The organism is Streptomyces sp. NPDC036815 (genome assembly GCF_055609205.1).
Genome location: NZ_JBVJPW010000003.1, coordinates 25,163 through 251,283 on the forward strand (window position 1 = coordinate 25,163; position 226,121 = coordinate 251,283).

Here is a 226,121-nt window from a genome sequence, read left to right on the forward strand (position 1 = left end):
GTTGGGTGGACGCATGAGGGTTGGGTGGACGCATGAGGGTTGGGTGGACGCATGAGGGTTGGGTGGACGCATGAGGGTTGGGTGGACGCATGAGGTAAGAAGACATCCGTGACCGAACCGCCCCAGACCGCCTCCCAGCAGGCGTTCATCGCCCTCGCACCGCCCGACGACGCGAAGAACGAGCTGGCACACGCGTTGAGCCCGGCCTACACCGCCTACCCCGACCTGCGCTGGAACCGCATCGAGGACTGGCACATCACCCTGGCCTTCCTGGGCGAGCTGCCGGTGCATACCGTCCAGCGGCTTCGTTCACCTCTCGCCGACCTGGCGGCTGCCCGCCCCTCTCTCGAACTGTCACTGCTCGGGGGCGGACACTTCGACGAGCGGGTGCTGTGGAGCGGCATCGGGGGCGATCTCGACCAGCTGCACGAGCTGGCCGAAGCGGTTCGGGCGCGAGTCAGGGACTGCGGCGTCGCCTTCGCCGAACGTCCGCTGCGTCCTCACCTCACGCTGGCCCGCGCCCGCCGCTACGACACCACGTCCGTAACGGCGGCGACCGCCTGCCTCGACGGCTTCACCGGACGCCCATGGCAGACCGAACGCCTCCACCTGGTCGGCAGCACGATGAACGGCCACCCCGGCCCACGCCGCTATCAGGACATCGACGCATGGACCCTGGTCACTGGGCAGCCGACTCGACCCCACACGCCCTGAACCCGACCCCCACCCGCAGAAGGCCCCCTGCTCCTCACATCACACCCTGCTCCTGAGACTGATGAGCCCCTCGCTGCCACCCCTGAGCGAAGCGGTCGCCGTCGCGCCGCGAGCCTGGCTGGGCACCGGACCGTCGTCCGGACCGACATTGCCCTCCTGCGGCCCCGGCCTCCGGGCGCGGTACGCCGCCCGGTAGGCGGCGGGCGAGGAGCCGAGCTGACTGCGGAAGTGCCCGCGCAGCGCCACCGCCGAGCGGAACCCGCAGCGCCCCGCGATCTCGTCCACCGGATACTCCGACGTCTCCAGGAGCCGCTGGGCCTGCAGCACCCGTTGGGTGATCAGCCACTGCAGCGGCGCGCTGCCGGTCAGCGAGCGGAACCTGCGGTCGAAGGTGCGCCTGCTCATGTACGCACGCGCGGCCAGAGTTTCTACGTCGAACTGCTCGTGCAGGTGCTCCAGGGCCCACGCGACGACCTCGGCGAGCGGGTCCGCGCCGATCTCCTCGGGCAGCGACCGGTCGAGGTAGCGCTCCTGGCCGCCGGAACGGCGCGGCGGCACCACGAGACGGCGGGCCAGGGCTGCCGCCGCCTCGTTGCCGTGGTCGGAGCGCACGATGTGCAGGCACAGGTCGATGTCCGCCGCCGTGCCCGCCGAGGTCAGCACGTCACCCTCGTCCACGAAGAGTTCGCGCGGGTCGACGTGCGCCGACGGATAGCGCTTGGCCAGTGTCGGCGCGTACATCCAGTGGGTGGTCGCCGGGCGTCCGTCCAGCAGCCCGGCGGCCGCGAGAACGAAGGCCCCGGTGCACAGGCCGACGATGCGCGCTCCCTCTTCATGCGCGCGCCGCAGGGCATCCAGCGCCTCCCTCGGCGGCGGCGAGGTGATGGAACGCCAGGCGGGCACCACGACGGTGCCGGCCCGCGCGATGGCCTCCAGCCCGTAGGGCGCGCTGAGTTCGAGCCCGCCGGTGCTGCGCAGCGGGCCCTCCTCGCCCGCGCACACCAGCAGGCGGTAGCGGGGCACCCCCGCGTCCTCGCGGTCGATTCCGAACACGGAGAGTGGAATCGAGCTCTCGAAGATGGGGCCGCCGCTGAACAGCAGTACGGCGACGACCTCCCGGCGACGCCGCCCGCTGAGCCTCCGTACGCCTTCCGACACCGGCGAATACCTCGACCGGTCCGCCGCACGGACCTCTGACCGATCGTGCGGGTGCTCGTACGACCGGTCATGTGCACGGTCGTACGGCCGGTCATCCGCGGATAGCCTCGCCGCCCGCGGACCACCCGCGGGCGGTCCTCCCGCCTCCACCGGCCCACCGGCAACGCTCCCCGCCCCGCCGACACGCGTCGCGGGGGCGGGGGCCGCCCCGCCCGACGGCGTGCCAGGGCCGGGGCGGCCGGAATCGGGCCCCGCGGCCTGCCCCAAGCGCGCTCGAATCCTCTCCAGCCCCGCTTCACTGTCAAACGTCTCTTCGAGTGCCTGACCCACCGCGTCTTCGGTGGCCTCAAGGGCCCGGGTCAGGATCTCGTCGCCGGTCACATCCGGTTCGTCATGCATCGCTCGCCTCCCCGCTCACGACAGCCAGCCGACTGCGGGCCTGGTGAATCAGGTTGCGTACTGTGCTGTTGGTGACTCCCATGTCCTGAGCCGCCTCATCGGTCGAACATCCCGCGATGTGTACGAGGACCAGAGCCTGACGCTGACGTTCCGACAGGTCTCCGATGGCATGCAAGACGTTACGGAACTTCTCTCTCACCGTCACTTGGTCCTCGACCGGCATCGCGCCACCGTCCCGGTCCATCTCCTCCCCCAGCGGGACCGTCTCGGCTCCACGTCGGCATACCGACATCGCGTGCCGGACCGCGGTCTTGACGAGCCAGCCCTGCCAGTTCCTGATCTCCTCGGCTCCCGGCTTGCGCAGGTATTCCCCCGCTTGCACGAAAGCATGCTGGCAACCTTCCCAGCCGTCGTGGCTGTTCCCGGCCGCGGCCACCGTCGCCTTCCGGAGCACCGCCCTCCCGTACTGCCGGAAGAGGGTCTCGACCCGCGCTACGCACGCGTCACTCCACCCGTCGGGCTCCCCGTCCGCATCAGGCGGCCGCTCATCGGTATCGCTTGTCACTGACGCCCGCCGCCCCTCCAGCCCCTCCAGCCCCTCCAGCCCCTGGGACGGCTATCTCCCACCCGTTCATTGCCTTCGGCCACACATTGTCACCCACGGCGTTCGTCTCCTCCATGCCGACGACAACCCCTGCTGCCCGATAGAGAGTTGAGGAGCCCAAAACGCCTAGGCATCCGAGCCGACATCTATTCCGTACCCGCTCACCCGCCCGAAACGCGAGCCCAAGTGGCGCTCCATCGCTACGATTCGGCCAGAAACCGGCCCGGCCCAACTGCACGGATCACGGATCTCGCGGCTCGGCAGGCGGCAGCGCCGCGGAATCCGCCTCGGGCCCGGCGCCGAGACCGCCGATGACAGCGAATCCTTCCAGAGTGGTGAACTTCCATAGGAATGGCTGTGCCGTGGCGTTGTAGCGGTTCTCGAAGTCCTGGAGCCCACAATGACGGTCCGGCTGATTGAGCGGAACACACCACCGAATCGGGCAAAAGAATCTTTACCGGCAATCCTCCGCTATGTTGCCGCCCGCCTGCTCCACAGATGCATGTACCACCGGATCACAGAAGCGGTCACGGTTCTGGCGACTCGGTCGGACTGTTCCAGCAGCCGTGACGGTGCTGCGGCTCGTGACCGCAGAGGCCGGCCGAGCCCGGCCAGTAGCAGTCGCTCGGACAGCTGACGACAGCGGGGTTCACAGACATCGAACTCACCCGGCCGGCCAGTCAGGAAGCTCCCAGCCCTTCGACCGCCTGGAGCTTGACCGTGTAGGCCAGCCTCAGCCCTTGCGGCGCCGAGCACTCGACGACGGCATTCGAGTCCAACGGGACGATCTGTGGCGGGTTCCACCCGGCCGGGACCGAACCCTCCGCGGTTCCGAAGGAGTCGAGCACGCGGGTCTTCGGCGCCCACGGGGTGACCGTTCCGCCGATGTTGATCAGGCCCTGTTCGACGACCCATGTCGCGGCCCGGCCTGTCGCGTCGGTCGCCATGACCTCAGCCCGGTAGCGGCTCGCTCCGGCAGCCAGAGCCACCCCGGCGAGCCGAACCGGACTGGCCGCGGCGACGCCGCTGCCCTGAGTCTCGCGCTCGCGGGCCCCGATCCGCCCCGTCGCCGTGTCGAGGGCGAACACCCAGTCCCGCCCGCCTTGCCACTGCGTCTGCCCCCGGTCCGTCGTGGACACGCAGCCACCGAGGTGGGACACCATGTTCTCGTCCTGGGGCAGCGTCCAGGGCTTCTCGGGGTTCGTGGTGCTGCCGATGATCCGGACCGGTGTCGGCCCCCGGAGGCCGGAGAACACGATGTTCGCGCGTGTGCTCTCGCTCGGGCGGAACTCGCAGTTCACGAACGTCGACGCGGTGGGGATCTCCAAAGGGGGCTTGGGCGGCTCCTGGGCGACGAGGAGCCGGGAGTTGTCGATGATCACTGGAGGGCAGTCGCTGTTCTTGAGGAAGCCGGTCTCCAGCACCGAGCTCTCCAGCACGAAATGGTGCAGATCGGATGTCGCCACCGCGGCCTGCCACGTCTCCGGGAAACCCGGGGTCCCCTCCGACGTGATGGTCACACCGATGCCGTGGAAGGTGCCGTACGGCGCCGCCGTGGTCAGCAGGAGCGGCACGATGGAGCGGTAGCTGCCGATGTACCAGTCGCGAGCGGTGACGCCGACGACGTCGGTCGCCACGAAGTCGTACTGGGTCCCGATGACCTGCAACCGGTTGATCCTGGCCAGCGCGCTGCCGCCGAGCGTGAGGCCGAGCCTGGTGGCGTTGATGTAGAGATGTTCGATCTCGCAGAGATACGAGTTGTTCCGCAGCCGCACCCCGTCGCGTACCGCGGTGGCGCGGATATGGCTGAAGACCGAGCTGGTCGTGAGCTGCCCGTGGATCCCCGTGCCGAGGGGGCACTGGAACTCAAGGCGTCGGACCGTGGTGAGCGCGGCCCCGGTGGGCGGTCCGCTCCACTGGTACATCAGATAGACCGGGGCGGGGTCCGCGGTCGCGCGTACCCAGGTCGATCCGACGGTGAAGGCGTCGACGTCGCGGTCGAAGTTGATCAGCATGCGGGTGACCAGGCGCTTGTCCGCGTGGGCCGGGTCCGGCCTGACGTTGGTGGCGAAGTCGGCGGGGAACTTCGCCGTGGGCGCGGTCAGTGCGCGCGTGTCCGCGTCCCGGTCGACCACGAAGTCGCTGATCCGGACGGAGTCGACGCGGCCGGTGAACGGACGGGTGAGGTCGTAGTACTCCGGCCAGCGCTGCTGGCTCCTGGCGCCGAGGTAGACCCCTTCCTCGACGGGCTGGGTCAGCTTCGCGCCGACAGGAGGACGCTGCCCCTCCCGTGGCTCCGCGGGTGTCAGTACCGTCCCGGGCGGCCCGGCGTAGAGATCGAGATGCTTCCCGTCCCAGACAAGGGAGAGATGGAACGTCTGCCCGACCGGGAAGCTGTCGGGATGAGCGATGGGGTAATCCACGCCGTTGAGCCTGGCGGTGGCGGTGACCTTGATCTGTCCTGTCGTCGAGTCGCTGAGGAAGATGCCGAACGCGCAGGTCGCCGGCTCACTGTCCAGCCGTCGGCCCGAACTCGAGATGACCGGCTCACTGCCCCCGAGACACGGAAGCACCTCGGGCCGCACCGTGCATGAGACCGAGAACGACGGCGCGCCGTCCATGTCGAGCGCCGGGCTGTCGCGGAGGTTGATGGTGCTCCTGTTGCCCGCGCTGAGGGCACCGGCCCTGCCGTTCCCGGCGAGCAGGGCGTCACCTGTGGGCAGATGCCCGAGCGACTTCGACGAGATGCACAGTGCGGGACCGTGTCCCCCGAAGAACCTGATGGTGGTGGTGTGCTCGCTCTCGCCGAGCAGCTCGATCTTCCCGTCCTGGCGGTCGACGACCAGCGGGCGACCGATCCGGTAGTAGCCCGCGGGGAAGTAGACCACGCCGGGCTGCAGTGGATGCAGGGACCGCATGGCACGTGTGATGGCGTCCCAGTCGTCGCTCTGGTCGTCGCCCTTGGCGCCGAAGTCGAGGACGTTCGCGAAGTCGTGCTTCGGCGCCACGGTCACGTTCCCCTGCGCGTCGCACTCGCCGACGATGAACGCGCCCCGCACCACCGGCAACTGGCGCGCGCACCGGCCTCGTTCGTCGGCCACGACGGCGCTCGACGGCCCTGCCCCGAGCCCCGCGATGCCCGACGGCACGACCTCCGGCTGCGCGTAATAGCTCACCGTGGAGCCGGCCGCCGCCGCGGTGGCGGCGACCCCGGTGACCATCGTGCCCGCGGCGAGCGCGGCGGACGTCGCCTTGGTCAGCGTCTCCGGGACTTTCGGATCCAGCGCGGAGCAGAGCACGTCGCCCGCCTGGACGTCGACCGCGACCACTGCTGTCTTCATGGGTTCCTCCGGACTCGTCGAAGTGTGCGGACCGCGGGGCACCTTGACTGCGGGCACCTTGGGAGCAGCCGACTGCGAATCCTCGACTGAGGACACCCACCGGGCAGGGTTTCACTCGTACGGGTGACGCTGTGCGTGGTGGGCGAGAGCCATCAGGCGACGCGGAGGACCCCTCACGGCCCCACCGCGAGCCCCTACGTGGCGTCAAAACTCGCGCTCTGGCTCAACTTCTGGGTCTGCAGCCCCACCCTCGTGCTGCTGGTCTGTCTCGGGTTGCCCGTGCGTCGAGGAGATCCCTGCGAAATGCTCGTTCAGGATGTGCCGTGACAGGCCCAGGCGGCAGGCGGAGCAGGGGTTCAGGGCTGCTTGACCAGGATGGCCCGGGTATAGAGCAGGTCGAAGCCGCGGCGCTGCGCGTTCTGCTGGGACTTCGAGGCCGGCTGGGTGGTGATGACGGCGATGTCGCAGCCGGCGGTCGCGGCGTCGGCGAGCCGGGCTGACAACAGCGCGGTCTGGACACCCCGGCGTCGGTGCGTGGGGGCGGTCGCCGCGCCGGTGAGCTGCGCGACGCCGTTGGCCATGCGGATGCTGGCGCCACCGGCGATCACCCCGTCGCGCACTGCGACGTAGCGTCTGACCCCGGCCGCCGCCACGAGATCACGCATGGCACTCGCGATGACCTCGCGGGGAAATTCCTCGTGCGACGGCATCCCCTGGGTGTCGGGGTGGGCGAAGCCGTCTGCCACGACATCGAGCCAGGTTTCGAACTCCTCCTCACCGCTCGCCCGGACCTCGACCCCCGAAGGCACGATCCGCTCGAGCTCGCCCTTGAGGGCACGGCCCAACACGTTCTCGAACGACACAAGCCGGTACCCCCGCCCGGTCAGCAGCGCACCGATCGCGGGATCGACGAGGTGGGCGAGCTCGATCTGCACCGGACTGCCGCAGGCGGCAAAGGCCCGCTCCATCTCATCCATGGCGGCCGTACTCGGGACACCGCCGAAGCCAAGACCGGCGATCTTGTTCAGCGGCGAGCCTTCCTCGGCAAAGCTCGCCACGCCCCCGGCAACAGGAATCACGAAGCCCGGCGCGCCTGCCCTGCGGCGGCGAGCGGCCGCGCTGCCCCCGGCGACAAGCTGCGCCTCGACCCGCTCGATACGCTCGGCCAGAGCGGCGTCGCAGAAGAGGGGCAATCGTTCGGCGTTCACGCTCGGAGCCTAGTGCTATATCCGCACAGGTTCACCGGGGCGTCAGGGTCTGTCTGTGGCACCCGGGCCAGCATCGTTTCCGCGAAGTTCCAGGGCGCCGATCTCACCCGCGCCCACTTCACCGAAACGCGCTTCACGGACCTGCCGGCGGCAGCGAGCTGCTGGTCGCGGCGGCGGCCATCAGCCGCTGGGCGGCCTGGCCCTCGACGTGGGCACGATGCGGGGATGATGTCGCGCCGGGTCCTTCACTCGCCCGTCCGCCGAGCACGGAGTCCCCACCCACCAGCACCACGTGTGAATTGAGAAACCCCGGGCGATGGTCATGCTGCTCGACCAAGAGGGCAGTCCGCGATCGTTGGGCTCGGGTCCGGTCGCGGTGCCGGAAAGGTCGGTGGCGGTGTTCCGGTAGGACGCGGCCGAGGGGGTGCGGCCGGGGGAGGATTCCCAGCCGCACCCTTCTTCTGGCCTGCCGGTTGGCTAGTCGGCCTGCTTGACGCAGGTCTCGTCCTTCGTCGGGAGCTTGCCGGTGGTCAGGTAGGTGTTGACCTTGTCGTCCACGCAGTCATTGCCATAGAGCCCGTAGACGGCGTGGCGGTTGGCGCCCTTGAGGGTGAGCAGTTTGGAGCTCGGCAGCTGCTTGTGCAGGTCGAGGCTGCTGCGGTAGGTGGTGCGGGTGTCGCCGGTGGCGGCGACGATCAGCATCTTGGCGTCGCGGCGCACCTGGGTGGGCTGCTCACGGGGCGCATCCAGGAAGGCGCAGGTGCTGATGTTGTTGGCCACCGGGCCCATGATCGGGTGCTCGGCACGGCTCCGCTGGACGTCCTTCCAGTACGTTTCGGGGTCGCGCGGGGCCGGCTTGTCGCCGCAGATGATCGTGGCCTGCACGCCGGAGTTCGGCGACCCGCCGGTCAGGGCGGACTTCAGCGCGGCAGCGAACTCGGGCGACAGCTCGGTGGGCTGTCCCTTCGCCGCCTTGGCAAGTACGGAGACCTGCTCGGCGAACGAGGCCCGCGCTTCGGGGGTGTCGTCCGAGTTCCCCGCGATGAAGAGGAACGGCACCTGGGTGTCGTCGAGTTGGAAGGTGCTGGCGCCCGTGCCGACGGTCAGCGGGCCGCGCGCGGACGCCGCGACGATACGGTCGAGGGTGGCGAGCACTGAGGCGCGGGTGCTGCCGAGGCCGTAGGTGGCGTGGCGCTTCGCGGCCCAGGCGGCCCAGTCGGAGAGGGCCCGCTCGTTCTCGCGCTCGGAGCCCTTCAGCAGCCGGGGGCCGTAGTCGGCCGGGGCGATCGCACCGTCGAGGACGAAGCGGTCGTACTTGCCGGGAAACATCTGGGTGTAGACGGTGCCGAGGTAACTGCCGTACGAGTAGCCCAGGTAGGAGATCTTGCGTTCGCCGAGCGCGCCCCTGATGACGTCCATGTCGCGGGCCGTGTTGCGGGTGCTGACGTGCGGCAGGACGGAGCCGCTGGTGGCGCGGCACTTGTCGGCCAGGCCCTTCTTGAAGGCGACCTGGCGCTCGAAACTCGCCCGGCTGAGGCCGGCCGAGCGGATGTCGGTGCCGACGGGCCAGCCGCAGTCCAGTGGGGTGCTGCGGCCCACGAAGCGCGGGTCGAAGCCGATGATGTCGTAGCGCGGTCCGGTCTTCTTCATCATTTTGCGCACGTCCGGCGGGGACTGGACGGCGGGGCCGCCAGGGCCGCCGTTGTTGAGCAGGATCGAGCCGATGCGGTGGCGGGTGTCGGTGGCCTTGAGCCGGGATATCGCGACGGTGATCGTACGGCCCCGAGGGTCGGCGTAGTCCAGCGGTACGCGTATGTCGGCGCACTGCACGCCCGCCTTGTCCAGGTCGCGGCCCATCGTGTCGTCGGGGCCCTTGGCGCAACTGCCCCAGCCCGGACGCTGGTTGTAGTAGCGGTCGAGGCCGGTCCCGGTGCTGCTCTTGGCCGTGGTTGCGGCCGTGCTGGTACTCGCGGCCGTGGCCAGGGCGGGAGTCGCGGTGAGGGCGGCGGTGAGGGCGAGGCTCGCGGCCAAGGTCACCGCGTACCGGTTCGGCCGGGCTGTTCCGATGGGGGATTTCTCTACTCTGAGGTGTGTATGTGTCACACCGTCAGACGCTAGGGTCGGAGCCGCCCCTACTCACTACAGCCCGCACCCCGATCCCCCAGGGAGCCACCTATACCCACGGGGTAGGGTGATCCCCCCCTCAACGGGACGGATCCGTCGGCCTCATGAACTGGTCCCTCGCCGGCGTAGGTGGCGCCGATGGCATGTCGTCCATGCAGAATTTCCACTGACGCTCGATCTCAGTGCCCCCGAATGCGTAGCACTGCCGGACCTGCTGCGGGTCGATGACCAGGCGCCAGGTGCGATCCGAATAGGCGGGGATGACGACTCCGCCTACCTGTGCCATGTCGTACGGCAGGACTCGCACCTCAGCGCCACAAACCACGCCCCAAGATCCGGACCAGGTGCGGACCAACTCAGCCCAGCAGCAGACGATTCCCGCCTTGGCCGCAGGTCAGAGGCGGTGGTGGGCGTGTACCACCAGCAGACGAAGAACGTGCGGGTGTGCAACGACAACCAGGACGTGGTGGACCGCTGCGCGTTGGTGATCCTCGCCGTCCGCCCCCAGGACCGTGACGAGGCCCTCGCCGGGCTCCAGGTCGGCGGCGACCAGGTCGTGGACGACCTCTTCGGCCGCCTCGGCGGAACGCTCCCCGTCGCAGACGAAGCGACCCTCAACGCCTACCAAACCCTGACGGCCACGCTGACCACCCACTACTGCTACCTGGCCACACTCACCACCTGGGCCGCCCGCCACGGCATTACCGCCCAGGACGCCGACCGCTACATCCGCGACCTCTTCCAAGGCGTCGGGCGCGCCCTGAGCGACAAGACCCGCTCCCTGCACCAGCTCGCGGCCGACCACGAGACACCGAAAGGAGCCAACGAACGCATCCGCACCACATGGTTCGACACCACCAACTCCGACGCCCTACAGAAGACACTCGACGCACTCCTCTCCGACCTCAAGTAGTCAAGTGAGCGGACAAGGGGGGCAATTGGCGATACGCAGCGACCGCCACACGCGACTTCCCCGAACGGCCCCGGACCTCTATATCCCTTATATCCGTGACACTGCCCACCCCGGCATCTGACGCCTGATCCGGCACCGGAGTCAACCCTCGAAGGACTTCCGGAGCCGACCACTTAGTCATGGTGCAGACATCCCCACCCCGTAGTTATCCCCACCCCGCAGTGCCCGACACAGGTGAACCGACTGCGCGAATCGACGACCAACTCGTGCGGATAGTCGGCCAATGGGACCTGCCGCGACGCCACCCTGAGGCCACACCGTAAAACTGACGACGTGACCGGTTTTCTCGACCACCACTAATTCGTCGACTCGTTGACGATATGCCCCTCGGCGCGATCCGCCCGCGAGACCGCTGACGCAGACACGGTCAATCCGCCCTCGATTCATCGGAAAATCGCTGGCCCGCGCGGGGCGGGAGCAACACCTCTCGATCCGACCAGGTTCCCACGGTTGACGAAATGTCCATCTTGAGATGAAAAGAGACCTAGACTCCATGCGTGGTTCGTCCGGTTATGCACAAACTCCGCACCAGTGATGGCGTATGTAGGCTGTTGCCTGCATTGCAGAGACCTCGACCGGAATGGCGAACCAGGGCGATGCCGTCGAGGCGCATTGGGATCCGCGCCCACCCGGTGAAATGAGTCACACTGCTCACCCCCACTCGAAGTGAGGGCATGAAGCACATTCTCGTTTCCCGCAAAGCGAGTTGGACTATTCGATCAAAGGCGGCAAGGGCCTTCCGATTGCCCTGGATCGACCCCGCACATTCTCCCGCCAAATGTGGACCTTGTTCCGTTCCGGCTTTCTCGTCTAACGTCACGCCCAATCCCGGATGGAACGCCGAATCCTGCCGCTGTCCGGAAACCTACTCACCCACTCACTTACGCACGGCAGGAGCGGGGAACCCAGGTAAGCGCCGGTCCGGAATCCGGAACGGCTCGGGGTGAAGTCGCCGTATCAGCGCGACCGGACATCTCCCGTCCGAACCCGACAGCTCACCTCGCAGGCGACGGAGAGGAATGCGTCATGCCTGCAAAGGGAAAGCACCGCCGCCCCAAATCCAACTCGCTCGGCCGGGGCATCGCCGCCGCAGGCGCGGGCGGGACAGTGCTCGTCCTCCCGGTGCTCGGCGCGACCACCGCCGCCGCGGCGCAGGCCGACGCGGCCGCCACTCCCCCCGCGGCCCCGAAGACCTACGTCGTCGCGGCCGGCGACTCCCTGTCCAAGATCGCGCAGGAGCACTCCCTGAGCGGCGGCTGGAAGAAGCTGTACCAGGACAACCGCGGCGTCCTCGGCGGAGACCCGCAGCTCATCCACCCCGGGCTCAAGCTCACCCTCGGCAGCGCGGGCCCGGCCACGCCCGCGCAGCAGTCGACCGCGTCCAACGCGTCCGCCGAGCGGGCGGACCGTTCCAAGCGCCAGGACGACCTCGCCGCCGAACCCGCCGCTCCCCCGGCACAGAAGTCCTACACCAACGACCTCGACGGCTGGATCAACGAGTCGCTCGACATCCTGGCCCGGCAGGGCATCCCCGGCTCGTACGAGGGCATCCACCGCAACATCATGCGCGAGTCCTCCGGCAACCCCCTGGCCATCAACAACTGGGACTCCAACGCTGTAGCCGGGACCCCCTCCAAGGGGCTCTTGCAGGTCATCGGCCCCACCTTCGCCGCCTACCACGTGCCCGGCACGTCGATGGACAGCTTCGACCCGGTCGCCAACATCACCGCCGCCTGCAACTACGCGGCCGACCGGTACGGCTCGATCGACAACGTGGACGGCCCGTACTGACCTCGCCCCTCATGAGGCAGGGGGCGGGCCGGGCCTGGACAGGCGTACGGAGGATGTGCCGACGCCCCGGGTCAGGCGACCGGCGCGAAGGCCGTGATCGCCTCGACGAGGTCGGCCGGAGCTTCCAGCGGGATGAGGTGCCCCGTCTTCGGGATCACCGTGAAGTCGGCCCCGGAGAGATAGGGCACCAGGTTGGCGAGGAGCACGTCGACGGGTTCGACGCGGTCCTGCTCTCCGGCGATGACCAGGGCGGGGACGCTGATCATGCGGGTGTGCTCGGTGATGTCCTCCGTGATGCCGCGCAGCGGCCACTCCGTGCGGGCGGCATCGGCGCCGGCACGCGAATCGGTCACGACCCGTGCCTTGATCGATGCGGGCAGCTCGGTCGCGGTGAGGACGTTGTCCCGTGCCCCGGCGACGGATGCGTCGGAATCGTAGGCGTGGGAGAGGCCTTCCCGGTACTCGGGGGTGATCTGCTCGGCGGGCTTCGCCGGACCGGGGCCGACGAGGACGATCCCGCGCAGACCGGCGGGCCGGGTCGCAGCGACCAGCTGCGCGACCTTGCCGCCCATGGAGTGCCCGACCAGCACGTACTCGGTGAGGCCCGCGTCGGCGATCACCGCGAGCGTGTCGTCCGCGAGCCGACGGAGGGTGTAGGGGCCGGGCAGGCTGCTTGAGCGGCTCCACCCGCGGAAGTCGACCGTGAGGACGTCGCGGCCCGTGAGGCGGTCGACGACCAGGTCCCAGGTGCGGGCGGAGCCACCCCAGTAGTGCAGGAACACCAGGGCCGGTCCGCTCCCCGGGCGGTGGTCGTAAACGGGCAGCAGCGGTTGCTGTGTCGTGTTCATTCGTGTTTCCTCGATCAGTGCTCTGCGGCGGATCTTCCGTGCCTCCATTGGATATCCGCAGCTCTCCCGAGGCATCGGCACGACTGGACGCCCGATGGTGGAAACTGGACACATGGCCGCGATCCGACAGATGACCTACCGGCCCGTCGGGCACGGTGCCGCCGCTGTCGAGACGATGACGTTCGCCCGCCTTCGCGAGCTGAACGACGGCGGCACGCAACGTGCCGACTTCTACGTCCTGGCCGTAGTGGACGCCGGACATGGCTCCGTCACGGTGGACTTTCTCCAACTACCGCTCAGGGAGCGGTCCGTGGTCTGGATCGTGCCCGGCGCGGTGCACCGATGGGACGACATCGCCGAGGTAGCAGGACACCTCGTGCTGTTCGTCCCGACCGCGCCGGTCACCCACGCCACCCGAGACCTCGTCGCGTCCCCCGACCTGGTCGCGCCGTGGAACATCGACGAGGCCGACTGGCCGTTCGTCGACGCCGCGCGGAACCACCTGCTCCTCGAAGCGTCCGCCCCGCCCCCAGACGTCCCGACGGAGCTGCCCGAAATCCTGCTCTCCGCGCTCATCGCCCGGATCCGGCCGCGGCACGGCGAAGCGCGGTCGCTGCATGACGAACAGTCAGTGGGTGCAGAGCGGTCGGCGAGTTCAGTGTTCCGGCTGTTCCGGTCCAGCGTCGAAGCGCACTTCCGGGAACATCATGACGCGGGCTACTACGCCCGGGCCCTGGGATACGCGCCCCGCACCCTCTCCAGAGCGGTGCAGCAGGCCACCGGCCTCACCGCGAAGGCTTACATCGTCGAACGCATTGTCCTGGAAGCCAAACGCCTCCTCGCACACGACCGTCTCACCGCAGCCCACTGCGCCGCCACGCTCGGCTTCCCCGATGCCTCCAACTTCTCGGTGTTCTTCCGAAAGGCGACGGGCGTGCGCCCGGGCGCATGGCAGGCATCGGAGATGACCCCTCACACGGTCAACGGCACCGGATGGATCTCGTCGGCCCGGTGACCCGCGCGTTCGTGAATGCGTTGGACCGCGTCGGCCGACGGAGCTTCCGAAAGGCAGTAGACGGTGCCGGACTCCGGGTCCGCCCACGCCTTCTCGAAGTGAACGCCTTCTTCGTTCTCGATCGCGAGGTCGGCCTGGTGGGCCTGCCGCAGTTGCTCGGCCGTAATGTCGTTCATCCCGTGGTGGACGTCCATGAAGTGGGACATGACGTCGCACCTCCCTTCGACGGGTGCGCCTGGCAGCACCGGCTCGAGCTCAAGCTCCAGCCACGGCTCCAAGTCCGCTATCTCCATCCTGCGCCCGTCCGAGCGCCAGGTCGACAGGAGGCGGAGGGCCGACGGGAAGCCGTAAACCTGACCGACCGTGGAGCTCTCGGCGAGCCCCCGCCCACCCGGCGCAACGTTTCTGCGGTGAATAGCTTCCTCCACTCGGATCAGGCGTCTGCCGGGCTTTCGGGACGTACCGCCGGAGACCGCCCAGCCTGGCTCGGTGATCAAGAACTTCATCCGTGGCTTCGCCGCGCTCAGCCTGTCCCTGACCCCTCTCCTCGCGCCGGCACCGGCGCCCGCACAGACCCTCCCAATGTCCGTCCCCTCGGCCACCCCCACCGAGACCACGACCTTGGCCGACGCCGTGCACCGCATCCCGGTCTCCGACGAGCGCCGCGAGGGCTACGCCCGCGCCGCTTTCCAGCACTGGAACGCAGGCGCGAAGAAGTCCGACGGTTGCAACACCCGCGCCGAGGTGCTGATCGCCGAGGCCAGCGAGGAGCCGTCCGTCGGCGCGGGCTGCAAGATCACCGGTGGTGAGTGGCTTTCGTACTACGACGGCCAGGAGGTCGAGGACTCCCGCAAGCTCACCGTCGACCACATGGTTCCGCTCGCCGAGGCCTGGGATTCCGGTGCCTCCACATGGAGCGCGGCGCGGCGCGAGGCCTACGCCAACGACCTGGGCGCACCGGCGTCTCTGGTCGCCGTAACCACCCGTACGGCCCGCTCCAAGGCCGACCGGGACCCCGCGCACTGGCTGCCGCCGCTGCCCACCGCGCACTGCCGCTACCTCTCGGACTGGGTGGAGACCAAGTTGCGCTGGGACCTGGCGGCAGACCCGGCTGAACTCGACGCCATCGCCGTCTTCGCCTCCGGGCAGTGCAAGCGCACCGCGGTCACCTACACCGCCGCCTCGTAGGGCGCGGCCCGCACCGGAGCGGGAAGTCGGGAGCGAGCCCGGACCAGTTGGTCCGGGCTCGCACGCGTATCCACGGGGGCGAGGGCTCGCCTTGCCATTCCTAGGGGTACTAGGTTTAACCTAGGGGCCCTAGGGAGATGTGGAGGACACATGGTGCGGGCAGGACTGACCCCGGAGCGGGTGACGATCGTGGGCGCCGAGCTGGCGGACGAAGTGGGCCTCGAACACGTCACCATGTCGCAGGTGGCACGGCGGCTCGCCGTGAAGGACGCGAGCCTCTATACGCACGTTCGCGGTCTGGAGGATCTGCGCGGGCGGATCGCGTTGCTGGCGGCGGACGAGAAGACCATCCGGATCGCGGAGGCGACCGCCGGACTGGCGGGCAGAAACGCGCTGATCGCCTACGCGAACGCGTGGCGGGAGTACGCCCACCAGCATCCGGGTCGCTACATGGCGACGCAGACCCCGATCCAGATCGACCCCGAGCTGGCCACGAACGCGTCCGGACCGCGGCGCGCGGTCGAACTGACGTACGGCATGCTGCGCGGCTACGGGCTGGCCGAGCCGGACCTGACCGACGCGGTCCGGTTGCTGCGCAGCACCTTCCACGGGTTCGTCGCCCTGGAGGCCGCGGGTGGCTTCGCGCACCAGCGTGCGCCGCAGCGGTCCTGGGTCCGCGCCCTCGACGCCTTGCACACCCTCCTGGAGAACTGGCCCCCGTCCCGAGAAGGAGACGCAGCATGAGCGAGACATCCGAGATGGCCGGGATAACCGGGGTGACCGGGAAGACCGGCCTGGCTGAGCCGAGCACCGGCAGCCTGCGCGTGAACGGTGCGACTCTGCACTACGAAGTGCGCGGCCAGGGCCCCCTCCTGCTCCTGATACCCGGAGGGACCGGCGGCGCGGCTGCCTTCGACGCCGTCGCCGACGCCCTCGCCGCCGAATACAAGGTCGCCACCTATGACCCGCGCGGGATGTCGCGCAGCACGCTGGACGACCCCGCGGCCGAGCAGAGCGTCGCCGAACACGCAGACGACGCGTTGCACATCCTGGAACTGCTGTCACCCGGCGAGCCCGCCCGGGTCTTCGGCACCAGTTCGGGCGCGATCGCCGCCCTGCACCTGCTCACCACCCACCCCGAACGCGTTGAACGCGTCGTGACGCACGAGCCCCCGGTGGTCACGATCCTGCCGGACGCCTCCGACCAACGCGCGTTCATCACGCACGTACAGGAGACGTTCCGCACGCAAGGACTGATGCCTGCGATGGCAGTGTTCGCCGCGGGGCTGAAGAAGGAAGACGCCGAGACCACCGAGCCGAAGGCAGAGACCGAGGCCGAGGCGAAGGCCAAGCTTCCGCCGCGGGCGGCGGCCAGAGCCGAGAGCACGATGGCCAATCTGCCGTACTTCGTCGGGAGCATTGTCCCCAGCTTCATGGCCCACACTCCGGACCTCGACCGTCTGGAGAAACTCTCGGACCAACTCGTACTCGCCGCAGGCCAGGACTCGCGTGGCGAACTCCCCTACCGAGCGGTGGCGTTCATGGCTGAGCGGCTCGGCGCGGAACTCCGGCACTTCCCCGGCGGCCACATCGGCCTGACCACGCATCCAGCCGAGTACGGCGAACTCCTGCGCGAACTGTTCTGCGGCTAAAGGTTGTCCCGTATGGCGATGGGCCTCGTTGCAAGTTCCCATCTCCTTTTGGCTCCGCACCCGTTGGGCGTCGTGGCTGGCGATGAGAGGATCACTGCCTGACCGGATCAGGACGTTACTGAGTTCGAACGGCGGAGGTGTGCAGTGGGGCTGGGAACAGTCGTCGTCACCGGGGCGGCAGGGAACATCGGCTCGGTCGTGCGCCGGGCGTTGCGCAGCGAGGTGAGCCGCCTGGTTCTGCTCGACCGCGTTCCGCTCCAGGTCGAGGCCGCGAACGAGGTGGTCCATATCGTCGATCTTCGGGACGCGGCCGCCGTCGAGACTGCGCTCGTGGGTGCGGACGCCGTGCTCCATCTGGGCGGCCTGCCGGACGAGGCGCCGCTTGAGCATCTGCTGGACGCGAATGTGCTGGGCACCCACCATGTCCTGGAAGCTGCCCGAAGGGCGGCGATTCCGCGGGTCGTGCTGGCGAGCAGCAACCGCGTGAGCGGGTTCTATCCCACGGCCCATCGCACTGGCCCACAGGAACCAGTGCGCCCCGACGGCCTGTACGGGGTGAGTAAGGCAGCTATCGAGGCCCTGGGGCGGCTGTATGCGGACAAGTTCGATGTCTCCGTGATTTGCCTGCGTATCGGCAGCTTCGAGGAGGCGCCCACCGAGTCGCGCCACCTGGCGACTTGGCTCAGCCCGCGTGATGCCGTCGGCTTCTGCCGCGCCGCACTTACCGCACCGCTCTCCACGCGCTTTGCCACGGCTTACGCCGTCTCTGCCAACACCCGCCGCTTCTGGGAACTCCCCGCGGAATCCGAACTGGCCTACACGCCCATCGACAACGCCGAAACACATGCATCGCACATCGCTGACGCCGACGTCCCTGCCGATCCCGAAGCCCCGCAGGCCGGCCTGTACGCCCTGCCCGAGTTCACGTTGAAACACATCCGGCCCTGACTCGCCCCTGGCCCACCGCTCGGGCGTTCCGGTGCCCTGCGAAGTGAGGAGCCAACGCCAACAATGGGGCGTGAGTCACCCCATGAGGGCGAGGTTGTGCAGTCGGGCGATGCCGAGCATTGCGGTGTGAATGCCGCCGCCCTTCAGACGGCAGTCGCGGAGGATCTTCCAGGTCTTCATTCGGGCAAAGACGTGCTCCACTCGTGCACGGACCTGCTTGTGTGAGCGGTTGTGCTCTTGCTTCCGGCCGGGTACTTGCTCCCCGTGGGTCCGGCGGTGCGGCATGATCAACCCAGTCACTGGATAGCCGCCATCAGCTACTACGGTCGTCCGGCCGACCGCAGCCTTGGCTCCCGATTCCTCCCACGCCTTGCAGTCGTTCCGGTCGCCCGGCAGTGGCCCTCCGATCACAACGACCAAGCGGGTATCGGCGTCGATGACGACCTCGTGGTTGGTGGAGTACCGATAGTTCTTCGACTGCTCGGCCACCGCGTGATCGCGGGTGGGCACCAACGTCCCGTCGACGATCAGCACCGTGTCTCTCGCGAACCGATGTCGAAGCGGCAATGCCAGCAGTGGGCCGATATGGCCGATGATCCGGCCGGCCGCCGACTTCGAAATCCCGAACAGCAAGGCCAGCTGGCGCAACGTCAAGTTCGTGCGCCAGTAGGTGGCGACCAGGAGAATGCGGTCCTCGAGCGGCAGACCCCACGGACGCCCCAGTCGGAGTTCGGCCGCACTCTCGCGCTGCACCGAGATCACCAACTTGCCGAAGCTGCGCGGGCTCAGCCCGGTGAACGGACCTGTCCAAGACGGCTGCGACGCCGTGATCACACCAGCCACCTCCAGATCATCTCACCCGTGACCAGCGGTTACGGGACAACCTTCAGCGGAGGGAACGACCAGCGGTTTCCCTTCTCGTCTCGGGCCGGAGTGCGGCTTGGTGATCACGGGCATGCCGAGGTCGGTGGGACCGCCCCGGCCGTGCGCAGGAAGGTCTCGAGCCGGTCGGCGAAGCCCGGTGCCGCGGCGACGAAGTGCCCGGCGCCCGGGTGTACGGTGCGCTCGCCGTCGAGCGTGAGTGCGAGGGCATCGCAGATCCGCTCGTGCGCCACCGCGTGGTCTCCCGACGCGACGAGCACCGGCACGCGGGCCCGGCGGATGAGGTCGAGCCGTGGACGCGCCCGGCTGGGCAGCCTGGCTCCGTGCGCCCGGCGGATGCCGGCGACCACTTCGGGTGGGAGCGGTCCGTCGTCGACGACGGCGCCCGCGAGGCGCAGGAACTCCCGCAGCTCGGCGGGGTCCGTGTCCATTCCGTGAGTGAGGACCGCATCGCCGAGGCGCTCGAGTCGCGCCACGTCGGGATCGTCCGGGGCGAGGAAGGCCAGGGGCGGCTCGATCAGGGTGAGCGAGCGCACGCTGCCCGGCGCGGCCGCGACTGCGGTCAACGCCCCGAGGGTGCCGTAGGAGTGGGCGACGACGTGCGGGCGCCCGACGAGCAGCGGCGCCAGGTCCAGGGCGTCCGCGTCGTAGTCCTGACCTGCCCGTGGCGCCGGACTCGGCGGATAGCCGCGCCGATGGACGTACGCCAGCGTCCACCGGTCGGCCAGCACGGACAAGGCACCCCACGTCGTCCGCGGTCCGGCACCCCCATGCACGAGCAGGACCTCCGGCCCCGATCCGGCACGCACCACCACGACTTCGTCCACGCGGCGAGAGCATAACGGGGTGCGCCGCTACCGGGGTCATGAATAACTGATCGTTTCAGAATGAGTTGGGCTTCGGATCCTGTGGCCGACGATCTTGATCGGCAAGGTGTCCGGGTGCGTGCTGATCTTGTTCCTGACGACCTGTGGGAGCGGGTGGCTCCGCTGCTGCCGCCCGCTCCCGAACGGCGCCGCCGGTATCCCGGACGGCTGCGTGTTCCCGACCGTGTGGCGCTCGCCGGAATCCTGTTCGTACCGCGGACCGGTGTCGCGTGGCGCGATGTCCCGGCCGAGACGGTGGGCTGCTCCGGGGTGACGGCCTGGCGTCGGCTGCGGGACTGGGCTGAGGTCGGCGTCTGGCCTCGCCTGCATGCCGCCCTGTTGACCGAGCTTCGTCGCGCCGACCTGCTGGACCTGGACGACTGCTCCGTGGACGGCTCGCATGTCCGGGCCCTCAAGGGGGGATCACGTCGGCCCCTCGCCCGTCGACCGGGCCTGTCCCGGCTCCAAACATCACCTGATCGTTGACCGTCACGGAACCCCGCTTGCCGTCACTCTCGCCAGCGGCAACCGGCACGACGTCACCCAGCTCCTGCCTCTGCTGGCCGCCGTCCCGCCGATCCGGGGCCTGCGGGGACGCCCCCGCCGCAAAACCCGGCATCTGTACGCCGACCGGGGATACGACTTCGACAAGTACCGACGCCTGCTGTGGAAGCGCGGCATCAAACCCCTGATCGCCCGGCGCGGCGTCGCCCACAGCTCCGGACTGGGCAAGGTGCGCTGGGCGGTCGAGCGCGCCTTCGCCTGGCTCCACCAGTTCAAACGGCTCCGTACCCGCTACGAACGACGCGCTGATCTCCACCAGGGCCTGCTCAACCTGGCCTGCAGCCTCATATGTCTGCGTCGGCTCCAGCGGGCGGTTCGCGTGGCCGCAGGAGGGCCCTGGGGTGGTGTGTCAGTCCGAGGCGCCGCTGCGCCGGGCGTAGGCGCGGGCGGCGCGGGCACGGTCGCCGCAGCGTGTGGAGCACCAGTGGCGCCGGCCGTGGGTGCGCAGGAGGAACCGGTCGCAGGGGGCTGAACCGCAGGCGGCGAGGATGTCGGCGTCGGGACCGGTGAGCAGGTCGGCGGCGTCGGCGGCGAGGGTCGCCAGTGCGTGGTTGACGGCCTGGTCGGTGGGGTGCGCCTGGATACGGCGCAGGCCCCGGGCCCCGTCCCAGGCGAGGAGGGGAGCGGTGGGCACGGCCGTGAGGGCCTCGTTCACCGCGCGCAGGGATTCCTCGGGCGGGACGGTGGTGTCGACGCGGGCGGCGAACAGGGCGCGGATGTGGGCGCGCAGCGTGCGCATCCGCTGCGCGCACACCTCGTACAGCTGCACGTCAGGGGTGGTCAGGTCATGGGTGGCGAGCCAGCGCATGGCGGACTCCGGGGCAGCGAGCAAGTCGTAGCTCTGGCCGGCGGGCAGGGTGGCGGCGGTGTCGGCGAAGTCCAGGGAGCGGTACCGGTCGGCACCCGGCGCCGGGGGCAGAGCGGTCGGCGCTACGTCGGTAACCGGGGTGTCATCCATGCCCCTCATGGTAGCGCTTGCGTTTTTCCGTGACACCTGCCTAGCCTGACATCACGTTAACCGCAGACTTTTCTCGTGAGAAACGGAAACATGATGTCCCAGCTCAACGCCAGCCAGTTCCCGGTCCGCACATTCGGCGGTCCGACCGCCCTGTTCGAGTACGGCGGCCTGCGCTTCCTGACCGACCCGACCTTCGACGGCCCCGGCGACTACGCCACGCCCGGCGGCCCCACCCTGACCAAGACCGCCCCCTCCACCACCACCCCTGCCGACCTCGGCCCCATCGACGTGGTCCTGCTCTCCCACGACGAGCACGCCGACAACCTCGACACCTCCGGCCGCGCCCTGCTCGCCGACGTCCCCCTCACCCTCACCACCCCCGGCGGCGGCGAGCGCCTCGGGGCGAACGCCAAGGGCCTGGCCGACTGGGAGTCGATCGAGCTGGAACGCCCGGGCGGCGGCACCATCACCGTGACTGGGGTCCCCGCCATCCACGGTCCCGGAGCGCGTGAGGAGATCGAGCCCTTCGCCGGCCAGGTCGTCGGCTTCGTCCTGACGGGGAAGGGACTGCCGACGGTCTACGTCAGCGGCGACAATGCCTCGCTCGACGCGGTCAGGGAGATCGCCGAGCGCTTCGCCCCGATCGATACCGCCCTGCTGTTCGCCGGCGCCCCCCGCTTCCCCATGCTCTTCGACGGCAACCTGATCGTCCTGGACAGCGACCAGGCGGCCGAGGCCACCCGAATTCTTGATGCCCGCCGTGTCGTCCCGGTCCACCACGACAGCTGGGCCCACTTCACCGAGGGCCGCGACGAGTTGGAGGCAGCCTTCGCCGCCGCGGGCCTGACCGACCGCCTGGACCAGGACTGGGCACAGCGCGCCTGAGCCCGGACCGCCACTCAGGAACCGAGACCTCGTGCCAGGGGCGGGGCTCCCCACACGCCGAGCCCCGGCCCGGCGCCCCAGGGTTCATCGACGCGGAGAAGAAGCACGTCGACGCCTTCTCGCGAGGTCGGCGCCTACGTCGTGGTCGAAGGAGACCAGGGCGGCGACTACTACGGCATCCCCCCACGCGGAGCCCACGTACGTTTCTCCATGTTCAACCTGTTCACGTTCAAGGACGGGAAGATCATCGAGAAGCGGGCCCACTACAACCTGGCCGACATCAAGGACCAGCTCACGGCCGGCTCCGCCGCCTGACGACACGGGCCTCGACAGGGCAACACCCTGCACCCCTCCACCGCCGCCTACTGACGGCACCCGCCTGGAGTGAAACGCTCCCACTGCCCACACCGAGAACCGCGGCGTCACCTTTTGGCCGATGCCGCATCGTAAGGCCAACCAGGGGCCAGACCGGCATGCCCCCTTCGGGCATCGGCCCCAACTACCCCTGCGCCGGACTGTCCCTGCTCCAGCTCGCGTTCCTGCTCCTCTTCCGGCCCCCGACCCTGTCCCCGTTAATGGCCGCCATCGCGTGGAACACCTTCTTCGGTTCCCAACTCCTCTCATCGAGCATCCGAACGACCCCGTAGGACCCCAGGTCGTCCTTTCCGGGCCTGCTGTAACCCGCGAAGGTGAACCAAAGCGCGGTGTCCACGCCCTCCTCCTCGAAGATGTCCAGCAGTTCGGTGAAGTAGCGCACCTGCTCGTCCTCGTCCGGGACCGCGCCGCGCGGCACCTGCCAGGCCATGCCTCCACGTTCACCCGCGCCCCGGTACGCGCAAGCTCCGTACTCGGTCAGCGCGACGGGCTTGCCGTGGCTGAGGTGCCCGCGCAGCTCGTCGCGGAAGCTGTCGAGGTTGTAGGCGGCCCGGTAGGCGTCGACGCCGACGAGGTCGAACGGACCCCAGTCGACGGCCTCCCAGGGGGCCGAAGCGTAGGTGACGGGCCCGCCGAAGTGCCGACGCACGGTCGCGACGACCCGGGAGAGGAATTCGTTGACGCGTTCCTGCACCGGTCCGAGGGTGGACCACCACTCTATGTCGGCCTCGGCCATGGCCCGCAGGCGATCGCCGTAGGTCTCGCCCGGCAGGAAGCCTTCGCAGAACGCGCTGACCTCGCAGCCGGAGACGAACACCACGTCGGCGCCGGCCTCTCGGACGGCCTCTGCCCGAGCAGCACAGTCGGAGAAGTACGGGAGCAACTGATCGCGGGGGTGGTCGACGGGAAAGGGAGCGAACCAGACTTCGAGGCCGGCGTCCGCGGCGTACCGGGCAGCGGTGCTCAGCCGTTCCGGCTCTCGTCCGGAGACGCGAACTGCGTCGCAGTGGAGGTCCCCCGCGATCACCCTCATGTCGCGCCGGACCGTTTCAGGAGTGAAGTCCTTACGGGAGAGTTGCGCTCCTGGGAGGAACCCGGTGTCGTAGTTGATGCCACGTGCGCGCACGTCAACGTCCCTTCTCCGCTTGCCGGTTGCCGGTTTCCGGTTGCCGTGCTCCAGCATCACCGGGCGGAGGCAGGAGGCTAGTTGTCAGTGGCGTCAACGACAATCACAGCATGACAACACCCGAACATCTCGATGATCTCGATGGTCTCCTCGAGAGCTTAGGACTCCAGCAGGCAGCCACGTTCACGGCCGTGTGCGGCGGTGATGAGGATGCCGTGATCCGAGCCTTCGGCGGTGACCCTTCCCGCGCCCGCCCCCTGCTCCTGGAGGATCTGCGCGACCTGGACGACGAGGAGGAGTTCATCCTCGTCTCTCGATCGGGAGCGACGGTCGTCGCGGTGGAGTACAACAACTTTCAGGGTTCCCGCGAGGAGGTCCTGCGCCCGCTCTCCCTCCTGGGCCGAACCGCCAGCGCCTTCTGGAACGTCAACGCGGTGTCCTGCCTCAGCCTGGCCGAGGACGGTCAGCTCTCGTCCGTACTCGACATGGTCGTCCCTGAAGACCCGTTCGGGGCTCGGCCCGACGCATGGGAACCCCTGCTCGACGGCCTGACTTTGGGAGTAGGTGGCAGCTGGGGCTCAGGTCTTGCGGCCGTCGAGCGCGCGACGGGTGCCCGGTTCGATCACGCATGGGTACAGGGTCCACACCGCTACGTACAGATCACGGCAGTCCCTCAGTACGTGTTGGGTCAGGGTCTCGCGGACTCACCGCTCCTGAAGCGGGAACCCTTCGTGAGCTACCTGTCGGACCTGAGCCCCGCGCTGATGGGGCGAATGCGCCGTCACGCACTGGAACTGGCCGTCGCACACGCCCACTTGGGCGCCCACCCACTGGCTGTGGCCGCCCTCACGACGGACCACGTCTCGACCGCGGAACGAGAGCGCCTACGGCAGGAACTCGAAGCCGCATCCGCTCTCGCGCTTTCCCGGTCCCAAGCGCTACGGGCCGGCGAGCCCGAAGAGTTCACCCCGGAGTGGGATCGTCCCTCTGCACTCCCCTTCCGGCAAGCCATCGTCTTCAGCGTCCTCGCGACGTGCGTGGCGGCACACCAGCCCCGTACTACGGATCGCCTCCCGGACATCCTGAGCTCCTTGGTCACGGCCATGACGGGTGAAGGCGAGCGGGTACGGGAGTTCTGGATGGTCGCGCATCTGCATGGCGCTGCACGGCGAGCGGGCTGATGGCCGCATCGCCCCCCCCACCACCACGCACCCGGCCACTACCCGTGCTGCTCCGCGTAGTGCGCGCGCAGCAGATCGATCCCCCAGTCGTGGCGCAGGTGGCGCCATACCGAGTGGGCGTGGTTGCCGTTGTCCTGGGTGTTGTCGTACTCGATGAGGAAGTCAGGGGCCCGGACGCAGTAGTAGTGCCTGTCCCCCGGCGCCCGGCCGCCGGCCCAGGCGAAGGTGAGGGCGCCCAGGCCCTGAGCCACGGTGTCGTCCCAGCACTGGCGTGCGTATGCCGTCGGCGCGCGGTCGAGATAGCGGCGCACCAGGCGTTCCAGGAGACGGCGTTGCCCTGGCGTCATGTCGCCGTGAGTGATTCCTGTCGGCAGCCGGTCGGGGTCGGCGAAAGGGTCGTCGCGGGTCAGGATGTCGTCCGGCGGCACGCTGTCGAAGACTGCGAGCGCCCGCCGGTCGGGGTCGAGGTCCGTGACCAGTTCCCTGGCCAGGTCCTCCTCGGGCCCCAGCAGCCGACGGCCCGCCTGCGGGCCCTGCGTGATGCGCGCCGGCTCCGAACCGATGAAGTGCGGCGTCACGCGAACGCCCGCGGTGCCGACCAGTACGTGTACGGCGAGGTGGTGGCCGTTCATCCGCCACGCCCAAGGGGCGTCACCGTCCGGGTCGCCGAGCAGCCGCAGCCAATAGCGGTCGGGGGCTCCTGCTGCCCCGGCCACGGCGCGGCGGTGCCGCTCCACCTCGATCGCGCCGCGGGCCAGCTCCACTCCCGTCGCGCTGTGCGCCGCGGCGAGCAGTGCGTCCACCGCGGCGCGTTGGCTGTCGTCGAGCCCCTCGGTGGAAAGCCCCGGACGCGAACCCGGCAGGTACGTCCACTCGCGCAGTTTGGGCGCGTCCAGCCGACTGGGGCCCGCACGCAACTCACGTACCTGCTCCGGCTCCAGGGCGGACAGGAACGCGTGCGCCGCCTCCCGCATGTCCGCGACCGTCGCCGCCCAGGAATCCCCGTCCACCTATGCCCTCCGCCTCGCTACTGCCCGCGCGTACGCGGGGCGGTGTCGTCCAGTGACCCATGGTGCGTCATCCGGCGGCGACGGGCCGCGATCTCGGGCCACGAGTCTCACTCCCGCTGGTACCGGCGGGCCGGGGATGATGTCCGGCACGGGGGCGACGATGCGTCGCCTCGGTCGAGCAATGCCCGAGAGGCGGCTGGCATGTCTGTCTTGCTCATGTACGGTGCCGTGCTCGCCGCGCCCCTCTGGGCCATCGCGGTAGCGGTCAAACTGGTTTCGGTGGCTCTGCCCGGGCGCCGCCCGGACTGGACCCGGGACCTTTTGCGCTGGAGCGCGGGCATGGCGGCGGCCGCCGCCGTCATCACGTACTCGTTCGGCTTCGGTTCGGTCCAGTGGGATGTGAGCGAAGCCGAGTCCGGTGCGGGGTCGTCGCCCGCCGCTCCCTGCCGTTCGCTTCCGCCCGGCACCCTCGATCGGCTCGCCGGGCATGAACCGTCCTACGTTCCGCTGGGTTTCGACTGTCGGCTGGACGACGGGAGTGTCGTCGCGGGAAGCGGCCCCTACCCGTTGTTGAACGCCGTCGCGGCCGCCTTCGCCCTCGCGGCGGTGCTGGCGCTCGTCGCGGTGGGTTTCGTGGACGAGCACCGCGCGCGGACGTCCCGGCGAGAGGGTGTCACGGAGGGCGGGAGCGCGGGCAGCCTCTCGGCGTGACAGCCGCCGCAGAACCTCTGCGTTGAACTGCTGTGAAGGTTCCGGGACGGGATCATCCAGCCGCCCGGTTCCTCACGATCAGAGTTCGAAGAAGGATTTCGTTCGGTTCTGAGGGCAGCAGCGCGCGTTGGCACTAGACCTTCACGGGAAGGTCACAGGAGCGTGTGCAACCGTGACTCCTCTCACAGACCACACACAGCATGAATAGGTGCATTAGCCACCTGGCGGCATTGTCCAGCGTGCTCGACCCCCATAGAACGACTGTTGGCGAGGACCACATGACTCGCCCACTCGTGAGGAGACATGGGTTGAAACACAGACAGATGGCGCAGTTATTACGCAGGGCTGCGATAGGTGCCGCCCTCGCTCTTCTTCTCGGTTCCAGTCCGGCACTCGCCGCCGGAGCCGATGGACGCATTGACCCAAATGCGGCACCTTCCAGCCGTCCCGCAGCAGGCCCCGAGTCCCGCACCGTGACCGGAGGCGACAGGCCAGAGTCCGGCAAGACTCCAAAGGCCGGACCGGAGTTCAAGCAGACCGGCGGCGTGTGGAACGTCACCAGCCCAGAGACAGTCCTCCGCAACACTGTGACCGACGCGGACGGCGACAAAAGCACCGAGACGTTCGAGGTCTGGACGACTGACGCCGACGGCAAGGCGAAGGATCAAGTCAAGTTCCCCGGCAATGAGGACGGAGTCCTCGTCTCCCCGTATGTATCTTCCGGCAGCACGGCCGAGGTCACCGTCCCCGCCGGCAGGCTGAAGCCGGGCGTCACCTACACCTTCCACACGTCCGCGTACGACGGCTCTCTGTATGAGACCAAGTGGTCCCCATGGGCCAAGTTCCGCATCGCGCCCTACGCGACCTTCCCTGCTCCGCAGGCAAGTTCAAACATCGACTCGGTGGCGCAGAAGGCTCAAGAGATCTTCCGGAGCGACCCCGGCGCGTTGGCGATCCGCAAGGCGGGGGGAACGAACTGCTCGAAGGCAGACGCTCAAGGACGCCAGGTGTGCCTCAAGTTCCATCCGGCATCCGAGAAGCAGAAGTCCCTACTCTCCCCCAGGGCAGAGGTTCCGGACCTCGTGTCGTGGTGCTCCGACAAGCCCTCGGGCCACGACTACATCAACCGCACCGACGGCTGCCTGAACAATGTCGGCAGCGCCGACTTGATCTTCACTTCGGGCGGAGAGCCGGACAAGCCTCCCTTCGGGGTGGCGACGTTCAACTTCCAGCAGCGGCTGAAGGCTTACCCGAACAAGACGTCCGGCGGAAGTGACTTCGCGGAGTTCGACCAGCAGTTGTTCGTCACTCCCACCGCCATTGACCCGCAGCTTCTTGGTGTGCGCCTCACCTGGAACGCAGGAACGGTCTGTGACCACTGCACCAGCACCCCGGTGGCCTGGAAGGACTACAAGACGGGAGAGGCCGAGAGGGGCTACTGGCTGGACAGCGAGGTCGGCCAGACGCAGGTTGCCAGCACCACCACAAAGTGGACCGGCACCGGCAAGGAGACCATCGGCCTGACCTGGGACATGGTCGGCGCTGTCGACGTCGATCTCGACCTCGCCGCGCGCGCCAACTTCGGCACCAGCGGGAAAGAACTCAAGGTTCGCTGCGACGATCTCAGCAAGAGCAGCCCCACACCCGGGTGTGTCCTTCCGTACTACACCCCGACCTACACGATGGACACCAACCTCCACCCGGCAGCCGGCGCCTACTACTGGTTCATGCAGCAACGCATGATCGGAAAGCCCGGTACCGGCGACGCGCCCATGCACTACCTCGGTCCGGATACCACCAAAACCAACACGAGCGGCAACCCGTGGACCTCGGACGACAGCCGCAAGGTGGTCTGCCCGACCGCATGGGAGAAACATCCCATGGACGCCTCGATGGGGTCGCCGCCGTCCTGTGACGAGTTCGCCATGGCCTCAACCCACGAAAGCGGCGGCTACCCCGACGCCGGCAACAAATACCAGGTCTCCTCAGGAGACAAGTGCGCACAGCTCTACGCCAACCCGTCGGGGAGCTCCTTCGGCCTTTTCGCCGACACGCGCAAGGACAAGAACGGCCCCGGCAACGCCGAGAAGTGCGGCCGCGCCACGATCCCCCGCATTCAAAACACTGAAGCCTTCAAGGAATTTCCGGCTCCCGCCTGGCGCATGCTCGACAACGACGCCTTCTACCTCAGTAACCCTGGCTTCGAACACTGCACCACCGCCAGCAGCACCTGCGCGTGGAAAAAGATCAGCTAAACCCTAGTGACGTGTGGGGTGAGGGCGAACACTCACCCCACACGCCTCACCCTGCCAACGGCTCCCAAGCCGCACGCTCGGCCGCATCCTGCGGCTCCCCCCACACCAAGAACCCGTTCATCAACCCAACCCGCGCCTCTGCTGCGAGCAACGGAACTTCGAGGACGTCAGCCATCTCCTCCACGAAGTCTGTCAGCGACTCGAACTGCACGCTGAGCTCCGCATACTCGCACCAGTACCAGATCCTGCCGGTCTCAGCGTCCACAGACAGACCAGACAGAGCATCCGCACCGATCGCAGCAAAGGGGACCCAGGAGGGACGCCACCCCGTCACCTCTTCCGCACCAGCCGTCCTCCGCTGCGCCTTGCGCTGATGCAGCGACAGTTGTTCCTGATAGACGAGACGGACGACCTCGAACGACATCAGCACACTCTCCCGCGGCATGAACCCAGGCGTCGACTCCGGTCCCACACCTGCGCGCCGACTCCACAATGCCCTCAGTCCGAGAGGCAGACGCACACCCAAAGACTCCTGCAGTTCGTCGAGCTCCGCCTCGGAGGCCCCAGGCAACAGGTTCGTCCATGTCGCCGGAGCATTTCGTTCAAGCCAGGACTCAATACGCTGCCAGGCGTCATCTATCTGACGCCACTCAATGCTCTGCTCGCGTGCCGTATGACCATCCATACCAGCACGCTACCGTCGGCCGTTCACGTGCTTGGCATGGAACGCAAGGTCCGGCCGTGCGCCGCCGTCTTCGCCGTGCCCACACGGTTTTCCTATCAAGGCCCACACTCGACTGCCGTCAGCCCTGCGAACCGGGCAGGACCGTCATCCCCAGCCATCTCCTCGACACCCTCGCCGCATTCGCCTCCGGCCAAGGCAAGGACACCACCGTCCGGTACACCACCGCCCCGTAACGAAATGAACGGCATCGAAGTCGTCTGCGGCGCCCGACGTCGCTGACGTACTTCCAGCCCTCGCCCGCCACCCAGGCCCGCAGCCCCGTGAGCGCGCCGTCGGTCACTGCCCACCGGTCGACGTCGGCGCGCTCGCGGCACACCACGATCTCCGCGTACCCGCCGACCCCGCGGTCCGGAAGCGGCACGCGGAACTCCGAGACCATCACCATCTGCCGGCGCAGCAGCTCAAGCTCGTCCACGCCGCTCATCACTGACTCCAGCCGATGAGGCGGAACTCGGCTCCCTGCTCCTCGAGGAGCTCCTTGGACTGTGCCTGCTCGCTGACCTGGACCAGGCGCAGGATGTCGTCACCGTCACACTCGCCGCACAGGAAGCCCGCCTCACCGAGGTAGACGGCGTAGTGGTCACGGGTGGGCTCTTTCGGCGAGCGGCACGATGCCGGCCCCGACGGCGGCACGCAGCCAGGTCGCGGCCTCTTCGACCACGAGCTTCTACTCATCCGGCTTCAAGCTGTTCCACCTCGCGGCGGACCCGTAGGACTCATGCGCGATGCGCTGACGCTGCTGGGCGATGACCAGGGCACGGGGGGCGAGGGAGAACGAACAGCGGGACTCCTCCAGCGCGGCCGCCCACTCTCGCTCAAGGCGGGCACCCACACCTCAGCGCGCCGGTCGGCACGCAGCTGCGCCAGGAGTTCGGCCGGAGCCCGGCGCGGGCGCCTGCGGCGTGGCGGGGGCGTGGTCGGGCTGCGCGCTCATCGGGTCCTCCCGGCGGGTCGTGACCTCACGGTACGCGCCGGGGCGCCGTGGAGGCGGACATGCGGTGATCCCCTTCTACTGGGTGCGCAGGGTGCGGGCAACGGCCTGGGCGTGCTCGCGCAGCGGCGGGTCCTGCTTCTCCCAGGTGGCGGCTACGTAGTTGAGGAGTTCGGCCGTGGCGCGCTCCGCGTCGCTCGGGTCGCTGGCGAGCAGCTTGTCGACGGCGACGTCCAGGGCCGGGGTAGACAGGTCTTCTGGGGCGAGGGCGTTGCCGCGGTCGACGTCCAGGACCAGGAGGTGGCGGACCTGGGTCAGGGTCTGGATGGTGAGGGTGTCCTCGCGCGGCGAGTTGGCGTCCGCGGTGACGAAGCCGGGGTGGTTGAGGATCGCTGCGGCGATGGCCTGGGTGAGCACCGGCTCGGGCAGCAGGTCGTCGTCGTTGGGCTCCGGGTCCCCCAGGGTCAGCGTGTAGTTGATGCCGACCTTGGTGGTGAACCGCACCGTGTCGCCGCCCGGGTTGGCGTCGGCGGTGGCGAAGTGCGGGCTGCGGCGTAGCGCGTCGGCGATGCGGACCGGGTCTTGGTCGGCGTCGGGAAGTGGGCTTTTGTGTCGCGGTCGATGGGTGAGCCGAAGCCCGCGGCTTGTCACACATGCTTACTCGGCGGCCCTTCTGTCACCACAAGTGAAGATCAACAGCCTCTGGCTCCCCGAGGCGGTTCCATGCGGCGACACTTCACCACAACCGCGTCCTGTTCCTGCGCGTCCTACCACTGAGCGCCGACAGGAGTCGGCTACCCCGGGGGATCAGGACGCGAGTCATGCAGAAGTACGCGATCGGCCAGCACATCCCACCGTTCTTTTGGCTCCCGCGTGGTGCGAGGCGACAGCCACCCACGTCCGTCCGGCGACTGGTGGGGTTCTGGCTGTTCGTGCTTGCCTTCGGGGCCGGGCTCACCGCGCTCGACTGGGACGATGATTTCGGCGGCAGCCACCTCATGGCGCTGCTGCTCCTCTTCCATATCTTCGACGACATCAGCGACGGGGTACGGCACCGCTGGCCGGCCGCACTGGCCGCGGTAGCAGTCCTGTGGGGTGCCAGCCGGCTCACCAGCGCCGTCCTGCCCGGCTCCCTCGACAATGCCTGGGCGCAGAGCGTTGCCTCCGCTGTCGGTGTCACGCTCGGGCTGGCAGTGAGCGCCGCGATCACACGGCTCCCGGAGCGCCGACGACATCGGCCCGCTGAGGACACGGACACGACTCCGGGTTCGGCCCGGTAAAGGAGAGGGCCGCCGGCCTCGGTGACAACAAGCCTGCCTTCGTGACACCTATCGCGCTTCAGCTCAATGAGCAGGAATACAGCAGTCACGCTTTCGCTCCTGTCAGTACTTCAGGTCCAAATAATCGATGTCGTTGATTTCCACGATCGAAAGTCCCATAGCGCGGCCGCCGCGGTCCTGGAAATAGACTCCACGGTGCCGGAGACGAGGTGGACACCGTTGGCCGCGCGTCAGCCGGGCGGCCAGCGCGGTGGAGCCCCGCGCCTGGCCAAAGGCGGCCCCGGCCGCGCCCCCGCCGGCGGCAGGGCACGAGATCGTCGTCTTCTACCGCTACCGCCTGTTCACCGGTGGCTTGGTGCTCTGCGGCTCCGCGCACCACCTGACTGTCGAAGCCCGTGACGTCGGCTTTTGCGGATCCAGCCTTGTTTGGCCGTACCGCGCGGTTGAGGCGGAAGACCAGGACAGTCACCAGGCGGCGGTCATCTGCCTGGTGATCCCGACAAGATCAGTCGAGGGCTTGAGAGCGCAGTAGAGGAAATCGTCCCCACGGTGGCGCCCATGAGGCTCAGCGGCCTGGCAAGGGTCCTGTGCATGTGCCCACCGCAGGTCGACTGGCGCAATCGATACCCGGACAGGACAGTGCTTGCCACGCCCCTCTACGTCGAGAACGGCCCCTGGAACCCCAAGTGGTAGAAGGCCAGCGTCAGAAACTGTGTAGTAGCCCGGGGCTGGGGACGCGCTGTGAATCGGTCAGCCGCTTGAAGCTCTACATCACCCTCGCCCGAGAACCCGAGCCGAGCGAAGCCGGTGAAACTCAGTAGCTCTGCGGCTCCAACTCTGCATACGTTCGGCCGCATGGCTGACGACTGCTTCGGGCATCCACGACTCGCCGCGATCTACGATCCGCTCGACCCCGACCGCAGCGATCTCGATGCCTACCTCCGGATGACGCAAGAGTTCGGGGCGCGCCGAGTTCTGGACATCGGCTGCGGCACCGGGGTGTTCGCACTTCTCCTGGCTGACCGCGGGATCGACGTCGTCGGCATCGATCCCGCCCAGGCATCCGTCGACGTCGCCCGGGCCAAACCGGGCAGTGAGCGAGTGCGCTGGATCTGCGGTGACGCCACAGCCCTCCCGTCACTGCAGGCCGACCTCGCGACGATGACAGCGAACGTCGCCCAGGCCATCGTTGATCCGGACACCTGGCAGAAGACGCTGCAGGGAGCCTACGAGGCCCTACGGCCCGGCGGGCACCTGGTCTTCGAGACCCGTGATCCGGCCAGACGCGCCTGGGAAGAGTGGACCCGCGAGAACTCCTACCGCGTGACGGAAATCCCGGGCGTCGGCTCCGTCGAGAGCTGGGTCGACCTGATCGAGGTGAGCTGGCCTCTGGTGACGTTCCGCTGGACCTACGTCTTCGCAGCGGACGGACAGGTGCTGACCTCGGATTCGACGCTGCGCTTCCGAGAGCGCAATGAGGTCGAGACGGACCTGGTCGCCCATGGCTACGTGGTGCAAGACGTGCGCGACGCGCCTGACCGGCCGGGCAGAGAGTTCGTCTTCCTCGCACGACGTCCCTGATCCACAGTGATCCACGCCACTAAGACTTCGATGGCACACGCTCAAGGTTCGATGACACGGGACATCCGCAGACCCTGGCTCACACCTGATGTCGGGCGACATGAGGACGGCAGCGGGTTCCGACAGTTGATGTCAGGGGTCCGACGTGAGGTGTGTCGACCAGCGGGCCCAGGCGGCAAACCGGTAGACGAACCGCTCGATGCGCAGGCCCGTCCCCGTCGGCGGCCGTCTCGGCGGCGCGCTGGGCGGCGGCGGAATCCTTCACCGGCCCGTACAGCTTCCCCTCAGCGTTGCGCGGGCCGACGGTGAAGCCGGGGAGCTGGGAGAGCAGCGGCTGCTCGATGCGGTTCAGCCGCTCCACCTTGCCCTTGCGGTGGGGGGGGAACGCGGGCACGCGGTGTATGACCACGGCCAGGCCGCCGAGGGCCTCCTTGACGGCGCCGGCGGCGAACTCCAGGCTGCGCTCGATCCGTACGCGCTCGGGCACCGCGCCGACCGGCGATCGTGGGTGAGCGCCCTACACATCGCGGTCAGGACGGTGGCGGAGGTCGAGGTGAAGGCAATGGCCCAGCGCGGTCATCATCAGCGCCATCGAGGCCGCCTGGCGGGAGATCCGGCGCCGCTTCGGCGATGTCTGGACATCTCTGTCACCACCCCGCCCACCGCCGGCGCGCAGGACCCCACCAAGTGCGCCGCGCTGCGCACCGGCCGGCGGTTCGTGCGGGACGGGCACCTGACGATGGAGCTCCAGGTCTCCTCCGGCACGCTCGGGCTCGGCGGCCGTCTCGCTCCTGAAGCGGAATGTGGCTGGGAATCGAAGAAGCGCAACTCTCCAGAGCATCCCCTCCGCGACGGACGCAAGAGACACCTTGTCGTCGACACCCTGGGCCTGCCCGTGATGATCACGGTGATGGCGGGTGACGTCCGCGACGAGATCATCGCCCGCGACCTGCTCTTGCGCCTGCGCCTCACCCACCCACAGATCACCCAGATCTGGGCGGACTCCGCCTACGCCCGCGATCTGCTACCCGCCTGGACCGCAGGCCACCTCTGGATGACCCTGCGGCTCGTGCTTCGGCCCAAAGGCACCCGTGGCTTCGTCCTCCTGCCCCGGCGCTGGAAAGTCGAACGACCCCTCGGCTGGATCATGAACGCCCGCCGCAACGCACGGGACTACGAGCGACTTCCCCGACATGCCGAAGCTCACCTGAACTGGGCGTTCATCACGCTCATGACCCGGCGCGTGAGCCGCAACGGGCGCACCCCGCGCTGGACGAAGAAGCCGCGGCCAGCCGCGTGACCTGCCCAGCATCCGTCACAGTCATCGCGACCGCTCACGTGAGTGACTGGACACACCCACCAGTTGACTCATCCCCCGACCATAGACTCGAGGCGGCAGCCGCCTTCCAGGCCGCCGTTCCCGAGCACGCGAAAGCCACCGGCCAGCCGCGCCATGAGGTCGAGCAGGCCGTGAAGAAGGCGGTGCGGCACGCCAAGGATGACCCTGCTGAGTAGTGCCCCAAGCTTCCCGGCCGCTCGAGCACCGTCTGGGCTACCAGTCAGTGAGGTTCACGACGTGGGTGCAGTGTGGATCGGGGTCGTCCTCTGTCCGGTACTGCCCCTCGTCGAGCAGCGACGGCAGGGAGGCCAGCAAGGCAGTGGTGGCGTTTGACGGGCGCACGTCGACGGCGATGGCCTCGGGGGCCTTTGCGGCGTTGAGGTAAAGACGCAGTCGGTCCTCGTCCCGGAAGCAGAAGCCGCGCAGCAGAGGGCTCGGCTTCTCTTCCGCGTACGGCTGAGCGAAGCAGCGCAGGATCAACAGAGCGCGGTCGTCCGTGGTGGGGGCCGGTGCCCCCAGAAGTGAGGGGTCCACGCGGACGAGGAGCATGCCCATCACCTGGCTGATGCGCTCACTCGAGTAGATGCGGGTATCCGTGACGAGGGTCCGTAGAAGCGCCGTAATGTCGTGCGCCGTGGCTGGTTCGTTGTCCCACTGCAGAGGGATCTCGTAAGCGATCAGCTCATCAGGCGCGTAGGCGTTCGCTTCACCCATAACAACGCGGATCACCGCAGGTGGCGCAGATACGGGTAGGACGCCCCGGATGAAGTGTGTGCCGGTGACCGGCGTATGGACATGGTGGAGCAGCAGACGGGTGATGTCCGCCTGCTGATCCGCGATCTCGGCGTGCGTGGATGTCATTGACTCATCCCACCGGTGCGGACGGCACGCTCAGTCCCACTTCTCGTACACCGTGACGTCGAAATTGCAGTAGCCGAACTCAGCAGATCCCACCTCCTTCACCGTTCCCATCACCAGACGACCTTCGTCCGTGAGGAAACAGAAGTGCTGGCCCTCTGCGAGCTTCGCGTCTGCCTCCGACTGAGTCACGGTGAGCTGGCTGCACTCCCGCGGGCTCGGGCTCTGCCCCTCCGGCACCACATAGAGGGACGCGTTATCAAGGTAGACGAGGTGATCTTCATCAGTGGCGTAGTTGTTCACATCGGTGGTGCCGGTAGTTTCCGATGGCGGAACGCTGTCGAAGTTCCGTTCGCCCCTGAACTTCAACAGCCCAGACCACCGCACCTGGTAGTTGCCACTTGTCGCCGCCTTGCTCCCCGTAGGTGGAGGCTCCTCCGGCGCAGGCCCATTCGCCGAGCTGGACGCAGCGGACGACTGCGTCGGCCCGGCCGTGGACGTCGGGGCCCTCGCCTTGTCGTCGGTGCCGGCGGCCGAACACTGCTGAAGCGCTACGGCCAGACCCACCACGGCCGCCACAATGCCCAAACCTGCGGACCAGTTGGCCAGCTTTCGTGCACGGCTCTGCGAAGGATGCTCGCCACCCGGTGGTGTTGAAGACGGCCCTGCCCCATAGGGATTAGACATTCAAGCCCCCCGGATTTCAGCACGATGGCCCTTGCAGTCTGGCACCGGCGGAGGTGTCTGACGCCCCCGCTCTGCTCCCCGAATGCAGCAAAACGGTCACGGGGCGTCCCCCGAGGCTCAGGGACCTCACAGCACCGTTTCGCCGAACGCATGAGCGGTAACGGCGAAGGCGGAACGACGCGCTGGAGACGCTGCTCTTCACTCGCCGCGTCGTCATCCAGCAGGCCCGCGAACAGCTCGCGCAGATTGACGCCCCGCCCACGTCCCCCGGAACCCTTGGTGGCGTCCATGCCCCTCTCCTCGCCCAGCAACCGCGTATTGGTCCGCGACCCACCTGCGCTATCGCGGTTCTGCTGGAGTGGACAGGTGGATCAGGAGGCACGGCCGCTTCACAACAACTCGCTCCGATTCCACGGAGGTTGAACCGTGAAGCTCACCAGCAGCCATGGCCTCGTCATCCCGATCGTCCCGACCGGCCGCACGGCGCCGTAGTCAAAGACGAGCTCCTCGTCGTCCTGGTGTACGTCGCCCTGGCCTGGCGGAGGAAGTACGCCGTGGATGCGGTGGGCACGGCCTCTTGGTCCACTCGGCAGATGTCATGGTGATCGGCGGCGGGTAGCCAGGGCTCGCCACCGGCCTGGGCGACTCCGACGACTTGCCCCGGCGGTGGGACCACTGGCCGCCTCGGCGTTCAAGCGCCGGACTTGCGGCTCGGGTACCGGGCCGACGGACAAGTCCGTTCGGTCTCGCCGCGAACCGCTGGGTAGCGGCCGATGCCAGGCGGGCGTCGCAGGTAGTAACGTTGTGGTACTAGTTCTACTTTGAGACCACATTGGGGCCATCACAGAGGAGAAGCTGTGTCCGACAACAGGAGCCGCGTCAACTTCCAACACGGGCAGGAGTTCCTGGCCGCGATCTCCGAACGCTGGAACTACCAGATCCTCAGGGAGGTGTTCTTCGGCGTTGGGCGCTTCGGTGAACTCAAGCGGAATCTGGGAATCTCGGCGAGCATCCTCACCGCACGGCTCAACAGTCTGACCGAACTGGGCCTGCTCACCAAGCGCGCCTACCGATCCGACAAGCCGTGGTACGAGTACACGCTCACCGACAGCGCCCGTGAACTCGTCGTCCCCGCCATCGCGGCCGTCACACGCTGGGCTGAAACGCATGCGACCGATACCGATGTCACGCATCACCCACTGATGCACACGACCTGCGGCAACCCCACCAACCCGTATCTCGCGTGCAGCAGCTGCCATCAGCCGGTCGACGCCTCGACCCTGTATCCGACCACCGCCGGGGAGGGCGGTGCCGGTCGGCAGGGCGGGTCGGCCCCCGCGGCGCCGGGCGACTGAGCTCCCGATCCGGAACTGGGTAGTAGCGTTATGGAACTAGTAGCTTTACAGTACTACTTACTGAACGTCTCTCAGATTACGGAGAGGAGCGATCATGACCACGAATTGGCTCGAAGGGGTTGCCGAGAAACTGATCCCCACGTCACTGGGCCTGATCAACGTGCGCGTCGGCGGCCGTTGTGACGGCCCCGCCCTGGTGTGCTGGCCGAGCCTGATGATGGACGGCACCATGTGGCAGTACCAGTACGAGCACTTCGCCCCCACGCACCGCGTCGTGCTCATCGACAGCCCCGGACACGGCAGGTCCGACGCGCTACGCAAGATCATCGACCTCAAGGACTGTTCCGACACGCTCGTCGAGATCCTCGACGCGCTCGAAATCGACAAGTGCGTCCTGGTGGGCAACAGTTGGGGCGGCATGCTCGCCGGCGTCTTCCCGGCCTACTACCCGCAGCGGACCGCCGCGGCGGTCGGTATCAACTGCACCGCCTCGCTGCCCACGACCTTCGAGAGCATCTGGGCCGGCGCGCTGTCCGCCTTCCTCTCGCTGCACGCGAAGATGCCGCCGCTGGCCGCCAAGGCTGCCAGGGCCGCGTTCACCGGCCCCACTGCCGAGGCCGGCAACCCGGAGTTCGTGGAATTCACCAAGTCCGTTCTGCGGGACGACCCGAAGTCGGTGGCATGGGCACTGCGCAGCATCCTCATAGGACGCAAGGATGAGCACCGCCGCCTCAACACCATCAGGAACGTGCCCGTCCTGATCATCGCCGGTGAGGAGGACAGCCAGTTCCCGGTGCACGTGGTGCGGAAGATGGCGGATGCCATCGAGGGGAGCACCTTCCGCGTGCTCCAGCACACCGCGCACCTCGCCGCTCGCGAGAACCCCGAAGGCGTCAACGCCGAGATCGGCGCCTTCCTGGCCTCCCTGCCCGCAGCGGCCTGATCGGGAGACCTACGCCATGACAAACACCGCACACGCGACGGCCGTACCCGACTGGGTCCTGAAGTTCATGGCCGCCATTGACACCCTGGAGTTCGGGGAGGGTTTCGCGCCGCTGACCGAGGACACCGACATGTTCTTCGGCACCGAGCACATCCACGGCGTCGAGGCCATCAAGGCGTTCTTCGTCAGGATCGACGCGCCACTGAACATCACCCACGAGGTCCTGGAGTACTGGACCGCGGGCGACGGCGTCCGCCTGCTGCGCGGCGAGGCCACCATGTCCAAGAAGAGCGCGCCGCACCAGGAGCTGCGCGCCCCGTTCATGCACATCTTCGCTCTCGACCAAGAAGATCCGGCCCGCGTCCGCACACTCCGCATCACCGCGGGCCCGCTTCGGACCGACGCCGTGATGTGACCCATTCCGGGGCCCGACCCGGCGAGACGTTTCTGATCTACACCCCCTGCGGGGATACCGGGCTCATCGACCTGAACGACGCCCACGCCCTGGCGTACAAACCCATGCAACCGGGTGTGAGCCTCCAAAAGCACTCACCGGCACGCACTTCCTTCCTCTACCTGTCGAGCCTTCCTGCGGATTCGAAGAACCGAAGGCTGCTGATCAACCAGCCCCTGTGTCGCCCGGGCCCTTGCGCGTCTCCTCCAGCGCGCTGCCCGCTGATGCACCCATGCCGAGGCCCGATACCCCCATTGGGCCGCGTACCGAAAGTGGCGACGGTTCGCTGCTCCTCGAAAAGATCAGTCGCAGTGATGCTCATGAAGGTTGCGGACTCTGGGCCGTGCCGTGGGCCAAATCGGCCAGGCGTTCCGCGTCTGGAGTGCCAGGATTGGCTGACCAGAGCACGAGTTGCTGTTCTGGGGCACCGGCGTAGCGGAAGGTGTCCCAGTCGAGGACGAGTTCGCCGACGGTGGGGTGGGCGATGCGTTTGCTGCCGAAGTCCTGGTGTGCGACGCGGTGCTCGGCCCACCAGACCCGGAATTGCTGATCGGCAACGGCCAGCTCGCCCACCAGAGCTGTGAGGGCTGGATCGGTCGGATTCGTTCCGGCTTCCATCCGCAGGACTTCGACGCATGTGCGGGCCACGTCTTCCCACTCCGGGTAGATTTCGCGCATCACCGGGTCGGTGAAGACCATGCGGACGTAGTTGCGCTCGGGCTCGGGCACAGCCGCGAAGTCGCACAGCAGCTGTGCTGCCAGCGGGTTCCACGCGAGGATGTCAAGGCGCGGGCCGAAAACGATGGCGGGTGTACTGGTGAGCTGGCCCAGCAGCCGGGTCAGGTGCGGGTGCACTTGAGGGCGAGGGGACCGGCGCGGCGTTTTGCGGTGACCGGCCCGCGCGGCCTGTTCGACCAGCCCTTCCACGTATGTCCGCTGGTCGCCGTCCAGCCGTAGCTCCCGCGAGAGGGATTCGAGCACCGGCGGCGACGGTGCCAGCCGGCCCTGCTCGATGCGTACGTAGTAGTCGGTACTGATCGCGGCGAGCTCAGCCACTTCCTCGCGGCGCAGCCCCCGCACACGGCGCTGGGTGTGGGTGCGCTCAGGAAGCCCGACCTGCGCCGGTGTGAGCTCACCACGGCGATGCTTGAGGAACTCACCGAGCTCACGAAGGTGTGCGGAATCAGTCATTCCTTCAGCATGGCCCCGGGGGGAAAGCTCTGCCTGGGAGAGATCCTTCCCAGGAAGGATCTCGACCTTCCCGGCCCCCGCCGTCGGCCGGACAGTGGGTACAGGCCCGCAGATCGCCGGCCAGCAGTGATCCCTCAGGAGCAGAAGATGAGGACTGACGTCCGCTTCCCGACCAACGGCCTGCAGCTCGCCGGCCACCTCTACCTTCCCGAGGAAGGCGACGGCCCGCTCGCCGCCATCGTCGTCGGCCACCAGACGACCGGGGTTAAGGAGCAGTCACCGGCGGTGTACGCCACACGCCTGGTCAAGGAAGGGTTCGCCGTCCTGACCTTCGATGCAGCCTTCCAGGGCGAGTCCGAAGGCGCGCCCCGCGGCCTGGAGGACCCCTTCCAGCGCGCCGAGGACTTCCGCGCGGCGGTCTCCTACCTCACCACGCGTCGCGAGATCGATCCGGAGCGCATCGGTGTGATGGGTGTGTGTGGCTCCGGCGCCTACGTGCCCTACGCCGCTCAGACCGACCACCGGATGAAGGCCGTGGCCGGCGTGTCCGGGACGGACGTTCCCAGCTTCTTCCGCGGCGCCGACCCCGAGGGCTGGCAGCAGATGGTGGCGAGCTCCGGGAACCTCCGCAGCGCCGAGGCCGCCGGTGAGCCCGCGGCGACGTTCGCCGTGCTGCCAGAGACGGTCGACGCCGACACCTCCGCCCCGACGGCCGAGTTCGTCGACTACTACAAGACGCCCCGCGGCAGGCACCCGCGCTCCACGGGAGACCTGGTCGTGCGCAGCGCGGACCTTCTCGACCAGTTCGACTCCTTCGCCGACGTCGCCAAGATCGCGCCTCGCCCACTGCTCATGATCGCCGGTACCGAGGCGGTGACCCGCGGGTTCTCCGAGAAGGCCGTCGCCGACAGCCCCGGCAACGCCGAGCTGTTCCTTGTCGACGGCGCCACCCACGTCGACCTGTACGACCGCGATGAGTACGTGGCTCCTGCCGTCGCCAGGCTGGTCGAGTTCTTCAGCAAGCACCTCGCCTGAGCTGGCGAGCCTGTGTGGGCAAGGGGCGGGAGGGTGCTGCTCTCCCGAAGGAGCGCGCCCAACTGATTCAGAACTTGGTCGATGCGTCCGTCTTCGCCGCCTTCCGGATTGCCTCCGGTGTCATCCCCGTCACGCCGGTCAAGTCCGCGCCGCGGAGGTCGGATCGTCCAAGTCCGCTCCGGTCAGATTCGCGAACCTCAAGGACGTGCCCTTCAGATGCGCGCTTGACAGGATCGCACCGGCCAGGTTCGCACTGGTCAGGTTCGTGTAGGTCGCCTTCGCGTAGGCCAGGTTCGCCTTGCTCAGGTTCGCGGTGTAAAGGTTCATGCCGGTCAGGTCTGCATTCGTCAGCTGGCTGCCCGGGATACGGGACGCGTGCAGGTCAGTGAAGACGGATCGGTGGACGTGGGGCAGCCGGGCCAGGACGGTCAGAGCGGCCTGGACGTCGGTGTCAGGTTCTGAGGGCAGTTTGCCGGCCGGTATGGAAGGGCCTGGATCGTGATCGCGGACGAACGCGGCCAGCACGTCAGTGATCGTGACCAGGTCTCGTGACGAATCGCGGGCGATGCGTTCCAAGGCGTAGAGGGCGCTGGTGCGAACGTCGCGTCCGGGTGAACCGAGTTGTTCCGCGGCCCGGGTGTACCGGTCGGTGATCTGGCCTTCCCTGGCCGTCCGCAGCTCGTTCTGGGCGGTCTGGTATGCCAGCCCGGTAGCCACCAGACCTGCCGCGGTGAACAGGACGCTGAACTAGATGCCTGCGCTGTTGAACCACTGGTGACGGCTCTGTCGACGGCGCTCGCGCTCATCGGCTTCGCGTTCTCGTTCCTGCTGAAGTAGCTCCAGTCGACGATCGGGGGGCAGGGCGTCGAGTTCCTCCTGGGTAGGTTCGGTGATCCGGACCCGACGCGGCCCTGCTGGAGTGGTCCCCGCAGTACGCCCTGGGTTCCTGGTCGACGCCGCCGGGTCGGCCGGATCATCGTCCGCATCCGCAGGGTTCAGGGGGCTGCTCACCTTCGGCACGATACGGCCGGCTCTGATCGTGTGACACCCCGTTGCAGACGCCCAGTCACTTCACCTCGGTGGCCCTGGCTTTGGTTCTGGCGAGGCGACACGACTCGATGCCAGTCCTTCCAAAGGAGCCGCACCCGAAGGGTTTTGCACAAGGCCGTGTTCGGGCAGGTCAGAGCTTGTGAAGACGGTTCTCTGGTCATGATGCGAGGGCGAGGTTGTGCATCCGGGCGACGGCGTGGTGGAGGCCGTCGCCGGGCGGCCGGCAGTCGCGGAGGATCTCGTAGTTCTTCATCCGGCCGATCACGTGCTCGACACGGGCGCGGACCGTACGGTGCGCGGCGTTGTCGTCCTCTTCGCCCGGCTGCAGGGCCCGTCGGGGGCATTTGCGGTACGGGGTGACCATGCCGCAGTTGAGGTAGGCGCCGTCGGCCAGGACGGTCACGCCCCGGCAATGCGCGGCCAGGCCGGGCGCCCCTCCGGCCTACGGTACTGAGCATCTACTTGGCCCGACTGGCCAAGTAGATGCTCAGGCTCGCGCCTGCGTGTCAGCCGCCGTGAAGACCCCACTCGTCGAGGCCCTCGTAGATGTGCGCTTCAAGGCACTGCGGGGCATCGAGCCCCACGGCCTCGCCCCTGTACAGGGCGACGAGCGAGTCCTTGCCCCGCCACCAGGTGTCGATCACGCCCTGTACTTCAGACACCGGCTCGTAACCGCCCAGGTCCAGTGCCGCGGCGGCCTTGCCTGTAAGCCGCGTGACGGTCTTGGCCCAGCGGCGGGCATGCGCGGCGAGCGCCATGGACTCCACCCATCCGTCCGTGCTCGCGTGCAGGGGCGTCCAGTGGTGTCCATCGATCCCGAACGCACCGTCGGGGCCGATCATGAATCCGTCGGCCATGGACACGCGGCAGACCCCCGCCCCGAAGGACCAGCCCTCGGCGGCCGGTCCTTCGGGGCGGCCGACGTCCAGGATGCGCGGGCCGCCCTCGTAGAAAGGGGCCGGTGGAAGGGCGAGGCCGCCCCAACGGTCCTGAAAGTTGGCAGCCCGTTCGATCTCCGCGGCAGGGATGCCGTCCCCACTCCATGCGTAGCGGTGGTGCCGGATGTCCTGCCGAGGCAGACGGATGCCGTCTGCCTCAATGAACCATCGGGCCCGGCGGCTCAGACCGTCGGGCCCGACCGGGATGGGCGATACAGGGTCGTCAGCCGTCACTGCTGCTCACCGCCGCCAAAGTGGAGCACAGTTGCCGCGATCTCCCGCACACGGTCCAGGGTGATCCCCGTGCGCTGTTCGACGGCGAGGGGATGCTCAGTGGGCTCCAGCTCGACGAAGGGACGCCCGCCGACCGGGCGGGTGTGCACGCGCGTCTTCAGGTTGAGGGTCGTGGCCGGGTAGACCGGCAGCTCGGTGGTGAGCCAGCCGAAGTATGGTCCCTCGGCCTCGCGACCGGGGGTGTCCCACAGATCCGTAGCCCGGGAGAAGCTCTCGCGGCTCAGCGAGGCCCACACGCCCCAGGAGAACACCTCGTCACTGCCGATGACCGGTATGTCGATCATGCCCTTGACGAAGTAGTGCTGCCCGTGGATCACGCACTGGTCCGAGGAAAGGTGGCAGTCATCGGCGTCGGCGAACGCCGGATTCCACACCGCCGGCGCCTCGGCCGTGTAGTTCATCGGCAGCTCAGGGTGGTGGGCTCCGCAGCATGTACAGGTGAAGCCGACATCGCTGGTCATGACGGTGAAGCCTAGTAAGACGCTTCCGGACCACGGCGGGCGGCCACCCCTCCCGCACCGCTGTGCCGAGACACGATAGTTGGAACCAGGGTGGTGTGCTGACCTGGCGGTTCTGACCCTGCGGGACACGTTTGTTGGAACCGTCTGGTCACGCTTCTTGCAATCTGCGGTGGATTGCCATTCATGTTGGAACCAGTTCCGAACATCCCGGGCCCGCGGGGTCTGCAGCCACTCCCCTGAGAAGCATGGATCCGAGCGAGCGCATACGCAGGGCAGCGGGTACGACAGGGGCGACAGCGGTTCAGCCGTTGTGGTCACACCGCGCCGCTTGGGACCAACTTCTCGCCCCGGTATCCGCATAGAGACCGGCCGGCGTCGGCCTGGCCCTAGGCGAGGGCTGGACCGAGCGGTGGACGGTGACGTGGAAGACCAGCGGTGACCAGGGCTCGAACAGGGCCCGTCCCGCGGCGCCTCGGCCGAGGTGCTCGACGCCGTCGGCCGGGCTCTGCAACCGGGAGGCCACGAGCGCGAACACCTCGCGCGGCTCGCGGGCGCCTCACGCCGTACGCCCCGGACCCGTCGGCCTCGGCCGGAGAAGGTCGCTGACGAGACGCGGGACCTGATGCGCGCGCTGGAGGGTGTTCCGGCACTCGTTCTCGGCCGGCGCACCGATGCGCTCGCCTGGAACGACCTGGGCCATGGGCTGCTCGCCGGACACCTGGACCCGCTCGCCCCGCGGGACCCGTCCCGCCGCCCGAACATGAGCCGGATGCTGTTCCTCGATCCGCACTGCCGTGAGCTCTACCGGGACTGGAACCGCAAGGCCCGCGCGGTCGTGGGAAACCCGCGCACGGCAGTGGGCCTGCACCCGGACGATCCGCTCCTCGCGGGGCTGATCGGCGAGTTGACGATGAAGAGCCCTGAGTTCGTCGCGCTGTGGCGGGACCACCGTGTGTCGCCCTGCGACGCGGCGTCCTACGAGCTGCGGCATCCGGCCGTCGGATCACTGACGGTGACGCAACAGACCCTCGCCCTCGTCCGTTCGCCGGAACAGACCCTCATTGTGTGTACGACACCCGCCGGGTCCTCATCGGAGACCGCTCTCACCCTGCTCCGGAAGCTCACCGAGCCGGTCGGTCGGTCCACGGCCCTTGCCAGAAGGGGGAGTTGACGACACGCGTATGGTGGTGAGGAATCGCATCAGCGCCCGCCCCGGGCTGTGAACCGGGCGGCCGAACGGGGGAAGAAAGGTGCGTGCCCGATGACGGTCGGGCTCCTCTCCACGATTGCCGCTGTGTTCTACGGGAGCACGGTCTCGATCCTCGCTCTGACTGCCACCTTCGCTCGGCGCCGCACCCTGCGGAGTGAAGCGCGCAGCACTCTTGCCGTCCTGATTCCGGGGAGGACGGTGGAGTCGCAGCAGGTGGACCGTGCGGCCATGGGTCCACATACCTGAGCTGGATGACGAGCCCAGTGGTGCGGTGCTGCCGGCCGGAGCCTCGACGGGCACCGGCCGGCAGCACCCACCGACAAGCACCCCCTACTCTCGCGGGCTCCCGCGACACACGCACCGGCCCTTGCGCCGAGATCGAAATGACGGTCCAATGCTGAAGATGACCACTGTGGGTGGACGCGACTCAGCAGGTGCCGAGGGCGAGGCTCGGGAGTACCGGGAGTACCGGGAGTACCCGAATCCGCTGGAGGAGTTGACGCTCGAGCAGCTCCGTCGGCGCGCCAGCATGAAGTGGCGCACGCATCCGGCGGATGTCCTGCCGTTGTGGGTGGCGGAGATGGACGTCCCCCTCGCGCCCGCAGTCGCCGACGCGCTCCGTGAAGCCATCGCGGCAGGTGACACCGGGTATCCGGCCGGAACCGAGTTCGCCGAGTCGCTGGCCGCCTTCGCCGCTCGGCGGTGGAACTGGGACGGGGTGGACGTCGACCGTGTCGCCCTGATCCCGGACGTGATGATCGGCGCGGTCCAGATGCTGCGGCTGATCACCGATCCGGGCGACCCGGTGATCGTCAACTCCCCCGTGTACGCGCCCTTCTACGCCTTCATCACCCACGACGACCGCCGCGTCGTCGAAGCGCCGCTCGGGCAGAACCTGCGGATCGCTCCGGATACGTTGGAGGAGACGTTCCGGCGTACCCGCGAAGCGAACGGCACAGGCAGGATCGCCTACCTCCTCAGCAACCCCCACAACCCGACCGGCACGGTACACACGTATGAGGAGCTCGCCGTTGTGGCGGAACTCGCCCGGCGATACGGGGTCCGGGTCGTCGCCGACGAGATCCACGCACCGCTCGTCCTGCCCGGCGCACGGTTCACGCCCTACCTGACCGTGCCCGGTTCCGAAGACGCCTTCTCCCTCATGTCGGCGACCAAGGGCTGGAACCTCGCCGGGATCAAGGCGGCGCTCGCCGTCGCGGGGCCCGAGGCAGCCGCTGAGCTGCACCGGATGCCCGAGGAGGTCCACCACGGCGCCAGCCATCTCGGTGTCATCGCCCATACGGCGGCCTTCCGCCACGGGGACGAGTGGCTCGACGCGTTGCTGGCGGGGCTCGATACCAACCGAACGTTGCTCGGTCGGCTCGTCGCCGAACACCTTCCCGGGGTCGGGTACACCTGGCCCGAGGGTACGTTTCTGGCCTGGCTCGACTGCCGGTCCCTCGGCGTCGTCCCGGAACCGGAAGAAACCACCGCAGGTCTGGCCGTCGTCACGGACCTGGCCGGCCCCGCCCAGCTGTTCCTCGAACACGCAAAGGTAGCCCTTTCCTCGGGCCACATCTTCGGCACGGGCGGAGCCGGACACGTCCGCCTGAACTTCGCCACGTCCCGGTCCGTCCTCACCGAAGCGATCACCCGGATGGGACGCGCCGCCGCACTCCACGCGCGCTGACCGACCGCAATGGGGCCAGGGTCAACAGCGAGGATGCGGGCGTACCGGCATGCCGGTCGCTTTCACGGAGTGCGGAACCCGCGGAACGTCACATGCTTGCGCGCTTCGAAACCGAGCCGTTCGTAGAGCGCGATCGCGGCGGTGTTCGTCTCGGCGACATGGAGGAAGGGGCGCTCGTCCCGGGACATGACGCGGGCGGCGAGTTCACTGATCAGGTGTGCGGCGTACCCTCTCCCCCGCGCCTCCGGGGCCGTACAGACGGCACTGATCTCGGTCCAGCCCGGCGGCTTGAGCCGTTCGCCCACCATCGCCACCAACACGTCGTTCTCGCGAATGCCGAGATAGGTACCCAGTTCGTGGGTGCGCGGCCAGAACGGGCCCGGCTGGGTCCGCTCGACGAGGTCGAGCATCTCGGGCACGCTCTCCGAGCCCAGTTCGACCACCTTGCCGTCCGACTCCGCGCCGAAATCACCGGGCTCCCCGGCTCGGCGGCCATCGGGCCAGATCATCTGGCGACCTTCGAGGACGAAGACCGGCTCCCAGCCCGGCGGCGGGGTCGCCGGACAGCTGAACATGTCGGCGAACTCATCCGGGCCGAGCAACTGCGCCAGCTCCGCCCACTCCGCCGCGTCCGCGTCGGCGGACACCGAGGAAAAGGTGGCGACCCCCGGCAGGTAGGTGACGGCCCGGCCGAATCGACGGGCGAGATGCGCGTGAGAGCCGCGGAGTGACTCACCCACCGGGTCGTCGAGCGAGACGACGTCGCGGTCCACCATCTGTGCTGTGCCTTTCGTACCGTGCGCGGGAAGTCGACCGGCACGAGACACCCCACACCGACGACCCGTGTGGGACAGAACGGCTCAGCCACGGCCAGCTTGCAGGCGCAGTCTAATCGGACCGCGGAAAGCCTCTCCAGGGCCTCGGACGACCCGGGGGCGACGAAGGGCTCTCGTCGAGTGGATCTCGTCCATGGCCGTACCGAGTCTGTAGCGGTGGAGCGGTGGAGCACACACCTGGCAGCACTCGCGCACCGTCAACTGTCGCGCGACGCAATACCCCGAAAGTGCAGCCACGCCCGATCGAACGAGTTTGAGCAACCGCCTTCCAGCGCTCGCCCGCCCAATCTGCATGAATAGAACGCAAGTTCACAGAACGCCCCTCATTCGGGCCGTGACGACCCCGGATCAGCCGCGTTCTTGGAGCACTAGTGCCACTTCACCGCCCAGATGGAGGACAACATGTGCCCTACCGCCGCTCCCGCGCATCGGCCCCCTGGATTCGAACGGCAACCCCGTCCGAGCGCACACAGCGTTGACGGCACGCTCAGCCCCGCACGACCGGATACGGGGTGGACGGCATGAGCGAGCACGCCGATGCATCGCCCGACAGCGTCCCGGGACCGCGCACCACCCCACCCCGGCCCGCCACCGCGACGACCCCCTCCCCCGGCGACACCTCCGCTGCCCCCGACGCTCCCTCACCAGAGCCACAGATGCGCTACGTCGACCTGACCGGAAGCCGTGAGGCGGCCGGGCGGTCGATCCGGATGCGTGACATGGCCAAACGCCTGCCGCAGTTGGTGCGCCGCTCGTTGGCGCTCGCCTGGCGGGTCGACCGGCGCGCGACCGTCGGACTCCTGCTGTGCCAGGCCGCGGCCGGCGTGATGCAAGCCCTGGGGCTCGTCGCCATCAGCGGCACCCTGACCGCACTCCTCGCCAGCGGCGACGTCTACCACCGGCTCCTGGAGGCGTGGCCGTCCGTGGCCCTCCTGGCAGGCGCGTCCGGGGTCCGCGCCCTCCTGGGGATCACCGTCAGCTGGCTCTCCTCCCGGCTGGGCCCGCTGATGTCGCGCGAGGCCGAACAGATGCTGCTCACGGCCTGCGCCGAGGTGGAGCTGTGCGCCTACGACGAGCCCGACTTCAACCGCGACCGTGACGCGGCCGACCGCGGCGCGGAGGTCACCGGGGACCTGATCGACGAGGGCCAGGACCTGATCGCCTCGGGGGCCTCGTTCCTCGCCGGGGCGATCGTGCTGGCCGGGGTGCACTGGGTGCTCCTGCCGCTCCTGGTGGCGGCCAGCCTTCCGCAAGCACTGGCCCAGGTCAGCGCCGCCCGCGTGCGCTACCTCGCGAACATGCGCAGCAACGGCGACCGGCGCATGCTCTCGGTGCTGCGCTGGCACATCTACACCAAGGAAGCGGCCGACCAGATCCGCGCGGGCACCATGGCCGGATTCCTCTCGGGCCGGTACCGGCAGACCGTCTCCCGGATCAACCGTGAGGACCGGGCCGCCGCCGACAAGGGCGCGCGCATGTCCCTCGTCGGCGCCCTGTGCGGAGGCGTCGGGCCGGCGGTGGTCTGGGCCGCAGTCGTGATTCTGCTGGCCACCGACCGCATCACCGTCGGCCACGCCGGGACGGCTGTCTTCGCCCTCCAGGCCGTGGGCCAGTCGGTCCGCGGGCTGGTCAGCGTCGGTGCGCGAACCATCCGCACGGGGTTGTACATGGACGACTGGAGCGGCTTCCTGGACAAGGCGGGTGGGTTCCGCATGTGCCGGGGCCCGCACCGTCCCGAGCCCCCGAAGAAGATCGAGATCAGGTCGCTCTCGCACCGCTACGCGGGTAAGGACAGCAACGCCCTGTCCGGCGTCTCCCTCACCTTGCGGCGCGGCGAGGTCACCGCACTGGTCGGCTTCAACGGCTCGGGGAAGTCGACGCTGTCCAAGCTGGTGAGCGGTCTGTATCTGCCCACGGAGGGACACGTGTTGTGGGACGGCACACCCACGGACGAGGCCGACCCCTACGAGTTGTGGCAGCAAGTGGCCCTGGTGCCGCAGGAATACGCGCGCTGGCCGCTGACCGTGCGCGAGAACGTGACGCAAGGGCAGCCGACGGTCCGCGGCGACGCGGCGGTACGGGAAGCGTGCAAGGCGGCCGACGCCGACGAGGTCGTGGACAGGCTCGGCTCGGGCCTGGACACGCTCCTCGCCCGCGAGTGGCTCAGCGGCGAGGAACTGAGCGGCGGCCAGTGGCAGCGCATCGCCCTCGCACGGGCCTTCTTCCGCGAGGCCGGACTGCTGGTGCTCGACGAGCCGACCGCGAACCTCGACCCACGGGCCGAGTACCGCGTCTTCCGACGCCTGCGTGACCTCGCCCGGGACCGAGTGGTGCTTCTCGTGACGCACCGCATCACCAACGTCGCCGTAGCCGACCGGATCGTGGTCCTCGACGAGGGCCGGGTCGTGCAGGAGGGCACGTACGAGGAACTCGCCCAACAACCGGGCCTGTTCCAGCAGTTGCTGTCCTACCAGGTCGCTTCCGAATCGGACGGGCAGAAACACACGCCGTCCTGACCGCCGGAACGTCGGCGCGTCGAAGGCGGGTCTCCACAGCTGATCACGACGTCGTACGGGCCTAGAGACGGCAGCTGATCTCCATGCCGTCCTCCACGGGAAACGTGACGCTCTGATAGCCGTTTCGGGGGTCACGGACGTAGTCGAGGTAGGGCGCGAGGTCCTCCAGGTCGACATCGTCGGCGACGACGAGGGTGCCGGGCGCGAGGCGTGGTTCGAGGAGTCGCAGGACGGGCAGGCACAGGTCCTTCCAGCCGTCGAGGAGGACGAAGTCCGCGGGGTCGGCGACCGCGGCGAGGGTCTCGCGGGCATCTCCTTCGAGGACGGTGATCAGGTCGTCGAGGCCCGTCTCGGTGAACGTATGGCGGGCGGCCGCGGCCTTCGCGGCGCTCAGTTCCGTACTGATCACCCGCCCCATCCCGTTGTCGCGCACCGCGGCGGCGAGATGGAGCGTGGAGATGCCGAAGGACGTGCCGAACTCGACGACGGTGGCGGGGCGCGCGGCCCGGATCAGGTTGTAGAGGAGGCGGCCGCCCTGGGCGGAAATCGGCATGTACACCTCCGCCTTCGCATCGGCCTGCTCCTGCGGGTCGAGAGGCGCGAAACCATGGGGCCACGCCTCCCGGATCCGCCTGCTGGTCGCCTCGTCCTGCTCGGCGTGCCGGAACATCCGGTCGAGGGCCGAGGTGACGCGGGGGTCTTCGAGGGTGCTGGTGGCTGTCATGGACCTAGACTAGACGCACCGTTGCGTTGCGTCTAGAGGTTCTGACCTATTCTGACCCCAGGAGGCAGACATGGGACGAGGAAGTACGGCGGCCGCGGCGGCCGGGCCGGAACCGGCGGCACGCCATCACGGCAACAGGCACGGCCGCAGCGAACAGGCCCGGCAGGCAGTACTGGAGGCGGTCGACGACCTCCTGGTCGAGAAGGGCTTCACCGGCGTCACCATCGAGGGCATCGCCGCCCGCGCGGGCGTCGCCAAGCAGACCGTCTACCGCTGGTGGAAGACCAAGACCGACATCCTCCTGGACGCCTTCCTCCAGGACGCGGCCGAAGCCCTGGTCCCGCCGGACCACGGCGACCTGGCCCCGGACCTGCGCGCCCACCTGCGCCAACTGGCCCTGTTCCTCACCCGGTCCGACGCGGGAGCCGTCTTCAAGGCCCTCATCGGGCACGCCCAGCACGATCCCGCGTTCGCCGCCGCCCTGCGGTCGGGGTACCTCGACGAACAGCGCCGACGCGACCGACTCCCGCTGGAACGCGCCGTGGAACGGGGGCAGCTCGCCGCCGGACTCGACATGGCGGCGGAGATCGACCAACTCGTGGGACCGATTTACCACCGCGTCCTGGTGACGGCGGAACCCGTCGACCAGGCCTTCACCGACCGCCTCATCGAGGGGTTCCTGCACCGCACGGGCGTAGACGACGTATCCGACGTAGCCGACGCAGGAGAGATGGGGAACAGATGACTCTGAAGGCAGGCCAGCGCGTGGTGCTGGCAGCGGACACCAGGCTGACCGATTCGGCCGAGGTGTCGGGGGTCGTCGTCGGGTTCCTGTCCCTGGCGGCGGGCATCGGCGGGACCGTCGAGCAGGTGGTCGATCACGAGGACGAGAGCGACGACGTGCGCGAGTACGAGCGGCTCAAGTCGCTGCTCGACGCCTTCGGGCGCGAGATGCCCACGGAGAGCAGGAGGCAGCTCGAAGAGAAGGTCGGCTCCCTGGAACCCGCGTGGACCGCCTTCCAGGAACGGGCGCCTCACGTGCGCGTGCGGGTCCGCTTCGACAACGGATTCATCCTCGACGGGGCCCAGGAGGATGTCTTCGTCCCTGCCTGAGGACGCGTCCCGGGACGAGCAGGTGGCCAGCTGCGGTGCTCGCGCCAGCGGGTTCGTGGACTGTGAGAGCGCGTGTCGCTAGGCGGCAGATCCCCTAACCTTCACCGACCCTCGGCTCTGCGCGGCCATCCTCGACCGGCTCACCTTCAACGGCGCCCTCATCGAATGAGTGGCACCGTCCCAGCTCAGGTTGTGACGAACCGTCCCGCCGCACGCGCAACTAGAGCGACCAACGGTTAAGTGCCGCCGAGTGACATCAAAAGTCATCGCGATCGACCACGCCGACACATCCTCAGTCACGCCCTGACTCACCACGAACGAATCCCGTTCAGGCCCGCCTGCGTTGCCCTGCGGGAGGCGGTGAGCCCTTCGTGTGGTTCATCCACCCAGGGGTGCCGGGTGTGGCTTTCAGAACTCTGCCGCTTGTGGCTCCTGTGGAATCGAGATACCCACCTCCCGGGCACCTGGTCTGCACGAAGCCCTGACCGGACTCGGCGAGGGCGACTTCGTCATCGTCGACGGCACCCTCATCCCCACCGACCGCATCAAGGCGGGCGGACCGTGCCTGCCAAGGCGCCGCCACCACCTGCGCACCCCCTGCTATCACCACCGCGAACAACCCGAGCACTATCAGGAGTTCAACCGTGACCACGCCCGGCTGCGGGCTCGCGGAGCCGAGGGCAGGTCCGACTGCACGGGCGCCTCGCTGACCCCGCGCCTCACGGCACGTACTGCACGCTCCCCGGCGCGATCAGCGTCATCGGCCCTATCTGCCACAGCCGTCCGGGCGGTTCTGGCTGGATCGCGTCGAACTGCGTCGGCCAGGCCCCGCCGGCCGGCAGCCGCGTCTGTTTGAAGGTGTACCGCGTCCGGCCGAAGGTGTAGCCCTGGAACGCGGCCAGGGAACGGGCAGGGTCCCAGACGTCGCAGATCTTCTCCACGTCCGTCCGGTAGCTCAAGTGGTTGGCGGCGACGTAGAAGCTGATGAGGTTGGACGGCAGGTCCTCCTCGGAGAACGACGAGCCGGTGAGGAAGTCCGTCGAGCCCTGCGTCTCCTCGAACACCGTGGAGACGGCCATGAAGATCGCCAGGGACACGCGCAGCACCTGGTCGGGCGTGAGCGGTTGGAGGATCTTCGAGAACACGCTCGCGGCGTTGACCGTCACCCCGTGGAACGCGCTCCGCTGCGTGGCGATGACGTTCTCCGCGGGCAGCGGGCGGAGGAGTTTTATCGCGACGGCTCGGTTGCGGCGCCGCCCTTCCTCGTGGGTGTTGCTCGCCAGGTACTGCTGCGCACTGGCGAACGTCGTCGCCGTGAAGCGCTTCTGCAGGTCCTCGGGGAACATCCGGAGCACGGCCAGCGCCCTGGCCGCCCGCAGGTCCACGTTGGCGCGCTCCACGCCCATGCAGTCCGAGAATCCGTAGATCTCCCCCGACGCCTTGGGGTCGGCGGCGAGTTCCGTGGCGATCGGGGAGAGGGCGCCCGCGAACAGCGCGGCATCGGACTGCCCGACCCCGAAGCCGTACAGGTCGGTCTCCGTGTGGTTCGGGAACTGCGTGCGCTCGAACAGCGGCGCCCGCGGGCGGGCCGAAGCGGCGCGCTCGCCGGGCGCGTACTGCCCCGGGCAGTCCTCGTACACGCCGACTCCCGGCTCGTCGTGCCGTACCGCGTGGTGGCCGGGCTGCCCGGAGCGCCCGGCCTCTTCCGCGCTCAGCACCGCGGACGCCGCCCGCACCTGGCTGATCAGAAGCTCGGCCGCGTCCGGCCGGACGTGGCCCCAGTCGATCCACCCGCAGTGCGTGGAGTAGCTGTAACGGGGCCGGGCTTCCTGGACGCCGTCCGCGGTGACCTTGCGCTGGACGGCGGGGGCCGTCGCGCTCGGCCCTCCGGCGGCGGGGGAGTCGCTCCCGGCCTGGCCCGTGCCGCCCGTCTGCTGCACCACGTGGGTCAGTTCGTGTGCCAGTAGCCGCTGTCCCTGGATGGTTTCCGGCGCGTACTGTCCGGCGGCGAAGACCAGGTGGCGGCCGAGGGTGTACGCGTCGGCGTGCACCGCACGTGCCGACGCGGCGGCGCCGGCGTCGGTGTGGACCCGTACATGGCCGAAGTCACGGCCGAAACGCGGCTCCATGAACGCGCGAGTGACGGCCGACAGCGGTTGGCCGCCGGTGGCCGGTGCCACGGTGTCGCCCGGCGCGGCCTCGTCGGCCGACACGCGGCGGCGCACGAGGGGCGTCCCGCCTTGCGCACCCGGCGCCTCGGTGATGCGCTCGGCGATCCGGTCGGCTTCCCGCTCGTACGCGTCGCCGGTCGGTCCGACGGTCAGCTTGGGCTGCGCGGCCCCACTCGGCCCGCAGCCGTCCCCGCAACCACACGGCGCGGCGGGGCTCATGCCGTCGTCCTCGTCCCAGTCGCCCGTCCCCCAGCCGTCCGCGGCGGCACGCTGCAGATAGCCGTTGCCGAGGCTGCGCTGAAGCGTCGGGCTCCCGCTCCCCGCCTCCGGGACCGGCGCCGCGGACCGCTCCCGCGTCGCGGGCACCGGGTACGGCAGCGACCCCTGGTGGTCCTCGGTGGTCAGCATGGTTTCCCTTCCGGCGGCCGGGGTGCGGATCACCCCTGCCGACTGGCGTCCCTCTCGCCCCTACCACCGCTGCGCGCGTCGCCGCCGTCCCGCAACAAGTCCGTGAGGTCGGGCGCCGGCTCCACCCCGAGCTCACGCTCCAGGAGGCGCGCGTACATCTCCAGGCCGCGCCGGCCCTCCACCCAGTTGCCGGCGGCCAGATGCGCCAGGAGGAGGGTGCGTTGCGCGCTCTCGCGCAGCGGCTCGGCGCTGACCGCCGCCATCGCGACGTCCACGGCTTCCGCATGGCAGCCCATGAGCCGCAACTGTTGGCTCTGCGAGTCCAGGGCGTGCAGGAGTCGCTGCCGGACGCGTTCGCGCTCCATCAGGGCCCAGTCGTCGTACCAGCCGGGCAGCAGCTCCAGCGCCTCCAGGCCCGGCGGCGCGGAACGCAACTCGTCCTGCGTCGCCGTGTGCTCGATGACGCGGGTCGCCCACGCGCTGACCGCGTGCAGATCGACGACCACGTCATCGTGCACGGTCAGCCCGTGCTTGTCGGCCGACAGCAGGTGGACGTCCACGCGGTTCAGCCGCCACAGCGCTGAGCGTAGGTTGCCGTGCGCCCGGTCCTCGTCGGTGACCGGCCACAACGAGCCCGCGGCGTAGGCCCGGTCCACCCGAAAGGGGCGCAGGGCGACGAAGGCCAGCAGGCGTCGGCAGCTCATCGGAATGTCCACCCGTCGTGTTCCGACGCTTACGTGGAGTTCGCCGAACAAGTGGAGCACTGGAGGTGGTGCACCCATGTCTCCAGAGATCAGAAAGTACGGAAAAGATGGTCCCATCAGACCCCCGCCCGGAATTCACCAGTCGGAGAAATCAGGCGATGGGTCGCCGTTCAGCCGCCAGGTGCCGGATGCTCGTTGTATCAACTCCCGGGAGTTTCGGCGAGGAAGGACTGCAAGAATTCCCGCATCGTCTGTAGGGCCGATTCGACGTCTGCGGTAGATGATTCGGCGCCCATCGAGAATCTGTCGATGTCGGGGTTGATCTGCAACGTGATCAGCGCTCCGTGGCTCTGCGCCAGGATGCGGACCACGCACACTCCGGTTCTGCCTCTTCCGGACGTCATGATGCCAGCCTGTCGCCGTCTCGTCACCGTGGCGTTGCCGCGGTCGGCGCGGGGTCGGACACCGGCCCGTGGTGACGGACGGGTGACGGCGCAGGGTGATGCTGGCGTCGTGGCTCCGGCGCTGCCGCCACGGGAGGCGGCATGACGTGGGGCGCACCCGCAGTGAGGAGATTCGACGTGGCCGTAAGGATCAGAAGTCTCCTTCCCTCCGTGCCGGTCGTGGTGGAGCTGGCCTCGGGGAGCGCGGTACGGCTGTCTCCCGGGGAGGTCTCGCGGGAACTGCCCGACGCGGAGATAGCCGGCAGCGCCAAGGTGGAGAAGCTGCGGGCGCAACGGGTGATCGCGGTCGAGGGCGTACCGGCGGAGACCACCGAAGAGGTTGTGCAGGAAGCCGAGCCGGCCCCGGAGCCCGCCGAATCGCCGGGTCGGAGGAGAAAGGCCGCCGCCAAGCGGCCCGAGGCACAGGACGACTGAGGGAGCCCGAAATCGGCCCGCAGTACGAATGCGTCGGGCTGACTGTATTGCGACAGGAGACGACCATGGCGACTCTGACTTATCCGGGTGTCTACATCGAGGAGATTGCCGGCGGGACGCGCCCGCTCGACGTCGCCAGCACGTCCACGGCGGCCTTCGTCGGTTTCGCCGAGATGGGCCCGGAAGAAGCCACCCGCATCACGAATTGGACGGAATTCCAGCGCCGGTACGGGACGTATACGGACGATGGATATCTCGCGCACAGCGTGTTCCAGTACTTCAACAACGGCGGGCGGCAGTGTTACGTCGTGCGCGTCACCCGCACCGACGCCGCGACCGCCACCGTCACCGTCAACAACCGGGCCACGCCGGTCGCCGGCGGCATGACGTTCTCGGCCCGCAGCAAGGGCGCCTGGGGCAACACGCTGTTCCTCCAGATCGAGGACGGAACGCTCGACCCGGGCAACGAGTTCAAGGTCAGCGTGCGACGCCAGGTCGACCCGGCGGTGGTGCCCGCCAACTTCAAGGACACCGCCCCGCTGGAGGTCTTCGACAACCTCAGCGTCGACCCGACCGCCCCGAACTACGCGGTCAGCGTCCTGGCGCAGAACTCCACCCTCATCAGCGCCCAACTGCTGTCCGGCAACCTCAGCGTGCAGCGCGGCATCCACCGGGGCGGCTTCGCACCGACCCTGCCGCTGAACGGCAACCTCGGTTTCCAGATCAACCTGGACGCCGACGGGTTCCAGGCGGTCACGCTGCCCGCGCCGGCCGGCGCCTCGACCGTGCTGGCAGACGTGGCGACGGCGGTGCAGACCGCGGTGCGCGCCCTGACCCGGAAGAAGACGTCCACCGACGCCACGGCCTTCACCGCTTTCACCTGCGCCGTGGAGACCGTGGCCGGGCAGTCCCGGTTCGTCCTCCAGTCCGGCACCACCACCCTCGCCACCTCGTCCGTACGCGTCCAGCCGGCGGCGACCGCGGACGCCACCGGCCTGCTCAAACTCGGCGCAGGCAACGGCGGGCGGTCCGAGGACGGGGCGGCGGTCCGGCGCCCCACCAGGGCCGACGTCGTGCAGATCGGCGACGCGGCGCTGACCGCTCCGGTCATCGCGCCGGTGACGCTCGGCAGCGACGGCGTCGCCGCGGTGACGGAGACGACGTTCAGCTCAGGCTTCCCGCGACTGGACAACGTGACGGACTTCAGCCTCCTCGCCGTCCCCGGCGAGGCGACGACGTCGATGCTGGACCTCGGCATGGCCTACTGCGCCAACCGGCCGCTCCAGGACGTGTTCTACATCGGTGAGACGGGCTCCCACGACGACACCGCCGACGAGGCCGCCGCCTTCCGCACCAAGCTCACGGTCGCCAACTCGTACGGCGCACTGTACTTCCCCTGGGTCAAGGCGCTGGACCCGACCGGCCGGTCCCGGGAGCCCGTCCTGCTGCCGCCCTCGGGGTTCGTCGCGGGACTGTACGCCCGTATCGACGCGAGCCGCGGCGTGTGGAAGGCGCCGGCCGGCACGGAGGCGAGCCTCAACGGCGTGGCCGGGCTCGCCGCGGAGCTCGGCGACGTGCAGCACGGCAACCTCAACCCGCTGGGCGTCGACGTCATCAGGCGCTTCGCCGGCGCGGGAGTGGTCGTGTTCGGCGCGCGCACCATCACCTCGGACCCGGCGTGGCGCTACGTGCCCGTCCGCCGTACCGCGATCATGCTGCGGGTCAGCATCTACAACGGCATCCAGTGGGCGGTGTTCGAACCGAACGACGAGCCGCTGTGGTCGCAACTACGGCTGACCATCGGCTCGTTCATGATGACGCTCTTCCGTCAGGGGGCGTTCCAAGGTGCCACGCCGACGGAGGGCTTTTTCGTCAAGTGCGACGGCGAGACGACGACGCAGACCGACATCGACAACGGGGTCGTGAACGTCCTGGTGGGGTTCGCACCCTTGAAGCCGGCGGAGTTCGTCGTCGTGAAGATCAGCCAGAAGGCGGGCCTCGCGTCCGGGTGAGTGACGACCGCCAGTGGAAGGAGAGCGCCCGATGCCCAAGTTCAGCGTCAACGCGACGCGGTTCGACCCGTACCTCGGGTTCAAGTTCAAGATCAAGGTGGATGGCCAGTACGTGGCCGGCCTGAGCAAGTGCAGCGCACTCAAACGCACCACGGAAGTCACTCCCTGGTACGAGGGCGGGGATTCGAGCGGGCCGCACCAGATCCCCGGCAAGACGAAGTACGACGCGCTCACCCTGGAGGCCGGTGTCACGCACGACACGACCTTCGAGGCGTGGGCGAACAAGGTCAACAACTTTCAGGGTGACGCGGCGATGTCCCTGGCGTCCTTCCGTAAGGACATCAGCATCGAGGTCTACAACCACCAGGGGCAGAAGGTGTTGGCGTACAACATCTTCCGCTGCTGGGTCTCGGAGTACCAGGCACTGCCGCAGCTCGACGCGAGCGGCAACGCCGTGATGATCAGCACCGTCAAGCTGGAGAACGAGGGCTGGGTGCGGGACACCTCGGTGACCGAGGCCAAGGAGACGTAGAGGTGTCCGTGGGGGTACTGCCGGGAGGCTACTGGGACGCCGAGGGGCGGCTGCACCGCGACTTCGAGCTCGCGGTGCTCACCGGGCGCGACGAGGAGTTGCTCGCCGACGCGCGCGCGCCGCAGCCCGCGGCGCTGGTCACGGAGGTCCTCAGTCACTGCGTGCGCCGGCTCGGCGGCATCTCGCCCGTACCGCCCGAGGTGGCCCGGGGACTGCTGGTCGCCGACCGGCAGTACCTGCTGCTCCACCTGCGCAGGGCGAGCTTCGGCGACGTGGTCCGCGCACATCTCGTCTGCCCCTGGGCGGAGTGCGGTGAGCAGGTGTCTTTGGAGTTCTCGCTCGCCGACGTGCCAGTGGAGGAGGCCGGCCAGCGGGCCCCCGCCCACACGGTGACGCTGACGGCCGAACCCCTGGAGGTCACCTTCCGGCTGCCGAACGGGGCCGACCAGGAAGAGCTCGCGGAACTGTCCGCCAGCAACGAGGCCGAGGCCCTGACCTCGCTCCTGGCCCGCTGCGTGCAGCGGCTGGGACCGGACGGCGACCCGCCGGACCAGCGGCGGATAGCCGAGCTGTCGGCAACCGCCCGGTCCGAGATCGAGCAGCGGATGCACGGACTCGCCCCATCCGTCGAGCAGTCGATGGAGGCGCGGTGCGTCCACTGCGGCCGGGTGATCATCGCACCGCTGGACATCCAACGCTTCTTCCTCGGCGACCTGCGCACCGACAGCGGGTTGCTCTACCGCGAAGTGCACTACCTGGCGTACCACTACCACTGGAGCGAACACGAAATCATGGAGCTGACCCGCGACAAGCGGCGCACCTACATCGAGGTGCTCGCCGACGCGATCGGGGTGCTCAACAGTGGCGAATGAGGGCTACCTGCGGGGTGTCTTGGCTGACGGGCGGCGACCGTTCCGGCATCGCGCCCGGGTACGCGCGCTGCTCGGACTCCCTGAGGACACCGGGGTGCGCGTCACCTTCGTGCCACCGCTGCCGGGCGTCGGGTTCGCGTACCTGCGGCCGTGGTACGGCTCGGGGCAACCGTACGGGGGGCCTGGTAGCTCGGGGGTGATGTACGGGATGCCGAGTGGTCCGGATGTGCCGTACGGGCGGTCTGATGGCGGGGATGTTCTGCCGGCCCGGATCGAGTATGACTTCTTCGACGCAGACGCAGACGCAGACGCAGACGAAGACGCAGGTACGGGCAAGGGCGCGGGCACAGACACGGGTGCGGAAGCCGATGCGGAAGCCACCGCGCGTCACGTGGCTGCCAGCGGCGGCCAGGAGGACGAGCAGGACCAACCAAAGCGGCCCACTGCCGTGTCGTCCCCAAGGGAAGGTGACGACGGGGCGGCGGACGTGGTTTCTGTGACGGTCCCGGGGATCACGGCGATGCCGTCAGCGCCTCCGTCATCTGGCGTGCAGGTGCGCCCCCGACAGCACGCGCCAAAGGAAGCCGCCCCACCGGGCAACACCCCAGCACCAGCACCGACCACAAGCGGCGTACCGAACCACGCACCGCACAGACCGGCTCCGCAGTCGGCGACCGTTCCGGCCGTACGTACCACTCGGCCGCAAGCCCGCACCACCCCGCGGGAGCGACCCGCCGTACCCCCGTCCACATCGCCCCACCCGACGGCGCGCCCGGCAGCACCGCACGGCCCTGAGCTCCGCGCACTCGCGACGCGACCCGGCCCGGAGCCCGCCCCCGCCGAGCACCGCGGCCCACCCCCACCGCCGCCTCCCGACCGCCGCCCGCGCCACCGCCCCCTCCCCACCCAGCCGCTGCGCAGCGTCACCACGCCCCGCCCCGGATCCCCGGCGCGGATGCCCTGGCCGGAGGAGACCGCGGCGGCACCAAGTGCCGAACCGCCGACCTCCATCCCCCTCCAGCCGGCCCCGCCCGTCATCATCAGCCCCCCGCCCCCGCCCCTCGACGGCATCGCCGCCTTCTGGGTGCGGCGCCATCTCCCCCGGCTGCGCGGCAGGATCCTGCGGTGAGCGCCGGGACCGCGATCGGCATGGTCAGCGCCTCGCTGCGCAGCCTCCTGGTCGGTGAGATGCGGCTCACCCCGGCCATGGACGTGACCATCCTCGCCCCCGACGAGCCGGGCGGCGGCCGACGCATCAACCTCTTCCTCTACAAGATCACCGAGAATCCGTACCTCAAGAACCAGGACTGGGCACTCCGGCCGGGCACCACCGACCAACTCCTCGACGCCCCCCTGTCCCTGTACCTCTTCTACCTGCTGACGCCCTATGCGCCCAACGACCCTCTGAGCGGCAACGTGACCGCGCACCAGAGCGTGGGCGAGGCCATGCGGGTCTTCCACGAGAACCCGGTCGTCCCCCGCACCTACCTCGACCCCGGTCTCCTCGACGCCCACGAGCAGCTGCAGATCGCGATCGCGCCGCTGGACCACGAGGAGCTGAGCCGGATCTGGAGCACCTTCGCCCAGCCGTTCCGGCTCTCCGTGCTCTACCAGGTGTCCACCGTCCAGCTCGACCGGCTGCCGGGCGCGGCCCGCCCGCTGCCCAAGCGGGTGCGCCGGGTCGGCATTCCCGATGTACGGGCGACCCTCAGCCCGCCCGAGGTCACCGCCATGTCGCCGGCCGCGGGACGGGCTGGCTCGGTGCTCACGTTCACCGGTACGCACCTGGCCGGGTGGCTCGCCGACGTGCGTCTCGGCGGCGAGCCGACCGGGGCCGCGGTGCCGCTGAGCGGTGACGCGTTCACGGTGACGCTCGCCGCGAGCCTGAAGGCCGGGTTCTACGAGGTGCGCGTGGACGTCTCGCACCTGTTCCGCCGCACGTTCGTGTTCGAGGTCACGCCATGACCCACCGCGCGTACCGGGACAACGGCGAGCACCTCGCAGACGAGTTGCGCCGCCTCGACCTGCTGATCGAGCGCCGGCTCGCGACGGTCAGCCTGCAGAACGAGGCTGCCCCACGGCAGCAGGCGGCCCGCACCGTCTACATCACCCGGCAGGAAGTCGACTGGCTGCTCACCCACCAACCCCAGGGCCCGCCCTCCCCCGCCACCGAACTCGACCGGCTGGACGCGGAGATCGACGCGCGCGTGCAGCGCAGCGCCGCCAACGGCGTCACGCTGGCCCTGCCCGCGCTCGGTTCGCTCTTCGCGCTGAGCCCGTGGGAGCTACGGGCCGTCACCGTGTGCCTCGGCCCGGAACTGCGGCGCAAGTACGACCGGCTGTACGCCTACCTCCAGGACGACATCACCCGCAAGCGCCCCAGCGTCGATCTCGTCCTCGACCTGCTCTGCCCGGGTGAGCGGCACCGCTGGGCCGCTCTCGGCGCGTTCCAGGAGACGGCGCCGCTGCTGCGCACCGGCATCCTGCGGAAGATCGACGACCCGCAGAGCCCCTCGGGGTCCACCGGCCTCTCCCAGTTCCTGGCGCTGGACCCGCGGATCTGCCGCTTCCTGCTGGACGCGGACGCCCCCGACGCACGGCTGTACCGCGCGGAGGACGCCGCCGAAAACGACATTGATGCCGAAGACGCCGACGCGGATCTCGCGCAGGGCCTGCGCCGCCTCGCCGAACACCACCTCAAACAGGACGGCGACGCCCGCCCACTGGTGTTCTACCTGTACGGCCCCCCTGGCGCGGGCAAGCGCGAGCTGGCCCGCCGTACCTGCCGCGACCTGGGCATGGGGCTGCTCAGCCTCGGCGACCAGCCTGCGTACGGCACCGACCTGAGAGAGGCGCGGCTGTGCCGGGCCGCCGTCCACCTGCCGCACGCCGACGCGCTCCGCCACGACGACGCCGCACCGCTGCGGGCCGCCCTGGCAGCGGCCGTCGCCGACTTCGGCGACCTGGTGTTCCTCACCGGCGAATCGGCCTGGGACGGCGAGGAGAGCTTCGCCGGCGCCCTGTTCCAGCCCGTCCCCGTCCCGCTGCCCGAGGTGACCCGCGGCACCGCACTGTGGCGGCGGCTGCTCGCCGAGCACACCGCCGAGCCGGGCGCGTGGGCCGCCGAGTTGGCGACGCTCTTCCGCCTGTCGCCCGGCGGGATGCGGGCCGCGATCCGGTACGCCCGAAACCGGCGGCTGATGGAGCCGCTGCCGCGCGCCATGACCCTGGCGGACCTGTCCGCCGCCTGCCGGGCGTTGTCCCGCCATCGGCTCGGCGACCTGGCCGTCGAGGTGCGGCCCCGCGCCGGCTGGGACGACCTCGTGCTGCCCACCGACCGGATGGAGCAGCTGCGGGAGGTCCGCGACCAGCTCCGCCACCGCCACCAGGTGTACGACCGTTGGGGCTTCGGCGGTGAGACCCACCGCGGCAAGGGGCTGAGCGTGCTGTTCAGCGGGGTCCCGGGGACGGGTAAGACGATGGCTGCGGAGGTGCTGGCGCACGACCTCGGGCTCGGCCTGTACGCCGTGGACCTCTCCGGGGTCGTCAGCAAATACATCGGCGAGACCGAGAAGAACCTGGCCCGCGTCTTCACCGAGGCGCGCACCAGCAACGCCATCCTCTTCTTCGACGAGGCCGACGCGCTGTTCGGCAAGCGCACCGAGGTGTCGGACGCGCACGACCGGTACGCCAACATCGAGACGAGCTACCTCCTGCAGAAAATGGAGGAGTACGAGGGCGTGGTGGTCCTGGCGACGAACCTGCGGCAGAACCTGGACGACGCGTTCACCCGCCGCGTCCGCTTCATCATCGAGTTCCCGTTCCCCGAGGCCGACAGCAGGCTGCGGATCTGGCAGGGCCTTTTCCCGCCGCAGGCTCCGGTCGCGGCGGACCTCGACTTCGCCGCGCTGGCCCGGGAGTTCCCGGTGGCCGGCGGCAGCATCAAGAACATCGTGCTGAACGCGGCGTTCCTGGCCGCGGCCGACGGCGGGCCCATCAGCCGGCGGCACATCCTGCGGGGAGCCCGGCGGGAGTTCGAGAAGATCGGCAAGCTCTGGACGGAGCCGGCCCCGGCCGGCGACGCCGTCGGGGCCGCCGGAAGGGCGGGGCCATGCTGACGATGCCGCACCAGACCACCCACTCCACGGAGACGCACGGGCCGCGCCCGGCATCGCCGCAGGCACCCCGGGCGAGGGCCGCGACCGACCTGGCGTTGCAGCGCAGCCTCGGCAGCGACTACCTCCAGCGCCTCGCCGAAGACGGCGACGGCGAGCACGACGGCCCCTCAGGGTGCGGCTGCCCGGGAGGCTGTTCCGGCTGCGGTCCCGTGCAGACAAGCGCGCTCCTGGGGCTCGCCGGCGACCGGTACGAGCAGGAGGCCGAACGCGTCGCCGAACGGATCGTCGCGCCCCCCGGCCCCGCGCCCGCCGCCCCGCGCCCCGCCATCCAGCGGCTGCCGACCGGGCACAGCGGCACGCCGACCACTCCCCCGCCCACCAGCGGCGGACGCCCACTGACGCCCGCGTCCCGGGCGTTCATGGAGCCCCGCTTCGGCCAGGACTTCGCGCACGTACAGCTACACACCGACTCCGCGTCCCACCAGTACGCGGCCGACATCCGGGCCCGCGCCTTCACCCACGGCCACCACATCCACCTGGCGCAGAACGAAAGCGAGCACGACCACCGGCTGCTCGCCCACGAACTGACCCACGTCGTGCAGCAGTGCGGTGGCGCGGCTCCGGCGGCCGAAACCGTACAGCGCGCGATCAGCCCCGAACTCGACGAGATCGAGGACTACCTCGGCTACGGACTGTTCGACTGGGCCATCACCGACCAGGACGCCACCCGTTCGCTGGACCTCCTCAAGTCGCTGCCCCGCCTCCAGCAGGCGGTGTTCTTCAACGACGCGACCCACGCGCAGCGGCTGCGGGAGAACCTCCCCGACGGGCGGCTCCCCGAGTACGACCGGCTCGCCGCCGACGTCGCGGGGCTGCAACCGCCCGCCACCACGCTGGAGACCATCGAGGACCGACTCTCGTACGGGCTCTTCGACTGGGCCGTCACCGACCAGGACGCGGTGGTCGCCCTCGACCTGCTGAAACAGCTCTCGGGGAACCAACTCGCGACCGCCATGGCCGCCATCAACTACCACCGGCTCCTTGACAATCTGCCGAACGCCCGCCAACCCGAGCTCACCGCACTCTACGACCGGGCCCTCGGCACGGGCGGCACCCGGCACGCCGAGGAGGGCAGCCACCCCGGCACGCTCCTCAGCTCCGTCACCTTCCGATCAGACCACGGACTGATGAAGAACAACGAGGACGACTGGGAGAGCGACGGCAACGCGTACGGCGAACCGGAGTGGCTCTCCGACAAGGGGCTCGCGAACAGCCGCCCGATCAGCCAGACCATGGGCACCGGCGTCCGCGCCGACGTCCGCCTCAACATCACCCCGCTCAACGCGCCGACCGCGCCCGTCCGGCTGACCGGCCGCAGCACCGAACCCGCGCTGAACTTCGAATTCTCCGGCACCCTGCACGGCGGCACGGCACAGATGCTGCCGCTCGTCGGCACCACCGCGCTGCCCGGCACCGTCACCTCGCTGGAGAACCGGCAGATCGTGTGGGACCTGGAGTGGCAGCAGTGGAAGCGTGAGATCGCCCGGACCCGGCACAGCGTGTACGTCACCGCCGGCCCACCCCACGCACCGGCGGAGGTCACGCTCCGGCGCATGCGGACGTCGACGCGGATCGTCGGCGAAGCCGCCCGTGAGGCGGGCTCCCTCGACCCGCACGCGCTGGTGTCGAGCGTCATGAAGCGCTGGAACAGCTACAACCTGTTCATCCGGCTCGACAACGCGTGGAAGCTGGCGGACGACCTGGCCACCGGGGCGCAGTGCATCGACATCGTGCGCTTCGTCCAAGGGGTGCTCCTCCAGGTCGGTCTGGCAGGCAACACCGCGGCCGTCGTCGTCTGGGCCAAGCCCAGCAGCCCCGGCCACGCCGAGGAGACCCTGGGCGGCGGCCTGTCCGGCACCAGGCACCCCGACAACCCGTGGTTCGCCGCGCTGATCGACGCCAACGGGTGCGGCAACAACTTCGAGGCGGCGCTGCGCTTCGCGCACGGCGGCGTGACCCGCTACTACCCGGGCGGCGCCAACCCGAACAAGGTCTACTCCACCCCCACGGACGTCCTGCACGTCTTCCAGTGCCTCGCCTGGGTGGAACCCGTCGGCCCGCGCCGCATGAACGTACGCCAGATCCTGATCACCTATCCGCACGGCCACTGCGCAACCGGAGAACTGACCTGCAAGGGCGGGGAGGACTAGGCGAGATGACCGACGGCTTTCCCAACAAGCCCCGCATTCTGCGCGGCGCATTCGTGGAGTACGGGCTGAGCCTGCCGCCGCTGCTGGTGGTGTTCCAGTTCAACCCCGTGCAGCTCACCCGTAACCGATCGCTGTCCTACACCTTCGCCGGCGCCGCCGCGGCGGCAGCGGCGACGCAGAAGTCGGGCGCACCGCCGCGCACCCTGCGCACCGAACACGGCCGGCGCTCCAGCCTGCTGGACGTCCAGCGGGAGCAGTTGGTGACCGTGGAGGAGCAGAAGCTCGGTTTCGACATCCGCCTCGACGCCACCGACCGGCTGGACGACGGCGACACGGTCACCGAACAGTTCGGCATCGGCCCGCAGATCGCGACGCTGGAGCTAATGACGCAGCCGAAGCGGGAGAGCGTGCTCGGTGGCCTCGCCGCCCGGCTGCTGCACAAGCCCGACGGGTTCAGCTTCACCCGCAGCGCCAACCCGCCGCTGATCCTTTTCATCTTCGGCCGCAAACGGGTGCTACCGGTGAACATCAACTCTCTCAACATCACCGAGACGGAGTTCAGCGCCGATCTGAACCCCGTCCGAGCCACCGTCTCGGTCTCCCTCACGGTCATCGAGGGCAGCAGCATCCCCTACCGGTACACGCAGACCATGACGGAGGTCATGTCGACCGTGGGGTTCGCCACCGCCGTCACCGATGCGGCGAACGTCGTCGTCCCAGGGTGAGTGACACATGTTCAGCAAGCTGTCCCGCTACCGCACCGTCCCCGACGTGGTGTCGCCCGACGCCCGCGGCCGGATCCTGCCCGCCAAGGGCGTCCGGCCGCTGCCCGACACGCCCGGTGCGCTGGAGCACACCGTGGATTCCGGCGACCGGCTGGACCAGCTCGCCGCCTCCTACTACGGGCAGCCCCTGCACTACTGGCACATCTGCGACGCCAACCCGCTGTTCCTCTCCCCCCTGGAACTCCTCGGCCAGGAACCCGTGACGTCCACCCGCTTCCCGCTCACCACCGCGGCGAAGGACCCGCCGTGGGCCGCGCTGATCGCCGCGCTGTCGGCGGTGAACGGGGTGCGCGACGTGACCGTGGCCGAAGACGTGGAGCTCGTCCCGCAGATGCAGAGGGTGAGCGGGCAGCAGGTCACTGTAATCGTCGAGCGATTCATCCGCGCCGTCGTCGTCACGTACCACCGCATCGACGTCAGTGCGCAGGACCTGGCCGCGCTGATCGCGGCGCGCGGCTTCGACGTCGGGCCGCCGGTCGACCGCGGGCGGCTCGGTCAGCCCATCGCGGTCCCCGCGGCAGTGAGCGGATAGAGGGCCAGCGTGCGCCACGACGACCTGCGCATCGACATCGACGGCGTGGAAGCCGCGGACCTCTACGCGGACCTGCTGAACCTGGAGGTCGAGCTCGACGAGGAACTGGCCGGGATGTTCCGGATGACCCTGGCACTGCTGCTGCGCCCCGACGGGGCGTGGACGTACCTGGACGACGAGCGGCTCATGGTGTGGCGGCGGGTGCGGGTCACGGCGGGCTTGCAGGACGACGCGCAGCCACTGCTGACCGGCTACATCACGCACGTCCGCCCGGACTTCGGCCCCGGGCTCGACGCCTGCCGGCTCCAGGTGTGGGGCACGGACGCCAGCGTCCTGATGGACCGCGTGGAGCGGCTCAAGGACTGGCCGAACAAGAAGGACAGCGACATCGCGACCGAGACGTTCCAGGCGTACGGGCTGACGCCGCAGGTGACCGACACGGGGATCGTCCACGACGAGGCGGTGTCGACCGTCATCCAGCGCGAGACCGACATCCAGTTGCTCAGGCGGCTGGCCCTGCGCAACGGTTTCGAGTGCTTCGTGGACGGCGACAGGGGCTACTTCCGTCCGCCGGCCGTCGACGACACGCCGCAGCCCGTGCTCGCGGTGCACTTCGGGGAAGAGACGAACGTCAACCGGTTCAGCCTGGAGGTCGACGCGCTGGCCCCCACGGACGTCGCGATGTTCCAGATCGACCACATCGCCGGCGACGTGCTGGAAGCGCATGCGGTCCCCGGCTCCCAGACCGCCCTGGGCGCGGTGCCGGCCACCGGTGTCCTCGGCCCCGGCATGGAGCCCGGGCTCGTGTACGTGGCGCAGAGCGTGGCCACCGGCGTACCGGAGATGACCGGAATCTGCCAGAGCGTCTACGACCAGGCCGAGTGGCTGGTGACCGGGGAGGGCGAGGTCGCCGCCAACGAGTACGGCAGCATCCTGCGGCCCCGTACCACCGTCACCGTCAAGGGCGTCGGGGCGACGCACAGCGGCGTCTACTACGTCACGCACGTCACCCACAGGTTCACCCTCGACGGCTACCTCCAGGCATTCCGCATCAAGCGCAACGCACTGGCGCCCAAGGGCGACGAGGACTTCTCAACCGGCGGGGCCGACGCGGCGGCCGGACCACTGGCCGCGGGCGCCCTGGCCGCGGAGGTGTCGCTGTGACGCTGGAGCGCATCGTCGCCGGCCTGGTGGAGGACACCGGGCGGCGCTGCTACGGCAAGTACCGGGGCACGGTGGTCGACAACGACGACCCTTCTCGCCTCGGCCGGCTGCGGCTCACCGTCGCGGACGTGCTGGGTCCGGAGGTCGTCACCGGCTGGGCCACGCCCTGCGTCCCGTACGGAGGGGCCGCGGGGCAGGGGTTGCTGTTCGTTCCGGAGCGCGAGGCCGGGGTGTGGGTCGAGTTCGAGCGGGGAGACCCGGATTTCCCCATCTGGGTCGGTACGTACTGGAGCAGGCCGGGCGACGAGAGCCAGGTGCCGAAGCCGCGCTCCGACGCCGGCACCGAGGACGCGGAAGCGGTGCAGTCGCCCCCGACCTCGAAGATCCTCGCCACTCTCAAGGGGCACACCATCCAGTTGGAGGACGCCGACGGCAAGGAACGGGTCCTCGTCCGCGAGGGCAGCCGCGGCCATCTCCTGACGATGGATCAGTCCGGTGTCACGATCACCGACGCGGGCGGCAACACCGTCTCGCTCACCGACGACGGCATCCGCATCACCGACGCCACCGGCAGCTTCCTCCAGATGTCCTCCGACGCCGTCACCCTCACGGCGAAGACGCCCCTCACCATCAACGCCGCCGGTCAGAGCGTCACGGTGGTCGCCGCCAGCATCGATCTGAAGAAGGGCTGAGTCGATGGCCAAGAGCATCGCCGTCAAGGGCGACAGCGTGCGGGGCACCGACACGCACAAGGTCTCGGGCACCCTCGACAACGGCACGACGCCCTACGCGGGCCTCGGGAAGTACGCCTACCAGGGCTCGATCACGGAAGGACTCAGCGACTTCGTACGGATCAGCGGCGTGCCGGTGGCCCTGGTCACCAGCGGCAGCACCCTCGACGCGGGCCAGACCGCGCCGGGCCCCCCACCCGGCGGCCACGCCGGGCCCGCCGGCAGCGACTTCGTGCCCGCCGCGCCGAAACCCCTCGTCACTTCGCTGTCGATCCTCGACACCCCGCTCGGCGGCGGCACACCCGGCGCCGGTGCGGGCAGCGGGCTGCTGACCATCGGCGGCGTCAAGGTACTGCTCGACAAGGACGTGATCGACACGTGCAGCGGCCTGCCCACACCCGGCGAGTCGAAGGTCAGCGCAGAGCAGCAGTCGCTGGTGGCCTGCTCCCAATGACCGGCGTACGAGCGGCGATGCGAGAGGGAGGGGGCGAGCGTGGCGACAGGGTTCGGATTCCCGTTCGGCGTCAACGCGGCCGGTGCCATCGTGCCGGAGCCCGACGAGAGCGCGGAATTGCGCGGCAAGGTCATCCAGGTGCTGTTCACGGCACCCGGGGAGCGGATCAACCAACCGGAGTTCGGGTGCGGGCTGTTCAACCTGGTCTTCGACCCCGCCAACACGATCCTGGCCGCGGCCGTCGAGTTCACCGTCGGCCAGGCGCTGACCCGGTGGCTGGGAGACGACCTCGTGGTCAGCGGAGTGGACGTACAGGCGCAGGAAGAGTCGCTGTCCGTCGAGGTGGCCTACGTACGGCGCCGGGACCTCGCCCGGCAGGCGGTCAGGGTGCAGTTCCGGTGAACGGGAACGTGAACGGACGAGCGGGGACGCGGCATGGCTGAGATCAAGAGGACGGACGACCGGCCGGTCATCGACTACATGGCCCGCGACTACGAGAGCCTGCTCGCGTCCATGCGCGGGCTGATCCCACAGAAACTGCCGGAGTGGAAGGACTTCGCGGGCGAGGCCGACTTCGGCAACGTACTGCTGCAACTGTTCGCGCATGTCGGCGACATCCTCAGCTACTACCAGGACCGGGTGGCCAACGAGAGTTTCCTCGGCACGGCCCGCACCCGGCGCAGCGTCATCGAACACCTGCGGCTCATCGGCTACGAACTGGGCACCGCGGCCCCCGCGGCGGCCTCGCTGAGCCTGACCGTGCCCGGCACCGTCACCGCGACGGTCACCGTGGCGCGGGGGGACGCGTTCGCGACCAAGAGCCAGCGCGACAAGCCGAGCGTCAGGTTCGAGTACACCCGCGAGGCGCCGCTCGTCATCGACTTCTCGAAGCTGACGGCCGACCCGGCGACCGGCCGGAAGGTGTTCGGCCCGGCACAGGGCGGCATCCCGGTCGAGGAGGGCCGCCTGATCAGGGACGAGTTGCTGGGCACGTCGGACAATGCGCCCAACCAGCGCTTCCCCCTCGCCCACCCCGGGCTGATCCTACGACCGGCGAGCCAGGACGTGGTGGTGGAGAGCCGGCTCGCGTCGGTGCCCTCCGTGTGGACGCTGCGGGAGAGCCTGGCGTTCAGCCAGGCGGGGCAGCGCGACTACCGGGTGGAGATCGACGACGCCGACCGGGCCACCGTCGTCTTCGGCGACGGCACGTTCGGCGCGATCCCCCCGCAGGCGGCGGCGATCCGGGCCACGTACCGCGTCGGCGGCGGCTCGGCGGGCAACGTGCCCGCGGGCGCGGTGACCACCATCGTCGGTGCGCCCCAGCTCGCACTGCTCGGCGCGACGGTCAGCAATCCGGCCCCCGCGACCGGCGGCGCGGAGCGCGAGGACATCGCGCACGCCGTGCAGCACGCCCCCGCCGTGTTCCGCTCCCTGCGCCGCGCGGTGACCGCCGCCGACTACGAGGCGCTCGCACTCAGCTTCAAGGGCGTCGGCAAGGTCCGCGCCGAGGCCACCGGCTGGAACCAGGTGACGCTGCACGTCGCGCCGCAGGGCGGCGGCAAGGTCAGCGATGTGCTGGAGGCCGACCTCAAAGGCTTCTTCGAGGACAAGCGGATGCTCAGCCAGCTCATCGAGGTCTCCGACGTCGACTACGTCCCGATCCGCGTGACGGCCGAGCTGGCGGTCGAGAGTTTCCACGTACGGGAAGACGTCGTCGCCCAGGTCCAGCAGGCCGCCGCCCGTCTGCTGGACTTCGAGCGGGTCGACTTCAACCAGACGGTGTACCTCAGCAAGTTCTACGAGGAGACGCAGGACGTTCCCGGCGTCGTATTCGTGAACATCACCGAGTTCCGGCGCGGGGACCGGACGGGCCCGCCGGTCGAACCGCACGGCACCCTCGTGCTCGGCTCGAACGAGGTGCCCGTCGTCCCGCCGGAGCCCGATTACCGCCTCGGCCTGAAGGTCATCGTCCTCGAACAGGGAAGGAGGTGACGGACGGTGCGGCTGACGGACATCACGGCCACCGCCCACCCCTCCGGCAACAGGATCGACCTGAGCTGGCACAACCCCGATCCGGGGCGCGCGCCCGGGATCCGCGTGGTGCGCCGGGAGGGCACCCATCCGGCCGGCCCCGACGACGGCCGGCCCATCGCCCACACGATCGGCCCCGACACGCGCACCGTCGACACCGGCCTCCGGGGCGGGACGGTCTACTACTACACGCTGTTCCCGTTCAGCGGCTCCCCCGTGCCCACGTACGACCCCGACCCGCACAACCACGCGTCCGCCATGGCCACGTCGCGGTACGACTTCGCGAGTCTGCTCTACGGCATGCTCCCGGCGATCTACCGCCGCTACGACGCCGACCGCACCCCTCCGGCGGGCAGCGGCCTGTCGGCGGACCGCGACAAGGGGCAGCTCCGCCGCTTCCTGGACCTGCCCGGCGGCGAACTCGACCGGATCTACAGCCTCGTCCGCGCCGGCCTCGATCTCAGCGACCTCGACCGGGTCGACGGCCGCCTGCTGCCGCTCCTCGCGCAGTGGATCGGCTGGCAGACCGATTTCGGGCTGCCGGTGGACGCGCAGCGCAACGAGGTCAGGTTCGCGCCGCGCATCTACCGGACCATCGGCGGGGTGCCCACGCTGGACGCCACCGTGGCCCGGGTCACCGGTTGGACCAGCCGTACCAAGGAGTACGTCCACAACGTGGCGCGCACCAACCAGCCGGAGCGGCTGAACCTGTGGTCCGCGCTGCGCGATGCCTCCGGCGTCTTTGCGCCCGCGGCGCTCGCGTCCGTCAACTTCGCCCATGACGGCCGGCCGGTGGCGCTGCGCGAGGCGGACGGTTCGTCGCTGTTCTTCTTCCACACCCGCCGGCCGCACGGCTGGGACATCTGGATGAAACGGTTCGCGGGCGGGAAGTGGGAGCCCAGCGCCCCGCGGGTGGACCGGCCGGGCATCGACAAGCACCCTTCGGTGGCCGCGCAGGGTGCCGGGATCGTGTGGCTGTTCTGGCAGGGGTTCGACCCGGAGCAGCCGCCCGCGGACCGCAAGTGGCGGATCTGGTACAGCGTGCGGACGGGTCCTGCCACCTGGTCGGCGCCCACCGTGTTCGGGGACACCGCCACCGAGCGGCGGATGCCCACCGCGGTCGCGGACGACGCCGGCGGGCTGTGGCTGTTCTGGCTGGAGGCGGTGGGCGACGGCTGGGAGCTGCGCTACAACCGCAACGTCGGCGGTGCCTGGCTGCCCGCGCCGCTGACCCTGCCGGCGGACGGCGGCCGGCCGCCGCGGGTGGAGGACGACTTGTTCGTCCTGTTCCATCCGACGAGCACGACCCAGCGGCTGTGGCTGTTCTGGGCGCGGCACGAGAGCGGCGGCCCGCCGGGCCAGTCCCGCTGGAGCATCGTGCACCGGGTCAAGGCGGGGCTCGATCCGGCGGTTTCGGACTGGTCTCCGATCCGTGCGCTGCCGAAGGCCAGGGCCGACTACCACGACCGACAGCCTGCCGCGCTGCTGACGGCCGACGGCAACATCGAGGTGTTCTGGAGTTCGACGCAGAACGGCGGCTGGTCCCTGAGCCGCAACGTCCTCGCCGTGACCCCGCTCACGTGGGGGGCCAACCAGCGGATCGGAGGCGGGCCGTACGCGCGGCGCGGGCCGTACGCCGTGGACACACCGTCCGGCACCCTGTTGGTGCACCGCTCCAACGAGAGCCTGGAGTACGCGAGTGCGGACTACGGCGCGACCCGCACCGTGGATCACCGGTACGCGGGGACGACCACCGTCGACGCCACGGGCGCGGCCAAGCTGGGGCTCCGCGGCCGGTTCGAGGACTTCCAGACGTACACGTACGACGCCGGGGCCGGCGGCGTGCGCACCAACGACGACCGCATCGGGCGGGACACCGTCGGCCTGTTCCTCGCGCCGCCGGGCACCGCCGATCCGGACCAGGTCAGGGCGATGGTCTCCCGGCTGGCCGGCGTCCTCGCCGACGCCATGCCGGTGACCGCGCGCCCCGTCTTCATCACGCCGTAGCCATCTCGCCGAGCCATCACGCCGTACCGGAACAACGCCCGCAGAAGGAGGGGGACCGTGGCGGACTATTCGCAGTCACCGCTGGAACTGCTGCTGGCCAACCAGCAGAAGGGGTACGTGGGCATCCACGTCGAGCAAGGTGTGCCGGTCCTGGACCGGGACCTGAACCTGTTGCAGGACCTGATCTCGGCGACGGTCCGCGCGGTCATCAGCCGCTACGTCGGTAACGGGGCCGCGGCCGGGGCCAACGGCTTCGCCGTGCAGGCGCTGCCCACCGGGCAGAACGGTCAGGACTTCCTCATCGCGGCGGGCGATGCCGGGGGGCCGGGCAGCGCGCTGGTCGGTGGCGTCGAGGTGGTCATCCCGGCGGCGGTGACGTACAAGAGCCAGCCGAGCCTGCCCGCGCTCACGGCGCCCACGGCGGCGCAGCCCGACCCGCGGACGGACACCGTGTACCTGGACGTGTCGCTGGCCGAGGTGGACGGCACGGTGGACGCGGAGCTGAACAACAGCCGCGACGTGGGCGTCCAGACGTCCGTACGGCTCAAGCCGGTGTGGGTGGTGCGGGTCAGTGAGGGGGACACGGTGCCGGCGCCGCCGTCCGGACACAGCTTCTACCCGCTGGCCTCCCTCCAGCGGCCCCGGGGGGTGACCGCCATCGAAGCAGCCATGATCGGCGATCTGCGGCAGCGCCGGCTGACCGTCTCCGACATGGAGCGCAGGATGAGCCTGATGGAGCGGACGCTGCTGCTGCCCGCGTTCACGGCCCCGTCGCCCGGGCAGCCGCAGTTCGTGCCCAAGAGCGGCGTCATCGGGCAGCCGGTCACCCTGAACGGCAGCAACTTCGCCGTCGCCCCGGTGACCGTGCGCTTCGGTGACCTGCCCGCGAAGATCGTGGGCGGGGCCTCATCGACGCAGGTCGTGGCCCGGGTGCCGGGCGGGCTGACCCCGGGGGGTGTCTCCGCGGCCGTCAGGATCACCGTCAGCAACCTGGGCGGCTCGGTGATCAGCGACGACACGTTCACGGCGGACCCCGCCCCGGCGTTCACCGAGCCGACCACCCAGTTCAGCCCCGGCAACGGCACCCCGGGCACGCAGGTGACGCTCAACGGGTTCAACTTCAACGCCGCCGGCACGCAGGTGCGCTTCGCGGCCGTGGCCGCCACGGTGGTCGGCGCGCCGACCGCCACCCGCATGGTCGTCCAGGTGCCGACGGGCCTGGTGCCCGCAGGCAGTACCAACGCCGACGTCAAGATCACCGTGACCAATCCGGCGGGCAGCATCGTCAGCGACGACCCGTTCCGGGCCGAACTGAACATCCCCGCCCCGACCTTCTCCACCACGCCGCCCCAGTTCTCCCCGAAGTCCGGGGTGGCCGGCCAGCAGCCCATCATCCTCAACGGCAACAACTTCAACTTCACCCCGGTCACGGTCAAGTTCGACACCTTCACCGCGGTGATCATCGGCACGCCCTCCGCCACCCAGATTTCCGTACGGGTGCCCGCAGGGATGACGCCGCCCGGCACCACCAAGGACATGAAGCTCTCGGTCACCACCGCCGGCGGCACCGCCACCAGCACGGACATATTCACGATCAACGGTTAGGAAGGGAATGCTCATGGCGTTCCACGTCTATCCCGATCCGCAGACCGCCGCACTCACCGTCAACACCGGCCCCCCGGTCTTCGTCGGCATCGACCAATTGGCCGGGCCACGCGACCAGGGCGGCTACGCGAAGATGATGTACGTCCGGGTGTGCGCGACGGGCGCCGTCGAACTCCCGACGCTGTTCATCCGGGCGGGACACCCCGACACCCCGGCCACCCCCGGCGACACCGAGGGACCCGCGGTGGAGATCACCGGATTCACCGGCGGAGTGTTCAACAAGACCACGTACCTGGGTGACGTGAAACGCGACGTCGAGGCCGACAACGTGGCCATCATCCGCATGGGGTTCGACCAGGCGGGCACCGCGGAAACCTGGCGGCTGGGTTTCCGGAACAACAACGTTGGTGGCGCGCCAGTCGAGTTCACCTGGGTGGTGGCCGACACGGCCACCGACACGGCCAAACCCTGGCTCGACATCTCGCCGGGCACGGTGTCCACCTTCCTCTCCCTCGTCAACAAGTCCGACTCGGACAGCGTGCAGGTCTCCAACAAGGGCACCGCCCCGCTGACCATCGCCACGGCGGGCTCCCTTCCGTCCAGCGGCTTCACGGTCACCTCGCCCCTGCCGCTGACCGTACGCCCCTCCCGCACGGAGACCCTCTCGCTCCGGTTCACCGCGCCCGCCGCGCCCCCGCCGGACAACAAGACCACCCTGACCACGAACATCGTCGTGACACCACCGGACCCCACGGTGGGCACCTCCGCCGGCCACAACCAGCAACTCGCGTTGACCGCCGTCACGCAGAAGCTGGAGGTCGTCCTCCTGCTCGACTCCTCGGGCAGCATGGGCGGCAACCCACTCGGGGGTCCCCCCGCCACCGTCGCGGAGTCCCGCTGGGGGGAGCTGACCACGGCGACCAAGGGGTTCCTGCACCTCCTCGGCCTCTTCGCCGACAACGGTGGCCGGTTCGGCATCGCCCGCTTCCCCGCAGTGGGCGCCGGCCCCGCCGGCTTCGACATCGTCCCGATGAAACAGATCGCGGCCTCCGAGATGGCCGACGCGGGCAACGCCGTCGAGGCCATCGTGCCCACCGGCAGCACCCCGATGGGCGACGGCCTCGACCACGTCCTCGCGCCTTCCACCAGCTACTTCGGCACTGACCCGCTCAGCGTCAACACCAGCCGCCGCTGGCTGATCATGATGAGCGACGGGGCACACAACTCGGGTACGCACAACCCGAAGGAGTTCACCGCACCACCCAACGGCACGGCGCCCTCCGGCACCTCGCTCGCCGAGAAGAAGATCACGATGTACGGCATCGGGTACGGCGTCGAGGGGCACACCGACGTCGACCACATCCTGATCAAGACCCTCGCCGACGGCTCGTTCGGCGGCGTCTCGCACAGCGTCACGGAACCGGGGTTCACCCCCACCCAGCTCGGCGCGGTCCTGCGCAACGCCCTCAAGGAGGGCCTGACCGACGCCTCCTCCCCCGCCGACCCTCCGGGCGTGTTCGTCTTCGGCGAGCGGGAGATCCGCCACGAGACGGTCATCACCCCGTACGACGACAAGGCCGCCTTCGTCCTGGACTGGAACACCCCCGACGCCAGCAGGCTGCGGCTGGAACTGCTGACCCCGAACTGCGAACTGATCACGCCGGAGAACGCGGGCCAGGGCAAGTTCTCCCAGGTCACCTTCCACGGCGGAACGCGCTCGAACATGTACCTGATCCCCCGGGACTTCCTGCGAGGCGGCAGTGGCTCCGAGGGGGCCACCGGCACGTCCGGCACCCGGGGGCGCGACGGCACCTGGCGGCTGCTCGTCAGCTCCGGCGGCGGAGTTATCGGCGCCGCGGACACGACGGGCGCGACGAGCGAGGGCGATCCCGACGTCGAGCACTACGTCTACGACGTGCTCACCGACTCGACGCTGCGCCTGGAGGTCAGCCAGGACAAGAGCACCTACTTCGCCGGGGACCCGATCACCGTCACCGGCCGCCTCACCGCCGAAGGCCGGCCGGTGACCGGCGCCGCGGTATCACTGTCCACCACCGCGCCGGTGCAGTCGACGGACAACCAGATCGCCGCGCTGCGCATACCCGCCGAGGCGCTGAAACGTGCCGAGGAGCTGCTCGCCGGCAAGGACGCCACCCCACTGCTCGTCAGGCAGTTGGGGGCCCAGCTCGCCGGGCTGAACATCGACGGCAGCCGCCGCGAGCACGTCCAGGCGATGAGCGACGCGGACGGCACCGGCAACTACCGGGCCACCGTCACAGACACGTCGGTCCCGAAGCAGTACGTCTTCTACCTGTCCGCCACCGGTATCACCGCCGACGGCACCAGCTTCCACCGCGAGAGCAAGCAGGAGACGCTCGTCATGGTGCGGCCCGAGCCGCAGCACACCCGGATCGACGTCAACCAGACCGGGCCCGGCCAGATCGACGCGACCGTCATCCCGCGGGACCGGTTCGGCAACGTCCTGCTGATCAACCCCGACACGGCCGGCGGCTTCGGCCTCACCGCGCTCGGCGGCAAACCCGGCGCGCTGACCAGTCGGCTCGACGGCTCGTACACCGGCACGGTGACGTTCGACCCGAAGGTCAACCCCGCCATCGGTCTGCAGTTCGGCGGCGAGGACGTGCTCGTACCGAAGCACACGCCGCCGGTCGGCGACCTGCGGTACACCAACCGCGTCATCAAGTTCGAGGCAGGCGCGATCAAGGACGCCAACCAGCACGCCGACGCGCGCGCGGTACTCGGCAGCGTCGTCGACAAGCCCGCGGGAACGTTCGTCTCGCTCGGCGCGGCGGGCCGGCTGGAGGTCGGCATCACCCGCCTGGTCATCCTGGCCGTCGGCGGCGACGACGACGTTACCGTGTTCGTCCGGCCGGACACGGACCTGCGCGCGTACCGGGTGGAGGCGTACGCGGTGGAGCGCCGCGCATGGGTGGAGCTCGGCGAGTCCGTCGGCGTCACCCAGTCGTTCGGGCTGCGCCCGGCCCACCTGAAGTTCACCATCGCCCTGCGCATCACCGACATCAGCGGCCGTACACGCGACGACGCGTTCGTGGCTCTGACCACCCCGGGGGTGAGCCTGCGCGGCGTCGGGGCACTGAAGACAGCCAAGGACCTGCCGTGCCGACCGGACCAGTTGCCCAACTGGTTCCCCTGGGCACGGTAGGCACGGGCCGCCCGCCCCGCGAGGGGCGGGCGGTTCTCCGTCGCGGTGTTACGAAGCTGCGAGTTCCTTGGGCCTGGAGGGCGTCGTACTGCGGGGAGATGTCCAGGTCGAGGCCGGAGCCGGAGGACGTCACGGCGTCGGCGGGCACGTCGGACGGCCGCACACAGTAGCCGGGGGTCGTGTTGTCCCTGATGACGGCGGCCTTGCCCCAGGCGATCAGGTCGACGTTGTCGCCGGAGCGGTTGGTGGCGCGGTTTGATGAGGTAAAGGCGACGTTCTGGGGCGAGGGCCGGCACGGGGTTCAGCCGCCGTTGACCGACGCGACCGTTCAGGATGCCGAGCGTCGGCTCGGCGTCCGTCTGCCCGCTTCGTTGCTGGAGATCCTGCGGGTCCGGAACGGCGGTGCGGTGGCGGAAAACCCTGAGCGGCATCGACCGTCGCCGCAAGGGCAGCAGAGCGCTCGCCACCAAGACGCTCGGCCACGCAGCGGCCCGAACGTGCCCGAAGCCGCAGTGAGAAGGGCACTCGATGGGGCGGCGACCACGCGCCGCGCCGGTCTGCCGACTCAATCCAGTGATGGTCCTACGGTCACGGCACTAGCTCGGGCAGATCCCCGCCTCGATGTGGGCGAGTTGGGCGGCGAGGATCTCATCGAAAGCGGCGCGTCGATCCGCTCCGAGCGGGCGGACGTCGCGGGCGAAGTGGGCCAGTGCGGGAAAGCGTTCGGGGTCGGCGCCCAGGACCGTGACGCGGAACAGCTCCATGCCCTGTTCGTACTCCTCCGGGGTGATGGCGCCGGCTCCGGCCTCGGAGGCGACCAGCGCGGCGATGAGGACCGCGATCCGGTGGTAGTGCACCGGGATCTCCTCGTCACGCAGCCCCGACGCGCGCAGGGCCTGCAACACCTCTTCCACGACCAGCCGGGAACCCGCGCCGCCCGACGCGTACCGCCCCCAGACCGCGGCGAGCTGGGGCTGCTGCCCGAACGCCTCTCTCACCCGCAGAGCCAGGGCGGTGATGCGCTGCTTCCAGTCGCCCTCGCCGCGGTAGCCGTCCATGGAAGCAAGGAGGATCCGGTCGGCGACCGCTCGCAGCAGTTCCGTCTTGCTGCGGAAGTGCCGGTACAGGCTGGAGGAATCGGTCCCGAGAGCCGCCGCGAGCTTGCGCACGCTGAACGACTCCGCGTCGCTCGTGCGCAGCAACTCCGTTGCCGCATCCAGGATTTCGTCTGTCGACCAACGCCGTCGACCTGCCATTTCGCCCCTCTCGTCGGCCCCAGTCTAACTTATGCACTTGGTGTTGCACGCACCGCGTGCATAATGAGGACATGAGCGTGCCGAGCGACCCGGCAGCAGACGGGCCGACGTGCCGCGCATGTCGGTCGCCCCAGGCCGGGCGACTGATGCGGAGCTCACTCCGAGCACAGCGAAAGGACGCATGACGTGAGGAACTCACTGGATCCCGCGGCGCTGGATGCCGCCATGGAAGACGTCCACCGCGCCGGGATGCCGGGCCTGTTCGCCGAGGTGCGTGACGGCGACCTGGTCTGGCGCGGCGCGGCCGGGGTCGCCGATGTCGCCACCGGTCGCCCCGTCACCGCCGACATGCGCCACCGCGTCGGCAGCATCACCAAGACCTTCACCGCCGCCGCGGTTCTGCGGCAGGTCGAAGCCGGTCGGATCGGGCTCGACACAGCGATCGGCGAGTACCTTCCGAAGCTGGTTCCCGGCGAACGCGGTGACGCGATCACGGTCCGGATGCTGATCAACCACACCAGCGGCCTGGCCGAGTATCTCCCGTACGCCTATCCCTCCCTCAAGGCGATGCCTGCCCTCGCGGACACCGGGCCCCAGAGTCTGGACGATCACCGGTTCACCCGGTTCGACCCCACTGAACTGATCGGGATGGGGGTCACGGCACCGCCCGTGAACGCCCCGGGCGGCACGCCGGGGGTGTACTCCAACACCAACTACCTGCTCCTGAGCCAGCTCCTGGAACAGGTGACCGGCACCACCGCCGAGCAGCACATCACCCGCGACGTCATCGAGCGCGCCGGGCTCCGGGACACCGGATTCCCCACCGGGCCGAACGTCGACGGGCCGCACTCGCACCTCTACGAGGCGTGGTTCGGCATGATCGACCCACCACGCGAGTACAGCGTCTACGACATGTCATGGACGGGGCCGTCGGCCTCACTGATATCGACCGTCGCGGACCTCAACCGCTTCTTCCGCCTGCTGCTGGCCGGGGAGATCGTCAGCCCGGCGTCGCTGGCGCAGATGCAACGCACCGCCCCGATCATCTCCCAGGAGGGAAAGATGATCGACTACGGCCTCGGTATGCATCCGGTCGAGGCGCCCGGGCAGCGCACCTTCTGGGGCCATGGCGGCACGGTCTGGGGTGGTGGGGCGCTGGCCTTGACCCGCGCCGACGGCGAGCGGCAGATGGCGATCGCGGTGAACTTGCAGAGGTGGAACAGGATCGACTCCTCCGGCAAGCCGCAGCCACATCCCATCGACGACGCGCTTGCGGCGCTCTACCGCGTGGCGATATACGGCTGACCCGGCCGGATGCCGCGCGAAGCCGACGGGCCGTGTTCACGGTTGATCGGGGCGTTCCGGCCACGTGATGCCGGAGACCAGCGCGCGGAACGCCGTGCGGTAGGTGGTCGGGCTGGTGCCGGTGGAGCGTTGGAATTGATGGCGCAGGTTGGCGGGGGTGCCCAGGCCGCTGCGGGTCGCGATGCGTTCCACCGGATCGTCCGTGCGCTCCAGGAGCCGCTGGGCGTGCTGGATCCGCATGCGCAGCAGGTACTGGAGCGGGGTGAGACCCGTCTCGGCGCGGAAGCGGCGCGTCAGGCTGCGGATGCCGAGCTGCGCCTGGCCCGCGATGTCGTCGAGGGTGAGCGGGCGGTGGAGGTTGGCCTCCATCCACCGCGTCACCGGTTCGAGGCTGCTGCCGGGTGGAGTGACAGCGTTGTACGCGGCCTCGGGAGCGGCACCCCGGGCGGCCCCCGACGCAGCCTTCGTGACCGCACCCGAACCAACCGCCGGTGCCGGGACATCCACGTCCTCGGGCCCGGTGTGCAGCTGCAGAAAAAGCTGCCGTTCCGTCTCGATGGCGACCGGCTCCCCGTGATCCAGGGTGATCAAGTGCAGACACAGGTCGACGCCTCCGAGCACCCCGGCCGCGCTGTGGAAGGGGCCGTCGGCCACCGCGGCTCCCTCGGGATCCACCTCGATACGAGGGTGCAGCGCGGCCAGTTCCCGGGTGTGCCGCCGACTGGTGGCCGCCCGGCGCCCGTCCAGGAGACCGGTGGCCGCGAGCGTGAACGTGCCGGTGCCGACGGCGCCGATGCGGGCCCCGCGCGCCGCCGCTGCCCGCAGTGCGTCCACGACACCGGGCGGCGGCGCGGCACGGAAGTCCTCGTGCCCCGGCACCAGCACCGTATCGGCGTCGTCGAGGCCCTCCATGCCCCAGGGCGTGTCGAGGCCGAAGGGCGCGGCGCCGCCCGTGCTGCGAAACTCCGGTCCCGCGCAGACCCGCACCTCGTACGCGACCGGGTGGTGGTGCCTGGCCGCCGTGGCGAAGGCCAGTCCGGGGGCGGTGAGCTGGTGCCCCGGGACCCCGTCGAGGGCGAGGACGGCGATCACTGACATGTCCAGAATTTAGCCCACGGTGACATCGCAGCCGCTGTTTGCGGGGGCCGTCCGCGACGGATGATCGCAGGGCCGGTGGGACGAAGGCGGACAGACGCCTCTCCCCCGCGCAGCTCCATAACCTTTGCGAAAGGCCCGTTCATGCACGCCACGGACATGCCCGCCACGGACACCACCACCTCCCCCGAGCCCCCTTCCTCCGACCATGCCGACCGCTCCCGGCGGGGCTCGCGCCGGCTGCTCGCCCGGGGCGCCGCCGCGCTCGGCGCGACCGCACTCCTCGGCGTCACGGTGATGACCGGCAGCGCGAGCGCCATCGTTAACGGCGAGGACGCCACGCAGCACTACTCGTTCATGGCGACGGTGCCGGTCAAGGAATTCGGCGCGCAGTGCGGCGCGACGCTGATCGATCCCCAGTGGGTCCTCACGGCCGCGCACTGCGTCAACCCCGAGCTGGCCACGCTGACCGGCAAGGTCCGCGTCGGGAGCGACCACCGTACGACCGGCGGGTCCGTGCGGAACATCGACAAGATCGTCACCGCGCCCGGCTATGTGCAGGACATGACGGGCACGACACACAACAAGAACGACCTCGCGCTGATACGTATGGACCGTCCCGTCTCCCAGAAGCCCGTGCGCATCGCCCACAAGGCGGGTCCTGTCGGCACACCCACCCGCATCCTCGGCTACGGCACGGTCGTCGAGGCGCCGTCGCTGGAGGACGCGAAGTTCCCCGACCGCCTCCAGCAGTTGGACACGCGCAGGGGCGCGACGAGCGAGTGCGCCCCCGGCTGGGCGGGCAAGACGCGGCTGTGCACCGTCAGCCCGAAGCCGAAGGCCATGGCGTGCAACGGCGACTCCGGCGGCCCGCAGCTCCAGCGCGCGACGAACGGCCGCTGGGAACTGATCGGCGCCACGTCCGGGCCGGGCAGCCTGCGCGAGGGCTGCGGGACGGGGCCCGGGCTCTACTCCAACGTGCCCGCCTTCAAGACCTGGATCCACAAGACGATCCACAAGAACGGCTGACCGACGGCTCACGCGGCCGCCGCACGACCCCGCAGGCGCGGCCGACCGGCGAACCGCGAGGCGGCTGACGCCGGTCGGCTCGCGCGGATGGTTGGATTCCCGCTATGTCAGTGATCGCCGTCCTCGCCCTCGACGGGGCTCCGGGCCATCACCTCACCACGCCCGGACTCGTCTTCGGTACCGCCTGCCGGGAGTACCCCGACGTGTCCTACGAGGTCAGGCTCTGCGCGGCACCCGGGTTCCGGGCGACCGGCGGCCCGGGGCCGGCGCTCGCCATCCGTCCGCCGTACGGTCTCGACGGCCTGGCGGACGCCGACGTCGTCCTGGTTCCCGGGCACGACGGCTCCCGTGCCGGGCGGCCTCCCCGGGCCGTCGTCGCCGCGCTGCGTGCGGCGGCGGCCCGGGGAGGCCGCGTCGCCGCCGTCGGCACCGGGACGTTCACACTCGCGGCCACCGGCCTCCTGGACGGCCGCCGGGCCACGACCGGCTGGCGGCACGTGGAGGAACTGGCCGCGCTGTACCCCCGTATCGAGGTCGATCCGGCCGGTACGGTCGTCGAGGACGGGCCGTTCTGCACGGCGGCCGGAGTGTTCGGGGGCATGGACGTCTGCCTGCGACTGCTGGCCCGCGACCACGGTCGTCGGATCGCCGGGGAGACGTCACGGGAACTGATCACCCCGCTGCACGGCGACGCGGACAGCGTCCAGGAGACCATCGACCGCGAGGTCGCCGAAAGCGCGGGACTCGAACCCACCCTGCGGTGGATCGACACGCACCTCCACCTACCGCTCACGCTCCCCGAGATCGCCGCCCACGCGCGCACGAGCACCAGCGGCGTGACGCGCCGCTTCCGCGCCCACACCGGGCTCAGCCCACTCCAGTACGTGTTGCGTGCGCGCCTGCACGAGGCGATGCGGCTGCTGAGGGAGACGGACACACCCGTCGAAGCCGTCGCGGGCGCGACGGGGTTCGCCTCCCCCGCCGCCCTGCGCCATCACTTCCGCGCGCTGACCGGCACGACACCTCGTGGCTACCGCCGCACTCATGCCCCTACGGGCCGATCGCCCGCGTCCGGGGCACCGCAGCCTTAGAGTTCCGCGGCCAGTTCCATACAGCGCAGGCGGGCTGGGGAGAAGTCGTAGGGCATCTTGCCGATGGCTTCGAGAACGCTCATGGAGTCAGTTCCCCGCCTGCCGGAGCTGAGGTCGGCGTCGTCCTCGCCGTCGTCCGGGTGCAAGGTGTCCCAGGCGTCGCAGAGGGCATCGTCGTCCTTCTCCAGGCCGGACTCCTCGATGACGGTCTGCAGGGCACTTTCGAAGGCGTGCCGTTCGACGGCCACTTGAGCCACCCGTGGATCATCGACGGCGACACTGTCGTCGAGTGCCTCCTCGGCGTCGTCGATGCGGTCGGAGGCCTCCCGCAGAGTGGGGTGCGTGGCCAGGACGACGAAGCGGGTGGCCTGGATGGCCGCGCCGAGCGGACCGAAGATCCGCTCGGTGACCAGCAGACTGTCCAGGTCCGCCTGACGCAGGGAGCCCTCGGGCAGGCTCTTGAGGCGGTCGGTGACGACGTCGGACAGCAGACCCATCCGGCTGCCCTCGGTGCGCATCCGCTGCACGGCGGCCCGCTGCCGCCGCAGCTCCGCCTCCTGCTCGGCGAGGGTGTTCTCCAACCGCTCCAGGATGCCCGCGATACCGTCTCCGCTGCCCGCAGCGGCGGAAGCCGTGCCGGTCGTGAAGGCGTCACGGATGTCGTCCAGGGCGACCCCGGCGTCGGCCATCTTGCGAATCCACAGCAGGCGGATCATGTCCTCGTACCCGTAGCGGCGGCGGTCATCGCCGCCCCGCTCGGGCTCGGGGAGCAGGCCGATCTCGTGGTAATGGCGAATCGCCCGGGGTGTGCTGCCGACGAAGGCCGCCGCGTCACCGATCTTGACCTGGCGCGGCGGCACGAAGGACGAGTGCATGAGCAGGGACCTTCCTCAAGGGACCGGGGCGTGAGTCCACCGGACCACATGCCGCTACGGAAGGTGCAACTCCGCTCCCGCACCCGAGGTGCTAACGGACGTCTACGTAATCCTCACTTCCGTAGTCCGCGTAGTGGGATCCGACCGTGTCGGTGTAGCGCATCTGCCACGTGCCGTCCCGCTGCGCGGTGAACTTCTTGCGGAACGTGCCGTCGGCCAGCGTCTTGGTGCTGCCCAGTTCCTGCCACGCGGATCCCGCCGTCGCGGCCTTGAACCAGACACGGATCTTCTGGCCGCCGTACGGCCGCCAGGTGGACCCGGCCTTGCGCATCAGGCCGCCCTTGGCCGTGAGCGTCGAGCCCTTGCGCACGCCCTCGGGCGAGACGCCGTCGTTCCAGATCTTGGTGTACGTGCGGCCCAGCGTGAAGCTCTGACCGTTCACGCCCGCGTTCACCAGGCGGAGCCGCCACTGGGCGCCCGCATCCGCCTTCTTCGGCGAGGAGGCCGTGAAGGACGCGCCGTACGCGGCGTCGAAGGTGCCGGTGCTCGCCCAGGACCCGCCCTCCGTACGGCGGTCGATGGACACCTTCGCCTTGGTGCCCGCAGGGTACGAGCCCTGCGTGACACCGAGCTTTCCGGTGAAGGTGACCTTGCGGTACTTGCTCACCTCGGCCTTGACGTTCGACAACTCGCTCGTCCGAGGGGGCGTGGCCAGCGTGAAGGTGTGCGGTGCCGGCGCCGTGAACCAGTTCGACGCGGTCGGCCGGACACTCACCTGTCCGCCCTGCTTGACGGTGTATGCCGTGGAAAAGGTGCCGTCCGCACCGCTCACGGCGGCCGTGTCGCCGATCTGCACCTCGGCTGCCAGCGGCTTCTCGGTGCCGTCGTCCGCGATGCGGGTGAGCTTGCCGCGGACGGGGATGTCACTGCCGTACGGGGCGGTCACCGTGCCGGTGGGGGCGTCCACCGCGAGCTTCAGCGCCTGCCGGCGGAAGGGCAGGGTGAGCGACTCGTACTGCTGGTCGAACATGTACTCGTAGGTGGTGGCGGTGCTGTACTCACTGAAGTGCTCGGAGGACGTGAAGCGCCCCGCCTCGTCCGTCCACACCCACCCCTCGCTGTGGGCCTCCCGGGCGCGGTAGTACATGCCCACCCCGGCGAACGGCTTCACCTCGTGGGTCTGGGGGTCCTCGGCCACCAGGGACCCGGAGACCGTGAGGGAAGCGTTGTCGTAGGAGATCCACGGGCGGCTGCTGGCGAGGGTCAGCCGAGGGTGGAGACCGTAATTGAGGTAGCCGGTGGACCGCTCGACGACCTCGTTCGACTGTCCTTCCCTCGCCACGACGTCGATCACGTAGGCACCCATCGCGGGCAGGGTGACCGGCTCGGACCTGAAGGTGTCCTCGTAGCAGTCGTCCGTCTCGGGGCAGGCCTCGGTGCCGTCGAGGCGTACGTCGGCGAGGACCCTGCTGTCATTCTTCGCGTGGATCTTGAGCGTGACGTCCTTCGGGTGGAAGCGCGAGGACATGTGCTCATAGAGGGCGTAGATCTTGCCCCCTTCCACCAAGGTTTCCGTACGGCTCTGAGCACCGCCGCCGCCCGCGTGCGCCGCGGGCACGGCGACCAGTGCGGCAGCGCAGACCGCGATACTCGTGGCCAGCGCTGCCGTGTACTTCTTCAAGACGTGAACTCCCCCATCGGGTTTTGCCATGTGTACGTGCGTTTGACCTGCGAGGGGGGCACAGGGTTGCGCACATCGGTGGCGCATTTTGATCGTCTTGGCGGACACCCGTCCTCTGCGGTCGTGCCCAGAAGGTCACACCCGGCCGGAGGCCGCCGCACCTTTCGGCTTCCGGTGTGCGGCGTCCCGCTTCCGCCCCCACCGGCGCGTCGCCGGCATCTCCACGAGCACGTACAACAGGCGCGCGACGGCGACGCAAACCAGGCCCGTGCCCAAGTGGTACAGGACCCCGGCCGCGGTGCCCATGACCGGCCTGCCGAGCACGATGTGGATCGTGAACAGGACGATCAGATTGACCAGGCAGAACCCGTACGCGGCCTCACCGAGCCACACCATCGGCCTTCGCCCGAGCCAGCTGCCGCGGCCCCGTATGTCGCGGGTGACCAAAGCGGCGACCAGCACGGTGACCGGCACGGCGTAGAACGCGCCGAAGCTGTACACCACCGGCAGGGACAGGGTGAGCACATACGCCCCGGCCACGGCGAGCGACGCCGGCAGCACGCCCACGCGCAGCGTCCACCTGCCTTCGCTGATCAGTCGGGCGGTCAGCATGCCCGCGACCAGCTCGAGGCCGCGGACGGGCGGGCTGAAGTAGCCGATCCACATCTGCGCCCAGGAAAGGCCCGGCAGCACGGGGCTGTCCGGGCCCGCCAGGAAGAGCGACGTGAGCACGGGAACGGCGAGCGCGGCGAGGGCGACGGCCGTGAACCAGTACACGAGGCGCTCGGGCCTGATGCGCCGTACCCAGACGATGAGCAGGGGGAAGACCAGGTAGAAGGCCAGCTCGACGGAGATCGACCAGGTGATGCCGTTGACGGAGTAGATGACGAAGGAGCTGTCGGGCAGCCATGCCTGCACCAGAAGCAGCGTCGCGGCCGCCTGGAGCGGCTTGACCGGCAAGTTCTGCGCGAGCAGGAAGACGACGCCGAATCCGAAGACGACGACATGGGTGGGGAGGATCTTGGCCGCTCGTCGTCGCCAGAAGGACTTCGCGGAGTCGCCCGCCTTCGCCACCCAGGTCAGTACGAATCCACTGAGGACGAAGAACACCGAGACACCGAGGTATCCCAAGTTGAGCCCGTGCTCGTGGACGTACTCGTACGTCGAGGCATCCCTGAACACGGGCACGTAGGCGGCGTGGCCGATCAGGACGAGGAACGCGGCGATGAACCGCAGACCGGTCAGGGACTGCAGACGGCCTCCCGCCGCAGGCCGTCCCGTGTGCGCGTGCGTGTCCGGGGCGGGTGGCGGCGAGTCCGGTGTGCTTGGTTCTGGGGCGAGTTCGGCGGGCATGACGAAATCCTCCTGTGGTGGCGAGTGTTCGGGTGGTGCGCGCCGCGGGGGTACGCGCGCACGGGGTCGGAGACTGAACTACCGTCCGCGCAGGGGGCGATGGCCCGACCTCAGCGGTGTGCGGCCACCGACGGGCCGCTCAGGCGCTCCCCGGCTGGTCGGCGCGCAGCAGGTCGGCGGCGAGCTCGCGCAGCTCCACCTTGCGCACCTTGCCGCTGGCGGTCATCGGGTACTCGTCGATGACACGTACGTAGCGGGGGATCTTGTGGTGCGCCAGCTTGCCGGTGCAGAACGTCCGCAGTGACGCGGCGGTGAGCGGCTCGGCGCCCTCCCGCAGCCGTATCCAGGCCATCAACTCCTCGCCGTAATGCTCGTCCGGTACGCCGATGACCTGTGCGTCCAGGACGTCGGGGTGGGTGTAGAGGAACTCCTCGATCTCCCGGGGGTAGAGGTTCTCGCCACCGCGGATGACCATGTCCTTCAGCCGTCCGGTGATGCTCAGATAGCCGTCGGTGTCCATGACTCCGAGGTCGCCGGTGTGCATCCAGCCGTCCGCGTCGATGGCCTCGGCGGTCTTGTCCGGCTGCTCCCAGTAGCCCTGCATCACCGAGTAGCCGCGGGTGCAGACCTCGCCCTGCTCGCCGCAGGGCAGCAGGGCGCCCGTCTCCCGGTCGACGACCTTGACCTCCAGATGGGGGCCGACGCGCCCCACCGTGGACACCCGGCGCTCCAGGGAGTCGCCCGCACGGGTCTGGGTGGACACCGGGGAGGTCTCCGTCATGCCGTAGCAGATGGTCACCTCCGCCATGCCCATCTCGTCGATCACCCGCATCATCACCTCGACGGGGCACGGCGCGCCCGCCATGATCCCGGTGCGCAGGGAGGACAGGTCGAAGGAGCCGAAGGCCGGGTGGGCCAACTCCGAGATGAACATGGTCGGAACGCCGTACAGCGAGGTGCAGCGCTCGGCGTTGACGGCCTCCAGGGTCGCGCCGGGGTCGAACGCCGCGGCCGGGATCACCATGCACGCGCCGTGGCTGGTGGCCGCGAGGTTGCCCATCACCATGCCGAAGCAGTGGAAGAACGGCACGGGGATGCAGACGCGGTCGGCCTCGGTGTAATTGCACAACTCACCGACGAAATAACCGTTGTTGAGTATGTTGAAATGCGAGAGCGTCGCGCCCTTGGGGAACCCCGTCGTGCCCGAGGTGTACTGGATGTTGATCGGGTCCCCGGCCTTCAGGGACGCCCCGGCCTGCGTCAGCTCCCGGGGAGTGACGTGTGCCCCGCCGGCCAGCAGGGTGTCCCAGTCGTCGGTCCCGATGAGACAGACGTGCTCGAGGCCCGCGCACGCGAGCCGTACCTCGGCGATCATGCCCTCGTAGTCGGAGGACTTGAAGCTCTTCGCGGCCACGAGGAACCGCACCCCCGCCTGGTTGAGCACGTACTCCAATTCGTGGGTGCGGTAAGCGGGGTTGAGGGTGACGAGAATGGCGCCGATCTTGGCCGTCGCGTACTGCGTCAGGGTCCACTCCGCGCAGTTGGGCGCCCACAGACCGACGCGGTCGCCCTTCGTGATCCCGAGCGCCAGGAGCCCTCGGGCCACGGTGTCGACGTCGTCGGCCAGTTCGGCGTACGTCCACCGACGGCCCGTCACGCGGTCCACCAGAGCTTCGCGGGCACCGAAGGATGCGGCGATCCGGTCGAAGTTCGCTCCGATGGTCTCGTCCAGGAGCGGAACGTCGCCGACGCCACATGCATAACTTTGGCCGGATTCCGAGGCGGATCGGGTGAGCAGATCTTCCACCATGCTCAATTCCTCCTTGGGGTGGCAGAGAAACCAGCGTTGGTCAGACCCGTTCGGATCGGCATCTCTTGGATTGCTCGCCCGTTCTGGGACTATTTCACAGGGCGCCTGCGTCACTGACCGGAATGTACGTGTATAAGCGGTGAGTTACGGCGCACCGGATGCGCACCTCACTGCTTTTGTCTCACGTTGCGGACCTGGGGCCGTGGTCTGAAAAGTCTTGTGGTCTTGACGACACTCCGGGTAATTCTGTAGATGGCAACAGGTGCAGGTCAGCCAATGGAGGAGATCTCACCGGTGGTTCGCTACCGCCGACGGCGAGGACAAGAAAGGAAGAGAAGTGACCACCATCGTGCCCAGCCTGATGGCGACCCCGTCCGGTCGCTACTACAGCGATCCGGAGATCTTCGAGCAGGAGCGGGACCGTATATTCCACCGCAGTTGGTTCGCCGTCACACACGTGTCGGACGTGCCCGCTCCCGGCACATTCCACACGGCGCAAGTGGGCCGGGAGAACGTGGTCGTGGTCCGTGGACACGACGGTGTGGTCCGGGCCTTCCTGAATGTCTGCCGGCACCGCGGCTTCCTGCTCTGCAAGGAGAAGTACGGAGAGGTCAGGCGCAACCTCCGGTGTGGGTACCACGCGTGGACCTACAGCCTCGACGGCAGGCTCGTCGCGGCGCCGCACCTCGCCAAGATGCCCGACGTGGACCGCGGCGACTGGGGGCTCAAGCGGCTCCACGTGCGGGAATACCTCGGCTATGTGTGGATCTGCCTCGCCGAGGAGCCGCCCTCCTTCGAGGAGACCGTCGTCCACGCGATCACCCGGCGGTTCGACGACGAACAGGCCGTCGACAGCTGGCAGATGGCGGACCTGAAGGTCGGCCGCCGCATCAGCTACACCGTCAAGGCCAATTGGAAGATCATCGTCGAGAACTTCATGGAGTGCTATCACTGCGCTTCCATCCACCCCGAGCTGACGAGCGTCCTTCCCGAATGCGTCCAGGGTTACGCGGCTCAGCATTACGTGGGACGAGGCCTCAGTTTCCGGGACGACGCGGAGGCGTTCAGTATCGACGGCACCGGCGGGTTCGGTAAACTCCCCGGCATCACCGAGGACCAGGACCGGACGTACTGGGGGCTCACCATCAACCCTCAGGTCTTCATCAACTTCGTTCCCGACCACGTCATTTTTCACCGGCTCTTCCCCGTCTCCGCGGAACGCACGGTCGTCGAGTGCGACTGGCTGTTCGCAAAAGTCGTTCCCGAGAGTGCGCAACTCGACCACTCCGTCGAGCTATTTCACCGGGTGAACCAGCAGGACTTCGAAGTCTGCGAGATGTGCCAGCTCAACATGAAGTCCAGCGCCTATGAACCCGGCGGTGTCCTCGTCCCGCACGAGCACCACATAGCGGAAGATTTTCATTCCTGGTACCTGGAGGCGCTAGAAACGCCCTGAGACGGCAATGCCCTGCTGGCAGGGACTCATACTTCCGCGTCCTCACCGGCCAGGAATGGATGCAGCAGCGTGAGCAGGGCGCGCGGGCGGTGCAGCGGGATGATGTGGCCGCAGCCTTCGATGACGTGTCCGGTGAGGTCGTCGGTGACCGGGCGGAGCTGGCGTTCCAGTGCCGCACCGACGGGCCGGGCGCCCAACGCCATCGTCGGCACCGTCAGGCGGGCAGTGGCGACCGCCTGCTCGATCTGTACGGCGCTCTCGGGCAGCGCCCGGTAGTACGAGAAGGCGCGACTCAACGCCTCGCGGCCCGTGTACGCGCGGACGAAGGCGTCCCGGAGGGCGGGGCGCACCCCGTCGCCGAGCGTGCCGGCGTGCAGGAACCAGTCGACGTAGTCGGCCTCGTGGCCCTCCAGCACGGTCTCGGCAAGGCCGGGCGCGGCGGAGTGGAAGCCGAACCACCACGGCGGCCCGTCGGCAAGGAATTCCTCGGCGCCGGGCAGCCTGCCCAGCAAGGACTCCATGACGACCAGGCGTCGGACGAGACCGGGGCGGTGCAAGGCGAGGAGGAAGGCCGGCGCGGTACCCGCGTCGATGCCCACCACCGCAGCCGAGGACACATCGAGCGTGGTGAGGAGCGCCGCGGCGTCCTCGGCCAGCGTTCTCGCGTCGTACCCGGAGACGGCCCGGCTGCTCGCGCCGAACCCGCGCAGGTCCGGCGCGATGACGCGGTAGCGGCCGGACAGGTCTGCCATGACGTCCGTCCACACCTCCCAGGTGTGCGGGAAACCGTGCAGCAGGAGGACGGCCGGGCCCGATCCGGCGAGGGCGACGTTCAGTTCGACACCGTTGACGGGGATGCGCCGCAGCTCGGGCATGGGGAGGCTCCAGATGTGGTGAGGAATGGTGACCACATCACGCTAAGGAACTACTCTGGGTCTCCCAAGACGGCACTTTCCCTTCAGGTGGTGAGCCCTGAGTGACCACAACGAGGCCCGGCGAACCCAGTCGGCGGCCCGGTGAGCGGGGTGATCTGCTGAATCCGCTCTGCCCGACCCGCCAGTTGCTGGACCGCATCGGCACCAAGTGGACGTCGATGGCGGTCAAAATGCTGGCCGAGGAGGCGCCGGACGAGCTCCGTTTCGCGGAACTGCGGCGCCGTATCCCCGGCATCTCACAGAAGATGCTGTCCGTCACCCTGCAGAGCCTCGTCCGCGACGGCCTGGTCGCGCGCCGAGTGGAGCCCACCGTGCCGCCCGCCGTCCACTACCGGCTCACCGAGCTCGGCCTGTCCCTCGAAGGACCGCTCTCCGCCCTGCGGGTCTGGGCCGAGACCCACATGCCGGACATCGACCGCAGCAACCAACTCGCCGACGAGCCGCCCCGCGACTGAGACGTGGATCGAATGCGACCGGTCAGTGAGTTACTGGGCTCCCTGTCGCCGCCTTCTGCCTCGGCCTTCATGACCGGGCCGACGCCCGCGGCCCGCCTCGTCGATCCGGGTGAGCACAGCCTCGACGTGCGGGCGGACCTGGGACATCAGCTGACTGCTCCACGTCTCGTCCTGGTAGTGGCAGGTGAGATACATATTCCGCGCGTGCTCCAGGACGGGGCGATGCCGCAGGGGCAGACGGGCCAGAGCCCAGTCGGCTGCGGCATCCTTCGTCTTGATCTCGCCTGTGGCGAGAGTGGTCCAGATACGTGCGAGGGTCAGCAGAACGTTACGGGTGTCCTCATCCAATTCTTCGAGGAGCTCAGGCACACCCGCGACGCTCGCCCGGACGAGGTCGGAGTGCGGCACGGGCGCAAGCACCTCGGCAGGCCTCGGTCCCGTCAGCGAACGGTCACCCGCCAGCGCCACCGTGATCACCAGGGCCAGGTCCGGCGCAGGACCGGGCTGGGGGATCCAGCCCTTCTCGTATTCCGCTCGCAGCCACTCGCCATAGAGCAGATCGACAGTCGGCGGAAACCTCCAGGGCCGGACCTCGGACTCGACCACCACAGTGAGCTCTACCGGTCGTACCACGGAGGTCAGGCCGGAGATCTCCAGCAGCCCGTCCAACAGTGAACGTCGCTGACGATCCCCCAGGCTCCTGCGTGTCACGGCCAGAACGTCGAGATCACTGGCCGGGGCAAGCCCTCCGAGCACGGCAGACCCGTGCAAGAACACACCGACGAGCTCGGGCCCCACCGTGCCGCGAAGGAGTTCGACGGTCCGCTCAAGCTGATCCATGCTGATCCATCTCGCGACTCTCGTATACGTTCATTCGCGGCGACCACGCCCGTGCCGGACGGGGCGCACCACCCTTACGGGCACCAGCCTGGCACACCAAGGTGTGAGCCACTTCTCCCCGTACGCCACCCTCCGGAGGCCCCATGAATAACGCATCTGCCGCAGGTCTGCTGTACCTGATCGCCGCTCACCCGGGCCTCCTGCCCGCCGCGCCCGATGACGTCGACGACGCCGCGCTGCACCTCCGCGCCGCGTGCGGCGGACACCTGTGCCTGGGCTGTGGCACAGCGGCCACCGCCGCCGTCATCGTCAACTCCACCGGCAGGGGACCGCGCTGGCTCGACCTGTGCTCCGATTGCTGGCATGCCGTGCGCGAAGCCAACGACCTGCCGGAGACAGCCTGACCGCGCCTGACGCAACCGGCACCGGTGCAACCTCTCGGCCCACCCCGTCCTCACCTCCGCGACAAGATCAGACGGTGAGGACCAGTTTGCCCCGGAGGTGACCACTCTCGAGCAGCCGATGCGCATCGGCGACGCGCTCGAATGGGAACGTCTCCTGCACGTGGACCCGGAGCCTTCCTTGTTCGACCAGCTCGACGAGGCCTCTCAGGCCGACAGGATCAGGGTCGACCGCGATGCCGCTGAAGCGCATGCCGGCCGCCTCGACCTTCGAGATGAGCTTCACGTCCTCCTCGGCAACCGCCGTCACCAAGTGACCACCCGGGCGCAGCACTTCGAGCGACCGCTCGACGGTGTCGCCGCCGATCGTGTCCAGCACGAGATCGATGTCGCGGACCGCCCGAGTGAAGTCGACGGCCGTGTAGTCGATCACCTCGTCGGCGCCGAACCCCTCGACGAATTCCCGCTTGCTGCCGCTCGCTGTCGCGACCACGTACGCGCCGAACGCTTTCGCGATCTGGATCGCGACGTGGCCGACCCCTCCCCCACCGCCATGGACCAGGACGCGGTCGCCCTCGCTCACACCGCCGAGGTCGACGAGACCCTGCCACCCCGTCAGCCCGACGAGGGGCAGCGCCGACGCCTCGACGTGTGAGAGCGACACCGGCTTACGTGCCAGATGCAACGCGGGTGCCGACACGACCTCGGCGTACGCGCTCGACGCCCGCGGGAACAGCGGCATCCCGAACACCTCGTCACCGGGCCTGAACCGCCAGGTCTGCGGCCCTTCCTCGACCACACCGCTGATGTCCCAGCCGAGGACGAACGGCGGACGGCCGAGCAGCGGGAACTCGCCTGCGCGAAGGCGCGCTTCCAGCGGGTTCAGTCCGATCGCCTTGACGCGGACGAGAACCTCGGTCGGCAGGGGCTGCGGCTCCGGCACGTCCACGATGGTGAGCACCTCGGGACCGCCGAACTCCTGCTGAGTGATGACTCGCATGACCCTCCTGGCACGGGTGGGATCGGCGTTCCCGCGTTTATCGAAACGGTCGCATTGCGTACGCAGCACAAAATAAAAGGTCGCCGATAATCCATCGACGAGTCAACGGCGCAGGCGCTCACTCCGCAACCTTGCCCATTGGTCCGGAGACCCGTGCCCAAAAGGGCAACACGCATTGCCCGACCGGTTTTCCCGGCCCGCGCAAACGAGCCGACAGGCCGGTTCCGGCCGTGCGGAGCACTGTCGGAACCGGCCCTTCACATGGCCTGCGTCAGCAGAGCGAGCAGGTCGTACACGTGCGGAAGCAGGACTCTTCGCCCGAGATCGCGCCTGCGGCGCTGTCCTGGGCGACGTCCTGGATGGCGGTCTCGGTGAGGTCGATGTCAAAGAGGTCCTGAGTCATGCTTTCGGGCATGGGAATTCCTTCCAGTGGAACCTGTGAAACCGAACGAATCGTCACCCTCGGGTGACGAGATCGGAATCTATGTACGGATAGCGAACGGAGTCAAGGGGTTACGGGCGCGGGGGTGTCTGGGTACTGTGACGCCATTCCCCGGGAAGGGGAATTGAGGTTTCTTAACTCAGTTTTATGAGCCATCCAGTAAGGGGCAGGGGCACAGATGCGGCGTGAACAAGGCGCGGAAACGGTGTTCCACTGTGCGGACGGAGTGCTTCTCAGAGCGCCGCTCCTGGCGCGGCCGAGAGCCCGTGCGACCTGGCAAGACGCGCCCCAACAGACCATCGCCTCGCGGGACTCACGGGAGGGCGCGAGGAAGGCCCGTGGTGAGACAGGCGACGAGTGCGGCAAAGCCGACGCCCTCGGCGCGCTCCGTGCCCAGCTCACCGAACTGGTCGCCGACGCACGATTTCGCGAGGCCCTGGACGTCTCCAGCCCCTCGCTCGCCCGCACCCTCGACGCCGTCCTCGCGGACGCGCCCGTCAGCGCCTCCGATCTGCGCAAGGCCCATCGCGCGGCGACTCGCTACCTACTCCGGGCCGCGTCCCGGCCCACCCCCTTCGGGCTGCTCGCGGGCGTCCTGTGGGGCTCCTTCGGCCCGGCCACGAAGGGCGAACTCACCGGCCAAGGGCACAAAGCCGCGCGGCTGGACGCCGGCCTGCTGGCCCGGCTGATCGCCGAGTGGGAGCGCGACCCGGCCGTACACCGAGGGCTGAGCGTGGTGGCCAACGGGCTGTGCTTCGTACGGGGCGGGCGCCTGGTCCTGCCGTTCGCCCCGGCCGGGCTCGTACCCGGTCAGGAAGCCGCCACCCCAGCCGACGAGAACCGCCCCAAGTCGCGGACCCTGCGCCACACCCCGGTCGTACGCGCCGTCCTGGCAGCCGCGGCCCACCCCATACGCTGCGACGCCCTGGTCGAGGAAGTCGAAGCCCAGTTCACCGGGGCGCCCGAAGGTGCCGTGGCCCGACTCGTCGCCCAACTCATCGGCGCGGAGGTGCTCCTGACGGAACTGCGCCCACCTCTGGACACCCCCGATCCGCTGGCACACGTCGAAGCCCTACTCCCGGCCGACACCCCCGCCGCCGGGCGCGTCGCCGAGCTGCGGGCAGTCCTCGACGACTACCTCCGCACCCCGCTCGGGGAGGGAAGGGCCGCCTGGCGTACGGCACTTGAGACCGCTGCCGAAGCAGTCGCCGGCACCTCCCCCGCCCTCAAGGACACCACTCCCGGCGCACACGCGATCCAGGTGGACCTGCGTCTGGACGGCACCGCCGTGCTCTCGCACGAGGTAGCCCGCGAACTGGAGCGCGCCGCCGCCGCACTGTGGCGCCTGGCACCCCCAGGGCGCGGCCGCCTGACCCCGTACCACCAGGACTTCGTCGAACGGTACGGCCTGGGGCGCTACGTCCCCGTCAAAGAGCTCCTCGACCCCGACATCGGTCTCGGCGCCCCGGCCGGCTACCGGCTGCCCCCGAGCCACCGCCCCGACCCCGGGCTCGCCCCGCTGGGAGCCGCACGCCAACGGCTGTTGCTGGGACTGGCGGCCGAGGCGCAGGCACGCGGCGCGCGCGAGGTCGTCCTGGACGAACGGTGGCTGCGCAAGCTGGAGACCGCGGACGGCGGCGGGACCGCCGAGCGGGACCCGGCCGACGAGGGAGCGCCGCCGCCCGCCCTCGAACTCGTCGCGCAGATCGCCGCGTCGTCGGCGGCCGCCGTGGACCGGGGCGACTTCACACTCGTCCTCAACGGCGCCGCCACCGCCTCCGGCGGCCTCATGGGCCGGTTCGCGCACCTCTTCGAGCCAGTAGAGGCCGAGTCGATACGGCAGACGGTGCGCACCGCCCGCGCGGACACCGCAGGGCGTCTCCCCGTCCAGATCCACCACCAGGCCTCCCACCATCGGCACGCCAACGTCGCCCAGGTGCCCACTTGGCTCGACGGACGCCTGGTCATCGGCGCCCACCCCGGCCCCGCCGCGCCGGGCATCACCGACCTCTCCCTCGACGACATCGCTGTCTGCGCCGACTCCGAAGGCTTCCGGATCGTCTCGGTCCCGCTCGGCCGAGAGCTGGCCCCTTCGGCACTGCACGTACTCAACCGTGAACTGACCGCGCCCAACGCGGTCCGTTTCCTCATCGAAGCCGCCGCGTTCAGCCGCAGGCAATGGCGACTGTGGGAATGGGGCGCCGCGGAGGACCTGCCGTTCCTGCCCGCCGTACGCACCGGCCGCACCTTGCTCGCTCCGGCCCGCTGGCGCCTGGAGGCGGGCGGCCTGCCTCTGGAGGAGTGGCGCGCGCTCTGGCACGTGCCCGACCACGTCCACCTCACCCTCGGCGACCACCGCATCCCACTGAACCTCGCCATCCCCGCGCACCGAGACATCCTGCGCCGCGAGTGCGAGCGGACGGGTGTGGCCGTCGTTCACGAGCTGCCCCTGGGCCAGGACCCCGACAGCGGCTGGCTGTACGGCCCCGGCGGCGCTCACGAGGCGGAAGCCGTAGCGACCCTGACACCGCATCACCCACGTTCCGACGCACACCCTCCGCAATCCGTACGGCCCGTACGCACCACACCCCCGGCGATCCGGCAGGGCGCCGGCGAGATCCCACCCGGTGGGCCCTGGCTGTACGCGTCGCTCTACACCTCCGCCGAGCGCCAGGACGAACTCCTGACCGGCCCACTGCACCGCTTCCTGACCGCGCTGCCCTCCCCGTCCGACGAGACCGGCGGCGTCGACCGTTGGTTCTTCATTCGCTACGCCGACCCGGACCCTCACCTGCGGCTGCGTCTGCACGGTGACCCGGCCCACCTCAACGGCGTCCTGTTGCCCCAACTCCACGACCTGGCAAAGGAACTGGCCTCAGACGGCCTCGCCCGGGGACTGCGCCTCGACAGCTACGCGCCCGAGACCGAGCGCTACGGAGGGCCGACGCTGCTCGGCGCGGCCGAAGAGGTCTTCCACGCGGACAGCCAACTGGTGCTCGAACGCCTCGCGGCTCCGACGCCCGACCGGATCCTGGCCACCGCATACGACGTGACCGGGCTGGTAGCGGCCTTTCACCGGGGCTACGGCGGAGACTGGCGGCACTGGCTCACTCACACGTATCCCAAGCGGGAACAGCACCACAAGGCGTTCGCGGCGCGAAGGAAACAAGCACTCGCACACCTCACACCCAACGGCCCGGAAGCCCACACCCACCATGCGGCGGCCGAACGTTTCGGACGTCTGGTGCGCGAGGAGCAGGACCGGGGCGCGCTGAGCGTCTCCCCGGACGCGGTGCTCGCCTCCCTCGTCCACATGCACTGCAACCGGCGCCTCGGGACGGACCGTACGGCCGAGGCACGGAGCCTGGCCGTGGCCCGCGGCGCGGTCCAGGCGCACCTCGACCGGGAAAGGGCCCGATCATGACCGACAACCCCGTCGCGCTGCTCGCCGAGCGCCTCACCGATCCGGTCGCCCTGGCCGCACAAGTAACCGCCGGACAGACCCCGGAACTCGCCGAGACACGTTCCCTGTGGCACCCCCAGTCCCTCGCGGACGGCCACGCCGGCGTCGCGCTCCTCCTCGCGGCACTCGCGCACACCGAACCCGGATACGCACGCGCCACTCACGCACACCTGACGGCGGCGGTCACCGGCGTGACCAGGCCCGCACGCGAAGGGCTCTACGCGGGACTGCCCGCGGTCGCCTTCGCCGCCCGTACGGCCGTCACCAAGCCCGGCGAATACGCGGCGCTGCTCACCAAGCTCGATGCCCAAGTCGCCCTGCTCGCCCGTCGGCTCGTCGAACAAGACACTCCCCGCGTGGCGGCCGGAACGGGCGGGGCCAGGATGACCGGGTACGACGTCGTGGGGGGCCTCTCCGGCCTGGGGCGTCTCCTCCTCGCGGCCGGACCCGAGCACCGCGAGACCCTCGGTCTCATCCTCGCCCACCTCGTCGCGCTCACCCGCCCGGTCACCGAACCGGGCGGCAGGACCGTGCCCGGCTGGTGGACCGCCGACCCGATCCTGTTCAGCGAACCCGAGGGAATTCCCGGCGGACACTTCAACGTCGGCCTCGCCCACGGCATCCCCGGCCCACTCGCACTGCTCTCCCTCGCCCACCGCGCGGGCGTCCACGTGCCCGGCCAGGAGCAGGCGATCCGCACCATCACCGAATGGCTCCTGGCCCGCCGCAGTCCGGACGGCGCGGGCTGGCCCAACATCGTGCCGCTGGACGCCGAACTGACCGCGGCCTCCGGAGCCCGCCCCGAGCTGGCCGAGGCACGCACCGGCTGGTGTTACGGAACACCCGGCGTCGCCCGCGCCGTCCAGTTGGCCGCACTGGCGCTGAAGGAACCGGAATGGAACCGGCAGGCGGTGACCGCCGTCGCCCTCGCCTGCGACCGCACCGACTTCGCCGACCCCACGCTCTGCCACGGCCTGGCGGGACTCACCACGATCGTGACCCTGATGTCCCGAGAGCCCGGAGGAGAACAACTGGCGGGTGTGATCCCGGGGTTGACCGGCTCTCTTACAGCCGCGGCGGACCCGGCCAACCCCTTCCTGTGGCCCGCCGTCGCACCCGGAGTCGGGGCGCTCGTCCATCGGCCGGGTTTCCTCGACGGGGCGGCGGGTGCGGCGCTCGCGCTGCACTGCGCGACGAACCCTGAGGCGCCGCTCGGCGAACTGCCTTGGCAGGCGGCTCTGTTGCTGTGCTGACTGCTGGTGTTGCTGTGCTGACTGCTGGTGGGGTGGGTGACAGCCACGTACGACCGCCACTCCCCCATACGTGGCAGAGCAATGCGCCGGACAGCTGAAGCCGACCGGCGCAGAACACTCACCGTGCCGAGCGAGTCGGCCTCCCGAGACAGGTAGCCGGCTCAGCACCGGGCATGGTCAGCGGCGGTGGTGGTGGTGTCCGCCGCGGCCCCAGGTCTCGGTGTCCACGGTGCGATGGCGGTCGTTGCGCAGGATGGCCTTGTCGGCGTGGTTGTCCCACATGTAGTCACGCCGATCCTGGTAGAGGTGGGCGCTCATGTCGCGGCCCATGCCGGTGTGGACCCGAATCGTGTCCCGGCCTGCCAGGCGGACGTCGCGGAAGCGGTAGCGGAGGCCGTCGTCGTCGCGCAGCGTCCAGCCCCGCAGATTGACTGCGTGGCGGGTGTGGTTGGTGATCTCGACCCATTCGGCGTTCAGCGACCGGTTGCTGTGGTCGTCGCGTCCGGGGCTGTCGGCCTGCACGCCGGTGATCTCCACCTGCGGATGGCGGTGATGGTCCCGGTCGGCCGCGGTGGCCGGCAGGGCGATGACGGAGACCACGGTTCCGGCGGCCATAGCCATGACAGCGATACGACGGGCAGTCGAAGAAGCAGACATGAGTGATGTCCCCTCAAGAGCGGTGCCTCACCGGTTTGTACCTGCCGGTGAGTGCGCGGTGCGAGTTCCCGGTCCGGTGTGGGCCGAGAACCCAAACTGTGAAGCTTCGGTGAGGACGACGGCAGGCCGGCCGCCACCAGTTACCAATCAGGGACATTTCCGTAACCCTCGCCTGTACGCCCCATTCATTCCTTTGCGGGTGAGATCAGGCATTCGGTGCGAAGTACACGCACCCGCTGGCGGATCACCAGCAAGCGGTTGCAGAGTTGATGTCGCAGACGGCAGCATCGCTCCGGCGCGCCACCCGGACGGGTGACAGCCCTTCGTAACGACCGTTCTGCACGATTCTTCGAACAGGGAACGTTGTGTGGGTGAAACGTTCTATATCCACTGTCCGCGGTGTGGAGCTGACGGCGCGGCGATACGTCCTGCGGCACGTGTCCGTCGCCCAGGCGGGTGGTGGCCACCCCTCTGGGGGCGAACGCGGCTCGCCAGGCGTGGCGGGCGCGCTTTGATCATAGGACCGACATCACATCGGTAGTATTCGACGTACGTTTACTCGAAAGGACGCAACACATGGCTAGGGCTACCGCGCGACACATCCTCGTCTCCTCCGAGGACAAGGCAAACGAGCTCAAGAATCAGATCCACGGGGGAGCTGATTTCGCCGAGCTCGCCAGGTCCAACTCCACCTGCCCCTCCGCAAAGCAGGGCGGCGACCTCGGCTCGTTCGGCCCGGGCCAGATGGTGCCCGAGTTCGACAAGGTCGTCTTCTCAGCCCCCGTCAACGAGGTCCAGGGGCCGGTGAAGACCCAGTTCGGTTATCACCTCCTTGAGGTGACCAGCCGCCAGGACTAAGAGGGTTTCTCACCTGGCGAGTTGCGCGAGCATCTCGTAGCAGGTCGCGGCGGCGGCCAGGCCGCGGAAGGCTTGGAAGTGAGAGCCGTTTCGTTCGTATCGCACGGTGAGGCTGCGGTAGCCGCAGAGCCGGGCGATCGACCGTTCGCTCTTCCAGCGGTCCTGGCCGAGGCGTTCGCCGGAGCCCATGTTGCCTGGCCGCGCGATGTGCGCGACGAGCCCGCGCTCGCGCGGCCGGGCCAGGCCAGGACAGACCAGGTGTTCGGCAGGAGAAGTACGCCTGTCCTCACGGCGTTTGACGGGTCTGCGCTGCCGTGGCGACCGCCGAGGGCCTGACTACCCTTCCCTCGCGTAAGACGGCCTCTGCGCCTTGTTTGCAGCGGCTGACCTCGCGGCCGCCCGCTCGATCTTCGCGCACAAGGCCGCACGGGCTTCCTCGTCGACCTGCTGCTCGTACTCGGGGCGCACCCCGGTCCGGCCGTCGAGGCCCTCGCGCAGGATGTCGGCGTGCCCGGCATGCCGGTTGGACTCGCCGAGGACGTGGACCATGACGGCGAACAGGTTCGTGTTGGGATAGGGCTCCCGCCACCACGGCACGTGCCCGGGGGCATCGAGGGGGAGCTCGTTGATCGTCGCGTCCGAATGTTCCCACGTGCGCCGGTAGAACCCGACGATCTGATCGCGGGTCTCGTGCTCGGCCGCCCACATATCGCTTCCGTTGGAATGGTCCTGCCACCGGGGCAGCGGTTCCGGGGAAGGGCGGTCGAAGACCTCGCCTAGGTACCTGGCCTCGACGTTGGCCACGTGTTTGACCAGACCGAGGAGGTTGGTCCCGGTCGCTGTCAACGGTCGGCGGGCGTCGTACTCGGACAATCCATCGAGTTTCCAGAGCAGCGCCGCGCGGTCCCGCCGCAGTCTCCCGTGCAGACTGTCCTTCGCGAACTTCGCGAACTCATCGATCATGCGGCATGAGCCTGCCACGGATTGCTCACGGTCTCAAGATCCCGTTCATTGCCCGCAACGACGGGCAGAGCCGATGCCTGGCCATCTGCGCCGGAAGTAGTCCCCGACCTGATTTCAATGCGTACGTCGTCGCTGTCCTTGATGACGTACGTCGAGTTCTCCCGCTTCCATCCGGTAGGCAGCAGGTAGTACCGATGGTCGCGCTCGATCAGCAGTCGGAGGTTGGTGTAGCGATAGCGGAAGTGCGTGCCTTCCCCCAGGTCCGTGACCCGAGGTCCTGGTGGGGCAAAGTTCAACCGCTCAGTACTCAGGAGAATCACACTGACTCGGCGAACCAACTGGTGTGCGTCTCGGTGAGCATCCTTGCGGCCCAGGTCCGCAGCCACCAGGGCCGCTATCCAGGTCAGGCAGAGACCAGCGATCATGAGCGACGCGGCGAACCTCCACACCGGTTCGCGCGCTTGGCCCGCAGGAGCCGCCGAGCGCATGCGGCCCAGCACTACACCGGTCGCCACGAGTAGAGGTGCCACCCACGCGAAGGGCTGAATCCAGGACCACAACACCATGAACAATGCTCCGTCGGCAACGAATACATAATGGGCCTTCGCCGTGCTACGCCCCAACTCCGCTGCCTTGCCCATGTACCGTTCGGGAACCCGTAGATAACGCAAGAGGCGCGGGACGGCCGGTAGTAGTAGCGCCACGGTCAGGATTTCGAAGACGGGCATAGTGGCGAGCCGGAGGCTGCGGATCACCAGTTCGTCGGGGCTCAACCCCATGGCGAAGTTGTCGAGATGGAAATACCCGTAATACGCGTTGGTGTAGATGTAGCCGGTGTACAACATCAGTACGCCGATGAACGCCACGCTACCCACAGCAGAGTTGAAGAGTTCCAGGTTCGGACCGCCGTCTCCTGCCGCAGTCGTCCCTGGCGGATGCCTGACGCGGGTAGGGCGTACGCGAACACCGGCGATCGTGGAGCGGCCGGTGCGGCGGTGCCGTGGCAGTCTGTTCGACTCTCGCGAGGGGGCAGGAAATCCGCCTGGCCGCCTGTTACGGGGGGTGTTCACTCCGCTAGCTATCGGGGCTGTCGCGATGCTGACTGCCTGGCGGCGCCGAACACGTGGCACCGGGCGGTGGCGTCAGCGAGCAAGGGTTGGGCGGCGGAGTCGACGGCGGATCTCCGACGAGACCGGGGTCGGTGGTGTCGAACGAGCCGGGGTCCTGCGGCTCCGGCTCCAAGGACGGGATGCCGGGATCGCCATTTCCGCCGTTGCCGTACGGGGTAGCAGTGGGCCCGAGCGTCGGCACGGCACCGTCGCTTTCCTGGCCGGCAGAGGGGATGTCCTCGTGCCCGCCTGAAGGGCCTTCCGATGCACCTCTGCCGACACCCGGCTTGCCTGCTGTGTACTGCTCGGCGGGAGTGCCAGCTCGACTGGCCTCACCAGGAGTTCCTCCCCCGGGCGCGTCGGTCCCACGCACTGAGGCGACGCCGGTTGAGGGCCCGCCGGGCGGCTCGTCCGAGAACCGGCACGCGGTGAAACCCAAACTTGTAATCGTCGCGAAGGCGAGTGCAGCACCGACCGTCGCCATCTGAGATCCCTGCATCCGTGCCCCTGGCGCCCGCTGGCTCATCATGATGTGCCACCAGAGGTTCCCACCGCAGGCAGGAGGCGTGGACCTGTTGAGCCCGAAGTACGAAGGATGACGCAGGAGAGAGCTACGTTCCGCTGCTTACCGGCGCCCCTCAAGGGCGGAACCGCTGGTTCCGGCGATCGGTCGCGCCCTCTTGCCCACGAGATTGCTCCTGGATCTGTCCAAGGGCGCGGGCCGGCCGCGGCAGCTACCGCTCCGGCCCGCCCCTCGGGTCACTCGTGGAGGAAGAACCGACAGGAGACGCTCAGGTTATGCGGCTCGGTTGATGAGTTCCGCCTGGCCGAACAGCAGGGCGTAGCCGGTGGGGAGTTGGTGGAGGATGCGGGTCATGAGATCGGGGCCCGCGTAGGCGGCGACGGCGGCGAAGACGGAGCCGGTGTCCCAGCGGGTGGTGGCCAGGGAGGCGCCGGTACGGGCGGCGAGGTCCTTCACGAAGGCCCAGCCGGTCAGCTGCTGCGTGGCGGGGATCTGCGTGGTCAGGACGCGAGCGGCCTCGAAAGGCAGGGCGCCGGCCAGTGCGACGCGCTCGTCTCCGGTCAGCTGGCGTCCGAGTCCTGCGAGGACCAGGCGGACGGCTTCGTCGGCGCGCTCGCGGGTGGGGTACGCACCCTCGTAGCGGACCTTCTCCAGCATTTGCTGATATGCCGTCCCGTACGGCTGCTGGTGCTCAAGCGGTGCGCGTACGTCGGTGATCACTGCGGTGCATGCCTTTCGTGGAGCCGGGATGGGGCGGTGCCGGTGTGCGGCACCGCGGCATGGGTCATGGACATGGGTCAGGTCAGGTGGGCTGGGGGCGGCCGAAGAGCAGGTCGTAGCCCGCGGGAAGCTGGAGCAGGATCTGGCCCAGCAAGTCCTCCCCGACCGCGTCGGCGACCGTGGACAGGACGGCGCTGACATCCCACGTCGCGGTCTGCTCGGTGGCGCCCTCGATCCACGCTGCGGTCGCGCGGACGAACCGCTCCGGTGACAGGGGCTCGGCGCTCTGCAGCGGGTTGAGCAGGATCAGGGCGAAGCCCTCCGGCAGGCGTGCCGCGAGCTGGGCGCGGACATCTCCGACCAGGTGTGCGCCGAGCAGGGCGAGCACCACGCGGGCCGCACGCTCGGCTTCCTCGGCAGTGCCGTATTCACCGCGTTCCTTCACCTGGTCGAGGAACGCTTCGCGTCGCAAGGTCATCTCAGCCGCCACCCCTTCATTCCGTGGGAATGCCCGAGGGGTGCGGAGGCGGGGTGAGGGGGAGATCAGGTGCCCGTCCTCCGCACCCGTCCGGCCGGTGTCAGCCGGAGATCTCCTTGCGGCCGGAGCCGACGCCGATGGAGATCTTGCGGGGCTTGGCGCGCTCGGCGATCGGGATGCGCAGGGTGAGCACTCCGGCGTCGTAGTCAGCCTGGATGTGCTCGGTGTCGAGGCTGTCGGCGAGCACGATCTGGCGGGAGAAGACGCCCAGCGGCCGCTCGGACAGTTCCATCTTGACGCCCTCGGACTTCGCCGCCGGCCGCCGCTCGGCCTTGACGGTGAGCATGTTCCGTTCGACGTCGATGTCGATCGCGTCGGCGCTGACACCCGGGAGGTCGAAGACCACCACGTACTCGTCGCCCTCGCGATAGGCGTCCATCGCCATCGCCGACGGCTTCGACCAGGTGCCCGGGCCCATCAGCTGCTGCGTCAGCCGGTCCAGCTCACGGAAGGGGTCGGTGCGCATCAACATCGTGAAAACACCTCCAGAAGTTCGGGCAGTTGCTGCCAATGCGCTTCACTGACTCTGTTGTAGCATGTCATCCAATGGATGACAAACACGGTGTCGTCTACCTGATGACAACGAGATGGAGGTGCCCGTGACCGCAGCCGAACAGCCGACCCCTGCCGGCACCGATGCCCACAGCCCGGCTTCGTTCCTCGCCGCCGCGGCGGCCCTCGATGCCATAAACGACGCCCTGCGGACCGCCCGGCACACGGCCGCCGACGCCCCTGGCTCCGAGCCGGGCCCGGAAGAGGCCCTGGCCTCCCTCACGCTGCTGCGGCAGGTCCGCGAACAGCTCGCCGGATGGGAGACCGGGCTGATCGACACGGCCCGCGACGCGGGTGCCAGCTGGGCCGACCTCGCCCCTCCCCTGGGCGTCGCCAGCCGCCAGGCCGCCGAACGCCGCTACCTGCGCAACCGCCCCGGCCCCACCGGGACCACCGGCGAACAGCGCGTCCAGGCCACCCGCCAGGCCCGGGCCGCCGAGCGCACCACCGCCACCTGGGCCCGCCGTAACGCGGCCGATCTGCGCCGCCTCGCCGGTCAGATCACCGCGCTCACCGACCTGCCCAGCGAAGCCCGCAGCCCGCTCCGCGAACTCCACGCGGCACTGGCGCACGACGACCCCGCCGAACTCATCACTCCCCTGACCGCCGCCCGCCCCCACCTGACCGCCGCCCACCCTGATCTCGCAGCTCGGCTCGACGCCCTCACATCCCCTTAGTACGCACCTCTGACACCCGCTGCTTCGGAGAACTCAAACCTGTCGTGGCCGCCCCTGTTTAGTCCGCTGACACTTCACACGTGTCACAGACGCCAGGCCGCCTGACCGCGCAGGGCATGTAGGCATTCCGGGAGGGGCTTCCCGCAGTTCACACCTCCAGCGGACCCGGCGAAGTCGTCCATGCGCCGCTCACGCCATGCGCAGCCTCGTCACTGAGCATCGGTTGTACGACGCTCAGTGACGAGGGCGGTCAGGCCGAGGCCGTCACACCCTGAGACCGCATCAGGTGTCCTTGCGCAGGGATCGTGCGGGACCCCTGGCGGGGTAGATCACGGTGTTCCGTTGGCCCCGCTCGCGCACGGGCTGCCGGAGCCGAAGGTGCCACCGCTCCCGCCAGTGCCGCCGTGGTAGAGGATGCCCCCTGTGGCATTGCCGCCGGCGCCGCCGATCCCGCAGACGCCGTCGCTGCTGGCGCCCGACTTGGCGCCGCCGTTGCCGCCTGTGCCGCCCTTGCCGCCGAAGTTGTTGATACCTCCGAAGCTCACGCCACCGGCCCCGCCGATGCCCGCGGCACCGCCCGGGTAGGCCCCCCCGAAGCTGCCGTTGCCACCGTTGCCGGCCTGACCGCCCTTGCCGCCATTACCTGCGCCGTTGATGCCACCGGCGCCGCCGTTGCCGCCCCCACCACCACCGTGGCCAGTGCCGCCGTTACCCGCATTGCCGCCCGCACCACCGTCCGATCCTCCAGCGCCACCGAGGCCGCCACGACCGCCAACTCCGGCGTCGGCGCCGGAGTTGCCGCCGGAGCCACCGATACCGCCCGCACCGGCGTGGGTGCCCATGCCGCCGGCGCCGCCTGCACCGCCCGCACCGTTCAGACCGCCGGTAGCACCGGTACCCCCGTCGCCGCCGGCAGCGCCGTTGGGTCCGGCGTTGCCGCCGATAGCGCCCGCTCCGCCGGAACCGCCGCCGAGGCCCGCGCCACCGTTGCCGCCCGTACCACCAACCCCGCCCAGGACCCCGTTGCCGCCAGAACCTCCCGCACCGCCGGCGCAGTTCCCGGTTCCGGTCGCGGGGCCACCCGCGGTGCCGGGGAAGCCGTTGGGGTGGATGGCGGTGCCGTTGGCACCAGCGATGCCAGCAGTACCAGCGGTGCAGGCGAGAGCGGAAGCGCCGGCCGGAGAGCCGGCGAAGAGTGTCGCGCCGGCGAAGAGTGCGGGCAGGGCGAGAAGGGCTGTGGTCTGCTTCCTGTTCATGACGAGGTTTCCTCTGGATCGGGTGAAGCGGGCTTGCGGAGGCGCTGCAGCAGGCCGGTGCGAAACCGACCAGGAATAGTCGGTTGCCTGCGACTTTCCTGCCGCGCAGCACCGAGGAGCCGGTTAAATTCTGGCCCACTTCCATAAGACACGCAGATTCTGATATTTGCGGTAAATGGGGAGTGTAATATTCATCGACATTTACCCGAGGGGGAAGCCCTCTATTTGCAGTACGCAAACTCATCGAAAATAAGCGTTCGGCTGGAACTCGATGATGCGACCATGAGGCTCCGCCTCCTCTGGAATTTCTGGATCCGTGGCCGCTGGCTGGGGGTTCCGCAAGGTCAAGAGGATGAATGACCTTCGGCTACCTGGTGCCGCGGTGTGGTGAGCCCGCCGATACAGAGCCTGGAGGAGTTAACACTGGCTGGCGCAACGCCATTACATCGGCTCCACAAGTTCCCTTTTCTGTATCCGAGGTTGCCGAATCAAGAAATCTTCAGCATTTGAGCCAATCGTAGTCAGGCGAGATTTGCAGGTCTCACGCTCCAAGGTCCGGAGGTCTTGCCAGGTACGCCGCTCGTCGAAAATGACGTTCGAGCAGGCGCTGAGCCAGCGAGCCTTTTCCAACCTCTCGGTGTCGACCGCAAGTTGGACACTCCTGCGCAACGACGAAGCTCCTGGTAGACGGGTTCTCGACCAAGATCACTCGTATCCGCCAGGAACTTCGCGTGCTCGTCCACCCGTCCTCGAGTGATCTGTCCAGCCGCGCCCTGCGGTTCCTGACCGGACACCTGGCCTCCTGGCGGAAGGCAATCGGGACCCGACGGCGGCGACTGCCGGTCGGCCGTCAGCCGCTTCTGGCCCCGGCTCACCTGCGGTGCGGCGACACCTACGCCCAGCTCGCCGCCGGGCTCAGCAACGCAATCGCGGCCGTGTTCCGCTGCATCCCCGAGGGGGTCGAGGTGCGTGGTGGCTCATCGTCACCATCCCGACCCCGCGCACCCGTGGATGCGGGGAGTCACCGACTGTCACTCGCCCTACGCGGCGGTGCCCTTGAACCGGGCGTCGAGCTGATCCAAGAAGCCGGGCACATGCTCGTTGACCGGTGCGTACCCGCCCTTGTGACCCTGCGCCTTGAGCACGCCGGGCATTTCTGTCTCGGCGGCGTTGGTGATGTCGTCGAGACCGCCCTGCGGAGCGGTCCTGTCCCACCCTGGCCCTACGTGGCCCGAGACCCGCCCCAATTCGCTACCGGTTCGAGGCGCGCGGCTCGATTCGGTAGTCGAAGGCTGCGCCCCCGACGCCGACCGTGGTCACGCCGCCGTCGACGGTCAGGACGGCTCCGTTGACGTAGGACGCGGCGGGTGAGAGGAGCCAGTCGATCGCCTCGGCGACCTCCTCCGGATCACCCGGCCGACCGGCGGGGGTCAACCGGTTCGCCTCCTCGTAGGCCGCCTCGGCGCCGCCCGACAGTCCCGCCTCCGCCGCGAACCGTGCCATCCGCTGGTCGGCCATCTCCGTACGTACCCAGCCCGGGCACACCGCGTTGGCCCGCAGCCCCTGCGGGCCGTAGTCGACGGCCAGGGAGCGGCAAAGATGAAGCAGGGCCGCCTTGGACGTCGCATAGGCGGCGTTGCCGACGCTGTTGCGGAGCGCGGCGACCGAGGCGACCGCGACCACCGCGCCGCGGGCCGCCAGCAGATGCGGCAGTGCGGCCTGCAGCAGCAGGAACGGGCCGGTGAGATTGGTCCGGATCAGCTCCTCCCAGTCCTCGACCGAGGTGTCTCCGATGGCGCCGCCCCGCCCGATTCCGGCGTTGAGCACCACGCCGTCGAGCCTCCCGTAGGCCTGCACCGCCGTCTGGACGAGCTCGCGCACGGCCTCGGGATCGGAGACGTCGGAAGGGTGCGCCAGCGCCCCGGTCTCCTCGGCCACTCTGCTCAGCGGCTCAGGCCGCCGTCCGGAGATCACTACCTGGTGTCCCGCCGCGCGCAGCAGCCGCGCGGTGGCAGCCCCGATTCCCGTTCCCCCACCCGTCACCAGGACAACACGCTGCTCCGCCATGCTCGTTCGCCTCCGAAGATGGTCAACTTCCGGTTCCCCGCACCGCGAGCATACGAAGCGCCGACATCAGCGGTGCCGACCGGGTGGATCTTGGCTGAACCATGTTCGCCTTCGCCGTCCGGGCGATCAAAGTTCGGCGTCGTCCCACTTCCACCCGGTTTGGGGGAATTCTTCAAGGAAGGCTTCGAGCGAAGGCGCCTGATGGATGGCGGATGACCAGTCTTGTGCGGATATGTCGAGCAGGACCAGGGCTGGCGGGTCTTGCCGGAAGTCGTAGGTGAGCATCTCGCGGCCTCCGTCCCCACCAATGACAAGGCTTCCGGGGAATCGCTCCTGGAACTCTCCGGCCTCGTTGACCCCGATGAGTTCCGCAATCCCGTTGATCATCAGGAAGTCGTCGGCCGGGAGGACGAACTGACTCATGCTGCCTCGCGTCATCAGGAAGTCCCGGTAGTCCTGGGGAAGCTGGACTCCAAAGTGCCCTTCAACCTGCGTGATCCGGTCTTCGTTCGAGCTCATGACGCTGTTCTATCAAGGCAGCGTCCTGGCGAGCGGCGGGCCCCCGGACAGCGATCAGGAAGCGGGAAGCCGAGGGTCGCACTTCGGAAACCAGGGCCCGTGCGGTCTTTCCGCAGCCTCGTGGTGCTGCCACGCTTGCACCCCGCCTCACGTCGGCAGTCGAGGTAGTGTGCGATGCATCCTGATCTTGGATCACTATGGACAGCGGCCGGAGTGGTCTCCGGCTTCCAGGTCACCGGATTTGCTCTACGGATCAACAGAGAGATCGATGTCAGCGGCGAGGGCGACATCACGTGGCTGCCTCCCGCAGACATCCTCAACTTGCTCTCGATCGCCGTGACGATGCTCGGCGTGTTCATCGCACCCGTTCTTGACATCGGCAGCGCAACCGTCCCAGTGAAAGCGTTCGGTCTCTCCGTCCTCCTGCTCGCCGGGTATCCATTCGCACTCGCAGGCCACTACGACATGTTCAACCCACGAACGCATCGCTCAGGGACGTATTGCCCGAGGCAGGAACGGATCGCCCTGGCCGTCGTCGGTGTCTCGGCTCTCGCCTATACGGCTCTTGCTGCACTCCGCTAGGGGTGCCGGACAAGGAAGAAGTGACGATCTGCCGCCTCACTCGCTTTCCCCTCGTCGGTTAGACCGTCAGACCGTCAGGCCGTCAGGTCCGGTGCCACCTCGGCACCCCGCACGGGCGGTGCCTCCGTGACATCGAGAAACACCTGGTCGGCCTGTGGCCAGCGTTCGGCCATCTCCGACTTGATGCGCTCCATGACGAGTTCCACGACCTCGCTGTCCCGGCCGGGCGCGAGGTCGATGCGGGCGGCGACGAGCGTGGAGTCCATGCCGAGCCGCATCGTGAGCAGGCTCGCCACGCGGTCGATCTCGGGCTGCTCGGCGAGGAAATGGGCTATCTCGTCGCGCAGTTCGGGGTCGACGGCCTCGCCGATCAGCTGCTCCCTGGTTTCTTTGCCCAGGTGGTACGCCACCGCGATGAGCAGCAGCCCGATCGCCATGGAGGCGGCCGCCTCGTAGACGACCTCACCGGTCGCCATGTGCAGACCCATGCCGATCATGGCGAGGGTCACGCCGAGGACGGCGGTGCCGTCCTCGGCGATGACGGTGCGCAGGGCCGGGTCGGAGCCGATGCCGCCCTCCTGCCCCCGCACCTGCCACAGCGCGCGGACCAGGGAGCCTCCCTCGGCGAGGAAGGCGATCCCGAGTACGACGAGACCGATGAGGTAGCCGGTCGTGGTTTCCGAACTTTCCGAGCGCAGCGCCTCGATGCCCTGGAAGATCGAGAAGCAGCCACCGGTGACGAAAATGCCGACTGCGGCGAGCAGCGACCAGAAGTAGCGTTCCTTGCCGTAGCCGAAGGGGTGCTGGGCGTCGGCCGGTTTTCGGCTGCGTCGCAGCGCGGCCAGCAGAAAGACCTCGTTCAGGCTGTCCGCGATCGAGTGGGCCGCCTCGGAGAGCAGCGCGGGTGAGGCCGCGAACAGTCCGCCCGCCATCTTGGCCACGGCGATGACCAGGTTCGCGGCGAGCGCCACCCAGACGGTGGTCTTCGTCTCCTGGTCCTTCGACGGCTTGTCCCTCGCGGTCTGCTCGCTCGGCATCCGTTCGGCCGACGCTGAGGTGCTCGGCACTTGCTCGGTCGACGGCTTGGTGCTCATCTGGCCTCTCAGATCTGGGGACTCAAAGGTGCTTGCAGGGGGCCGGCACCCCGTTCGAGTACCCCGGGGGCGAGGCTCCAGGCGTGCAGGAGTCGTCGTTCCGGACAGGGAGCGAGAGCGCGGCCCAGCGGTCAAGCAGCCCGGGCGACCCGGCCGGGCCGGCTACCTCTCCCAGCCCACCGTCTCCGGCAGGGGGTTGTAGAAGATGGTCGCGCCCACGTTCGCCAGCCCCTTCTTGACGCTGTACGTCGAGGGGCCGCTGAACAACGGGAGCTTGGCGTACTCCCGGAGGGTTTCCTTCTCGACCTTGTTCACCGCCACCGTCTGCCGGTCCAGGTCGGCGATCTCCGTCGTGGCGCGGATCTTCTTGTCCAGCGCAGGGGATCCCGCCCCCGTGATGTTGGATTCACGGTCCGAGCAGTACGTCTCGCACAGATAGCGGACCCCGAAGGGATTCATGGAGCGGTTGCCCGAGAGGAACAGGTCGAACTTGCGCTCGTTGATGATGTTGGAGAAGTCCGCGTCGTCCGCCTTCTTGATGACGAGGCGCACGCCGACCGGCTTCAGCATCGCGGCCAGGGCACCGGCGGTGGCCTTGCCCAGCGGGTCGTCGCCGAGGAGCGTGTATCCGACCTCGAGCTTCTTGCCGCCCTTCTCCCGGATCCCGTTGCTCCCGGGCTTCCAGCCCGCCGCGTCGAGTTCCTTCTTCGCCTGGTCGGGCCCGTACTTCAGGACCGCCGAGACGTTGTCCTCGTACCCCTTCTGGAAGCTGTAGAGCACTGCCGAGCCGGGCAGTGGCTCCTTGTAGTCCAGGCCCTGGAACTGGATCTTGGCGATCTGGGTGCGGTCGATGCTCTCCTGGATCGCCTTGCGCACCGCCTTGTCGCCGAGGACCGACGACTTGATGTTGAAGTTCAGCGAGTACTCGAACGGGCTGCCGCCGCTTCGGATCTCGGTGCCCTTGAGCCCCTTCACCTGCTTGAGGCTCTCGGCGTCGACCGCGGAGACGTAGTCGAGCTGACCGTTCTTGAAGGCGTTGACCGCCGCGGTCGACTCGAGGTTCACGTAGACGCGCTTGTCGAGCTTGCCCTTCCTGCCCCACCACTTCGGGTTGCGTACGAAGGTGATGTTGCCCGAGTGGGTGTCCCACTTTCCGACCGTGTATGGGCCCGCGCCCCACTCGGGGTGGGCCTTCTTCACGTACGCCTTGTTGAAGTTGTCGACCGTCGCCGCCTTCGGATGCAGGAACGTGGTGAACAGGCTCGGCCAGGCCGCGTTGACGCCCTTGAAGGTGATGACGGCCTGCTTGTCGTCCTTCCCCCGCGCGACGTCGGTGATCCGGTCGTAGCCGTCCGTGGACGACGCCGCGTAATCCTTGTCGGAACCGTTGTTGGCCTTCCAGGTGGCTTTGATCGCGGTCCAGTCGATCGGCGTTCCGTCGTTGAAGACGGCCTTCTTGTTGATCGTCAGGACGACCTTCTGGTTGCCGCCCTTGACGGAGACCTTCACATCGCTGAAGTAGTCCGGGTTGTACTGCACTTCGCCGGTCGGCGAGAAGGTGATCGCGTTGGCGTTGTACCAGGCCCAGACCCGGGCCGCCGTGAGAGTGCTGTTGACGTTGAAGTAGTTGCCCTGTTCGTCGAACGTCCCGGCCGTCGTGTAGGTCCCGCCGTCCTTGACCTTGTCGTACGGCGTCGGGTTGTAGTCGGCGGCTCCGGAGGCGGAGGTCGGGGTGTTCTTCGCGTTCGACCCCGCGGTGCCGTCACTGGATGAGGACTGGCAGGCGGTGGCGGTGACGGAGATGGCCGCTATGAGGGCGACGGGCAGGGCCAGTCTTGCGCGCATGAGGGAGAGTCCTTGAGTTGGTGTTGAGGGTGTGGCTCTGTTGAGCGGGAGTTGGGTGTCTGTCGCCGGTTACGCGGCGTGGCAGGCGTATTCGTGGCCTTGCCGGTCCGGCACCGGCCTGGGAGCGGGGCGTTCCGTGCGGCAGCGCTCCCGGACGTGGTCGTCGGCGAGGCGGTACAAGGGGCACCGGTCGATGAACACGCACCCGCGCGGCAGGTTCGTGGCGCGCGGCTGCTCGCCCTCCAGGACGATCCGTTCGCGGGCGCGTTCGCGCTCCGGGTCGGGTACGGGGATCGCCGAGAGCAGTGCCTTGGTGTACGGGTGTTTCGGGTCGGAGAAGAGTGTCTCCGTGTCACCGGTCTCGACGATGTGCCCGAGGTACATCACGGCGGTGCGGTCGCAGATGTAGCGGACGACGGCGAGGTCGTGCGCGACCATGAGATAGGCGAGTCCCAGTTCGCGCTTGAGCCGGCCGAGCAGGTTGATCACACCGGCCTGTACCGATACGTCCAGGGCGGAGAGCGGCTCGTCGAGGGCGAGCAGTTTCGGGTCCGTCGCCAGCGCGCGGGCGATGCCGACGCGTTGGCGCTGGCCTCCCGAGAGCGCGGTAGGGAAGCGGTCGCTCACCGAGGGGTCGAGGCCGACGAGCGTCAGCAGTTCGTGGACGCGGGAGCGGATCGCGGCGCGGTCGCGGCCGACGGCCCGCAGCGGCTCGGCGAGTAGCTGATGGACGGGAAGGCGCGGGTCCAGGGCGCCCAGCGGGTCCTGCATCACGATCTGCACGTCGTGCCGCAGGGTGCGCCCGCGCCCGCCGGAACCGGCCCGTGTGTCGTGGGTGTCCGTGGTGCCAACTGCGGTACGCGGGTGCGCACTTGTCCTCGCCGCCCCGATCTCCCGCCCGGCGACCTCGATCCGGCCGCTCTCCGGCCGTCCGAGCCGCAGGACTTCCAGCAGCGTCGTCGTCTTGCCGCTGCCCGACTCCCCCACCAGGCCCAGTGTCTCTCCGGCACGGAGCTCGAAGCTGACCCCGTTGACCGCGTGCAGTGTGCCGACCCGGCGTTTGATGAACGCGCCCTTGGTGACGGGGAAGGTCTTGACGAGGTTCTCGACGCGCAGCACCACGTCGCCGCCCTCGGCACGCCCCGTGCCCGGCTCCCGGTCGAGGGGGGTGACACCTTCGGCAGGGGTGACGCCTTCGACGGGCGTGACACCTGCGGCGGGATCCAGCGTGCCCGCGGCTATCTCGGCCGCGCGAAGGCAGGCGACGTCCCCGTGTCCCGACACGTGGCGCAGTTCCGGTTCTTCGGAGCCGCACGCGTCGAGTGCGACGGCGCACCGGCTCGCGAAGGGGCAGCCGGCCGGCAGGTCCGTCAGGGCCGGTGGCTCTCCGCCGATCGGGACGAGGGGGCGGCGGACCCCGCCGTCCACGGTCGGCACGGCGGCGAGGAGGCGTGCGGTGTACGGCATCGTCGGCCTGCGGAACAGCGTGTGCACGTCCGTCTTCTCCACGAGGCGGCCCGCGTACATGACGGCGACGTCGTCCGCGTGACCGGCCACGACGCCGAGGTCGTGGGTGATCAGGACGAGCCCGGCGCCGGTCTCCCGCTGCGCGAGGCGCAGTACGTCGAGGATCTGCGCCTGCACGGTGACGTCGAGCGCGGTGGTGGGTTCGTCGGCCACCAGCACCCTCGGCCGGTTGGCGATCGCCAGGGCGATGACCACGCGCTGGCGCATGCCGCCGGAGAACTCGTGGGGGAAGGCCGAGGCACGGCCCCGGGGGTCGGGGATGCCGACGAGGTCGAGCAGTTCGACGGCCTGCTCCCAGGCCGCCTTCTTGGACAGGTCCTGGTGGACCCGCAGCGCCTCGACGAGCAGCCTGCCCACGGAGAAGATGGGGGTGAGCGCAGACAGCGGGTCCTGGAAGACCATGCCGATGGCTTTGCCCCGTACCCGCGACAGTGCCCGGTCGTCGAGGCCGATCAGGTCCTGATCGCCGAGCAGGACCTGACCGCGCAGGTCGGCGGTGGGCGGCAGGAGACCCATGATGCCCATCGCGGTGGCCGACTTGCCGGAGCCGGACTCGCCGACGATGCCGAGGGTCCGGCCCGGCAGCAGGTCGAAGCTGACGCCACGCACCGCTTCGACGGGTCCGGCCTCCGAGGGGAAGGAGACCCGCAGGTCCCGTACGGAGAGCACGGGCGTGCTCTCGGCGGGGGAAGCCGGGCGGTCACGCAGGGGGCTGGTGAGTGTCGTCATCGTCGGCCTCCTGCCGCGCCGGTCACTGAGGCGGGGTCAAGGGCGTCGCGCAGCCCGTCGCCGATGAAGGTCATCGACACGGTGAGCAGGACGACGAGGCCGGCCGGGAAGGCGAAGAGCCAGGGCGCGCTGGTGACCGTGGTCGCCCCGTCGGCGAGCATCGTGCCGAGGGAGACGTCCGGGGTCTGGACACCGAATCCGAGGAACGACAGCGCGGTTTCGCTGAGTACGGTCGCGACGACGCCGAGCGTCAGGTTGACGATGAGCAGGGAACCGAGGTTGGGAATGATGTGGCGCAGGACGATGCGCAGCGGGCGGACGCCCATGAACTCCGCCGCCTTCACGTAGTCCCGTTCGCGCAGCGAAGTGGAGACGGACCAGACGACCCGGGCGGTGGACATCCAGCCGAACACGGTCAGCACGAGGATGAGCGCACGCCAGTCACCCGCCAGGCGGTTGGAGACCAGCGCGAGGATGAGGAACGAGGGGACGATCAGCAGGAAGTGGATGACGGCGAGCGTCAGCCTCTCCACCCGGCCGCCGAAATAGGCGGCGCTGGAGCCGATGACCGCCGCGACGACGATCGTCAGTACGGACACACTTACGGCGATCACCAGCGACCGCCGCAGACCGTGCACCGCACTGGCGTAGATGTCGTTGCCGCCCTGGTTGGTGCCGAACCAGTGCACGTCGCTCGGCGGCTGGGTGAGGGCGGTGAAGTCGGCGTCGGTGTGGGTGTACGACGTGAACAGGCCGCCGAAGACGCTGAACAGCACGAGCAGCGCGAAGATCGCGAGGCCGGCGACGGCGAGACGGTTGCGCAGGAAGCGTCGCAGGTAGAGCCGGCCGCGGCCGAGGTCTCTGCGCGGCTGGACGGTGTCGATTGCTGTCGCCATGTCAGCTCACCCGCACCCGAGGGTCGAGGAAGACCGTGGCGATGTCCGCGAGGATGGCGCCTATCGCGGTGAGCACGGCGGCGAAGGCGGCCGTCGCGACCGTGCCGTGCACGTCGTTCTTGCTGATGGTCTGGATGAAGTAGCGGCCCATGCCGTTCCAGCCGAAGATCGTCTCGGTGATGACGGCTCCGGTGAAGATGGCGGGCACGCTGAATGCCACGGAGGCCGCCGTCGGGATCAGTGCGGCGCGCAACGCGTGCCTGCGGATGGCCCGGCCACGGGTGAGGCCCGTGGCCTGGGCCGTGCGCACGAAGTCGGCGTTGATCGTGTCGAGCAGCAACGAACGCTGCGTCAGGTGGTAGCCCACGTAGCCCATCAGCGTCAGGGTGAGTGTCGGAAGGATCAGATGCAGGAGACGGTCGCCGATGGTCGGGAGCAGCCCCTCGACGTCGGGCGAGTTCTCCCCGGCGACGTAGAGGAAGTCGAGACCGGCGTGCTGGTTGAGCCAGATGGCCACGAAGACCACGGCGAGCGCCGCGACGGGTGCAGGGATGTTGAACACCGCGATGGACACCGCCTGGGAGACGCGGTCGGCCGGGCCGTACTGGCGAGCGGCGGTGTAGACGGCGAGCGCGACGCCGATCACGACGGACAGGACGGTCGCCGTGACGACCAACTCGGCGCTGACCAGCGCACGGTGGCCCAGCTCGCCATTGACGGAGACGCCGGTGGGTGACGAGCCCCAGTCGAAGTCGAGGGTCACTGAAGTGATCCAGTTCCACCACCGCTGCACCAGTGGCTGCCCGGGGTCGAGGTTGTACGGGGCCAGGGCCCGGGCGATCTGCTCCTCACTGCGGGCGGGGCGCAACTCCTTGAAGTTCGATCGCGGGTCCAGAAACCAACTGGCCAGGAAGTACGTCGCGTTGGTCGCAACGGCGATCATCAGGAGCCAGCCGCCTTACGCATCACATAGCGCACGGTGCGGACCGCCCCCTCACCACACACGTGGGACGCGCCGGGACGGCGCCGGAGGGACAGGTCGAGTACATGTGTGGTGGTGCCTTCTACGGGTGTGCGGGTACGGGACGTTGCCACGAAGGGGCGAATGTCAGCGTGGTCCGTTCCAGCTGGCCGAGCCAGGTTTTGGCGGGTTTCGCCATGAGGCCGCAATGTTGCCGTAGAGATCGCAATGTCGCCGAAGCAGAAAGATGATCTTCAGGGGGTGGTGGCAGGGTTTCGGTGGTGCGGTGGTGCGGTGGTGCGGTGGTTTGCACGCAACCGCCCCCGGCTCGCGAGGTGCGAGCCGGGGGCGGGATGGCGGACCAGCCAATGTGTCTCTACGTGTGGCTACATGTACTACGTGCGCTACATGTGCTTACGGGCAGTAGAACCGCAGGGAGGAGAGCCTGTCGTTGTTGTACGACTGGGAGGCCCCGAAGCCGTAGTCGGCCTTCCGGCCCCAGTTCCAGGACGGCGCTACATCCAGGTCGGACGGGTGGAGCTCGCCGTTCGGGTCGTCCCAGAACTCTATCTGGCACTGCGAGTTGTTCAGCCAGGAGGAGGTCTGGTTGTCAGCCAACTCGCCGTTCAGGAAATGCGTGTTCGTGAGTCTCACGATCTTCACGCCCCCGCCCGCGGCCGGGGGAGTCACGACGACCTTCGACCCCGTTCCGCCACCGTTCTGGTAGAGGCAGAGCGCCCACTGCGGACAGCCGTCGTAGGGGGCGTTCGCCGCGGAGGCGGGCGCCGCGGCGAAGAGCAACGCCGTCCCGGCGACTGCGCTCGCCGCCGCCACCGCAGCGGTCTTCAGCCTGAACGAGTTGAGAGTCATGGGAGTTCCACTTTCCAGTCGAAACGGGGCACCATTACGTGTGAATACGTGGCACACGTTAACAGTAGATACGTGTGAACTACCCTTGCTCCGCATATCTCGAGTGACCGGTGCAGGACGATGAGGACCGTGGCGGCCGCGAGAGCTAAAGGCCCAGGTCGAGAGCCAGGCAGGAGTAGTACTTCCACGAGCCTTCAGGCTGGTACGAAACGTTTCCTCCGCCGTTCCGCGCCGCCTCCACCTCTTCGGTCATGTCCTCGAAGCCGACCCGCTCGGGGAGTCGGCCGTAACGCTCGCGCCGCGCCACCGTGGCCGCATCGTCGGAGAATTCTGTGCTCATGGCCGATCTCCAGTTCGTCGTCATCGATCCGCACCCCCCGAGGATCACCTCGAAGAAGTCACCGCTCTAACCGGTGACTAGAATCCTTGAACGACGCATCCACGTCAAGCGACTGACGACATGGCGGCCCGAGACTCACACGGTGATGGTTTTGTACTCGGTGTAGGTGCCGAGGCCGACCGCCCCGTACTCCCGGCCGATGCCGCTGGACTTGAAGCCGCCGAACGGACCGTCGAAACCGACGGAGGCGCCGTTGACCGTGACGGTGCCGGTGCGGATGCGACGGGCGACCGCCAACGCGTGCTCCTCGTCAGAGGACCAGACGCCGCCGGAGAGGCCGTACTCGGAGTCGTTGGCGATTCGTACGGCATCGCCCTCGTCGTCATACGCGATGACGACCAGGACCGGGCCGAAGATCTCCTCCTGCGCGATGCGCATGGAGTTGTCGACGTCGGCGAAGATGGTGGGGGTCACGTAGTTGCCCTTCTCCAGGCCGTGAGGGGTCTGCGGGCCGCCGGTGACCAGGCGGGCGCCCTCCTCGATGCCGAGCTGGATGTAGGCACGTACGCGCTCCTGTTGGGCGGGGCTGATCATGGGGCCGATAAAGGTCTCGGGGGCGTTCGGCTCGCCGACCTGCAGTGACTCCACCAGTTTCGTCATCGCGGCCACGATCTCGTCGTAGCGGCTGCGCGGCGCGAGGATCCTGGTCTGGGCGATGCACGACTGGCCGTTGTTGAGCAGGGAGCCGAACTTCACGCCCGCCACCGCCTTCTCGATGTCGGCGTCGGGAAGGATGACCATGGCGGACTTGCCGCCCAGCTCCAGGCTTACCCTCTTGAGCTGCTCACCCGCGATCGAGGCGATGCGACGGCCCGCCCGCGTGGAACCGGTGAAAGCGATCTTGTCGACACCCTCGTGCGAGACGAGGTACTCACTCGTCTCACGGTCCGCCGGCAGAACGCTGATCACCCCCTCGGGCAGCCCCGCCCGGTCGAGGAGCTCGGCAAGGAGGCCCATGCTCAGCGAGTTCTCCGGGGACACCTTGAGGACGACGGAGTTGCCTGCGACCAGGGCAGGGATGATTTTCGAAGTGGCCGAGGAGAAGGGCGAGTTCCACGGGATCACGGCGGCCACGACGCCGACCGCCTCGCGGCGCACCACGCTGCGCACCGGGGACGCGGGGTCGGAGGGGACCAGCGTCTCCTCCCACGCGAACTCCTCCGCCGCCCGCAGGTAGGCGTTCGCCTGCCGACTCAGGCCGGGCTGTCCGGCACGGGTGAACCAGGCGGCCGAACCGCTCTCCAGCGAGATCAGCTCGGCGATGCGCTCAGCGTTCTCCTCGCGCAGCGCGTTGAACCGCCGCAGGGCCGCTATCCGCTCACTCGGCGGCGTCAAACACCAGACACCCGCCTCGAAGGACGCCCGCGCCGCAGATACCGCACGGTCGACGTCCGCCGACTGCGCCTGAGCCGCACGGCCGATCACCGACTGGTCGTGCGGCGAGGCGATGTCCAGCAGTTCCGGGCCGCTCGGCTCGACCCAGTGGCCCCCGATGAAGAGCCGGGTGTAGCTGATCATGCGCTGTCCCTCTTCCCGTGATGTCGACACGTTACGGACACTCTTAACTGTCACGCCAATGTAGCAGTTGTAGTCGTTAGCTACACATCAAGGTGACCACAACCGCAGGGCGAGACGACTTGGAGGTGCGCTCCCCGTAGGGGGCGCACCTCCGGGTGGGACGCGGTCAGGGGCAGTCGGGGGCGGTCAGTTCAGGGCGTCGTGCAGCGTCTCGACCGCGGAGGATGCGACCTGCTGGACCGCGCCGGACTTCTCTCCGACCAGAACCTCGTTGGACTGGCTCAAACCCTGGTTGAGGGTGCTGCCCAGCGGAGGATTCGCCTCGGTCGCGAGGGCGGGGGTCGCGAGCGAGACGGGTACGGCAGCGAGCGAGACGGCGACGAGAACACGCTTCATGGAATTCATACGCTGCAAACGATCACGCCTCCGCGCCGTCACGCGACGCGCACGGGCCTTTGACTCCGCTGACTCCGCGCCTACCACCGAGTGGCCCCGCTCCCCCTCACCCGCACCCAGCCCACGTCGGCCGGTCAGGGAAAGCCCGGGTTGCTCGAACCGATGGGTGTGCACCGGGGCCATCGCCGTCACGGATACGGCACGGCCATCACCCTCGCCGCGGCCGCCGCACTCCGGGAGTTGGGCTCGTCGAGCGCGATGGTCTGCACCCCGAGCTCCAACGTCGGCGCCGTCACCACCTACGAGTCAGCGGGTTTCCAGCGACTCCCCGAAGTACGGGACCACTTCCGGGACGCCTGACACCTCGTCACCTCGGCCACGGGCGGAACCGCAACACCACCACCGACGCTCCACCACTCCCCCTGCAACTCCATTTCGACACGCGCCACATGCGTCACCGCCTTGACCGGTGACGCGCCATGTGCGAGTGTCACCACGCCGAAGCGCGCGGCGGGTCACCGGACAGGTATGACGGAGGAGTTCACATGATCGACAGGCGTACCTTCAGCAGGGCCGCGGGGCTGGGCACCGGAGCGGCCGCCGTTTCGCTGGCCGCTCCCGGATTGCGCACACAGGCGTCCGCCGCGACCGCCGCGGCCCGGCCGAGCGGCGGCCCCGCCCCCGCCGTCCCCGACATCACACCCGGCACGTACACCGAGTTCCCCAGAATGAAGCACGTCAGGGCGGGGGTCCTCGACATCCATTACGCCGGGGCCGGGCCGGCCCACGGCCCGGTCGTCGTGTGCCTGCACGGCTGGCCCTACGACATCCACAGCTTCGTGGACGTCGCCCCGCTGCTCGCCGGTCTCGGCTATCGGGTCATCGTTCCCTACCTGCGCGGACACGGCGGCACCCGGTTCCTGTCCAGCCGCACTCCTCGTACCGCCGAACAGTCCGCCGTGGCGCTGGACATCATCTCCCTGATGGACGCCCTCAAGATCGACAAGGCGGTGCTCGCCGGCTTCGACTGGGGGTCGCGCACCGCCGACATCATCGCCGCCCTGTGGCCCGAGCGCGTCAAAGCCCTCGTCTCCGCGAGCGGTTACCTCATCACCGACGTCAAGGCGCAGTTGGAGCCCGCCTCCGCCGCTGTGGAGCACAACTGGTGGTACCAGTGGTACTTCGCCACCGAGCGCGGCAAGAAGACCATGGAAGACGTGGACACCCGCATCGCCTTCTGCCGCTACGTGTGGACCCTCGTCTCCCCCAACTGGGACTTCGACGACGCCACGTTCGCGCGCACCGCCCAGGCCTTCCGCAATCCGGACTACGCCGCCATCGTCCTCTTCAACTACCGCTGGCGCATCGGCCTCGCCGAGGGCGAGCCCCGCTACGACCGCTACGAGAAGCGGCTCGCCGCTCAGCCCGCCATCCACGTCCCCACCGTCACCCTCGACGCTGCCCTCGACCCCTTCACTCCGCCGGGCGAGGGTTCGAGCTACCGCAAGCACTTCACCGGGCCGTACGAGCACCGGACCGTCGCGGACATCGGGCACAACCTGCCGCAGGAAGCCCCCACCGTGTTCGCCCGCGCGGTCGTCGACGCCGACCACCACCTGTAAAAGCCACGGCATTGCGGCGCTTGCACGCATGAGATGTACTCCTCAGCGGCGTTAGGCGCATCAGCTGCACCATTAGTGACTAAACTCGGTGTGGTGAGAGCCGACGCAGCACGCAATCTGGAAGCCGTTCTGACCACCGGGGCCCGCATGCTCGCCACCGACCCCAGTGCGAGCATCGCCAGCATCGCGACGGAGGCCGGCGTGGACCGGCGCACCGTGTACCGGCGCTTCGCCTCCCGCGAGGAACTCCTCACCGCCATCCACGAAGCCCGCCTGACGGCCATTGAGCACGCCATCGACGACGCCCGCCTGCGCGAGGCGCCTGTCGCGGTCGCCCTGCACCGCTACGTCGAGAACATCATCACCGTCAACCGCACCTGGCCCGTCGACCTCACCCGCATGCTCTCCGACGATGCCGTCCGCCGACGCAGGAACGCCTCCGTACAGGAAGTCGACGCGTTCCTGCAACGGGCCACCGACGAGGGCCTCCTGCGCCGCGATCAGCCCGAGGGATGGGCGAGCGCGCTGCTGCCCCAGCTCATGCACCTGGTGTCACGGCACATGCCCGAGCTGAGCGCCGGACAGGCAGCCGACGTCGTCGTCGACACCCTGCTCCGCGGCCTCGGAACGACATAGCGGAACAACGGCCTTCGCAAACACGTGTCTCAGCGTGTCCCTGGCAGCGCAGGGCGCGCGAGAGCGACGACGTACGCTCTCATCGAAAAGGGAGTGGGGGCGATGGAGTCGATCGGTGGGGCGATAGTCGGCCGCGAGCGGGAACAAGAGGTGCTGTCCGGTTTTCTGACGGCTGCCGGGGGGCGGTCCCTGGTCCTGCGGGGTGACACAGGTGTGGGCAAGAGTGCTCTGCTCGACCATGTCGCCGAGCTCGCCTCGGGCATGAATCACCGGGTGCTCAGGGCGACCGGCGTCGAAGCCGAGTCGGAGCTGCCGTTCGCCGGCCTGCACCAGTTCCTGTATCCGCTGCTGCCCTCGATCGAGCGTCTCGACGAAAGTCACCGACGGGTTTTCGACGTTGTCTTCGGCAGAGCCGAGGGTCCGCCGCCCTCGGTCATGACGCTCGGCATCGCCGTCCTCGATCTGCTCTCCCTCGCGGCGTCCCGGCAGTCTCTCCTGCTCGTGCTCGACGACGGCCAGTGGTTCGACACCTCCAGCACCGAGGTGTGCGGCTTCGTGGGGCGGCGGCTCACCGGCAGCTCGGTCAGGTTCGTCGTCGGCCTGCGCTCCGACGTGCCCTCCGGCTTCGACACGGCCGCGCTGCCCGAACTACCCGTCACCACCCTGTCGGAGAGGGCCGCCGAACACCTCTTGGACCTGCGCAATCCCGGCCTCGCCCCGCGGGTCCGCCGGCTGATCCTGGACGAGGCGCAGGGCAATCCGCTGGCCCTCCTTGAGCTGCCGCCGCATGTGCTGCGCAGCGGCCGGGCGGCCACCGACCGGCAGGATGCAGCCGGATACACCGGCGTCCCGCTGCCCACGCGCCTTCAACACGTGTACGGCTCCCGCATCGAGGCCCTCGACGGCAGCGTGCGCGCGGAACTGCTGCGCGGCGCCCTGGACGGCGTCGGCGCGGGCACGGCGACCGGGCCCGCGCGCGGCGCGCGCTACCGCATGAGGGATGCCGACGAGGCCGCGGACCGCGGTCTGCTGGACGTCGATCCGCTCAGCGGTGATTTCGTCTTCCGACACCCGTTGGTGCGTTCGACGGTCGTCCAGAGGGCGACGCCCAACCAGCGTCGCGCGGCCCACGCCGTCCTGGCGCGGGTGCATCGCGAGGATGTGGAACGGCGCGCCGTACACCTGGCGGCCTCGACGATCGACCCCGACGAGCAGGTCGCGGCCGTGCTCGAGGCGGCCGCCGGCTCCGCCACGCGGCGGGGCGGTTCGCTGGCCGCCGTCTCCTGGCTGACCCGGGCGGCGGAGCTGAGCGAGAGCCAGGCAGAGCGGTCCCGGCGATTGGGCAGCGCGGCCTTCGTCGCCGGGCACGCCGGTCTCCTCGACCGGGCGCGGCAACTGGTCGGCTCCGGCGCGGCTGCGGGCCGGAGTGAATCTCCGGCCTCGGTCGTCGCCTCGGCCTATGTCGCGCTGTACGAGGACGGCGACGTACGGTCCTCGCAGCGCCAGGTCCTCGCGGCGATCGAGGACCTCCGTGACAGCGCTGTGCGGGAAGCGGAGGAGGTGTTGACCCGGCTGGTCAACCTGCTCCTGGCCGTCAACCAGTACACGAGTGACGAGGCGTCGTGGCAGCGGGCACACGAGGTGCTCGGGTCTCTGGGGGGCCGGGTAGCCCCGAACTCCCGTATATACGAAGATGCTTGGGGTGACGTGACGCGTCGTGGAGTGGGTGTGCGAGAGCGGGTGGAGCTCGCCATGGCCGACCTCCACACACGTGAGCCGTGGGAGATCACCCGCCTGTGCGTCGCCGCGTACCACGTGGACACCCTCGGCACCTATCGACCACACCTCCAGCGCATCGTCGACCGCGAGGTGGAGACCGGGGCCGTGGCGTCGGGCATGACCATGCTGCACCTGATCATGCTCGACCAGCTGGCGGTCGGTGAGTGGGACGAGGCCGAACGGACCGGCCTGCGCAGCCTGGACCTGACGACGTCGCACGACCACACGCTGTTCGCCCATCAGACCCGTGCGTATCTCGGCCTGCTCGCCGCGCTGCGCGGCCGGACCGCGCACGCGCGAGAACTGCAGGTCACCGTCGACACCTGGGCCCGCCCCCGGGGCGTCGGCTTCCTCACGCAGATCGCCGACGCCATCGGCACCACCGCCGCCCTCGCCGACGGCGACTACGAAGCGGCATACCTGCACGCCATCGGCATCACACCCCCGGGTGCCTTCACCCCCTACGCCCACCAGGCCCCCCGCACCCTCCTCGACCTCGTCGAAGCGGCCGTCCACACCGGCCGCACCGAACAGGCCCGCCGCCACGCCCTCGCCGCCCACGAGGCCGGACTCCCCGCGATCTCCCCTCGGCTCGCCCTGCTCACCCACGGTGCTCTCGCCATGACCGCCACCGACCCCGGCGAAGCCGACGCCATGTTCCGGCGCGCGGAAATTGACCCGGCCGCCGCCTCGTTCCCCTTCGAGCTCGCCCGCATCCGCCTCGCCCAGGGCGTCCGCCTGCGTCAGACCCGGGGACGCAAGGCCGCGCGTCTCCCCCTGACCCGCGCCGCCGAGGCCTTCGAACGCCTCGGCGCACTTCCCTGGGCCGAGCGGGCGCGGGCCGAACTGCGGGCCGCCGGTGCGACCGTCCCCACCTCCACGGCACACCTCGCGGCGCTGACATGGCAGGAACGCCGGATCGCGGATCTCGCCGCCGGAGGGCTGACCAACAAGGAGATCGGCGCCCGCATGCACCTGTCGCCGCGCACCGTCAGCTCACACCTCTACCGGGTCTTTCCCAAACTCGGCATCACCTCACGGGCCGCGCTGCGCGACGCCCTGGGGAAGCTGCCCGGCGAGCGGGACGTGTGACGGCGGCCGGTGCTCAGACCCGCGTGGGGTGCGCCCGGATGCCCCGCTGGTTCAGCCAGCCGAGCACGTAGTCGGCGACGAGGCGCGACCCGCCGTCGATGACGAGCGAATGGGCGCGGTCGGCGAACTGTTTCAGGTCGGTGACCGCGGTGGTGTCGCCGTACTGCTTGTAGACCGTGCGGGTCACGGAGTCCGGTACCACTCTGTCCTCCTGCCCGGACACCAGCAGGAGCGGGCCGCGCCCGGCGTTGGAGACGTCCGCCACGGCCCGCGGGCTGGGGCGCGCTCCCCCGTATCCGAGGTCGGTGAGCAAGCGGAGAGGTGTCGGCATCGCATAGCGCTCGTGGAGCCGTCGGGACTCCTCAGAGGTAGCGGTGTTCGCGATCATCTGATGGAACCGGTCGGGCTCCAAGGACACCAACTGGTCGGCGGGGCTGGTGTGGTCGGTGGGCGGCAGCCGAACGGGCGCATCGGGCAGCGGTATGCCGTTGACCGGGGCCGGGGCGATGGCCACCGCGGCACCGCCGACGTCGGAGGCGACGAGGTGCTGGGCGATGAGTCCGCCGACCGAGTGTCCGACGATCACCGGTGGGATGTCGAACGACCGCACGATCCGGGCGAAATGGTCGGTCAGCGCGTCCAGACCGATGCGGCCGAGCAGATCCGGCGACGCACATGTGTCCCGTACGACGGCGGCCTCGCCCGGCCATCCGGGCACGCAGGTGAAGAACCCCTGGCTCGCGAAGCGGTCGGCCCATGACTCCCAGGACAGCGCGTGCAGCCACGCGCCGTGGATGAACACGACGGGAGTACGTTTCACGACTGGCTCCTTCGAGCGTGGCGACTGTCCGGCACCGGCAACAGCGGCGACTGTTCAAGGGTCGTTCAGACATGCGTCGGAGGCGACAGTCGAATGACTTAATGTTGCCGCCGCCCGCCTCGCGCGGCCCTGGCCCGGGGCCCGTGACCGCAGCTGGAGGTCGACGGTCAACTTACGTAGGTGCGGCGGCCCGCGGGGGGCGAGAGTGGGTCGGGCCAGCTTCCGACCCAGGGGAGGACCCACACGTGGATCCACATGTCATGAACGGCTACCGACCAGGTGTACCGGACGGACGAACGGCGCCGCACAGCTGTCCTCCGCTGATTTTGGACATCGAGCGGGTACTGGACGTCTCCGCTCGCCAGCTGGTCAGGGCCGAGTTCAGCTTCGATCCGCGAGCCCCCTTGATCGTGTGCGTGGAGTTGGGCGTCGAGGGCGGTCCGTGCGTGCTGTGGCGCGTCGGGCGCGACGTATTGAGCCAAGGCCTGCACGCACGGAGCGGACTCGGTGACGCCCAGGTCTGGCCGTCGGTTCTGGCGGGCCGGGCGACCGCCTGGCTGCAGCTGGCCTCGGGGGACATGGCGGCGCTGTTCGTGCTGCCCGCGCCACCGCTGGCGGAATGGTTGGCACACACCTATGAGCTCGTTCCCGCCGGTCAGGAGCTCGCCGGGGTCGACTGGGACGCCACCACCGCGGATCTTCTCGACGGTCGGTGAACAGGAGAACAGGTACAGAAAAAGGAACAGGCGAACAGGGGAAACCACCGTGGACCATGCGCACTTCAGACCATGAAGCGGACTTCACACCCGAAAGGGAACTCAGCCATGCACCGTGATCAGAGCCCCCTGCGGCAGCTTTCGGCACCCGAGCCGGTGCCTCCGCTGCTCGTCGACCTGGACCTGATGCTCGACGAGTTCACCCGACAGCCCATGCAGGCCGAATTCCGCTTCGACCCGGCCAGGCCCGCGGTGATCACCGTCGGGTTCCTTGCGGAGCGAGTGCCGGGCCTCTCGCGGGGCATCGGGCGCGAACTCCTGCACTGCGGCCTCACCTCGATGAGCGGCCATGCCGAGGTACGTATGTGGCCGACACTTCCCGGCGAACGCCCCTCGTCCTGGCTGCTCCTCGAATCGCTGGACGTTGAAGCCCTGTTCGAGCTTCCCACGGGGCGTTTGGCGGCCTGGCTCGACGCCACCTACCAGGTCGTCCCGGCCGAGGCTGAGACAGAAGGTCTGGACTGGGACGGTTTCCTCACGGCACTGTTCAAGGGGCCGCGTGCACCGTCCGAATGAACGCGACCGTGGAACTCCCGGACGCCCGCGAGCGGGCCGGGCCGGACCCGAAAGCGCTCTTCGACCGTTGTCACAACGACCATCTGATCGCCGTGCGCACGTGTCCGTGCAAGTCCCCGGCCCCGGCGCGCGGCCGAAACGGAAGATGCCCCATGAGCCCTCACGAGCAGTGTCCGTCCCAGCTCCGCACGGTGGTCATCGATCCCGCCTTCAAAGCGGACTCGCCCGCCCGGTACGCCGAGCTACGGGAGCTCGGCCCCCTCCACCCGGCCGAGTTCCACCTCGGCCTGAAGGGCTGGCTGGTCGTCGGCTACGACCTGGCCAGGGAGGCGCTGACCCATCCCGCCCTGCTCAAGGACGCCACACCCGCCGCCGAGGCGCTGGCCACCGCCGGCTACGTCCTCCATCAGCCCTCGGTCGGCCTCGGCGCGCAGATGATGGAGGCCGACCCGCCCGAGCACGGCCGCCTGCGCCGCCTGGCCTCGGCCGCCTTCACCCCCCGGCGTACGGCCGACATGGCGCCGCGCATCGAGCGGATCGCCCACGACCTGATCGACGCGATGCCGCCCTCGGGTGAGATCGACCTCGTCGAGGCGTTCAACGCCCCACTGCCCGCCACCGTCATCGCGGAGCTGCTCGGCATCCCGCACCGCCATCACCTGGACTTCCGCCGCTGGTCGGGGCAGGCGCTCCAAGTCGCCTCCCCCGAACACCGCCCGGCGCTGGCCGCCCTGCACGGCCTCCTGGCGGACCTGGTCGCGGACAAGCGTCGCCACCCCCAGGACGATCTGCTGTCCGCGCTGGTGGCCGTGCGCGACCAGGAGGACGGCCGGCTCTCCGAAGAGGAGCTGGTCGGCACGGCGATGATGCTGGTGGTCGCGGGCCACGAGAGCACGGTGCACCTGCTGGGCAACTCCGTGCTCGCCCTGCTGCGCCACCCCGAGCAGTTGCGGCTGTTGCGCGAGCGTCCCGAGCTGCTGCCCGGCGCGGTGGAGGAGTTCCTGCGCTACGACACCTCCGTCGAGCGCTCGACGAGTCGCTACGCGTCCCGGGACCTCGAACTGGGCGGGGTGCCGATCCCCCGGGGCAGCATGGTCGTCGTCGCCCTCGGCTCCGCGAGCCGCGACGCCCCGCAGGCGGACGGTTCCGGCGGCGTCGGGGCCGTTCTCGACGTGACCCGGCCCGGCTCCCGCCATCTCTCCTTCGGGCACGGCATCCACTACTGCCTGGGCGCGCCGCTCGCCCGGCTGGAGACGACCATCGCCCTGCGCACCCTGCTCTCCCGCGTCCACGAACTGGAGCCGGCCGCCCCACTGGACTCGCTCGACTGGATCGGGTCCGGGATCATCCGCGGCGTGCTCTCCCTTCCGGTGCGCTACCGCGTCGGCTGAACGAGAGGCCCACGCAGTGCGCCCGTTCCCGGCGGACCTAAGTCCGCCGGGAACGGGCGCACACGTATGCGGGCCGGTCCTCAGGATCCGTAGTCCCGCAGGAACAGGGAGCGTCCGGCGTCGGCCCTGGAGGCGTTCACGCCGTCCCCTCGGGTGTAGTCGTCGCGCTCGTTGTTCGCCCAGTCCTGGATGGGGCCGCCCGCGCCCTTCAGGTGCTGGAAGGTGCTCGCGTCGCTGTCGGCGGAGCCGAACTGGTACACCCGGGAGCTGTCGGCGTAGGGCCGGTAGGGCTCGTAGGGGCCTCCTGGAGTCGTCTGTTTGGTCAGGGTGTTGCGGAAGAAGACGTTCTGCGGTCCGGTGGAGCCGGACCAGCCGATGCCCTTGCTGCCCGCGGCCCAGTAGATCGGCCACCAGGTGCCGTCGTCGCCCGCCCCGCCTTCGCCGCCGCAGTTGGTCTCGCACGCGCCGGACGAGTGGTTGTGGGGCACGTGCACGGTGTTGTTCTCGAAGAGGTTGCGGCGCTCCCAGCCGCCGTGCAGGTTCAGGTCGGAGTCGAAGTCGTTGCCGATGGCGACGTTGCCGGAGGACGACCACTGGAAGGTGAAGTGGCGCAGGTTGCGGCTGGTGTTGAAGGCGTAGAGGGAGTCCCAGACGCGGGATCCGCGCAGGTAGCCGTTGCCGCCCTTGCCCTTGTTCCAGGCGCCGTCGAAGACGTTGTCCTGGATCTGGATGTTCCGTGCCACCTCGGTGACGACCGGGTGCGATCCAGTCATGTCGGCGCGGACGCCGCGCACCCAGGAGTCGGCCGCCCACTTGAAGACGATGCCGTGCATGGCGTACTCGGGTGCCATGTTGCCGTAGTTGTGGACCGCGTCCGCCGGAGTCACTTGATACGTGCCGCCGCGCAGCTTGGGCAGGCCGTTGATGTCCTCGGTGAAGGAGAAGTCCTCGAAGCCCACGTCCGTGATCATCTTGAGCGCGGTGACCTTGCTGGCGTAGGGCTTGCCGCCGACCCCCAGTGGCGGGGAGCCGTCGGACGTGGAGTCGACCGGGACGTCGAACTCCAGTGGCTTGTCGATCGTGACGGTGTGCCGGGCGGCGTCCACGGCGGCAATGGTGAACACCTGCTGGCGCATGTGCAGGTTCTCCAGCCTGCCGTCGTCCGCGGCGGCTCCGGCGACCTGCTGGGCCTGGTAGAACTTCAGGCTGTTGGCCGCGCCCACCCACAGGTCGCCGCCCGGCTTGAAGGCGTCCATCTTCGCCTTGGAGTTCAGCTGGATGACCCGGTCGCCCTGGCGCGCGGCGTACTTGGCGTCGGCCTCCGTGCCGCCCACGGCGACACCCGACTCCCAGTGCTGGTTGATCGAGCCCTCGAAGAGGTCACGTCGGTTCTCGGGGATCTTGTCGGGGAAGCCGCAGATCTTGGCGTACTTCTCGGCGGCCTCCCGCGTCTGGACGCGGAACAGTCCGCGTCCCGGCCAGATCCAGCCGCCCGAACCGACGTTGTTGCCCGTCGTGAACTCACACTTGTGGGTCATCGCGCCCTGGTCCCAGCGCTCGCCCTTGGTGGTCAGGGTGTCGTAGCGGGTGTTCTCGTCGGGGCGGAAGACGATGCGTGAGCCGCTGTCGGGGTCGGCTCCCTGTCCGCGGATGACCAGATAGGAGGCGTCCACGGCGAGTTGCTTGCTGACCTCGAGCTTGCCCTTGGGCAGTTCGATGACCGAGAGGCGGTCGGGTCCGGCGCCGGGTGTGCAGGAGGTGCGGATCTGGTCGATGGCCTTCTGCAGCCCCGCCGTGTCGTCCTGTCCGTCGTCGGCCTTCACCTTGAACCGCTCGTCGAGTGCGGACGGCGTGATGTGGCAGGTGGAGTCGGGGTTGTGGGCGGTGGCGCCCGGCAGCACCTCACCGGCGCGGTAGCCGGCCCGGCTCCAGTCCGGCAGTCCGGGCACGGGGGCTCGGCGGTTGCTCCTGCTGAGCACCTTGCCCTTGTCGTCGACGTTCCCGTCGACGGAGTCGGGGGGCGTGGCCGCCTTGCCCGTACAGGAGGAGGTCACCGGGGACCCGTCGAGCTTCGCCACGATCTTCGTGAGGCAGGCCGACAGGGCGAGCTGGCCGTGCCGGTTCGGGTGGATGGCCTCCTGTTGGTCGCCCTGGGCCTGCCACGGAAGGTCTTTGAGGCCTTCGACCAGGTACGGGACCCATCGCACCCATTCGGCGTGCTCGGCGGCGAGCGGCGCGGAGAGCGTGTGGGTGGACTTGGCCTGCTGCGTCGTCCTGCTGCACAGCTCGTGTCCGGCGAAAGCGTTCTGGAGGTCCAGGAAGGAGACCCCGGCCTCGTTCGCGGCGCCGCGGAGCATGGCGCTGATCCGGGGCACCACGGAGGTGTGCGCCCAGTCGCTGTCCGCGTCCAGGAACGGGCACCCGCCGCTCAGGTAACGGCTGTAGTTGGCCGGCGGGACGGGCGCGTTCTCCGGGTCGCGGTAGTCGCGGCCGAGCGGCAGGGGGTTGGGGTAGGACTGGAGCACGATCTGGTACGAGCCGTCTTCCTGGCCCGCCTCGCTCAGCACCTTCCGGATCGCTTCGACCGACTTCACGACCTTGGCCCGCGCGGGCGTCAGGCCGCCGGCGAACTCCTTCTCCTTGGCGCCGCGGCAGCCCTTGTTGAAGAGGGACGGGTAGAAGTACGCCTTCGCGCAGTCCTGGAGGATGTCGGCGAACTTCAGGTCGTTGCCGCCGATCGAGACCACGACCAGTCGCACCTCGTTGGTCCGGGCGATGTCCCGCAGATCGTCGATCTGGGGCCGCTGTCCCTTGAAACCGGTCGTGGTGACGTTGTCCGTCGTCGCACCGGAGCACGCGATGTTGAAGCGCCGTTCCACCGGTACGTCGTTGACCTGCAGCCCTCTGATCTCCGCGGAGTCGGAGCGGTCACACGCGTCCTTCCCCTTGTCGTATCCGGTGTCGCCGTACACCTTGGACGGGTCGTGGTCGCAGACGCTCTCTTCGCCGTTGCAGTTGACCGCGGCCCGGTCGGTGCCCCACGCCGAGCCGGTCGCGGAGGCGGCGGCGTTCCCGGCCCACCGGCCCGCCTCGCCGGATATGTAGCTGTCCCCCATCGAGACCACCGCGGACGGCGGGCCGCAGGCGTCCTCCGCGGCACGTGCGGAGCGCCGGGCGCCGTCCGGGTTGTAGCGCGTCGCGTGGCCCCAGTCACTGGTGCACGCGGCGTTGGTCGACCGGGCGAACCGCACCGGCCAGTGGTCGGAGCCTCCGTTGGAGGAGTTGGTCGTCACGGTGAGGTTCTTGAGCTGATCGCTCGCGATCATGTAGTCCAGCGGGAAGCCGGACAACTGCGTCGCGACGGGCGTACCGCCGGGGGCACCGTTCCTCGTCGCGTAGAACGTGTGGGGAAACCTGTCCCGGGTGGGGGCCGCCGAGCTGTTGAAGTCGCCCAGGGCCCGCCATCGCTCGCCCGCCACCGCACTGGAGATCGTGTCGATCAGGGCAACGGCGTGCGGGTTGGGTGTGTTGCCGGAGCGGATCGACGCGGCATGGATGTCGAAGTACCAGGTGGTGCCGACCTTCACACCGAACGCGGGGCGGGATCTGATCCACTTGTTGCCCGTGCTCTCGGCGGGGAGGATCTTGACGCGGTCCTTGAGGTCGCTGAGTTTCGCGGGTGCGTTCCGCAGCCAGATCGCCATGGACTTCTGGCTGTTGTTCTGCGTATCCGGGTCGACATCGGTACCGGCCCCGGCACCCCAGTCGTCCTTGCCCAGGATGTCCAGGTAGAGCAGGACCCCCGTGTTGCCTCGGCCGGGCTTTCCCCATCTCTGGGCGAAGAGCCGGTACTTCATGCTGGGGAGTCCGGTCGGGGTCTGAGCCGTGTCGCCGAGGTTGTTGGTGATCTCCTCGTTCCTGGAGAAGTCCCCAGGAGCACGGGTGGCCTCCTGCAGAGCCACGACCTCGGCGTCCTTGATCAGGCTCGATCTGACGTGAGCCCACCGGGTACCGCCCTGCATGTTGAACGTGAGGGCCGACTCGTCGACGTCTTCGAGTGCCAGCGCCGGTACGGGCGGCGCGAGGAGCGTGACGAGCGACGCGAGCAGGGCCACGCACAGGGCCTGCGCCAGCGCGCCCGCCCGCCAGAGGCCGGGTCTGTGCCGGGATCTGTGTCCCGGCGTACGTATGGACAACTGTCCGTCTCTCTTTCCTGCCCCGTCCGGGCAAGTGAACTGGATGGGCCGGCCAGACGCATACGTGTGAACGTCGCCGGGTGCAGTGCATCGTAACCACTTCAATGGGTGACGGTGGTGACATGTGCGTGAAGACACCCGCACGAACACCGGTGCGGTCACACGTACCTGACGCTCCGACACATCCGCGTACCCTGTGCGCGCAGTCGGCAGAACGAGGTACCTGCTACGCTGCGAGTGACCTGAACGATTTGATCGAGGAGTCGCAGACGTGGCGGGTGAAGACGACATCTCCGGATGAGATCCGGATGTGAGAGGCCATCGGACGGCGCAGCAAGCGCCCTGTCGCCGTGGCCTCCTTCGTCGTGCCCCCTCTCCCCCGCTGCCCAGGGCAGAGCTCCGTCTGCCCTCACTTCATCGAGGTCACCTCCATGTCCGATGCCGCCATCCTGTGCTCGAACCTCTCCTTCGCCTGGCCCGACGACACCCCGGTCTTCCACGACCTTTCCTTCACCGTGGCCCCCGGCCGCACGGGCCTGGTCGCCCCCAACGGCTCCGGCAAGAGCACCCTGCTCAAGCTGATCGCCGGTGAACTGACGCCCGCCACCGGGTCGGTGTCCGTGAACGGCACGCTCGGCTACCTCCCGCAGAGCCTCCCCCTGACCGGCGACCTCACGGTCGCCGAGGTACTGGGCGTCGCCGCCGTGATCCGCGCGCTGGACGCGGTCGAGTCCGGCGACGTCGACGAAGAACACTTCGCCACCATCGGCGACGACTGGGACATCGAGGAGCGCACCCGTGCCCAGCTCGACCGTCTCGGGCTGGCCGGCCTCGCCCTCGACCGCACCCTGAGCACGCTCAGCGGCGGCCAGGCCGTCTCCCTGGGGCTCGCCGCCCAACTGCTCAGGCGGCCCGACGTACTGCTGCTCGACGAGCCGACCAACAACCTCGACCTGCAGGCCCGGCACCAGCTCTACGACGTCCTTTCGGACTTCACCGGCTGCCTGCTCCTGGTCAGCCACGACCGCGCGCTGCTCGACCGCATGGAGCGCATCGCCGAACTCGGCAGCGACGAACTGCGCCTCTACGGCGGCAACTTCACCGAGTACGAGGAAGCCGTACGCGCCGAACAGGAGGTCGCCGAGAAGAACATCCGCAACGCCGAGCAGGAGCTGAAGCGCGAGAAGCGCGAGATGCAGCAGGCCCGCGAACGCGCCGAGCGGCGGCAGAGCAACGCCGCACGCAACCTCAAGAGCGCCGGTCTGCCCCGCATCTTCGCGGGCAACATGAAGCGCGGCGCGCAGGAGTCGGCGGGCCGGGCGGGGCAGATGCACGCGACCCGGGTCAGCGAGGCCAAGGCCCGGCTCGACGAGGCCGGACGCGCCCTGCGCGAGGAACAGCGCATCACCCTCGAACTGCCCGACACACAGGTGCCCGCCGGGCGCAACCTCTTCCTCGGCGAGGGACTGCAGGTCCAGCACGCCGGCCGGCCCGTGTTCGCCGACGGCGGCGTCGACCTGACCGTCCGCGGCCCCGAGCGCATCGCGCTGACCGGGGCCAACGGCGCGGGCAAGACCACCCTGCTGCGTCTGATCACCGGCGACCTCGCTGCGGACAGCGGCGACATCAAGCGCAACGACGGCCGGATCGCCTACCTCTCGCAGCGACTCGACCTCCTGGACCTGGAGCGCACCGTGGCGGAGAACTTCGCCGCGTTCGCCCCCGAGCGGCCCGAGGCCGAGCGGATGAACCTGCTCGCCCGCTTCCTCTTCCGCGGCGCGCGAGCCCACCTCCCCGTGCGGGTGCTCTCCGGCGGCGAGCGGCTGCGCGCCACCCTGGCCTGCGTGCTGTGCGCCGAACCGGCCCCGCAACTGCTCCTCCTTGACGAACCGACCAACAACCTCGACCTGGTCAGCGCGGGCCAACTGGAGAGCGCGCTCAACTCGTACCAGGGGGCCTTCGTGGTGATCAGCCACGACGAGCGCTTCCTCGCCGACATCGGAGTCGACCGCTGGCTGCGGCTGGCCGAGGGGACGCTCAAGGAGACCGGGGCTCCCGAGGTGTGAGCCCGGTGTGCGATGTGGCCCGCGCCGAGGCCGTGTGCCCGGCGGGCCGACCACCGACCACGTTGGACGGATTCCCGTGCCTCAACACCAGCCCCGCTCCCGCCCTCTCCTCCAGCCCCGTGCCCATCCCCAGCCCGCTCTGGTCGCCATCGACCTCGTACGTGATCTCGGCGGCACACGTGTTCTCGACGGCGTCTCCCTGACCGCATCCCCCGGCCACCGCATCGGTCTGATCGGGGAGAACGGCGTCGGCAAGTCCACGCTGCTACGTGTCCTCGCCGGTGTCGACCAGCCCGACGCGGGAAGCGTCTCGCACCCCGGCGACCTCGGGTTTCTGCACCAGGAGATGCCCTTCGACACCGACTCGACCATCGCCACGGTGCTGGACGAGGCGTTGCGCGAGGCCCGCGAAGACCTCACCGAGCTCGAACGGCTCGGTGACGAGCTCGCCCTCCTCCCCGAGGGCGACCCCGGCCACCAAGAGCTCCTCGCCCTCTACGGCAGCCGCCTCGAACAGGCCCAGGACCGCGAATCCTGGGACGCCGACCGCCGTGCGTCCCTGGTCCTCGACGGCCTCGGCCTGGGCGCGCTCGCGCACCGGCGCACGCTCGGCTCCCTGTCCGGCGGGCAGCGCGGCCGGCTCGCGCTCGCCGCGCTGCTCGTCCGGCGGCCCTCCGCGCTGCTCCTCGACGAGCCGACCAACCACCTCGACGACGACGCTGCCGCCTTCCTGGAACAGGAGCTCCGCGAGCTGCCGGGCGCCGTGGTGGCCGCCAGCCACGACCGGGCCTTCCTCGACGCCGTCTGCACCGACGTGGTCGACCTCGACCCCGCGGTGGACGGACCGGTCCGCCACGGCGGCAACTACAGCGCCTACTTGGGCGAGAAGCGCGCCGAGCGGGCGCGCTGGGAGCGCCGGTACGCCGAGGAGCAGGAAGAGCTGGTGGAACTGCGCCGCTCGGCGGGCGTGACCGCGCACCGGGTGGCGCCCGACCGGGGACCGCGCGACAACGAGAAGATGGGCTACGGCCATCGGGCGGGGCGGGTGCAGAGCCAGATCTCGCGCCGCGTACGCAACGCCACGCGGCGCCTGGAGGACTTGGAGCGCGCCCAGGTCACCGAGCCGCCGCGCCCACTGCGGTTCGCGGCGGGGGCCCTGACCGCCGAGGTGGCGGAGGGCCCGGAGGCCCTGGTCTCGCTGCGGGACGTACGGGTGCCGGGGCGACTCGCGCCGACCGACCTGGAGGTCGCGCCGACCGATCGGCTGCTGGTCACGGGCGACAACGGAACGGGCAAGTCGACGCTGCTCGCGGTGCTCGCCGGACGGCTGCCTGCCGAGGGCGACGTATGGCGACGGCGGCGCCTGACGGTGGGACTGCTCGCCCAGGACACCGTGTTCGGCCATCCCGACCGCACGGCCCGGGACACCTACGCACTGTCGCTGGGTCCGGCGCGGGCCGAGGAACTGCCGCTGAGCGCGCTCGGCCTGCTGCACGCGGAGGACCTGGACAAACCCGTCGGCCGGCTGTCCGTGGGGCAACGCCGACGGCTTGCCCTGGCCCTGCTGGTGGCGCGCCCACCTCAGCTGCTGCTGCTCGACGAGCCCACCAACCACCTCTCCCCGCGCCTCTGCGACGAACTGGAGGAGGCGTTGGGGACCGGCCCGGGCGCGATCGTCCTCGCGAGCCACGACCGGTGGCTCCGCCGTCGGTGGCAAGGCCGCGAGCTACGGCTGAAGCGCGAGACGGACGGCGGGAAGGCGTGACGGCGAGCGGCGCCCGGCCCTGATCCGGGCCTGCCGACCAGGGCGCGGCACACGCAGCCCGACCCGAGCGGGACTGCCGTGCCGCGCCCCACACCTCACACCTCTCACCAGGCTTCCCATCACCCGGCCGATGATTGCGTTCAACGACGGTCACCTGTCAGGATGGTGATGTGAACCTCGACCATGTCTTCGTCTGCGGACACCCGGCCCTCGACTTCGCGGCCACGCTCCGTGCGCGACGTTCGACCCGGTTCGAGATGTTCGTGACGCCGGACCGGCTGAACGCCTGGTATCTGGAGTCCGGCCTCGTGGATGCGATCACGCCCGGCGCTGAGAAGGACCTCCGGGAGGCGACCACCGTGCGTGAGGCCCTCTACCGGCTCATCACCAACCGCCGCCTCGGCGAGGAGTTCGACCGCGAGGCACTGGCCGTGCTCAACGCCGCCGCGCGCAGGACTCCCGTGACTCCCCAGCTGTCCACGGCCGGGCGGCACAACGACGCGACTCCCGAACAGGCCCTGGCGACCGTCGCCCGACAGGCGGTCGAACTGCTCAGCGGCCCGGACGTCCCCCTGCTGAAGGAGTGCGGAAACCCCGAGTGCACGCGGGTCTACATCGACCGCTCCCGCGGCATGCGGCGTCAGTGGTGCGGTATGGACTCCTGCGGCAACAAGATCAAGGCTGCCGCCTACCGCGCGCGGAAGAAGACCACCACCGGCGTGACGGGGTAGCCGCCCCACTCCCTCACTGTTCACATGTTCAGGGCCTCCGGCCGCGCTCACATGTGTGCGCGGCCCCAGCTACCTGCCGTGCCACGCTCACGCTTCCGTCGTGGGCTCGCACGTTCGACAAACCCTTCGGCGTTGACATGCGTCTGCACGGGCACCCTCGACGTGGGTACCATGCGCAGCAACATTCGTGGAGCAACATTCATTTCGAGGGAGTGAACGGTTGTGAGCAGCCAGTCAGCCGCGAAGCTCCGATCGCGGTATGTGGAACAGGTCGCGTCGGATCTGGAAGAGAACCGCAGGCGTCAGGAGGAGCTCGCGCAGCGGATCGACCTGCTGAAGCAGGAGGAGACCCTGCTGACGGACATCCTCAACCTCGCCGAGCGGTACGAGGGTTTCTCGGATGCCTCACGCCTGCCGGAGCAGGCCCGGGAGGAGGCCGCGGTCGCGAACGCCAAGGGTGCGGTCGCGAAGGCGAAGAGCACGGTGAAGGCGAAGGGCACGGCCAAGGGCAAGGCGGCCCAGAAGGAGAAGGCGGGCCAGCCGTTGCTCGGGGACCTGCTGCTGGATCTGCTCGCCGGTCACCACGAGCCCCGTTCCGCCAAGGAGCTCGGAGCCGAACTCAGAGAGAAGCACCCGAGCCGCAACCCGACGCCGCAGGTGGTGCGGAACACCCTCGAATCCCTGGTCGCCAAGGCACGCATCCAGCGTCACAAGCAGCAGCGCTCGGTCATGTACACCCTCGTCACGTAGCCTCCTGCGGGGAACAGGTGCCGTGTGGACGCAGCTTGAGGAGGCTCGGTGGCGCTCGGAAGGGGCACGAGGTTGCTCGCGGGCGCCCTGACCGCGGCCTGTGTGCTGGTGGTCGGCCCCAGCGCGCCGAGCGACGCCTTCCACGCCGGCTCCCCGCCCGTCGTCGCCGACCGGGACATCGTTCCCAACCGGGTCATGACGTGGAACATCTGCAATCCCTGCGGCGATAACAACGTCGGCCGGGCGGCGGAGATCGCCACCTACGCACCGCAGGTCGTCGGCCTCCAGGAAGCGTGTGTGCGTGACGTCGAGAGGATCCGGGAGTACCTGGAGACCTTTTACGGGCTGGTGTACCACGTCGAATACGGGACGGTGCTCCGGAAATGGGGCCGCTGCAGGGGATGGCCGTGGCATCCGGGAGCCTTCGGTCAGGCGATCCTCTCGGCGTCGCCGATGTCGGACCGCAGAAGCGTGGAATACCCCGACGGCGGTTCGGAGGACCGCGGTTACATGGCGGTTACCACGGCGGTGGGCGGCCGACCTGTCCGGGTCTTCAACACGCATCTCGCCCAGCGTCGTCAAGAAGCGGTACGTGCGGGACAGACCGGTGTGCTCGCCGCGGAGGTCGCCCGGCACGACCGCGCGATCGTCCTCGGCGACTTCAACTCCGTGCCGAACTCCCCCGAACTCGCCACGATGTGGGAACTGGCCGCGGACGCGGATCCGCAATGCCACCCCTCGTCCAACGGCGCCTGCAAGCCGACCACCGACTGGCGCAGCAAGTTCGACTACATCTTCCTGAAGGACATCGCCCCGCTCGACCACGGCGTGCACCCCAGTCGGTACTCGGACCATGACCTGCTCCACGCCGACCTGAACCCGAAGGCGTAAGCGGACCGCACTTCGCCGTGCGCGAAGGTGTCCAAGGTTCCCCGCCGAAGTACGCCCTTTAACAGTTCCCTTGATGTTCTGTTAAAAGCTGCCGTTGTCATGGACCTTGTAGCCGGTACGGGCATTGGGCCAGAGTTCATGCCGCGGCCGGCCCCACGCCGGACGCCGGGCAGAAACCCGCCATTCGGTGATACGCCCCCACCTGTTTCACGTATTTCCCGAGGGTTTCTGCCTGCCATTCGGAAGGAATCGGTGTGCCCCTTTCCCGTAGATACAGATTCGCTGCCGCGGCCGTCCTGCTCTCGGCCTCCATGGCCGTGGGAACCCAGGCCACGGCGCAGGCGCAGGACACCGCACCCGCCCCGCGCTACCAGCCGGAGATGGTGCGGGCGCTCGCCGCTTCGCTCGGTGTGAGTGAGAAGGACGCGGTCCGGCGCCTGGACCGCCAGGACGCCCAGCAGGCCGAGCTCGCCCGGCTGTCGAAGCGTGGGATATCCGATGACGGCGCCTTTTTCGACGCCGCAGGCAAGCTGACCGTCAATGCCGACGACCGTGCTGATGCCGCCGTCATCGAGAAGGCCGGCCTCGACACCCGGGTGCCCGCCCGCGGGCAGGCCGCACTCGACAGGATCAAGGACCGGCTGGACGCCGCAGCCGCCCGGCGCGCGCCCGCCGGAGTCGTCGACTGGTCCGTGGATCTGGCCTCGGACCAGGTCACCGTCAAGGTCAACAGCGCTCGCGGAGCCGCCGCCAAGGCATTCCTGGCCAAGGCGGCGACGTACGGTTCCGCCGTCAAGATCGTGCGCGGCCAGGAGAAGTCGGCACCCCAGGCCGCGATCGCCCCCGGCAGCAAGATGACGATCAACGACACCACCGGGTGGTGTTCCGTCGGATACGGCGCCCGCGACCGGTCCGGCAAGCAGTACCTCGTGACCGCCGGGCACTGCGTCGCCGACCTGCCCACCCTGCGCTTCGACGGTGCCGCGTTCGCGAAGGGTGCCGACACCCGCTTCGCGGTGGGCACCGACAGCGTCGACATGGGCGTCGCCTCCATCAATTCCGGCCACTCGATCACGACCAAGGTGGGCACCTGGGGCCAGGCCGGCAACGTGGCCGTCAACGGCAGCCGCCGCGCCGCCTCCGGAGCCGCACTCTGCAAGTCCGGTGCGACCACCGGCTGGACCTGCGGCAAGGTCGGTTCCTACAACGCCTCCGTCACCTACGTCGACCAGAACGGCGGCCCCGACACGGTCGTCACGGGTCTCGCCACCTCCAGCGTCTGCACCGAGGGTGGCGACAGCGGCGGCGCGTACATCTCCGGCAACCAGGCCCAGGGCATGACCTCGGGCGGACCGCTCCGCCAGCAGTGCACGGGCGGTGTGAACTCCCGCGGCTCCTCCTACTTCCAGCCGCTCGACGACGCGCTGGCCTATTACGGGCTGACGCTCAACACGAACTGAGCCGTCTTCCAGGGACGACCAGGGGCCGCCCACCGGCTAAGGTGGGCGGCCCCTGGTCGCCTGTGTGGCCTGAAACCGTCGTTGAGCCGCCCTCGTCGGAGCGAGGGACCACCGGTCCGTGGGCCGCTGGTGCCTCCTGTCCGCTGAAAGACGCCATGCCGAACATCCCCCACACCGAAGGCCCCGATCCGACCTTCGCCGCCGTTTTCCGCCGGGCCCTGCAACAGCGTGGGCTGCCGCTGGAGCGCGTGCGCGACCACCTGCGGGCCCAGCAGATCAGCGTCAGCCTGGCCACTCTCAGCCACTGGCAACGCGGACGCAGCCAGCCGGAGAGAGCCCAGTCCCTGCGCGCCGTCGACGCGCTGGAACCCCTGCTCAACCTCCCGAACGGAGCCCTTCGTTCACTGCTCGGCCCGCACCGGCCGCGCGGCGGCTCCCCACCCCACGATCCGGCCGTCGCCCGCAAGGTCTACGGCGAGAACTCGGACGTGGAACAGGCCCTCGGCGACGCGTTCCCCCGCTTCAACGAGGGCCTGCGGCTGCTGACCGTGCAGGAGACGGTGAGCCTGGACGAACGCCGCTCCATCCACGAGACGTCGATCACCACCGTGGTGCAGGCCGTCCGCGACGCCGTCCAGCACCTGACCGTCGTCCACTTCCTCGACTCCCCGCAGGCGGGGACGGTCGACCTCAGCCTCCCCTGCGGACCGCCGCCACCGATCCGGTTCCTGCCGGAACTGGGCTGCGTGGCGGCGGACATTCCGCTCGGGCGTCAACTGGCCAGGACGGAGACCGCGGTAGTCGCCTACACGCTCCGCGCCGCGTCGGACGTCTCCCACCAGCACGAACGCCGCATCACCACGCCCCTGCGGACATATCTGCTGCATGTGCGCTTCCACCCTCGGGCGACCCCGCTCAGCTGCTGGAGTTACCACCGCGAACAGATCGGCGCCGAGCCGCAGCACCGCCACCGCACCACCCTCGACGCCTTTCACACCACACACCTGCTACCGGCGCACTGCACACCAGGTGTGTACGGGATCGAGTGGAAATGGCCCGACTGACCAGAGACCCGACTGACCAGAGACCCGACTGATCAGAGGTTTGACTGCCCAGAGGGTCTGACTGCTCAGAGATCTGACGGGTGTGCCGGATCGGCCCGCCGGGCGATGTCCTCCGGCGGGCCGGTCATGGTCAGGTTGCCGTCGGGTGTGCGCCGCGCGAGCTCGCCCGTGCGGAAGAAGCCATCGTCCGTGAACGAGCGCGCGTTCTGTTCGGGCGCCCGGTAGTAGCCCGCCACCGTATACGGGCCACGGACCAGGAGTTCGCCGGGCTCCCCGTCCGGTACCTCCTTGCCGTCGACGTCGACCACACGGACCTCGTCGTCGGGTGAGAGCGGCCGGCCCTGCGTGCTGAGCACGGTCTCGTCCGGGTCGTCGGGCCGGGTGAGCGTCAGCACGCCCTCGGCCATGCCGAAGACCTGCTGCAGGCGACAGCCCAGTTCCGCGCCGACCCGCTCGGCGGTCGTCCGGTGCAGGGGCGCGCCGCCGGTCTGCAGGAGACGCAGGCTGCCCAAGTCGGCCTGGGCCGTGAGCAGGACCTCGATCCAGTGCCGGGCGTCGGCGGACGACAACGACGTGAGCGTGACCCGCTCCCGCCCGATGGCCGCGAAGCATGCGTCGGGTTCGGGGTTCTCGACCAGGACGACGGTCCCACCGACAGAGAGGGTGCCGATGATCCCGGGGCAGCCCAGGGCGAAGTTCGACTCCGCGGGCAGCGCGGCGAGATAGACGTCGTCCTCGGTGAGCGACACGAGCTCGGCGGCCGCCCGCGCCTGGCAGGCGTAGTCGTTGTGGGTGCGCGGAACGACCTTGGGCACCGCGGGGACGTCGTCGGAGAGCAGCATGAAGGCCACCTGCCCGGCGTTCTGCGCGTGCGCTCGGTCGGGCGGGGCGTCGATGGAGCTCAGCGGGAAGTAGTGGCAGCCCGACGGGTCGACGGTGAGGCCGCCGTACGGAGACGGCGTGCCCGACGGCTCGAAGGTGAACACCCGCCGCAGGAAGACGCCTTGGGCCGCGATGCCCTCGGCCATCGCCGTGTGGTCGAAGCCGTCGTACGTCGAGGGGCCGACGTAGCCGACGGCCTCGGTGATCCGCACAAGCCGGGACACCATCGGTGCGCGGTGCGGGACGGGGCAGAGCACGGGCACCGCGCCCGCCCGCATCAGCGCGAACACCGTGATGACGAACTCGGGGACGTTCGGCAGCTGGACGACGACACGTTGCCCCGGTCGCAGACCGCGCAGCCGGAATCCCGCGGCCATGCGGTCCGCGCGCCGGTTCAGGTTCGCGTAGGTGATGCGGATGTCGCCGTGCACGAGCGCGGTGCGCGGGCCGTGCTGCAGGGCCCAGCCGCGCAGCAGGTTGTCCAGCGTGTTGCCCCGCCAGTGCCCGGCCGCCCAGTAGCGGTCGACGAACTCCTCGGGCCAGGGTGTGCAGCCATCGAGCAGGGAGGTCATGCGCTTCCTTCTGTACCGGCCTCGGAACGGGAAGCCGTACGGGTCGTGTTTCGCCTTGAGCCTGAGCCTGAGCGTGGCGCCGCGGCCCGAGACCGCGCTTCTGGCTCACTCACCCAAGCCGTCCGCACCCCGTACGGGCAATGTGCTTTCCGAACCATGGACGCTCCCTCCTCTCGGCGGAAGGTCCAATGAGTTCCGTTGCCTCAGTCGCAGTGGAGCTCAGCGGCCCGGAGGAGAGGAATTGCCGTGCGGGAGCCATGGTTCATGTCCGTCTACTCCGTGCGAACTCGAAGGCCGGAACACCATCACCCGGCAGGGCTCGATTGCCTTGGGCCATGTCCCAGTGAAGTATGCGAGGACCGGAACTCCACTCATCCCGAGGATGAAACTGTCAGCTGATGGCGTCGAGGACGAGACATGATTCCTGGACCGCTCGCGGACTCTGCCGTGCGTGGTCGAAGGACGCGTCAGTCGCCCCGAAGACCGACCGCCAGCGTCAGTTCAAGGACCCGGTTCGGCGATGCGAGATCCGGAAACAGTTCCCGCAGCTGCGACATCCGGTACCGGACTGTCTGGGGGTGGACGAACAGCGCCGCCGCCACCTCGTCCCGCCTGCCCTGGTGCAGCAGCCACGCCCGCAGCGTCTCCTCCAGCCGCCGGGCGGTCGCGTCGGGCAAGGCTCTCAACGGTGCGAGGGCTCGCGCACGCAGGTCTGCGAACGCGTCCGCGTCGGCGCTCAGCACCAGCTCGGGCAGGTGGTCCTCGGTGTCGCGAATGTCGGAGGAGAGGGAGCGCGCGCGTACGGCTCGTGCGTAGGAGGCGGAGGCACGAGTCCATGGCCGGGCCGGGCCGACCACGGCGGTGCGGTCGGTCAGACGCCGCAAGAGACGTGATCGGTCGGCATCGGGGACGAGCAGCACACCGGTGGCATCCGGCAGATCGTCGAGGACGAGGGTGCTCGGGTCGAGCGCGCGGTAGGCCGGCCGAGCCTGGGCGGCGGGCAGCAGGACCGCGGTCAGCGAAACCGGAGGCTGCCATCCGGCTCGTTGAACAGCGGCCAGCAGCACGTCCGGGCTCGCGCCGGCGAGGAGGTCGCGGGCCAGGTGTTCCAGGTGGCGTTCCTGGTCCCTGCCCCGGGCGGCCAGTTCGTCGGCGTGGCCCGCGGCGCTCGCGGCGGAGAGCTCGTCGATGTAGGCGAAGGTCAGCTCGGCGAACTTGGCGACCTCGGCAGCAGGCAGGCCTGCGGGTACGGCACCCGCTGCCAGACACCGCCAGGCCACGCGGGCGCCGACGCGGTAGGCGCTGAGCAGGGCGTCCATCGAACGGCCGTCGCGCACCTCGCCGCGGCCCAGCTCGTAGGCTGCCTCACCGGCATCGCCGCCTGTGGCGTTCCCGCTCGCGAGGTCCAGGTAGTGCCCCAGGGCGGTGCGGACGGCTCGGCGGATGGTGGCGCCCATGCTGCCCGAAAGGGCGTTGGCGTAGGAAGGGACCTCGTCAATGATCGCCTGGACGACCTCGTCGGCGGTGGTCTTCAGCGCGGCCCGAAGTGCGGTGACCGTCGTCTCATCCAGGGCCAGTTCGCTGGCCCTCCGGATTGCATCGTTCACGTTATTGTTCCCTGCGAACAATTCAGCCGACCAGATTTACGTCCTACGGTCAGGACTTTACACCTTGAGGCGCAGCAAGCTGGAGTCATGACGAGTACAGCTCTGCGCAGCAGGGCGTGGAAACTGCTGGAGATGGCCACGACGCCGCTGCTGCCGTCGGACTACCTCGACCTGGTCAGCCCGCTGCGTGCGGGCGCTGACCTGCGCGGGCGCATCGAGGCCGTGCACCCCGAGACGCGTGACGCCGCGACCATCGTGATCAGGCCGGGACGGGACTGGCGCGGACACACGGCCGGTCAGTACGTGCGGATCGGGGTCGACGTCGACGGGGTGCGCCTGTGGCGTGCCTACTCCCTCACCTCGCCGACCAGCCGCCAGGACGGCCGCGTCACGATCACCGTGAAGGCGATCCCGGACGGCAAGGTCAGCAACCACCTGGTCCGCAAGGCCAAACCGGGCACGCTGATCCAGCTCGACCAGCCGACCGGTGACTTCGTGCTGCCGCAGGTAAAGCCCGCCAAGGTGCTCTACCTGACGGCCGGCAGCGGCATCACGCCCGTGATGGGCATGCTGCGCGACACCGAGTTCGACGACGTCGTCATGGTCCACTGCGCGCCACAGCCGCAAGACGTGATCTTCCGCAACGAACTGCACCACCTGGTCGCGGACAAGAAGCTGCGGCTCACCGAGGTGCACACCGACACAGATGGCATGCTCGACATCGCCCGTCTCGACGAACTCGTGCCCGACTGGGCCGAGCGCGAGACCTGGGCCTGCGGGCCCGCGGGCCTGCTCGACGCCGCCGAAGAGCACTGGACCGAGCACGGTGTCCAAGAGCGCCTGCACACCGAACGCTTCCGCCCCAGCATCGTCGTCACCGGCGACGGCGGCGAGGTCACGTTCAGCGCCACCGGCAAGACCGTCGACGCGGACGGTGCCACGCCGTTGCTGGACATCGGCGAGGAGGCCGGCGTGCTCATGCCCTCCGGGTGCCGCATGGGCATCTGCTTCGGCTGCGTCACGCCACTCAAGGCGGGCGCCGTTCGCGACCTGCGCACCGGCGAGATCACCGAGGCCGAACCGGGCGTCCTCATCCAGACCTGCGTGTCCGCCGCGGCGGGCCCCTGCGACATCGAACGGTAGGAGCACCTTGACCGCCATCGACCCCACTGCCCACCTGGCCGCGGAGCAGATCGAGGAGCTGGGCCGCGAGCTGGACGCGATCCGCGACGAGGTGATCGCCGACCGCGGCGAGAAAGACGCCGCCTACATCCGTAAAGTCATCTCGGCGCAGCGCAAGCTCGAACTGGTCAGCAGGGGCGTGCTGCTGTTCTCGATCTTCCCGCCCGCCTGGCTCATCGGCACCGCCGGGCTGTCCGTGGCGAAGATCATGGACAACATGGAGATCGGCCACAACATCCTGCACGGCCAGTGGGACTGGATGCGAGACCCGAAGATCCACTCCACCACCTGGGAATGGGATCACGTCTCACCGTCCGAGCAGTGGAAGCACTCGCACAACGAACTGCACCACACGTACACCAACGTGATCGGCAAGGACAACGACCTCGGCTACGGCATCATGCGCGTCGACGAGGACCAGAAGTGGCACCCGCTCCACCTCGGCCAGCCGCTGTGGAACTTCATCAACGCCTGCTTCTTCGAGTACGGCATCGCAGCGTACGACCTGGAACTCGGCAAGAACCTGAACAAGCGCCGCCGCAAGAACCCGGAGTTCCGCGCGCAGGCCAAGGCCGTGGGCCGCAAGATCCGCAAGCAGGTACTCAAGGACTACGTGATCCACCCGCTGCTTTCGGGCCCCTCGTTCCTCCCCACGCTCGGCGCCACGTTCACCGCGAACCTGGTCCGCAACATCTGGACCCACTCGGTGATCATGTGCGGGCACTTCCCCGAGGGCGTGCAGGTCTTCGAGCGCCGGTCGATCAAGGGCGAGACACGCGGCCAGTGGTACCTGCGCCAGATGATGGGCTCGGCGAACATCAGCGGCAGCAAGGCCATGCACTTCATGACCGGCAACCTGTCGCACCAGATCGAGCACCACCTGTTCCCGGACCTGCCGAGCAACCGGTACGCCGAGGTCGCGGTGAAGGTGCGCGCGCTGTTCGAGAAGTACGAGCTGGAGTACGTCACCGGGCCGCTGCCCAAGCAGGTGGCCTCCGCGTGGCGCAAGGTCTTCCGGCTCTCGCTGCCGAACAAGAAGCCCAAGGTCAAAACGCCGGACCGCGAGCGGGAGCTCGTCGCGGCCTGATTGGGCTCGCACCGGGTGGAAGCGGGCATACGACTGGTCCACTGCACGACGTACGTACGCCCCGGAGCCGAACCAGATGGATGGCTCCGGGTCGGAAGACGGCGCGGTCAGGCCTGTGCGACCGTACCGAGATCTTGCTACTTCCAGCCCGTGCAGCTGACCTTCACGCCGCTCTTTACGGTGCACGCCTGAACCTTCAGGTACGCCACCCTGATGCTGGCCTTTGATTGGGCGTCGGCCACTTGGTAGTCGCCCTTTCCTCCCGGGGCTTTCACGAGCCAGCGCTGAGTGGTCTTCCAGCCCGAGCCGTCGTCGTAGTCGTACTTCACCTCGACGGCAGCGCCCGCTCCGTCTGCCTCCGTGTCTGTGACGGTCCCGTGCACGCTGACGTGGTAGTTGTCGTCACTGGATTGTTCGACCAGCGTCCGCTTCCCGGCCTAGGGGGCCAACCGGAAAAATCGCACCATGCATTTACGCATTCACTTCACCGCCGGTGACCTGGCACGCACACGGTTGGCTGAGGGAGCCACCCCTTTGCTGGAGCTGCGGATGGCGTTGTGGGTACTGCAGCGAAGCGCACCCTCTGTGCGCTTCGACGCCTGGAGACGCCAGGCCCTCACAGCCCTGGGCGGCCGGGCCTGCCCGCTGTTCGACCTGGTTCCGGTAGGAGGGTGGTCAGTCGACTTCCTCCACCCGGTCGCAAACGGCTGCACGTCGGACTTGATCAAGGAGGCCCGCCGCACTCCCAGGGCTACCTGCGTGAGGATCTGGCGCAATGGGCGAAGCTCCAACCGGGGGCGAAACCGTGGACTGCTCGCCTCAGCGGGGAGCCACGTGTCTTCCAGCAAGTGATCGACCAGCTGGACTTGGCCCACGAGCAGGTCATCGCGCCCTTCTGGTCTTCAGTGGGTCATCGCACCGAAGACGTTTAGGCCGCCAACTCCACAGCCGCTACCGGCTCAGGGAGTTGTCACCCGCGGGTGGCTGCCGACATGAGTTGGGGAGTCGTTTCGCGATGAGTGTCCTCTGACATCGAATCTGAACCCGTTTGATATTGGAGTCCGACCGGCCAGAGGGCGCCCCGCCCGGCTCCCCAGGCCAATGTCGGACCCGTCAACAAAGCCACCCTGCGAAGTCCGGACAACTTCGCAGGGCCCGAGATCTACGCAGGGACGATGGCCGGGTAGTCGTAATCCACGTCCACCCGGTGGCCGGGAACAGCGCACCACACGGTCGAGGTGCCCGACCTGCTCCCGCTCACAATGTTTCCGTAGTGCGTGTAGGGCTGGGGAGCGCCGAGGCACGTGATTCTGGCCCGCCAGTTGGTACCTGTCCCGCTGTTGCACGTGAAACGCCAGCCGGCATGCCCGGCACTTCCCGTGACGGATCCGCCGTTACAGCTCAGGGCGCCGGACGGGGCGGCCGACGCGGCCGGAACAGCAAGAGCGACCAGGCCGCTTGAGGCCATGGCAAGCGACACGACAGTGGCGGCGATACGTCGGTTCAGGCGCATGGGCGTTCTCCTCTGGGAAACCGTGTTGTGGTCGCGGCGATCGTGTCACGCACCAACTCCGATTAACCGAAGAATCAAGTCAACCTGTTCCATATATTGAGCACCGCAGGAGCATCTGCGAGCAGTCCAACTTCCCTACGTTGTTCTGCGGGGCCGGGCGAGCCCTTCGTATGGTTGGCCCACCCAGGGGCATCGGGTGTGGCTGTCACACTTCTGCCGCTTGCGTCTTCCATCGACTGGCCTCCCGATGCCCCATGACGACTCGGCGGCCGATGATCCGCAGCAGGCGCTGCCCCTCGTCGCTCAGCCCTCTACCCAGCTTCCCTGCCGCGCGCTGCCGGTGAGTGTCATTCCGTCGGCGTGCCGATCCGAAGCCGGTTGCCGTCAGGGTCGCGCAGCTCGATCTCACGCGCCCACGGAGAGTCCTTCGCCTGCACACCGAACTCGGAGGCGATGGCCTCGACATCACGAACGCGAAGGTAGACCAACGTGTCGGGACGGGCGTCGCCCTTGTGCTCCGACAAGAACAACCGCACCCCGCCCCGGGCGACCTCGACGAACGCGGGAAGCCCCGCGTCGAAGCGGTGTTCCCATTGCTTGGCGAAGCCCAGTCGCTCGTACCAGGCGACCGCTGCCGCAGCGTCCTCGACGCGAAGAATGGGGATGACTTCCTCGTCCATAGAGTCATCGTCGCAGACCACCCGGGGCGAACGTTGCCTGATGCGGCACTGAAGGCTGTCCCGTAAATGATCACTTGGGGTCAGCCGAGAGGGCTACCACCTCCCGTCAACCAGGGTTGACGCGAACCATCCTGTCAACCTATGTTGACAGGATGGAGAATCAAGTACTGCTTGCCTGCGGGATGGCTGCTGGACCTCTCTTCACCGTCGCGTACTTGCTGGAAGGCGCCACCCGCGTGGACTATAAGCCCTTCCGACACCCCGTCAGTTCGCTCGCCCTTGGCCGCGCCGGGTGGGCGCAGACCTCGAGTTTCCTCTTCACAGGCCTGCTGTCGCTGCTCTTCGCCGTGGGCCTGTGGAGTACCGGGCCATCCCGCTGGGGTGCACTGCTGATCGGCGTCTGGGCAGTCGGCCTGTTAGGCGCAGGCGCCTTCCCCACGGATCCGGTGAGTGGCTACCCAGTCGGCACCCCCGATCAGCTCCAGCACCCCACCCGCCTCGGGGCTCTGCATGACCTGTTCTCCCTCATCGGATTCCTCGCCCTTGCCGTGGCCTGTTTCGTCTTCGCCCTCTCCACCTCGCTGGGATGGGCCCTCTACTCGATCGTCAGCGGTGTGCTCTTCACAACCACGATGGCGCTGGCCAGTGCCGCGTTCGGCCAGCATCGACGCTGGGTGGATCTGGGCGGGCTGATCCAGCGCGTCTCACTTACGATCGGCTGGACCTGGCAGACGCTGACCGCTGTGCGCCTTCTGTACACCTGACGGTCGTCTCATAACGCTGTTCACGGCAGAGATGATCTTTGCGTAGCTGGTGTGATCACGGCGGCGGAGCCGTCTTGGATAAGGCCTCTTCGCCGGGCTGGGCCTGCGATGCTTCACCAAGTTGGTGAGCGCACTGCGGCGGGAAGGCGCGGACGCGGTTCGCAGAGGCCGGCCGTTGAGCCTTCCGCTCGACGACCGAGTCCTGCTCGTAACGGCCCACTGGCGCACGAACTTGACGATGCGGCAGCTCGCTCCGCTGTTCGGCATCTCAAAGTCCGCAGCTGACCGCGTCATCGACCACCTCGGCCCCAAGCTCGCGCTCCAAGCACGCAAGCGATTCCGCCCACACCACCGGCGCAAGGGCGAAGAGCTGCCCGACTGGAAGCAGGCACACAACAAGTCCCACGAACGAGTCCGGGCCCGCGTCGAGCATGTCTTTGCCCGGATGAAGGGCTGCAAGATCCTGCGCGACTGCCGCCTCAAAGGCGACGGTGTCCACCACGCCATGCTCGGCATTGCCCGCCTGTACAGCCTCACCCTCGGCGGATGAGCGAGCAAGCCACGCCAGGGGACGACCCGCGTCCGACCCGAGCCGGAGATCAATTGCGGGACAGCCCTTAGGTGCTGACCGAACGCGCGGAAAAGAACAGGGTCGCCATCGCCTCCAACGAGTCGCTCTCGCGGTGGACCACGACCTCCACCGCCCCCCGGTTGTGCGCGGCCACTGTCGACCGGTTCACCTACAACGGCGCCATCATCGAGACCGGCGCCGACTCCTGCCGACTCGCTCACTACGGCCCGATGCGACCAGACAGCAGCCAGCTGAACGTCAGCGCCAACGCGCCAGCCTGATAGACGGTCAAGGCGTACTCAGTGGCAACTGGTCCCGCAGGCCCGCCCGTTCGATGGCCGCATCGGTGGCGGTGCCGGTCTTGGCGATAGGAACCTTGACGCCGACCGCGTCCAGAGCCTGGCACATACCTAGCAGGGTGAAGAGCCCGGCATCGTCGCAATGAGCGAGGCCGGACAGGTCCAGCACCAGCCGACGGTGCTCCTCCGGGCGGGAAGCCACCAGCACGATCGCCTCGCTCAGCGCTCCCGTGGTGTCGGGGTCCAGCTCTCCGAAAAGGCATATCCACACCACTGAATGCGCTGCCGTGACCTGGCGGATGACCAGTCTGGAGCTGTCAGGAGGCCCCATACGCGCCGCTTCTGTTCCCATCGGCGGCCGGCACGGTCTCAGGCAGCTGACCGCTGAACATCTCCATCAGCGGGCCGACCGAGACCCCGGCATCGGCCGGGTGCCTGAACGGTTCGTCCAATTCGAGGGTGTAGTGGTGGCGCCGTCCGACCCGGCGGCGGTGGAGACAACCCGCCACTTCCAGGTCAGCCACGATGGCCTGGGCCGTGCGCTCGGTGACCTGACAGGAGGCGGCCCTCTGCCGCAACTGGACGCCGCGCGGTCCTGCGCGATGGCCAGCAGCACCGGCGCGTGATTCGTCAGGAACGTCCATGTCCTGCCCTCCCCGCCCACGGGTCCCGGTCCTCTCACTACATGGCGGAATCCCTTCGCAGACACCCGCACGGTATTACCTGAAATACGTCTCGCCCATCTTCTCGCACCGAAGGCCTGGGGACTGGAGGAACAGAAAACACGGCTGCACGCATGGCGTGTCCGGGGCCGGGCTCCACCACCACCGACCGTGGGAAAGGGCCTACAGAACGGGACCCTCGTCGGCCCCACGTTGCGGAGCTGGCGGGTGTCATCGTCGAACAGCGCAACGTCCACGCCAAAGGTGCCGTTGGCTTTGTCCAGGACTTCCGGGCAGCAAATGTTCACGGGTTCCGGCAGCGCCCCGGACGTGCTGATTCGAACAACCTGAGCCACCACACCTGGCCTCGACTTAGGACAGAAACAGTCCGCAAGGGGGCATACGGTCGTGCCGGGTTCGCCGATCCGGAACCCTTCGCTCGACGATGACAGCAGGTAGTGGCATATGACCTCTGGTTGCCTGTCCCCTGTGCAAGGAGTACGACCGTGAGCATCTCTGAGGCCGCCGACCGCGCCGAGAGCTTCATCCCCCACCGCTACCGTGAGCAGTTGGTGGACCTGGGCGAGATTCGTATGAACTATGTCGCTGAGGGCGACCCGGGCGCCCCGGCGCTCCTGCTGGTCCCCGCGCAGGGCGAGTCCTGGTGGGGATACGAGGACGCGATCGGGCTGCTCAGCTCCGAGTTCCGGGTGTACGCGATCGACCTGCGCGGCCAAGGCCGTTCCACCTGGACCCCGGGCCGCTACAACCTGAACACCTGGGGAGCCGACGTCGAGCGGTTCATCGACCTGGTCATCGGGCGCCCCACGATCGTGGCCGGGAACTCCTCCGGCGGCATCATCACTGCCTACGTCGCCGCCTACGCCAAGCCCGGACTGGTGCGCGGCGCGATCCTGGAGGACCCGCCGCTGTTCTCCTCCCAGGCCACCCCGCCGTACGGGCCGGGCATGGCGCAGACCCTCGGGCCGATCTTCGCGCTGTGGGCGAAGTGGCTCGGCCCCCAATGGTCCATCGGCGACTGGACCGGCATGGTCGACGCCGCCCCCCACGAGCTCCCCGAATTCCTGCACCCGGGGATCGGCTTCATGATGGGCGACGGCAACCCCGAAGCCGGCGCCTCACCCACCCCGGTACAGCACCTGAAGGAGTACGACCCCGAATGGGCCCAGGCATGGGCCAACGACACCGCCAACGCCGGCGTCGACCACGCCACCCTCCTCGCCCAGGTCAAGACGCCGGTGCTGCTCACCCACCACTTCCACATGACCGACCCCGACACCGGCCGGCTCATGGGCGCCATGACCGACATCCAGGCCGCCCAGGCCCGACGGCTGCTGGAATCCACCGGCCAGCCGGTGACCTTCACACCGCCCGACGCCCCGCACACCATGCACGAACCGATGGCGCAGCAGTACACAGACGCCATCACCGAGTGGATCAAGACCCTCCCCTGACGCCAGCCCAGCCCTAGCCACCGGACTCGCCCGACTCCATCACGAGCCTGGCAAGTCCAGCGCAGAAGGCCAGCTCCGCAATCGAACAGCAACAGCCAGAGATGCTGTCGAAACTCGGTTCTGGCACAGTTCTTGGGAAGTCGTCGCGGAGCGTTACCCCGTTGTTCGATTGCGCGTACGCCTTGTCGTGCGGCGGGCAGAATTGACGCTCCATCAGGAACCTGCCGCCCGCTGCTGCAGCCGGATATGGCCGGTGATGGTGCTGGTCATGCAGATCGATGCACCGTTCTGGGATTCGCTGGTGTTCGACGGAGTCGACGGTGTGGATGTCGAGGCGGTCACAGCCGCGTTCGGCACGGTCGAGGTGGCGGCGAGAGACCGCGCGGCCGGCGCTTCATGTCCGGACTGCGGCCCGCTTCTCGGACCGAGTCCACGACCGCTATCGGCTCAGGCTGAAAGACCTTCCGCTCGCTGACAGGGCTTTGTGATCCTGCTGACGGTCCGGCATTTCATCTGCGGGTCGGCGGACTGCCCGCGCCGGACGTTCGCCGAGCCGTTCTCGCAGTTGGCTGCCCCGCACACACGCGGTTCACCATGCAGCTCAGTCACGCCCTGGAGCGGGTGGGGCTCGCGCTGGCCGGGCGAGCTGGCGCCCGGCTGGCAGCTCAGCTGGGGTTCGGGGCCGGCCGGATGACCTTGTTACGGAGGGTCATGGCATTGCCCGATCCGCAGTTTGGTACTCCGCGCGTCCTGAGCGTGGACGACTTCGCGATCCGCCGGGGCCAGACCTACTCCACCGTCTTGACCAGCGTCGAAGACCATCGCATGGTCGACGCACTCCCGACCCGCGAAGCTGGGCCGCTGGTCGCCTGTGTGGAGGTGGGTGGTTGACGCTGGTGCATCCCTCGGCGAAGCGCTGCTCCAGGTGGGCTTGTAAGGGTCCAGCATGCGTACCGGAGCACGGTGTTAAGGCGCGAACTCGTTGCCGACAACGCGCCCGTGACCTACCAGATGGCCCGTAGCACGTCGCCATCCTCCGCGGGGCTCCGGCCGGCGCGCCGCCCCGTCCGCCGACGGTGCGGCAGGTGACCGGGTGGCTCACCCGCCACCCCACGACCCTGACCGAGGAGGACCGGGCCGGTCTGAAGGATGTCTTGGCCCGCTGCACCGAAACTGGACACGGAAGCCGGACATGTCCGCGACTTCGGCGAGATACTCACCGACCACCTCGGCTCCACGCTTCCCACCTGGATCGACGCGGTCGATGCCAGCCAGTTACCCGGCCCCACCGGCTTCGCACTCCATCTGCTCCGAGATTTCGACGCCGTGACAGCTGGGCCTTCTCTGGACTGGAGCTCCGGCAGCATCGAGGGCGCCGTGAACCGCATCAAGAAGATCAAGCGACAGCTCTACAGTCGGGCAGAATTCTGCTCCGCAAAATGATCTTGCTCCTGTAGCTGTTCGCGACGGTTTTACTCCGTCGCTGGTCGGCACGGGGTCAGAGTTCGGTCGTCCAGATTCCGACAGGGTGCTCACTCGGTAGCAGCCACAACTGCGGCTGGGAACCCCGATGCCTCTCCCCTGCGGCTTCTTCCCAGTGAAAGCGGTCATCCGCGTCGGGCCACGCGACTTGCAGCACGGGGAAGGGAGGCCGCCGGTAGAACCCGATGGCCTGTCCGAAGAAGGTCCTGTACCAGCGCAGATCAACCTGCCTGAGCGCGACTTGGTGACCGTCAACAACGTCAGGATGTCTCTGGCCGTCAGCCAGTACAGCGCCCGCGGCGGACTTCTCTCCGAGCCTGTTGAGTATTTGGTGCATAACGTGGATATCGAGTCCGAACACGGCGAGTTCAGATGCGCCGTGAGTGTGTGACAGGCCGATCGTGTAGGCGAATCCAGGGCCGATCTCGTCCTCGGGAACCATCACGACGTGCCATCCGTGCCGCTGCACGTTCTCTATGATCCTCAGATCCATCCGGTCCGCTTCATCTCGGTCACCGTAGTCATGGCAGAGGACGCAGCGGCACTGGAACGGATCAGCAGTCATACGCGGAGGCTACGAGGTGAGTGTTTGAGCCGGACGGTCGGGCTCGTGGCGATGTGGGCGCCGAACCGTCCACCATTGCCGGGAATCGGTGGCATCGCAGTTGGCGAATGTAGCCGTGTCCCTGTACGTATTCGCGGGGTCCTGTGCCGAGGACATGCATCTTTCGTTACTCAGATTGCGGAACATAAACCAGCCATCGGCATGTGCGGGCGTGATGCCTGCGAGTGTTGTGCCAGCCGTGGCCGCTGCCAGAGCGAGAGCCATCAGGCGTGAACGTCTCACTTTCTCCCCCTCTTTGGGGCGAGGCCGAGCACGGGGCACGCTGCCCGGTCCTGCTCACCCACCGCCTTGATGCTGGGGCATGGCGGGCTCGCCTGCGATCCCCAGACTTGCGAATGGCGCACTTAGCTCGATTGGTGGCGAAATAAGGGTCTCGCCCGCCGTTCCCACGCTCCGCGTGAGTCCATGCCGCTCTCCCACCTCCCGGCAAACAACTCCTGGCGCTACGGCTCGGCGTCACGACACAACTCGCCATCTTTCTCGCACAGATCATCAGCGCCGTACCGACGCCCGCGCTCGCCGCGCTCGCCGAGCTCGCCGCGCTCGCCGTGACGATCGGCGCAGTAACGGCACAGCACATCACCACGTGCAGATCCGGGCAGTGAAGGCGGGTTCGGGGTCTTCCCACTTCGCGGGCCGCGGTCGGGCCACAGGGTGCCGGCCGCGGCCCGTCATCACTCCATCTGGCCCACCTGAGTGATCCGTTCATCCCCGAGGCTGCGTTGGACGTCACTCAGGAGGATGCCAAGCAGCTCGGTGAGCTGGGACTGCTGTTTCGCGGTGAGGCCACCGATCAAGTCGGCCTCCCTGCCGAGGACTTGGTCCACTGTAACTTCGACGAGTGCGTGACCGGCCTCGGTGAGAGTCACCTCGACGGTACGGGGACGCCCCTCTCCTGGACGCCGGGCGACCAGCCCCTCGCGTTCCGCGCGGGCCACCCGCTGGGAGACGGCACCCGCCGTGACCATGGAACGGTGGCCCAGCTCGCGCGTGGTCAAGGTGTAGGGCGTTCCGCTGCGGCGCAGCACGCTGAGCAGGTCGAGGGTCGCGGTGTCCACGCCCGCCCGGGCGAGGACGCGGCGCCGGTCGTCGCCGAAGAGCTTGGCCAGCTGCCAGATCGGCGTGACGATGCCGATCGACGTGGCCGGGGTGCCGGGACGCTCGCGCTCCCAGGCAGCGGCGATGTCCTGTGCGGTGTAGGTGGCGGTGCCGCCGGTGGGTGGGTGCGGCCTGCTCCCGGCGGCCCCCCTCTCACCCGGCCCTCCTCCAGTCTCGCCTCTCCCCGTCTCACCTCTCCCGGTCTCGCCTCGCCCTGTCTCCCTGCCGCTCGTCCCGGCATCTTCCGCTCCGGCCGCTGCCGTCATGTTCCCTCTCCCATCACATCCAGGACGATGCTACGTTTAGCTCTAAATTTAGGCCTCAATGGATGTTCGGAGTTCACCTTATGGCACGCACCGTCCTGATCACCGGCGGCGGCACCGGCATCGGCCGCGCGACCGCCCTCCACTTCGCCGAGCGCGGCGACACCGTGTTCGTGACCGGCCGTCGGCGCGCGCCACTCGACCGCCTCGCGACGGAGACCGGCGTACGCGGCCTGGTGTGCGACCACACCCGGCCCGAGGCGCTCACCGCCCTCCTGGCCGAACTGCCGGAGCGGATCGACGTCCTCGTCAACAACGCCGGTGGCAACACGGACTTCGACGACGCCCCGGAGCCGGACCTCGCGTTCGGCGGTGAAGCCGACCTGGCCGCGTACGCGCGGGCCTTCCGCGCCAACCTGGACGCGAACCTCGTCAGCGCCGCGCTGACCACCCGGGCGCTGGACAACCGCCTCGCGGCCGGTGGCGCGGTCGTCCACGTCGGATCGATCGCAGCGCATCGCGGATCCGGCTCCTACGGGGCCTACGGCGCCTCCAAGGCAGGCCTCTCCACCTGGAACCTGGACCTCGCGCAGACGCTCGGGCCGCGCGGCATCACCGCCAACGTCGTCGCGCCCGGATACATCGCCGACACCGAGTTCTTCCGGGACCGCCTCCCGGACGACCGGCGCGCTCAACTCGTGGACGCGACCTCGACGGGCCGCGCCGGCACACCCGCTGACATCGCGGAGACGATCGCGTTCCTCGCGTCCCCCGGGGCGCGCCACATCACTGGGCAGGTGCTGCATGTCAACGGAGGTGCGTACATGACCCGTTGACACACGTCGGCACGCGCGGCCCCGCCCACTCCCCCGGTGCATGGCGAGAAACCGACCTTGACCGCGGCCCGCCGAAGTCTATGGTCCGGACTAATCGACCGTCGAGAACATCTGGCCCCACCAGAGCACTTCACGCTGCACACCCCCATGAAGCAATGCAGTGAAGGAGTACGCATGGACAGGAAACGGAAGATCGCCGCCGCGATCGGTGCCGGCCTCGCGCCGGTGCTCGCCCTCACGCTGCCGACCGGTTCGGCCAGCGCGCACGGATACGTCAACGCCCCGGCGAGCCGTCAGGCGCAGTGCGCCGCGCGTACGGTGGCCTGTGGCGAGATCAAGTACGAGCCCCAGAGCGTCGAGGGCCCCAAGGGCCTGCGCAGTTGCAGCGGCGGCAACGCCAGGTTCGCGGAGCTCGACAACGACAGCAAGGGCTGGAAGGTCAGCGACGTCAGCAGGACCCAGACCTTCACCTGGACGTTCACCGCACGGCACCGCACCCTGAACTACGAGTACTTCGTGGACGGTACGAAGGTCGCCACCGTCGACGGCCACAACCAGCAGCCACCGGCGACTGTGTCGCACCAGGTCAACCTCGGCGGCGCCACCGGCAGGCACAAGGTCCTCGCGGTGTGGAACATCGGCGACACGTCCAACGCCTTCTACGCGTGCATCGACGTGAACATCCGCTGACCGCGGGCGACGCGTGCGGCGCCGTCTTCCCCGGCATCGTCACCGTCGCCCGAAGCGGCCGCGCCTTCCTGCGGCGGCGATGTGGCCCAGGCTGTCGCGCACGCCATCGCCGCCCGGCCGATGGGCGGGCTGCCCTGCGGCAGTTACCTCTCCGTCAACGACCGGACGGTCAGACGGTTCCCAGGTCCGCCGAGTACCAGTGCTCGGGCCGCAGGTAGTAGACGGCCTCGACGCCGTGTTCCTTGACGGCGGACTTCACGTACGGCTCGACCCTGTCGGCCGGGAGGTAGCGCGCCGTCAGCTCGCGCAGCTGCTCGACGGTGGCGTCCTCGGTGCGGACCACCGGGCCCTCCACGGAGACGTAGCGCACGGTCGGCTCCAGTCGGTCGACCATCAGCGAGAAGCGCCCCGCGGCGGCGAGCAGTTTCCCCTTCTTGGAGTCGCGGGCGGTCATCACCCACAGCTCGCCGCCGGGGGCGTACTGGTACCAGATCGGGAGCGTGAGCGGGGCCCTTCCCTCACCGGCGTCCACGGCCAGCGCCCCGATGTGCGGTTCGGCCAGGAACTGCTCGCGCTCTTCGACACTCAGAGGCATGGGGATCTCCTTCGTTCGCGGTGCGGTCCCGTCATGATCCTCAACTCGCCTGCCACAGAAGGTATTCCGCACCTCCGGAGGCGCATACCCGGCTCTTGATCGCCACCCAATTCACTCATTCGGGTGACATAGGGCTGCCTGCGTGCGGGGCCTCGGGTGAGCCCGAGAGCCTAGGTGGGAGCCATTGTGCGCACCGGGGGCAGGGGGGCAGAGGCATGGATAAAGCGGTCGCCGTGCGCGGCGGAACTCTGCTGATACTTGGGTCCCTGCTGATACGTCGTGCCTCCGGCACCCACCGCACGCATTTCCCGGCCGCCTTCCTCAGTGACACCTCCGAGGCCTCGTACCGCTGAGCCCGGACGCACGGCCGGGGCCCTCCGGGGCCCTGCGCCCATGAGGTCGGCCTTCTGAGATCGGCGCCACCCACCACAGGACCACCCATCCTCCTCGTCCAGGCATGTGCGGGCTCCTTCCGGTGCCCGCGCCGCGTCCCCGCCGGGCGGGTGATGGATCCGTGCTTCGAAGCATTCCCTTGACGGGAGAGTCACATGGCCGCCTCCCCATCGCCTCAGCCGTACCGGCTACTGCGGGCGACCGACCTGCTGGACCTGCACTTCGCGTTCCTCGGGCTGCGCCTCGAACGCCCCCTCCTCGGCCCACGACGGCTGGTCCGCAAGGATCCCGGGCAACCGGCCTTCCTCGTGGTCACGTTCGGGCCCCAACACGTCGTCGAGCAAGCCTTCCTGGAGCTGAGCCCCGGCCTGCCGGAACCGGCGGCGCGGGAGCCCGGCTCCGTCGCCGCCGACAGCGAGCCGCACAAACCGCCGCCGGTCGCCTCCCGCATCGGCGGCCGCAGTCTCCTGGTGTTCGGCGTCGCCGCCGACACCTCCGTCGACTACACCGAAGCGGGCCTGCTCACCGCCATGCGGACGCTTCCGCTGCGGGTGGTGGACGCCGCCCGGGAGCCCGCGTCGGCGGCCCGCGTGGCGCACACCGTCACCGGCCGGCCCCTCGACGTGTTCCAGGCGCTGCGACTGGCCCGGACGACCGCGGAACTGGCCGCGCGGCACGGGCCGCACGCGCTCGTTGCCGCCGAACTCCTCGCGGCGCCCGGCCCGGCCGCAGCCCGTGACGCGGCAGCCGCTGCCGGTCCCGAGAACCCCCTGGCGGACGCCGCCGACCCGCGCACGGGCATCGAACTGCCCTACCGCCTGCTCCTGTCCCCGCCCCAGTCGGCGACCTGGACACACCTCGTCGAGCTGCCCGATCCAGGTGACCGGGTCGAGCTCTGGCACACCCGGATGCCCGCGGGCCACGCCCGCGCGGTGTGGACCCGCGACCCCGGATTCGATCCGGCGACCCCGCGCGCCCTCCCCGCCGGCGGCAACGAATTCCGCATGGCGATGGACCGCAAGGACCGGTCGTCGGTGGTGCACCTGAGCTCCAACCACAACCTGGCGGGCGGCTTCACGCCCGCGCCGCTCGACGTCGACCACCTCGTACTGTCCACCATGGGCGGTTGGCTCGACTCCTTCGGCCAGTGGGAGAGGCCCCCGGAAGGCTTCGACGTCACGCAGTGGCGCCATCGCGCCTCGCTGGGCCGGGACCACTACGTACGCGTCATGTACCGAGGGCGGCTGTGGCCGTTCGGGCATCTCGCGGACCTGGTCAAGGTCACCGAGCGCAAGTTCGACCACGCGCGCACGGACAACGCCGCCTATCTCAACCAACGGTTCTTCATCATGGTGCGCGAGCCGGTGCGCGGCTACGGCAAGCCGGAGGAGAACGACGACCAGAAACGGCTGCACCGGCTGTTCCCGTTCACCAGCGTCCGGGTGCTCACCCTGGTCACCCCCGATCTGCAGCCGCCGCAGACGATTCCGGGGCTGTCCTCGCCCGGCGCCGAACCCGACGAGAAGCTCGCCTTCTTCCCGGTGTCCGCCGCCGAGGACCCCTTCCAGTTCCAGGTGAGCATGGTCGACCTCGACGGTCGTCTCCTGGAGTTCCGCACGCCGATGGCGTTCGTCGGACAACTGGTGCACGCGAACAAGGCCGACGTGCGGACGCTCATCGAGCACTACCGCGGCCTGTGCTCCGATCCGGTCCCGTTGCCACCGGACGTCGGTGATCCGGGCGTCAGGCGGGTCGTGGCGGATGTGCGCGGCCAGTCCATCGCCTATGCCCCGAGCCTCAAGCCCGGCGACACGACGCTGTCCACCGGGCAACTGGTCTGGGGAGCAGCGACCACCGAGGCCATCCTCGCGCTCGACGCGACCGATCATCCCCGGTTCGTACCCACCGTGCGCTGGGCGCGGGCCATGGTCCCGGCGCTCGGGCAGTTCGGCGGCGGCTTCGGAGCCGACCAGCCCCAGTCGGTGTTCTATCCCGAGCCGTACGTGCGGGACGCCTTCTCCGAGGCGAACAAGGGGCAGGTGTTCGTCGAACTGGCCGAGCCCGTCGGCCTGACCTTCCGTGACGACGGCAAGTCGTCCGGCGCGCTCGCCCAGCCCAACTTCCCGGTCGCCGGGCTCTCCCGGCTCACCGGGCCGGTCGCCGCGACCCCGGAGCGGCCCCTTCGCGCGGGTGCGGACGCCGTCCCGGTGGACAAGTGGGCCAAGCTCGCCCAGGGCAAGTTCAACCCGCTCGACTACTTCGGCGACCTGGCCGGCGCCAAGCTGTTCGGGATGTTCCCGCTCACCGAGATCCTGAGCGAGATCGGCCTCGACAAGCTGAAGGCACCGAACTTCTTCACCGCGACGGTCGACGCGGTCACCGGCTTCCTCGGCGACCTGCTCGGACTCCGCGATCTGCTCGCGTCCGTCCAGGAACAGTTCCCGGAGACCAGGGACCGGGTCATCCGGGTGATCGACTCCGCCGCCGCCTTCGCGCAGGCCCTGGTCGACTACATCACCAGCCAGTTGGAGGACGCGCAGGAACCCACCACCATCGGGGACGTCGAGGCCGCCTTCAACACCTTCTCCGCGGCGCTCTCCGCGCTGCGCCTCGGCCTGCCCGCGGCCGTGGACACCGGCGTGCGGCAGGTGCTCCAGCGGATCGCCGAACAGGCCGCCACCTGGGACAGCACGGTGGGTCAGGCCCTCGCGCTGAAGAAGGCGATCGAACAGGCCGCCCTGGGCGCCAAGTTGCCCGACGTCGTGAACTCGCGTATGCAGTGGCAGCCCGACATCAAGGCTTGGACACCGGGCAAACCGACGCCGACCCGCGCCGAGGACGCCGTGTTCTGGCCGACGGGCAAGCTGACGCTCGTCACCGACCTGCGCGGCTCGCTCCGCCCTGACGTGCCGCAGGCCGCGGACGTCACGTGCACCCTCGGCAAGTTCGACCTGCGCATGGTCCCGGGCTTCGACGCGGTCGTGCTGCACTTCGACCAGATCCGGTTCAGCATGCGTGCGGGCAAGAAACCCGACGTCGAGGTGAAGTTCGGCGGCGTCGACTTCGTCGGCAACCTGGACTTCGTCCAGACCCTGCGCAACATCATTCCGCTCGACGGGTTCAGCGATCCACCGGCCATCACGGTCGACCCCTCCGGGATCCACGCCAACTACTCCATGCAGTTGCCGAGCGCGGCGGTCGGCGTCTTCAGCCTGGAGAACCTCTCCCTCAACGCCGTGCTGTCCGTCCCGTTCATCGGCGACACCCCGCTCCAGGCGGGCTTCTCCTTCTGCCGCCGCGAGGCGCCCTTCCGCCTCACGGTGTCGATGCTGGGCGGCGGCGGCTACTTCGGGATCGTCCTGAACCCCAAAGAGATCGCCGTGCTGGACGCGGCCATCGAGTTCGGGGCCGCCGTCTCCATGAACTTCGGGGTGGCCAGCGGCAGCCTGTCGGTGATGGCCGGCATCTACTTCCGGCTCGATCTGGCCCGGAACAGCGTGACGCTCGTCGGCTATCTGCGGGCCCGCGGCGAGGTCGACGTCCTCGGCATCGTCTCCGCCTCGATCGAGCTCTACATGGAGCTGGGCTATCAGGACGGGTACGCGGTCGGCCGGGCCACGCTGACGATCAGCATCGAGATCGGCTTCTTCGAGACGTCGGTGACGATTCGCTGCGAGCGGAGGTTCGCGGGCAGCGGAGCCCACACCGCGGCGCTCGCGTCGGGGCTCGCCGAACCCCACGTCACTCCGCCCTCGTTCGTGGATCTCATGTCTCCGTACGACGACCCCGTCACCGGCCTCCCCGTGGATCCGGTCTTCGACTACTGCACGGCGTTCGCGGAGGTGCACTGACATGGACAGCATCCGATGGACCGTTCTGCCCGACGGTGTCGGCGACGCCGGTACGGTACGCGTGTCCGTGCTCGTCAGCCCCACCCTGACCGGCATCAGCGCGCTCGGGCAGTCCGCGGACTTCGCGCAGTGGCCGGAGCGGCTCGCGACGCTGCTGCCCGCGCTATGGCTGGAGTTCAAGAGCCCTGCGGACACGTTCGCCAAGGAGCTGCGGCCGACCGGCCGCTACCCGGCAGCCGACCCCGCCCTGTGGCGGACCCTGTTCCACGACGACACGTTCGTCCGGCCGCCGCAGGCGCCGCCCGCGCTCGCCGCACAGGGGCGGCGCACCCTGCGCTCGTATCCCGGCAGGCTGGTGCACGACGAGATCACCGGCCTCTACGAGGCGGTCGCGGTGTACACCACCGAGAGCAGGCTGCGCACCGAATGGGCCCGTGAGGAGCGGCTGTTGTGCGAGGAGCCGCCGACGGACCACCGCGGCTGGGAACTCCCCGCGCTGTTCCGGCTGACCGACATGATCTCGGAACCGGTGCTCGATCTCGGCCAGGATCTGCGGACCGGGTACGCGATCCTGGAGGACGCCCTCGACCCGCACGGGGTCCGCGCGGCGGACGACGGCCACGAACCCCGCTACATGGACCGCACGAGCGATGTGTACACCGGCGACAACAAGCGGGTCCTGCCGCTCGCGGAAGCCGCCCGCTTCTACGACCGGGGCAAGCAACCGGCACCGGCCTCGCTCGCCGATGAGCCGGAGCACCGGATCGACTTCCACGAGGCGTGCGGTCTGCTGGGGGACTATCCGGAGCTGCAGCGCCGGTTCGGTCTCGTGCTCGACCTGAGCTTCACGATGCCTGCCGGGGTCGTCGACGGGGCACAGATCCGCGTGCACTTCGACGACCGTTTCGCCGACGCGGGCCGTCTCAACGCTCCCGGCACGTGCCCGTGGACGAAGATCCGGTTCACCCCGGGCAGCGTCTTCCAGGCGGCCGTCGAGGACGGCTCGGTGCTCAGCGAGCGCATGCTGAACCTCGGCGACCCCGAGGCGTGGCAGCTCACCGAGCTCGACGTGGACGGCGCGGCCCTCAAGCACCTCGACTACGCCCGCTCCATCGCCGGCATGCGGCGGGCCGACCTGCCGTCGGGTCCCGAATCGGTGGCCCAACTCGTGTCGGGCACCGGCACACCGGCGGCCCGCGGCGCCGGGCTCACCCTGCTGCACACCGACCGCGACCGGCACCTGGCCGGACTCATCGGCGCCGACGTCGGCCGCCGGGTCGCCCCGGAGGGGGCCGTCCTGACCGCCATCGACCTGTTGCGCGGATACCGCGTGGACATCGGCGCCGTCGACCCTGCCACTGGCCGCGTCACGCAGTGGCGGTCACTGCTGCGCCGCCGCGGCCGCTACACCGTGCGCCGGCCGGGACAGCAGCCCGTCGAGATCCAGGTCCGCCCGGACGAGGGTTTGGTGCGGGCCAGCGCGGTCACCGTCGACGCGGCCGACGACCGCCAGCTCTACGGGCACCAGGCCGTGTTCGGCTGGCACGGCTGGAGCCTCGCGGCGCCGCGCCCCGGCCGGACCATCGCTCTGGACGACCAGCCGAAGGCGCCCGAACCGCCGGTCTCGCCGGACGTGCCGTTGGACACCAAGTTCGCCGCGGAGCCCGGCTCGCTGCCCGCCCTGCGCTTCGGCCGCACCTACCGGATGCGGGCCAGGACCGTCGACCTGGCAGGCAACGGCCTCGACCACACGGCGACGACACCGGACGCCGTCCACTCCGACGCCATCACCTACGGCCGCTGGGAGCCGGTCCCGCAGCCCGTGGTGCTGCCGCTCCTGCCGTTCAACGAGGGCGAGTCCACCGAACGTCTCGTCATCCGCAGCACGGTCACCGACGACGGCCGGGAGATCTCCACCGACGAGTACGCCGTGCGGCGCTCGAACGTCCCCGACCACGAGGCGCGCTCGGAGGTGGACGGTCTTGACCGGCGGTACAAGCCGGTGTCGGAGCGGCACGTGGCTCCGCCGAAGACCGCCCTGCAGATGGCCGAGGAGCACGGCGTGTTCGACGCCGTCTTCGGCGCGGGCAAGCCCGACGAGGTCCGCGAGGAGTACGTCGCCGTCGCGTCGCGGGAGTCCGGGTCCTTCCTGGACACCAAGGTGCGGGACCCCGAGTGGCCCCACCGCGAGCACGACCTGCTGCGCTCGGGCGACATCCACATCGCCAAGCACGACGTGCACGATCCGCTGCCGGTCACCCGCCTCCCGCTGCCCCGGCGCGGCGCGGAGCTGGCGCAGGGCGAGTTCGTGGTGCACAGCGCGGACCAGCTGATCCTGCCGTACCTCCCGGACGTACTGGCCGAGGGCGTCATGCTGCGCGGCCTGCCCGGCGACACGGAGAACCGCAAGATCCCCTTCCCCGGCCCGTGGCCGCAGGCCAAGCCGTTCAAGCTGCGGATCAAGGAAGGGAACCGGGAGCCGCACTGGCGCGACGGCGTGAGCGAGCGGGTGCTGGAGGTGTTCCTCACCAAGGGTGAGATCGCCACGGTCCGGCTGAGCTGCTACCTGGACGCGCGGAAGCTGCCGCTGCTGCGGCAGTGGGGCCTGCTGACCGCCTCGTCGTTCTGGGCCGGACTGCCGGACGGGGACAAGGCGTTCGTGACGCGGGCGAGCGCCGACGGCGAGAACTGGATGCTCACCCCGTGGGTCGAACTGACCCTGGTGCACGCGGTGGAGAAGCCCGTCCAGCGCCCGGAGCTCGACGGTCTCGTCTCCTACCGCACGGCCGAGCAGACCGCGGCACAGTTGACGGGGACGGTGAGCAGTCACGCCGCGAGCAGCGGTCACGTCGAGGTGGACGCGCACTGGAGCGAGTGGCTCGACGACGTCACCCAGCCCGCGCCCCGGCGGATCGACGGACACACCCACCTGGAGGACATCACCCTGTCCTACACCGCGGACGAGGAAGCCGTCGGCCGCGCCCACGAGTTCGGCGACACCCGGCACCGCGATGTCCGCTACACCCCGACCGCCGTCACGCGGTTCCGCGAGTACTTCCACCCGAGCATCACCGACGACCGGACCAACGTCATCCGCGTCGGTCCGGCGGCCGCTCCCCTGGCCGTGCCCAGTTCGCGCCGCCCGGAGCCGCCCGCGGTGGCGTACGTCGTGCCGACCTTCCGCTGGCAGCGGTCCGTCGACCGGGAGAACGACGCCGTCACCAGGCAGCGCCGCCCGGCGGGCCTGCGCGTCTACCTGAAGCGTCCGTGGTTCTCCTCCGGGGACGACGAGATGCTCGCCGTCCTGCTCGACCCGGGCGGCACCACCGTGCCCGACGACGCCGCCGACACCTTCTTCACCCGCTGGGGCGTGGACCCCGTCTGGGCGGACGCAACGGTGCTGCCGACGCCGTCGGCCGCGCACTTCCCGAACGCGGCGCGGAGCCTGCGGGGCCTGCGCCTCGCGGAGTCACCGGACGCGGCACCGGTGCCGGTCGACGCCGTGGCCTTCGCGCCGACGTATCACCCCGAGCGGCAGCTGTGGTACGTCGACATCGACGTGGACTTCGCCGCGGCGTCGGTTGCCGGGTCGGCGTACTTCCCGTACGTGCGGCTCGCGCTGGCCCGCTACCAGCCGTACTCCGTCGAGCCGTTGCACCTCTCGAAGGTGGAGCGCGCGGAGTTCGCCCAGCTCGTCCCGCCGCGTACGGTCACCGGCCGCCGCAAGGACGACCGGCTCACCGTGCGGCTGTCCGGGCCCGCGACGTACAACGAACTCGGTGAGCTCGGCGGCACCGGGGCGCTGGCCGTCGCGGCGAGCCGCAAGGTGGTGGTGAGCGTGCAGAGCCGGGCGAGCCTGCAGGAGGACGACATGGACTGGAAGGAGGTGGGCGCCCCGGTGGAGCTGACGTGCGAAGCCGACGGTGGCTCCTTCGCCTGGGCGGGCGGCATCCCCGCGCCGGTCGGCCAGTTGCTGACCTCGTACCGGCTGCTCGTGCAGGAGTACGAGCTCTACCGCACCGACCAGGACACCGCCACGGACACGGTGACCCTGAACGGCGCGGCCGTCCCGGCGGCCCGGCGTCTGGTGCACGCGGACTACTTCGGGCTGAACGTGGGACTGCTGGGGCGGATCGACTTCGAGCTCTGAGCTCTCAGCTCACATGTGTCCATGTCGTGGCGGGCGGCGGGGTGCCGGTTCTTCGGGGCCGGTCCCGCCGCGGGGGCGGCCCGTCGGTGCCGCCCGCGGCAGCGCCTCGGCCGGGTCGGCGGGCCCGGCGAGGAGCTGTCGGGTGGCCTCTATGCCGTTGCGGTGCGGCCTTGATTCGTGAGCATGCGGTCGACCAGGCCGTCGATGTAGTCCGGTGTCAGCGGTACGACGCCGAACAGCACCCGGACATAGATCGGCGCCAGGAGACCGTCGAGCACCTCCAGCACGTCGGGGGCTTCCTCGCCGCGAGCGCGGGCCCGGTCCAGCATGCCCTGGAGCTGTTCGGCGCGGACGACGAGGAACCGGTCGCGGGCCGACTCGCCGTCAGGGCCGGTGGCCAGCGCGGTGACGACGGTGCGCAGCAGCGCCAGGCCGTCAGGACCGGTGACGTCCTCGGCGGCCTTGGCGGCGAAGGAGCGCAGGTCGCCGTCGAGGCTTCCGGTGTCGGGCACGGGTGAGTGGTCGGTCAGGCGGCTGACGACGACTTCCATCAGCAGCGCCTCCAGAGAGCCCCAGCGCCGGTAGATGCTGCTGTCCGCGACGCCGGCGCGGGCGGCGATGTCGGCCACCGCGAAGGTGCCGTAGCCGCGCTCGGCGATCAGCTCGGTGACGGCCTGGTGGACGGCGGTGCGGACCCGGGCGCTGCGGCCTCCCGGGCGGCGGGCGGGGGGCGGTGCCGCCGCGTCGGTCGGCGTCGGAGTCTCCTTCATGAGAGCCATCTTAACGCAGTGTCGGCTTGCGTTTGTGTGGCCGCCGGGTCTACGGTCGCACTAAAGCAGTAATCCACTGCGTTAGGAGCTTACGATGGAACCGATCTTCTTCCCCGACAACCCGTCGTTCTGGTACGAGACCCTGCGGACGCTCGGTCACATCTCCTACGGCGGCGCCGACTTCGGCGAGGTCGCCGCCACCTCCCAGCGCATCACCCCCGGCGACTACGACAGCTGGCACGACCAGTGGCTGGCGAGCGCCGACCGGGTTGCCGAGCAGGCGCGCACCTCACAGACGGACGGCCACCGCGTCAGCGCCCGCGACGGGTTCCTGCGCGCCTCGAACTACTACCGCAGCGCCGAGTTCTTCCTGCACGGCAACGCCGCCGACTCCCGCATCCGCCACGCCTACGACGCTTCCGTCACCTGCTTCCGCAAGGCCGCGGAGCTGTTCACCCCCACGATCGAGCCGGTCGAGATCCCGTACGAGGGCACGACCCTGCCCGGGTACCTCTACCGCCCCGACGACTCCGGCCGTCCGCGCCCGACCATGGTGATGTTCAACGGCTTCGACGGCACCGCCGAGGAAATGCACTTCTTCGGTGCGGCAGCGGCCGCCGAACGCGGCTACACGGTCCTTGTCTTCGACGGCCCCGGGCAGCCGGGCACCCGCCACCACCAGGGACTGATGTTCCGCCCGGACTGGGAGAACGTCGTCACCCCTGTGCTCGACCACGCGGTGACACTCCCCGGGGTCGACCCGGAGCGGATAGCGCTGCTCGGGGTCAGCATGGGCGGCTACCTCGCCCCGCGCGCCGCCGCCTTCGACCGCCGGATCGCCGCGGTCGTCGCCCTCGACGGCATCTTCGACCTCGGCGACTTGAGCACCTCCTTCCTTCCCCAGCCCCGCGCGGAAGCCGAGCGCCGACTGCGGGCCGCCGCAGACCCCGCCATCGACGCGATGCTCGAGGAGGCCATGGCAGCCACCCCGGTCATCAAGTGGGCGATCGAGCACGGCATGTTCGCCATGGGCGCCGACAGCCCGCGCGCGTTCTGTGCCGCCTACCTCGACTACCACCTGCGCGACGGCATCGCCGAGCGGATCGCCTGCCCGGTACTGGTCTGCTCGGGCGAGGACGACGGCTTCTTCAAAGGCCAGCCGGAGAAGCTGTACGACCACCTCACCTGCGAGAAGACGTTCATGGCGTTCACCGACGAAGAGGGCGCAGAGGCGCATTGCCAGTCCGGTGCCCAGCGGCTTGCGTTCGCCCGGATCTACGACTGGCTGGACCGGGTGATGGTCCGTCGGCCCGCAGCGGTCCGCCGCATCGAACGGGCGCTGACCATGACGGGCGCGGTGGTCGAGGCGCTCGACGACAACGACGGCGGCTGGGACAGCCCCACCCCCTGCTCGGAGTGGGACGTGCGGACGGCGCTCAACCACCTGGTCGGCGGCATACGGATCTACACCGCGGAACTGACCCGCACCGACGCGGGAGGCGAACACCACGACGACTGGCTCGGCGCGGACCCCGCCGGCGCGTACCGGGCCGCCGCCGAGGCCGACCGCGCGGCCTGGCACCACGCGACACCCACCGACGCCGACCTGGCCGATACGACGGTCCGCCTCGGATTCGGGTCCGTCCCGGGGCCGATGGCGGCGCTGATCCACCTCACCGAAGTACTCGTCCACGGCGTCGACCTGGCGGTCGCCGTCGACCGGGCCGACCTGGTCGACCAGCGGCTGTGCGAGGACCTGCTCGCGCACCTGCGCCAGGTGGACATGGACGCCTTCCGTGGCCCCGGCATGTTCGATCCGGAACACCCGGCCCCGGAGACCGCGTCGGCGCACGTGCGGCTGCTGGCGTTCCTCGGGCGACAAGTCCAGGGCCTGTAGGGACCCGGACCGCTGTCGATCATGGAATGCTCCATCCGGGGCACTCGTCGCTCGAACATACTCGTGAACGACGTCGAGGAGGCCCCGTGCTCGTCCGGGACACCAAAGTTGATACGGGCCGCTCCACAGCGGCGCGAGCGCTGTCGGGGCCGGTCGTCGTCCTGGCTCTCTTCGGCGCAGTGATCTGTGCCGCCGTGCTGCTCTTCCTGCGCTTCGCCCACTGGGCCGGGGCCCATCCGATCGCGGCCGTGCTCCTCGGCCTGCTCGCCGTTCCCGTGCTCTACGTCCTGCTGCGCGCGATGCCACGGGCCAGAGAGCTGCGTCGCGCGGCCCGCGCGGGGATGGCACAGGCCGACCGTGAACTGGCCGAGGCGGCGCAGCTCTGCGACACACCCGCACCGACCGCCCCCGGGGCCACGCCCGTCGCGGCCCCCGTGGGCCCGGAGACCCTTCCCGCCGCCCCCGTGGAGGCACAGGACGGCCTCACCGCCGTACTGCCCCCGCCCGCCCCCGACTTCGCGGCTCTCGACCCCGACGGGTTCGAGGCCGCCGTCGCCGGGCTCTGCGAACGGGACGGCTGCCGCGAGACCGAGGTGGTCGGCGGTGCGGGTGACCTCGGCGCCGATGTCCTGGCGATCGCGCCCGACGGCCGACGCGTCGTCGTGCAGTGCAAGCAGTACGGTCCGACGAACAAGGTCGGCTCCCAGGACCTGCAGCGCTTCGGCGGCACGTGCTGGTCCGTGCACGGAGCCCAGCTGGCCGTCGTCGTGACGACCAGTCAGTTCACCGAACCGGCCCTGGAGTACGCCGAGTCGTGCGGCATCCGCTGCGTGGACGGCGCCGAGCTCGCCGCCTGGGCGGAGGGCTCGGGACCGGCGCCCTGGGGGCCCGCGATGGTGGAAGGAGCCTAAGACCGGCAGCGTCTACGCGTCAGTCGCCGGGTCCCTGCTCGGCGGACCCGGGACGAGTCCGCCGAGCAGCGCCCTGAGCGTGAACTCGAAGCGCTCGTGGCCCTCACCGGAGGTGAGCTCGCTGATGTGGGCGACGGTGTTCGGGAACGTATCGCCGGGCAGCATCCGGTACCGCTCCACGAGCGCGTCCCGGTCGAGGACACGCTGGTCGACTCCGCTGTCGGGGTCGTACCGCAACGACACCTCGAAGCAGTAGGCCGAGACGTAGAGGAACGCGGCGTCGATCGCCCACGCCGCGGACTGGGCCGGAACCTCGGCGGCCAACAGGATCGTCAGCATGCCTTCGCTCAGCCGCAGCGCGTCCAGGCTGTTCGGGGCGGCCGCCAGGGCGGCGCGTGAGATGCCGGGGTAGCGCAGGTACTCGTCGCGCAGGGCCCGGCAGATCTCCAGCATCTGCTCCGTCCACCGCGCGGGATCGGGAGCCGGTACCGCGACCCGCGCGCACAGGTCGCTGATCAGCAGTTCGTCCAGCTCGGCCTTGTTGCGTACGTGTGCGTACAGCGACGCCGGACCGGTCTGCAGCGCGGCGGCGACCCGGCGCATCGTCAAGGCCTCGAAGCCCTCGGTCTCGACGATCCCGAAGGCCGCGGCCATGATCCGCGGGACCGTGATGGGGGCCTTGCCCGAGCGCTCGCTGCCGCTCGGCTCGCCCAGCGCCGCAATCTTCGCCGCCCATGCCTCACGCGTCCCGGCGCGCCCCGAAGCCCGTTCGTTGCTCATGGAGCCAGCATAGCTTGACCCGAACACCGTTCCTGAGTAGAACAGTGTTCGTTCAACACGAACGCTGTTCGTCGAGAGGAAATGCACCCATGCCCACCCCACAGGCCACCCTGCCGCCCCCGGCGCCCGGGCCGTCCGGCCCGTTCCGTTCCCTGCGCGAGGCGTGGGTGGCCCTGGCGGGGCTCTCGGCGGTCTTCCTTTTCGAGATGATGAGCAACACCGTCCTCAACGTCGCGCTGCCCACGATCGGCCGCGACCTCGCGGCCCCGACGGCCGCCCTGCAGTGGGTGACGAACGGCTACTCGGTCGTTTTCGGCGCGCTGATGCTGGTGTTCGGCGTGATCGCCGACCGGCTCGGTCGCCGCCGGGTGATGCTCGCCGGGCTGGTCCTGCTCGGCGTCGCGAGCCTGGCGGTGACGGCCGTCGACGACACCGGCGAACTGATCGCCGTCCGTGCGGTGATGGGCCTCGCGGCCGCGATGACCACACCGGGGACCATGGCGATGGCGTTCCGGCTGTTCGAGGAGGAGGGCCTGCGGGTACGGGCGATCACCTTGATCTCCACCGTGGGCATGGTCGGTCTCGCGATCGGCCCGACGGTGGGCGGCTTCGTGCTCTCCTTCGCCCCGTGGCAGGTGCTGCTGCTCGTGAACGTGCCGATCGTGGCCCTCGCGATCGCCGGTATACGGATCGGCGTCCCGGCCGACGATGCCGCCGACCTGCACCGGGCGCCCGCGGACCTGATCGGCGGCGTCCTGGGCACGGCGACGATCGTGCTCGCGCTCGTCGCACCCACTCTGTTCGAGAGCTCGGGCACCGGGTCGTGGGCGCCGTGGGCCGCCGTCGCCGGAGTCGTCGTGGCGGCGGTCCTGTTCGTCGTACGCGAGCGGTCGGCCCGGCACCCCCTGCTCGACCTCGCGCTCGTCACCCGGCCCAAGGTCTCTGGCGGCCTGGCCTACAAGGCGGCAGCCGGCCTCGCGAACGCCGGGCTCGCCTATCTCGTGACGCTGCAACTGCAGCTGGACTGGGGCTGGTCGCCCGCCCTCGCGTCCATCGGCATGCTGCCCCAGGTCGTCGTGCTGATCGCGGGCGGGCCGTTCGTGCATCGGTTCGTCGGACGGGTCGGCATCGACCGTGCCGCCTGGATGAGTGCGGGTTCGGTCGTGGCCGGGCTCGCCGTCTACACCCTGTCGGGCAACCTCGGCTATCCGTGGGTGGCGGCCGCGCTGGTCCTCGTAGCCGCCGGAATGCGGGTCGTCGGCGCCGCCGCCGGGGTCAACGTGCTCAACGGCCTGCCTCGCAACCGCACTTCCACCGGCGCGGCACTGATCGACACCGCCGCCGAGGTCACCGCTGCGATCGGGGTCGCCGTGGTCGGCACCGTGCTCGCCGCCCTGTTCCTCGGGAACGTCGCCACGGGGCACTGGAGCCCGGAGCAGACCGCGCAGTTCAGGCAAGCGGTCACCGTCTCGGGGACCGTGCTCACCCTCGTATCCGCGGCCCTGGTCGGCTGGGCGATCCGCCGCACCCGCCCGGCCGCGGACGCCGGGCAGGTCCCCTCCCCCATCGAGACGCCGACGCCCCGATCCTGATCTTCGGCCCGTAGATTGTGCCCATGACGGAGGGGACGCGGACCGGGGCGACGACGCGGTCACGGAAGAGGCAGAAGCGAGGACGGCATGCCGCGCCGAAGGGAGGTGGGGGCAAGAGCGGGTTAATGCGGTCGTCCCTGTTGATGGCGGCGGGGACGGTGGTATCGCGGGCAACGGGGCTGATCAGACTGGTACTGCAGGGGGCCGCCCTGGGCACCGGGCTGCTCGCCACCACCTACAACCAGGCCAACACCGTGCCGACCAGCCTGTACTTCCTGTTCATCGGCGGGGCGCTGAACTCCGTTCTCGTGCCGCAACTCGTCCGGGCGCGAGTCGAACAGCCGGACGGCGGCGCGGCCTTCGAGCAGCGCCTGGTCACCCTCGTCCTGTGCGTGCTGGCGGTCGGCGCGGCACTGGCAGTCTGGGCGGCGCCGCAGATCGTCAGCCTCTATCAGAGTGATACGCCCGACAACCACGAGGCGTTCGAGCTGACCGTGACGTTCGCCCGGTTCCTGCTGCCGCAGATCTTCTTCTACGGGCTGTTCAGCATCCTGGGACAGGTCCTGAACTCCCGGAACAGATTCGGGGCGATGATGTGGACCCCTGTCCTCAACAACGTCGTCCTGATCGCGATGTTCGGCATCTACATCGGGCTCATGACGGTTCCGGACGAGGTGGAGGACATCAGCCGGACCCAGGTGACGCTCCTCGGCCTCGGCACCACGCTCGCGCTGGCCGTCCAGGGGTTCGCCCTGATCCCCTTCGTCCGCGCCGCGGGCTTTCGCTTCCGCCCCCGCTTCGACTGGCGCGGCACGGGTCTGCGCAAGAGCATCGGCGCGGCCCGTTGGACGCTGCTGTTCGTGCTGGCCAATCTGGCCGCCGGCACGGTCGTGACGCGTTACGCCTCAGCAGCCGACCGGGCGCTGCCGCAGGACGGCGTGGGCTTCACCGCCTACTCCAACGCGCAGACGATCTGGATGCTGCCCCAGGCGATCATCACGGTCTCCCTGGTCACCGCCCTGCTGCCGCGGATGAGCCGGGCCGTCGCCGAGCGGCGCCTGGACGACGTGCGAGGCGACCTGTCCCGTGCGCTGCGCATCAGCGGCGTGGTCATCGTCCCCGCCGCCTTCTTCTTCCTCGCCCTCGGACCGCAGATAGCGCAGGTGCTGTTCGCCCACGGCGCGGCTGACGCCGCATCGGCCCGGCCTCTGGGCCACATGCTCCAGGCCTTCGGGCTCGGCCTGATCCCCTTCTCCGCCCAGTACCTGCTGCTGCGCGGGTTCTACGCCTTCGAGGACACCCGCACACCGTTCTGGATGGCCGTATGGATCAGCGCCGTCAACATCTCCCTGGTGGCCGGCTGCCACATGCTCCTGCCCGCGCGCTGGGCGGTCACCGGGATGGCCGCCGCGTACGCCGCCTCGTACGCCATCGGACTGCTCATCACCGCCCTGCGACTGCGACGGCGCCTGGAGGGCCGGATGGACGGCAAACGCCTGTGCCGCACCTACGGCAAACTGGCGGCCTCCGCCGTGTCGGCGGGCGCGCTCGGCTGGCTCGTCGCCCGCGCCTGCTCCTCGAACCTGGACTCGGCCACCTGGGCCCCCGCCCTGGCCCTGGCGGCGGGCGGTGCCACGATGGCGCTGCTCTTCCTGGTCCTCGCTCGCGCTTTCCGGATCAGCGAACTGCGGAGCCTGCCGGGGTTGAGGTGACGCGGACGGGCCGGCAGTCGGCCGGGGCCGGACCGCTTCTCGCGGTCCGGCCCCGGTCTCTTCCTGCGAGCGGTCGGGCGTCCGCTCAGAAGGTGGCGGGGCCAGGAGGCCTCGGGCCCGCTTCCGGCGTGCCCGGGGAGCCGGGGGTGGCCGGCCGGTGGGAGCCGTAGTACGAGCCGACCTGGTCGTGGTAGCCCGCGTCACCGAGGTGCTTGTTCTTGTCGAACTCGGGGGCGTTCTTGATCTCTTCCTTGGTCCGCGCGACCTGGATCGTCTTCGCCTCCGCGTCGATCCCGATGATGGTGCCCGCGGGCAGCAGGACCTCCTTGCCGAAGATCCACACACCGGTGTCCACGACGATGTACTGCGAACCCACCTCTTGCGAGTGCTTGTCGACCTTGCCGATGTGGCCGTCCGTGGCCTCGACCTTGTAGCCCGTCAGGTCCGCGTCGGGAGTGTGACCAGCACTGGCCGGGTAGTGCCAGATGTTCTCGGTCATGGTGGTACCTCCGTGTATCGGTCGCTTGCGGTCGGTCGGTGCGGGGATGCACCGTGCGTCCGTTCCGGCGACACCCCTCGGTTCTCCGACGCGGACATCACTAAACAAATCCCTGCGAACCGATGACCGGCCTGTCCGAACCGCCACTGCCGCACGGGTGCCGCTCGGGTGGATCCGATCGCCGCGGCGATGTTTGCGATCACGGTCAGCGGTCAAGCGGACTGCAGCACATGATGTCGAAGCCAAGGGAGCGTGAGCGGATCATGACCGCCAACGAGAAGGCCAAGGCCAAGACCGAACAGGCCACCGGCGCCGCCAAGGAGACCGCGGGCCGCACCGTCGGCAATGAACGCCTCACCGCCGAGGGCCGCGCCGAGCGGATGCAGGGCGACGCCCGCCAGGCCAAGGAAAAGATCAAGGACGTCGGCAAGCGCTAGGCTGCCGACGGATCCAGCAGCCGATCGGGCGACCTGTCGATCGGTCGGCCGAACCCGGTAACGCCGGTGGGGCGGACTCCTCTTGAGGGAGTCCGCCCCACCGGCGTTACCGCGATCCTGTGTGCCGCTGAGCGCAGGCCACCGCGCGGCGTCAGGGCGCCATGTGCGGGCACCGCGTGCCGCACGCCGGGAACGCGGTCTCCAACTCCTCCTCCATGGCGGCGAAGAAGCGCTTGCCCTCGGCGGTCTGGCGGGACGTGGACCAGGTGTAGTCCGCACCCGCGGCCATGACCGTATGCAGGGCGTGGCGGCCGAGGCCCTGGCCCTGCCAGTGCGTGGCGACGGCGATGTTGCCGATGTAGCCGCGTCGGCACGGGTGGCAGACCTGATATTCGAGGCAGCCCACCGGCCGGTCGGAACGGTCCAGCATGGTGAGGGCCCGGCGGCCCGCGGGCGCCGTCTCGACGGCGTGCTCGAAATGGACGGCGGGCGGCCGGGCCGGGCTGCTCACTCGGCTCTGCGGCCCGGTCTGCGGCCCTTGGCCAGGGCGGCGGCGTCCTGCCTGAACGCCCATTCCATCGTGGGTTCCATCGCGAAACGGAACATGCGCTGCACCGGTGGCGTGCACAGCAGCGTGATCACCGTCCCGGCGACGAGGGTCACGGTGATCTCACCGAGCGGCCGGTGGAGCCAGTCGGCTTCGTACCAGTCCCCGAAGCGGGAGCCCTTGGCGAGGAAGCCGTGCAGGAGGTAGCCGTAGAGCGTCCCGGCGCCCAGGGCCGTGAACCACAGCTTGCGGCCCGGTACCCAGGCGAAGAAGCAGGCGACAAGGACCAGGGAGCAACCGAACATGGCCGGTGTCATGACGACGCCCGCCCAGCCCGGCGCGGACAGTTCCTGGGCGCTGTCGCGTCGGTAGAACCACGCCGCGCTCATCCGGGGCGCCGCCCAGTAGGCGAAGACCAGCGCCGCGGCGAAGACCGGCAGAGCCAGCAGCCGGGCCTCCTTGCGGCGCACCAGCCGGAAGTGCTCGGGCTTCAGGACGAGGCCGAGTACGAAGAAGGGCAGGAACTGCAGTACGCGCTGCAGGTCGAGGTCGTCGCCGATGTCCGGGGAGACGGACGCGAGGACGGCGATGGCGAGCGCGAGCGGCAGCGGCCACCGCACGATCTTCCAGAGGGGGGTCGTGAGCCGCCAGATGAACAGTGCGACCAGGAACCAGGTCAGGTACCAGGGGTCGAGCAGGCTGATGGGGTAGTCCGGGTCGCCGCCCACCCACCGCTTGAAGAACGTGTACGCGACTTCGAAGATCACGTACGGCACCGCGATCCCGGTGACCAGGCGTCTGATCCGGTTCGGGCTCGCGTCGAAGCTCCGCGAGAAGTAGCCGGAGATGACGATGAACGCGGGCATGTGGAAGGTGTAGACGGTCATGTAGAGCGCGGCTGCGGCCCGGCTGTCCCCGCGCAGCGGTTCCCAGGCGTGCCCCATGGCGACGAGGACGATCGCCAGGTACTTGGCGTTGTCGAAGAAGGCGTCCCGCCGCTTGGCCGGCTGTGCGGGTCTCTGCTCCGGGACCGCGCGCCCGGCGGGAGCCGAACTCGCGGCGGGCCGCTGAGGAGGCAGCGGCATCGCATGGCGGCCTGTCGGCCGTGACGGCTCCTTCAAGGTGCCTCCCACAATGGACCTGGGCACGGTGAACCTGGGCATCTCCGGCACCCTAGCCATACTTCTACAGCCGCGTAAAACTCCTCTGATCGCGGGCACAGCCGTGCGGGAGAGGCGTCACGTGACGGCTTAGGTGCGGTCCGGTGGTTCGGTCGACGGCTGTGCGGAATCCTTTGCCCAGGTCGCGGGCCGGTGGGCGGTGAGGCCGTGGGGGGAGGCGGAGAGCTCGACGCGGCGTGACGCGGGGCGGTCTGCGGCGGCCGAGTCCGCGGTGCGCTTCCGCGAACTGCGCTCGTTCGGGTGGTGTGGCGGGCGCGGGGGTGACGCGGCAGCACGTATGGATGCTGACGCGGGAGAGGCCGGTCCGACGCCTTTCAGGGCGTCGGACCGGCCTCTCCGTCGGTGCTGTGCCGAACTCAGTAGGTCCGTACTGAAACCGATCGGTCAGTCCGTGCCGAACTCCATCGCGGCGCGGTCCAGCATCTCGTCGTCCCCGGAGACTTCACCGCGCGAGGCGATGGCCTGGGCGCCGCCCTCCGGCATGGTGCCGATCAGGCCGGTCGCGGCCGCCTGGGCGGCGCCGATGGAGGTGTCGGAGCTGCCGATCAGGCCGAGGCCCGCGTACTGCTCCAGTTTGGCGCGCGAGTCGGCGATGTCCAGGTTGCGCATGGTGAGCTGGCCGATCCGGTCGACCGGGCCGAACGCCGAGTCCTCGGTGCGCTCCATGGACAGCTTGTCCGGGTGGTAGCTGAACGCGGGGCCCGTGGTGTCGAGGATCGAGTAGTCCTCGCCGCGCCGCAGCCGCAGCGTGACCTCGCCGGTGACGGCCGCACCCACCCAGCGCTGCAGCGACTCGCGCACCATCAGCGCCTGCGGGTCGAGCCAGCGGCCCTCGTACATCAGCCGGCCGAGACGCCGTCCCTCGTTGTGGTACTGGGCGAGGGTGTCCTCGTTGTGGATCGCGTTCACCAGGCGCTCGTACGCGGCGTGCAGCAGGGCCATTCCCGGCGCCTCGTAGATGCCGCGGCTCTTGGCCTCGATGATCCGGTTCTCGATCTGGTCCGACATGCCCATGCCGTGGCGGCCGCCGATGGCGTTGGCCTCCATCACCAGGTCGACGGCGGAGGCGAACTCCTTGCCGTTGATCGTCACCGGGCGGCCCTGTTCGAAGCCGATCGTCACGTCCTCGGCGGCGATCTCGATCTCGGGGTCCCAGAACCGCACACCCATGATGGGCTCGACGGTCTCCACGCCGGTGTCCAGGTGCTCCAGCGTCTTCGCCTCGTGGGTGGCGCCCCAGATGTTGGCGTCGGTGGAGTACGCCTTCTCCGCGCTGTCCCGGTAGGGCAGCTCATGGGCGAGCAGCCACTCCGACATTTCCTTGCGGCCGCCGAGCTCCGTCACGAAGTCCGCGTCCAGCCAGGGCTTGTAGATCCGCAGCTGCGGGTTGGCGAGCAGGCCGTACCGGTAGAACCGCTCGATGTCGTTGCCCTTGAAGGTCGAGCCGTCGCCCCAGATCTGGACGTCGTCCTCGAGCATCGCCCGGACCAGGAGCGTGCCGGTGACCGCGCGGCCGAGCGGCGTGGTGTTGAAGTACGCGCGCCCGCCCGAGCGGATGTGGAACGCGCCGCAGGTGAGCGCGGCCAGACCTTCCTCCACGAGCGCCTCGCGGCAGTCGACCAGGCGCGCGAGCTCGGCGCCGTAGGCCTTGGCGCGGCCGGGCACCGAGGCGATGTCGGGCTCGTCGTACTGCCCGATGTCGGCGGTGTAGGTGCACGGGACGGCGCCCTTGTCGCGCATCCACGCGACCGCGACGGAGGTGTCGAGACCGCCCGAGAAGGCGATGCCGACGCGCTCGCCGGCGGGGAGGGAGGTGAGGACCTTAGACATAGGAAGAGTATGCATCATCGCGCATGGTCATGCAAAGACGGTCTGGAGGTGCTCCCACCCTGTTACTGTGTGTGACCTTCCCGGGCTTATGTGTGTGACTTTCCCGGCTCATGTGTGTGGCCTTGCCGGCGCGACGGGCCGGGCCCTGCGACGTGCCGTCAGGCCGCTCCGTCGAAGGGCGTGACACGGCGGTACGCGGCCCGGGCGTACCACACCCGGGCCGTCGCCGTGCCGATGAGAGCGGCTGCCAGCAGGCATGCCACCCAGCCCAGGTCCCGGTGAACGGCCCAGGAGAGCTCACCGGTGGGGTGAGCGGCGAAGACGTTCAGCAGGGCCCAGCACAGGACGGCCGTTCCCGGTGCCGCCACGAACCGGCCGAGCATGCCGAGCAGCGCGGCAAGGACGGACAGTGCCGCGAGGGCGAGTCCGGTGCGGTCGAGGGCGCCGAGCAGGTCGAACGTGATGACCAGCACCAAGGAGCCCGAGCAGGCCGTCGTCCAGACGAACGGAGTGGCCATGGGTTCGGGAACGGCCTTTGCCCCTTTGGCGATGTACCGCCACTCCACCACCGTCGTTCCTCCCCACCACCGGGCGCCGGGTGCGACCCCGGCGCCGGCCTCACCCCAGCCGGATCCACGCGCAACGAGACCGGCACACCGGCGAAGAGCGCGGGCGGCGGCCTCGTCGGCCGATTGTCCCACCCCCTCGCGGCGGTGCCGAGATCGGTGTCGGCGCCGTTGCGCACGCCGGATCCGGCCGGGGCGCGGGTCAGTAGAGCTTGTTCACGGCCGTGGCGGTCGTGGCCTTGAAGTCGGCGACCTGGGCGTCGGCGAAGCCGCCCATCTGACCCCACTGCACGAGCGTCACCGTGTTGCCGTCACGCCCCACCGAGAACATGTTGATGTCCGAGGCCCCCCACGTGGCGGTGGTGTGGACGCCGTAGACGTGGGCGCCCTCCTCGGCATCGACCTTGCCGTAGTACTTCTGCTTCGCGGTGATGTCGGGGTTCTGCTGCATGACCGACTTCGCGCAGCCGTCGAGGTCCTTGCGCAGCAGGGCCGCGAAGTCCTTGGCCCGCTGCACGCTGCGCTCCACGACGGTCACCTGCAGCGCACCGGTGTCGAGGTCCGTGCGGTAGGCGCGGTGCACGGAGATCGACGGCAGCGCCCCGCCGACGCACATCGGCAGCGGGTCCGGCTGGCCGGACGTCACCGGTCCCGCCGTCCACTGCGACGAGGCGTGCGGCGGAAGCTCGGACGCGGACAGGAACCGGGGCGTACCGGCCGCGGCGGCGGGCACCGTACCGGCCGCCACGCCCGCTGCCGCCAGGGCGGCACCCATCGCCAGCAGTCCCTTGTTCACGCGCATGTTCTTCTCCACTGTTTTCCCCCATCTGACTTGGTCTGCCTGCTTGTTCGGGCGGAAAGCGCCGCCCTTCGCTCCCACGCCACATACGACCCGTGACCCCGTACGGGCGTTGCCCTCGCGCACGTCACAGCTCTGTCTCCCGTGTCACCGAACCGCAACAGCGCGCCGCCGCACGGGAGTCGTCTCCATCGAGCCACGCCCGGCCACCGGCACCCTTCGCGCCTCAGCTGTGACCATCGCAGTATTCACTCGTTTGATGGAGGTCAGGACGCAACGTCATCAGCCTCTCGGAAGGCTCTTTGACCGATGAGCACATCGCAACGGCGCCGGGCGAGGGGATCCGAGCGGGTGGCCCTCGACCATGCCGAGGCCGTCATCGTCGACCAGTACACCCGGCTCGTACGCCTCGCCTACCTCACCCTGCCCAGCACCCTCAGCCGACACCGGCGCGTTCTCGTCGCCCACGCCTTGGTACAGCGCGCCCTGCCCGGCTTCCGGGCGCGGCACGCACTCGCGCGGGTCCCGCAGCCGAGGGCGGGCGACGCGCAGGACGGCGCCCCGGGCGGGGCGCGGGCGCCGAAAGGCCGGGCGGGAGCGGCGTGGGTGACGGTGCGCGTCCTGGGTGCGGCGCTGGCCCATGGACACCGGCCGCGCGGGTGGCCCGACCGGCTGCCGCCGCCCCGCGCGCTGCGCCCCGTCCTGCCCGTCGTCTGGGGACTGCGCCTGTTCCCCCGCGCCGGCGGCGCCGAGGAGATCGCGCTCGCGCGGCTTCTGGCGGAGGTGTCCGCGCCCGCCCGCGCGGCGTTCGTGCTGTGCCGCCTCGACGGACTCCCCCGCCCCGAGGTGGCGCAGCTGCTCGCCGCCGCCGGCGTGTCCGATCCGCAGGAGGCCCTCGACGCCGCCTGCGGCATCGAGGAGACGGTGGGCGAGGCGGCGGAGGTGCTGCTGCGGTCCCAGGAGTTCGACGCCTGTTCCGTGCAGACCCGCCCCACCGATCTGCTGCGCCGCAGGCGCCGGGTCCGGCTGCTCTGGTGCGTGGCGGGCGCCCTCGCCCTCGTCTGCGGGGCGCTGGCGTCGCTCGGCTCCGTCTCCCGTTCCGCGCCGCACCGGCCCTCGGCCGGACCTCCCGCGATCGGCGTCGACGCGCTGCAGCGCACCTCGCCCGGCGCGTGGGCCGACACCTCACGGGTCGACTTCACCGCGTGGCCCGCCCGGGGCTCCCGCGTCGCCGACCGCGCACTGCTCACGCGCGCGCTCGGCGCCTGGACCGATCCTCCGCCGGGCACCCGGGTCGGCGCCGCGGCGGCGACCACCACCGAACCGCCGACCAAGGCGACCCAGTTGCTGTACGCGGCCGTCGTGGGCCGGGAGGCTGTCGTGCTGTTCCACGACGGCCTCCGCGTGGTCCGCTACGGCGAGCCGCTCTCGCCCTCCTCACCCGCCTCTCTGGACTTCTCGCGCGCCGACGACTCCGACGTGACCACGGCGGCTGCGCTCGCCGTCAGTCGCGCGGGTGGCAAGGCCCGCTACCTCACCGCCCCCTGGATCGCGGAGGCCCGCACCCGCGACCTGCTGCGCCCCAACGACCCCGGCCGCCCGCTCGACGTTTCCGGCGAGGGCCTCACGGAGCCGGTCGGCGCACCGTCGGCCGCGGGCGCCTGTGATGCCCTGCCGGTGCTGCAACTGCGCTCGTCCAGCAGGATCGTGGAGAAGCACGCGTTCCTGGTCGCCGACCTCGGCGGCCTCTCCCCCGCTCACCTCAGCTATACGCCCCTGCCGGGAACCGGCGCCCCGGCCCGCCAGCCGCGCGAGGCCACGAGCAGAGCGGCGCTGCTGAGCTGGGCCCACGGCGCGTGCCGCCTGTCCGAACTGCGCGGGAACGGCGTACGGGCCGTCAACCAGTGGGACTTCGCCGAACAGGGCCTCCCCGAGGACAGCGGCCGTGCCGTGTGGTCCTGCACGCGCGCCTCGACCTGGCGCGGACCCGGCAGCGTACTGCTCCAGTTCCGCACGTCGGCCCAGTCGGCGACGGCGCCGGCGCGGATCGTCGGACGGGCCCGCGCGACGGCGGCCTGCAGCCGTTTCGGCCAGCACGTCGTGGCCGACGCCCGCTGGACGTCGGGCTCGGGCCACCGCTTCCTGCTCGCCGCGGGCAGCCGCGAGGTCACCCGAATCTCCGTCACCGGCGACGTGGACGCCGAGAAGAAGGGCCGGCTCATGGCGGTCCGGGCCCCCAAGGACGCCCGGGTGACGGTACGGGCACGGCTGGCGGGTGGGCAGGAGTTGGCGGAGGTCGGGGATCGCTGAAGCACGCTTCCTGGTACCGGAGTCCGGCGGACCGGCGCCAGGCCCGGGGGCGGCGGCCGTCTCCTCGCCCGGCTCGCCCGGTGCCCAGGGCCGACCGGGACGGGAGCTGCCTACCGCTCGCGCAGCAGCGCGCAGACGAAGTTCTCCTCCACCGTCCGCAGCCGCTCCAGCAGTTCCGGCTTGTTCGTCTTGTTGACCTGGGTGGTGAGGGAGACGGTCAGTGACCGTTTGCCGTCCGGCGTGGCCGCGATCAGCTGGGTGTAGCCGGGGAAGTTGCCCGTGTGGCCGTACACCACGCCGCAGCGGGTGGTGTACCGGAAGAGGGCCAGGCCTGCCTTGTTCTTGCCGGGGCCCGCGGGCTCGGATGCGCCGTTCACCCAGGTCAGCTGCTGGCGCCGCGTCCGGTCGGAGATCAGCCTTCCGCCCGCGTAGCCGCGGACGAAGGCCGTCATGTCCTTCGGCGTCGAGATGATCCCGCCCGACGCCCACACGCCCGAGGCGCTCAGTACCTCGCTGACGTCCTCCGGTGGGTCGGGCGGGACGACGTCGTAGCCGTGCAGGTACGGCTGGGGCATCCGGTAGCCCTGCGGCAGGCTGGTGGTGCGCAGGTCCAGTGGGTGGTACACGAGCTCGGCGAGCAGGTCCTCGTACGGGCGGCCCGTCACCGCCTCTGCCATCAGGGCTACGGCGATGTTGTCGGAGTTGGAGTACGTGTACCGGGACCCCGGCCGGAACGCCAGCGGCTTGTCCGCCACGAAGTCCAGCAGACGGCGGGAGTCGAAGTGACGGCGCGGGTTCTCGGTCAGCAGGGCCCGGAACTCCGGGTCCGCGCTGAAGTCCGGCAGTCCGCTGGTGTGGTTCAGAAGCTGGCGCAGGGTGACCCGGTGCCACGCACGCGGCAGCCGGGGAAGCACCTTCCCGATCCCGTCGTTCAGGCGCAGCTTCCCGCGGTCGACGAGCCGGAGGGCGACCGCGCCGCTGTACGCCTTGGCCGTACTGGCGATCCGCATGTGGTCGGTGGCCTCGGGCGGGCGGTCGGTTCGGGTCCTGGCGACTCCGGCCCGGTACACCTCGGTGCGGGCCCCGCTCTTGAGCACGGCGATCGCTCCGGGCGGTCCGCCGGGTGCGGTGGTCAGTTCCCGCAACTGCCGTCGCAGTGAGCGGTCGTCGTGGGCGGAGGCATCCGCGGCGCGGGCCGGGCCGTACACCAGCGCCGCCGTACAGGCAGCGGCCAGCAGAGCGACGAGAGGGAGGCGGACCTGCGCGGAATCGGGGACTGGCACGGAAGGACTCCCGGAGCGTGGGCGGTCGACGGGGCGCGGTGGGGCGTCCAGCGTCACCCACCGGTCGGGAATCAGCGCGCGGCTCTGCTCCAACCGGCCGACAGCGGTGTGCCCTGACGGGCCCGCCCGCCGCTTCGCGGTCAGTCGTGCGCGACGGTCACGAGCTTCCAGCCGGTGCCGACGCATCCCTGGTGCGGTGGCGGGAAGCGGTGGCCGCGCACATCCGTGCTGTACCGGTGGTGCTGCCCGCACTCGCACTCGTAGATGCCGGATTCGGGGACGATCTCGCCGGGCCGGTAGATCCGCTCGGTCTGTTCCTGGTGGTCGCTCATACGTCTGGTCTAAGGCGTCGTGCGCCCGCCCGCGACTCGGAGCTCCCGGGCGGGCCAGCGCGGGTGGCGGGCGTCGATGACGTAGTCGTGTGCGTGGTGCCAGCCGTGCGGCCCGGCGTGGGCGTCGGCGAGGTGGGGGTCGCCCGGGGGCAGGGTGGTGTGGAGGTGGGGGAGGCGGGCCGGATCGCGGGCCGGCCACAGGATCGCGGCCGCGGTGGCCGCGGCGAGGGCGATCCCGGCGAGCGCCGCGGCGGCCGTACTCGTTCCTGCGGTGGTGGCCAGCCAGCCCGCGAGCGGGTAGGTGAGCAGCCAGCAGCTGTGGGTGAGGGCGAACCGGGCGGCGAAGGCGGCCGGCAGGTCGGCGGGCGCGGCCGAGCGGCGGAGCAGCCGCCCCGCGGGGGTGAGCACCATGGAGGTGCCGACGCCGAGGAGGGCCCAGGCGAGCAACAGCCCGGCCCAGGTCCCCACGCCGTAGGCCAGTCCCGCGGAGGACACGGCGAGCACGGCACCGAGCACGAACCCGGCCGGGAGCATCACCGGGCGGTCGCCGAACCGTTCAAGGGCGCGCGGCAGGAGCAGCGCGGCCGCCACCGAACCGGCCCCGAACGCGCCGAGGGCCAGCGATACGTCGCCCGCGCCGCGGCGCAGGTGGTCCCGGACGAGCACCACCGTGTTGACGATGACCATGGAGCCACCGGCGGCCGCTGCGAGGTCGAGCGCGAGCAGGGCGCGCAGCCGGGGTGTGGCCCAGTACAGGCGGGTGCCGAACGTCGCCCTGGCGCAGCTGGCGCCGTCGCGCCCGACCGGGAGCGGAGTCGGCAGGACGACCGACATGACGAGCGTCGCGGAGGCGAGGAAGCCGAGGGCGGTGCCGACGAACAGCCAGTTGTAGGTGATCAGTGCGAGCAGTGCGGCCGCGAGCACGGGGCTGAGCAGGCTCTCCAGTTCGTAGGCGAGGCGCGAGAGGGTCAGGGCGCGGAGGTAGTCACGCTCGGCGGGCAGGATGTCGGGGACGGTGGCTTGGAAGGTGGGGGTGAAGGCGGCCGACGCGGCCTGCAGCAGGAAGATCAGGACGTAGATCTGTCCTACGTGGTTCACGAAGGGCAGGGCGAGCGCGATGGCGGCCCGGGTGATGTCCATCGACACCAACAGGGCCCGACGGGGCATGCGTTCGGCGAGTACGCCGATCACCGGGGCGAGTCCCACGTAGGCCACCATCTTGATCGCCAGGGCGGTGCCCAGGACCGCGGAGGCGTCCGCTCCCGCGAGGTCGTACGCGAGCAGGCTCAGGGCGACGGTCGCCAGGCCCGTGCCCACGAGGGCCGCGATCTGCGCGGTGAACAGGCGGCGGTAGGTGCGGTCGCGGAGCACTGAACGCATGGTGGCGTCCCCCTGGGTCGGCAGCCCGGACGGCTCCACGGTAGATGACGTGTGCGCAGGTGCGCACACGTCATCACTGAAAAGGAGGGTGGCGCGCCCGGCTCAGGGATGCCAGGGCTCGCCGGTCACCTGATGGTCCGCGTGGCTCAATGCCTCGGTGACCAGGCGGCGCAGATGGCCGTCGCGCATCGAATACACCATGCGGCGCCCGTCCTTACGGGCTTGCACGAGACCGGCGAGCCGCAGCTTGGCCAGATGCTGGCTGACGGCGGGCCGCGCCGCGTCACTGGCGGCGGCCAGCCCGGTCACGTCCGCCTCGCCGCCTGCGAGCACCCAGAGCAGGTGCAGGCGGGTCGGATCGGCGAGCAGCGCGAACACCGTCGTCGCGGTCTCCAACTGAGCTCTGCTCGGGCTGCGTTGGTGCCCATGATGGGCAGGTGAGGATGTGTCGCGCTCCGGCATGGCCTCATCGTAGGTCCGCGCGGGCCGCCGCGGGCGGGGGCCGGAGGCTTGACACGGGCAGACCTCTCAGTCGCCGCTGGTCAGCCGGTCGAGTTCCTCGGTGATCGCCGCCCGGAGAGCGTCGTGCCGGGACCCCAGAGCATGCCGTTCGTCCTGCCAGTTCTCTCGCGGATAGAGCCAGACCGGCTTGCGGACCAGGTCGGGCGGCTCCCACTCGAAGCGCGGCCACACATGCGCGTGCAGGAACCCGTCGGTGTTGCCGAGGATCTCCAGGTTCACCCTCCGGAACTCCGGGTCCAGGCTCCGGCATGCACGCTCGACCGCTTCACCGAGCACATCCATGTCGGACAGGAAAGCCGACCGCTTCACCTTTGGAAGGTCCGACAGGCGCTCCACATACGGATCGTCGACGAGCAGGACCGAGTACCCCGGCAGGAACTGTACGTCCCCCAGCGCGGCGAACCCCGCCCTCAACCGCCGCATCACTGCGGGGTTCTCGCCCGACAGGGCACTCCCGATGCGGTCCTCGCGCCAGTCGGTGCCGGTCATGAGGTCTCCGTCATGAGGTCTTCGTCATGAGATCTCAGACCCATCCGTCCGTCGGTTGTCGGGGCGGTGTTGGGCGATCAGCATGCTGGCCATCCGGCGGGCCCGGAGCGCCGCGTCGGTGTCCCCTTCCGCCGCCGAGATGATCGAGCCCTTCATCAGGATGTGCCAGGAGCGGGCGAACGAGTCCGCGTCGCACAGCCCCGCCTCTTCCGCCAGGCCGCACACGAGGGCTCGGATGTTCCGCAGGTAGCCGATGCTCGCCCGGCCCAGTGGGTGCTCGCCGCCCATCTCCAGCAGGACGTTGATGAACGTGCAGGCGTCGAAGTCGTCGCCGCGGAACCACTCGTCGAAGACGTCGAAGATCGCCAGCAGTCGTTCTTCGGGCGTGCCGCCACGGCTGCGGGCGCCCGCCATGACCTTCCCCAGGGTCCACTGCTTTTCACGACGGGCGAGGAACTCCAGCACGAGCGCGTCCTTCGACGGAAAGTGCCGGTAGAGCGTCGCCTTGGCGACGCCCGAACGTGCCACGACCTCCTCGATGCCTACATCACGGATGCCGCGTCGCGAGAAGAGCTCGTACGCGGTTCTCAATATCCGTTCGCGAGGCGTCAGTTGGTACGTCTCTGCCGGAGGGCCGCTGTCCATCACCGTCCAGAATAGCCCTGGACAGAGCCGCCGCCCGCTGCCATGGTCTAAGCACCGGCTCACGAGACAGACCGGTCTTTCTGTCCCAGCCGATCAGTGGCTCCACCGATCGTTGATCAGCGGATTTCGCACCCCAACCACCACCCCAGGGTCCCGGTGTACGCACCAACCGGCAGAGCGGCCGCCGCGGGAGCAACCGGCCGCTCGCCCACCACCGGGAACCGCCCGACGGGTGGGGCCTCGGGCTCCCTGGCGCACCCCTCCCACCAGGTGAGCGGCCCCACCCGCCGGATGTGCCCGGCCGCCTCCGACGTACGGGCCGCCACTCCTCGGCACTGAAACCGGCGTGAAACCGGCGTGCAACCGCGCTGAATGCGGCGTGCCGCAGTCTCCGCGTCCGCGAAAGGCGACACGCGGCAGCAGGGCCAAGTCGACGGTCACCCCTGCAGGTCAGCCCCGGCCCTCACTCCCCCGGTCGCGCGCTCGGAGTCTGTGCCGTGTGCTGTCGGGCCCCGGTATTCGGCGACGTCGAGACGGTTGCCGCCGCTTCCAGTTCCCGCTTCAAGTTGCTCAGCGTCCTGTCGATGTTCCCCACCTGGAACACCGCGAAGGGCTGCCCTCTCGTGGCGATCCGGTCGAAGGCGGCCGCCACGGAATCCGGCCAGGTGCGGCGGTCGTCCGTCCAGGTCTCGGTCACCCGCGTCGCCACTCCGCCCGGCACACCGTCCGTGTGCTCCTCCTCGAAGCGGTACTCCCACGTGGCGATGGGGGCGCGCAGGCGCGGGCGCTTCAGGCCGATCGCGTGCACGCGGAAGGCGAAGCGCCTGCCCGGGTCCGCGGCGGTCACCGTACAGCGGGTGGTCCAGCGGAACGCTCCGCGTTTGTTGTGGCCGTCGAAGACGAGGCCCACCCGGGCCGGTTCGTCCGCCCCCGGCACGGTCGCGCCGAGGTTCTCCGGGCTCCAGCGGCCCATCTGCGCGGGTCGGCTGACCTGCTCGTACACCGCCGACGGCGGCGCCTGGACCACGATGCTGCGGGACACGGTGAACGTGCGGGTCATGGGGAATGCTCCGTTCCTCGGCCCTTGACCCTACCCGTCAGTAGCTCGGACGGGAAGCGCTCGACCGTCGAGGGACGCGAGCGGTGGGCGTGCCGGTGCCGCCCGTTCCTTCGTCAGCGCTCTCGTGATCCTGCGCGCCAGGAGCGGGTCGGCAGGCAGCACGTGCGCGGCGAACCAGCGGGCGGCTCTCGGATCGGGGGACGGCTCGACGAACTCCGCGCCCGCGTAGTCGTCGAGGGGCGGATCGTAGAGGTACCCGGCGACGACACCGTGCCGCACCAGACGGTCCACCAAGGCGTTCCGGTCCTGGACGAGGAGCGGCACCCGGAACAGAGGCGGCGGGCCGCCGCCCGGCGGGCGGTCACGGAGCACCGCCGGGGAGGCCCAGCCGGTGCCCGACAGGAGCGCGGTGCCGGCCATGCGCCGGGTGAGGTCCTGCTCCAGCCGGGCCGCCCGCAGCGCCAACTGGACGCGGACCAGAGCCCCGTGGCGGGACCGGAAGCCGTGCAGGTCGACGCGTATCCACGGTTCGTACGCGGTGAGGCTCGGCGCCCGGGCCGCACAGCGCGCGAGGCGGGGCACGTGCAGGTCCATGCGGAAGTCGTCGCGCTCCAGCATTCCGAGGCGCTGGAGCGTTCGCCATACGGGGCGCACGAGATGGAGGCCGCGTACGGCCGAACGTGCCAGGGGGCGCAGCGTGGTGGCCAGGTCGTTGCGGAGACCGCGCGGCGTCAGGAGTTCGTCGCGCAGCTCTTCCAGTTCGTGGCGGGTGCGTACGTCCTCGACGGCGAGGAATCCGCCCGCTGCCGCCGCCACGTGCTTGGACAGGCTGAACGCCGCGGCCCGCCCGAAGGTCCCGACCGGCCGGCCGTCGACGTGGGTGCCGATCGCGTGGGCGGCGTCCTCGAAGAGCGGGATCCCCAACTGGTCGCAGCGGCGGCGCAGTTCGACGACACGGTCCGGCATTCCGTACAGGTTCGTGGTCAGGACGGCGTCCACGTTCCGCCACGTCTCCGCCGGCACGGCGGCCGGGTCGATGTTGCCGTCCCATACGGAGACCGGGGCCTGCACCGGGCGCAGCCCGGCCGCGAGGACCACGAAGAGGATCACGTCGTCGTTCACCGGCGACATCAGCACGCGCGCGCCGGGTCTGCACCAGTGCCGCAGCGCCAGATACAGCGCCAGCCGCGCCGAGGGCGTGTAGAGGCACGCGCGACCCAGTCGCCGCGTCATCACCGTGGAGAGCCGTGATCCGTACGGCATCCTCACCCCTTCCGGGTACGGAGTGTCCCGACGGTCCTGAGCAGCCGGTCGGCGGGCTCCCGCAGCCCGGGGTGGGCGAGGACCGTGTTGCGCAGCCCGCGCACCGGTCTGCGCCACAGCCGGTGGGCCGCCGCCACGGGGTGCGGGCGCGTCGCGAACCCCTCACCCACGCGCAGCTCGCGCGTCTTGAGCCAGTCCTTGTACTCCTTGTCGCCACGGCCCATGTCCATGAGCCGCACGCCGTCCCTGGCCGCGGACTCGGCCATCCGCAGATGCATCATCAGCCCGGGTGAGTAGTAGCCGAGTTCGGGGTCGTACGCGGTGAACCAGGCGGCGAACACCGTGCTGGACGTCGGCCCGAAGTGCGCGGCCACCGGCCGGTCACCCGCGTAGACGACGGACAGCACTCCGGTGAAGTGCTCCTCGCGGACCTGGAACAGGTCGTCCACCAGGTCGACGATCCACGCTCGCGCGAACCGGTCCATGCGGCCCGTCCTGCGGTACTGCGCCGACTTCCAGCGCATGAGCGTGCGCAGCACCTTCGGGTCGCGCTCGTCGTAGACGAACCGCATCTCGCCCATGTCGCGGCTCAGCCGGCGCTCCTTCTTCAGCGTCGTCCTGGCCAGGCCCGGGTAGGCACCGCGCAGCCACTCCGCGTAGCTCTCCTCCCCGGCCTTCAGGTCGAGGACGGGGGAGGCGAACGTCCCCGTCACGCAGCCGCCGAACGGCTTCTGCTCCTCGGCGAGATGGTCGAACTCGAAGACGGAGAGACCGCAGGCCCGCAGCAGTTCCTGGGTGTCCCAGGTGACTCCGGGGCGGTGCACGAGGGCCTGGCGGTCGGAGAGACCGAGACCGATGGCCCGGCCGACCCCGAAGGCGTTGCGTTCGTAGGGGAAGAAGCCGAGGGGCTCGCCCCGTTCGCGCAGGACCGCCACCTGCGCCCTCCCCCGGTGCCTGGCGATTGCGGCCGCGAACTCCGGTGCCAGGAACGGGTTCGCGTACTGGGGTGAGGCTTCCATCGTCCGATGCCAGGCCCCGCACAGCGAGGAGTCCAGTCCGTCGAGCCCGTGGACGGTGATGTCCATCTCAGGCCGACCGCCCTTTCGCGGCCTCGGCGGATGTGACGGTTCTCGACCCGGATCTGACGGAACTCATGGCTGACCGCTCCCCCGCTCCCCATCCCCTGCGAGGCTCAAAGGTCGCGAAACCGTACGCATGTGTCAAGAGCGCGGCACCCGAGACGAACCCGGCGACCCGCGTCGTCAGGCGGCGACCCGCATCGTCAGGCGGCGAAGCCGCATCGTCAGGCGGCGAAGCCGATGTTGGAGACGTACTCGTACTGCCCCCACTGGCTGCCGAGATCCACGATCTGGTCGACCCAGGCCGCGTCGAGCTCGGCGTCGTCGCCGGTGACCCAGGCGCCGACGATGCGGTCCCAGTGGCGGATGTTGAGCGTGCGGTACTCCACGGTGCGCTGGAGGGGGCGGGCCACCTGCGACTGATTGAGCGGGTGGATCTCCACGCGCGTGCCACGACCGGCTCGGTTGAGACGACCGAGCAGGTGCCGGGCGACGTTGGCGCGGCGCACGGTGCGGTAAGCGGTCTCGATCTGCTGGAGACTCTTGCGGCTGGGGGCCTGCCGCCCCTCGCGCCAGGCCTTGATGGTGCGCGCGGTGGCGGTCAGCCCGGCCGCACGCGCCGCCTTGAGGGCGTGACCGGTGCGGGTCAGGTAGTTCAGGCGGGCCATCAGGCCGCGGCGGGCGGTGATGGGGGTGGCGACGCCGCCGGCGAGCTGGTCGAGCCGACGGGCGACAGCCTCGTGGCCCTTGATGCCGTGCGCGCCGAACTTGCCGAACTCGATGTTGCGTTCCGGCATGAGGGGCCCTCCTTCCGCTTCGCATTTCTACAGGGTCGCCGTCCCACGTGCACGTTACGTGCTCCGGAGCGCGCCCCTCGCCTCACGCGGGGCACTAGGAACGCGTGGCCTTCCTGCACTCGTCCTTGGGGGACTTGCCCTGCCCGACCGGTGTGCTGCGGTCGTAGGGGTCGATTTCGGTACTGGCCTCGTCCGTCCGGCGGTCGGGGTCCGTGCCGAAAGGCGGGGTGAAGTAGCCCGTCGGGGCGCCGCAGCCGCCGTTGGTCATGTCGTACTTGTACGAGACGATCGAGAACGTGCCCGGCTCGGTGATCACCTTGTCGGGGTTGTCCCAGCTCAGGACCAGCTCGCGCCGGACGATCGTACGTACGATCTCGCCGTGGCCGTTCGCGTCCGCGGGAGTGACCGGGTAGACGAAGGTGACGTCGGCGGTGACCTGGAGTGCGCCGCGCCGGCCCTCCCGGTAGGTGAGCCTGCCCCGGGTCTTCACGACGTCGCCGACCAGGTGGGTGCGGGCGGGCCGGAAGCGGCTGAAGAGGAGGAGCGGGTCGCTCTTCTCGCTCGGGGTGCGGAAGGCGGTCTTCAGGAGGGCCTGGACGTCCTCCTGGTGCGGATTGATCAGCGCCATCGCGGCCTTGGGGCGTGCGCCCCGCAGCACGCCGCGGTCCAGGTCGGCGTCGACGAGGAAGTCCCGGCTGCGGGTGAGAGCCCGCTCGACCTCTGCCGCGCTCATCCAGCCGACCGCCCTGGCCTTCGGAACGGTGATCCCCGCCGCCCCGTCGGCCCACTTCGCCGCGGGTGAGCCGCGGAACGGCTGCTCCTCGGTGGGTCGTTGGTCCGCCGCTGCCGGTGGCGCCTGGCTCGGCCGGGAGGTCTCCGCCCCGAGCGTGGACGCGGCGTCGTCGTCGGCGAACAGGTCCCCTATGCGGCCCGGCGCGAGCGCCACCACCAGGAGCACCACCGAGGCCAGCAGCCCGAGCACGTACCAACCCGTACGCCGCTGGGGCCGCGCGGGCGCGGATGTGCGCCGGCCCTCCGGACCGCCACCGGACTCCGCACGCAAGCGCTTCGACACCTCACGGGCCCGCGCCGACGGTTCCTTGGGAGCGTCGGCGGCGCCCGCCACCGACTCGCGCAGGAACCGCTCCCACTCCTCGTCCGACCTGGACGAGCCGTCCGGCTCCGTACCCGCACCCATCTCCAACCCCCTGGTCAACGGCAGATCGCGGCCCACTCCCCTGGGACGCGCCCGAATAATGACACAGGGTGCCGACAGCGAGGCCGGACGGGTAGGTGGGTGGGGACGGACGAAGAGCGGATGGGCGCCGGGCGGTGAACCTCACGGGGGCACCCCCGCACGGGTGACTTGGGCCGGGCTACTCCCCCGTGAGGCAACGAAAGCCGCTAACAAGGCTTCATGATCAGCACGATGACGCACAGTCGCCGCACGCACGGGCCGCGCGGGCATCCTTGGACAGTGGCCGTGCCGCTGGGGCTGGCCGCCCTTCTGTACAACGCCTGGCTTCTCCAGGCCGTCGTCCCGGCGGGGCTCGACGCACGGCATTCCTACGTGAGCGAGCTGTACGCGGAAGACAGCCCGTACCGCTGGCTGTTCGGTGGGCTGGAGCTGAGCTGTGCCGTTCTCGTCGTCGCCGGTGCCGCTGCCGGTGGCGTGTCGGCCACCGGGGGCCGGATGGTCCGGGCGGGATGGTGGGCGCTGGCCGGTCTCGGCGTCTCGTCGGTGGCCGATGTGCTGATGCCGATGACGTGCGCGCCCTCGCTGGAGCCCGGCTGCCGTGCCGTACACCCCGCCCATACGCTCACCAGCGCTTCGGCGCACTTCTGCCTCTTCGCCTCCATGACCTTGATCATCTGGCGTGCGCGGCAGCGCGGATGTCCCGAGCTGATCGCCCGTTGGGGGCCCGCCCTCGGCGGCGCGGCCCTGGTCTCCTCCTTGTGCACCGTGGGGCCGCTGATCGGATACGGCGGATGGCACGGCGTCGCCCAGCGGTGTCATGTGCTGCTGGTCGGTGCGTGGCTGGCGATGCTCGCGTTCAGCGCGTGGGCGGCGCGGCCAGGGGCCGCAGCCGCAGCCGCAGCCGCAGCCGGGCACCCGTCCACGGGTCGGGGTTCGCGCGGCGGAGCGAGCCGCAGAGCACGGAACGGCCCGTCCGCGGCCCCCGGCTCTCCGCTGCCGCCGGACCTGCCGCCCGACCAGGCCGTGTGAGGAGCCTGCGTGGACGCGTCCGTCCTGTCCGCCGTGTTCGCGGTGCTGACCGCCCTCGCCAACGCCGCCGGCACCGTCCTGCAACGGGTGGCCGCCCGCACGGTGCCGCCCGGAGACGCCTTCAGCCCGCGCCTCGTGCGGTACCTGGTGCGCCATCGCGCCTGGCTGGCGGGCATCGCCGTCATCGTCGCGGCGGCGGCGTCGCAGGCGCTGGCCCTGGCCTTCGGCCCGCTTTCGCTCGTGCAGCCCCTCCTGGTCCTCGAGCTGCCCTTGGCCCTGGTCATCGCCCAGCTCTTCACCCGGACACCGATGCCGGCGGGCGGCTGGAGCGCGTGCTTCCTCACCACCGCAGGCCTGGCCGTCCTCCTCGGCGCGGCGGCGCCTGCCGAGGGCGGGCGCGATGTCTCCGGTGCCGGGTGGGCCGCCGCTCTTCTGGCCGTGGGCCTGGGTACGGGCGGATGCACCGCCATCGCCCTGGTACGCCCACGGGGCAAGGCACGTGCCGCCTTGTTCGGCACGGCGTCCGCGCTCGCCTACGCCCTCACCGCGACGCTGATGAACGCCGCCATCGGCACCTTCACCGACTCCGGGGCCCACGCGCTGGCCACCACGTGGCAGACCTACGGGTGCGTGGCGGCGGGCGCCTGCGCGTTGTTCCTGCTTGCCAACGCCATGGAGTCCGGCCCCCTGATCGCCTCCCAACCTGCCCTCACCCTGGGTGAGGCCGCCGCTAGCCTGGCCCTCGGAATCGCCCTCACCCATGACCGGCTGCGCGGCGGCTGGTGGATCGCGCCGCAGGTGGCGGGCGCGATCCTGGTGATCTGGGGCGTCGTCCTGCTCTCCGCCACGCGGTCGACCGAGCCGCTCGGCACGCGGAAGGACCGTTAGCTCCGGAGCGCTTCCGACGCAAAACCGACAAACTCCCCATCGAGCCCTGTCGACCTGCCGAACGACGGACTCCGGACCCCGGGCCCCGAACGCCGGACCACGGCCCGACAAACCACCCCTTGTTACACACCTGTGTCATCTCATGCTGCAACGGACCCCGGGTCCGCGCTGTCTAGCAGGTGGATTCCGATGAATCCGACCCGCGGACGAATGACGACAGGAGAAGGCGACAGTGGGGGACATACGCAGACGAGGAGCCGTGGCGCTGGGGATCACCATGCTGGTGGCCCCGCTCACGATGGCGCTCGGCACCGGAAGCGCGCAGGCCGCGTCGTGTTCGACGCAGACCGGGCCGTACCAGAAGCAGGTCGAGAAGTTCCTCGGTCGCCCGGTGGACGGCAAGCAGTCGGCGGCCGACTGCAAGGCCATCAAGGCCTTTCAGACCAAGCACAAGATCACCCCGAACGCCGGGTACGCGGGCAGCGTCACCTGGGGGGTCATGAACCTCATGAACAAACAGAAGGCGGTCGGCGACAACCCCAACAAGGCGGGCAAGTGCCCGACCGACAAGGGACGCATCGCCTGTGTCGACCTGACGCTCCAGCTCAGTTGGATCCAGGACGGCAAGGACCTCAAGTACGGCCCAGTGCCGGTGCGCACCGGCCGCAACGGCCACGAGACGCGCACGGGCCTGAAGAAGGTCTACTGGCGGGACATCGACCACGTGTCGAGCCTGTACCACGTGCCGATGCCGTACAGCCAGTTCTTCGACGGCGGCCAGGCCTTCCACTCGGTCGGCGTCAGCGTCTGGTCCCCGCCGGGCTCGCACGGCTGCGTCAACATGACGAAGAAGGACGCCGTGAAGTACTGGAACATGCTGCGCAAGGGCGACGACGTCTTCGTCTACGGCCGCAAGTCCGGTACCTGATCCGCGCCAGCCGCACTGTGACTGACGGGTCCGGCAACTACCTTCGGCGGCGAAGCCGGGGGCAGTTGCCGGACCCGCACCATTTCGCGCACCCCCCAGCAGGAAGGCCGCCCTGCCCTTATCGGACACCTCGGGAATGACTCACTCGAAGCGTCCATTTTCTACGTACGGGTAGAGATTTCCGGGGCAGTCGGTCTTGCCGGGGATCAGGTCCTTGTGACCGACGACCTTGCGGCCGGGCAGATTGGCACCGGCGTCGTCGTTGTTGCGCACCCAGTCACAGACGGTCTTGATCTCGTCGAGCATCTCCGGCGTCGGTTCGTCGTCGGCGCCTATGAGGCCGCAGATGGCATAGAGGTTCACGTTCGCCCAGTGCGTGCCGTTCGCGCCGGGTTGAATGCCGATGCCCCTGCCCACGAACGTGTAACCGTGGTGGCACACCAGGTAGTTGTACGCGATGTCCCAGTAGCGCTCTCCTCCTATCCAGGGCAGCGGATGCATGTGCTTGTGCTGGATCTGCAGTACCTGCGTGTAGCAGTTGTCGGCGAAGTCGGGAAGGTTGGGCCAGTCGAACAGCGAGTGATGGCCCCTCATCTTGTGGCCGCCACCTTCATGGTGGATGGCGATGCCGCCGTTCTGCGGGAAGAACTCGCTGCTTTCCTGGGCTGCCTTCTCGGCTCCCCACTCACCTCGCGTGACGAAGCGCGGAGTCCGCTTCTTCACTTCCGCGTCAGGCTTGGCAAGCCCTCGCTCGATCCACACGATCTTTTGTCTCTCGATGGCCTTCGGCGACCTGTCGTCGGGTAACCCAGACATTCGCGACCCTTTCTCCTCGGTGACCCTGCCGGGCGCCCCATGCTCCTCCTCCACTCCCCGGAGGCAGCCTCTACCGTTTGAGTAGTTTTCATGACGTGATGCAGAACCAGCCAGGGGCATCGAGGGGGAGCGCGAGCGCCTCGGCCTGCGCGAAGTCGCCCGGCACGGTGAAGACCAAGAAGTGGACAGAGATTGCGCGAACGGCAGACCGGCCGGTGTGAAACGGCTATTGGTGGACGTGGACAGGCTCGGTAGCGGCACGTGTATCTCCGGTCGTTCAAGCCGCCCTGGAATGCAGCTACCGACCCCGCTGACCTGACCGTACGGACGTTCGTGCAAGCTCTGTCCATGGCCAGCCGTGTTGCGCAGTACCTCGCCCATCTTGACCAGCTCTCCGGCGGGATCGAGCCCAGGTTCTTTCCGGTCGAGTCGACCAAGCCCGGTCTCCCCGGAGTGACGACCCTCGTGTACGACGACATGCCCGAGGGGCTGCTCACGGCGCTCACCTACGGTCTGTCCCTGGCCGAGCACCCGGACTGGCGCCACGGCACCCCCGAGCTCTGCCTCAGCGTGAACTCAGCCAATGTCATCTGGGCGCACGCCGTGGGCTATCTCGCCGAGCAGTTGCGCGGCAGCTGCCCCTTCTCCTACGGCAGCACCATCGACTTCAACGAACGCGTGGTCCCCGAGTCCGGCATGACAGCCTTCCTCGTCTTCGCACCCGCGGTACTCGACCGGGCGGACTACCTCGGCATCAACGTCGGGCCCCCGGGACACGAAGGCCACGACCTCATCAACCTCCAGGGGATGTACCCCATCCACGAGGCCGAACGGCAGTTCATCGACGAGCAGGGGCCCAAAGCCTTCTGGGATCTGGAATGGGACCCCTTCGACGTGCTGCGCTCACCGGCGATCTGACCGCAGAGCCCCCTTCGTGCGGGGTGCGGGGCAGGCGACGGGGTGGCGCTGGGCAAGGGCGCGTGGAGTCACCGAGCCGACCGGACCGGGCTGTCGTCGGCCGTTCGGTAGCCGAAGCGACGGGCCACCTCCGCGATGTCACCCGTACTGAACTTGCTGTGCAGGCTGGGGGTCATCCAGGTGTGCCACTCATTGGGCGTGCCGCTGCGCATGATGCGGGTCTTCTTCATGGGTGCGCGCTTGTCGTTGTCCGGGTGTTTCTCCTCGTGCGCTCGCATGCTCTCGAAGCTGCTTCGCTCAACGGCCCGTGTGAGCTCTGCCGCGCCGACCGCGATGCCGAGATCGGCGAGGCTCTTGCGCAGCGCGGGGACCGGGTCGGTTTTCAGGTCCTCGAAGGTTGTCACCGTGGTTCGCCGGAAGGTGCCACGAGCCTTGTCCCACGCGTCGTAGAAGTTCGTCCAGTCATCGAGTCGGCTGGCCCCGGTGGGACCCGGTTGCTCCAGCCATTCCTCGAAGGACCGTGCCCTGATGTCGAGGGGGTCCTTCGCGAAGTCGGTGCGGAACTTGTGCCAGGAGTAGAGGGAATCACGCGGGTCCCGGGTGAGGATCCACGCTCCGAGCAGGGGGCGGTGCGCGAGAAAGTCCGGTGTGAGGTGGGTCTTGACGAAGCGGGGCCAGCGCGCCCCCTCCCCCTCTGTTCCGCCCCGGACGTTGCGATCGGTGGCGGCCAGCCTGCTCCGGTAGTCGGCGTAGGCCCGCACCGGGCGGCTGGTTCCGTCGGAGCTCAGGGAGTCGATGTAAGGGTCTGCGTAGTTCAATCCCAGCTCCAGGAGAATGTTGCCCAGGAGCGACTGGCCGGAGCCTCCGATGCTGGCCACCGCGATGTCCTGGTCGCCGAGTTCGGCGATGTTGTCCTGGTAGAGAGCGCTGTAGCGGTCCTGGATTCCGTGCAGAAGGTAGTGGACTTTCTCGCTCATCACTCTTCCCTTTCCGGTTCCGGATTCCTGGCGGAGGGTTCAGTGGTCCGTAGTGCGCCGGCTTCGGTCATCGGTGCGGATTCCTGCTGCGGCCGGCTTCTCGACCGCCCCGTACCGTCTCCCAGAGCAAGGGCCAGCGCTCCGCCGAGGACGGCGATGACCGCCGCCACGATGAAGGCGAGCCGGTATCCGGACGCGAGTGCCGAGGCGTGATCCGGCGTTGTCACAGAGGCGGCGCGTGCCGCGGCGATGGTGCCGAGGCCCGCGATGGCGAGGGCGCCGGCAACGTACTTGGCGGTCTCGAACACGCCGTAGCCCACTCCCTTGTCGTGGGAGGGGAGGTCCTTTCCGGCGGCGACGTTGAAGGAAACCGCCCCTACTACGGTTCCCAGCCCCAGGATGATCAGGCTGGGCAGAATGTGCAGCAGGTAGGAGGATTCCGGTCCGGCCAGGGCCAGGAGTGCGAGGCCTGCCGCGCCGGTGAACTGAGCCCCGGCTGCGACCACCGTCCAGGGGTGGCCGCGGAGCAGCCGGTTGGCCAGGGGCGAGCCGAGCAGCACCACGACACCCAGCGGGCTGAAGGCCAGCCCCGCCGCCAGTGCGCTGTATCCGAGGGCCTGCTGGAGGAAGAGCAGCCCGATGAAGACGCTGCCCTGGTAGGCGAATTCGTTGGCCGGCATGGCGAGTACCGCGGTGCGAAAGGACGGCACACGAAGGATTCCGAGTCGCAGAAGGGGTTCGTCGGTCTTTCGCTCGTGCAGGAAGAACCCCGTGAACGCGGTGGCGGACAGCGTCAGGAGACCGAGGGTGTCGAGGGACAGGACGCCTGCGTGTTCGGTGTTGGTGATGGCGTAGACCAGCAGCATGAGGCCGACCATGGACAGAGCGACGCCTGGCAGGTCCAGGCGCCCGACCCTCGATGTCGAGGGTTGAGCGTCCAGCAGCCTGACCGCGGCCAGCGCGGCGAGCAGCGCGAGGGGCGCGGAGAGCAGGAAGACGTACCGCCAGCCCAGGCCCTGGGTGACCACACCGCCCAGGACGGCGCCGCCGGCCGCCCCGAGGCCGCCCGCTACCGCGACCGCGGCGAACAGTCGGTTGCGTTCGTCGGACGAGCGCCTGGCACTGATGATCGCGAATGAGGTGGGAACCGCGAGCGCGGCGCCCGCGCCTTGCAGCATCCGGCCCGCCAGCAGCAGCCACGGAGCCGGAGCCCCTCCCGCCAGCAGCAGGCCCACGGTGAAGAGTGCCAGGCCGGTCACGAGGACGGGGCGGCGTCCGTAGCGGTCACTGAGGCGGCCGCCCAGCAACAGCATGCCTCCCAGGGGGAGGGTGTAGGCCGTCATGACCCACTGGGTGCCTGCCTGGCCGAGGTCGAAGCTGCGCTGCACCGCCGGCAGGGCCACGGTGACGACCAGGCCGTCGAAGACGACGAGGAAGTTGGTCGTGGTGAGCAGCGCGGTGAGCAGGAGCGCCCGATGACGGTGCGCTCGCTCGGGGATCCGAGAGCCAGTCATGATCCTCAATCTGCCCGGATACGGGCGGCGCCTATCAAGGTCACGCGTACGTCGAGCCGGTGACGCGAGGTCAGGCGGAAGCCCGCCGGGCCGCCCAGGCACGGGTGAGATAGGTCGTCTTCACCGTTTCGGCGTCCCCGATGCGCTCGCGCGCGTACCCGAGGAACTGTTCGAACTTCTCCTCCCCGAGCTGCACACGTACGTCATTGACCGAGCGCCACACCCCGATGTAATGCTCCACGGACTGCTCTACTTCGTGGCGCCCTTCCAAGAGGATCACGTCATCGAATTCGGGGCTGGCAGCAAGTCGGTCGGAAAGTTCGTCCATGAGTCCCTGCCGGGCGGAGGAGACTCGTTTCATGTCCGGCTTCAGCCTGCCCAGTTCTGCCTCGATGTCCGTCAGCAGTGGGCTTGCCTGGATATATCGCGGGTTCCACAGGGCGACGAACCAACCGCCGGGTCGTAGTACCCGGCTGAATTCTTTCGTTCCCTTGTCGAAGTTCACCCAGTGAAATGAGGAGGCCATGGTCACGAGATCCGCCGATTGCGGGGGAAGACCAGTGTCCTCGCCGCTCCCCGCACGCCACGTGATGTCGTGGCGGGCCGAGTCCCTTGCTCCTGTGGCCCGCATCGTGTCGTTGGGGTCGACGGCGGTAACCGTTCGAAATCCCGCTTCGGCGAGGGTGCGGCTCCAGATTCCGGTACCGGCCCCCACATCGACCGCGTCGCACTTCTCCGCCGCCCCGCCCAGAAGACCGATGAGCGCGGAGACGACCGATGGCGCGTAGCCTTCCCGGTATTTGGAGTAGTCCTCTGCCAGACTCGTGAAGTCGCCGTGCTTGAGTGTCGTGGTCATAGGGAGGCCTTTCTACGTCGGACGTTCTACGTCGGAGGGTCGAAGGCGATAGACCTTCGCTCGCGATGGCGGAGTCACCGGCAGGTGGACTCCTCCACGCATGCCGCCAGGATGCGCGAGGCGGCGGCCCCCGGATCCACGTCGGAGAAGTTGGCGATCTGCAGGTCGGGCTTCACGGGAAACTCAGGCTTGACGCCTATCCCGACGATCTCCTTGTCATCCGCCTGGCCATAGACCCCCTTACTGTCCCTTCTCTTCAGCTCCTCCAGCGGAACATCGAGAAACACCTCAAGGTATTGATCGATGTTCTTCCTGTTCCACTCGTGAACCTCGTGGAAGAGAGAGATGGTCGAGCAGATGACGAACTGCCCCTGATCGGCCAGCATTCGACTGAACCGGGCATAGGTGTAGGCCATTTTTCGCCTGCTCTCGCGATCGAATGACCTGGTTTCCCCGACGGCCTCCCGCACTATGTTGCCGTCCAGGAGGACCGGCTTGACGCCAAGGCCGCGCAACCGATCGGACAGAACGTTGGATACCGTCGTCTTGCCCGACTCCGCAAGGCCGGTTATCCAGACAACGCCACCTTCGCGCACAATCGGCGAACAAGGGAGAGAGTCGTCGGACACAGAAATTTTGTCGACAGTGGTCATGAGGTCGCCCTCCGGAACGAGAGACTGCCGGAACTGACGGATTTGGGAGAAGGTCCGCGATTCGACGGGCGCCTAAAGGGTCGGCCCGAAATCCTCCGTGAACTCCCCATGAACACTAAGGAAATGACGTAGCGGCGTCAACAAATGAGTCAATGACGGCACGGGCTACGCAATTCGCTTACCCCGCCATTCCCTGGCGACGCAACCTCAACAGGACGGGGCCGCTTTGTACCGCCCACAACCAGCCGGAAAGGGCAGAGCGCTAAGTAAGCACTTATGGCCGCCCAAATCCTCCCAAAGTAGCCTTGCGGAAGGTGTCATACGTGGGCCCACTGCGGCTTATGTGGCGTGTGTCACATTGCGTGAGGGGTGTGATTACGCCATCGGGCACGGCTGCATGGCGACACCGGGCCGCCGACACCGGTCCGCCGACACCGATCCGGGTGCGGTCGCGGAGCCGCGTTCACGCGTTCACGCGTTCAGACAGCGGCTACCGCCGTTCCCACTGCTCCATGGCGATCTCGTACCGTACGCCTCCGAACTCGGCGCCCTCGATCATCTCCATGTCGGGAGGAGTGGGGATGGTTTCCGCGAGCGTCATTCCGAGCTTCTCCATGACGTTGCGCGAACCACTGTTCACCGTCATCGTCTCGGCCCAGACCATGCGCGCGCCGCGCCCCGTGAATGCCTTGTCCAGCAAGGCCCGCGAGCCCTCCGTGGCGTACCCCTTGCCCCAGGCGGCCCGGCGCAGCCGGTAGCCGAGCTCGACCTCGTCCAAGGGGCCCTCCCGCTCGGGACGGAGGATGAACCAGCCGATGAACGCGCCCCCGTCCTTCTCGTGCGCGGCGAAAACACCGAGGTCGCCGCCCCACCTCTCGTAGCCCGCGAGGATGCGCGGCAGGTGGCGCTCGCGGATGAGTTCCGGCGGGGTCGGACTGCCACCGGACAGGTAGCGCATGACCGCCGGGTCACTGTCCAGCTCGATCAGCAGGTCCGCGTCGCCGGCGGTGAAGTGGCGCAGGGTCAGGCGGTCGGTCTCCAGGTAGGTCTCCACAAGTCGATCATGCCTGAGCCGGGTTGGACGGCCCAACCGATTTCTCGGCTACGCCGAGCCGAGGCCGTACTCGTCCTTGACCTTCACCTCGGTGACCGACCGGCCCTCCGGGAAGACCTTCCGCCAGTCGCCGATCACATGGAGCTCGTCGGTGCCCATCGCGCGGACGACGGTGAGCCCTTCGTCGTACGCCTTGTATGCCTTCATCCAGAGGTTGGCGAAGGCCTGCGAGCGGATGAGGTGCATCCAGTCCGGGCGGTTGAGCTCACGGTTGTAGTTCGACTCCCCCATCGTGGAGACGAACTTGGAGTACATCGCCTTCACGTACTCCAGCGTCACCTCGTCGTCCTCGGCGATCGCCCGGTCGCGGGCGTCCTTCAGGGCGATGCGGAACTTTTCGAGAAGTCCCTCGGTCGCGCCGGAGGTGTACGACTCGTGGATCCGGGGCGGGTCGCACAGCCCGTACTTCGGCGACGAGAGGCGCAGGAGCAGGCGCAGGGTGGGCTCGGTGATCCACAGAGGGCCCGGTTCGTCGCGGTTGCCGATCGGGTTCGGCAGGACGCCCTCGTGGTCCCAGGCGGGCGGCGTGACGAGGTGGACGCCTGCGCGGCGACGGTCGTGGTCGAAGCCGGTGGAGTGCTCCAGCCGGCCGATGGGGAGGTGGGTCTTGAGCGCGGAGAGATAGGCGCCGTTGACGTCGAGGGCCGTCACCTCGTGGGCGCCGGGCGGGAGTTCGGGCCGGGTCCACTTGGGCCGGGCCTCCCAGATCTGGTCCGCGCCGCGCGCGGTCTGCTTGCGCAGGATGTCCGGGATCCAGGGGTGCGCCACGATGTCGTACCGACCGCCCTTGCGGGTCTCGTCCAGCAGGGCCATCGCGTCCGGGATGGCGCGCTTGACCAGGGCCGCCGTGGCGGCTTCCACGTCTCCCGCGTGGGCGGCGAGCGCCTCCTTCACGGCTTGCCCGATCGCGTCCGGCACCTCGGCGGCGGTCTGCGTCCTGCGACCTGCGGGGAGGAGTTTCACCGCGTCCGCCCGGCGGGCGGGTGCGGGAGCCTGAGCGGTGGGGGTCCGGGTTGCGGAGGGTGGGGCTGGTGATGGCTCCGTCGTAGCGCCGGTACCGCATTCGGCCGAGTCCAAGTGTTGCGGGAAGCCCTCGACCTGGTGGGTGGCGGGTCGGCCGCACAGGACGCACGGTTCGGGGCGGGACAGGCGCTCGGCAGTGCTGTCGGCCGTGTCGTCGGCTGTGCTGTCGGCCGTGCTGTCGGACGCGTTGTCCTCCGGGGACTTCGCCGTCGCCGTCGCCGGTACGGTTTCGCCCGCGAGGTCGGCCACAGGCCCGGGGGCGGGTTCGGGCTCGGGCTCGGGCTCGGGCTGCGGGGCGAGCCTGGTGCGGGCCGAGTCGAGGAAGTACGCGTACTTCTCGCGAATGCCGCCGGTGGGTTCGCGGCCTGATTCCCAGCCGCCCACGGTGTTCGGGCGCACCCCGATCGCGCGCGCCACCTGCGCCTGCGACAGGCTCAATGCCTCACGCAGCCTGCGGCGTTCCTCGGCGGGCGGCAGCTCCACCTCCGGGCCCGAGGCGGCCAGCAGCGCGTCGATCGCGTCGAAGTCACTCACCGTCGGGCCTCCTTCGCCGAAGCCTGAGGGGTCCGAGCAGTCGAGGTGACCGGGGCAGCCGGGGAGGTCGGTGCAGCGGTCGCGGCACGGCGCCTCGGGACCGTACGGCGACGGTCCGCGGGCAGCGCCTCGCACGCGCGGGTGGGACCGGCCAGCAGGTCCAGCACATCGATGCCGTAGTGCGCGGCGATCACGTCGCAGTCGTCCAGGCCCCAGGCGGCGGTGCCGGACTGACGGCGTGACACCTGTGTCTGGTCGACGCCCAGGACGGCGGCGAGACCTGCCTGCGTGTCGCCGGTGGCCTGCATCAGCGCGGCCACCGCGGCACGCAGTCGCTCCACGGAAGACATCCCCATGGCCTCAGCCTATCCAATGAGGCAGCGGTATCCGCACGTGGCTCGCGGATATCGCATGACTGTTGAGTGTGGTGCATCTCGGGGTGGTTCCAAAGATGCTCCCGGCTCCCGGCTCCCAAGGCGTTACGAGACGCTCCGCGGGTGCGGAAGCGCGGGCGTCGGCCCGGCCACGTTCGATCACTCCCTCGCGGTGCCGTTCCGCCAGACGAAGACCTCGGTGCTCGGAACGCGTTCGGAGAACCGGCCCGACGCGGAGGCATCCCGCAGCAGCCCGCGCAGGTCGGCCTCGAAGCGGGCGCGCTGGGTGCCGAACAGGTGCGGGGCCGAGCTCGACAGGGAGAAGACACCCGCGACGATGTCGTCGGCCGAGCGCACCAGGGGCTGTCCGCCGGGGACGACATAGCGGTGCGGTCCCGTGAAGCCCGCCCGGGCGTAGACCGCCGTCTCGCCGCCCGGGGTGCCCTGCGGCAGCACGCCCTGGCCGGCCCTGCGGACCGGCCCCAAGTACTGCCTGACCAGGTCCGCCACGGCCTCGTGGGGTGGCGTGGGGTGCGGGAGCCTGCCCATGCCCTGGTCCGCGCGTTGGTCCGCAGTCCGGCCCGCCCTCTTCAGGTCCGAGATGTGCACCAGGGCCCCGCCGGGGCGGAGCATGCCCTTGACGGTCGCGGCCACCACGTCGCGGTCCATCCAGTGGAAGGACTGGGCGAACACCGCGACGGTGAACGTGCCGAGCCCCGCGGGCAGTTCCTCCGCTCGCACCCGCACCCATCGGGCCCGAGCGGCCACACCCCGCGCGGCGGCCTCGCGCCCCGCCTCGGCGATCATTCCGGGGTCCGGGTCCACGCCCACCACCTCGCCGAACAGCGGGGCCAGGGTGAGCGCGAGGGTTCCCGGACCGCAGCCGACGTCGATGAGCCGCCCGCGTCCGTCGAGGTCCAGTACCTCTGCGAGAAGTTCCGCGAGGCCGGGGGCGTAGGGCAGCCTGCCGCGCGCGTAATAGGGGGCGGATCCCGCGAACAGCGTGTCGTCCCACTCCCAGCCGCCCACCATGCCCGCTCGCCGCCTCTCGCCGGATCCGCGTCAACCGTACGCGGGCGGGGTCCCCGCCTCCGGTAATCTGGATCTTTTCCCGCGGAGGAGTTGCATCAGTGGAGTTCCGGCTGCTTGGAGCGGTTTCCGTCGCCACTGAGGTGGGGGTGCTGCCGCTCGGTCCCGCCAAACGGCGCAGCCTGCTCGCCGCCCTGCTGCTCAGGCCCAATCACCCGGTGCCGGTGGAACAGTTGACGGACGCGCTGTGGGACCACGAGCCGCCCGCGCGGGCCCGCGGTGTCATCCAGGGCCATGTCTCGCGGCTCCGGGTCCTGCTCGCCGGTGCGGAGGCCGACATGTTCGGCGTCGAACTGCTCACGCAGGGCACGGCGTACGTCCTGCGGATGCCGGAATCGCTCCTCGACGCCCACCGTTTCGAGGAACTCGTGACGCTGGCCCGCAGTCAGCGCGCGCCCGCCGACGCCGTGGCGATGTACCAAGAGGCGCTGTCCCTGTGGCAGGGGCCCGCGCTGACCGGCGCGTATCCCAGTCAGCCCCTGCAGGCGGCCGCCCAGGCCCTGGAGGAACTGCGCCTCGCCTCCGTGGAGTCGCTGGCCACGGCGTACTCGGCGATGGGCGAGCACCCGCGGGCCGCGGCCGTGCTGCGGGCGGAGGCGAGCGTCCACCCGCTGCGCGAATCGCTGTCCGCCGCGCTCGTACGGGAACTCCATCGGGCCGGACGCCGTTCGGAGGCGCTCGACTGGTTCCACCGCACGCGACGGCTGCTCGCCGACGAGTTGGGGGTCGACCCCGGCAGGGAACTGGCCGACGCGTACGCGGTCGTGCTCCGCGGGGAGGACGACAGGCACGACGCGGTGCGAAGACCGGGCTCGGTCTCGCACGCGCCGTCACACCTGCCGTCACGCCTGCCGTCGCACCCGTCAGAGGCTTCGCCCACGGCCCTCGCGTCCACTTCAGCCGGTTCCACCGCAGCGGGCCCCACTGCTACCGGTCCCACCGCAGCGGACCCCACTGCTGCCGGTCCCCAGGCCGCCGTTCCCGCTTCTGGCGTCTCCGCTCCTCCCTCCTCCGGCGTGGTGTCGGCGCCGGGCGCGGCCCCAGTTCCAATAGCTGTCCCCGTCCCCGACCCCGTCCCCTTCCCCTCTCCCTCCCCAGTCTCCGGCCTCCCCGTCTCCCCTCCCCCGGGGCTGATCGACCTGCTGCCACGCATGCCGCGCGGGTTCCACGGGCGCTCCGGGGAACTCACCGCGCTGTCCCGCGCCGCCGCGGGCGAAGCGCCCGTCTGTCTGGTCACCGGGCCCGCGGGCGTCGGCAAGACCGCCCTGGTGGCGCACTGGGCCCACCGCAACCGCGACCAGTTCCCCGGCGGGCTGCTCTACGCCGACCTGCGCGGGTTCAGCGACACGGGCGAGCCCGCCCACCTCGAAGTGCTGCGGGAGTTCCTGCTGGCGCTGGGTGTGGCGCCGCGCAGGATCCCGGAGTCGGCCGGCGCCGCCTCCGCGCTGTTCCGTTCCCTGTGCGCCGAGCGCGAGCTCCTCGTCGTACTCGACAACGCCCGCGCGTCCGAGCAGGTCAGAGAGCTGCTGCCGGGCGGGGCGCAGTGCGTCACCGTGGTCACGAGCCGGTACCGGCTGCGTGGCCTCATCGCGTCCGACGCCGCCCGCCCCGTCCCCGTGGACGTCCTCGAAGCGGACGACAGCACCGCACTGCTCGCCGCTGTGCTCGGTAAGGAGCGGGTACTGGCGGAGGAGGTGGCCGCCCGGCGCCTCGCGACGTTGTGCGGCGGGCTGCCGCTCGCGCTGCGGGTGGCCGCCGCGCGCCTCGCGGACCAGCCGGACTGGTCCTTGAGCGCGATGGGCGACGAACTGTCCGACGAGTCACGCCGGTTGAGCCTTCTGAACGTGGAGGACACGGGTGTACGGGCCGCGCTGCGGCTGACGGTGCGCCGACTGTCCGAGGACGCCGCGCACCACTTCGCCCACCTCGGGCAGCACCCGGGCACGCACGTCGACCGGTACGCGGCCGCGGCCCTCGCGGGCACGGATCCGGAGTCGGCCGAGGCAGCCCTCGACGAGCTCGCCGCGGCGCACCTGGTCATCCGGACCGCACCGGACCGCTGGACCCTGCACGACCTCGTACGGCTGTACGCGCGCGGCCTCGACGCAGGTCCCGACACCCTGGCGCGGGGGCTCGACCACAGCGTCGCGACGGCGCTCGCCGCGGCGGACGCCGCCGAACCCGGCGACGAGTCGTGCTTCTCACTGCCCCCCGACTTCCATCAGCCGCGGGCGACAAGGGAGTTCACCGACCGCGAGCAGGCCATGGACTGGTACGCGGCCGAGCGCGACGACCTGACGCTGGCCGCGGCCGCCGCGCACGCCGCCGGGCTGCACGCCAGGACCTGGCGGATCGTCCTCGCGCAGTGGCCGCAGATCGTGTGGCGGGTGCGGGACGACTGGACTCCCCTGCTGCGCACGGCACTTGAGGCGGCGCGGGCCGACGGTGACGCGCGCGCCGAGTCACGGGTCCTCGCCCTGCTCGGGTGGGTGCTGACGGAGGAGGGGCGCACCGGGGAGGCCCTGGCCCATCTGGAGGCCGCGCCCGTGCTCGCCGCCCGGGCCGATGACACCCGCGGCGAGGCGACCGCGTTGATCAACCTGTCGTTGGCGCAGTCGGAACTCGGCAGCCCCGAGGAGGCCGCCGAGGGGTGCGCGCTCGCGGCGGAGCTGGCGCACAGCGTCGGCGACCGGAACACCGAGCGCCTGGCGCTGTACCACCTCGCCCGGCACCGCCTCGACGCGGGCGAGTGGCAGCCTGCGTTCGAGACGGCGGTCGCGGCGCTCGACCTGGACAGCCCTTCGGAGGCCTCGACCGCGGCCAGGGTGCTGCTGCGCACCGTGATCGGGGAGGCGCTCCTGGGCATGGGCGACGAGGCCGAGGGCATCCGGCGGCTGGAGGCCGCGGCGCGTGAGGCGGAGGCCTGCGGCTACGACGACGGCGCTGTCCGCGCGCTCGGGGCGCTGTTGCGGGTGTCGGCGGACGCGGGGCTGCAGGCGCGGTACGACATGGCGATGGTGCGGCTGATGGCTCGTACGTGAGCGTGCGCGTCCGTGAGCGTGACCGTGCGCGGCCGTGAGCGTGCGCGTATCGCCGGGAGCGCAGGCCAGCACTTATGCGGCGCCGACGCCGGTACGGGCTTCCACCAAAGGTCGCTTCACACCGTGGGCATCGTCACACCACGGGGCGCGTCACCCCGCGGACCTCTCCGTCCCACCGTCGGCGCCGTCCGCCTCACGCGTCGCGTGCTCGGTGAGCTGCTTGTTCACCTCGCGGGCCTGCTCGGCCAGCCGGCCGGCCCGCGCCTCGGCCTGGTCCGCGCGGGCGTTGATGCGGGCGATGTCGTCCTCGATGACCTTCAGGGCCAGCTCGGTCGCGGCGTCCGCTTCCTGCGGCGGGAGGTCGCCGGGCAGGGCCTCCAGCGCGCTCTTGACCGCGGGGATGCCGCCGCGTGCGTGGATGTCTTTCCAGAACTGGTAGTCCATCACGCCATCTTGGCCGATCGACCGCCGTCGACGCGAGGCGGTGCGAGAGGGGCGGTCACGAGCCCCCTCCGGGCGCCCCCGCCCGGGTCGGCGTGCTGAAGTCCAGGAGGTCCTCGGCGGTCTGCTGGGTCTCCTCCGCGGCCTTGCGGGCCGTGGCGACGACGTCGCCGTGTTCCTGGACGAGGGTGTGGTAGATCGGCGCCTGGGTGGCGTCATTGGCCGGCATGACCTGCGGCTCCTTGGTTCGGGGACTGCGTTGCTCGGGTCGGCCGTGTGCGGCCGACCCGCGACCTTACGCGAACTCGGTGCGTCGATGGCACCCGACCCCGATCATGAGATGGCCGCTTGTGACGTCTTTCACACGCGGCGATCGGGTCCGTCCCGGTGACTCAGGAGCAGTACGTGTCGCGGTCGGGCCGCTCACCCGTGGCCAGGAAGCGGGAGACGGTCCGGTCTCCGCAGGCGTTCCCGTTGGCGAGGTAGGAGTCGTGGCCGGTGGCGTCGACGGTCACCATGGTGGCCCGGCGGCCGAGGGCGTCGCGCAGCTTCAGGGCTCCGGCCAGCGGAGTGTTCGGGTCGCGCTCGTTCTGGACGAGCAGGATGTTGGACGGGCCCCGGTCGGTGATGCGTACCGGCGCCTGCTTCGGCTCGAACGGCCGGGCGGCGCAGAGCATCGCGTTCCTGGGCATGCCCGCGGTGAGCGGGAAGGCGGTGCGGCTCTCGGCGGCGCCCTTCCGGTACACGGCCGCCGACCTGGGCCACGCGACGTCGTTGCAGAGGGTCGCGGAGCCGACGGCGACGGAGTTCTGGACCGCCTTCTCGGGAGGCGCGGGAGGCGCGGACGGCAGGCTGCCCTGCCGGGCGCCGAGGATCAGTCGGGCGAGGGCGGGGAAGTCGTCGGGGTCGTCCATGGCGTTGAGCATGGTCTGCCGCAGCACGTTGCCGTTGAGTTCCGCCGGGTTGGCGCCCTCCCAGGGGATCGGTTCGCGGTCCAGGCGGGCGGCGAGGCGGAGGAAGAGCGGGCGCACCTCGGCCGCCGTCCTGGCCAGGCGGTCCTTGTTGCCGGGCGCCGCGGCCCACGCGGCGAACGCCGGGAAGGTGTCCTCGACGCCCCGCTCGTGGGCCGCGAGCCAGCCTCGGCCGACGCGGGTGGGATCGGGATCGTCGTTGCTGTCCAGGACGACGCGGTCGGTACGGTGCGGGAACAGCTGGCTGTAGACCGCGCCGACGTACGTGCCGTACGAGACCGCCCACGCGGAGAGTCTCTCCTCGCCGAGCGCCGCACGGATGCGGTCGATGTCGCGGGCGTTGTCGGCGGTGCTGATGTGGCGCAGGAGTTCGCCGCCGTTGCGCGCGCAGGCGTCAGCCGTCCGTTGCGCGGCGGCCATGTTCTCGGTGACGGAGCCGTCGGGGGCCGGCCAGGGGCGCAGCTTGGAAGCGGCGAGGTCGGCGTGCTCGAAACCACAGGTGACGGGCGTGGAACGGCCGAGACCGCGGGGGTCGAAGCCGATCAGGTCGTGGCTGTCCCGCACGCTCCGGGGCAGCTTCTGCCCCTTGCGGGACGGGTCGTCGATGCTGGATCCGCCGGGTCCGCCGGGGATGAGCAGGAGGGCGCCGCGGCGGGTTGCGGGCTTCTCGCCGCGGACACGGGAGATGGCCAGCTCGATCTTCTCGCCGTCGGGGTGCGCATAGTCCATCGGGACGTCGAGGGTCGCGCACTCCTGCCGGGAGTCGGGGCCGTGGCCCGGGCAGGAGGTCCAGTCGAGCGCCGGAGACTCTCGGGGCGCCGTCCTCGTCGACGTCGTCTCCGGCGAGGAGGGCGATGCGGTCGCGGCGAGCGGTGTGGTGAGGGTCAGGACGGCGGCGGAAGTGGTGAGCAGGGCAGCGGTGCGCTTGTTCTTGGTCGTGCTCTTCGTCGTGCTCTTCGTCCTGCTCTTCGTCGTGCTCTTCGTGATGTTCTTCGTCATGCGGATGAGCTTCACCGCTCTCCACGGACGGCCACATCCTCCCAACTGGCCGCTACGGGTGGGGTTTTACCCCGAACGATCACCTAGGGGGTTCGAACGCGGCGCCGCCACACGCGTGAGGGACGGCCCCGTCCGGGTACCCGCAGACGGACATCTGGAGGAGCCCATGCCACTCACGTTCCGCAAGAGTTTCCGGATACTTCCCGGGGTGCGGCTGAACATCAACAAGCGCTCGTGGTCCCTCACCACGGGCGGTCGCCACGGACCCCGACGCACCCACAGCAGCACCGGCCGACGCACCACGTCGATGGACCTGCCGGGCCCGTTCGGCTGGCGCCGCACGACGAAGCGGCGTTGAAAAAACCGATTCCGTGACGCAGCACGCACTGTTACGGTCGCCGACATGAAGAAGCGCGCTGCGATGACGACGACGCCGGAGAGTGTCCCGGCGCGCTGACCGATGTTCGAGTCCGAAGCCCCGGGGCGAGTGCCCCGGGGCTTCGTCCTGCGGTCACTCGCCCAGCATCCGCGAGGAGACCTGACCCCATGCACGACCAAGACCTTCACACCCCTCAGCACCCGAACGACCACCGCAGACTCGGCCGCGAACTCGGCCTGTTCGGCACCGACCCACTGATCGGCGCGGGGCTGCCGTACTGGCTGCCGGACGGGGCGGCCGTGCGGCACGCCCTGGAGGAGTACATCCGCGACGCCGAACGGCGGGCGGGCTACCGGCACGTGTACTCGCCCGTGCTCGGCAAACGCGAGCTCTACGAGATCTCCGGCCACTGGTCGCACTACAGCGACGACATGTTCCCGCCGATGGACCTGGGCGGCGAGCAGGTCGTCCTGCGGCCGAGCCTGTGCCCGCACCACGCGGTCATCTACCGCTCCCTCTTGCACAGTTACCGCGACCTCCCGCTGCGCATGGCCGAGCTCGGCGGCATGTACCGAGCCGAACTGTCCGGTGTCCTGGGCGGGTTGAGCCGCGTCCGGGCCATCCACCTCAACGACGCCCACATCTTCTGCACCCTGGACCAGGTCGCCGACGAGGCGCGCGCCGCGCTGGAGATGATCCGCCGTGCGTACGACGCCCTCGGCATCCGTCCGTCCCGCCTGCGGCTCTCCCTTCCGGGACCCGGCGGCAAGTACGTCGCCGACCCCGAGAAGTGGCGGCGCTCCACCGCCCTGCTGACCGAGGTGCTCGACCGTTCCGGGTTGGCCTACGAGTCCGAGGAGGGCGAGGCCGCGTTCTACGGACCGAAGATCGACGTGCAGGTCGTCGACGGAGCGGGGCGCGAGTCGACCCTCTCCACCGTGCAGGTCGACTTCCACCAGCCCGAGCGGTTCGATCTGCACTACGTCGGCGCGGACGGCGCCAGACACCGTCCGGTGATGGTCCACCGCAGCATCATCGGGAGCGTGGAGCGGGCCGTGGCTCATCTCATCGAGCAGCACGGCGGGGCGTTCCCCGCCTGGCTGTCCCCCACCCAGCTGGTGGTCCTGCCGGTCTCCGGGGCTCAGTTGCCGGGCGCCGAGCGCCTCCTGCGCCGGTGCGCCGAGCTCGGGCTGCGGGCCGAGCTCGCGTCACCCGAGCAGGGGTCCCTGGGCGCCCGCGTCCGGGCCGCCCGTCTCGTGCCCTATCAGGCCGTCGTCGGCGCGCGCGAGGACGCCGACGACCTGGTCGCGCTGCGGCTGCGCGACGGGCGGCGCCTCGATCCGCTGCCGAGCGAGGAGGCGCTGTCCCGTATCGGCTCGCTGGTCGCGGGCCACCGCAGCGAACTGTGGGACGACGGGCCCCGGGCGTAGCCTCTCCCGGCCCCGAGACGCCTGTGCGGGTCGGGGTCCGGCCTCACCCGTGCGGGTCGGGCCCGGCCCCACCCGCGCGGGTCACAGCACCCCGACGACCAGCGTCACGCCCATGACCGCCATCGTCGCGGCGATCAGGGCGTCCAGGGCCCGCCAGGACGCGGGGCGCTCGAAGAAGCCGCTGAGCAGTCGGGCGCCGTAGCCCAGCGCCGCGAACCAGCAGATGCTGCCGAGCATCGCGCCGACGCCGAAAGCCCAGCGAAGCCCGTCGTGACCGGCGGCGACGGAGCCGAGGAGCAGGACCGTGTCGAGGTAGACGTGCGGGTTGAGCCAGGTCATGGCCAGGCAGGCGAGGAGCGCCGCGCGCCGTGACCCGGCCGTCGCGCCGGTGGCGGTCATCGACGTGGGGCGCAGCGCCCTGCGTGCGGCGAGCACGGCGTACGAGAGGAGGAAGCCTCCGCCTATCAGGCCGACGAGGGTCAGCGCCGGGGGCCAGGCCGTGACCACGGTGCCGATCCCGGCGACGCCCGCGGCGATCAGCACCATGTCGGACACGGCGCAGATGGCCACCACGCTGAACACCGCCTGCCGACGGATGCCCTGGCGCAGCACGAAGGCGTTCTGCGAGCCGATGGCGACGATGAGCGAGAGTCCGGTGCCGAATCCGGCGGCTGTGGCGGTCAGTGCTGTTCCCATGGACACCGACGTTAAGGATCCTTGATGTTATAAGTACAGGTAAAGATTCTCATGTAGCTTAAGCAATCGTCATGACGAGGGCAGGAGGCGGACCGGTGCCGGACGCGGAAACGGGAGCGGGGGCGCTGTCGGGGGCCGTGTCGGAGTTGCCGCTGGAGCACGTGCGGACCCTGCTCGCCGTCGTCGACGAGGGCACCTTCGACGCCGCGGCGGCCGCGCTGCACGTCACACCGTCCGCGGTCAGTCAGCGCGTCAAGGCCCTGGAGCGCCGTACGGGCCGGGTCCTGCTGATGCGTACGAAGCCGGTGCGGCCCACCGATTCGGGGCAGGTCGTCGTGCGGTTCGCCCGGCAGCTGGCGCGCCTGGAGCGGGACGCGCGCACCGAGCTCGGCATCAGCGACACGGGCGAGCCCGCCGCGCTGCCGGTCGCGGTGAACGCCGATTCGCTCGCGACCTGGTTCCTGTCCGCGCTGGCCCGGATCCCCGACGAGCTGCGGATCTGTTTCGAGCTGCGCCGTGAGGACGAGGAGCACACCACGTCGCTGCTGCGCGAGGGCTCGGTGATGGCCGCGGTGACGTCGTCGCCGGACGCCGTGGCGGGCTGCACCGTTCGGCGCCTCGGCCGGATGCGGTATCTGCCCGTGGCGTCGCCCGCGTTCGCGGCACGGCGGCTCGGCGGCTGGCCTCGGGTGCCGCTCGGCGAGGTGCTCGCGGACGCGCCCGTGATGTTCTTCGACCGGCGCGACTGCCTGCAGGACGATTTCGCGCGCAAGGTGACGGGCGGGCGTGGCGCCGGTCCTCTGCGGCACTACGTACCCTCGTCGCGCGGGTTCATCGAGGCCATCGAGGCGGGCCTCGGCTGGGGCGTGGTGCCGCGGATACAGGCCGAGCCGCTGCTGCGTGCCGGGACGCTGACCCTGCTCGACGCCGAACGGGTCGTGGACGTACCGCTGTTCTGGCAGCAGTGGAAGCTCGACTCGCCCGCGCTCGCCGCGCTGGCGGAGGCGGTGGTGGCCGCGGCCGGGCGGGCCCTGGACCGGTGAGGCGCCCTCGCGGGAAGGGGCCGCGCGCGGCGTCGACGGGCCCACGCGCGGCGGTGTGGACGTGCGGCGCGGGCGACTCCTGTCTAGCGTCACTGGCATGACGACTGAACCGCAGAGTTACGAGCTGCTGCTTGTGCCCGAGTTCACCGAGGGCGGGGCGGGTCCGGACGGCACAGCGGGCGCGCTGCGTTCCGCGGTGGTGGTGGCCACCGGCGAGACCGGCGCCTCCGGCTATCCGCGGTACGCGGGGGACGGCATGGAGGCGGACATCGATCCGGCGACCCGTGCCGTCGAGGCGCTGCTCGTCGACGGGGCCGAATTGGACTACGGGCTTTCGGTGCGGGTCGGCGACCGGTCGGCCGGCTGACACGCGACGGACGCCTCGCGCGCACCGGCCGAACGGGCCACCGGATTAACCGGGCCGCCGAGCATGACAAAAATAATCGTTGCGTCAAAAACAATGTCGCAACAATCATGTTGAATCATGCAAATCGGATCGTATTATTCTGTGCGATCTGCGCAACGCAGTGCGCCCGCCTTCCCCGTCGGCTGGCTTGAATACATCCCTTTCTTTGGTGCCCACAGAGTGACCGGGTAGGCTTCCGTCCTCGAAATAGGCCGAAGTGAGCACACCTCCTGCCGACTACGTGGGGAGCTGGTCATGCGACCGGACGAGCGGATCGGGGGCCTCGTTCAGTCCCTCTCGGAACACCTGGTCAGGAATGTCGAGGAACACCGACTGGAGGGCGCGCGCCGCGATTTCCTCCAGCGCGGATTCACCACACTGCCCTTCCTCGCGCCCGACCGTGTCAAATCAGCGATTGCGGACGAAATCGAAAGCCTCGTAGCGGAACACGGCGTACGCCGTGGAATCAGTTTCAAGGAGACCGGACATACGCCCCGGCACATGCGCAATGTCCGCCACAGAGAAATCAGCGACCACGGATCCGTCATTCCGGCGGTGTATTCGTCCCCGGAGCTCCTCGGAACTCTGGGCAAGGTCGCCGGTGAGCCGGTGCTCATGTGCCCCTACGAGCCGGAGCGGTACGTGATCACCGAACTGGAGCGGTCCGGTGACACGCACGGCTGGCACTGGGACGACTACAGCTTCGCGCTCGTCTGGGTCGTCGACTGCCCGCCCGCGGAGCACGGCGGATTCGTCCAGTGCGTGCCCCGCACGTACTGGAACAAGCAGGACCCGCAAGTGCACCGGCAGTTCCTGAGGCAGCCCATCCACTCCTTCGAACTACGGCCGGGCGACCTCTACTTGATGCGCACCGACACCACCCTGCACCGCGTCTATCCACTGAGCCGCGGCCGTCGGCTCATCATCAACATGGGCTACGCCTCCCATGCCGACCTGCACAAACAGATCAGCCACGAGACCATGGACGGGCTCTGGCGCGGCTCGCGCGAAGAACAGGCGGAACAGACCGTATGACGTCTGTCGAGGGGGCTCCCGCACCAGCTTCCGAGCCCCCTCAACTGCCGCGGCAGTTGACCACATCGGGGCTCGTCGTCCACTACATCACCTCCGTGATGGGCGCCGGCGTGCTGCTGATCCCCGCGCTGGCCTGGGCCGAGGCGGGGCCGCTGTCCCTGGTCGCGTGGGGGCTGCTGATCCTCTACAGCTACCCCTTCGCCCTGATCTTCGCGAAGCTGTCCGTACGGCATCCCACGAGCAAGGGCGTCGCCCAGTTCGTGGAAGCGGCCTTCGGCGCCCGGGCGGGCCGGATCGCCGCCGTCTTCCTGCTCATCACCCTGCTCGCCGGCAATCCCGTGCTGGGCCTCGCCGCGGGCCGCTATCTGCTCTCGGCCGTCGATCCCACCGCCTCGAACCGGGCGGCGCTGCTCGCGGGCGCCGCCGTCATCGTGTTCTGCGTGGCGCTCAACCTCTGGGGAATCAAGGTGAGTACGCGCGCCCAGCTGGTGGTTCTCGGCGCCGTGGTGCTGTTGCTGGCCGTCGTCATCTGCCTGGCGCTGCCCGAGGGGGACTACACGCGCCTCACGCCGTTCGCACCGCACGGCTGGAGCGCCCTCGGCAGTACGTTGCTCATCTGCTTCTTCGGATTCATCGGCTGGGAGAACGCCGCACCGGTGGCCGAGGAGGTGCGGGATCCCGAACGCACCTTTCCCCAAGGCATTCTCTACGCCGTCAGCTGTGTGGGGCTCCTGTACTTCGCGATGGCTTTCACCGTCTCGGTGGCGCTGCCCGAATCGTCCGCGCACCATTCCGGCGGGTCGGGACAGTCGGATCTGACGGCGTTCGTGCGACTCCTCCAGGTGGCCACCGGCAGCAGTCTGCAGAGCAGCGGATTTCTCGTCGCCGGGATTCTGCTGCTGCTCACCACCAACGCCTGGTGCCTGGGCACCTCGCGCGTCGTCTTCGCCCTCGCCCGCGACGGCCTCCTGCCCGCCCGGCTGAGCAAGCTCTCCGCCCGGGGCAGAATTCCGGCGCGCGCCGTTCTCGCGCTCCTGCCGGGCTACGCGGTGTCGGTCGTCCTCCTCCTCGTCACCGATTCCAGTGAGACCACCCTCATCAAGGCGTCGTCGGCCACCTACCTGCTCATCTTCCTGATGGCCTTTCTCTCCGCGGCCAGACTGCTGCCCAGGGGCGGCACCGCCCGGCTGAATCTGGCGGTCATCGCGGCCACCGTCGCGATGCTGCCGTTCTTCGGCGTCAGTCTCGTCATCGCGCTGGCGATGCTGCTGCTCTCCGTCATCGCCGAGCGGTGGCTGCGCAAGCGCGTCACCCCACCCACCGAGACAGGAGTCCTCACGTGAGCGCGCGACACATCCTGCGAATACAGGACCTCTCCGCCAAGGAAATGTGCGCCCTGCTCGACCTCGCCGAAGCGATGAAACGCGGCGACGACACACGTGCCCACCTGGCGGGCCGCTGCATCGGCCTGCTCTTCAACGTGCCCTCCACGAGAACCAGGGTCTCCTTCCAGGTCGCCGCCTCCCAACTCGGCGCGGACAGCTTCCCGTACGGGGTGGAGGAGCTCCGACTCGCCAACCGCGAGTCGATCGAGGACACCATCGGCGTACTCAACCGCTACCTCGACGCGCTCGTGGTCCGCTGGTACGACATGAACGAGTACGGCGCGGGCCACCGCCGCCTGCGCGCGATGGCCGAGCGCGCGACGATCCCCGTCATCAACGCGCTGGACGACGAGGAGCACCCCTGCCAGGTGCTCGCCGACCTCATGACGCTGCGCGAGCTGTACGGGGCGCAGGTACCGGCCAAACGGATCGTGTACGCCTGGTCCTACTCGCCGCGGCAGAAGACCCCCGGCGTCCTGCACTCCTCGATGATGGCCGCGGCCGTGCTCGGGCACCGCATCACCGTCGCGCACCCGCCGGGCTTCGCACCGGAGGAACGTGTGACCCGGGCCGCCCGGTCCGTCGCCGCCCGCACCGGCGCGAGCATCGAGCTCACCCACGATCTGGAGGGGGCCGTCCAGGGCTGTGCGGCGGTGTACACCCTGAGCTGGAAGTCCCCGACGCTCATCGGCCAGGAGGAGATCCAGGCGAGGACCCGGCTCGCGGACCGGTGGCGGATCACCGCACCGCTGATGCGATCGGCCGGTGACGGTGCGGTGTTCCTCGACTGCATGCCCACCAATCGGGGCGAGGAGGTCGACGCCGAGGTGAAGGACGGCCCGTGGTCGAAGATCTTCCAACAGGCCGAGAACCGGCTCCACACCCAGAAGGCCCTGCTCACCCAGTTGTTCGACGGCACGCTCCAGGGAGGCCCGCGATGACGGCGACCGGGTCCGGTGCGCGGGTGGCGCTGGTCACCGGGGGCGGCGGGGGCATCGGCGGCGCCGTCGCGCGGCGGCTGGCGGACGAGGGCGTGCACGTCGCGGTCGTCGACCGGGACCACGAGGCCGGAGCGGTGGCCGGGCGCATCCGCGAGGCGGGCGGCCGCGCCGAGTCGTTCCTGTGCGACGTGGCCGCGGAGGGCGAGGTGTCGGCCCTGGTCAACCAGGTCACCGACCGGCTCGGCACCATCACCGACGTGTGCTGTGTCGCGGGCAGCATCCGACGCGGCACGGTGCCGGAGCTGTCCCTGGCGGACTGGCACAGGTCGTTCGCGGACAACGTGGACTCCGTCTTCCTGGTGTGCCGGGCGGTGCTGCCGCTCATGGAGCGGGCCGGGCACGGCAGCATCGTCACCGTGGCCTCCGGCTGGGGGCTACGCGCGGGGAAGAAGGCCGCCGCGTACTGCACCGCCAAGGCCGGTGTGGTGATGCTGACGCAGGCCATGGCGCTGGACCACAGCCCCGCGGGCATCCGGGTCAACTGCGTCGCCCCCGGCGACACCCGTACGCCCATGCTCGCCCGTGAGGCGCGTCAACTCGGGCAGTCCGACGCCGAGTTCCTCGCGGAGGCCGCCGACCGGCCGCTGGGCAGGATCGGCACGCCCGAGGACATAGCCGCCGCGGTGGCCTTCCTCGCCGGGCCGGACGCCGACTTCATCACCGGCACCGTGCTGAGCGTCGACGGTGGGGGCGGCGTCTGAGACGCACGGCGGAAGGCGGGGTCAGTGGGGAAGAGGTGACACCGGCCGCTCGAAGAACGTCTCCAGGGAGACGGTCGCCTGCGTGCCGCTGACCCCGTCGATCGCGTACAACCGGCGCAACACGTCCTGCAGTTGCCCGGTGGTCGCCGTGCGGACCTTGACCAGGACCGACGCACTGCCCGCGATGACGTGCGCCTCCTGGATCTCGGGTATCGCCTCGAACGCGGCCGCGGACTCCCCCATCCACGCCGTCGAGTCGACCATCACGAAGGCGAGGACTCCGCGGTCGAGCGTCGCGGGGTCCACCTCGACGGTCGTGCGCCGGATGACTCCACGCTCGCGCAGCTTGCGCACCCGCTCGTGGGCGGCGCCCGCGGAGAGTCCGGCTCCCTTGCCGAGCGCGGCGTACGAGATGGTCGCGTCCTCCTGGAGGAGGGCGATCAGCCGACGGTCGATGTCATCCACGGTCACCATGGCGCAACCATACAGTGTTCTGACATAGTCATGATCGACAGAACGACATTCACCCACCGGTCACCAAGGGGCATCCATGTCTGGCAATGACAGCACCTCTCCGTACGAGATCCTGGACGAGCGGTTCCGTACCGGACGGTGCGCGAACGGGGACGACCGCCTCGAGCAGCTGTACGGCGGATGCCGGTGGGCCGAAGGCCCGCTCTACCTGCCGGCCTGGCGTCAGCTGATCTGGAGCGACATCCCCAACGACCGCCTGCTCCGCTGGGACGAGACGACGGGCGACGTCGCGGTCTTCCGGTCGCCCGCCGGGCACGTCAACGGCAACACGATTGACCGCGAGGGCCGGCTGGTCAGCTGCGAGCAGGGCAATCGTCGGGTCACCCGCACCGAGCCCGACGGGCGGATCACCGTGCTCGCCGATCGGTACGACGGCAAGCGGCTGAACAGCCCCAACGACGCGGTCGTCCGCTCCGACGGATCGGTGTGGTTCTCCGACCCGGACTTCGGGATCACCAGCGACTACGAGGGTTTCCGCGCCGAGCCCGAGATCGACGGCCTCAACGTGTACCGGATCGATCCGTCCACGGGCGAGGTCCGGCTGGTCGCGGACGGCTTCGGGGCGCCGAACGGCCTCGTGTTCTCACCCGACGAACGGCAGTTGTACGTGTCGGACACGCGGGGCGGCTGCATCCGGGTCTTCGACGTGCGCGAGGACGGCACGCTGTCCGACGGCAAGGTCTTCGCGGAGGCGAAGGACGGCGTCAGCCGGTTCGACAACATCCGGTTCGACGACGGCGGCCGCTTGTGGGCCGCCGCCATCGAGGGAGGGGTGCACTGCTACGACCCCGACGGCACCCTCATCGGGCGGCTCCGGGTGCCGGAGCCGGTGTCCAACATCGCCTTCGGCGGGCCGAAGAACAACCGGCTCTTCATCACGGCCACCAGCTCGCTGTACTCACTGGTGATGTCCGTGACGGGGCTGCCCCGGGTGCGCGCCTGAACGGCCCCGGCCGCAGGCGCCGCGCGCTCACTCCGTGGCTTCCGCCTCCACGGGCTTGGGGATGAGGAAGGACGTCGCGAAGGCCGCCGCGATGAGGGCGACTCCGGCGATCATGCCCGCCGTGTAGCCGGCGGGCGACGTCTCGTCGGCCGGTGCCGCGGCGGTCTGCACGGCGTACAGGACAGCGAAGCTGAGACCCGCGCCGAGGTTGAAGGCGCCCGCGTTCAGACCCGGCAGGAAGCCCGGGTTCTCCTTCGGGGAGAGCACGATGCCGAGGCCGTTGAGGACGATGTTGCCCACGCCCGCGTAGGTGACGCCGATGAGGACCGACGCGAGCAGGAGCAGCAGCCGCGAGTCGGCGTGCAGCGTGAACAGCATCAGGGCGACCGTCACGGCCGAGCCGATGAGGCCGAGGCGCAGGATGCGCCCGTAGCCGTACGTGGCGGCGAGGCGGCCGGCGAGGGGGCCCATGGCCAGGCCCGCGAGGGCGTACGGCGTCAGGGTCCACCAGGCGGACTGCTCGGCGCCCATGCCGAAGCCGGCCTGGGCGTCCTGGGCGAAGGCCGGGATCATGCCGTTCATCACGGCGAACACGCCGGTCATGGTGAGGACCGTGGTCAGCAGCAGCGCCCAGGTGGAGCGCTGGCGCAGATGGCGGGTGGCCACCAGAGGGTGGCTGCTGCGGTCCTCGGTGCGCCAGAACAGCGCGAAGGCGACGGCGGTGACGACGAACAGGGCGACGACGAGCCCCCAGTTCGCCGCGCCGAGCTTGCCCGCCTCGTTCAGGGCGATCAGGGCCGCGCCGACCGAGATGACGAGCAGGGTCACGCCGGGCCAGTCCATGCGGGTGTCGGCGGTGTCGGCGGCCTTCGACTCGGGGGTGAGCGTGGCGACCAGGAGCGCGGCGATCGCCGCCACGCCGGCCATGGCCCAGAACACCGACTGGAAGCCGTAGTGGTCGGCGAGGTAGCCGCCGCCGAGGGAGTCGAGGCCCGCGATGCCGCCGTTGACGGCGGTGATGACGCCGAGGAGGGTGCCGTACTTCTTCGGCTCGTGGACCTCGTTGCGCAGCATGATCAGGCAGAGCGGCACGGTGGGTCCGGAGACGCCCTGGATGACGCGGCCGGCGAAGAGCATCGGCACGCTCTCGGCGAGCGCGGCGACCACACAGCCGACGACCATGAGCGCCAGCATTCCGGCGAGCACCTTGCGGCGGCCGACGAGGTCGCCGAGGCGCGGCAGGAAGAGCGAGAAGAGCGCGGCCGAGGTGAAGAACGCGGTCTGGGTCAGGCCGACCTCGGCCGAGGTCGCCCCGAGGGAGTCCTCGATGTTCTTCAGGGCGGGGCTGAGCATGCTCGCGTTGAGCTGGAAGGCGAAGCAGGCCGCGAGGAGGGCGGCGACCAGGACGCCGACGCGCACCGGTCGGGAGCCGCGGGCGCCGCCGGGAGCGGCGGCGGGTTCGGTGAGGGAGGCGTTCATGCGCGCACGTCGCCGATCCGCTCGAGCGCGTCCACGATCAGGTCCCAGAAGCGCTGGTGGTCCAGGTCGACGGCGACCTGGGTGTGGCAGTCGTCGGGCGCGGGCGCCCGGAAGTCCGTCACGGTCATGCCGAGCGTGAGCGTGCCGGTGAGCTCGATGTCCACGGGCGCCTTGCGGACCGTCATGACGCCGGGGTCGATGACGTACGCGACGGCGCACGGGTCGTGGACCGGCGGCGCGTCGAAGCCCTGGGCCTCCAGGTACATGGCGCCGAAGAAGTCGAGGAGCTCATTGACGAAGAGCGCCGGGGCGGTGCCGACCTTGCCGATGCGCTCGATGACCTCGGGGGTGGCGAGGGCCTGGTGCGTCAGGTCGAGGCCGACCATGGTGACGGGCCAGCTCTCGTTGAAGACGATGTGCGCGGCCTCGGGGTCGATCTTGATGTTGAACTCGGCGACGGGACTCCAGTTGCCCGTGTGGTAGCCGCCGCCCATGAGGACGACCTCGCGGACGCGCTCGACGATGCGCGGCTCCTTGCGGGCGGCCAGGGCGATGTTGGTCAGGCCCGCGGTGGGGACGATGGTGATCTCGCCGGGCTCGTGCGCCATGACCGTGTCGATGATGAGGTCGACGGCGTGCCGCTCGTCCAGGGCCAGGGTCGGCTCGGGCATGACGGGGCCGTCGATGCCGCTCTCGCCGTGGATGTCCGGGGCGGTCTCGACATCGCGTACCAGGGGGCGGGGGCAGCCCGCGGCGAAGGGGACACCGGTGATGTTCGCGATGCGGGCCACCGAAAGGGCGTTGCGGGTGACCTTCTCCAGGGTCTGGTTGCCCACCACGGTGGTGACGGCGACCAGGTCGACATCCGGGTTGCCGTGCGCCAGGAGCATGGCGATCGCGTCGTCGTGCCCGGGGTCGCAGTCCAGGATGATCTTTCGGGGCATCGCGGAACCTCTTTGTTCGGCTGAGCCGACGCTGCGCGGCGACGGCTCGGGAAAACGTTCTCCGAAGACTGTGTGCACCGACGCGAATTATGTCAATGGTCAACGACACATCACGGCAAATTCGCCCGGAACGGACAGAGTTCGGAACGGCTTCGATCTTCTGCAGACGCTCACCAATAGGGACATTTCGCCCCGAATATTGGGTCTGGTGACGCCGAAAGCCCGCTGATAACGTTTGCCGAAACACAGCGAAGGGTGGGCGCGGCGTGGCCGACGTAACGCTGAGAGATGTGGCCCGGGCCTCCGGCTGCTCCGTCGCCACGGTCTCCCGGGTCCTGGCCGGCACGCGCCCCGTCGGCGCCGAGACCGCCCGCCGCGTCCGCGAGGCCGCCGACGCGCTCGGCTACCGGCCCAACCACGCGGCCCGGGCCCTGCGCAGCCGCACCACCGGCACGGTCGGGCTCGTCCTGCCGCAGATCACGAACCCCTTCTGCCCCACGCTGGTACGGGAGTTGACCCATGCCCTGCACGCCGAGGGGCGGGCCGTACTCCTCGCCGACTGCGACGACGACCCGGCAGCCGAGGCCGAGTACATCGCGGACCTGCTGAGCCGCCAGGTCGACGCGCTCCTGGTGATCCCGGCGCACGAGGAGCGCAGCAGGGAAGCGGTGCGCGCGGCGGCCGCCCGGGTGCCGCTCGTCCTGATGGACCGGGGCTGCGGGCCCGCCGTCGCGGACTCCGTCGCGGTCGACAACACGGCGGGCATGGCCCTCGTCCTCGACCACCTGGCCGCCACGGGCCGCCGCCGCGTCTGCTTCCTCGGCGCGACGGGGACGGCGTCCGCCGCCGCCGAACGACGTGCCGCGTACGAGGCCGGGTCCGGCGCGCTCGATCCCGGCGCACCGGGCCGGGTGGCCCTCGGCGACTTCTCCGTGGAGTGGGGCCGGGCCGCCGTCGACGAGGTGTGGCCCACCCGCCCCGACGCCCTGGTCTGCGCCAACGACCTGATCGCCATCGGGGCCCTGCAACGCCTGCAGCAGCTCGGCGCCGACGTGCCCGGCACGGTCGCCGTCACCGGCTTCGACGACATCCCGATGGCGGCGCTCTCCGCACCCGGTATCACCACGGTCCGCCAGCCGGTGACCGAACTGGCCGCCGAGGCGGCACGGCTCCTCGCCCGGCGCCTCTCGGCCGCCGACGACGGACCGCGGCGAGCGATACGGCTCGCACCCGAGCTCGTCGTGCGCGAGTCGAGCGTGGCGAGCGTGGCGGGTGACGCGGCAACCGTGGGCGTGGGCCGACAGCGCACCGCCGCTCCCTAGAGCCTGTCTTTGAACCCCCGTCGTCCGCGCGGAGCGCGGGTGCAGCGGCGTCCGGTGCGTGCGATCGGTGTGCGGAGTCCGAGGTCATGTGGCGGAGCCACCTGTCCTTGGACTCCGTGCGCCATGGGGGTCCCCCCTGCTCGAGCGCAGCCGAGAGCTTGGGGGAGTGCGTGCCGGACGCCGGGGCGCAGGCGGGGGTTCAAAGACAGGCTCTAGGCCGCCCCGTCATGCGGGGCGGCCCGGGGAGTGCTTCGGCCGGTCAGCGTCGGACCCGCCACGTGAGCGAGTCGGTCAGCAGGCGGCGCAGCTGGGGGTCGCGGACCGCGCGCGTCGGGTCCGTGGCGCGGAGCGTCACCTTGTGCGCGCGGCCGTCGGCCGGGGCGCCGAGGGAGCGGGGCGTCACCGTGGTGTCGCCCCTGGCCGCCTTGGCCTCGCGGCCGTCGACGCTCCAGCGCAGTTCGATGCCGTGCGCCGCGCGCACGCGGACCTTGTCGTCGCGTCGGACCGCCCGGTCGGTGGGCGTCTCGGCGGTGACCACGGACGCG

General features: G+C 69.6%; 202 protein-coding genes, 11 pseudogenes and 1 riboswitch (1 of these 214 cut by a window edge). Of the genes and pseudogenes, 106 read left to right on the top strand and 107 right to left on the bottom strand.

Translation table 11 applies throughout. The features are described 5' to 3' along the window. The first annotated feature begins 108 nt into the window (after positions 1–108). On the top strand, positions 109–714 hold the full coding sequence (thpR, locus tag ACZ69I_RS08835) for an RNA 2',3'-cyclic phosphodiesterase (protein WP_470831094.1): 606 nt from the start codon (positions 109–111) through the stop codon (positions 712–714). Positions 715–753: 39 nt separating this feature from the next. On the opposite strand, the gene ACZ69I_RS08840 is transcribed toward thpR, so the two are convergent. The 5 genes from ACZ69I_RS08840 to ACZ69I_RS08860 form a co-directional block, all read right to left on the bottom strand. Further along, positions 754–1,872, bottom strand: a complete 1,119-nt coding sequence (locus ACZ69I_RS08840) for a helix-turn-helix domain-containing protein (RefSeq protein ID WP_467682389.1) — start codon at positions 1,870–1,872, stop codon at positions 754–756. Between the two features lie 391 nt (positions 1,873–2,263). Next, positions 2,264–2,836 carry an RNA polymerase sigma factor gene (locus tag ACZ69I_RS08845; protein WP_470831095.1) on the bottom strand — a complete coding sequence of 191 codons (573 nt, stop codon included), beginning with the start codon at positions 2,834–2,836 and terminating at the stop codon, positions 2,264–2,266. A gap of 719 nt (positions 2,837–3,555) precedes the next feature. Further along, positions 3,556–6,216, bottom strand: coding sequence for a glycosyl hydrolase family 28-related protein (locus ACZ69I_RS08850; protein WP_470831096.1), 2,661 nt, complete (start codon positions 6,214–6,216; stop codon positions 3,556–3,558). 356 nt (positions 6,217–6,572) lie between these two features. Beyond that, positions 6,573–7,424: a GNAT family N-acetyltransferase gene (locus ACZ69I_RS08855; RefSeq protein WP_470831097.1), complete on the bottom strand. Its 852-nt coding sequence runs from the start codon at positions 7,422–7,424 to the stop codon at positions 6,573–6,575. 477 nt (positions 7,425–7,901) lie between these two features. Then, complete coding sequence (locus tag ACZ69I_RS08860; RefSeq protein WP_470831098.1) at positions 7,902–9,461, bottom strand: alpha/beta fold hydrolase; 1,560 nt, start codon at positions 9,459–9,461, stop codon at positions 7,902–7,904. Positions 9,462–9,960: 499 nt separating this feature from the next. Here ACZ69I_RS08860 and ACZ69I_RS08865 point away from each other — a divergent pair, with 499 nt between their 5' ends. Then, positions 9,961–10,461, top strand: a complete 501-nt coding sequence (locus tag ACZ69I_RS08865; protein WP_470831099.1) for a hypothetical protein — start codon at positions 9,961–9,963, stop codon at positions 10,459–10,461. Between the two features lie 920 nt (positions 10,462–11,381). After that, positions 11,382–11,545, top strand: a riboswitch (cyclic di-AMP (ydaO/yuaA leader). Between the two features lie 2 nt (positions 11,546–11,547). Continuing rightward, complete coding sequence (locus ACZ69I_RS08870; protein WP_470831100.1) at positions 11,548–12,312, top strand: transglycosylase SLT domain-containing protein; 765 nt, start codon at positions 11,548–11,550, stop codon at positions 12,310–12,312. A 71-nt stretch (positions 12,313–12,383) separates the two neighbouring features. On the opposite strand, the gene ACZ69I_RS08875 is transcribed toward ACZ69I_RS08870, so the two are convergent. After that, positions 12,384–13,160, bottom strand: a complete 777-nt coding sequence (locus tag ACZ69I_RS08875) for an alpha/beta fold hydrolase (protein ID WP_470831101.1) — start codon at positions 13,158–13,160, stop codon at positions 12,384–12,386. Between the two features lie 112 nt (positions 13,161–13,272). Between ACZ69I_RS08875 and ACZ69I_RS08880 the strand changes: the two genes are divergently transcribed. Continuing rightward, positions 13,273–14,175 (top strand): helix-turn-helix domain-containing protein, encoded by a 903-nt coding sequence (locus tag ACZ69I_RS08880; protein WP_470831102.1) that lies wholly within the window; start codon positions 13,273–13,275, stop codon positions 14,173–14,175. On the opposite strand, the gene ACZ69I_RS08885 is transcribed toward ACZ69I_RS08880, so the two are convergent. After that, positions 14,133–14,381 carry an SCO4226 family nickel-binding protein gene (locus tag ACZ69I_RS08885; protein WP_470831573.1) on the bottom strand — a complete coding sequence of 83 codons (249 nt, stop codon included), beginning with the start codon at positions 14,379–14,381 and terminating at the stop codon, positions 14,133–14,135. The two genes, ACZ69I_RS08880 and ACZ69I_RS08885, sit on opposite strands and share 43 nt — an antisense overlap. Before the next feature lie 283 nt (positions 14,382–14,664). Here ACZ69I_RS08885 and ACZ69I_RS08890 point away from each other — a divergent pair, with 283 nt between their 5' ends. The 4 genes from ACZ69I_RS08890 to ACZ69I_RS08905 all read left to right on the top strand — a co-directional run bounded on the left by ACZ69I_RS08890 (position 14,665) and on the right by ACZ69I_RS08905 (position 17,963). Then, entirely contained in the window at positions 14,665–15,363 is a 699-nt protein-coding gene (locus ACZ69I_RS08890; RefSeq protein ID WP_470831103.1) for an HNH endonuclease family protein, read from the top strand. 150 nt (positions 15,364–15,513) lie between these two features. Continuing rightward, positions 15,514–16,107, top strand: coding sequence for a TetR/AcrR family transcriptional regulator (locus ACZ69I_RS08895; RefSeq protein ID WP_470831104.1), 594 nt, complete (start codon positions 15,514–15,516; stop codon positions 16,105–16,107). A 14-nt stretch (positions 16,108–16,121) separates the two neighbouring features. Then, complete coding sequence (locus tag ACZ69I_RS08900) at positions 16,122–17,015, top strand: alpha/beta fold hydrolase (RefSeq protein WP_470831575.1); 894 nt, start codon at positions 16,122–16,124, stop codon at positions 17,013–17,015. Between the two features lie 144 nt (positions 17,016–17,159). Continuing rightward, positions 17,160–17,963, top strand: coding sequence for an NAD-dependent epimerase/dehydratase family protein (locus ACZ69I_RS08905; protein ID WP_470831105.1), 804 nt, complete (start codon positions 17,160–17,162; stop codon positions 17,961–17,963). A gap of 75 nt (positions 17,964–18,038) precedes the next feature. Here the strand turns inward: ACZ69I_RS08905 and ACZ69I_RS08910 are convergent, their stop codons facing one another. Both ACZ69I_RS08910 and ACZ69I_RS08915 read right to left on the bottom strand, forming a co-directional pair. Further along, a complete protein-coding gene (locus ACZ69I_RS08910) occupies positions 18,039–18,806 on the bottom strand; it encodes a transposase (RefSeq protein ID WP_470831106.1) in 768 nt (255 codons plus the stop codon). Between the two features lie 104 nt (positions 18,807–18,910). Continuing rightward, positions 18,911–19,672 (bottom strand): alpha/beta fold hydrolase, encoded by a 762-nt coding sequence (locus ACZ69I_RS08915; protein WP_470831108.1) that lies wholly within the window; start codon positions 19,670–19,672, stop codon positions 18,911–18,913. A gap of 114 nt (positions 19,673–19,786) precedes the next feature. Here ACZ69I_RS08915 and ACZ69I_RS08920 point away from each other — a divergent pair. Beyond that, positions 19,787–20,585, top strand: a pseudogene (locus ACZ69I_RS08920) (IS5 family transposase); the annotation flags it as partial. A gap of 39 nt (positions 20,586–20,624) precedes the next feature. On the opposite strand, the gene ACZ69I_RS08925 reads toward ACZ69I_RS08920, so the two are convergent. Further along, positions 20,625–21,233, bottom strand: a complete 609-nt coding sequence (locus tag ACZ69I_RS08925) for an ABATE domain-containing protein (RefSeq protein ID WP_470831109.1) — start codon at positions 21,231–21,233, stop codon at positions 20,625–20,627. A gap of 93 nt (positions 21,234–21,326) precedes the next feature. Between ACZ69I_RS08925 and ACZ69I_RS08930 the strand changes: the two genes are divergently transcribed. Then, the gene (locus ACZ69I_RS08930) at positions 21,327–22,118 is read left to right on the top strand and encodes an MBL fold metallo-hydrolase (RefSeq protein ID WP_467682623.1); all 792 of its coding nucleotides are present in this window, start codon (positions 21,327–21,329) and stop codon (positions 22,116–22,118) included. A gap of 138 nt (positions 22,119–22,256) precedes the next feature. Beyond that, positions 22,257–22,433 (top strand): annotated as a pseudogene (locus ACZ69I_RS08935) (ester cyclase); the annotation flags it as partial. A 184-nt stretch (positions 22,434–22,617) separates the two neighbouring features. Here ACZ69I_RS08935 and ACZ69I_RS08940 read toward each other — a convergent pair. Further along, a complete protein-coding gene (locus tag ACZ69I_RS08940; protein ID WP_470831110.1) occupies positions 22,618–23,619 on the bottom strand; it encodes a hypothetical protein in 1,002 nt (333 codons plus the stop codon). A 110-nt stretch (positions 23,620–23,729) separates the two neighbouring features. Here ACZ69I_RS08940 and ACZ69I_RS08945 point away from each other — a divergent pair, with 110 nt between their 5' ends. Then, complete coding sequence (locus tag ACZ69I_RS08945) at positions 23,730–24,800, top strand: DUF6461 domain-containing protein (RefSeq protein WP_470831111.1); 1,071 nt, start codon at positions 23,730–23,732, stop codon at positions 24,798–24,800. A 38-nt stretch (positions 24,801–24,838) separates the two neighbouring features. Here ACZ69I_RS08945 and ACZ69I_RS08950 read toward each other — a convergent pair whose 3' ends face one another. Further along, positions 24,839–25,810, bottom strand: coding sequence for a DUF3500 domain-containing protein (locus ACZ69I_RS08950; RefSeq protein ID WP_470831113.1), 972 nt, complete (start codon positions 25,808–25,810; stop codon positions 24,839–24,841). Between the two features lie 201 nt (positions 25,811–26,011). Here ACZ69I_RS08950 and ACZ69I_RS08955 point away from each other — a divergent pair, with 201 nt between their 5' ends. Both ACZ69I_RS08955 and ACZ69I_RS08960 read left to right on the top strand, forming a co-directional pair. Then, positions 26,012–26,521 carry a hypothetical protein gene (locus tag ACZ69I_RS08955; protein WP_470831114.1) on the top strand — a complete coding sequence of 170 codons (510 nt, stop codon included), beginning with the start codon at positions 26,012–26,014 and terminating at the stop codon, positions 26,519–26,521. Positions 26,522–26,994: 473 nt separating this feature from the next. After that, a complete protein-coding gene (locus ACZ69I_RS08960; RefSeq protein ID WP_470831116.1) occupies positions 26,995–28,776 on the top strand; it encodes a hypothetical protein in 1,782 nt (593 codons plus the stop codon). Positions 28,777–28,822: 46 nt separating this feature from the next. Here ACZ69I_RS08960 and ACZ69I_RS08965 read toward each other — a convergent pair whose 3' ends face one another. From ACZ69I_RS08965 to ACZ69I_RS08980, 4 genes are all read right to left on the bottom strand, one after another. Further along, positions 28,823–29,461 (bottom strand): SMI1/KNR4 family protein, encoded by a 639-nt coding sequence (locus ACZ69I_RS08965; protein ID WP_470831118.1) that lies wholly within the window; start codon positions 29,459–29,461, stop codon positions 28,823–28,825. 118 nt (positions 29,462–29,579) lie between these two features. Further along, a complete protein-coding gene (locus tag ACZ69I_RS08970; protein ID WP_470831119.1) occupies positions 29,580–29,945 on the bottom strand; it encodes a hypothetical protein in 366 nt (121 codons plus the stop codon). Further along, on the bottom strand, positions 29,945–30,196 hold the full coding sequence (locus tag ACZ69I_RS08975; RefSeq protein ID WP_470831121.1) for a hypothetical protein: 252 nt from the start codon (positions 30,194–30,196) through the stop codon (positions 29,945–29,947). The genes ACZ69I_RS08970 and ACZ69I_RS08975 overlap by 1 nt, the downstream gene beginning before the upstream one ends. A gap of 334 nt (positions 30,197–30,530) precedes the next feature. Then, complete coding sequence (locus tag ACZ69I_RS08980; RefSeq protein WP_470831123.1) at positions 30,531–31,103, bottom strand: hypothetical protein; 573 nt, start codon at positions 31,101–31,103, stop codon at positions 30,531–30,533. A gap of 170 nt (positions 31,104–31,273) precedes the next feature. Here ACZ69I_RS08980 and ACZ69I_RS08985 point away from each other — a divergent pair, with 170 nt between their 5' ends. The 4 genes from ACZ69I_RS08985 to ACZ69I_RS09000 all read left to right on the top strand — a co-directional run bounded on the left by ACZ69I_RS08985 (position 31,274) and on the right by ACZ69I_RS09000 (position 34,613). Continuing rightward, complete coding sequence (locus tag ACZ69I_RS08985) at positions 31,274–31,732, top strand: hypothetical protein (protein ID WP_467678162.1); 459 nt, start codon at positions 31,274–31,276, stop codon at positions 31,730–31,732. Between the two features lie 558 nt (positions 31,733–32,290). Then, on the top strand, positions 32,291–32,425 hold the full coding sequence (locus tag ACZ69I_RS08990) for a hypothetical protein (RefSeq protein WP_470831124.1): 135 nt from the start codon (positions 32,291–32,293) through the stop codon (positions 32,423–32,425). Positions 32,426–32,587: 162 nt separating this feature from the next. After that, positions 32,588–33,313, top strand: a complete 726-nt coding sequence (locus tag ACZ69I_RS08995; RefSeq protein WP_467678160.1) for a class I SAM-dependent methyltransferase — start codon at positions 32,588–32,590, stop codon at positions 33,311–33,313. 199 nt (positions 33,314–33,512) lie between these two features. Continuing rightward, on the top strand, positions 33,513–34,613 hold the full coding sequence (locus tag ACZ69I_RS09000; protein ID WP_470831125.1) for a transposase: 1,101 nt from the start codon (positions 33,513–33,515) through the stop codon (positions 34,611–34,613). A gap of 252 nt (positions 34,614–34,865) precedes the next feature. On the opposite strand, the gene ACZ69I_RS09005 is transcribed toward ACZ69I_RS09000, so the two are convergent. Both ACZ69I_RS09005 and ACZ69I_RS09010 read right to left on the bottom strand, forming a co-directional pair. Next, entirely contained in the window at positions 34,866–35,513 is a 648-nt protein-coding gene (locus tag ACZ69I_RS09005; RefSeq protein ID WP_470831127.1) for a hypothetical protein, read from the bottom strand. Positions 35,514–35,543: 30 nt separating this feature from the next. Next, positions 35,544–36,080, bottom strand: coding sequence for a hypothetical protein (locus tag ACZ69I_RS09010; protein WP_470831129.1), 537 nt, complete (start codon positions 36,078–36,080; stop codon positions 35,544–35,546). Between the two features lie 974 nt (positions 36,081–37,054). On the opposite strand from ACZ69I_RS09010, the gene ACZ69I_RS09015 reads away from it, so the two are divergent. The 3 genes from ACZ69I_RS09015 (at position 37,055) to ACZ69I_RS09025 (ending at position 38,910) form a co-directional block, all read left to right on the top strand. Continuing rightward, the gene (locus ACZ69I_RS09015; protein ID WP_470831130.1) at positions 37,055–37,552 is read left to right on the top strand and encodes a winged helix-turn-helix transcriptional regulator; all 498 of its coding nucleotides are present in this window, start codon (positions 37,055–37,057) and stop codon (positions 37,550–37,552) included. A 94-nt stretch (positions 37,553–37,646) separates the two neighbouring features. Beyond that, positions 37,647–38,495: an alpha/beta fold hydrolase gene (locus ACZ69I_RS09020; protein ID WP_470831132.1), complete on the top strand. Its 849-nt coding sequence runs from the start codon at positions 37,647–37,649 to the stop codon at positions 38,493–38,495. Positions 38,496–38,511: 16 nt separating this feature from the next. Further along, the gene (locus ACZ69I_RS09025; protein ID WP_470831133.1) at positions 38,512–38,910 is read left to right on the top strand and encodes a nuclear transport factor 2 family protein; all 399 of its coding nucleotides are present in this window, start codon (positions 38,512–38,514) and stop codon (positions 38,908–38,910) included. Between the two features lie 357 nt (positions 38,911–39,267). Here the strand turns inward: ACZ69I_RS09025 and ACZ69I_RS09030 are convergent, their stop codons facing one another. Then, positions 39,268–40,140 (bottom strand): helix-turn-helix domain-containing protein, encoded by an 873-nt coding sequence (locus tag ACZ69I_RS09030; RefSeq protein ID WP_470831134.1) that lies wholly within the window; start codon positions 40,138–40,140, stop codon positions 39,268–39,270. A gap of 147 nt (positions 40,141–40,287) precedes the next feature. On the opposite strand from ACZ69I_RS09030, the gene ACZ69I_RS09035 reads away from it, so the two are divergent. Continuing rightward, positions 40,288–41,175, top strand: coding sequence for an alpha/beta hydrolase (locus ACZ69I_RS09035; protein WP_470831135.1), 888 nt, complete (start codon positions 40,288–40,290; stop codon positions 41,173–41,175). A 138-nt stretch (positions 41,176–41,313) separates the two neighbouring features. On the opposite strand, the gene ACZ69I_RS09040 is transcribed toward ACZ69I_RS09035, so the two are convergent. The 4 genes and pseudogenes from ACZ69I_RS09040 to ACZ69I_RS09055 form a co-directional block, all read right to left on the bottom strand. Further along, complete coding sequence (locus tag ACZ69I_RS09040; protein WP_470831136.1) at positions 41,314–41,892, bottom strand: pentapeptide repeat-containing protein; 579 nt, start codon at positions 41,890–41,892, stop codon at positions 41,314–41,316. Positions 41,893–42,382: 490 nt separating this feature from the next. Further along, positions 42,383–42,658: pseudogene (locus tag ACZ69I_RS09045) on the bottom strand (transposase family protein); the annotation flags it as partial. Positions 42,659–42,731: 73 nt separating this feature from the next. Next, entirely contained in the window at positions 42,732–43,397 is a 666-nt protein-coding gene (locus ACZ69I_RS09050; protein ID WP_470831137.1) for a hypothetical protein, read from the bottom strand. Then, entirely contained in the window at positions 43,394–43,858 is a 465-nt protein-coding gene (locus tag ACZ69I_RS09055) for a DUF2199 domain-containing protein (RefSeq protein WP_470831576.1), read from the bottom strand. Before ACZ69I_RS09055 ends, ACZ69I_RS09050 begins: the two co-directional genes overlap by 4 nt. Positions 43,859–44,399: 541 nt before the next feature. Between ACZ69I_RS09055 and ACZ69I_RS09060 the strand changes: the two genes are divergently transcribed. Both ACZ69I_RS09060 and ACZ69I_RS09065 read left to right on the top strand, forming a co-directional pair. After that, the gene (locus ACZ69I_RS09060) at positions 44,400–45,089 is read left to right on the top strand and encodes an MmyB family transcriptional regulator (RefSeq protein ID WP_470831139.1); all 690 of its coding nucleotides are present in this window, start codon (positions 44,400–44,402) and stop codon (positions 45,087–45,089) included. Between the two features lie 433 nt (positions 45,090–45,522). After that, positions 45,523–46,818 (top strand): MalY/PatB family protein, encoded by a 1,296-nt coding sequence (locus ACZ69I_RS09065; protein WP_470831140.1) that lies wholly within the window; start codon positions 45,523–45,525, stop codon positions 46,816–46,818. A gap of 62 nt (positions 46,819–46,880) precedes the next feature. On the opposite strand, the gene ACZ69I_RS09070 is transcribed toward ACZ69I_RS09065, so the two are convergent. Then, a complete protein-coding gene (locus ACZ69I_RS09070; protein ID WP_470831141.1) occupies positions 46,881–47,594 on the bottom strand; it encodes a GNAT family N-acetyltransferase in 714 nt (237 codons plus the stop codon). 716 nt (positions 47,595–48,310) lie between these two features. Between ACZ69I_RS09070 and ACZ69I_RS09075 the strand changes: the two genes are divergently transcribed. Beyond that, complete coding sequence (locus tag ACZ69I_RS09075) at positions 48,311–50,170, top strand: ABC transporter ATP-binding protein (protein ID WP_470831578.1); 1,860 nt, start codon at positions 48,311–48,313, stop codon at positions 50,168–50,170. A gap of 61 nt (positions 50,171–50,231) precedes the next feature. Here the strand turns inward: ACZ69I_RS09075 and ACZ69I_RS09080 are convergent, their stop codons facing one another. After that, positions 50,232–50,894, bottom strand: a complete 663-nt coding sequence (locus ACZ69I_RS09080) for an O-methyltransferase (protein WP_470831143.1) — start codon at positions 50,892–50,894, stop codon at positions 50,232–50,234. A gap of 70 nt (positions 50,895–50,964) precedes the next feature. Between ACZ69I_RS09080 and ACZ69I_RS09085 the strand changes: the two genes are divergently transcribed. The 4 genes and pseudogenes from ACZ69I_RS09085 to ACZ69I_RS09100 all read left to right on the top strand — a co-directional run. Further along, on the top strand, positions 50,965–51,639 hold the full coding sequence (locus tag ACZ69I_RS09085) for a TetR/AcrR family transcriptional regulator (RefSeq protein ID WP_470831145.1): 675 nt from the start codon (positions 50,965–50,967) through the stop codon (positions 51,637–51,639). Continuing rightward, positions 51,636–52,007 carry a hypothetical protein gene (locus ACZ69I_RS09090; RefSeq protein ID WP_470831147.1) on the top strand — a complete coding sequence of 124 codons (372 nt, stop codon included), beginning with the start codon at positions 51,636–51,638 and terminating at the stop codon, positions 52,005–52,007. The genes ACZ69I_RS09085 and ACZ69I_RS09090 overlap by 4 nt, the downstream gene beginning before the upstream one ends. Before the next feature lie 97 nt (positions 52,008–52,104). Next, positions 52,105–52,247 (top strand): annotated as a pseudogene (locus ACZ69I_RS09095) (IS21-like element helper ATPase IstB); the annotation flags it as partial. A 151-nt stretch (positions 52,248–52,398) separates the two neighbouring features. Next, a pseudogene (locus tag ACZ69I_RS09100) lies at positions 52,399–52,674 on the top strand (hypothetical protein); the annotation flags it as partial. A gap of 52 nt (positions 52,675–52,726) precedes the next feature. Here the strand turns inward: ACZ69I_RS09100 and ACZ69I_RS09105 are convergent. The 3 genes from ACZ69I_RS09105 to ACZ69I_RS09115 all read right to left on the bottom strand — a co-directional run bounded on the left by ACZ69I_RS09105 (position 52,727) and on the right by ACZ69I_RS09115 (position 55,661). Beyond that, a complete protein-coding gene (locus ACZ69I_RS09105) occupies positions 52,727–54,586 on the bottom strand; it encodes an eCIS core domain-containing protein (protein ID WP_470831149.1) in 1,860 nt (619 codons plus the stop codon). Positions 54,587–54,615: 29 nt separating this feature from the next. Then, entirely contained in the window at positions 54,616–55,290 is a 675-nt protein-coding gene (locus tag ACZ69I_RS09110; RefSeq protein WP_467678122.1) for an AfsR/SARP family transcriptional regulator, read from the bottom strand. Positions 55,291–55,490: 200 nt separating this feature from the next. Further along, a complete protein-coding gene (locus ACZ69I_RS09115; RefSeq protein WP_467678120.1) occupies positions 55,491–55,661 on the bottom strand; it encodes a hypothetical protein in 171 nt (56 codons plus the stop codon). A 210-nt stretch (positions 55,662–55,871) separates the two neighbouring features. Here ACZ69I_RS09115 and ACZ69I_RS09120 point away from each other — a divergent pair, with 210 nt between their 5' ends. The 18 genes from ACZ69I_RS09120 (at position 55,872) to ACZ69I_RS09205 (ending at position 78,405) form a co-directional block, all read left to right on the top strand. After that, positions 55,872–56,168, top strand: a complete 297-nt coding sequence (locus tag ACZ69I_RS09120) for a hypothetical protein (RefSeq protein WP_467678118.1) — start codon at positions 55,872–55,874, stop codon at positions 56,166–56,168. 65 nt (positions 56,169–56,233) lie between these two features. After that, positions 56,234–58,180: a phage tail sheath subtilisin-like domain-containing protein gene (locus tag ACZ69I_RS09125; protein ID WP_467678116.1), complete on the top strand. Its 1,947-nt coding sequence runs from the start codon at positions 56,234–56,236 to the stop codon at positions 58,178–58,180. Between the two features lie 31 nt (positions 58,181–58,211). After that, on the top strand, positions 58,212–58,712 hold the full coding sequence (locus ACZ69I_RS09130; RefSeq protein ID WP_389908035.1) for a phage tail protein: 501 nt from the start codon (positions 58,212–58,214) through the stop codon (positions 58,710–58,712). A 2-nt stretch (positions 58,713–58,714) separates the two neighbouring features. Beyond that, entirely contained in the window at positions 58,715–59,584 is an 870-nt protein-coding gene (locus ACZ69I_RS09135) for a T4 family baseplate hub assembly chaperone (protein WP_470831151.1), read from the top strand. 955 nt (positions 59,585–60,539) lie between these two features. Next, on the top strand, positions 60,540–60,713 hold the full coding sequence (locus tag ACZ69I_RS09140) for a hypothetical protein (RefSeq protein ID WP_467678111.1): 174 nt from the start codon (positions 60,540–60,542) through the stop codon (positions 60,711–60,713). Beyond that, complete coding sequence (locus ACZ69I_RS09145) at positions 60,710–61,549, top strand: Pvc16 family protein (RefSeq protein WP_470831153.1); 840 nt, start codon at positions 60,710–60,712, stop codon at positions 61,547–61,549. Before ACZ69I_RS09140 ends, ACZ69I_RS09145 begins: the two co-directional genes overlap by 4 nt. Next, entirely contained in the window at positions 61,546–63,702 is a 2,157-nt protein-coding gene (locus tag ACZ69I_RS09150; RefSeq protein ID WP_470831155.1) for an ATP-binding protein, read from the top strand. The genes ACZ69I_RS09145 and ACZ69I_RS09150 overlap by 4 nt, the downstream gene beginning before the upstream one ends. Beyond that, complete coding sequence (locus ACZ69I_RS09155; protein WP_470831157.1) at positions 63,696–65,912, top strand: eCIS core domain-containing protein; 2,217 nt, start codon at positions 63,696–63,698, stop codon at positions 65,910–65,912. The genes ACZ69I_RS09150 and ACZ69I_RS09155 overlap by 7 nt, the downstream gene beginning before the upstream one ends. Positions 65,913–65,917: 5 nt before the next feature. Next, entirely contained in the window at positions 65,918–66,637 is a 720-nt protein-coding gene (locus tag ACZ69I_RS09160; protein WP_467678103.1) for a hypothetical protein, read from the top strand. A 7-nt stretch (positions 66,638–66,644) separates the two neighbouring features. After that, on the top strand, positions 66,645–67,229 hold the full coding sequence (locus ACZ69I_RS09165; RefSeq protein WP_470831159.1) for a hypothetical protein: 585 nt from the start codon (positions 66,645–66,647) through the stop codon (positions 67,227–67,229). 9 nt (positions 67,230–67,238) lie between these two features. After that, complete coding sequence (locus ACZ69I_RS09170) at positions 67,239–68,393, top strand: phage late control D family protein (RefSeq protein ID WP_470831160.1); 1,155 nt, start codon at positions 67,239–67,241, stop codon at positions 68,391–68,393. Beyond that, positions 68,390–69,085 carry a phage baseplate assembly protein V gene (locus ACZ69I_RS09175; RefSeq protein ID WP_470831161.1) on the top strand — a complete coding sequence of 232 codons (696 nt, stop codon included), beginning with the start codon at positions 68,390–68,392 and terminating at the stop codon, positions 69,083–69,085. Before ACZ69I_RS09170 ends, ACZ69I_RS09175 begins: the two co-directional genes overlap by 4 nt. A gap of 4 nt (positions 69,086–69,089) precedes the next feature. After that, positions 69,090–69,578 (top strand): hypothetical protein, encoded by a 489-nt coding sequence (locus ACZ69I_RS09180; protein WP_470831163.1) that lies wholly within the window; start codon positions 69,090–69,092, stop codon positions 69,576–69,578. Positions 69,579–69,617: 39 nt separating this feature from the next. Beyond that, positions 69,618–69,980 (top strand): GPW/gp25 family protein, encoded by a 363-nt coding sequence (locus ACZ69I_RS09185; protein ID WP_470831164.1) that lies wholly within the window; start codon positions 69,618–69,620, stop codon positions 69,978–69,980. Positions 69,981–70,013: 33 nt separating this feature from the next. Next, positions 70,014–71,570, top strand: coding sequence for a baseplate J/gp47 family protein (locus ACZ69I_RS09190; RefSeq protein ID WP_470831165.1), 1,557 nt, complete (start codon positions 70,014–70,016; stop codon positions 71,568–71,570). Positions 71,571–71,576: 6 nt separating this feature from the next. Further along, positions 71,577–73,616: a hypothetical protein gene (locus ACZ69I_RS09195; protein ID WP_470831166.1), complete on the top strand. Its 2,040-nt coding sequence runs from the start codon at positions 71,577–71,579 to the stop codon at positions 73,614–73,616. Between the two features lie 57 nt (positions 73,617–73,673). After that, a complete protein-coding gene (locus tag ACZ69I_RS09200) occupies positions 73,674–75,221 on the top strand; it encodes an IPT/TIG domain-containing protein (RefSeq protein ID WP_470831167.1) in 1,548 nt (515 codons plus the stop codon). 13 nt (positions 75,222–75,234) lie between these two features. Continuing rightward, a complete protein-coding gene (locus ACZ69I_RS09205; RefSeq protein ID WP_470831169.1) occupies positions 75,235–78,405 on the top strand; it encodes a vWA domain-containing protein in 3,171 nt (1,056 codons plus the stop codon). A gap of 67 nt (positions 78,406–78,472) precedes the next feature. Here the strand turns inward: ACZ69I_RS09205 and ACZ69I_RS09210 are convergent. Both ACZ69I_RS09210 and ACZ69I_RS09215 read right to left on the bottom strand, forming a co-directional pair. Next, positions 78,473–78,697 (bottom strand): annotated as a pseudogene (locus tag ACZ69I_RS09210) (potassium-transporting ATPase subunit C); the annotation flags it as partial. A gap of 304 nt (positions 78,698–79,001) precedes the next feature. Further along, complete coding sequence (locus ACZ69I_RS09215; RefSeq protein WP_467678082.1) at positions 79,002–79,661, bottom strand: TetR/AcrR family transcriptional regulator; 660 nt, start codon at positions 79,659–79,661, stop codon at positions 79,002–79,004. Positions 79,662–79,847: 186 nt separating this feature from the next. On the opposite strand from ACZ69I_RS09215, the gene ACZ69I_RS09220 reads away from it, so the two are divergent. Beyond that, positions 79,848–80,966 (top strand): serine hydrolase domain-containing protein, encoded by a 1,119-nt coding sequence (locus ACZ69I_RS09220; protein ID WP_470831170.1) that lies wholly within the window; start codon positions 79,848–79,850, stop codon positions 80,964–80,966. 36 nt (positions 80,967–81,002) lie between these two features. Here ACZ69I_RS09220 and ACZ69I_RS09225 read toward each other — a convergent pair whose 3' ends face one another. Beyond that, positions 81,003–82,064 (bottom strand): GlxA family transcriptional regulator, encoded by a 1,062-nt coding sequence (locus ACZ69I_RS09225; protein WP_470831172.1) that lies wholly within the window; start codon positions 82,062–82,064, stop codon positions 81,003–81,005. Positions 82,065–82,205: 141 nt separating this feature from the next. Here ACZ69I_RS09225 and ACZ69I_RS09230 point away from each other — a divergent pair, with 141 nt between their 5' ends. Both ACZ69I_RS09230 and ACZ69I_RS09235 read left to right on the top strand, forming a co-directional pair. After that, positions 82,206–83,090, top strand: coding sequence for a S1 family peptidase (locus ACZ69I_RS09230; RefSeq protein WP_470831173.1), 885 nt, complete (start codon positions 82,206–82,208; stop codon positions 83,088–83,090). Between the two features lie 104 nt (positions 83,091–83,194). After that, entirely contained in the window at positions 83,195–84,181 is a 987-nt protein-coding gene (locus ACZ69I_RS09235; protein ID WP_470831175.1) for a GlxA family transcriptional regulator, read from the top strand. Here ACZ69I_RS09235 and ACZ69I_RS09240 read toward each other — a convergent pair. The 4 genes from ACZ69I_RS09240 to ACZ69I_RS09255 form a co-directional block, all read right to left on the bottom strand. Then, positions 84,178–85,056, bottom strand: coding sequence for a MerR family transcriptional regulator (locus ACZ69I_RS09240; RefSeq protein ID WP_470831177.1), 879 nt, complete (start codon positions 85,054–85,056; stop codon positions 84,178–84,180). The two genes, ACZ69I_RS09235 and ACZ69I_RS09240, sit on opposite strands and share 4 nt — an antisense overlap. 91 nt (positions 85,057–85,147) lie before the next feature. After that, positions 85,148–86,737, bottom strand: coding sequence for a hypothetical protein (locus ACZ69I_RS09245; protein WP_470831178.1), 1,590 nt, complete (start codon positions 86,735–86,737; stop codon positions 85,148–85,150). A 135-nt stretch (positions 86,738–86,872) separates the two neighbouring features. After that, the gene (locus ACZ69I_RS09250; RefSeq protein WP_470831180.1) at positions 86,873–88,090 is read right to left on the bottom strand and encodes an acyltransferase family protein; all 1,218 of its coding nucleotides are present in this window, start codon (positions 88,088–88,090) and stop codon (positions 86,873–86,875) included. A 139-nt stretch (positions 88,091–88,229) separates the two neighbouring features. Then, a complete protein-coding gene (locus ACZ69I_RS09255; protein WP_470831181.1) occupies positions 88,230–89,900 on the bottom strand; it encodes an AMP-binding protein in 1,671 nt (556 codons plus the stop codon). Positions 89,901–90,237: 337 nt separating this feature from the next. On the opposite strand from ACZ69I_RS09255, the gene ACZ69I_RS09260 reads away from it, so the two are divergent. Further along, the gene (locus tag ACZ69I_RS09260; protein ID WP_470831183.1) at positions 90,238–91,356 is read left to right on the top strand and encodes an aromatic ring-hydroxylating oxygenase subunit alpha; all 1,119 of its coding nucleotides are present in this window, start codon (positions 90,238–90,240) and stop codon (positions 91,354–91,356) included. Between the two features lie 26 nt (positions 91,357–91,382). Here the strand turns inward: ACZ69I_RS09260 and ACZ69I_RS09265 are convergent, their stop codons facing one another. After that, positions 91,383–92,231, bottom strand: coding sequence for an alpha/beta fold hydrolase (locus tag ACZ69I_RS09265; protein WP_470831184.1), 849 nt, complete (start codon positions 92,229–92,231; stop codon positions 91,383–91,385). Positions 92,232–92,332: 101 nt separating this feature from the next. Between ACZ69I_RS09265 and ACZ69I_RS09270 the strand changes: the two genes are divergently transcribed. Next, positions 92,333–92,746: a winged helix-turn-helix transcriptional regulator gene (locus tag ACZ69I_RS09270; protein WP_470831185.1), complete on the top strand. Its 414-nt coding sequence runs from the start codon at positions 92,333–92,335 to the stop codon at positions 92,744–92,746. A gap of 30 nt (positions 92,747–92,776) precedes the next feature. Here ACZ69I_RS09270 and ACZ69I_RS09275 read toward each other — a convergent pair whose 3' ends face one another. Further along, positions 92,777–93,586, bottom strand: a complete 810-nt coding sequence (locus ACZ69I_RS09275; protein WP_470831187.1) for an aminoglycoside adenylyltransferase family protein — start codon at positions 93,584–93,586, stop codon at positions 92,777–92,779. 143 nt (positions 93,587–93,729) lie between these two features. Between ACZ69I_RS09275 and ACZ69I_RS09280 the strand changes: the two genes are divergently transcribed. Next, positions 93,730–93,990, top strand: coding sequence for a hypothetical protein (locus tag ACZ69I_RS09280; protein ID WP_470831189.1), 261 nt, complete (start codon positions 93,730–93,732; stop codon positions 93,988–93,990). A gap of 67 nt (positions 93,991–94,057) precedes the next feature. Here ACZ69I_RS09280 and ACZ69I_RS09285 read toward each other — a convergent pair whose 3' ends face one another. Both ACZ69I_RS09285 and ACZ69I_RS09290 read right to left on the bottom strand, forming a co-directional pair. Then, positions 94,058–94,987: an NADP-dependent oxidoreductase gene (locus ACZ69I_RS09285; RefSeq protein WP_470831190.1), complete on the bottom strand. Its 930-nt coding sequence runs from the start codon at positions 94,985–94,987 to the stop codon at positions 94,058–94,060. A gap of 271 nt (positions 94,988–95,258) precedes the next feature. Continuing rightward, entirely contained in the window at positions 95,259–95,402 is a 144-nt protein-coding gene (locus tag ACZ69I_RS09290) for a hypothetical protein (RefSeq protein ID WP_361729674.1), read from the bottom strand. A 205-nt stretch (positions 95,403–95,607) separates the two neighbouring features. On the opposite strand from ACZ69I_RS09290, the gene ACZ69I_RS09295 reads away from it, so the two are divergent. Next, on the top strand, positions 95,608–98,853 hold the full coding sequence (locus ACZ69I_RS09295) for a lantibiotic dehydratase (protein WP_470831192.1): 3,246 nt from the start codon (positions 95,608–95,610) through the stop codon (positions 98,851–98,853). Further along, positions 98,850–100,145: a lanthionine synthetase C family protein gene (locus tag ACZ69I_RS09300; RefSeq protein WP_470831193.1), complete on the top strand. Its 1,296-nt coding sequence runs from the start codon at positions 98,850–98,852 to the stop codon at positions 100,143–100,145. Before ACZ69I_RS09295 ends, ACZ69I_RS09300 begins: the two co-directional genes overlap by 4 nt. 177 nt (positions 100,146–100,322) lie before the next feature. Here the strand turns inward: ACZ69I_RS09300 and ACZ69I_RS09305 are convergent, their stop codons facing one another. After that, a complete protein-coding gene (locus ACZ69I_RS09305; RefSeq protein ID WP_470831194.1) occupies positions 100,323–100,766 on the bottom strand; it encodes a lamin tail domain-containing protein in 444 nt (147 codons plus the stop codon). A gap of 495 nt (positions 100,767–101,261) precedes the next feature. On the opposite strand from ACZ69I_RS09305, the gene ACZ69I_RS09310 reads away from it, so the two are divergent. Beyond that, positions 101,262–101,660, top strand: coding sequence for a peptidylprolyl isomerase (locus ACZ69I_RS09310; protein ID WP_470831195.1), 399 nt, complete (start codon positions 101,262–101,264; stop codon positions 101,658–101,660). A 9-nt stretch (positions 101,661–101,669) separates the two neighbouring features. On the opposite strand, the gene ACZ69I_RS09315 is transcribed toward ACZ69I_RS09310, so the two are convergent. From ACZ69I_RS09315 to ACZ69I_RS09340, 6 genes are all read right to left on the bottom strand, one after another. Beyond that, on the bottom strand, positions 101,670–101,849 hold the full coding sequence (locus ACZ69I_RS09315; protein WP_470831196.1) for a hypothetical protein: 180 nt from the start codon (positions 101,847–101,849) through the stop codon (positions 101,670–101,672). Positions 101,850–101,996: 147 nt separating this feature from the next. Beyond that, complete coding sequence (locus tag ACZ69I_RS09320) at positions 101,997–102,623, bottom strand: DinB family protein (protein WP_470831197.1); 627 nt, start codon at positions 102,621–102,623, stop codon at positions 101,997–101,999. Further along, positions 102,620–103,489 (bottom strand): hypothetical protein, encoded by an 870-nt coding sequence (locus tag ACZ69I_RS09325; protein ID WP_470831198.1) that lies wholly within the window; start codon positions 103,487–103,489, stop codon positions 102,620–102,622. Before ACZ69I_RS09325 ends, ACZ69I_RS09320 begins: the two co-directional genes overlap by 4 nt. 1,039 nt (positions 103,490–104,528) lie before the next feature. Then, positions 104,529–104,975, bottom strand: coding sequence for a DUF2267 domain-containing protein (locus ACZ69I_RS09330; RefSeq protein ID WP_467678043.1), 447 nt, complete (start codon positions 104,973–104,975; stop codon positions 104,529–104,531). A gap of 82 nt (positions 104,976–105,057) precedes the next feature. Beyond that, the gene (locus ACZ69I_RS09335; RefSeq protein WP_470831199.1) at positions 105,058–105,453 is read right to left on the bottom strand and encodes a DUF2267 domain-containing protein; all 396 of its coding nucleotides are present in this window, start codon (positions 105,451–105,453) and stop codon (positions 105,058–105,060) included. 100 nt (positions 105,454–105,553) lie between these two features. Continuing rightward, positions 105,554–105,985 (bottom strand): Hsp20/alpha crystallin family protein, encoded by a 432-nt coding sequence (locus ACZ69I_RS09340; protein WP_470831201.1) that lies wholly within the window; start codon positions 105,983–105,985, stop codon positions 105,554–105,556. A gap of 127 nt (positions 105,986–106,112) precedes the next feature. On the opposite strand from ACZ69I_RS09340, the gene ACZ69I_RS09345 reads away from it, so the two are divergent. Continuing rightward, positions 106,113–106,742, top strand: coding sequence for a type III effector protein (locus ACZ69I_RS09345; RefSeq protein WP_470831202.1), 630 nt, complete (start codon positions 106,113–106,115; stop codon positions 106,740–106,742). A gap of 329 nt (positions 106,743–107,071) precedes the next feature. On the opposite strand, the gene ACZ69I_RS09350 is transcribed toward ACZ69I_RS09345, so the two are convergent. The 4 genes from ACZ69I_RS09350 to ACZ69I_RS09365 all read right to left on the bottom strand — a co-directional run bounded on the left by ACZ69I_RS09350 (position 107,072) and on the right by ACZ69I_RS09365 (position 110,584). Beyond that, entirely contained in the window at positions 107,072–107,998 is a 927-nt protein-coding gene (locus ACZ69I_RS09350; RefSeq protein ID WP_470831203.1) for a hypothetical protein, read from the bottom strand. Positions 107,999–109,038: 1,040 nt separating this feature from the next. Beyond that, positions 109,039–109,245 (bottom strand): hypothetical protein, encoded by a 207-nt coding sequence (locus ACZ69I_RS09355; RefSeq protein WP_470831204.1) that lies wholly within the window; start codon positions 109,243–109,245, stop codon positions 109,039–109,041. Positions 109,246–109,249: 4 nt separating this feature from the next. Beyond that, positions 109,250–110,065: an SDR family NAD(P)-dependent oxidoreductase gene (locus ACZ69I_RS09360; RefSeq protein WP_470831206.1), complete on the bottom strand. Its 816-nt coding sequence runs from the start codon at positions 110,063–110,065 to the stop codon at positions 109,250–109,252. A 126-nt stretch (positions 110,066–110,191) separates the two neighbouring features. Then, entirely contained in the window at positions 110,192–110,584 is a 393-nt protein-coding gene (locus ACZ69I_RS09365; RefSeq protein WP_467678031.1) for an SMI1/KNR4 family protein, read from the bottom strand. 174 nt (positions 110,585–110,758) lie between these two features. On the opposite strand from ACZ69I_RS09365, the gene ACZ69I_RS09370 reads away from it, so the two are divergent. After that, entirely contained in the window at positions 110,759–111,166 is a 408-nt protein-coding gene (locus tag ACZ69I_RS09370; RefSeq protein WP_470831207.1) for a hypothetical protein, read from the top strand. 74 nt (positions 111,167–111,240) lie between these two features. On the opposite strand, the gene ACZ69I_RS09375 is transcribed toward ACZ69I_RS09370, so the two are convergent. From ACZ69I_RS09375 to ACZ69I_RS09415, 9 genes are all read right to left on the bottom strand, one after another. Further along, a complete protein-coding gene (locus ACZ69I_RS09375) occupies positions 111,241–112,203 on the bottom strand; it encodes a cation diffusion facilitator family transporter (protein ID WP_467678206.1) in 963 nt (320 codons plus the stop codon). Between the two features lie 219 nt (positions 112,204–112,422). Continuing rightward, the gene (locus ACZ69I_RS09380) at positions 112,423–114,105 is read right to left on the bottom strand and encodes an ABC transporter family substrate-binding protein (RefSeq protein WP_470831209.1); all 1,683 of its coding nucleotides are present in this window, start codon (positions 114,103–114,105) and stop codon (positions 112,423–112,425) included. 69 nt (positions 114,106–114,174) lie between these two features. Then, positions 114,175–116,361: a dipeptide ABC transporter ATP-binding protein gene (locus ACZ69I_RS09385; RefSeq protein ID WP_470831211.1), complete on the bottom strand. Its 2,187-nt coding sequence runs from the start codon at positions 116,359–116,361 to the stop codon at positions 114,175–114,177. Then, the gene (locus ACZ69I_RS09390; protein ID WP_470831213.1) at positions 116,358–117,257 is read right to left on the bottom strand and encodes an ABC transporter permease; all 900 of its coding nucleotides are present in this window, start codon (positions 117,255–117,257) and stop codon (positions 116,358–116,360) included. The genes ACZ69I_RS09385 and ACZ69I_RS09390 overlap by 4 nt, the downstream gene beginning before the upstream one ends. Before the next feature lies 1 nt (position 117,258). Continuing rightward, a complete protein-coding gene (locus ACZ69I_RS09395) occupies positions 117,259–118,200 on the bottom strand; it encodes an ABC transporter permease (protein WP_470831214.1) in 942 nt (313 codons plus the stop codon). Between the two features lie 432 nt (positions 118,201–118,632). After that, positions 118,633–119,088 carry a peptidase inhibitor family I36 protein gene (locus ACZ69I_RS09400; RefSeq protein ID WP_467678021.1) on the bottom strand — a complete coding sequence of 152 codons (456 nt, stop codon included), beginning with the start codon at positions 119,086–119,088 and terminating at the stop codon, positions 118,633–118,635. Between the two features lie 145 nt (positions 119,089–119,233). Then, entirely contained in the window at positions 119,234–119,428 is a 195-nt protein-coding gene (locus ACZ69I_RS09405) for a hypothetical protein (protein WP_467678019.1), read from the bottom strand. Between the two features lie 135 nt (positions 119,429–119,563). Continuing rightward, positions 119,564–121,006 (bottom strand): aldehyde dehydrogenase, encoded by a 1,443-nt coding sequence (locus tag ACZ69I_RS09410; protein WP_470831216.1) that lies wholly within the window; start codon positions 121,004–121,006, stop codon positions 119,564–119,566. Between the two features lie 186 nt (positions 121,007–121,192). After that, the gene (locus tag ACZ69I_RS09415) at positions 121,193–121,402 is read right to left on the bottom strand and encodes a hypothetical protein (protein WP_467678014.1); all 210 of its coding nucleotides are present in this window, start codon (positions 121,400–121,402) and stop codon (positions 121,193–121,195) included. A gap of 126 nt (positions 121,403–121,528) precedes the next feature. Here ACZ69I_RS09415 and ACZ69I_RS09420 point away from each other — a divergent pair. The 4 genes and pseudogenes from ACZ69I_RS09420 to ACZ69I_RS09435 all read left to right on the top strand — a co-directional run. Next, positions 121,529–121,762 (top strand): annotated as a pseudogene (locus ACZ69I_RS09420) (GNAT family N-acetyltransferase); the annotation flags it as partial. A gap of 185 nt (positions 121,763–121,947) precedes the next feature. Further along, positions 121,948–123,024 carry an alpha/beta fold hydrolase gene (locus ACZ69I_RS09425; RefSeq protein ID WP_470831217.1) on the top strand — a complete coding sequence of 359 codons (1,077 nt, stop codon included), beginning with the start codon at positions 121,948–121,950 and terminating at the stop codon, positions 123,022–123,024. A gap of 147 nt (positions 123,025–123,171) precedes the next feature. Continuing rightward, entirely contained in the window at positions 123,172–123,660 is a 489-nt protein-coding gene (locus ACZ69I_RS09430; protein WP_470831579.1) for a TetR/AcrR family transcriptional regulator, read from the top strand. Between the two features lie 102 nt (positions 123,661–123,762). Further along, positions 123,763–126,531, top strand: a complete 2,769-nt coding sequence (locus ACZ69I_RS09435; RefSeq protein WP_470831218.1) for a helix-turn-helix transcriptional regulator — start codon at positions 123,763–123,765, stop codon at positions 126,529–126,531. A gap of 13 nt (positions 126,532–126,544) precedes the next feature. Here ACZ69I_RS09435 and ACZ69I_RS09440 read toward each other — a convergent pair whose 3' ends face one another. Further along, positions 126,545–127,351, bottom strand: coding sequence for an alpha/beta hydrolase (locus ACZ69I_RS09440; protein WP_470831219.1), 807 nt, complete (start codon positions 127,349–127,351; stop codon positions 126,545–126,547). Between the two features lie 245 nt (positions 127,352–127,596). On the opposite strand from ACZ69I_RS09440, the gene ACZ69I_RS09445 reads away from it, so the two are divergent. From ACZ69I_RS09445 to ACZ69I_RS09455, 3 genes are all read left to right on the top strand, one after another. Continuing rightward, on the top strand, positions 127,597–128,067 hold the full coding sequence (locus ACZ69I_RS09445; protein ID WP_470831221.1) for an SsgA family sporulation/cell division regulator: 471 nt from the start codon (positions 127,597–127,599) through the stop codon (positions 128,065–128,067). 108 nt (positions 128,068–128,175) lie between these two features. Next, entirely contained in the window at positions 128,176–128,643 is a 468-nt protein-coding gene (locus ACZ69I_RS09450; RefSeq protein WP_470831222.1) for an SsgA family sporulation/cell division regulator, read from the top strand. Between the two features lie 152 nt (positions 128,644–128,795). Continuing rightward, a complete protein-coding gene (locus ACZ69I_RS09455) occupies positions 128,796–130,034 on the top strand; it encodes a cytochrome P450 family protein (protein WP_470831223.1) in 1,239 nt (412 codons plus the stop codon). An 80-nt stretch (positions 130,035–130,114) separates the two neighbouring features. Here the strand turns inward: ACZ69I_RS09455 and ACZ69I_RS09460 are convergent, their stop codons facing one another. Continuing rightward, positions 130,115–134,230 carry a GDSL-type esterase/lipase family protein gene (locus tag ACZ69I_RS09460; protein WP_470831224.1) on the bottom strand — a complete coding sequence of 1,372 codons (4,116 nt, stop codon included), beginning with the start codon at positions 134,228–134,230 and terminating at the stop codon, positions 130,115–130,117. A gap of 431 nt (positions 134,231–134,661) precedes the next feature. Between ACZ69I_RS09460 and abc-f the strand changes: the two genes are divergently transcribed. From abc-f to ACZ69I_RS09495, 7 genes are all read left to right on the top strand, one after another. Next, a complete protein-coding gene (gene abc-f / locus ACZ69I_RS09465) occupies positions 134,662–136,296 on the top strand; it encodes a ribosomal protection-like ABC-F family protein (protein WP_467677995.1) in 1,635 nt (544 codons plus the stop codon). A gap of 76 nt (positions 136,297–136,372) precedes the next feature. Continuing rightward, the gene (locus tag ACZ69I_RS09470) at positions 136,373–138,061 is read left to right on the top strand and encodes an ABC-F family ATP-binding cassette domain-containing protein (protein WP_470831225.1); all 1,689 of its coding nucleotides are present in this window, start codon (positions 136,373–136,375) and stop codon (positions 138,059–138,061) included. A gap of 170 nt (positions 138,062–138,231) precedes the next feature. Further along, positions 138,232–138,792, top strand: coding sequence for a CGNR zinc finger domain-containing protein (locus tag ACZ69I_RS09475; RefSeq protein ID WP_467677991.1), 561 nt, complete (start codon positions 138,232–138,234; stop codon positions 138,790–138,792). Between the two features lie 222 nt (positions 138,793–139,014). Next, positions 139,015–139,542, top strand: a complete 528-nt coding sequence (locus tag ACZ69I_RS09480; protein ID WP_470831226.1) for a hypothetical protein — start codon at positions 139,015–139,017, stop codon at positions 139,540–139,542. A gap of 48 nt (positions 139,543–139,590) precedes the next feature. Next, positions 139,591–140,433 (top strand): endonuclease/exonuclease/phosphatase family protein, encoded by an 843-nt coding sequence (locus ACZ69I_RS09485; protein ID WP_470831228.1) that lies wholly within the window; start codon positions 139,591–139,593, stop codon positions 140,431–140,433. A 311-nt stretch (positions 140,434–140,744) separates the two neighbouring features. Next, on the top strand, positions 140,745–141,893 hold the full coding sequence (locus ACZ69I_RS09490; RefSeq protein WP_470831229.1) for a S1 family peptidase: 1,149 nt from the start codon (positions 140,745–140,747) through the stop codon (positions 141,891–141,893). Between the two features lie 155 nt (positions 141,894–142,048). Beyond that, a complete protein-coding gene (locus tag ACZ69I_RS09495) occupies positions 142,049–142,957 on the top strand; it encodes a helix-turn-helix domain-containing protein (protein ID WP_470831230.1) in 909 nt (302 codons plus the stop codon). A gap of 65 nt (positions 142,958–143,022) precedes the next feature. On the opposite strand, the gene ACZ69I_RS09500 is transcribed toward ACZ69I_RS09495, so the two are convergent. From ACZ69I_RS09500 to ACZ69I_RS09510, 3 genes and pseudogenes are all read right to left on the bottom strand, one after another. Next, complete coding sequence (locus ACZ69I_RS09500) at positions 143,023–144,411, bottom strand: AMP-binding protein (protein WP_470831232.1); 1,389 nt, start codon at positions 144,409–144,411, stop codon at positions 143,023–143,025. A gap of 303 nt (positions 144,412–144,714) precedes the next feature. Then, positions 144,715–144,786, bottom strand: a pseudogene (locus ACZ69I_RS09505) (thioredoxin family protein); the annotation flags it as partial. Between the two features lie 92 nt (positions 144,787–144,878). Further along, complete coding sequence (locus ACZ69I_RS09510) at positions 144,879–146,018, bottom strand: PucR family transcriptional regulator (protein WP_470831233.1); 1,140 nt, start codon at positions 146,016–146,018, stop codon at positions 144,879–144,881. Positions 146,019–146,105: 87 nt separating this feature from the next. Here ACZ69I_RS09510 and ACZ69I_RS09515 point away from each other — a divergent pair, with 87 nt between their 5' ends. Both ACZ69I_RS09515 and ACZ69I_RS09520 read left to right on the top strand, forming a co-directional pair. Beyond that, positions 146,106–147,161 (top strand): ferredoxin reductase, encoded by a 1,056-nt coding sequence (locus tag ACZ69I_RS09515; protein WP_467681477.1) that lies wholly within the window; start codon positions 146,106–146,108, stop codon positions 147,159–147,161. A 7-nt stretch (positions 147,162–147,168) separates the two neighbouring features. Then, a complete protein-coding gene (locus ACZ69I_RS09520; protein ID WP_470831235.1) occupies positions 147,169–148,287 on the top strand; it encodes a fatty acid desaturase family protein in 1,119 nt (372 codons plus the stop codon). Between the two features lie 137 nt (positions 148,288–148,424). Here the strand turns inward: ACZ69I_RS09520 and ACZ69I_RS09525 are convergent, their stop codons facing one another. Together ACZ69I_RS09525 and ACZ69I_RS09530 are read right to left on the bottom strand one after the other, a co-directional pair. Next, on the bottom strand, positions 148,425–148,670 hold the full coding sequence (locus ACZ69I_RS09525; RefSeq protein WP_470831236.1) for a hypothetical protein: 246 nt from the start codon (positions 148,668–148,670) through the stop codon (positions 148,425–148,427). 1,477 nt (positions 148,671–150,147) lie between these two features. After that, positions 150,148–150,480, bottom strand: a complete 333-nt coding sequence (locus tag ACZ69I_RS09530) for a glyoxalase superfamily protein (protein WP_470831238.1) — start codon at positions 150,478–150,480, stop codon at positions 150,148–150,150. A 152-nt stretch (positions 150,481–150,632) separates the two neighbouring features. Between ACZ69I_RS09530 and ACZ69I_RS09535 the strand changes: the two genes are divergently transcribed. From ACZ69I_RS09535 to ACZ69I_RS09545, 3 genes and pseudogenes are all read left to right on the top strand, one after another. Continuing rightward, a complete protein-coding gene (locus ACZ69I_RS09535; RefSeq protein WP_470831239.1) occupies positions 150,633–151,244 on the top strand; it encodes a DUF998 domain-containing protein in 612 nt (203 codons plus the stop codon). 51 nt (positions 151,245–151,295) lie between these two features. After that, a pseudogene (locus tag ACZ69I_RS09540) lies at positions 151,296–151,794 on the top strand (helix-turn-helix domain-containing protein). 71 nt (positions 151,795–151,865) lie between these two features. Then, positions 151,866–152,070, top strand: a pseudogene (locus tag ACZ69I_RS09545) (ATP-binding protein); the annotation flags it as partial. 33 nt (positions 152,071–152,103) lie between these two features. On the opposite strand, the gene ACZ69I_RS09550 reads toward ACZ69I_RS09545, so the two are convergent. Both ACZ69I_RS09550 and ACZ69I_RS09555 read right to left on the bottom strand, forming a co-directional pair. Next, entirely contained in the window at positions 152,104–152,445 is a 342-nt protein-coding gene (locus ACZ69I_RS09550; RefSeq protein WP_470831240.1) for an STAS domain-containing protein, read from the bottom strand. Further along, on the bottom strand, positions 152,432–152,758 hold the full coding sequence (locus ACZ69I_RS09555) for a transcriptional regulator (protein ID WP_470831241.1): 327 nt from the start codon (positions 152,756–152,758) through the stop codon (positions 152,432–152,434). The genes ACZ69I_RS09550 and ACZ69I_RS09555 overlap by 14 nt, the downstream gene beginning before the upstream one ends. 524 nt (positions 152,759–153,282) lie before the next feature. Here ACZ69I_RS09555 and ACZ69I_RS09560 point away from each other — a divergent pair. The 4 genes from ACZ69I_RS09560 (at position 153,283) to ACZ69I_RS09575 (ending at position 155,694) form a co-directional block, all read left to right on the top strand. Next, complete coding sequence (locus ACZ69I_RS09560; RefSeq protein WP_470831242.1) at positions 153,283–154,251, top strand: alpha/beta hydrolase; 969 nt, start codon at positions 153,283–153,285, stop codon at positions 154,249–154,251. Between the two features lie 268 nt (positions 154,252–154,519). Continuing rightward, positions 154,520–154,726 (top strand): hypothetical protein, encoded by a 207-nt coding sequence (locus tag ACZ69I_RS09565; protein ID WP_470831243.1) that lies wholly within the window; start codon positions 154,520–154,522, stop codon positions 154,724–154,726. A gap of 119 nt (positions 154,727–154,845) precedes the next feature. Then, positions 154,846–155,142, top strand: coding sequence for a hypothetical protein (locus tag ACZ69I_RS09570; RefSeq protein ID WP_470831245.1), 297 nt, complete (start codon positions 154,846–154,848; stop codon positions 155,140–155,142). Positions 155,143–155,400: 258 nt separating this feature from the next. Continuing rightward, positions 155,401–155,694 (top strand): hypothetical protein, encoded by a 294-nt coding sequence (locus ACZ69I_RS09575; RefSeq protein WP_470831246.1) that lies wholly within the window; start codon positions 155,401–155,403, stop codon positions 155,692–155,694. Positions 155,695–155,749: 55 nt separating this feature from the next. Here ACZ69I_RS09575 and ACZ69I_RS09580 read toward each other — a convergent pair whose 3' ends face one another. After that, positions 155,750–156,298 (bottom strand): DUF4262 domain-containing protein, encoded by a 549-nt coding sequence (locus ACZ69I_RS09580; RefSeq protein ID WP_470831247.1) that lies wholly within the window; start codon positions 156,296–156,298, stop codon positions 155,750–155,752. Positions 156,299–157,032: 734 nt separating this feature from the next. After that, the gene (locus ACZ69I_RS09585; protein WP_470831580.1) at positions 157,033–157,542 is read right to left on the bottom strand and encodes a MarR family winged helix-turn-helix transcriptional regulator; all 510 of its coding nucleotides are present in this window, start codon (positions 157,540–157,542) and stop codon (positions 157,033–157,035) included. A gap of 260 nt (positions 157,543–157,802) precedes the next feature. Here ACZ69I_RS09585 and ACZ69I_RS09590 point away from each other — a divergent pair, with 260 nt between their 5' ends. After that, a complete protein-coding gene (locus tag ACZ69I_RS09590; RefSeq protein WP_467677970.1) occupies positions 157,803–158,555 on the top strand; it encodes an SDR family NAD(P)-dependent oxidoreductase in 753 nt (250 codons plus the stop codon). 174 nt (positions 158,556–158,729) lie between these two features. Further along, positions 158,730–159,245, top strand: coding sequence for a lytic polysaccharide monooxygenase auxiliary activity family 9 protein (locus ACZ69I_RS09595; protein ID WP_467677967.1), 516 nt, complete (start codon positions 158,730–158,732; stop codon positions 159,243–159,245). A 169-nt stretch (positions 159,246–159,414) separates the two neighbouring features. On the opposite strand, the gene ACZ69I_RS09600 is transcribed toward ACZ69I_RS09595, so the two are convergent. After that, positions 159,415–159,840: a pyridoxamine 5'-phosphate oxidase family protein gene (locus ACZ69I_RS09600; RefSeq protein WP_467677965.1), complete on the bottom strand. Its 426-nt coding sequence runs from the start codon at positions 159,838–159,840 to the stop codon at positions 159,415–159,417. Between the two features lie 548 nt (positions 159,841–160,388). Here ACZ69I_RS09600 and ACZ69I_RS09605 point away from each other — a divergent pair. Next, the gene (locus ACZ69I_RS09605; RefSeq protein WP_470831248.1) at positions 160,389–164,084 is read left to right on the top strand and encodes a hypothetical protein; all 3,696 of its coding nucleotides are present in this window, start codon (positions 160,389–160,391) and stop codon (positions 164,082–164,084) included. A 1-nt stretch (position 164,085) separates the two neighbouring features. Continuing rightward, the gene (locus tag ACZ69I_RS09610) at positions 164,086–168,234 is read left to right on the top strand and encodes a hypothetical protein (protein ID WP_470831249.1); all 4,149 of its coding nucleotides are present in this window, start codon (positions 164,086–164,088) and stop codon (positions 168,232–168,234) included. A gap of 149 nt (positions 168,235–168,383) precedes the next feature. On the opposite strand, the gene ACZ69I_RS09615 is transcribed toward ACZ69I_RS09610, so the two are convergent. Then, a complete protein-coding gene (locus ACZ69I_RS09615; RefSeq protein WP_470831250.1) occupies positions 168,384–169,004 on the bottom strand; it encodes a TetR/AcrR family transcriptional regulator in 621 nt (206 codons plus the stop codon). Between the two features lie 94 nt (positions 169,005–169,098). On the opposite strand from ACZ69I_RS09615, the gene ACZ69I_RS09620 reads away from it, so the two are divergent. After that, positions 169,099–170,901, top strand: a complete 1,803-nt coding sequence (locus ACZ69I_RS09620) for a TIGR03086 family metal-binding protein (protein ID WP_470831251.1) — start codon at positions 169,099–169,101, stop codon at positions 170,899–170,901. An 86-nt stretch (positions 170,902–170,987) separates the two neighbouring features. After that, positions 170,988–171,812 (top strand): restriction endonuclease, encoded by an 825-nt coding sequence (locus ACZ69I_RS09625; RefSeq protein ID WP_470831253.1) that lies wholly within the window; start codon positions 170,988–170,990, stop codon positions 171,810–171,812. Positions 171,813–171,824: 12 nt separating this feature from the next. On the opposite strand, the gene ACZ69I_RS09630 is transcribed toward ACZ69I_RS09625, so the two are convergent. Continuing rightward, on the bottom strand, positions 171,825–172,592 hold the full coding sequence (locus tag ACZ69I_RS09630) for a TetR/AcrR family transcriptional regulator (protein ID WP_470831255.1): 768 nt from the start codon (positions 172,590–172,592) through the stop codon (positions 171,825–171,827). An 89-nt stretch (positions 172,593–172,681) separates the two neighbouring features. Here ACZ69I_RS09630 and ACZ69I_RS09635 point away from each other — a divergent pair, with 89 nt between their 5' ends. Both ACZ69I_RS09635 and murJ read left to right on the top strand, forming a co-directional pair. Next, a complete protein-coding gene (locus ACZ69I_RS09635) occupies positions 172,682–174,184 on the top strand; it encodes an MFS transporter (RefSeq protein WP_470831257.1) in 1,503 nt (500 codons plus the stop codon). Between the two features lie 23 nt (positions 174,185–174,207). Then, a complete protein-coding gene (gene murJ / locus ACZ69I_RS09640) occupies positions 174,208–175,896 on the top strand; it encodes a murein biosynthesis integral membrane protein MurJ (protein ID WP_470831259.1) in 1,689 nt (562 codons plus the stop codon). 151 nt (positions 175,897–176,047) lie between these two features. On the opposite strand, the pseudogene ACZ69I_RS09645 reads toward murJ, so the two are convergent. Continuing rightward, positions 176,048–176,395 (bottom strand): annotated as a pseudogene (locus ACZ69I_RS09645) (PRC-barrel domain-containing protein); the annotation flags it as partial. 263 nt (positions 176,396–176,658) lie between these two features. Between ACZ69I_RS09645 and ACZ69I_RS09650 the strand changes: the two are divergent. Further along, entirely contained in the window at positions 176,659–176,832 is a 174-nt protein-coding gene (locus tag ACZ69I_RS09650) for a CsbD family protein (RefSeq protein WP_467677945.1), read from the top strand. Between the two features lie 151 nt (positions 176,833–176,983). On the opposite strand, the gene ACZ69I_RS09655 is transcribed toward ACZ69I_RS09650, so the two are convergent. The 5 genes from ACZ69I_RS09655 to ACZ69I_RS09675 all read right to left on the bottom strand — a co-directional run bounded on the left by ACZ69I_RS09655 (position 176,984) and on the right by ACZ69I_RS09675 (position 181,758). Next, positions 176,984–177,343, bottom strand: coding sequence for a GNAT family N-acetyltransferase (locus ACZ69I_RS09655; RefSeq protein ID WP_470831261.1), 360 nt, complete (start codon positions 177,341–177,343; stop codon positions 176,984–176,986). Next, positions 177,340–178,542 carry an acyltransferase family protein gene (locus ACZ69I_RS09660; RefSeq protein ID WP_470831262.1) on the bottom strand — a complete coding sequence of 401 codons (1,203 nt, stop codon included), beginning with the start codon at positions 178,540–178,542 and terminating at the stop codon, positions 177,340–177,342. Before ACZ69I_RS09660 ends, ACZ69I_RS09655 begins: the two co-directional genes overlap by 4 nt. Before the next feature lie 402 nt (positions 178,543–178,944). Further along, on the bottom strand, positions 178,945–180,390 hold the full coding sequence (gene argG / locus ACZ69I_RS09665; RefSeq protein ID WP_470831263.1) for an argininosuccinate synthase: 1,446 nt from the start codon (positions 180,388–180,390) through the stop codon (positions 178,945–178,947). A 158-nt stretch (positions 180,391–180,548) separates the two neighbouring features. After that, positions 180,549–180,908 carry a hypothetical protein gene (locus ACZ69I_RS09670; RefSeq protein WP_467677936.1) on the bottom strand — a complete coding sequence of 120 codons (360 nt, stop codon included), beginning with the start codon at positions 180,906–180,908 and terminating at the stop codon, positions 180,549–180,551. A gap of 250 nt (positions 180,909–181,158) precedes the next feature. Further along, complete coding sequence (locus tag ACZ69I_RS09675; RefSeq protein ID WP_470831264.1) at positions 181,159–181,758, bottom strand: hypothetical protein; 600 nt, start codon at positions 181,756–181,758, stop codon at positions 181,159–181,161. Between the two features lie 306 nt (positions 181,759–182,064). On the opposite strand from ACZ69I_RS09675, the gene ACZ69I_RS09680 reads away from it, so the two are divergent. Continuing rightward, on the top strand, positions 182,065–184,065 hold the full coding sequence (locus ACZ69I_RS09680; RefSeq protein ID WP_470831266.1) for a hypothetical protein: 2,001 nt from the start codon (positions 182,065–182,067) through the stop codon (positions 184,063–184,065). 110 nt (positions 184,066–184,175) lie between these two features. Here the strand turns inward: ACZ69I_RS09680 and ACZ69I_RS09685 are convergent, their stop codons facing one another. The 11 genes from ACZ69I_RS09685 to ACZ69I_RS09735 form a co-directional block, all read right to left on the bottom strand. Continuing rightward, positions 184,176–185,348, bottom strand: coding sequence for a serine hydrolase domain-containing protein (locus ACZ69I_RS09685; RefSeq protein ID WP_470831268.1), 1,173 nt, complete (start codon positions 185,346–185,348; stop codon positions 184,176–184,178). Between the two features lie 140 nt (positions 185,349–185,488). Next, positions 185,489–185,680, bottom strand: coding sequence for a hypothetical protein (locus ACZ69I_RS09690; protein ID WP_470831270.1), 192 nt, complete (start codon positions 185,678–185,680; stop codon positions 185,489–185,491). A gap of 9 nt (positions 185,681–185,689) precedes the next feature. Next, the gene (locus ACZ69I_RS09695; protein ID WP_470831271.1) at positions 185,690–187,060 is read right to left on the bottom strand and encodes an MFS transporter; all 1,371 of its coding nucleotides are present in this window, start codon (positions 187,058–187,060) and stop codon (positions 185,690–185,692) included. A gap of 102 nt (positions 187,061–187,162) precedes the next feature. Then, positions 187,163–187,522: an ArsR/SmtB family transcription factor gene (locus ACZ69I_RS09700; RefSeq protein WP_467677924.1), complete on the bottom strand. Its 360-nt coding sequence runs from the start codon at positions 187,520–187,522 to the stop codon at positions 187,163–187,165. Positions 187,523–187,588: 66 nt separating this feature from the next. Further along, positions 187,589–188,071 carry a diadenosine tetraphosphate hydrolase gene (locus ACZ69I_RS09705; protein WP_470831273.1) on the bottom strand — a complete coding sequence of 161 codons (483 nt, stop codon included), beginning with the start codon at positions 188,069–188,071 and terminating at the stop codon, positions 187,589–187,591. Positions 188,072–188,095: 24 nt separating this feature from the next. Further along, positions 188,096–188,716: a TetR/AcrR family transcriptional regulator gene (locus ACZ69I_RS09710; RefSeq protein WP_470831274.1), complete on the bottom strand. Its 621-nt coding sequence runs from the start codon at positions 188,714–188,716 to the stop codon at positions 188,096–188,098. Between the two features lie 463 nt (positions 188,717–189,179). Further along, positions 189,180–189,776, bottom strand: a complete 597-nt coding sequence (locus ACZ69I_RS09715) for an SRPBCC family protein (RefSeq protein WP_470831276.1) — start codon at positions 189,774–189,776, stop codon at positions 189,180–189,182. 30 nt (positions 189,777–189,806) lie between these two features. Next, complete coding sequence (locus ACZ69I_RS09720) at positions 189,807–191,039, bottom strand: DegT/DnrJ/EryC1/StrS family aminotransferase (RefSeq protein WP_470831277.1); 1,233 nt, start codon at positions 191,037–191,039, stop codon at positions 189,807–189,809. Between the two features lie 2 nt (positions 191,040–191,041). Next, positions 191,042–192,124 carry a GNAT family N-acetyltransferase gene (locus ACZ69I_RS09725; RefSeq protein WP_470831279.1) on the bottom strand — a complete coding sequence of 361 codons (1,083 nt, stop codon included), beginning with the start codon at positions 192,122–192,124 and terminating at the stop codon, positions 191,042–191,044. A 218-nt stretch (positions 192,125–192,342) separates the two neighbouring features. Continuing rightward, the gene (locus ACZ69I_RS09730; protein ID WP_470831281.1) at positions 192,343–192,915 is read right to left on the bottom strand and encodes a transcriptional regulator; all 573 of its coding nucleotides are present in this window, start codon (positions 192,913–192,915) and stop codon (positions 192,343–192,345) included. A 94-nt stretch (positions 192,916–193,009) separates the two neighbouring features. Then, complete coding sequence (locus tag ACZ69I_RS09735) at positions 193,010–194,113, bottom strand: hypothetical protein (RefSeq protein ID WP_470831283.1); 1,104 nt, start codon at positions 194,111–194,113, stop codon at positions 193,010–193,012. A 219-nt stretch (positions 194,114–194,332) separates the two neighbouring features. On the opposite strand from ACZ69I_RS09735, the gene ACZ69I_RS09740 reads away from it, so the two are divergent. The 3 genes from ACZ69I_RS09740 to ACZ69I_RS09750 all read left to right on the top strand — a co-directional run bounded on the left by ACZ69I_RS09740 (position 194,333) and on the right by ACZ69I_RS09750 (position 196,958). Beyond that, the gene (locus tag ACZ69I_RS09740; protein WP_470831285.1) at positions 194,333–195,142 is read left to right on the top strand and encodes a DUF998 domain-containing protein; all 810 of its coding nucleotides are present in this window, start codon (positions 194,333–194,335) and stop codon (positions 195,140–195,142) included. A gap of 9 nt (positions 195,143–195,151) precedes the next feature. Then, positions 195,152–196,030, top strand: coding sequence for a DMT family transporter (locus ACZ69I_RS09745; protein ID WP_470831286.1), 879 nt, complete (start codon positions 195,152–195,154; stop codon positions 196,028–196,030). A 232-nt stretch (positions 196,031–196,262) separates the two neighbouring features. Further along, positions 196,263–196,958, top strand: coding sequence for a L,D-transpeptidase family protein (locus ACZ69I_RS09750; RefSeq protein ID WP_470831287.1), 696 nt, complete (start codon positions 196,263–196,265; stop codon positions 196,956–196,958). A gap of 141 nt (positions 196,959–197,099) precedes the next feature. Here ACZ69I_RS09750 and ACZ69I_RS09755 read toward each other — a convergent pair whose 3' ends face one another. Continuing rightward, complete coding sequence (locus ACZ69I_RS09755; protein WP_470831289.1) at positions 197,100–197,828, bottom strand: peptidoglycan recognition protein family protein; 729 nt, start codon at positions 197,826–197,828, stop codon at positions 197,100–197,102. Between the two features lie 294 nt (positions 197,829–198,122). Here ACZ69I_RS09755 and ACZ69I_RS09760 point away from each other — a divergent pair, with 294 nt between their 5' ends. Beyond that, on the top strand, positions 198,123–198,692 hold the full coding sequence (locus ACZ69I_RS09760) for a suppressor of fused domain protein (RefSeq protein WP_470831290.1): 570 nt from the start codon (positions 198,123–198,125) through the stop codon (positions 198,690–198,692). 68 nt (positions 198,693–198,760) lie between these two features. On the opposite strand, the gene ACZ69I_RS09765 is transcribed toward ACZ69I_RS09760, so the two are convergent. The 8 genes from ACZ69I_RS09765 to ACZ69I_RS09800 all read right to left on the bottom strand — a co-directional run bounded on the left by ACZ69I_RS09765 (position 198,761) and on the right by ACZ69I_RS09800 (position 206,769). Next, positions 198,761–199,669, bottom strand: a complete 909-nt coding sequence (locus ACZ69I_RS09765; protein WP_470831292.1) for a sulfotransferase domain-containing protein — start codon at positions 199,667–199,669, stop codon at positions 198,761–198,763. Beyond that, on the bottom strand, positions 199,669–201,183 hold the full coding sequence (locus ACZ69I_RS09770; protein ID WP_470831293.1) for an MFS transporter: 1,515 nt from the start codon (positions 201,181–201,183) through the stop codon (positions 199,669–199,671). Before ACZ69I_RS09770 ends, ACZ69I_RS09765 begins: the two co-directional genes overlap by 1 nt. A gap of 70 nt (positions 201,184–201,253) precedes the next feature. After that, positions 201,254–202,039 (bottom strand): class I SAM-dependent methyltransferase, encoded by a 786-nt coding sequence (locus ACZ69I_RS09775; RefSeq protein ID WP_470831295.1) that lies wholly within the window; start codon positions 202,037–202,039, stop codon positions 201,254–201,256. Between the two features lie 74 nt (positions 202,040–202,113). Then, positions 202,114–202,692 (bottom strand): adenylyl-sulfate kinase, encoded by a 579-nt coding sequence (locus tag ACZ69I_RS09780; protein WP_470831297.1) that lies wholly within the window; start codon positions 202,690–202,692, stop codon positions 202,114–202,116. A 490-nt stretch (positions 202,693–203,182) separates the two neighbouring features. Then, entirely contained in the window at positions 203,183–203,746 is a 564-nt protein-coding gene (locus ACZ69I_RS09785) for a GNAT family N-acetyltransferase (protein WP_470831299.1), read from the bottom strand. A 48-nt stretch (positions 203,747–203,794) separates the two neighbouring features. After that, entirely contained in the window at positions 203,795–205,363 is a 1,569-nt protein-coding gene (locus ACZ69I_RS09790; RefSeq protein WP_470831300.1) for a helix-turn-helix domain-containing protein, read from the bottom strand. Further along, positions 205,360–205,719 (bottom strand): helix-turn-helix domain-containing protein, encoded by a 360-nt coding sequence (locus tag ACZ69I_RS09795; protein WP_470831301.1) that lies wholly within the window; start codon positions 205,717–205,719, stop codon positions 205,360–205,362. Before ACZ69I_RS09795 ends, ACZ69I_RS09790 begins: the two co-directional genes overlap by 4 nt. A 177-nt stretch (positions 205,720–205,896) precedes the next feature. Further along, positions 205,897–206,769 carry a class I SAM-dependent methyltransferase gene (locus ACZ69I_RS09800; RefSeq protein ID WP_470831302.1) on the bottom strand — a complete coding sequence of 291 codons (873 nt, stop codon included), beginning with the start codon at positions 206,767–206,769 and terminating at the stop codon, positions 205,897–205,899. Positions 206,770–206,867: 98 nt separating this feature from the next. On the opposite strand from ACZ69I_RS09800, the gene ACZ69I_RS09805 reads away from it, so the two are divergent. Continuing rightward, positions 206,868–209,867 carry an AfsR/SARP family transcriptional regulator gene (locus tag ACZ69I_RS09805; RefSeq protein WP_470831303.1) on the top strand — a complete coding sequence of 1,000 codons (3,000 nt, stop codon included), beginning with the start codon at positions 206,868–206,870 and terminating at the stop codon, positions 209,865–209,867. Positions 209,868–210,017: 150 nt separating this feature from the next. Here ACZ69I_RS09805 and ACZ69I_RS09810 read toward each other — a convergent pair whose 3' ends face one another. From ACZ69I_RS09810 to ACZ69I_RS09820, 3 genes are all read right to left on the bottom strand, one after another. Next, the gene (locus ACZ69I_RS09810; protein ID WP_470831304.1) at positions 210,018–210,311 is read right to left on the bottom strand and encodes a hypothetical protein; all 294 of its coding nucleotides are present in this window, start codon (positions 210,309–210,311) and stop codon (positions 210,018–210,020) included. A 55-nt stretch (positions 210,312–210,366) separates the two neighbouring features. Next, a complete protein-coding gene (locus ACZ69I_RS09815) occupies positions 210,367–210,537 on the bottom strand; it encodes a hypothetical protein (protein ID WP_467677880.1) in 171 nt (56 codons plus the stop codon). 163 nt (positions 210,538–210,700) lie between these two features. Next, positions 210,701–212,278, bottom strand: a complete 1,578-nt coding sequence (locus ACZ69I_RS09820) for an alpha/beta hydrolase (RefSeq protein WP_470831306.1) — start codon at positions 212,276–212,278, stop codon at positions 210,701–210,703. Between the two features lie 166 nt (positions 212,279–212,444). Between ACZ69I_RS09820 and ACZ69I_RS09825 the strand changes: the two genes are divergently transcribed. Together ACZ69I_RS09825 and thrS are read left to right on the top strand one after the other, a co-directional pair. Further along, complete coding sequence (locus tag ACZ69I_RS09825) at positions 212,445–212,636, top strand: DUF4236 domain-containing protein (protein ID WP_160502320.1); 192 nt, start codon at positions 212,445–212,447, stop codon at positions 212,634–212,636. Positions 212,637–212,824: 188 nt separating this feature from the next. Continuing rightward, positions 212,825–214,087, top strand: a complete 1,263-nt coding sequence (gene thrS, locus ACZ69I_RS09830) for a threonine--tRNA ligase (protein ID WP_470831307.1) — start codon at positions 212,825–212,827, stop codon at positions 214,085–214,087. A gap of 81 nt (positions 214,088–214,168) precedes the next feature. Here the strand turns inward: thrS and ACZ69I_RS09835 are convergent, their stop codons facing one another. Next, entirely contained in the window at positions 214,169–214,783 is a 615-nt protein-coding gene (locus tag ACZ69I_RS09835; RefSeq protein ID WP_470831309.1) for a LysE/ArgO family amino acid transporter, read from the bottom strand. Between the two features lie 137 nt (positions 214,784–214,920). Between ACZ69I_RS09835 and ACZ69I_RS09840 the strand changes: the two genes are divergently transcribed. From ACZ69I_RS09840 to ACZ69I_RS09865, 6 genes are all read left to right on the top strand, one after another. After that, the gene (locus tag ACZ69I_RS09840) at positions 214,921–215,826 is read left to right on the top strand and encodes a LysR family transcriptional regulator ArgP (RefSeq protein WP_470831581.1); all 906 of its coding nucleotides are present in this window, start codon (positions 214,921–214,923) and stop codon (positions 215,824–215,826) included. A gap of 97 nt (positions 215,827–215,923) precedes the next feature. After that, positions 215,924–216,193 (top strand): hypothetical protein, encoded by a 270-nt coding sequence (locus ACZ69I_RS09845; RefSeq protein ID WP_467677870.1) that lies wholly within the window; start codon positions 215,924–215,926, stop codon positions 216,191–216,193. 294 nt (positions 216,194–216,487) lie between these two features. Continuing rightward, a complete protein-coding gene (locus ACZ69I_RS09850; RefSeq protein ID WP_470831311.1) occupies positions 216,488–217,267 on the top strand; it encodes a HalD/BesD family halogenase in 780 nt (259 codons plus the stop codon). Further along, positions 217,264–218,610 (top strand): APC family permease, encoded by a 1,347-nt coding sequence (locus tag ACZ69I_RS09855; RefSeq protein WP_470831312.1) that lies wholly within the window; start codon positions 217,264–217,266, stop codon positions 218,608–218,610. Before ACZ69I_RS09850 ends, ACZ69I_RS09855 begins: the two co-directional genes overlap by 4 nt. After that, entirely contained in the window at positions 218,607–219,593 is a 987-nt protein-coding gene (locus tag ACZ69I_RS09860) for an ornithine carbamoyltransferase (protein WP_470831313.1), read from the top strand. The genes ACZ69I_RS09855 and ACZ69I_RS09860 overlap by 4 nt, the downstream gene beginning before the upstream one ends. Further along, positions 219,590–220,354 carry an SDR family NAD(P)-dependent oxidoreductase gene (locus tag ACZ69I_RS09865; RefSeq protein WP_470831315.1) on the top strand — a complete coding sequence of 255 codons (765 nt, stop codon included), beginning with the start codon at positions 219,590–219,592 and terminating at the stop codon, positions 220,352–220,354. The genes ACZ69I_RS09860 and ACZ69I_RS09865 overlap by 4 nt, the downstream gene beginning before the upstream one ends. Positions 220,355–220,375: 21 nt before the next feature. On the opposite strand, the gene ACZ69I_RS09870 is transcribed toward ACZ69I_RS09865, so the two are convergent. Next, the gene (locus tag ACZ69I_RS09870) at positions 220,376–220,819 is read right to left on the bottom strand and encodes an Lrp/AsnC family transcriptional regulator (protein WP_470831582.1); all 444 of its coding nucleotides are present in this window, start codon (positions 220,817–220,819) and stop codon (positions 220,376–220,378) included. 85 nt (positions 220,820–220,904) lie between these two features. On the opposite strand from ACZ69I_RS09870, the gene ACZ69I_RS09875 reads away from it, so the two are divergent. Then, positions 220,905–221,831, top strand: a complete 927-nt coding sequence (locus tag ACZ69I_RS09875; protein ID WP_470831316.1) for an SMP-30/gluconolactonase/LRE family protein — start codon at positions 220,905–220,907, stop codon at positions 221,829–221,831. Positions 221,832–221,858: 27 nt separating this feature from the next. Here the strand turns inward: ACZ69I_RS09875 and uriT are convergent, their stop codons facing one another. Beyond that, a complete protein-coding gene (gene uriT / locus ACZ69I_RS09880) occupies positions 221,859–223,310 on the bottom strand; it encodes a uridine transporter UriT (RefSeq protein WP_470831318.1) in 1,452 nt (483 codons plus the stop codon). Next, the gene (uriH, locus tag ACZ69I_RS09885) at positions 223,307–224,254 is read right to left on the bottom strand and encodes a uridine-preferring nucleoside hydrolase UriH (RefSeq protein WP_467677856.1); all 948 of its coding nucleotides are present in this window, start codon (positions 224,252–224,254) and stop codon (positions 223,307–223,309) included. Before uriH ends, uriT begins: the two co-directional genes overlap by 4 nt. A 266-nt stretch (positions 224,255–224,520) precedes the next feature. Between uriH and ACZ69I_RS09890 the strand changes: the two genes are divergently transcribed. Continuing rightward, complete coding sequence (locus ACZ69I_RS09890) at positions 224,521–225,576, top strand: LacI family DNA-binding transcriptional regulator (RefSeq protein ID WP_470831320.1); 1,056 nt, start codon at positions 224,521–224,523, stop codon at positions 225,574–225,576. A 259-nt stretch (positions 225,577–225,835) separates the two neighbouring features. On the opposite strand, the gene ACZ69I_RS09895 is transcribed toward ACZ69I_RS09890, so the two are convergent. Further along, positions 225,836–226,121, bottom strand: partial view of a M64 family metallopeptidase gene (locus ACZ69I_RS09895; protein WP_470831321.1) — the 3' portion only. It continues 1,058 nt past the right edge of the window; only the last 286 of its 1,344 coding nucleotides appear in the window; its start codon lies beyond the right edge, outside the window — the gene reads right to left on this strand; it ends in the stop codon at positions 225,836–225,838.

Excerpts from the sequence above, each read along its gene's own strand:
- ACZ69I_RS08850 (WP_470831096.1), bottom strand. The coding sequence starts at position 6,216 with ATGAAGACAGCAGTGGTCGCGGTCGACGTCCAGGCGGGCGACGTGCTC.
- ACZ69I_RS08870 (WP_470831100.1), top strand. The coding sequence starts at position 11,548 with ATGCCTGCAAAGGGAAAGCACCGCCGCCCCAAATCCAACTCGCTCGGC.
- ACZ69I_RS08875 (WP_470831101.1), bottom strand. The coding sequence starts at position 13,160 with ATGAACACGACACAGCAACCGCTGCTGCCCGTTTACGACCACCGCCCG.
- ACZ69I_RS08880 (WP_470831102.1), top strand. The coding sequence starts at position 13,273 with ATGGCCGCGATCCGACAGATGACCTACCGGCCCGTCGGGCACGGTGCC.
- ACZ69I_RS08885 (WP_470831573.1), bottom strand. The coding sequence starts at position 14,381 with ATGTCCCACTTCATGGACGTCCACCACGGGATGAACGACATTACGGCC.
- ACZ69I_RS08895 (WP_470831104.1), top strand. The coding sequence starts at position 15,514 with ATGGTGCGGGCAGGACTGACCCCGGAGCGGGTGACGATCGTGGGCGCC.
- ACZ69I_RS08900 (WP_470831575.1), top strand. The coding sequence starts at position 16,122 with ATGGCCGGGATAACCGGGGTGACCGGGAAGACCGGCCTGGCTGAGCCG.
- ACZ69I_RS08925 (WP_470831109.1), bottom strand. The coding sequence starts at position 21,233 with ATGGATGACACCCCGGTTACCGACGTAGCGCCGACCGCTCTGCCCCCG.
- ACZ69I_RS08930 (WP_467682623.1), top strand. The coding sequence starts at position 21,327 with ATGTCCCAGCTCAACGCCAGCCAGTTCCCGGTCCGCACATTCGGCGGT.
- ACZ69I_RS08945 (WP_470831111.1), top strand. The coding sequence starts at position 23,730 with ATGACAACACCCGAACATCTCGATGATCTCGATGGTCTCCTCGAGAGC.
- ACZ69I_RS08955 (WP_470831114.1), top strand. The coding sequence starts at position 26,012 with ATGTCTGTCTTGCTCATGTACGGTGCCGTGCTCGCCGCGCCCCTCTGG.
- ACZ69I_RS08965 (WP_470831118.1), bottom strand. The coding sequence starts at position 29,461 with ATGGATGGTCATACGGCACGCGAGCAGAGCATTGAGTGGCGTCAGATA.
- ACZ69I_RS08970 (WP_470831119.1), bottom strand. The coding sequence starts at position 29,945 with ATGAGCGGCGTGGACGAGCTTGAGCTGCTGCGCCGGCAGATGGTGATG.
- ACZ69I_RS08975 (WP_470831121.1), bottom strand. The coding sequence starts at position 30,196 with ATGAGTAGAAGCTCGTGGTCGAAGAGGCCGCGACCTGGCTGCGTGCCG.
- ACZ69I_RS08985 (WP_467678162.1), top strand. The coding sequence starts at position 31,274 with ATGCAGAAGTACGCGATCGGCCAGCACATCCCACCGTTCTTTTGGCTC.
- ACZ69I_RS08990 (WP_470831124.1), top strand. The coding sequence starts at position 32,291 with ATGAGGCTCAGCGGCCTGGCAAGGGTCCTGTGCATGTGCCCACCGCAG.
- ACZ69I_RS08995 (WP_467678160.1), top strand. The coding sequence starts at position 32,588 with ATGGCTGACGACTGCTTCGGGCATCCACGACTCGCCGCGATCTACGAT.
- ACZ69I_RS09000 (WP_470831125.1), top strand. The coding sequence starts at position 33,513 with ATGCGCAGGCCCGTCCCCGTCGGCGGCCGTCTCGGCGGCGCGCTGGGC.
- ACZ69I_RS09005 (WP_470831127.1), bottom strand. The coding sequence starts at position 35,513 with ATGACATCCACGCACGCCGAGATCGCGGATCAGCAGGCGGACATCACC.
- ACZ69I_RS09020 (WP_470831132.1), top strand. The coding sequence starts at position 37,647 with ATGACCACGAATTGGCTCGAAGGGGTTGCCGAGAAACTGATCCCCACG.
- ACZ69I_RS09025 (WP_470831133.1), top strand. The coding sequence starts at position 38,512 with ATGACAAACACCGCACACGCGACGGCCGTACCCGACTGGGTCCTGAAG.
- ACZ69I_RS09030 (WP_470831134.1), bottom strand. The coding sequence starts at position 40,140 with ATGACTGATTCCGCACACCTTCGTGAGCTCGGTGAGTTCCTCAAGCAT.
- ACZ69I_RS09035 (WP_470831135.1), top strand. The coding sequence starts at position 40,288 with ATGAGGACTGACGTCCGCTTCCCGACCAACGGCCTGCAGCTCGCCGGC.
- ACZ69I_RS09055 (WP_470831576.1), bottom strand. The coding sequence starts at position 43,858 with ATGAACTACACGGCCGAGGCGCCGGCGGTGTGGAATCCGGCGTTCGCC.
- ACZ69I_RS09065 (WP_470831140.1), top strand. The coding sequence starts at position 45,523 with ATGCTGAAGATGACCACTGTGGGTGGACGCGACTCAGCAGGTGCCGAG.
- ACZ69I_RS09070 (WP_470831141.1), bottom strand. The coding sequence starts at position 47,594 with ATGGTGGACCGCGACGTCGTCTCGCTCGACGACCCGGTGGGTGAGTCA.
- ACZ69I_RS09075 (WP_470831578.1), top strand. The coding sequence starts at position 48,311 with ATGCGCTACGTCGACCTGACCGGAAGCCGTGAGGCGGCCGGGCGGTCG.
- ACZ69I_RS09080 (WP_470831143.1), bottom strand. The coding sequence starts at position 50,894 with ATGACAGCCACCAGCACCCTCGAAGACCCCCGCGTCACCTCGGCCCTC.
- ACZ69I_RS09085 (WP_470831145.1), top strand. The coding sequence starts at position 50,965 with ATGGGACGAGGAAGTACGGCGGCCGCGGCGGCCGGGCCGGAACCGGCG.
- ACZ69I_RS09090 (WP_470831147.1), top strand. The coding sequence starts at position 51,636 with ATGACTCTGAAGGCAGGCCAGCGCGTGGTGCTGGCAGCGGACACCAGG.
- ACZ69I_RS09105 (WP_470831149.1), bottom strand. The coding sequence starts at position 54,586 with ATGCTGACCACCGAGGACCACCAGGGGTCGCTGCCGTACCCGGTGCCC.
- ACZ69I_RS09110 (WP_467678122.1), bottom strand. The coding sequence starts at position 55,290 with ATGAGCTGCCGACGCCTGCTGGCCTTCGTCGCCCTGCGCCCCTTTCGG.
- ACZ69I_RS09125 (WP_467678116.1), top strand. The coding sequence starts at position 56,234 with ATGGCGACTCTGACTTATCCGGGTGTCTACATCGAGGAGATTGCCGGC.
- ACZ69I_RS09130 (WP_389908035.1), top strand. The coding sequence starts at position 58,212 with ATGCCCAAGTTCAGCGTCAACGCGACGCGGTTCGACCCGTACCTCGGG.
- ACZ69I_RS09140 (WP_467678111.1), top strand. The coding sequence starts at position 60,540 with ATGCCCTGGCCGGAGGAGACCGCGGCGGCACCAAGTGCCGAACCGCCG.
- ACZ69I_RS09150 (WP_470831155.1), top strand. The coding sequence starts at position 61,546 with ATGACCCACCGCGCGTACCGGGACAACGGCGAGCACCTCGCAGACGAG.
- ACZ69I_RS09155 (WP_470831157.1), top strand. The coding sequence starts at position 63,696 with ATGCTGACGATGCCGCACCAGACCACCCACTCCACGGAGACGCACGGG.
- ACZ69I_RS09160 (WP_467678103.1), top strand. The coding sequence starts at position 65,918 with ATGACCGACGGCTTTCCCAACAAGCCCCGCATTCTGCGCGGCGCATTC.
- ACZ69I_RS09165 (WP_470831159.1), top strand. The coding sequence starts at position 66,645 with ATGTTCAGCAAGCTGTCCCGCTACCGCACCGTCCCCGACGTGGTGTCG.
- ACZ69I_RS09180 (WP_470831163.1), top strand. The coding sequence starts at position 69,090 with ATGGCCAAGAGCATCGCCGTCAAGGGCGACAGCGTGCGGGGCACCGAC.
- ACZ69I_RS09190 (WP_470831165.1), top strand. The coding sequence starts at position 70,014 with ATGGCTGAGATCAAGAGGACGGACGACCGGCCGGTCATCGACTACATG.
- ACZ69I_RS09205 (WP_470831169.1), top strand. The coding sequence starts at position 75,235 with ATGGCGTTCCACGTCTATCCCGATCCGCAGACCGCCGCACTCACCGTC.
- ACZ69I_RS09215 (WP_467678082.1), bottom strand. The coding sequence starts at position 79,661 with ATGGCAGGTCGACGGCGTTGGTCGACAGACGAAATCCTGGATGCGGCA.
- ACZ69I_RS09225 (WP_470831172.1), bottom strand. The coding sequence starts at position 82,064 with ATGTCAGTGATCGCCGTCCTCGCCCTCGACGGGGTCCCGGGGCACCAG.
- ACZ69I_RS09230 (WP_470831173.1), top strand. The coding sequence starts at position 82,206 with ATGCACGCCACGGACATGCCCGCCACGGACACCACCACCTCCCCCGAG.
- ACZ69I_RS09235 (WP_470831175.1), top strand. The coding sequence starts at position 83,195 with ATGTCAGTGATCGCCGTCCTCGCCCTCGACGGGGCTCCGGGCCATCAC.
- ACZ69I_RS09240 (WP_470831177.1), bottom strand. The coding sequence starts at position 85,056 with ATGCACTCGTCCTTCGTGCCGCCGCGCCAGGTCAAGATCGGTGACGCG.
- ACZ69I_RS09250 (WP_470831180.1), bottom strand. The coding sequence starts at position 88,090 with ATGCCCGCCGAACTCGCCCCAGAACCAAGCACACCGGACTCGCCGCCA.
- ACZ69I_RS09255 (WP_470831181.1), bottom strand. The coding sequence starts at position 89,900 with ATGGTGGAAGATCTGCTCACCCGATCCGCCTCGGAATCCGGCCAAAGT.
- ACZ69I_RS09265 (WP_470831184.1), bottom strand. The coding sequence starts at position 92,231 with ATGCCCGAGCTGCGGCGCATCCCCGTCAACGGTGTCGAACTGAACGTC.
- ACZ69I_RS09275 (WP_470831187.1), bottom strand. The coding sequence starts at position 93,586 with ATGGATCAGCTTGAGCGGACCGTCGAACTCCTTCGCGGCACGGTGGGG.
- ACZ69I_RS09280 (WP_470831189.1), top strand. The coding sequence starts at position 93,730 with ATGAATAACGCATCTGCCGCAGGTCTGCTGTACCTGATCGCCGCTCAC.
- ACZ69I_RS09285 (WP_470831190.1), bottom strand. The coding sequence starts at position 94,987 with ATGCGAGTCATCACTCAGCAGGAGTTCGGCGGTCCCGAGGTGCTCACC.
- ACZ69I_RS09290 (WP_361729674.1), bottom strand. The coding sequence starts at position 95,402 with ATGCCCGAAAGCATGACTCAGGACCTCTTTGACATCGACCTCACCGAG.
- ACZ69I_RS09295 (WP_470831192.1), top strand. The coding sequence starts at position 95,608 with ATGCGGCGTGAACAAGGCGCGGAAACGGTGTTCCACTGTGCGGACGGA.
- ACZ69I_RS09300 (WP_470831193.1), top strand. The coding sequence starts at position 98,850 with ATGACCGACAACCCCGTCGCGCTGCTCGCCGAGCGCCTCACCGATCCG.
- ACZ69I_RS09305 (WP_470831194.1), bottom strand. The coding sequence starts at position 100,766 with ATGGCTATGGCCGCCGGAACCGTGGTCTCCGTCATCGCCCTGCCGGCC.
- ACZ69I_RS09315 (WP_470831196.1), bottom strand. The coding sequence starts at position 101,849 with ATGGGCTCCGGCGAACGCCTCGGCCAGGACCGCTGGAAGAGCGAACGG.
- ACZ69I_RS09320 (WP_470831197.1), bottom strand. The coding sequence starts at position 102,623 with ATGATCGATGAGTTCGCGAAGTTCGCGAAGGACAGTCTGCACGGGAGA.
- ACZ69I_RS09335 (WP_470831199.1), bottom strand. The coding sequence starts at position 105,453 with ATGACCTTGCGACGCGAAGCGTTCCTCGACCAGGTGAAGGAACGCGGT.
- ACZ69I_RS09340 (WP_470831201.1), bottom strand. The coding sequence starts at position 105,985 with ATGTTGATGCGCACCGACCCCTTCCGTGAGCTGGACCGGCTGACGCAG.
- ACZ69I_RS09350 (WP_470831203.1), bottom strand. The coding sequence starts at position 107,998 with ATGAACAGGAAGCAGACCACAGCCCTTCTCGCCCTGCCCGCACTCTTC.
- ACZ69I_RS09360 (WP_470831206.1), bottom strand. The coding sequence starts at position 110,065 with ATGGCGGAGCAGCGTGTTGTCCTGGTGACGGGTGGGGGAACGGGAATC.
- ACZ69I_RS09365 (WP_467678031.1), bottom strand. The coding sequence starts at position 110,584 with ATGAGCTCGAACGAAGACCGGATCACGCAGGTTGAAGGGCACTTTGGA.
- ACZ69I_RS09370 (WP_470831207.1), top strand. The coding sequence starts at position 110,759 with ATGCATCCTGATCTTGGATCACTATGGACAGCGGCCGGAGTGGTCTCC.
- ACZ69I_RS09375 (WP_467678206.1), bottom strand. The coding sequence starts at position 112,203 with ATGCCGAGCGAGCAGACCGCGAGGGACAAGCCGTCGAAGGACCAGGAG.
- ACZ69I_RS09380 (WP_470831209.1), bottom strand. The coding sequence starts at position 114,105 with ATGCGCGCAAGACTGGCCCTGCCCGTCGCCCTCATAGCGGCCATCTCC.
- ACZ69I_RS09385 (WP_470831211.1), bottom strand. The coding sequence starts at position 116,361 with ATGACGACACTCACCAGCCCCCTGCGTGACCGCCCGGCTTCCCCCGCC.
- ACZ69I_RS09390 (WP_470831213.1), bottom strand. The coding sequence starts at position 117,257 with ATGGCGACAGCAATCGACACCGTCCAGCCGCGCAGAGACCTCGGCCGC.
- ACZ69I_RS09395 (WP_470831214.1), bottom strand. The coding sequence starts at position 118,200 with ATGATCGCCGTTGCGACCAACGCGACGTACTTCCTGGCCAGTTGGTTT.
- ACZ69I_RS09400 (WP_467678021.1), bottom strand. The coding sequence starts at position 119,088 with ATGACTCTCAACTCGTTCAGGCTGAAGACCGCTGCGGTGGCGGCGGCG.
- ACZ69I_RS09405 (WP_467678019.1), bottom strand. The coding sequence starts at position 119,428 with ATGAGCACAGAATTCTCCGACGATGCGGCCACGGTGGCGCGGCGCGAG.
- ACZ69I_RS09410 (WP_470831216.1), bottom strand. The coding sequence starts at position 121,006 with ATGATCAGCTACACCCGGCTCTTCATCGGGGGCCACTGGGTCGAGCCG.
- ACZ69I_RS09415 (WP_467678014.1), bottom strand. The coding sequence starts at position 121,402 with ATGAAGCGTGTTCTCGTCGCCGTCTCGCTCGCTGCCGTACCCGTCTCG.
- ACZ69I_RS09425 (WP_470831217.1), top strand. The coding sequence starts at position 121,948 with ATGATCGACAGGCGTACCTTCAGCAGGGCCGCGGGGCTGGGCACCGGA.
- ACZ69I_RS09430 (WP_470831579.1), top strand. The coding sequence starts at position 123,172 with ATGCTCGCCACCGACCCCAGTGCGAGCATCGCCAGCATCGCGACGGAG.
- ACZ69I_RS09435 (WP_470831218.1), top strand. The coding sequence starts at position 123,763 with ATGGAGTCGATCGGTGGGGCGATAGTCGGCCGCGAGCGGGAACAAGAG.
- ACZ69I_RS09450 (WP_470831222.1), top strand. The coding sequence starts at position 128,176 with ATGCACCGTGATCAGAGCCCCCTGCGGCAGCTTTCGGCACCCGAGCCG.
- ACZ69I_RS09455 (WP_470831223.1), top strand. The coding sequence starts at position 128,796 with ATGAGCCCTCACGAGCAGTGTCCGTCCCAGCTCCGCACGGTGGTCATC.
- abc-f (WP_467677995.1), top strand. The coding sequence starts at position 134,662 with ATGTCCGATGCCGCCATCCTGTGCTCGAACCTCTCCTTCGCCTGGCCC.
- ACZ69I_RS09490 (WP_470831229.1), top strand. The coding sequence starts at position 140,745 with ATGGCCGTGGGAACCCAGGCCACGGCGCAGGCGCAGGACACCGCACCC.
- ACZ69I_RS09495 (WP_470831230.1), top strand. The coding sequence starts at position 142,049 with ATGCCGAACATCCCCCACACCGAAGGCCCCGATCCGACCTTCGCCGCC.
- ACZ69I_RS09500 (WP_470831232.1), bottom strand. The coding sequence starts at position 144,411 with ATGACCTCCCTGCTCGATGGCTGCACACCCTGGCCCGAGGAGTTCGTC.
- ACZ69I_RS09515 (WP_467681477.1), top strand. The coding sequence starts at position 146,106 with ATGACGAGTACAGCTCTGCGCAGCAGGGCGTGGAAACTGCTGGAGATG.
- ACZ69I_RS09530 (WP_470831238.1), bottom strand. The coding sequence starts at position 150,480 with ATGGACGAGGAAGTCATCCCCATTCTTCGCGTCGAGGACGCTGCGGCA.
- ACZ69I_RS09535 (WP_470831239.1), top strand. The coding sequence starts at position 150,633 with ATGGAGAATCAAGTACTGCTTGCCTGCGGGATGGCTGCTGGACCTCTC.
- ACZ69I_RS09550 (WP_470831240.1), bottom strand. The coding sequence starts at position 152,445 with ATGGGGCCTCCTGACAGCTCCAGACTGGTCATCCGCCAGGTCACGGCA.
- ACZ69I_RS09555 (WP_470831241.1), bottom strand. The coding sequence starts at position 152,758 with ATGGACGTTCCTGACGAATCACGCGCCGGTGCTGCTGGCCATCGCGCA.
- ACZ69I_RS09565 (WP_470831243.1), top strand. The coding sequence starts at position 154,520 with ATGCAGATCGATGCACCGTTCTGGGATTCGCTGGTGTTCGACGGAGTC.
- ACZ69I_RS09570 (WP_470831245.1), top strand. The coding sequence starts at position 154,846 with ATGCAGCTCAGTCACGCCCTGGAGCGGGTGGGGCTCGCGCTGGCCGGG.
- ACZ69I_RS09575 (WP_470831246.1), top strand. The coding sequence starts at position 155,401 with ATGTCTTGGCCCGCTGCACCGAAACTGGACACGGAAGCCGGACATGTC.
- ACZ69I_RS09580 (WP_470831247.1), bottom strand. The coding sequence starts at position 156,298 with ATGACTGCTGATCCGTTCCAGTGCCGCTGCGTCCTCTGCCATGACTAC.
- ACZ69I_RS09590 (WP_467677970.1), top strand. The coding sequence starts at position 157,803 with ATGGCACGCACCGTCCTGATCACCGGCGGCGGCACCGGCATCGGCCGC.
- ACZ69I_RS09595 (WP_467677967.1), top strand. The coding sequence starts at position 158,730 with ATGGACAGGAAACGGAAGATCGCCGCCGCGATCGGTGCCGGCCTCGCG.
- ACZ69I_RS09600 (WP_467677965.1), bottom strand. The coding sequence starts at position 159,840 with ATGCCTCTGAGTGTCGAAGAGCGCGAGCAGTTCCTGGCCGAACCGCAC.
- ACZ69I_RS09605 (WP_470831248.1), top strand. The coding sequence starts at position 160,389 with ATGGCCGCCTCCCCATCGCCTCAGCCGTACCGGCTACTGCGGGCGACC.
- ACZ69I_RS09610 (WP_470831249.1), top strand. The coding sequence starts at position 164,086 with ATGGACAGCATCCGATGGACCGTTCTGCCCGACGGTGTCGGCGACGCC.
- ACZ69I_RS09615 (WP_470831250.1), bottom strand. The coding sequence starts at position 169,004 with ATGAAGGAGACTCCGACGCCGACCGACGCGGCGGCACCGCCCCCCGCC.
- ACZ69I_RS09620 (WP_470831251.1), top strand. The coding sequence starts at position 169,099 with ATGGAACCGATCTTCTTCCCCGACAACCCGTCGTTCTGGTACGAGACC.
- ACZ69I_RS09630 (WP_470831255.1), bottom strand. The coding sequence starts at position 172,592 with ATGAGCAACGAACGGGCTTCGGGGCGCGCCGGGACGCGTGAGGCATGG.
- ACZ69I_RS09635 (WP_470831257.1), top strand. The coding sequence starts at position 172,682 with ATGCCCACCCCACAGGCCACCCTGCCGCCCCCGGCGCCCGGGCCGTCC.
- murJ (WP_470831259.1), top strand. The coding sequence starts at position 174,208 with ATGACGGAGGGGACGCGGACCGGGGCGACGACGCGGTCACGGAAGAGG.
- ACZ69I_RS09650 (WP_467677945.1), top strand. The coding sequence starts at position 176,659 with ATGACCGCCAACGAGAAGGCCAAGGCCAAGACCGAACAGGCCACCGGC.
- ACZ69I_RS09660 (WP_470831262.1), bottom strand. The coding sequence starts at position 178,542 with ATGCCCAGGTTCACCGTGCCCAGGTCCATTGTGGGAGGCACCTTGAAG.
- argG (WP_470831263.1), bottom strand. The coding sequence starts at position 180,390 with ATGTCTAAGGTCCTCACCTCCCTCCCCGCCGGCGAGCGCGTCGGCATC.
- ACZ69I_RS09670 (WP_467677936.1), bottom strand. The coding sequence starts at position 180,908 with ATGGCCACTCCGTTCGTCTGGACGACGGCCTGCTCGGGCTCCTTGGTG.
- ACZ69I_RS09675 (WP_470831264.1), bottom strand. The coding sequence starts at position 181,758 with ATGCGCGTGAACAAGGGACTGCTGGCGATGGGTGCCGCCCTGGCGGCA.
- ACZ69I_RS09680 (WP_470831266.1), top strand. The coding sequence starts at position 182,065 with ATGAGCACATCGCAACGGCGCCGGGCGAGGGGATCCGAGCGGGTGGCC.
- ACZ69I_RS09690 (WP_470831270.1), bottom strand. The coding sequence starts at position 185,680 with ATGAGCGACCACCAGGAACAGACCGAGCGGATCTACCGGCCCGGCGAG.
- ACZ69I_RS09695 (WP_470831271.1), bottom strand. The coding sequence starts at position 187,060 with ATGCGTTCAGTGCTCCGCGACCGCACCTACCGCCGCCTGTTCACCGCG.
- ACZ69I_RS09700 (WP_467677924.1), bottom strand. The coding sequence starts at position 187,522 with ATGCCGGAGCGCGACACATCCTCACCTGCCCATCATGGGCACCAACGC.
- ACZ69I_RS09705 (WP_470831273.1), bottom strand. The coding sequence starts at position 188,071 with ATGACCGGCACCGACTGGCGCGAGGACCGCATCGGGAGTGCCCTGTCG.
- ACZ69I_RS09710 (WP_470831274.1), bottom strand. The coding sequence starts at position 188,716 with ATGGACAGCGGCCCTCCGGCAGAGACGTACCAACTGACGCCTCGCGAA.
- ACZ69I_RS09715 (WP_470831276.1), bottom strand. The coding sequence starts at position 189,776 with ATGACCCGCACGTTCACCGTGTCCCGCAGCATCGTGGTCCAGGCGCCG.
- ACZ69I_RS09720 (WP_470831277.1), bottom strand. The coding sequence starts at position 191,039 with ATGCCGTACGGATCACGGCTCTCCACGGTGATGACGCGGCGACTGGGT.
- ACZ69I_RS09725 (WP_470831279.1), bottom strand. The coding sequence starts at position 192,124 with ATGGACATCACCGTCCACGGGCTCGACGGACTGGACTCCTCGCTGTGC.
- ACZ69I_RS09730 (WP_470831281.1), bottom strand. The coding sequence starts at position 192,915 with ATGCCGGAACGCAACATCGAGTTCGGCAAGTTCGGCGCGCACGGCATC.
- ACZ69I_RS09735 (WP_470831283.1), bottom strand. The coding sequence starts at position 194,113 with ATGGGTGCGGGTACGGAGCCGGACGGCTCGTCCAGGTCGGACGAGGAG.
- ACZ69I_RS09740 (WP_470831285.1), top strand. The coding sequence starts at position 194,333 with ATGATCAGCACGATGACGCACAGTCGCCGCACGCACGGGCCGCGCGGG.
- ACZ69I_RS09760 (WP_470831290.1), top strand. The coding sequence starts at position 198,123 with ATGGCCAGCCGTGTTGCGCAGTACCTCGCCCATCTTGACCAGCTCTCC.
- ACZ69I_RS09765 (WP_470831292.1), bottom strand. The coding sequence starts at position 199,669 with ATGAGCGAGAAAGTCCACTACCTTCTGCACGGAATCCAGGACCGCTAC.
- ACZ69I_RS09770 (WP_470831293.1), bottom strand. The coding sequence starts at position 201,183 with ATGACTGGCTCTCGGATCCCCGAGCGAGCGCACCGTCATCGGGCGCTC.
- ACZ69I_RS09775 (WP_470831295.1), bottom strand. The coding sequence starts at position 202,039 with ATGACCACGACACTCAAGCACGGCGACTTCACGAGTCTGGCAGAGGAC.
- ACZ69I_RS09780 (WP_470831297.1), bottom strand. The coding sequence starts at position 202,692 with ATGACCACTGTCGACAAAATTTCTGTGTCCGACGACTCTCTCCCTTGT.
- ACZ69I_RS09795 (WP_470831301.1), bottom strand. The coding sequence starts at position 205,719 with ATGGGGATGTCTTCCGTGGAGCGACTGCGTGCCGCGGTGGCCGCGCTG.
- ACZ69I_RS09800 (WP_470831302.1), bottom strand. The coding sequence starts at position 206,769 with ATGGTGGGCGGCTGGGAGTGGGACGACACGCTGTTCGCGGGATCCGCC.
- ACZ69I_RS09810 (WP_470831304.1), bottom strand. The coding sequence starts at position 210,311 with ATGGACTACCAGTTCTGGAAAGACATCCACGCACGCGGCGGCATCCCC.
- ACZ69I_RS09815 (WP_467677880.1), bottom strand. The coding sequence starts at position 210,537 with ATGCCGGCCAATGACGCCACCCAGGCGCCGATCTACCACACCCTCGTC.
- ACZ69I_RS09820 (WP_470831306.1), bottom strand. The coding sequence starts at position 212,278 with ATGACGAAGAACATCACGAAGAGCACGACGAAGAGCAGGACGAAGAGC.
- ACZ69I_RS09825 (WP_160502320.1), top strand. The coding sequence starts at position 212,445 with ATGCCACTCACGTTCCGCAAGAGTTTCCGGATACTTCCCGGGGTGCGG.
- thrS (WP_470831307.1), top strand. The coding sequence starts at position 212,825 with ATGCACGACCAAGACCTTCACACCCCTCAGCACCCGAACGACCACCGC.
- ACZ69I_RS09835 (WP_470831309.1), bottom strand. The coding sequence starts at position 214,783 with ATGGGAACAGCACTGACCGCCACAGCCGCCGGATTCGGCACCGGACTC.
- ACZ69I_RS09845 (WP_467677870.1), top strand. The coding sequence starts at position 215,924 with ATGACGACTGAACCGCAGAGTTACGAGCTGCTGCTTGTGCCCGAGTTC.
- ACZ69I_RS09850 (WP_470831311.1), top strand. The coding sequence starts at position 216,488 with ATGCGACCGGACGAGCGGATCGGGGGCCTCGTTCAGTCCCTCTCGGAA.
- ACZ69I_RS09855 (WP_470831312.1), top strand. The coding sequence starts at position 217,264 with ATGACGTCTGTCGAGGGGGCTCCCGCACCAGCTTCCGAGCCCCCTCAA.
- ACZ69I_RS09865 (WP_470831315.1), top strand. The coding sequence starts at position 219,590 with ATGACGGCGACCGGGTCCGGTGCGCGGGTGGCGCTGGTCACCGGGGGC.
- ACZ69I_RS09875 (WP_470831316.1), top strand. The coding sequence starts at position 220,905 with ATGTCTGGCAATGACAGCACCTCTCCGTACGAGATCCTGGACGAGCGG.
- uriT (WP_470831318.1), bottom strand. The coding sequence starts at position 223,310 with ATGAACGCCTCCCTCACCGAACCCGCCGCCGCTCCCGGCGGCGCCCGC.
- uriH (WP_467677856.1), bottom strand. The coding sequence starts at position 224,254 with ATGCCCCGAAAGATCATCCTGGACTGCGACCCCGGGCACGACGACGCG.